187 protein-coding genes, 1 tRNA gene and 1 riboswitch (2 of these 189 cut by a window edge) are annotated in these 230,686 nt (G+C 58.0%); of the genes, 112 read left to right on the top strand and 76 right to left on the bottom strand.

The window, feature by feature from the left end; translation table 11 throughout:
• The 8 genes from ACESMK_RS01690 to ACESMK_RS01655 form a co-directional block, all read right to left on the bottom strand.
• Window positions 1–1,138, bottom strand: partial view of an acetoacetate--CoA ligase gene (locus ACESMK_RS01690; protein WP_372994632.1) — the 5' portion only. The gene continues 851 nt to the left of window position 1, outside the view; the window shows 1,138 of its 1,989 coding nt (coding positions 1–1,138); the start codon lies at window positions 1,136–1,138; the stop codon falls past the left edge of the window.
• A gap of 16 nt (window positions 1,139–1,154) precedes the next feature.
• On the bottom strand, window positions 1,155–1,934 hold the full coding sequence (locus ACESMK_RS01685; RefSeq protein ID WP_372994630.1) for a 3-hydroxybutyrate dehydrogenase: 780 nt from the start codon (window positions 1,932–1,934) through the stop codon (window positions 1,155–1,157).
• 13 nt (window positions 1,935–1,947) lie between these two features.
• Window positions 1,948–3,312, bottom strand: coding sequence for a TRAP transporter large permease subunit (locus tag ACESMK_RS01680; RefSeq protein ID WP_372994628.1), 1,365 nt, complete (start codon window positions 3,310–3,312; stop codon window positions 1,948–1,950).
• Entirely contained in the window at window positions 3,312–3,950 is a 639-nt protein-coding gene (locus tag ACESMK_RS01675; RefSeq protein WP_372994626.1) for a TRAP transporter small permease subunit, read from the bottom strand. The genes ACESMK_RS01680 and ACESMK_RS01675 overlap by 1 nt, the downstream gene beginning before the upstream one ends.
• Before the next feature lie 116 nt (window positions 3,951–4,066).
• Window positions 4,067–5,119: a TRAP transporter substrate-binding protein gene (locus ACESMK_RS01670; protein WP_372994624.1), complete on the bottom strand. Its 1,053-nt coding sequence runs from the start codon at window positions 5,117–5,119 to the stop codon at window positions 4,067–4,069.
• Window positions 5,120–5,442: 323 nt separating this feature from the next.
• Window positions 5,443–6,855: a sigma-54 interaction domain-containing protein gene (locus tag ACESMK_RS01665; protein ID WP_372995421.1), complete on the bottom strand. Its 1,413-nt coding sequence runs from the start codon at window positions 6,853–6,855 to the stop codon at window positions 5,443–5,445.
• Window positions 6,856–6,997: 142 nt separating this feature from the next.
• The gene (locus ACESMK_RS01660) at window positions 6,998–9,106 is read right to left on the bottom strand and encodes a 3-hydroxybutyrate oligomer hydrolase family protein (RefSeq protein WP_372994622.1); all 2,109 of its coding nucleotides are present in this window, start codon (window positions 9,104–9,106) and stop codon (window positions 6,998–7,000) included.
• A 272-nt stretch (window positions 9,107–9,378) separates the two neighbouring features.
• Window positions 9,379–10,332, bottom strand: a complete 954-nt coding sequence (locus ACESMK_RS01655) for a GlxA family transcriptional regulator (RefSeq protein ID WP_372994620.1) — start codon at window positions 10,330–10,332, stop codon at window positions 9,379–9,381.
• A 253-nt stretch (window positions 10,333–10,585) separates the two neighbouring features.
• Here ACESMK_RS01655 and ACESMK_RS01650 point away from each other — a divergent pair, with 253 nt between their 5' ends.
• The 3 genes from ACESMK_RS01650 (at window position 10,586) to ACESMK_RS01640 (ending at window position 13,435) form a co-directional block, all read left to right on the top strand.
• On the top strand, window positions 10,586–11,683 hold the full coding sequence (locus tag ACESMK_RS01650; protein ID WP_372994618.1) for a class I SAM-dependent methyltransferase: 1,098 nt from the start codon (window positions 10,586–10,588) through the stop codon (window positions 11,681–11,683).
• On the top strand, window positions 11,680–12,441 hold the full coding sequence (locus tag ACESMK_RS01645) for a methyltransferase family protein (protein ID WP_372994616.1): 762 nt from the start codon (window positions 11,680–11,682) through the stop codon (window positions 12,439–12,441). Before ACESMK_RS01650 ends, ACESMK_RS01645 begins: the two co-directional genes overlap by 4 nt.
• 76 nt (window positions 12,442–12,517) lie before the next feature.
• Window positions 12,518–13,435 carry an alpha/beta fold hydrolase gene (locus tag ACESMK_RS01640; RefSeq protein WP_372994614.1) on the top strand — a complete coding sequence of 306 codons (918 nt, stop codon included), beginning with the start codon at window positions 12,518–12,520 and terminating at the stop codon, window positions 13,433–13,435.
• A gap of 2 nt (window positions 13,436–13,437) precedes the next feature.
• Here the strand turns inward: ACESMK_RS01640 and ACESMK_RS01635 are convergent, their stop codons facing one another.
• On the bottom strand, window positions 13,438–13,800 hold the full coding sequence (locus ACESMK_RS01635; protein WP_372994612.1) for a DUF6164 family protein: 363 nt from the start codon (window positions 13,798–13,800) through the stop codon (window positions 13,438–13,440).
• Between the two features lie 97 nt (window positions 13,801–13,897).
• Between ACESMK_RS01635 and ACESMK_RS01630 the strand changes: the two genes are divergently transcribed.
• From ACESMK_RS01630 to ACESMK_RS01615, 4 genes are read left to right on the top strand one after another with little or no spacing between them, the layout of a single operon-like run.
• On the top strand, window positions 13,898–15,307 hold the full coding sequence (locus ACESMK_RS01630) for a DUF2868 domain-containing protein (RefSeq protein ID WP_372994610.1): 1,410 nt from the start codon (window positions 13,898–13,900) through the stop codon (window positions 15,305–15,307).
• On the top strand, window positions 15,304–16,734 hold the full coding sequence (locus ACESMK_RS01625; RefSeq protein WP_372994608.1) for a GTPase/DUF3482 domain-containing protein: 1,431 nt from the start codon (window positions 15,304–15,306) through the stop codon (window positions 16,732–16,734). Before ACESMK_RS01630 ends, ACESMK_RS01625 begins: the two co-directional genes overlap by 4 nt.
• A 50-nt stretch (window positions 16,735–16,784) precedes the next feature.
• Window positions 16,785–17,180, top strand: coding sequence for an ectoine synthase (locus ACESMK_RS01620; RefSeq protein WP_064229395.1), 396 nt, complete (start codon window positions 16,785–16,787; stop codon window positions 17,178–17,180).
• Window positions 17,181–17,191: 11 nt separating this feature from the next.
• Window positions 17,192–18,394 (top strand): CynX/NimT family MFS transporter, encoded by a 1,203-nt coding sequence (locus ACESMK_RS01615; protein ID WP_372994606.1) that lies wholly within the window; start codon window positions 17,192–17,194, stop codon window positions 18,392–18,394.
• Window positions 18,395–18,564: 170 nt separating this feature from the next.
• Here the strand turns inward: ACESMK_RS01615 and ACESMK_RS01610 are convergent, their stop codons facing one another.
• Window positions 18,565–19,740, bottom strand: coding sequence for a type III PLP-dependent enzyme (locus ACESMK_RS01610; protein ID WP_372994604.1), 1,176 nt, complete (start codon window positions 19,738–19,740; stop codon window positions 18,565–18,567).
• 224 nt (window positions 19,741–19,964) lie between these two features.
• Between ACESMK_RS01610 and ACESMK_RS01605 the strand changes: the two genes are divergently transcribed.
• Window positions 19,965–20,177 (top strand): YjfB family protein, encoded by a 213-nt coding sequence (locus ACESMK_RS01605; protein WP_372994602.1) that lies wholly within the window; start codon window positions 19,965–19,967, stop codon window positions 20,175–20,177.
• Window positions 20,178–20,184: 7 nt separating this feature from the next.
• On the opposite strand, the gene ACESMK_RS01600 is transcribed toward ACESMK_RS01605, so the two are convergent.
• On the bottom strand, window positions 20,185–21,003 hold the full coding sequence (locus ACESMK_RS01600; RefSeq protein ID WP_372994600.1) for a RimK family alpha-L-glutamate ligase: 819 nt from the start codon (window positions 21,001–21,003) through the stop codon (window positions 20,185–20,187).
• Window positions 21,004–21,172: 169 nt separating this feature from the next.
• On the opposite strand from ACESMK_RS01600, the gene ACESMK_RS01595 reads away from it, so the two are divergent.
• Window positions 21,173–21,541 carry a DUF6746 family protein gene (locus ACESMK_RS01595; protein WP_372994598.1) on the top strand — a complete coding sequence of 123 codons (369 nt, stop codon included), beginning with the start codon at window positions 21,173–21,175 and terminating at the stop codon, window positions 21,539–21,541.
• Window positions 21,542–21,604: 63 nt separating this feature from the next.
• Window positions 21,605–22,459, top strand: a complete 855-nt coding sequence (locus tag ACESMK_RS01590; protein ID WP_372994596.1) for an initiation factor 2B — start codon at window positions 21,605–21,607, stop codon at window positions 22,457–22,459.
• Here ACESMK_RS01590 and hrpB read toward each other — a convergent pair.
• The 6 genes from hrpB to ACESMK_RS01560 form a co-directional block, all read right to left on the bottom strand.
• Entirely contained in the window at window positions 22,413–24,893 is a 2,481-nt protein-coding gene (hrpB, locus tag ACESMK_RS01585) for an ATP-dependent helicase HrpB (protein WP_372994594.1), read from the bottom strand. The two genes, ACESMK_RS01590 and hrpB, sit on opposite strands and share 47 nt — an antisense overlap.
• 22 nt (window positions 24,894–24,915) lie before the next feature.
• On the bottom strand, window positions 24,916–25,587 hold the full coding sequence (locus ACESMK_RS01580; RefSeq protein WP_372994592.1) for an SCO family protein: 672 nt from the start codon (window positions 25,585–25,587) through the stop codon (window positions 24,916–24,918).
• Between the two features lie 7 nt (window positions 25,588–25,594).
• Window positions 25,595–26,515, bottom strand: coding sequence for a heme o synthase (gene cyoE, locus ACESMK_RS01575; RefSeq protein ID WP_372994590.1), 921 nt, complete (start codon window positions 26,513–26,515; stop codon window positions 25,595–25,597).
• A complete protein-coding gene (locus ACESMK_RS01570) occupies window positions 26,512–27,573 on the bottom strand; it encodes a COX15/CtaA family protein (protein ID WP_372995419.1) in 1,062 nt (353 codons plus the stop codon). The genes cyoE and ACESMK_RS01570 overlap by 4 nt, the downstream gene beginning before the upstream one ends.
• 64 nt (window positions 27,574–27,637) lie before the next feature.
• Complete coding sequence (locus tag ACESMK_RS01565; RefSeq protein ID WP_372995417.1) at window positions 27,638–28,276, bottom strand: hypothetical protein; 639 nt, start codon at window positions 28,274–28,276, stop codon at window positions 27,638–27,640.
• Window positions 28,269–29,006 (bottom strand): SURF1 family protein, encoded by a 738-nt coding sequence (locus ACESMK_RS01560; RefSeq protein WP_372994588.1) that lies wholly within the window; start codon window positions 29,004–29,006, stop codon window positions 28,269–28,271. Before ACESMK_RS01560 ends, ACESMK_RS01565 begins: the two co-directional genes overlap by 8 nt.
• An 80-nt stretch (window positions 29,007–29,086) precedes the next feature.
• On the opposite strand from ACESMK_RS01560, the gene ACESMK_RS01555 reads away from it, so the two are divergent.
• Window positions 29,087–29,290, top strand: a complete 204-nt coding sequence (locus ACESMK_RS01555; protein WP_008176725.1) for a twin transmembrane helix small protein — start codon at window positions 29,087–29,089, stop codon at window positions 29,288–29,290.
• 9 nt (window positions 29,291–29,299) lie between these two features.
• Here ACESMK_RS01555 and ACESMK_RS01550 read toward each other — a convergent pair whose 3' ends face one another.
• Genes ACESMK_RS01550 through coxB form a run of 4 tightly spaced genes read right to left on the bottom strand, consistent with a single transcriptional unit; the run spans window position 29,300 to window position 33,585 of the window.
• Complete coding sequence (locus tag ACESMK_RS01550) at window positions 29,300–30,187, bottom strand: cytochrome c oxidase subunit 3 (protein ID WP_372994586.1); 888 nt, start codon at window positions 30,185–30,187, stop codon at window positions 29,300–29,302.
• A 16-nt stretch (window positions 30,188–30,203) separates the two neighbouring features.
• Window positions 30,204–30,806, bottom strand: coding sequence for a cytochrome c oxidase assembly protein (locus ACESMK_RS01545; protein WP_372994584.1), 603 nt, complete (start codon window positions 30,804–30,806; stop codon window positions 30,204–30,206).
• 13 nt (window positions 30,807–30,819) lie between these two features.
• Window positions 30,820–32,403 carry a cytochrome c oxidase subunit I gene (gene ctaD, locus ACESMK_RS01540; RefSeq protein WP_372994582.1) on the bottom strand — a complete coding sequence of 528 codons (1,584 nt, stop codon included), beginning with the start codon at window positions 32,401–32,403 and terminating at the stop codon, window positions 30,820–30,822.
• 57 nt (window positions 32,404–32,460) lie between these two features.
• Window positions 32,461–33,585, bottom strand: a complete 1,125-nt coding sequence (gene coxB / locus ACESMK_RS01535) for a cytochrome c oxidase subunit II (RefSeq protein WP_372994580.1) — start codon at window positions 33,583–33,585, stop codon at window positions 32,461–32,463.
• Between the two features lie 260 nt (window positions 33,586–33,845).
• Here coxB and ACESMK_RS01530 point away from each other — a divergent pair, with 260 nt between their 5' ends.
• The 7 genes from ACESMK_RS01530 (at window position 33,846) to ACESMK_RS01500 (ending at window position 40,734) form a co-directional block, all read left to right on the top strand.
• A complete protein-coding gene (locus ACESMK_RS01530; RefSeq protein ID WP_372994578.1) occupies window positions 33,846–35,117 on the top strand; it encodes an MATE family efflux transporter in 1,272 nt (423 codons plus the stop codon).
• A 206-nt stretch (window positions 35,118–35,323) separates the two neighbouring features.
• Window positions 35,324–35,974 (top strand): hypothetical protein, encoded by a 651-nt coding sequence (locus ACESMK_RS01525; RefSeq protein WP_372994576.1) that lies wholly within the window; start codon window positions 35,324–35,326, stop codon window positions 35,972–35,974.
• Between the two features lie 16 nt (window positions 35,975–35,990).
• Window positions 35,991–36,653, top strand: a complete 663-nt coding sequence (locus tag ACESMK_RS01520) for a methylamine utilization protein (protein ID WP_372994574.1) — start codon at window positions 35,991–35,993, stop codon at window positions 36,651–36,653.
• Window positions 36,653–39,007 carry an EAL domain-containing protein gene (locus tag ACESMK_RS01515; protein ID WP_372994572.1) on the top strand — a complete coding sequence of 785 codons (2,355 nt, stop codon included), beginning with the start codon at window positions 36,653–36,655 and terminating at the stop codon, window positions 39,005–39,007. Before ACESMK_RS01520 ends, ACESMK_RS01515 begins: the two co-directional genes overlap by 1 nt.
• The gene (locus ACESMK_RS01510) at window positions 39,004–39,879 is read left to right on the top strand and encodes a DUF3034 family protein (RefSeq protein WP_372994570.1); all 876 of its coding nucleotides are present in this window, start codon (window positions 39,004–39,006) and stop codon (window positions 39,877–39,879) included. Before ACESMK_RS01515 ends, ACESMK_RS01510 begins: the two co-directional genes overlap by 4 nt.
• Before the next feature lie 2 nt (window positions 39,880–39,881).
• Complete coding sequence (locus ACESMK_RS01505; protein ID WP_372994568.1) at window positions 39,882–40,331, top strand: group I truncated hemoglobin; 450 nt, start codon at window positions 39,882–39,884, stop codon at window positions 40,329–40,331.
• A 16-nt stretch (window positions 40,332–40,347) separates the two neighbouring features.
• Window positions 40,348–40,734: a DoxX family protein gene (locus ACESMK_RS01500; RefSeq protein WP_372994566.1), complete on the top strand. Its 387-nt coding sequence runs from the start codon at window positions 40,348–40,350 to the stop codon at window positions 40,732–40,734.
• Between the two features lie 8 nt (window positions 40,735–40,742).
• On the opposite strand, the gene ACESMK_RS01495 is transcribed toward ACESMK_RS01500, so the two are convergent.
• Window positions 40,743–42,539 carry a diguanylate cyclase gene (locus tag ACESMK_RS01495; protein ID WP_372994564.1) on the bottom strand — a complete coding sequence of 599 codons (1,797 nt, stop codon included), beginning with the start codon at window positions 42,537–42,539 and terminating at the stop codon, window positions 40,743–40,745.
• A 159-nt stretch (window positions 42,540–42,698) separates the two neighbouring features.
• Between ACESMK_RS01495 and ACESMK_RS01490 the strand changes: the two genes are divergently transcribed.
• Both ACESMK_RS01490 and ACESMK_RS01485 read left to right on the top strand, forming a co-directional pair.
• On the top strand, window positions 42,699–42,929 hold the full coding sequence (locus ACESMK_RS01490) for a DUF1653 domain-containing protein (RefSeq protein WP_372994562.1): 231 nt from the start codon (window positions 42,699–42,701) through the stop codon (window positions 42,927–42,929).
• Between the two features lie 116 nt (window positions 42,930–43,045).
• Window positions 43,046–44,368 carry a Na+/H+ antiporter family protein gene (locus ACESMK_RS01485; RefSeq protein ID WP_372994560.1) on the top strand — a complete coding sequence of 441 codons (1,323 nt, stop codon included), beginning with the start codon at window positions 43,046–43,048 and terminating at the stop codon, window positions 44,366–44,368.
• Window positions 44,369–44,700: 332 nt separating this feature from the next.
• Here ACESMK_RS01485 and ACESMK_RS01480 read toward each other — a convergent pair whose 3' ends face one another.
• Together ACESMK_RS01480 and prlC are read right to left on the bottom strand one after the other, a co-directional pair.
• On the bottom strand, window positions 44,701–44,958 hold the full coding sequence (locus ACESMK_RS01480; RefSeq protein ID WP_372994558.1) for a YheV family putative zinc ribbon protein: 258 nt from the start codon (window positions 44,956–44,958) through the stop codon (window positions 44,701–44,703).
• A 173-nt stretch (window positions 44,959–45,131) separates the two neighbouring features.
• On the bottom strand, window positions 45,132–47,177 hold the full coding sequence (gene prlC, locus ACESMK_RS01475; RefSeq protein ID WP_372994556.1) for an oligopeptidase A: 2,046 nt from the start codon (window positions 47,175–47,177) through the stop codon (window positions 45,132–45,134).
• Window positions 47,178–47,401: 224 nt separating this feature from the next.
• On the opposite strand from prlC, the gene ACESMK_RS01470 reads away from it, so the two are divergent.
• The 5 genes from ACESMK_RS01470 (at window position 47,402) to ACESMK_RS01450 (ending at window position 54,120) form a co-directional block, all read left to right on the top strand.
• Window positions 47,402–47,938 (top strand): gamma carbonic anhydrase family protein, encoded by a 537-nt coding sequence (locus ACESMK_RS01470; RefSeq protein WP_372994554.1) that lies wholly within the window; start codon window positions 47,402–47,404, stop codon window positions 47,936–47,938.
• Window positions 47,939–48,242: 304 nt separating this feature from the next.
• A complete protein-coding gene (gene mdoH / locus ACESMK_RS01465; RefSeq protein WP_372994552.1) occupies window positions 48,243–50,363 on the top strand; it encodes a glucans biosynthesis glucosyltransferase MdoH in 2,121 nt (706 codons plus the stop codon).
• Complete coding sequence (locus tag ACESMK_RS01460) at window positions 50,342–51,928, top strand: glucan biosynthesis protein (RefSeq protein WP_372994550.1); 1,587 nt, start codon at window positions 50,342–50,344, stop codon at window positions 51,926–51,928. The genes mdoH and ACESMK_RS01460 overlap by 22 nt, the downstream gene beginning before the upstream one ends.
• On the top strand, window positions 51,928–53,475 hold the full coding sequence (locus tag ACESMK_RS01455; protein WP_372994548.1) for a sulfatase: 1,548 nt from the start codon (window positions 51,928–51,930) through the stop codon (window positions 53,473–53,475). The genes ACESMK_RS01460 and ACESMK_RS01455 overlap by 1 nt, the downstream gene beginning before the upstream one ends.
• A 189-nt stretch (window positions 53,476–53,664) precedes the next feature.
• Window positions 53,665–54,120: an Hsp20/alpha crystallin family protein gene (locus tag ACESMK_RS01450; RefSeq protein WP_372994546.1), complete on the top strand. Its 456-nt coding sequence runs from the start codon at window positions 53,665–53,667 to the stop codon at window positions 54,118–54,120.
• 41 nt (window positions 54,121–54,161) lie between these two features.
• Here ACESMK_RS01450 and ACESMK_RS01445 read toward each other — a convergent pair whose 3' ends face one another.
• From ACESMK_RS01445 to ACESMK_RS01410, 8 genes are all read right to left on the bottom strand, one after another.
• Complete coding sequence (locus ACESMK_RS01445) at window positions 54,162–54,479, bottom strand: PA4642 family protein (RefSeq protein ID WP_372994544.1); 318 nt, start codon at window positions 54,477–54,479, stop codon at window positions 54,162–54,164.
• 135 nt (window positions 54,480–54,614) lie between these two features.
• Entirely contained in the window at window positions 54,615–55,448 is an 834-nt protein-coding gene (locus ACESMK_RS01440; protein ID WP_372994542.1) for a flagellar motor protein MotB, read from the bottom strand.
• A gap of 4 nt (window positions 55,449–55,452) precedes the next feature.
• Window positions 55,453–56,226, bottom strand: coding sequence for a motility protein A (locus tag ACESMK_RS01435; protein ID WP_372994540.1), 774 nt, complete (start codon window positions 56,224–56,226; stop codon window positions 55,453–55,455).
• A 55-nt stretch (window positions 56,227–56,281) separates the two neighbouring features.
• Window positions 56,282–57,109, bottom strand: coding sequence for a shikimate dehydrogenase (gene aroE, locus ACESMK_RS01430; protein WP_372994538.1), 828 nt, complete (start codon window positions 57,107–57,109; stop codon window positions 56,282–56,284).
• Window positions 57,102–58,028: an oxygen-dependent coproporphyrinogen oxidase gene (gene hemF / locus ACESMK_RS01425; protein WP_372994536.1), complete on the bottom strand. Its 927-nt coding sequence runs from the start codon at window positions 58,026–58,028 to the stop codon at window positions 57,102–57,104. The genes aroE and hemF overlap by 8 nt, the downstream gene beginning before the upstream one ends.
• 8 nt (window positions 58,029–58,036) lie before the next feature.
• Complete coding sequence (locus ACESMK_RS01420) at window positions 58,037–58,609, bottom strand: L-threonylcarbamoyladenylate synthase (protein ID WP_372994534.1); 573 nt, start codon at window positions 58,607–58,609, stop codon at window positions 58,037–58,039.
• Window positions 58,610–58,653: 44 nt separating this feature from the next.
• The gene (gene dprA, locus ACESMK_RS01415; protein WP_372994532.1) at window positions 58,654–59,796 is read right to left on the bottom strand and encodes a DNA-processing protein DprA; all 1,143 of its coding nucleotides are present in this window, start codon (window positions 59,794–59,796) and stop codon (window positions 58,654–58,656) included.
• A gap of 71 nt (window positions 59,797–59,867) precedes the next feature.
• Window positions 59,868–60,884, bottom strand: a complete 1,017-nt coding sequence (locus tag ACESMK_RS01410; protein WP_372994530.1) for a LysM peptidoglycan-binding domain-containing protein — start codon at window positions 60,882–60,884, stop codon at window positions 59,868–59,870.
• Window positions 60,885–61,293: 409 nt separating this feature from the next.
• Here ACESMK_RS01410 and def point away from each other — a divergent pair, with 409 nt between their 5' ends.
• The 10 genes from def (at window position 61,294) to ACESMK_RS01360 (ending at window position 72,258) form a co-directional block, all read left to right on the top strand.
• A complete protein-coding gene (gene def, locus ACESMK_RS01405) occupies window positions 61,294–61,797 on the top strand; it encodes a peptide deformylase (RefSeq protein WP_372994528.1) in 504 nt (167 codons plus the stop codon).
• Window positions 61,798–61,890: 93 nt separating this feature from the next.
• Complete coding sequence (gene fmt, locus ACESMK_RS01400) at window positions 61,891–62,826, top strand: methionyl-tRNA formyltransferase (protein ID WP_372994526.1); 936 nt, start codon at window positions 61,891–61,893, stop codon at window positions 62,824–62,826.
• A 1-nt stretch (window position 62,827) separates the two neighbouring features.
• Complete coding sequence (gene rsmB / locus ACESMK_RS01395; RefSeq protein ID WP_372994524.1) at window positions 62,828–64,129, top strand: 16S rRNA (cytosine(967)-C(5))-methyltransferase RsmB; 1,302 nt, start codon at window positions 62,828–62,830, stop codon at window positions 64,127–64,129.
• Window positions 64,126–65,529, top strand: a complete 1,404-nt coding sequence (gene trkA, locus ACESMK_RS01390; protein ID WP_372994522.1) for a Trk system potassium transporter TrkA — start codon at window positions 64,126–64,128, stop codon at window positions 65,527–65,529. The genes rsmB and trkA overlap by 4 nt, the downstream gene beginning before the upstream one ends.
• 102 nt (window positions 65,530–65,631) lie before the next feature.
• Window positions 65,632–66,657 (top strand): glycine--tRNA ligase subunit alpha, encoded by a 1,026-nt coding sequence (gene glyQ / locus ACESMK_RS01385; protein ID WP_372994520.1) that lies wholly within the window; start codon window positions 65,632–65,634, stop codon window positions 66,655–66,657.
• A gap of 2 nt (window positions 66,658–66,659) precedes the next feature.
• Complete coding sequence (gene glyS / locus ACESMK_RS01380) at window positions 66,660–68,741, top strand: glycine--tRNA ligase subunit beta (protein ID WP_372994518.1); 2,082 nt, start codon at window positions 66,660–66,662, stop codon at window positions 68,739–68,741.
• A gap of 2 nt (window positions 68,742–68,743) precedes the next feature.
• Window positions 68,744–69,301 carry a D-glycero-beta-D-manno-heptose 1,7-bisphosphate 7-phosphatase gene (gmhB, locus tag ACESMK_RS01375; protein WP_372994516.1) on the top strand — a complete coding sequence of 186 codons (558 nt, stop codon included), beginning with the start codon at window positions 68,744–68,746 and terminating at the stop codon, window positions 69,299–69,301.
• Between the two features lie 35 nt (window positions 69,302–69,336).
• Window positions 69,337–69,413 (top strand) — tRNA-Pro (locus ACESMK_RS01370).
• Window positions 69,414–69,621: 208 nt separating this feature from the next.
• The gene (locus tag ACESMK_RS01365) at window positions 69,622–70,746 is read left to right on the top strand and encodes a calcium:proton antiporter (protein ID WP_372988424.1); all 1,125 of its coding nucleotides are present in this window, start codon (window positions 69,622–69,624) and stop codon (window positions 70,744–70,746) included.
• 147 nt (window positions 70,747–70,893) lie between these two features.
• The gene (locus ACESMK_RS01360) at window positions 70,894–72,258 is read left to right on the top strand and encodes a metal-dependent hydrolase family protein (RefSeq protein WP_372994514.1); all 1,365 of its coding nucleotides are present in this window, start codon (window positions 70,894–70,896) and stop codon (window positions 72,256–72,258) included.
• A gap of 50 nt (window positions 72,259–72,308) precedes the next feature.
• Here the strand turns inward: ACESMK_RS01360 and ACESMK_RS01355 are convergent, their stop codons facing one another.
• Window positions 72,309–73,673 (bottom strand): OmpP1/FadL family transporter, encoded by a 1,365-nt coding sequence (locus tag ACESMK_RS01355; protein WP_372994512.1) that lies wholly within the window; start codon window positions 73,671–73,673, stop codon window positions 72,309–72,311.
• 118 nt (window positions 73,674–73,791) lie between these two features.
• Between ACESMK_RS01355 and ACESMK_RS01350 the strand changes: the two genes are divergently transcribed.
• Window positions 73,792–76,203, top strand: coding sequence for a 7TM diverse intracellular signaling domain-containing protein (locus ACESMK_RS01350; RefSeq protein ID WP_372994510.1), 2,412 nt, complete (start codon window positions 73,792–73,794; stop codon window positions 76,201–76,203).
• Window positions 76,204–76,223: 20 nt separating this feature from the next.
• Here ACESMK_RS01350 and ACESMK_RS01345 read toward each other — a convergent pair whose 3' ends face one another.
• From ACESMK_RS01345 to ACESMK_RS01335, 3 genes are all read right to left on the bottom strand, one after another.
• Window positions 76,224–77,741 carry a phospholipase D family protein gene (locus ACESMK_RS01345; protein ID WP_372995415.1) on the bottom strand — a complete coding sequence of 506 codons (1,518 nt, stop codon included), beginning with the start codon at window positions 77,739–77,741 and terminating at the stop codon, window positions 76,224–76,226.
• Window positions 77,742–77,836: 95 nt separating this feature from the next.
• Window positions 77,837–78,703: a phosphate/phosphite/phosphonate ABC transporter substrate-binding protein gene (locus tag ACESMK_RS01340; protein ID WP_372994508.1), complete on the bottom strand. Its 867-nt coding sequence runs from the start codon at window positions 78,701–78,703 to the stop codon at window positions 77,837–77,839.
• On the bottom strand, window positions 78,703–81,030 hold the full coding sequence (locus ACESMK_RS01335; protein ID WP_372994506.1) for a putative bifunctional diguanylate cyclase/phosphodiesterase: 2,328 nt from the start codon (window positions 81,028–81,030) through the stop codon (window positions 78,703–78,705). Before ACESMK_RS01335 ends, ACESMK_RS01340 begins: the two co-directional genes overlap by 1 nt.
• Before the next feature lie 303 nt (window positions 81,031–81,333).
• Between ACESMK_RS01335 and ACESMK_RS01330 the strand changes: the two genes are divergently transcribed.
• From ACESMK_RS01330 to ACESMK_RS01315, 4 genes are all read left to right on the top strand, one after another.
• Window positions 81,334–81,960 (top strand): peroxiredoxin, encoded by a 627-nt coding sequence (locus ACESMK_RS01330; RefSeq protein WP_008176637.1) that lies wholly within the window; start codon window positions 81,334–81,336, stop codon window positions 81,958–81,960.
• A 173-nt stretch (window positions 81,961–82,133) separates the two neighbouring features.
• Window positions 82,134–82,679, top strand: coding sequence for a rhodanese-like domain-containing protein (locus tag ACESMK_RS01325; protein WP_372994504.1), 546 nt, complete (start codon window positions 82,134–82,136; stop codon window positions 82,677–82,679).
• 94 nt (window positions 82,680–82,773) lie between these two features.
• Window positions 82,774–84,393, top strand: coding sequence for a tetrathionate reductase family octaheme c-type cytochrome (locus ACESMK_RS01320; RefSeq protein WP_372994502.1), 1,620 nt, complete (start codon window positions 82,774–82,776; stop codon window positions 84,391–84,393).
• The gene (locus tag ACESMK_RS01315) at window positions 84,390–84,992 is read left to right on the top strand and encodes a cytochrome b/b6 domain-containing protein (RefSeq protein ID WP_372994500.1); all 603 of its coding nucleotides are present in this window, start codon (window positions 84,390–84,392) and stop codon (window positions 84,990–84,992) included. Before ACESMK_RS01320 ends, ACESMK_RS01315 begins: the two co-directional genes overlap by 4 nt.
• 11 nt (window positions 84,993–85,003) lie before the next feature.
• Here the strand turns inward: ACESMK_RS01315 and ACESMK_RS01310 are convergent, their stop codons facing one another.
• The 3 genes from ACESMK_RS01310 to ACESMK_RS01300 all read right to left on the bottom strand — a co-directional run bounded on the left by ACESMK_RS01310 (window position 85,004) and on the right by ACESMK_RS01300 (window position 87,557).
• Window positions 85,004–85,966, bottom strand: a complete 963-nt coding sequence (locus ACESMK_RS01310) for an SLAC1 anion channel family protein (protein ID WP_372994498.1) — start codon at window positions 85,964–85,966, stop codon at window positions 85,004–85,006.
• 72 nt (window positions 85,967–86,038) lie between these two features.
• The gene (locus tag ACESMK_RS01305) at window positions 86,039–86,482 is read right to left on the bottom strand and encodes a hypothetical protein (RefSeq protein WP_372994496.1); all 444 of its coding nucleotides are present in this window, start codon (window positions 86,480–86,482) and stop codon (window positions 86,039–86,041) included.
• Between the two features lie 166 nt (window positions 86,483–86,648).
• The gene (locus ACESMK_RS01300) at window positions 86,649–87,557 is read right to left on the bottom strand and encodes an MBL fold metallo-hydrolase (protein WP_372994494.1); all 909 of its coding nucleotides are present in this window, start codon (window positions 87,555–87,557) and stop codon (window positions 86,649–86,651) included.
• Window positions 87,558–87,839: 282 nt separating this feature from the next.
• Here ACESMK_RS01300 and ACESMK_RS01295 point away from each other — a divergent pair, with 282 nt between their 5' ends.
• From ACESMK_RS01295 to ACESMK_RS01270, 6 genes are all read left to right on the top strand, one after another.
• Complete coding sequence (locus ACESMK_RS01295; protein WP_372994492.1) at window positions 87,840–89,108, top strand: FAD/NAD(P)-binding oxidoreductase; 1,269 nt, start codon at window positions 87,840–87,842, stop codon at window positions 89,106–89,108.
• A gap of 179 nt (window positions 89,109–89,287) precedes the next feature.
• Window positions 89,288–90,841 (top strand): methyl-accepting chemotaxis protein, encoded by a 1,554-nt coding sequence (locus ACESMK_RS01290; RefSeq protein WP_372994490.1) that lies wholly within the window; start codon window positions 89,288–89,290, stop codon window positions 90,839–90,841.
• Between the two features lie 28 nt (window positions 90,842–90,869).
• Entirely contained in the window at window positions 90,870–93,245 is a 2,376-nt protein-coding gene (locus ACESMK_RS01285; protein WP_372994488.1) for an EAL domain-containing protein, read from the top strand.
• Between the two features lie 24 nt (window positions 93,246–93,269).
• The gene (locus ACESMK_RS01280; protein WP_372994486.1) at window positions 93,270–94,559 is read left to right on the top strand and encodes a diguanylate cyclase; all 1,290 of its coding nucleotides are present in this window, start codon (window positions 93,270–93,272) and stop codon (window positions 94,557–94,559) included.
• Between the two features lie 60 nt (window positions 94,560–94,619).
• The gene (locus ACESMK_RS01275; protein ID WP_372994484.1) at window positions 94,620–94,991 is read left to right on the top strand and encodes a VOC family protein; all 372 of its coding nucleotides are present in this window, start codon (window positions 94,620–94,622) and stop codon (window positions 94,989–94,991) included.
• Window positions 94,992–95,282: 291 nt separating this feature from the next.
• Window positions 95,283–96,005: a Crp/Fnr family transcriptional regulator gene (locus ACESMK_RS01270; protein WP_372994482.1), complete on the top strand. Its 723-nt coding sequence runs from the start codon at window positions 95,283–95,285 to the stop codon at window positions 96,003–96,005.
• Between the two features lie 12 nt (window positions 96,006–96,017).
• On the opposite strand, the gene ACESMK_RS01265 is transcribed toward ACESMK_RS01270, so the two are convergent.
• Genes ACESMK_RS01265 through ACESMK_RS01255 form a run of 3 tightly spaced genes read right to left on the bottom strand, consistent with a single transcriptional unit; the run spans window position 96,018 to window position 98,657 of the window.
• Window positions 96,018–97,388 carry a diguanylate cyclase domain-containing protein gene (locus ACESMK_RS01265; RefSeq protein WP_372994480.1) on the bottom strand — a complete coding sequence of 457 codons (1,371 nt, stop codon included), beginning with the start codon at window positions 97,386–97,388 and terminating at the stop codon, window positions 96,018–96,020.
• Between the two features lie 4 nt (window positions 97,389–97,392).
• Window positions 97,393–98,259: an OmpA family protein gene (locus ACESMK_RS01260; RefSeq protein WP_372994478.1), complete on the bottom strand. Its 867-nt coding sequence runs from the start codon at window positions 98,257–98,259 to the stop codon at window positions 97,393–97,395.
• Window positions 98,256–98,657, bottom strand: a complete 402-nt coding sequence (locus tag ACESMK_RS01255) for a DUF4398 domain-containing protein (protein ID WP_372994476.1) — start codon at window positions 98,655–98,657, stop codon at window positions 98,256–98,258. The genes ACESMK_RS01260 and ACESMK_RS01255 overlap by 4 nt, the downstream gene beginning before the upstream one ends.
• Before the next feature lie 225 nt (window positions 98,658–98,882).
• Between ACESMK_RS01255 and ACESMK_RS01250 the strand changes: the two genes are divergently transcribed.
• Both ACESMK_RS01250 and ACESMK_RS01245 read left to right on the top strand, forming a co-directional pair.
• Window positions 98,883–99,500, top strand: a complete 618-nt coding sequence (locus tag ACESMK_RS01250; protein WP_372994474.1) for a PAS domain S-box protein — start codon at window positions 98,883–98,885, stop codon at window positions 99,498–99,500.
• Window positions 99,500–102,028 (top strand): chemotaxis protein CheB, encoded by a 2,529-nt coding sequence (locus ACESMK_RS01245; protein WP_372994472.1) that lies wholly within the window; start codon window positions 99,500–99,502, stop codon window positions 102,026–102,028. Before ACESMK_RS01250 ends, ACESMK_RS01245 begins: the two co-directional genes overlap by 1 nt.
• A 54-nt stretch (window positions 102,029–102,082) precedes the next feature.
• Here the strand turns inward: ACESMK_RS01245 and ACESMK_RS01240 are convergent, their stop codons facing one another.
• The 4 genes from ACESMK_RS01240 to ACESMK_RS01225 all read right to left on the bottom strand — a co-directional run bounded on the left by ACESMK_RS01240 (window position 102,083) and on the right by ACESMK_RS01225 (window position 107,406).
• Window positions 102,083–102,397, bottom strand: a complete 315-nt coding sequence (locus ACESMK_RS01240; RefSeq protein ID WP_372994470.1) for a BON domain-containing protein — start codon at window positions 102,395–102,397, stop codon at window positions 102,083–102,085.
• A gap of 134 nt (window positions 102,398–102,531) precedes the next feature.
• Complete coding sequence (locus ACESMK_RS01235) at window positions 102,532–104,802, bottom strand: helicase C-terminal domain-containing protein (protein WP_372994468.1); 2,271 nt, start codon at window positions 104,800–104,802, stop codon at window positions 102,532–102,534.
• On the bottom strand, window positions 104,799–106,508 hold the full coding sequence (locus ACESMK_RS01230; protein WP_372994466.1) for a VRR-NUC domain-containing protein: 1,710 nt from the start codon (window positions 106,506–106,508) through the stop codon (window positions 104,799–104,801). Before ACESMK_RS01230 ends, ACESMK_RS01235 begins: the two co-directional genes overlap by 4 nt.
• 28 nt (window positions 106,509–106,536) lie before the next feature.
• On the bottom strand, window positions 106,537–107,406 hold the full coding sequence (locus ACESMK_RS01225) for a polysaccharide deacetylase family protein (RefSeq protein ID WP_372994464.1): 870 nt from the start codon (window positions 107,404–107,406) through the stop codon (window positions 106,537–106,539).
• Between the two features lie 326 nt (window positions 107,407–107,732).
• Between ACESMK_RS01225 and ACESMK_RS01220 the strand changes: the two genes are divergently transcribed.
• The 5 genes from ACESMK_RS01220 to folM all read left to right on the top strand — a co-directional run bounded on the left by ACESMK_RS01220 (window position 107,733) and on the right by folM (window position 112,431).
• Window positions 107,733–108,719 (top strand): TRAP transporter substrate-binding protein, encoded by a 987-nt coding sequence (locus ACESMK_RS01220; RefSeq protein WP_372994462.1) that lies wholly within the window; start codon window positions 107,733–107,735, stop codon window positions 108,717–108,719.
• Window positions 108,720–108,777: 58 nt separating this feature from the next.
• The gene (locus tag ACESMK_RS01215) at window positions 108,778–109,269 is read left to right on the top strand and encodes a TRAP transporter small permease (RefSeq protein WP_372994460.1); all 492 of its coding nucleotides are present in this window, start codon (window positions 108,778–108,780) and stop codon (window positions 109,267–109,269) included.
• Between the two features lies 1 nt (window position 109,270).
• Window positions 109,271–110,551: a TRAP transporter large permease gene (locus ACESMK_RS01210; protein ID WP_372994458.1), complete on the top strand. Its 1,281-nt coding sequence runs from the start codon at window positions 109,271–109,273 to the stop codon at window positions 110,549–110,551.
• Between the two features lie 234 nt (window positions 110,552–110,785).
• Window positions 110,786–111,712 (top strand): LysR family transcriptional regulator, encoded by a 927-nt coding sequence (locus ACESMK_RS01205; protein ID WP_008176622.1) that lies wholly within the window; start codon window positions 110,786–110,788, stop codon window positions 111,710–111,712.
• An 11-nt stretch (window positions 111,713–111,723) separates the two neighbouring features.
• Entirely contained in the window at window positions 111,724–112,431 is a 708-nt protein-coding gene (gene folM / locus ACESMK_RS01200) for a dihydromonapterin reductase (protein ID WP_372994456.1), read from the top strand.
• Between the two features lie 8 nt (window positions 112,432–112,439).
• Here the strand turns inward: folM and ACESMK_RS01195 are convergent, their stop codons facing one another.
• Window positions 112,440–112,880 (bottom strand): DUF4864 domain-containing protein, encoded by a 441-nt coding sequence (locus ACESMK_RS01195; RefSeq protein WP_372994454.1) that lies wholly within the window; start codon window positions 112,878–112,880, stop codon window positions 112,440–112,442.
• Window positions 112,881–113,020: 140 nt separating this feature from the next.
• On the opposite strand from ACESMK_RS01195, the gene ACESMK_RS01190 reads away from it, so the two are divergent.
• Window positions 113,021–113,311 carry a DUF6482 family protein gene (locus ACESMK_RS01190; RefSeq protein WP_372994452.1) on the top strand — a complete coding sequence of 97 codons (291 nt, stop codon included), beginning with the start codon at window positions 113,021–113,023 and terminating at the stop codon, window positions 113,309–113,311.
• A gap of 19 nt (window positions 113,312–113,330) precedes the next feature.
• Here ACESMK_RS01190 and ACESMK_RS01185 read toward each other — a convergent pair whose 3' ends face one another.
• Window positions 113,331–114,116 carry an SDR family NAD(P)-dependent oxidoreductase gene (locus ACESMK_RS01185; RefSeq protein ID WP_372994450.1) on the bottom strand — a complete coding sequence of 262 codons (786 nt, stop codon included), beginning with the start codon at window positions 114,114–114,116 and terminating at the stop codon, window positions 113,331–113,333.
• 155 nt (window positions 114,117–114,271) lie between these two features.
• Between ACESMK_RS01185 and recC the strand changes: the two genes are divergently transcribed.
• Genes recC through recD form a run of 3 tightly spaced genes read left to right on the top strand, consistent with a single transcriptional unit; the run spans window position 114,272 to window position 123,866 of the window.
• Complete coding sequence (recC, locus tag ACESMK_RS01180) at window positions 114,272–117,880, top strand: exodeoxyribonuclease V subunit gamma (protein WP_372994448.1); 3,609 nt, start codon at window positions 114,272–114,274, stop codon at window positions 117,878–117,880.
• Window positions 117,877–121,602: an exodeoxyribonuclease V subunit beta gene (recB, locus tag ACESMK_RS01175; protein WP_372994446.1), complete on the top strand. Its 3,726-nt coding sequence runs from the start codon at window positions 117,877–117,879 to the stop codon at window positions 121,600–121,602. The genes recC and recB overlap by 4 nt, the downstream gene beginning before the upstream one ends.
• Complete coding sequence (recD, locus tag ACESMK_RS01170; RefSeq protein ID WP_372994444.1) at window positions 121,599–123,866, top strand: exodeoxyribonuclease V subunit alpha; 2,268 nt, start codon at window positions 121,599–121,601, stop codon at window positions 123,864–123,866. The genes recB and recD overlap by 4 nt, the downstream gene beginning before the upstream one ends.
• Here recD and ACESMK_RS01165 read toward each other — a convergent pair.
• Entirely contained in the window at window positions 123,863–125,686 is a 1,824-nt protein-coding gene (locus tag ACESMK_RS01165) for an ABCB family ABC transporter ATP-binding protein/permease (RefSeq protein ID WP_372994442.1), read from the bottom strand. The two genes, recD and ACESMK_RS01165, sit on opposite strands and share 4 nt — an antisense overlap.
• 298 nt (window positions 125,687–125,984) lie before the next feature.
• Here ACESMK_RS01165 and ACESMK_RS01160 point away from each other — a divergent pair, with 298 nt between their 5' ends.
• The 3 genes from ACESMK_RS01160 to ACESMK_RS01150 all read left to right on the top strand — a co-directional run bounded on the left by ACESMK_RS01160 (window position 125,985) and on the right by ACESMK_RS01150 (window position 130,065).
• The gene (locus ACESMK_RS01160) at window positions 125,985–127,715 is read left to right on the top strand and encodes an ABC transporter transmembrane domain-containing protein (RefSeq protein WP_372995413.1); all 1,731 of its coding nucleotides are present in this window, start codon (window positions 125,985–125,987) and stop codon (window positions 127,713–127,715) included.
• Between the two features lie 89 nt (window positions 127,716–127,804).
• Complete coding sequence (gene gabT / locus ACESMK_RS01155; protein WP_372994440.1) at window positions 127,805–129,082, top strand: 4-aminobutyrate--2-oxoglutarate transaminase; 1,278 nt, start codon at window positions 127,805–127,807, stop codon at window positions 129,080–129,082.
• Window positions 129,083–129,300: 218 nt separating this feature from the next.
• Entirely contained in the window at window positions 129,301–130,065 is a 765-nt protein-coding gene (locus ACESMK_RS01150; RefSeq protein WP_372994438.1) for a VC0807 family protein, read from the top strand.
• Window positions 130,066–130,160: 95 nt separating this feature from the next.
• Here ACESMK_RS01150 and gyrB read toward each other — a convergent pair whose 3' ends face one another.
• From gyrB to dnaA, 5 genes are all read right to left on the bottom strand, one after another.
• Entirely contained in the window at window positions 130,161–132,575 is a 2,415-nt protein-coding gene (gene gyrB / locus ACESMK_RS01145) for a DNA topoisomerase (ATP-hydrolyzing) subunit B (protein WP_372994436.1), read from the bottom strand.
• Between the two features lie 54 nt (window positions 132,576–132,629).
• The gene (gene recF, locus ACESMK_RS01140) at window positions 132,630–133,757 is read right to left on the bottom strand and encodes a DNA replication/repair protein RecF (RefSeq protein WP_372994434.1); all 1,128 of its coding nucleotides are present in this window, start codon (window positions 133,755–133,757) and stop codon (window positions 132,630–132,632) included.
• A 122-nt stretch (window positions 133,758–133,879) separates the two neighbouring features.
• Entirely contained in the window at window positions 133,880–135,151 is a 1,272-nt protein-coding gene (locus ACESMK_RS01135) for an ABC1 kinase family protein (protein WP_372994432.1), read from the bottom strand.
• 13 nt (window positions 135,152–135,164) lie between these two features.
• Window positions 135,165–136,268, bottom strand: coding sequence for a DNA polymerase III subunit beta (gene dnaN, locus ACESMK_RS01130; RefSeq protein ID WP_372994430.1), 1,104 nt, complete (start codon window positions 136,266–136,268; stop codon window positions 135,165–135,167).
• A 54-nt stretch (window positions 136,269–136,322) separates the two neighbouring features.
• A complete protein-coding gene (gene dnaA / locus ACESMK_RS01125; RefSeq protein ID WP_372994428.1) occupies window positions 136,323–137,777 on the bottom strand; it encodes a chromosomal replication initiator protein DnaA in 1,455 nt (484 codons plus the stop codon).
• Window positions 137,778–138,422: 645 nt separating this feature from the next.
• On the opposite strand from dnaA, the gene rpmH reads away from it, so the two are divergent.
• The 5 genes from rpmH (at window position 138,423) to mnmE (ending at window position 142,433) form a co-directional block, all read left to right on the top strand.
• On the top strand, window positions 138,423–138,557 hold the full coding sequence (gene rpmH, locus ACESMK_RS01120; RefSeq protein WP_082146510.1) for a 50S ribosomal protein L34: 135 nt from the start codon (window positions 138,423–138,425) through the stop codon (window positions 138,555–138,557).
• A gap of 14 nt (window positions 138,558–138,571) precedes the next feature.
• On the top strand, window positions 138,572–138,979 hold the full coding sequence (gene rnpA, locus ACESMK_RS01115; RefSeq protein WP_372994426.1) for a ribonuclease P protein component: 408 nt from the start codon (window positions 138,572–138,574) through the stop codon (window positions 138,977–138,979).
• Window positions 138,979–139,272, top strand: coding sequence for a membrane protein insertion efficiency factor YidD (gene yidD / locus ACESMK_RS01110; protein WP_372994424.1), 294 nt, complete (start codon window positions 138,979–138,981; stop codon window positions 139,270–139,272). The genes rnpA and yidD overlap by 1 nt, the downstream gene beginning before the upstream one ends.
• 4 nt (window positions 139,273–139,276) lie before the next feature.
• Window positions 139,277–140,992, top strand: coding sequence for a membrane protein insertase YidC (yidC, locus tag ACESMK_RS01105; RefSeq protein WP_372994422.1), 1,716 nt, complete (start codon window positions 139,277–139,279; stop codon window positions 140,990–140,992).
• A gap of 70 nt (window positions 140,993–141,062) precedes the next feature.
• A complete protein-coding gene (gene mnmE / locus ACESMK_RS01100) occupies window positions 141,063–142,433 on the top strand; it encodes a tRNA uridine-5-carboxymethylaminomethyl(34) synthesis GTPase MnmE (RefSeq protein ID WP_372994420.1) in 1,371 nt (456 codons plus the stop codon).
• 2 nt (window positions 142,434–142,435) lie between these two features.
• Here mnmE and thpD read toward each other — a convergent pair whose 3' ends face one another.
• Both thpD and ACESMK_RS01090 read right to left on the bottom strand, forming a co-directional pair.
• Window positions 142,436–143,371, bottom strand: a complete 936-nt coding sequence (thpD, locus tag ACESMK_RS01095; protein WP_372994418.1) for an ectoine hydroxylase — start codon at window positions 143,369–143,371, stop codon at window positions 142,436–142,438.
• Window positions 143,372–143,535: 164 nt separating this feature from the next.
• A complete protein-coding gene (locus tag ACESMK_RS01090; protein WP_372994416.1) occupies window positions 143,536–145,356 on the bottom strand; it encodes an acyl-CoA dehydrogenase C-terminal domain-containing protein in 1,821 nt (606 codons plus the stop codon).
• Between the two features lie 244 nt (window positions 145,357–145,600).
• Here ACESMK_RS01090 and ACESMK_RS01085 point away from each other — a divergent pair, with 244 nt between their 5' ends.
• Genes ACESMK_RS01085 through ACESMK_RS01075 form a run of 3 tightly spaced genes read left to right on the top strand, consistent with a single transcriptional unit; the run spans window position 145,601 to window position 150,444 of the window.
• Window positions 145,601–146,161: a DUF3833 domain-containing protein gene (locus tag ACESMK_RS01085; protein ID WP_372994414.1), complete on the top strand. Its 561-nt coding sequence runs from the start codon at window positions 145,601–145,603 to the stop codon at window positions 146,159–146,161.
• 38 nt (window positions 146,162–146,199) lie between these two features.
• Window positions 146,200–147,294 carry an efflux RND transporter periplasmic adaptor subunit gene (locus tag ACESMK_RS01080; protein ID WP_372994412.1) on the top strand — a complete coding sequence of 365 codons (1,095 nt, stop codon included), beginning with the start codon at window positions 146,200–146,202 and terminating at the stop codon, window positions 147,292–147,294.
• A 3-nt stretch (window positions 147,295–147,297) separates the two neighbouring features.
• Entirely contained in the window at window positions 147,298–150,444 is a 3,147-nt protein-coding gene (locus tag ACESMK_RS01075) for an efflux RND transporter permease subunit (RefSeq protein ID WP_372994410.1), read from the top strand.
• A gap of 12 nt (window positions 150,445–150,456) precedes the next feature.
• Here the strand turns inward: ACESMK_RS01075 and ACESMK_RS01070 are convergent, their stop codons facing one another.
• Window positions 150,457–151,722 (bottom strand): EAL domain-containing protein, encoded by a 1,266-nt coding sequence (locus tag ACESMK_RS01070; protein WP_372994408.1) that lies wholly within the window; start codon window positions 151,720–151,722, stop codon window positions 150,457–150,459.
• 230 nt (window positions 151,723–151,952) lie between these two features.
• Between ACESMK_RS01070 and ACESMK_RS01065 the strand changes: the two genes are divergently transcribed.
• The 18 genes from ACESMK_RS01065 (at window position 151,953) to ACESMK_RS00980 (ending at window position 171,813) form a co-directional block, all read left to right on the top strand.
• Window positions 151,953–153,251, top strand: coding sequence for an MFS transporter (locus ACESMK_RS01065; protein ID WP_372994406.1), 1,299 nt, complete (start codon window positions 151,953–151,955; stop codon window positions 153,249–153,251).
• Between the two features lie 339 nt (window positions 153,252–153,590).
• A complete protein-coding gene (gene mnmG, locus ACESMK_RS01060; RefSeq protein WP_372994404.1) occupies window positions 153,591–155,477 on the top strand; it encodes a tRNA uridine-5-carboxymethylaminomethyl(34) synthesis enzyme MnmG in 1,887 nt (628 codons plus the stop codon).
• Window positions 155,478–155,486: 9 nt separating this feature from the next.
• The gene (gene rsmG / locus ACESMK_RS01055) at window positions 155,487–156,131 is read left to right on the top strand and encodes a 16S rRNA (guanine(527)-N(7))-methyltransferase RsmG (RefSeq protein ID WP_372994402.1); all 645 of its coding nucleotides are present in this window, start codon (window positions 155,487–155,489) and stop codon (window positions 156,129–156,131) included.
• A gap of 50 nt (window positions 156,132–156,181) precedes the next feature.
• Window positions 156,182–156,976 (top strand): ParA family protein, encoded by a 795-nt coding sequence (locus ACESMK_RS01050; RefSeq protein ID WP_372994400.1) that lies wholly within the window; start codon window positions 156,182–156,184, stop codon window positions 156,974–156,976.
• Window positions 156,977–157,036: 60 nt separating this feature from the next.
• The gene (locus tag ACESMK_RS01045) at window positions 157,037–157,912 is read left to right on the top strand and encodes a ParB/RepB/Spo0J family partition protein (RefSeq protein WP_088559264.1); all 876 of its coding nucleotides are present in this window, start codon (window positions 157,037–157,039) and stop codon (window positions 157,910–157,912) included.
• Window positions 157,913–158,120: 208 nt separating this feature from the next.
• Window positions 158,121–158,513: an ATP synthase subunit I gene (locus ACESMK_RS01040; protein WP_372994398.1), complete on the top strand. Its 393-nt coding sequence runs from the start codon at window positions 158,121–158,123 to the stop codon at window positions 158,511–158,513.
• Window positions 158,514–158,528: 15 nt separating this feature from the next.
• Window positions 158,529–159,383: a F0F1 ATP synthase subunit A gene (gene atpB, locus ACESMK_RS01035; protein ID WP_372994396.1), complete on the top strand. Its 855-nt coding sequence runs from the start codon at window positions 158,529–158,531 to the stop codon at window positions 159,381–159,383.
• Between the two features lie 50 nt (window positions 159,384–159,433).
• Window positions 159,434–159,661 carry a F0F1 ATP synthase subunit C gene (atpE, locus tag ACESMK_RS01030; protein WP_088558629.1) on the top strand — a complete coding sequence of 76 codons (228 nt, stop codon included), beginning with the start codon at window positions 159,434–159,436 and terminating at the stop codon, window positions 159,659–159,661.
• Between the two features lie 92 nt (window positions 159,662–159,753).
• On the top strand, window positions 159,754–160,224 hold the full coding sequence (locus ACESMK_RS01025; RefSeq protein ID WP_372994393.1) for a F0F1 ATP synthase subunit B: 471 nt from the start codon (window positions 159,754–159,756) through the stop codon (window positions 160,222–160,224).
• Window positions 160,225–160,236: 12 nt separating this feature from the next.
• Window positions 160,237–160,773 carry a F0F1 ATP synthase subunit delta gene (locus ACESMK_RS01020; RefSeq protein ID WP_372994391.1) on the top strand — a complete coding sequence of 179 codons (537 nt, stop codon included), beginning with the start codon at window positions 160,237–160,239 and terminating at the stop codon, window positions 160,771–160,773.
• 28 nt (window positions 160,774–160,801) lie between these two features.
• Window positions 160,802–162,346, top strand: coding sequence for a F0F1 ATP synthase subunit alpha (atpA, locus tag ACESMK_RS01015; RefSeq protein ID WP_372994389.1), 1,545 nt, complete (start codon window positions 160,802–160,804; stop codon window positions 162,344–162,346).
• Between the two features lie 66 nt (window positions 162,347–162,412).
• On the top strand, window positions 162,413–163,273 hold the full coding sequence (gene atpG / locus ACESMK_RS01010) for a F0F1 ATP synthase subunit gamma (RefSeq protein ID WP_372994387.1): 861 nt from the start codon (window positions 162,413–162,415) through the stop codon (window positions 163,271–163,273).
• A 55-nt stretch (window positions 163,274–163,328) separates the two neighbouring features.
• Window positions 163,329–164,723: a F0F1 ATP synthase subunit beta gene (gene atpD, locus ACESMK_RS01005; protein ID WP_372994385.1), complete on the top strand. Its 1,395-nt coding sequence runs from the start codon at window positions 163,329–163,331 to the stop codon at window positions 164,721–164,723.
• Between the two features lie 35 nt (window positions 164,724–164,758).
• Entirely contained in the window at window positions 164,759–165,181 is a 423-nt protein-coding gene (locus tag ACESMK_RS01000; protein ID WP_372994383.1) for a F0F1 ATP synthase subunit epsilon, read from the top strand.
• A 155-nt stretch (window positions 165,182–165,336) separates the two neighbouring features.
• On the top strand, window positions 165,337–166,701 hold the full coding sequence (gene glmU, locus ACESMK_RS00995) for a bifunctional UDP-N-acetylglucosamine diphosphorylase/glucosamine-1-phosphate N-acetyltransferase GlmU (RefSeq protein ID WP_372994381.1): 1,365 nt from the start codon (window positions 165,337–165,339) through the stop codon (window positions 166,699–166,701).
• Window positions 166,702–166,731: 30 nt separating this feature from the next.
• Complete coding sequence (gene glmS, locus ACESMK_RS00990) at window positions 166,732–168,564, top strand: glutamine--fructose-6-phosphate transaminase (isomerizing) (protein ID WP_372994379.1); 1,833 nt, start codon at window positions 166,732–166,734, stop codon at window positions 168,562–168,564.
• Between the two features lie 38 nt (window positions 168,565–168,602).
• On the top strand, window positions 168,603–169,547 hold the full coding sequence (locus ACESMK_RS00985; RefSeq protein ID WP_372994377.1) for a helix-turn-helix transcriptional regulator: 945 nt from the start codon (window positions 168,603–168,605) through the stop codon (window positions 169,545–169,547).
• Window positions 169,548–169,659: 112 nt separating this feature from the next.
• Entirely contained in the window at window positions 169,660–171,813 is a 2,154-nt protein-coding gene (locus ACESMK_RS00980) for a TonB-dependent siderophore receptor (RefSeq protein WP_372994375.1), read from the top strand.
• A 139-nt stretch (window positions 171,814–171,952) separates the two neighbouring features.
• Here the strand turns inward: ACESMK_RS00980 and ACESMK_RS00975 are convergent, their stop codons facing one another.
• Together ACESMK_RS00975 and ACESMK_RS00970 are read right to left on the bottom strand one after the other, a co-directional pair.
• Entirely contained in the window at window positions 171,953–174,040 is a 2,088-nt protein-coding gene (locus tag ACESMK_RS00975) for a diguanylate cyclase domain-containing protein (protein WP_372994373.1), read from the bottom strand.
• 5 nt (window positions 174,041–174,045) lie between these two features.
• A complete protein-coding gene (locus tag ACESMK_RS00970; RefSeq protein WP_372994371.1) occupies window positions 174,046–175,029 on the bottom strand; it encodes a substrate-binding domain-containing protein in 984 nt (327 codons plus the stop codon).
• 240 nt (window positions 175,030–175,269) lie between these two features.
• On the opposite strand from ACESMK_RS00970, the gene ACESMK_RS00965 reads away from it, so the two are divergent.
• The 4 genes from ACESMK_RS00965 (at window position 175,270) to ACESMK_RS00950 (ending at window position 182,245) form a co-directional block, all read left to right on the top strand.
• Entirely contained in the window at window positions 175,270–175,878 is a 609-nt protein-coding gene (locus ACESMK_RS00965; protein WP_372994369.1) for a biliverdin-producing heme oxygenase, read from the top strand.
• Window positions 175,865–179,458 carry an EAL domain-containing protein gene (locus ACESMK_RS00960; protein WP_372994367.1) on the top strand — a complete coding sequence of 1,198 codons (3,594 nt, stop codon included), beginning with the start codon at window positions 175,865–175,867 and terminating at the stop codon, window positions 179,456–179,458. Before ACESMK_RS00965 ends, ACESMK_RS00960 begins: the two co-directional genes overlap by 14 nt.
• Window positions 179,459–179,812: 354 nt before the next feature.
• Window positions 179,813–181,318 (top strand): sodium/proton antiporter NhaB, encoded by a 1,506-nt coding sequence (gene nhaB / locus ACESMK_RS00955; RefSeq protein ID WP_372994365.1) that lies wholly within the window; start codon window positions 179,813–179,815, stop codon window positions 181,316–181,318.
• Between the two features lie 171 nt (window positions 181,319–181,489).
• The gene (locus ACESMK_RS00950) at window positions 181,490–182,245 is read left to right on the top strand and encodes a substrate-binding periplasmic protein (protein ID WP_372994363.1); all 756 of its coding nucleotides are present in this window, start codon (window positions 181,490–181,492) and stop codon (window positions 182,243–182,245) included.
• 27 nt (window positions 182,246–182,272) lie between these two features.
• Here the strand turns inward: ACESMK_RS00950 and ACESMK_RS00945 are convergent, their stop codons facing one another.
• Complete coding sequence (locus ACESMK_RS00945; protein ID WP_372994361.1) at window positions 182,273–182,998, bottom strand: DUF3047 domain-containing protein; 726 nt, start codon at window positions 182,996–182,998, stop codon at window positions 182,273–182,275.
• A 122-nt stretch (window positions 182,999–183,120) separates the two neighbouring features.
• Window positions 183,121–183,329, top strand: a riboswitch (cobalamin riboswitch).
• 194 nt (window positions 183,330–183,523) lie between these two features.
• Here ACESMK_RS00945 and ACESMK_RS00940 point away from each other — a divergent pair.
• The 3 genes from ACESMK_RS00940 to ACESMK_RS00930 all read left to right on the top strand — a co-directional run bounded on the left by ACESMK_RS00940 (window position 183,524) and on the right by ACESMK_RS00930 (window position 188,605).
• A complete protein-coding gene (locus ACESMK_RS00940; protein WP_372994359.1) occupies window positions 183,524–186,289 on the top strand; it encodes a ribonucleoside-diphosphate reductase subunit alpha in 2,766 nt (921 codons plus the stop codon).
• 124 nt (window positions 186,290–186,413) lie between these two features.
• Entirely contained in the window at window positions 186,414–187,472 is a 1,059-nt protein-coding gene (locus tag ACESMK_RS00935; protein ID WP_372994357.1) for a ribonucleotide-diphosphate reductase subunit beta, read from the top strand.
• Window positions 187,473–187,609: 137 nt separating this feature from the next.
• Window positions 187,610–188,605 carry a 2-hydroxyacid dehydrogenase gene (locus ACESMK_RS00930; RefSeq protein WP_372994355.1) on the top strand — a complete coding sequence of 332 codons (996 nt, stop codon included), beginning with the start codon at window positions 187,610–187,612 and terminating at the stop codon, window positions 188,603–188,605.
• Window positions 188,606–188,660: 55 nt separating this feature from the next.
• Here the strand turns inward: ACESMK_RS00930 and ACESMK_RS00925 are convergent, their stop codons facing one another.
• Both ACESMK_RS00925 and ACESMK_RS00920 read right to left on the bottom strand, forming a co-directional pair.
• Window positions 188,661–189,386, bottom strand: a complete 726-nt coding sequence (locus ACESMK_RS00925) for a PEP-CTERM sorting domain-containing protein (RefSeq protein WP_372994353.1) — start codon at window positions 189,384–189,386, stop codon at window positions 188,661–188,663.
• Window positions 189,387–189,549: 163 nt separating this feature from the next.
• The gene (locus ACESMK_RS00920) at window positions 189,550–191,652 is read right to left on the bottom strand and encodes a molybdopterin-dependent oxidoreductase (protein ID WP_372994351.1); all 2,103 of its coding nucleotides are present in this window, start codon (window positions 191,650–191,652) and stop codon (window positions 189,550–189,552) included.
• 164 nt (window positions 191,653–191,816) lie between these two features.
• On the opposite strand from ACESMK_RS00920, the gene ACESMK_RS00915 reads away from it, so the two are divergent.
• Complete coding sequence (locus ACESMK_RS00915) at window positions 191,817–192,593, top strand: CLCA_X family protein (protein WP_372994349.1); 777 nt, start codon at window positions 191,817–191,819, stop codon at window positions 192,591–192,593.
• Here ACESMK_RS00915 and ACESMK_RS00910 read toward each other — a convergent pair.
• On the bottom strand, window positions 192,545–195,172 hold the full coding sequence (locus ACESMK_RS00910; RefSeq protein WP_372995411.1) for an EAL domain-containing protein: 2,628 nt from the start codon (window positions 195,170–195,172) through the stop codon (window positions 192,545–192,547). The two genes, ACESMK_RS00915 and ACESMK_RS00910, sit on opposite strands and share 49 nt — an antisense overlap.
• Window positions 195,173–195,412: 240 nt before the next feature.
• Here ACESMK_RS00910 and ACESMK_RS00905 point away from each other — a divergent pair, with 240 nt between their 5' ends.
• The 5 genes from ACESMK_RS00905 (at window position 195,413) to ACESMK_RS00885 (ending at window position 201,089) form a co-directional block, all read left to right on the top strand.
• The gene (locus ACESMK_RS00905) at window positions 195,413–195,625 is read left to right on the top strand and encodes an acetyltransferase (RefSeq protein ID WP_372994347.1); all 213 of its coding nucleotides are present in this window, start codon (window positions 195,413–195,415) and stop codon (window positions 195,623–195,625) included.
• A gap of 197 nt (window positions 195,626–195,822) precedes the next feature.
• Window positions 195,823–196,416 (top strand): transcriptional regulator BetI, encoded by a 594-nt coding sequence (betI, locus tag ACESMK_RS00900; RefSeq protein WP_372994345.1) that lies wholly within the window; start codon window positions 195,823–195,825, stop codon window positions 196,414–196,416.
• A gap of 62 nt (window positions 196,417–196,478) precedes the next feature.
• The gene (gene betB, locus ACESMK_RS00895) at window positions 196,479–197,948 is read left to right on the top strand and encodes a betaine-aldehyde dehydrogenase (protein WP_372994343.1); all 1,470 of its coding nucleotides are present in this window, start codon (window positions 196,479–196,481) and stop codon (window positions 197,946–197,948) included.
• 27 nt (window positions 197,949–197,975) lie between these two features.
• On the top strand, window positions 197,976–199,661 hold the full coding sequence (betA, locus tag ACESMK_RS00890) for a choline dehydrogenase (protein ID WP_372994341.1): 1,686 nt from the start codon (window positions 197,976–197,978) through the stop codon (window positions 199,659–199,661).
• A 210-nt stretch (window positions 199,662–199,871) separates the two neighbouring features.
• Window positions 199,872–201,089, top strand: coding sequence for a BCCT family transporter (locus ACESMK_RS00885; protein WP_372994339.1), 1,218 nt, complete (start codon window positions 199,872–199,874; stop codon window positions 201,087–201,089).
• 65 nt (window positions 201,090–201,154) lie between these two features.
• Here the strand turns inward: ACESMK_RS00885 and ACESMK_RS00880 are convergent, their stop codons facing one another.
• Genes ACESMK_RS00880 through ACESMK_RS00870 form a run of 3 tightly spaced genes read right to left on the bottom strand, consistent with a single transcriptional unit; the run spans window position 201,155 to window position 206,764 of the window.
• Window positions 201,155–204,334: an efflux RND transporter permease subunit gene (locus ACESMK_RS00880; RefSeq protein WP_372994337.1), complete on the bottom strand. Its 3,180-nt coding sequence runs from the start codon at window positions 204,332–204,334 to the stop codon at window positions 201,155–201,157.
• The gene (locus ACESMK_RS00875) at window positions 204,321–205,457 is read right to left on the bottom strand and encodes an efflux RND transporter periplasmic adaptor subunit (RefSeq protein WP_372994335.1); all 1,137 of its coding nucleotides are present in this window, start codon (window positions 205,455–205,457) and stop codon (window positions 204,321–204,323) included. Before ACESMK_RS00875 ends, ACESMK_RS00880 begins: the two co-directional genes overlap by 14 nt.
• Complete coding sequence (locus ACESMK_RS00870) at window positions 205,454–206,764, bottom strand: TolC family protein (RefSeq protein WP_372994333.1); 1,311 nt, start codon at window positions 206,762–206,764, stop codon at window positions 205,454–205,456. Before ACESMK_RS00870 ends, ACESMK_RS00875 begins: the two co-directional genes overlap by 4 nt.
• A gap of 219 nt (window positions 206,765–206,983) precedes the next feature.
• Here ACESMK_RS00870 and ahpC point away from each other — a divergent pair, with 219 nt between their 5' ends.
• Window positions 206,984–207,547, top strand: coding sequence for an alkyl hydroperoxide reductase subunit C (ahpC, locus tag ACESMK_RS00865; protein ID WP_082905157.1), 564 nt, complete (start codon window positions 206,984–206,986; stop codon window positions 207,545–207,547).
• A gap of 77 nt (window positions 207,548–207,624) precedes the next feature.
• Here ahpC and ACESMK_RS00860 read toward each other — a convergent pair whose 3' ends face one another.
• Together ACESMK_RS00860 and ACESMK_RS00855 are read right to left on the bottom strand one after the other, a co-directional pair.
• Entirely contained in the window at window positions 207,625–208,101 is a 477-nt protein-coding gene (locus tag ACESMK_RS00860) for a peroxiredoxin (RefSeq protein ID WP_372994330.1), read from the bottom strand.
• On the bottom strand, window positions 208,082–208,837 hold the full coding sequence (locus ACESMK_RS00855; protein WP_372994328.1) for a DUF3581 domain-containing protein: 756 nt from the start codon (window positions 208,835–208,837) through the stop codon (window positions 208,082–208,084). Before ACESMK_RS00855 ends, ACESMK_RS00860 begins: the two co-directional genes overlap by 20 nt.
• Window positions 208,838–209,096: 259 nt before the next feature.
• Here ACESMK_RS00855 and ahpF point away from each other — a divergent pair, with 259 nt between their 5' ends.
• From ahpF to ACESMK_RS00840, 3 genes are all read left to right on the top strand, one after another.
• On the top strand, window positions 209,097–210,683 hold the full coding sequence (ahpF, locus tag ACESMK_RS00850; protein ID WP_372994326.1) for an alkyl hydroperoxide reductase subunit F: 1,587 nt from the start codon (window positions 209,097–209,099) through the stop codon (window positions 210,681–210,683).
• Between the two features lie 172 nt (window positions 210,684–210,855).
• Window positions 210,856–211,626: a hypothetical protein gene (locus tag ACESMK_RS00845; protein ID WP_372994324.1), complete on the top strand. Its 771-nt coding sequence runs from the start codon at window positions 210,856–210,858 to the stop codon at window positions 211,624–211,626.
• Window positions 211,627–211,731: 105 nt separating this feature from the next.
• Entirely contained in the window at window positions 211,732–212,880 is a 1,149-nt protein-coding gene (locus ACESMK_RS00840) for an ABC transporter substrate-binding protein (RefSeq protein WP_372994322.1), read from the top strand.
• On the opposite strand, the gene ACESMK_RS00835 is transcribed toward ACESMK_RS00840, so the two are convergent.
• Window positions 212,866–213,534, bottom strand: coding sequence for a transglutaminase-like domain-containing protein (locus ACESMK_RS00835; RefSeq protein WP_372994320.1), 669 nt, complete (start codon window positions 213,532–213,534; stop codon window positions 212,866–212,868). The genes ACESMK_RS00840 and ACESMK_RS00835 overlap by 15 nt on opposite strands.
• A 116-nt stretch (window positions 213,535–213,650) precedes the next feature.
• Window positions 213,651–214,379, bottom strand: coding sequence for a TrmH family RNA methyltransferase (locus ACESMK_RS00830; RefSeq protein WP_372994318.1), 729 nt, complete (start codon window positions 214,377–214,379; stop codon window positions 213,651–213,653).
• A 156-nt stretch (window positions 214,380–214,535) separates the two neighbouring features.
• Here ACESMK_RS00830 and rlmE point away from each other — a divergent pair, with 156 nt between their 5' ends.
• A complete protein-coding gene (gene rlmE / locus ACESMK_RS00825; protein WP_372994316.1) occupies window positions 214,536–215,156 on the top strand; it encodes a 23S rRNA (uridine(2552)-2'-O)-methyltransferase RlmE in 621 nt (206 codons plus the stop codon).
• On the opposite strand, the gene ACESMK_RS00820 is transcribed toward rlmE, so the two are convergent.
• Window positions 215,146–216,192, bottom strand: a complete 1,047-nt coding sequence (locus tag ACESMK_RS00820; protein ID WP_372994314.1) for a histone deacetylase family protein — start codon at window positions 216,190–216,192, stop codon at window positions 215,146–215,148. The two genes, rlmE and ACESMK_RS00820, sit on opposite strands and share 11 nt — an antisense overlap.
• A 162-nt stretch (window positions 216,193–216,354) precedes the next feature.
• Here ACESMK_RS00820 and ACESMK_RS00815 point away from each other — a divergent pair, with 162 nt between their 5' ends.
• Window positions 216,355–216,903, top strand: a complete 549-nt coding sequence (locus ACESMK_RS00815) for a YgjV family protein (protein WP_372994312.1) — start codon at window positions 216,355–216,357, stop codon at window positions 216,901–216,903.
• 10 nt (window positions 216,904–216,913) lie between these two features.
• Here ACESMK_RS00815 and ACESMK_RS00810 read toward each other — a convergent pair whose 3' ends face one another.
• Complete coding sequence (locus ACESMK_RS00810) at window positions 216,914–217,783, bottom strand: carbohydrate kinase family protein (RefSeq protein WP_372994310.1); 870 nt, start codon at window positions 217,781–217,783, stop codon at window positions 216,914–216,916.
• A 211-nt stretch (window positions 217,784–217,994) separates the two neighbouring features.
• On the opposite strand from ACESMK_RS00810, the gene ACESMK_RS00805 reads away from it, so the two are divergent.
• The 3 genes from ACESMK_RS00805 (at window position 217,995) to ACESMK_RS00795 (ending at window position 221,081) form a co-directional block, all read left to right on the top strand.
• Window positions 217,995–219,521 (top strand): flavin-containing monooxygenase, encoded by a 1,527-nt coding sequence (locus ACESMK_RS00805; RefSeq protein WP_372994308.1) that lies wholly within the window; start codon window positions 217,995–217,997, stop codon window positions 219,519–219,521.
• Window positions 219,522–219,635: 114 nt separating this feature from the next.
• Window positions 219,636–220,556, top strand: a complete 921-nt coding sequence (locus ACESMK_RS00800) for a lysophospholipid acyltransferase family protein (RefSeq protein ID WP_372994306.1) — start codon at window positions 219,636–219,638, stop codon at window positions 220,554–220,556.
• 69 nt (window positions 220,557–220,625) lie between these two features.
• The gene (locus ACESMK_RS00795; RefSeq protein ID WP_372994304.1) at window positions 220,626–221,081 is read left to right on the top strand and encodes a DUF302 domain-containing protein; all 456 of its coding nucleotides are present in this window, start codon (window positions 220,626–220,628) and stop codon (window positions 221,079–221,081) included.
• Between the two features lie 38 nt (window positions 221,082–221,119).
• On the opposite strand, the gene ACESMK_RS00790 is transcribed toward ACESMK_RS00795, so the two are convergent.
• Window positions 221,120–221,935, bottom strand: a complete 816-nt coding sequence (locus tag ACESMK_RS00790) for a prolipoprotein diacylglyceryl transferase family protein (RefSeq protein ID WP_372994302.1) — start codon at window positions 221,933–221,935, stop codon at window positions 221,120–221,122.
• 320 nt (window positions 221,936–222,255) lie between these two features.
• On the opposite strand from ACESMK_RS00790, the gene ACESMK_RS00785 reads away from it, so the two are divergent.
• Window positions 222,256–223,578 carry a DEAD/DEAH box helicase gene (locus ACESMK_RS00785; RefSeq protein WP_372994300.1) on the top strand — a complete coding sequence of 441 codons (1,323 nt, stop codon included), beginning with the start codon at window positions 222,256–222,258 and terminating at the stop codon, window positions 223,576–223,578.
• A gap of 128 nt (window positions 223,579–223,706) precedes the next feature.
• A complete protein-coding gene (gene mrtJ, locus ACESMK_RS00780; protein ID WP_372994298.1) occupies window positions 223,707–224,183 on the top strand; it encodes a JDVT-CTERM system glutamic-type intramembrane protease MrtJ in 477 nt (158 codons plus the stop codon).
• Between the two features lie 57 nt (window positions 224,184–224,240).
• Here the strand turns inward: mrtJ and ACESMK_RS00775 are convergent, their stop codons facing one another.
• Window positions 224,241–226,466: a choice-of-anchor O protein gene (locus tag ACESMK_RS00775; protein WP_372994296.1), complete on the bottom strand. Its 2,226-nt coding sequence runs from the start codon at window positions 226,464–226,466 to the stop codon at window positions 224,241–224,243.
• A 199-nt stretch (window positions 226,467–226,665) separates the two neighbouring features.
• Here ACESMK_RS00775 and ACESMK_RS00770 point away from each other — a divergent pair, with 199 nt between their 5' ends.
• Entirely contained in the window at window positions 226,666–228,534 is a 1,869-nt protein-coding gene (locus ACESMK_RS00770) for a hypothetical protein (RefSeq protein ID WP_372994294.1), read from the top strand.
• 137 nt (window positions 228,535–228,671) lie between these two features.
• On the opposite strand, the gene ACESMK_RS00765 is transcribed toward ACESMK_RS00770, so the two are convergent.
• Together ACESMK_RS00765 and ACESMK_RS00760 are read right to left on the bottom strand one after the other, a co-directional pair.
• A complete protein-coding gene (locus ACESMK_RS00765; protein ID WP_372994292.1) occupies window positions 228,672–229,394 on the bottom strand; it encodes an OmpW/AlkL family protein in 723 nt (240 codons plus the stop codon).
• A gap of 167 nt (window positions 229,395–229,561) precedes the next feature.
• The gene (locus ACESMK_RS00760; RefSeq protein ID WP_372994290.1) at window positions 229,562–230,032 is read right to left on the bottom strand and encodes a winged helix-turn-helix transcriptional regulator; all 471 of its coding nucleotides are present in this window, start codon (window positions 230,030–230,032) and stop codon (window positions 229,562–229,564) included.
• Between the two features lie 89 nt (window positions 230,033–230,121).
• Here ACESMK_RS00760 and ACESMK_RS00755 point away from each other — a divergent pair, with 89 nt between their 5' ends.
• Window positions 230,122–230,686, top strand: partial view of an NADH:flavin oxidoreductase gene (locus ACESMK_RS00755; RefSeq protein WP_372994288.1) — the 5' portion only. The gene runs 548 nt beyond the window's last position; 565 of the gene's 1,113 nt are visible here — the first part of the coding sequence; it begins with the start codon at window positions 230,122–230,124; the stop codon falls past the right edge of the window.

The following is a 230,686-nucleotide window of genomic DNA, read 5'->3' as shown; positions in this document are numbered from 1 at the left end:
CGCCTTTCCGGCAGCCGGCAATGAATCGCGCGCTGGTGCCGAAGTGGGTGACGCTTTCTTCCGCCACGACGTCCCAGAGGAAGTTCAGGCTGGGGTAACCCGGAGAACCATCAACGGTGATCACCGCGGCGCCGGTCATCAGGGCAGAAGCCTGCCAATTCCACATCATCCAGCCGCAGGTGGTGAAGTACAGGAACCGGTCCTCGGGCCCAACGTCGCCATGGAGCATCAGTTCCTTGGCATGATTGACCAACAGCCCGGCGTTGCCGTGAACGATGCACTTGGGTTTGCCGGTAGTGCCGGAGGAATACAGAATATACACCGGGTGGTCGGGCGACAGCGGCGTGAACGAGGGTGCATTGCCTTCACCGACGGCCAGGGCGTCTTCCCATGTGGTCACCAGATCGCCAGCAATGGGAGCTTCATCTGACAACTGCTGAACACTGACTACGGCTCTGAGCGTGGGCAAGCCGGCAATCAGCTCGGCAAAATCCTGTTGGCGCGCAAACACCTTTCCACCGTAGCCATAGCCATTTACGACGATCAGTGCCGAAGGCTCGATCTGGCCAAAGCGATCAAGAATGGCCCCGATGCCGAAATCCGGGGAGGCGGAACTCCAGATGGCACCCATGCTTGTCGCTGCGAGCATGCCAACCAGGGCTTCATAGCCGTTAGTGACAACGCCGGCGACACGATCACCCTGCTTGATGCCTTTTTCACGCAGGAAGGCTTCCAGGGCACCTGCGTCGGCCTTAAGTTCGGCATAGGTGCGACGCAGCACCGGACGGGTTTCGCAGTAGGCAACCACCGCTTCCCGATCGGCATGCTCACCATCCGCCAGCCGAAGCAGGTTGGCGGCGAAGTTCAGTTTCATGCCCGGGAACCATTCGGCGCCCGGCATTTCCCGTTTACCCAGCACCTTATCGGCCGGTGTGTCGCATACCAGTCCGCAGTAATCCCAGATTTTCTGCCAGAAGGTATCCAGCTCTTCGATGGACCACTGGTGTAGCTCGTGGTAATCCGTGAAGGGGCCAAAGCCCTGCTGCTCCAGCCAGGCCTTGAACTGGCCCATGCGGGAATGGGTCAGGGTGTCTTCCGAGGGAGACCAGACTACCGGTGAATGTTGTTCATTGCTCATCCATCTCTCCTGAATATTACTGCATATGCCAGCCGTGACTGACCACGATGGACTGGCCCGTCAAGGCAGCAGACGGGAATGCAGCCAGATGAACGGCCAACTCTGCCACGTCTTCGAGGGTGGTGAATTCCCCGTCCACTGTGTTCTTGAGCATAACTTTACTGATCACTTCCTCTTCGGAAATGCCCAGCTCCTTGGCCTGTTCCGGAATTTGCTTATCCACCAGGGGCGTGCGCACAAAACCCGGGCAGATGATGTTGCTCCGCACTCCGTGTTCCGCGCCTTCCTTTGCCACCGCCCTGCACAGTCCCAGCATTCCGTGCTTGGCAGCCACATAGGGTGCTTTCAGGGGCGAGGCTTCCAGAGAGTGCACCGACCCCATGTAGAGCATGGTGCCGCCGCCGCTCTCATACATGTGCTTGAGTGCCGCGCGGGTCACCAGGAACGCGCCATCGAGATGCACATTCATGACTTTGCTCCAGTCGGAATAGGCGAGCTTGTGCACCGGGTCGATATGCTGGATGCCGGCATTCGCGATAGCGATGTCCAGACCGCCCCACTGTTTAACCACAAAGTTTACGTTTACGTCAACTGCTTCTTCATTAGTGACGTCCATTTCCAGTGCCATGGCCGTGCCGCCAGCCTGCTCGATGGCGGCTACGGTTTCCTGTGCCGCCTCAAGAGTCAGGTCAGCAACAGCGACCTTGGCGCCTTCACGGCCGTAGGCCTCGGCAATGGCCCGGCCGATGCCGCGACCGGCACCGGTAATCAGGGCAATCCGGTTTTCCAGACGCATTGTTGTTTTCTCCTTAATCGTAAGACACGCTCGGAAGCCAGGTCGCGATCTCCGGTACCAGGAACACGATTGAAAGGCCTACCAGCTGGATAATGATGAAGGGTATGACCCCCTTATAGATGTCCATCACGTCGATTTCAGGCGGCGCGACACCCTTGATGTAGAACAGCGCAAAACCAACCGGCGGCGTCAGGAATGACGTCTGCAGGCACATGGCAAAGAGGATCGTGAACCAAACCAGGTCAAACCCAAGGGTTTGGACAACAGGTGCCACCAGAGGCAGGATGATGAGAGTGATCTCAACCCAGTCCAGGAAAAAGCCCAGCAGGAATACCGCAAACAGGATGGTCAGCACCACACCATAGGGTCCGAACGGCAGGCCCAGCAGTGCGTCCTCGATAACCTGATCACCACCGAGGCCCCGAAGTACCACAGAGAAGGCCGTTGCCCCCAGGAAAATGGCAAAAATGAAGGCAGCTGTGCGGGTTGTCTGCTGCATGGAAGAGTTGAGCACTTTCAGATTCAATCGGCCAGCCATCAGGGCCAGCAGCAGGGCGCCCAGGGCGCCGACACCGGACGCTTCCGTTGGCGTCGCTATACCGGCGAAGATGGAACCCAGCACGCCCAGAATCAGCGCAGCGGTCGGCAAGACTGCCTTTGCTACTTCCCAGACAATGCTCCATGTCACTTTCTCCGTTCCTTCTGGCACCGGCGCAATCTGCGGCTGGAGCATGGGACGAAGAATGGCGTAGGCCACGTACATGGCACCCAGCAAAAGGCCGGGAAAGAACGCACCCATAAACAGATCACCCACCGATGCCTCGGGAACCGCCAGTCGGTCTGCCATCAGCACCAGCATGATGGAGGGCGGGATGAGAATTCCAAGCGTGCCGGTCGCACAGGCGGTACCGACGGCAAACCCTTTGTCGTATTTGTGTTGCATCATCACCGGCAGGGACAGCATGCCGAGCAGCACCACCGACGCACCAATGATACCGGTGGTTGCCGCCAGCAGTACGCCGATAACGATCACCGTTACTGCATAACCCCCGCGAACGGCGCCGAACAGCTTTACCATACTGCTCATCAACCGCTCAGCCACGCCAGACTGGTCAAGCATGATGCCCATGAAGATGAACATGGGCAGAGCCACAAGGGTCTCGCTTTTCACTATCTCCCATATCCGTTCGGGCACAAGCCCCATGGAAGACTGATAATCAAACCAGAGATTGGCACCAAAGTTCTCAACGGCCACAACGCCGACGACGGTCCAGATTACCGCGGTACCACCCAGCACCCAGGCCACGGGGTACCCGGTCATCAGCAGCGCCCCGAAGGTCAGGAACATGCCGATTACAAAAAGCGTTTCAAGCTCCATCAGGACGCACCCTCTTTCTTGTTATTTGCAGACTCAATCCGAATTGGCCTGGGAAACCCGAAGAGTAGAGCCGTGACCTTCAACAGTCGGGAAAGCGCCGCGAGGATAAGCAAAGTGAACGAAATAGCCACGATACCCTTCAAAATCCAGCGGTGTGGCAGGCCTGCAGGAGCCTGGCTGGTTTCACCTTGCTGCCAGGAGCTATAGGCGTAGGGGAACATCTCGTAAACTGCCAGTCCGAGAAACGGCAACAACAGAAAAATCAGTCCCAGGAACTCAACCCAGCCCTGCCCTCTCAGGGAAAGGCGTTCGTGTATCACGTCCACCCTTACATGATCGTCAGCCACCAGGGTGTAGGCCAGACCAAGCAGCCAGCCGATCCCGGCCAGATGCCACTGGATCTCTTCCAGGGTCACCGACCCGAGACCAAAGGCATAGCGGCCAACCACGGCGTAAATGATCACGCCGGTGACCACAAACCACATCCAGGAAGCACTCTTGCCAATCGCGGAAATGAAACGGTCCACCGCCTCACTGATCCGGGTTGTGGGCAACTCGGTGTGATGGTGAAGAAATTCGTCGGTGTCTGACACCGACGTGCGCCCACTCTGCGGTGAGCCTTTATCTGAAACCGTCATACAACAGTTCCTCGCACAGAAAGCCGATTGCGAAAAAAGGATGGCCCCGAAGGGCCATCCAGACATGATCAGGGAACACCGGAATCTATCCGGGGTCCCGGGTTCGGCCCTGAACCTCAGAGATCCGCTGGAACATAGGCGCGTGTATCCCACACCTTGTAGCTTTCCAGGAACTCATTCTGGCTTTCATAGACACGCTTGAAGTCGGCATCCTTGGAGGCCTCTTCTTCCAGCACCTCCTTGGTGACCGCCTGCAGTTCTTTCAGAACCTCACGGGGGATCTGGTCAGCCTGAACACCCTTTTCCTGGAAACCAGCCAGAACCTTACCGTTCTTGTATTCACCCTCGGCCAGGCCACGGGTGGTTGCAGCGGTACAGGCGGCCTCAACCATCGCTTTCTGGGCGGCGGTGGTTTCGTTCCACTCATCCTTGTTGATCAGCATGTACTGGGCTGTGAACTGCTGGTGCCAGCCCGGGAACAGGTTGTACTTGACCACCTGATCGAAACCGAGAAGCTGATCGATGGCAGGCATGGAGAATTCAGTAGCATCAATGGTGCCTTTCTCCAGTGCCTGGTAGAGCTCACCACCGGGCATCATGGTCACAGAAGCGCCCAGTTTTTCCAGAACCTTGCCACCCAGACCCGCGAAGCGGATCTTCAGACCCTTGTAGTCTTCAAGTGTTTCGATTCTTTCAGAATACCAACCGGCCGTTTCAGGCCCGATAATGCCGCACAGCTGTGCGTGCACGTCGAAGCCCTTGTTGGCATAGACTTCCTGCAGCATCTCGTGGCCGCCACCATAGTAATACCAACCAATGTAGGCCCATGGCTTCATGCCGAAGGGTACAGCGGCAAACAATGGAATCGCGGGCACTTTGCCCTGGTCATAGCCGATCCAGGTATAGCCGGCGGATACCTTGCCATCGGAAACAGACTGCAAAATATCGAAAGGGGGAACGAGTTTACCGGGCTCGTAGACGCGAACCTGGATGCTGCCATCGGAGGCGGTGTTGAGGTTGTCGGCAACCCAGGCGGCGGGAGAACCCAGGCCCGGAAGGTTAGTGGCGAAAGCAACCGGCATTTTCCAGCGCAGATCGTCAGCGAACGCGGAACCTGTGGTAAGAGCGATCGCACCGGCCACACCGGTGAGAGCCTTGAGAAGTTTCATTGGCAAGTCTCCTAACATTGTTATTGTATCTGGCCTGGCGCGGATAGCCGGGGCCTGATCTGAGTATAGTCAGAGAATGCAGGAACAGACGGACAGGCTTAATCTCGGGGTCCAACCGTTCGCGTCAGTCTTGTTCTGTGCATTGTTCTGACGTCCTGCACTTCGGATATAGCAGACACTATGCCAGATTACTTTTATATATATAAATCAGATGGTTAACTTAACTATCAGAAATCGAGCAGGCTGAAACTGTCCGGAATACAAGACAGCATTAGACGTCAGTCGTACGTAGTTGTACGGATGAGCAGACAGGCGTCCGGATTTCAGGACAACCTGGCCAGCTTCTCGTAAAGAACGGATCGTGATATGCCCAACAACTTGGCCGCCCGAGTGCGGTTGCCACGACTCGCCACCAGGGCTTCTTCGATGGCCTGGGCCTCTGCTTCAGCAAGCGTCTGGGACAATGGCCTGACTGGTTGCGGCGCCAGAGAGGAAACCGGACGGGTCCCCACCCGTGGCAGCACCTTGAAAATGGCGTCGGCGTCCAGCAATCCGCTCTCCTCGCCCATGGTCATTGCCCGCTCCAGAACGTTGCGCAGCTCACGGATATTTCCGGGCCAGTCGTAACTGCCCAGGGCCGAGACGCCGGCATCCGTAATCTCACCGCGCAACTCCAGCCCCTCGCAAATCTCCTCAAGCAGCGCTTCGCAGAGAACACCGAGATCCGCCAGACGGTCCCGCAGAGGCGGGATGGGAATTTCCAGGACATTGAGACGATAATACAGATCCGAACGGAAAGTACCCTCGGCAATCATGACCTCCAGGTTTCGGCTGGTGGCAGCAATGACCCGCACATCCACCGAAACCACCTTGTTGGAACCGAGCGGCTCAATCTCGCCCTCCTGCAGGGCACGCAAGAGCTTGGCCTGCAACGGCAAAGGCATGTCACCCACCTCATCGAGAAACAGGGTGCCACCATTGGCCAGCTGGAACTTGCCATCCCTGGTTCGACGATCCGCGCCAGTGTAGGCTCCCGGGGCGACACCGAAAAACTCAGCCTCAAGAAGGTTGTCCGGAATCGCGGCAACATTCACCCCCACGAAAGGTTTCTCCGCACGACCCGACACCGTGTGGATAGCCTGGGCAAGTACTTCTTTGCCGGTGCCGGTCTCGCCCAGCAAAAGAACCGGCATATCACGACCGGCCGCCAGACGCGCCCGCCGTTTGACCTCAAGGACCGCCGGGCTGGCGCCGACAAAATCGCCGAGGCTGTAGCGGGTGCCACGCGCCTTTTTCGCCAGTGCCTTACGTGCGGCAGCCAGATCCTGGTGCAACCGACGGTATTTGGAGACCAGTGGCGTCAGGGGCTGAAGGTCATCGTAAAGTACAAATGCCACCGCACCGACGATTTTCCCGTCATCGTCATAATAGGGCAGACGGGTCACCACCAGTTGCTGTTGGTTGTGTTCCATGATGTCCAGCAAGAGGGGTTTACCGGTTTCAACCACCTCCGGCATTCGGGTATGGGGTATCAGCTGGCGCACCGGCTTGCCAATCACTGTGGACGGATCGCCGAGGCCGAGAAGGTGTGAATAGCTACTGTTGATCCAGGTAATCCGGGCATTCCGATCGACAGCAATCGCGCCGGCACTGGCTTCCTCGAACATTGGAAACAGGGCTTCGATCAGGTCCCGGGTCAGGCCACTCTTGTTCTTGTCAGAAAACAGCTCTGTCATGTACCGCGCACCAACGGGTCGGATGTCATTCATGGTATTAACCCTGGCACCCGGCAGGCCGGGTGCAGTCACGGAAGTATATGGGGCCCCCGTATCGGGGGCAAACGAAGCCGGCCCGATAACAGGCCGGCCGATGACATTGCTACTCCGGGATCCGGACCTGGTCGTCTTCAAAGACAATCTGGTCTGCGGCATCCGGCTCGGGATTGATCGCCGGCAGATTGGCTTCCGCCAGCGGTGTCGTGATATCACCCCGGGGCACAGTTCGAACCACCTGGCTCGGTGGCAACGCCTGCTTTTCGGTCAGATTGGCCCAGACCAGATCCAGCGCCTGGAAGTAATAGTGGTGCAGTGGCACATAACGGTCAGCAACGCCCGGGAAACCATTGAGCACGTCCAGGTGGTGGGCATTGAGAATTTCATAGTAGCGAAGATTGCTTCTCTTTCCCTCCACTCGTTGGTTCAGGCCGAAATAGGGCCTTGACGTGTGGTTGATTGGCAGGATTGCGTCGGCACGTCCGGTAACAAAGACCGTCGGCTTGCCCTGCAGATCACCCGAGGCACGGACCTCGGCAATACCTTCGGCAATAGCCGTTGCCAGCTCGGCGTCGGAACCTTCCAGAGCGGTTCCGCTGATCGCGTCGCTACCCTGGGCCAGGCTCCGGAGACACAACAGAGCATCGAGGCCGTAGTCCAATTGGTTGGAGCTCGGTGAAGCACTGGCAGGCAGGTTGGTGGGCTGACCATCGGCGCCATCGTATACAATGTTCACCCCGGCGGACGGTGGAATGCCATTGCTGGCCGAAAACAGGGCCGCCTCGACTGCCGGTGCCACCGGGGCCACTGCGCCGGCGCCATCCACGGCCGCGAGGCTGAGATCACAGACCCGATCTTCAACACCGGCGCGGCCGTATGCGTTGGCGTAGGTCATGGAAATACTCTGGGCCACAGCGAGCCCGAAGTGCACCGGCGCCAGCAGATTCTGCTCCGGCTGAATGCCGAACGCCTCGTTCAGGATGCGCAGCGCGTCGGTGGCGCGGTCATCCAGAGTGGCACCGCTCACCAGACCCTTGTTGGCAAGGGAATTACAGATATTCTCGCCAATTGCGGGGGGATTGAAGGTGGCATTCAAGGGCGCATCGTCCCGGATCGCCGGCGCCTGGTTGGCGCAACCCTGGTAGACGGCAAGGGCCGTGGTGTAATCCAGCAGGCTGCGACTGTGTTCGGTAATCACCGGACCCTCACCCTGACGAATGGTGAAGCTTCGGTCCACCTTCGGGTTCACGTTGGGCTCGGACACTGCCACGCCATCAATCAGCCCCCGGGTGTCCTGCTCGGCTGCACGGACGGAAGAGCCACCGCCATTGGAGACGCTGGAGGCAATAACCACGGTGTTTTTGGGCTTGATGGTCAGCAGCGTTTCGCCGTTGCCCAGTTCCCGGCCAAACTTTTCGTTCAGCACATAAAAGCCGAATTCAATGGACTGCAACACGTGCAGCCCCCAATCGGCTTCCGGGTTGGCTTTGGAGTGGGCGTGCTTGTACGCAAAACGGTCCGGCCAGTTACCGTCGAACGTTGCCCGCTGCTCATCGGTCAGGTCAGCCCGGAACTGCACCGGTTCATCGGCGGAGGTAAGTGTGCCATCAATCCGCTGGGCGGTATTGGTAGCCAGGTTGTGGGAGCCGGTTCCGGTGCCCTTGTCGGTGTAGACAACAGCACAACCTTTTTTCAGACCCCACTCGCCCGCTGTGCCAATGGCGCCATAGATGCCACGGGAACCGGAGGACGGCGCGGTGACCATGCAGGGTCGCTCAGGATCAAAACTGTCCGGCACCTGGGCCATGACCGTCACCGGCACGTCGGTACCGGGAACGGCCATGAAGGCGATGAATTCATCGCCCGGAATCAGGCCTTCACCACTGGCATCGACCTGCGGGCCGAAGAAGGTGCCGTAACCACCCCCGGGCGCCGTATCCACCAGCGCTCGGTAGTTATTGTAGATGGCCAGTCGGCGGAGTTCTGCGGCAGTGGGATTCAACGGGTCGGCGAACGCAGGCGCTGGGGTACTGGCAAGGCCACCGGCACCCAGTCCTGCGGTCAGCAGGTCATCGGTAATGCCATCGTAGCTGGTCCGCGTTATGTCGCCCTGAACAAAATCAGGGATCTCGTTGAAGGGTGGCTTACCATCCTTGCAGGCAGTGAGGGTCAAACCCGTGGCGCCGATCAGGGCGCAGAGCATTATTCGTTTCATGATCGTTCCTTGTTTGTTGTTGTAAACGAACAGACCAGGCCTCAAGCCGGGCCCCGGGAACGCCATGCGGATCCTGTGCCAATCAGGTATCCTTATGATTTATATATATTTAATCCACCTTTCAGTTCCGGAACCTAAAATCGATCCGGATTTCCGGACAGTCCACGACGACTCACTCACAGAGAAAGCGCGCAGTATCCCGCCTGAGACAGCTTGTCCCGAAATTCGGACACTGTATGAAATGTCGGACAATCAGGCTCTCAGCCCAACGTTCAGTATGGGGATAACCGCCCAATACCACCGAATTTTCGTCGATACTGGGCCGGTGTCAGGCCAACACGTTGCTGGAACTTCCGACTGAAAAAGGCGGCGTCCTGATATCCCACCATCTCTGCCACCGCTTCCACGGAAACCTTGCTGGTTTCCAGAATCTGCTTGGCCTCCTCCAGTCGGAGGGTCAGGACGTATTCAATGGGCGTCATTCCGGTCGCCTGCCGGAACCGGCGATTGAAGGAACGCTCGCTCAGACCACTGAGTGACATCATGCCAGCGACCGGAGAAGGTTGATCGTAGTGATAGGCCAGCCATTGCTGGCATTGGGCGATGGTTGCATCGTCAGACTGTCGCTGATGACTGACAGACGCGAAGGGCTGCTGTCCGGTTTCGTGCCACTCGATCAGATGCACCTTGGCAACGCGGATCGCTTCAGCCTGACTGCAGAACCGGGCGATCAGGTACAGCCCCAGATCCATCCACGACGTCCCGCCACCTGACATGATCAGTCGCTGACCGGCACCGGAGGCCACCAGTGCACGCTCCGGATGCATCCGGACCCCCGGGTAACGCTTTGACATGAAATCGCAGAAGCCCCAGTGGGTAGTGGCGTCCTCACCCGACAGCAAACCGGCCTCGCCCAGAAGCACGGCCCCGGTGCAGGCGGTGGCAATCAGTCCACCCCGGTGCCAATAGTCATTCAGCCATTGCGTTTCGCGGCGGAACAGATCGCCGGGACCGGTAGCAGGGTCGAACCCCACTTCGAGAATACAGAGCGCATCGGGACAGTAATCATCATCCAGGCGTTTAGTTGGCTTGACCCAGCCCCCATTGGCAAGTTCCATCGGCGCCCCGTCCAACGACACAATAGAGGCATTGATCAGGCCCGCCCCGGGGGTTCCCTGCATCAGGAAATCCCAGTCACGTCCCGCCGAGCCAAGAAGTTCCTGCATACCATATATCGGAGATGCTGTTGCCTGGGGAACGGCAAGTATACCGACCTCCAAAGGACGTCCGGGTGACTCCGGCTTGTTCGCTTCCAATGTCGTGCCCTCCTGTTCAGTGACGATCATAAAACCATACAGATGCGATGACCACCTGGCCGATTTGACCAGTAATTGACCGATTTCGCTGAAGGGAGCCCGAGCCGAAATGTTCAGTATGGACGCGCACCAACCAGACAATCTCAATCAAGGAGAACGCGTCATGAATGCACCACTTTCAGTATCTGCACCTACACGAACACCCGAACAGTTTGGAGATCGTTTCGCCAGTATGGTGAATCACGCCGCAATCGTGGCGATGAGCTCACTGGGGCACCGGCTCGGGCTGTTCGATACCCTGGCCAGCCTGCCTGCAGCCACAAGCGGACAGATCGCGGAAGCCGCCGGGCTGGACGAGCGATATGTCAGGGAATGGCTGTCGGTGATGGTTACAGGCGACATCGTGGACTATCACCCGGTTGATAAAACCTTCTCCCTGGATCCAGCCCACGCAGCCTGCCTGACACGCAGCGCCACCCCCAATAACCTGGCAGTGACCGCCAGGTTCCTTCCCCTGATCAGCAGCATGGAAACAGACCTGCTCGATTGTTTCCGGACCGGTCGCGGGCTGCCCTACGATGCTTACCCCTGCTTCCATGACGTTATGGCGGAAGACAGCCATCAGACCGTTGTCAGCGCTCTGTTCGATCACATCCTGCCCCTGGTTCCGGGATTATCAGATCGATTGGCGAATGGCATTTCCGTGCTGGATGCCGGCTGCGGAAGAGGTATGGCGCTTCTGAGTCTTGCCCGGGCTTTCCCCAAGAGTCAGTTCACCGGCTTCGATCTGTGTGAGGAGGCGTTCCTACCCACCCGGGAAAAAGCCCGTTCCCTGGGGCTGACCAATCTGACGTTTGAAGCCAGGGATCTTCGGGACTTCCGCGCGCCTGGCCGGTATGACCTGATCACCACCTTTGATGCTGTTCATGACCAGGCTGACCCGGCAGCCTTGCTCAGCGGGATCTCCGCAGCCCTTCGGCCAGGCGGGGTCTACCTGATGCAGGATATTGCTGGCTCCAGCTTTCTGGAGAAGAACCTTGAGCACCCCCTCGGCCCGTTGCTGTACACCATATCCTGTGCCCATTGCACCCCGGTTTCACTCGCCCAGGGCGGACCCGGACTGGGCACACTCTGGGGTGAAGAGAAGGCGGAACTGATGCTTCGTCAGGCGGGTTTCCGCCACATAGTGTCCAGGCGCCTGGACCACGATCCGTTCAACGTCTATTTCATCGCCCGCAACGAGGAGGGAAGCCGCTCATGAAAAAATATCTGTTCGGCCTCTATGCACTCATCGCCTACGGCGTTGGCTTTGCCTCGTTACTGGCAATGATGGCCTTCCTGCTCAATCTGATACCTCTCGGCATCGACCTGGGAGTAACGGGTACCGAGGTCCCGGCGATCCTTGCAAATACTCTGTTGGTGATCGCCTATTTCGCCCTGCACTCGGTTATGGCGCGCCCGGCCTTCAAGGCACGTTGGACGCGTCTGATTCCACCGGTTCTGGAGCGGAGCACCTATGTACTCATCTCGGGGCTGACACTCATGGGTGTGATCGCGCTATGGCAACCGTTGCCTCTGATGTTATGGGAGGCCGAACCCGGGTGGCTGAGGGTCCTGCTTTACGGTCTGCACGGTGCCGGCTGGGTGATCATGGTGTTGGCCACATTTCACATCAATCACTTCGATTTCTTCGGCTTCGGCCCTGTCTGGCGGCACCTTCGCCGCCAGCCGGAGAAGGACGCACCTTTTTCGGCCCGCTACCTTTACGGACTGGTTCGGCATCCCATCAGCCTGGGCTGGATGATCGTGTTCTGGGCAACCCCGGACATGACGCTCGGCCATGCCCTGATGGCGATCCTGGCAACAGCCTACATCCTGGTCATCACGCCGGTGGAAGAAAGGGATCTCAAGCAAGCGATTGGGCCGGCCTATCACTCCTACCGGGAACGGGTACCGGCTTTCATCCCTGCATTGCGATTTCGGCGGGGTAAAACAGCGTCACACAAGACACAAATCTGACCCTTCCGCATCCACGAGCCCTGAGCGGTCGTAGAATCTGAACACGAATCTGCGGCCGCTTCGGGAGAGAGACAGGATGCTCGTATCAAAACACCGCGAAAATGTGAAAACTGGCGTGGTGACTGCGTTGATTGGAAGTCTGTTGATACTGGCCGGGTGCGCGACCCATCATAATCGGTCTGCCTCCGCTGGTGTCCCGGACGAGGTCGCTTTCCGGGTAGAGAAAGACTTGCGGTTTTCGCCCAGTGATTGGCCAGAAGCCCTGTTCGCAGACCTCTACCTCCCGAGCAGGCAAGTCTTACAGCGGCGCCATCCGGTTGTCCTCATGGTTCATGGGGGCGGCTGGCAACGCCGATCCCGGGAGGACATGGCCTGGATCGCCGAAGAGGTAGCCAGCCACGGTTTCGCGGTGCTGAACATCGACTACCGGTTTGCTCCGGATCACACCTTCCCGGCCCAGCTACACGATCTGCAACTGGCCCGAAAGTGGCTGAACCGGCACGCCGAGGAGTATCAACTGGACGCCACCCAGGTGAGCGGCTTCGGTTTCTCATCCGGTGCCCACCTGATTGCTTTACTGGCCCTGGTTGCCAGTACCGACAGCGAACTGAACCAGCCCTATGGCGGACCGGAAACCCGATTGAATGCGGTTGTCACCGGTGGCCTGCCTTCAGACCTGATGGCCTTTGGATCGGGGAAGCTGATCCGGCAATTCCTTGGTGGTGAGCAGCAGCAGATGCCGGAAACCTATCGCAAGGCATCACCAATAAGCCATGTGACCGCCGATGCGCCACCCTTTTTCCTGTTTCACGGTGCCATGGACAGGTTGGTGCCTTTCAGCCAGGCCGAGCGTTTTCGGGAAGCACTCGAGGATCATCAGGTCTACAGCGAATTGTATGAAATGCACCTGCGTGGCCATGTCACCAGCTTTCTGACCGCCGGCGATGCGGTTGACGAAGCAATCGGCTTTCTTGCCGGGCAGCACGAAGACTGACTCTAGCCAATCCGGACAAACGGCAGCAAACTCAGCCCCATGATCACCAGAATGGCAACGCAGGCCGCCAGGGTCCGGACCGGATTCTGCCTGAGCATGAACCAGAAGCCGCCGGACTCGCCCCGCGCCAGGTTTTCCTCATAGGCCCTCCGCTGGGTTTCATAGCGCTGCCGCTGATACTCATCCAGCAGTGCCCGGGCCCGGGCCGCCTCCTCGTCGTCGTGTACCCAGAAGCCGCCCATGCTGATTCCCCAGCGGCTCGGCGGCGTTTCGTAGTAGGCCACCTCATGGGCATCAAACAGGGCCCGGATTTCATCGGCTTCGTCATCGGGTACATGGCGCAGGTTCATCAGATGGTGGGGCATGGACACTCGTTGTCTGGTATCAGGTGCGGGTATCCCTATATCCTAGCACTAAAGCCCGACTGGGCCCGACAGCCCGAATTCGACACCGGAACTCTGAATGACCGACAGCCCCCTCCGACTGCTGCTGGAGTTTGACGCCCAGGCGCAACGGGACAGATCACAACCTCCCACGTTCCTGCATCGCCGGGACCGCAAGTTCGCACTGATATGCGAAAAACAGGGGACAACGCCGGATGCCAACCGTTGGCTGACGCACCTGAACCGCCTCAGCGGACCTCGGGCAACCCCGGCATCCACCGACCGAACCCTTCGGGCCTGGCGCCGGATCACCGGTGGTTTTGCAGCGATTGGGGTGATCGCTGGCATGCTTACGATGGCCGGGCTGCTGTTTTACGATGGCGGGCTGCGCATCAACATCACCGTTCTGCTGGCCTTCGTAGTGTTGCACCTGGCTCTTGCCCTGTTCACCACCCTGCAATCCCTGGCCGGATGGCAGCCTTGGCGCTGGCTTATCCGGCGCTTCGGGGCCGACCCGGGCAACGGCGTGTTCAAAAAACTGCACCCGGTTCTGATGGCCAGGGCCGCTCACCTTGGCGGGATCACGTTCGCCATCGCGGGTCTGATCACATTGTTGGTGATGGTGGTGATTCAGGACCTCGCCTTCGGCTGGAGTACCACCCTGGAAACAGCCGCCACAAGCTATCACAGACTGATCGATGCCATAGCAACGCCATGGGGCTGGCTCTGGCCGGCCGCCACCCCGGACCTTGCCCTGATCGAGGCCACACGTTTTTTCCGGGCCGGCGACCCCGGCGAAAGTCCCGATCCGGCCCTGTGGGGCCAATGGTGGCCATTTGTCACCATGCTTTGGGCAACCTGGGTGCTGCTGCCACGAGCGTTTCTCTGGTTGCTCGCCTCGGCCCAGACCCGACAGAAGGCCCGTCGTCTGCTCGCCAGCCATCCGGCCATGCACGCCCTGATGTATCGCATGGAAACACCGGCCCTGGACACCGGTAACGACCACCATGACGCCGACGACTTACCGGACACGGAGGCCCGAAACAATCTGCTGCCTCTGCCTGAGAGCGACACCCTGCTTTGCTGGGCCGGCGCCGGTGAACCGGAACTGCCAGCGGCACTTCAGTCAGGCAAGCAACTCATCGTCAGGGCCGGCGGCCGCGCCAGTCTTGCTGACGATGACCGGGCCCTGAACCGGATCGCTGAGCACCTCGGAACACGGGCCGGGGCCGTGATCCTGCTGGTACGTTGCTGGGAACCGCCGACCGGCGAACTCCAGGATTTTCTGGAGAGCGCCCGGGGCACCTGGCCCAATGGATCCAGGATAGCCCTGGTGCCCCTGGCCGCAGACAGCAACCGCGAGCCGGATGCCCCACGGCTTCAGCCCTGGCTGCGATTTGCCGAACGCGTGGGCAGAGAATTCGTCCAGGTTTCACTGCCGCCCTTTCAGAGGCGGGATCCCTATATACCAGTCGGGGATCAGTCATGATTCAGGCACCCACGTTCGCCGTAGTCGGGCACCCGAACAAGGGCAAATCCAGCGTGGTGGCCACCCTGTCCCAGAACGATGCCATCGCCATTGCGCTGGAGCCCGGCACCACCCGAAAACGTCAGGCCTATCCATTGAAAGTCGACGGCCAGACGCTGTACACCCTGATAGACACCCCCGGATTCCAGCGCCCGCGTCGGGTGCTGGAATGGCTGGAAGCTCACAGTGTGTCAGCCTCTGATCACGCCGACACCGTCGGTGCCTTCGTCACACAGCATCAAGGCGATGGCCGGTTTACCGATGAGTGTGAGCTTCTGACCCCACTGTTGGACGGTGCCGGAATCATTTATGTGGTGGACGGTTCGGTACCCTACAGCACTGAGCACGAGGCGGAGATGACCATCCTGCGCTGGACAGGCCGTCCGAGCCTGGCGTTGATCAACAGTATCGGTGCTGATGACTACAGCGATACCTGGCAGGCGGCGCTCGGCCAGTTCTTCCAGGTCGTTCGCCGTTTCGATGCCGTCAGGGCGCCTTTCGATCAACATCTCAGTCTCCTGCGGGCGTTCGGACAGCTGGAGCCTGACTGGGAAGCGCCCCTGGAACAGGCCACTCATTACCTGTCCGGACAGCGCCAGCAGCGTCGCCGACAGGCAGCAACACTGATCGCCCGAGCGCTTGAGGACATGATGTCGTTCCAGGAGAAGCGCACCCTGACCGCCAACCAGGCATCAGAGACCAGCGACGGTTCACTGGCCGACCAGCTGCGCCAGCACTGGTATCGCCACCAGCGCAAACGGGAACAGAGTCTGCGTGTGGACATCGAACACCTGTACCAGCACCAGCGCATCCGTCGTCAGGAAGCCGAACTGCAGTGGCACAGTGAGCACGACCTGTTTTCGGAAGACAGCCGCAACGCCTGGGCCGTCAGCAAGCGTTACCTGGCCACGGCTGGCTTCGGCGCAGGTGCCGTCAGCGGTGCTGGAATCGACGCTCTGACCTTCGGCTCGTCCCTCGGAACCGGCGCCCTGGTGGGCGGCCTGATCGGCGCTGCCGGCAGTTACTTCTATGGCGACCGGTTGGCCCTGCCGGCGCTCAGTATCGGTGTGCTCCGGGACGGACTGAAAACAGCCACCTTTGGCCCTGTACAGGACAGTCAGTTCGGCTATGTTGTATTGGGACGTGCCGTGGATCACTGGTGGCATATCAGCCACCGGAATCACGCCGGACGAGACTTGCTGGACCTGGAGCCGGCAGACCATCACTGGCTGGAAAGCCTCGGAAAAACCAGCCGACAGGACATCCAGAGGGCCTTCGACAAATGCCGGAAACGGCGACCTCTCGACGAACGCCAACGGGAGAAATTCACCTCGGCCATTGAGCAGGCCATGGCTGTTTACGACGATTGGCGGTTGAATCGCACCTGAAAGGGATGTTTATACTAAAAGGCTATTCCATCACAAAATGAGGAATGCGAATGAAAATCGTACGAGTGCAAGACATCATTGGTACCGAGCGCGAAGTACACGGCCCGGGGTGGACCAGCCGCCGGATGCTGCTGAAGAAGGATGGCATGGGCTTCTCTTTCCACGAGACCATCATCCCCGCAGGCGCTGAACTGAACCTGTGGTACAAACACCACCTGGAAGCCGTCTACTGTGTTGCCGGTAACGGCAAGATCCTGGACAAGGCCACCGGTGAAACTCACGAGATCACTGACGGCACCCTCTACGCACTCGATAAACACGACCAGCACACCCTGTACGGCGGCACCGAGGACATGCGTCTGATCTGCGCCTTTAATCCGCCGGTCACTGGCCGCGAAGTACACGATGAAGACGGCGCCTACCTGCCGGACACCAGCGAAGACTGAATCGTTTGGCCGTGGCTGAACACCAGGCCGCAACCTCACCGCCACCGCCAGCGAGACTGCTGCCGGTGGCGGTGTTGCTTTGGCTTGCCGGCGTTTATCTGCGCATTCCGGTGCTGGTAGCCCCACCCCTGGCACCGTTTATCAGTGACGAACTGGCGCTGACCCAGGCCCTCACCGGCGCGCTGACCACCCTGCCCATCCTGATGCTGGCCATCGGCTCCATGCCCGGCTCACTTGCGATTGCCCGCATGGGCCCCCGTAACACCCTGGCTCTGGCCATGGTCATCATGGTCATCGGCTCTGCCGGCCGGGGGCTGGTACCCGACACCTTCACACTGATGCTGGCCAGCGCCGTTATGGGCCTGGGTGTGGCCATGATGCAACCGGCCCTGCCCGCACTGCTGCCCAGGTGGTTGGAACCGCACCACCTGGCGCTGGGCTCCGCCATCTACATGAATGGCATGCTGATGGGCGAATTCATCGGCGCCGGCGTTACCCTGCCCGTGCTCATGCCCTTGCTGGACAACAGCTGGCGCGCCACCCTCCTGGCCTGGTCACTCCCGGCGCTGCTGGTTGCCGCCGCGCTGTATCTGCCCAAACGCGACCGGGCAAAACCCGTGGGCAAAGTCTCCTGGCTGCCCGACTGGAGCAACCCGCTTACCCTCAGAATCGGCCTGCTCCTGGGCCTATCCGGCTCCATGTTCTTCGGCCTAAACGCCTACATGGGCAACCTTCTGGAACAGCAAGGCCAGATCAACAAACTCGCCGACGCCCTGTTCTGGTACAACATCGCCCAGGTCTTCGCCTCCCTGACCATGCTCAAAATGGCCCGCTACTGGGTAGGGCGCCGCTCCGTCATCATCGTAACCGCCGCCCTGAGCATCCTCGGCACCCTTGGCGCCATCACCTTCACCGGATGGTGGTCCATCGCCAGTGCCACCCTCATGAGCCTCACTGCCGGCATCCTGCTCATCCTACTGGTCGCCGTCCCGCCCCTGGTCACGACCTCCCAGGAAACCGGCCGCCTGTCCGCCGGCACCTTCCTCGTTGGCTACACCATGGCGTTCTCCATCCCCATGGCCGGCGGCCTCATCGCCGACTGGACCGGCGACGCCCGACACGCCATCCTCACCATCATTGCCTACAGTCTCCTGGTCCTCCCCCTGGCCTTCACCCTGGACCTGAGACGAAAAAAGGACCAGCCCGAAAGCTGATCCTTTTCTAAAAACCAATTTCTCCCTCGCGGACTCCCCGAATAAAGCCCGAGCGGCCGTGGAGTGGGGAAGCTTTTTCTGCCGGGAAAAAATGTCTGAGCGAAGCGAGTTGTTTTTCCCAGAAGAAAAAGCTTCCCCGCTTCGCGGCCAGACTCCGAGCTAAACCCGGGTCAGATATAGTAGTCCTTCAACGGAGGAAACCCGTTAAATTCAATAGCACTATAGGTCGTCGTATAAGCCCCGGTAGACAGCCAATACATCCGATCTCCGATGGCCAGGTTCAGAGGCAACGGATACTTGTGATGCTCATACATGATATCGGCACTGTCACAAGTCGGCCCGGCAATCACACAGTCTTCGCCTTCGCCCGCCTTCTCCGTCCAGATCGGAAACTTGATCGCCTCATCCAGCGTCTCGATCAGGCCTGAAAACTTGCCCACATCGGTAAACACCCAACGGTGCAGGGCGGTACGGGATTTACGGGAAATCAGCACCACCTCACTCACCAGAACACCGGCGTTGGAAATCAGTGACCGACCGGGCTCAATGATGATCTCCGGCAGCTCCGCGCCAAAATCCTCGTGCAGGAATCGGGCGATTTCCTCAGCGTAGACCTTCAGCTCGTTGGTCCGGGTGATGTAGTTGGCCGGGAAACCGCCGCCCATGTTGATCATCTTGAGCTCAATCCCGTCTTCTTCCTTCAGGCGCTCGAAAATCACCTTTACCTTGTTCAGGGCCGCATCCCAGGCGCCAATTTCACGCTGCTGGGAACCCACATGGAAGGACACGCCGTAGGGCACGAGGCCCAGATCACGGGCAAGGATCAACAGATCCATGGCCATGTCGGTCTGGCAGCCGAACTTGCGGGACAGCGGCCAGTCGGCGGTCAGGGTGCCCTCGGTCAGGATGCGCACATACACCTTCGAGCCAGGGGCCGCCTTGGCGATGTTGCGAAGGTCCGCTTCGGAGTCGGTGGCGAACATGCGCACACCTTTCTCGTAGAAGGTACGAATGTCCTTCGCCTTCTTGATGGTATTACCGTAGCTGATCCGCTCACCGGTCACACCCAGGGCCATCACCTTGTCCAGCTCGTACACCGACGCAATATCGAAACAGGCACCCTTGTCGCGCAGCATGGTCAGGATCTGCGGGGCCGGGTTGGCTTTTACCGCGTAGTAAACCCTGGCGTACGGAAAACCTTCCACCAGCTCATCGTACTGGCGATCAATCGTGGCGGTATCAATCACCACGAACGGGGTTTCCTTGCCGTCGGCAAAGTCCTTGATGCGTTTGAAGGTCTCGGCGGTGTAGTAGTCGGCAATATTGGCGTTGGCAGCTTCGGTCATGGGTGGTGTGTCCCTCCACAGGGCAAAAAAGCATAAAAAAAGGCGCCACAGCGAGGCTGCAGCACCCATAGGATTTCGCGATCATCGGGCTTTTTCGGCCGCCAGGATATGAGCACTTTTACCCATGAAGCGCGGGAATTTGTTACCGAATGCAACGGCCCTTTCGGGGCCCGTTTTTCCTGTGCTAGGGTGGTGGAAAATTCGCCAACTCCAAGGGGTAAGCCATGTCAGACATTGCATCCATCGCGGCGTCCAGCACCCAGCTCAGTCAACAGAGGGTTCAGGAGCAGGCCCAGATTGCGGTCATGAAAGAGTCCAGGGACATGGCTCAACAGGGCGCCATGCAGCTGCTGGAGGGCGTCACCGAAACCGCAGTGGCGACGACCGGTGCCAACCCATCAGAGAACGTGGGCAGCCTGGTGGACGTCCGGGCCTGAAACACGCTCAGACCGCCAATGGCCAGAGCGGTGTAGGGTCTGTAGGACCGTCGGGATTTTCCGGTGCGGTCTGACTGCGCAGGTACCCGAGGATTGCGTCCTGCAGATCCTTGCCCTGGCCGAGCCCCTGGTTTCCGAATAGCCTGTTAAACTCCAGAACGTAGGGGTGACCCTCCACCAGGGCAATATCGAAGCCCGCATGGTCCACATCCAGCTCCCGCGCCAGACGAAGCGCCAGGTTTGTCATGACCTCCGGCACAGGGCTTGAATCAATGCGGCCACCCCGAGCCACATTGTTATAGAAGCCCTGATCTGCCTGGGTGCGCCAGTAAGCGGTCAGCACCCTGTCACCCACCACGACAATCCGGGCATCCCGCTCCAGGGGCAAATATTCCTGGGCGTAGAGCACATCGGTACGCTCACAGTAGCGGCGCCAGTCATCCCGGCTCTCGATCAGCCACACCCCTTCGCCCATGCTGGCCTTTGGCAGCTTCGCCACGAACGGATGAGCCATGGCATCCCAGATCATGTCCCGTTCCACCGGACCATTGGCTTCGATCATCGTCCAGGGCGTGTGTTCCGGAGCTATCGCCTGGAACGCACGAGTCATCTCAACCTTGTCATGGCCTATGCGATAGCTGGCGACGCTGGGAAACACCCGGCATTTGAGGCCATGCACCAGAGCGTTCAACTGCCAGTATTCCGGGAACAGGACCCAGTCTGCCTCCCGCAAGAGTTCTTTATGCCGCAGAAACTGGTCCGGCTTGAGAACAGTGGTGTTGGGGAAGCCCAGGGTTCGGAAAATATCGAAGGAAACAAGGTGCATGGATGCAGGGGCACTCGGGGTTGAATTGCGCGTATTTTATACAGGACTCGAGTTCTGGCAAGCGGTATTTTCCGAGTTTTTCCTGGCCTGACATAAGTCATTGCCAACCCGGCTCCATGGACGTAATATTAATGATAACGATTATCGTTAATATAAAAGGAATGCGATCATGCGAAAAAGTCTAGTTTCTCTCCTCGGTTGCGCCAGCCTGGTCATGGCGCCTCTCGCCTTCAGCGAAGAGGTTGATCACTTCGAGGGACAGTCGGCGGAAACGCTTGAGCAGGCTGTCAGCAATTTCAAGGAATACAACCAGAAGCTGGAACAGATTCTGGACGGAGATCTCACGCCCGAAGCCATGAACAACGTTCACCAACTGACCTACACCCTTGAGAATGCCCTCGGCAAGATCAATGAAGAGTTCGACGCCCTGGCGGAGACTCTGGAAACCATCCACCTTGCCTCCGAGCGCGCAGACTCTGATGCTGTAAAAACCAATGGCGAGACATACCTGAGCGTCAGCCGGAAAGTGGTCGAATAACGACCGGACAAACCTGAAACGCCCTGCTACCCTTGGGTCAAAACAGGCTCAGGGGTAGAGACAATGCCGGAACTTGATGCCAGAGCTCGAGCGTTACTCGCCGGCCTCAGGGACGATGCTCAATCGGGGGCCACCCGACTGGCAGTGAATACCCTCAACGACCTGTTGTCGTATCTGGACGATGTCAGACCGGACGCCAGTGCCCTGGCGAAGCTGTTGGCAGCGCTCCGGGCTACCCGCCCCAGCATGATCGTGATCAGCAACGCGCTGGCCATGATTGAGAAGCAATTGGCGAGGGATCCTCTGACCGCCCGCCAGGCCATCATCGACATCCGGAACCGACTGCAGAACGCCACTGAAACCATTACCCGGTACGCCCGCGAGCAACTGCCGGAAACCCCCGTGATCATGACCCACAGCGCCAGTTCGATGGTTCTGAGGCTGTTCCGGAGCATGGTGGAAGCGCATCAATCCTTCTCTGTCATCTGTACCCAGAGCAGCCCCGGATGTGAGGGTCACTCCCTGGCCCTTGCGCTGGATGATCTCTCAGTGCCCGTCACACTGATTACCGATGCCCAGATGGGTCTGTTTGTTCCCGAGGCCGATGTGGTAATCACCGGGTGCGACACCTGGTTCACTGATGATTTCTTTATCAACAAAAGCGGGACCCACCTCCTGGCCCTGGCAGCCCGGGCTGCCAACAAGCCTTTCTGGGTTCTGGCGGACAGCTTCCGGAACAGCGACGCGAACGCCACATCGGTTGTCCTCGAGGAAATGCCCGGGGTTGAGCTCAAGGCCCCTGAAGGCGAGTGGATAACCCCACGGAACATCTACTTTGAGTTGGTTCCACAAACGCTGGTCAGCCAACGGATCAGCGAACAGGGCGTCTTTTTGTGCCCTGCTGAGCCTCGGCGGTAAACGGATCCTCGGGCCAGGGGTGTTTGGGATAGCGGCCACGCATATCCTTGCGTACCTCGGGGTAGACGTTGCGCCAGAAACTGGCCAGATCGCCGGTGACCGCCAACGGACGCTGGGCCGGTGAAAGCAGATGAATCACCACCGGCACCCGTCCGCCCGCCACGGCCGGGGTTTCCGTCCAGCCGAACAGAGCCTGAAGTTTCGCCGCCAGAACTGGGCCGTTGTCTGCCGTATAGTCCAGCCGCACCCTCTGACCCGTCGGGATGGCCAGGTGTGTTGGTGCCAGGGCCTGAAGCTGCTGTTGTGCCGGGTAATCAAGCAGGTTGTTCAGGGCCACCAGCAGGTCGACCCGGGCCAGATCCGACCAGCGGCCCATGCCAACCAGAAACGGTCCAAGCCAGCTCTCCAAATTTTCCAGCAAGGCCGCATCGCTTGTGTCCGGCCAGCCATCATTCGGGAAGGTGTCGGCGAGCAACCGCACGCGGGCACGCCACTGTCGGCTGTCATCGGTCCAGGGCAGGCTTTCCAGGCTTTTTTTCCGGATGGCGTTGATCAGGCCCTGTTGAGCCAACTCTGGATCCACCCGGGTAATCGGTTTCTCCTGCAGCACAAGTTCGCCCAGTTTACGGACGTGTCTCGCCAGAATCTTACCCTGGCTGTCGTCCCAAAACGCCTCTTCGGTATCGTGGATGTGGTCAGCCAGATCCAACTCCAGATCCGGGGTGTCCACCGGCGCAGCCAGATAGATGGTTGCTTCCCGGGCCCGGCCATCCAGCTCGGCAGCCACCAGCCAGTCGTGCCCGGTCAGGGGATCATCCTCTCTCAGTGCCGCGCCTTTGCCATTACTAAGTTGATACCGTGGGGCCTTGCCCGGCCGCCGGCGGGCAATACGATCCGGATAGGCCAGGGCCAGCAATCGCCCTACCGTCGTCTCGGACGGCATTGGCGCATCAGCCGAGGCCGGTCCGCAAAGCCGTCTGGCCGACTGACGCACGGCCTTCAGTCGGGCCGCATCCAGCGAGCGATCACGTCGCTCGCCGTAAAACACACGAATCCGCTCGTGCATATCCGCTCCGGCACCGGGGCCGAGAAGATCCCGCTCTCCAAGCAGGGCGGCCAGTGCAGCGGCAGGCCCTTCAAGCCCGATGGTGCGGCCTCTCAGGACCATATGTGCCAGGCGCGGGTGGATTCCCAACTCCCGGACCGCCTTGCCGTGTTCCGTAATAGCCCCTTCGGAGTCAAGCATGTCCAGCCACTGCAACAGTACGACCGCCTGTTGCCAATGGGCAGCCGGCGGCTCGTCGATCCAGGTAACGGCAGCGGCATCACGGGCGCCCCATTGAGCCAGCTCCAGCACCAGGGGCGCCAGATCGGCCTCCAGAATCTCCGGAGGGGTATAGTCCGACAGCCCGAACTGTTCCGATTCGCTCCACAAGCGATAACAGATCCCCGGCTCCACCCGACCGGCCCGGCCCTTGCGCTGATCCGCCGAGGCCCTGGACACGCGGCCGGTCACCAGCCTGGTCATACCGCTGTTGGGATCAAATACCGCCCGACGCTGCTGACCGCCGTCGATCACGACTCTGATGCCTTCAATGGTCAGGCTGGTTTCGGCAATAGCGGTGGCCAGAACCACCTTTCGCTGGCCTTCCGGTGCGGGGGAGATTGCCTGATCCTGCTGTTCAGAGTTCAGGTTGCCGAAGAGTGGCGCAATCCTCACGTTGTCCGGCAGGCTTCCCCGAAGCTGCTGTTCAACCCGGCGTATTTCTCCTGCGCCAGGCAGAAACACCAGCAGGGAACCGGTCTGGTCCCGCAACGCCTCCTGAACCACCGCTGCTACCTGATCGACGATCCGGCCATTGCGGGGCGCCGGGCGATAACACACATCCACGGGAAACGCCCTGCCTTCACTGGTGATCACAGGGACCTCTCCCAGCACCTTCCCGATAGGCGCCGTATCCAACGTTGCCGACATCACCAGCAACCGCAGATCCTCCCGCAGGGCCTGCTGGGATTCCCGAACCAGGGCCAGACCAAGATCAGCCTGGAGAGAACGCTCGTGAAATTCATCGAAGATAACCGCCGCATAGTCTTCCAGCATGGGATCGGCCTGGATCAACCGGGTCAGAATGCCCTCGGTCACCACTTCTATGCGGGTGGCGCCGGAAACCCGGGTATCCAGCCGGGTGCGATAACCCACGGTCTGGCCTGGCTTCTCGTTCAGTTGCTTTGCCATAAAACGGGCCGCAGAGCGGGCAGCCAATCGGCGGGGTTCCAGCATCAGGATCCGGCCATTACCACGCCAGGGGGCATCCAGAAGAGCAAGGGGAACACGGGTGGTCTTGCCGGCACCCGGCGGGGCCTGCAAGAGCACCGTACTGGTCTGTTCCAGGGCGTTTTTCAGCTCTGGAAGAATGGATTCTATGGGGAGCATCGGGTTCCGGGTTTGAGAGGCGTCAGGAACTCGCCCGGTCACGATTGGCCTTCGCCCACTGGTAGATCCGCTCGAAGGCCTCGGCCAGGTTGTGCGGATCATGGGGCGGCTGAATCACCGCAGCAAGTTCACCGTCGGGGTTCAGCAGGGCGAAATGGCCGCTGTGGTCAACCAGCAGCTCGCCGTCCACCTCGCGATGCACGAACACCGCATTCAGGCTCTTGGCCAGCTCACGCAGGGTGTCGAGATCGCCGGTCAGGCCATGGAAGTTGTCACCAAAAAACTCGGTGTAGGCCTTGAGCTTTTCCGGCGTGTCGTGTTCCGGGTCAGCGCTGACCAGTAGGTAGTCCGGCTGGGGTAATTCGTTCGACAGGAGTTTGTCCGTCTGACGCAGGTTGGCCATGGCCGCAGGGCAGATATCCGGGCAGTTGGTATACCCCACAAACGCAAAGGTCCAGCGCCCCCGCAGGCTCTCACGGGTTACCGTTTCACCGGTCTCATCAGTCAGCGTGAACTCGGCCAGCTGCCGTGGCTGGTCATAGACATAGGTGTTGAAGTCCGTTAGCTCCGGTGCGGGAATCGGTTCCTGGTTGCCGACCAGCAACACCTGCCTGCCCACAACGAGGCCTATGATCAAAACAACGATCAACAAAAGACAGAAAAGGGTAAGGCGAATTCCGCTGGTAGTTTTCATGGATCACTCAGAAAAACACAAAATGATCCACAAGCAATACCACAAACAGAGCCATGAGGTAAGTGATGGAATACTTGAAGGTATTCAGGGCGACCCGCCGGTCATCCCCCTTCAAAAGCCGGACGGCGTACTGCAGGAAGCGCAGGCCAAGGGCCAGGGCGCCAACCAGATAGATGCCGCCTGACATGCCTGTGACAAAAGGTAGCAGGCTGACCGCCAGCAGCATAAGCGTGTAGAGCAGGATATGCAGCTCCGTGAACTTGTTGCCGTGGGTGACCGGCAGCATGGGAATGCCCGCCTTGGCGTACTCTTCCTTGCGGTGAATCGCCAGAGCCCAGAAATGCGGGGGTGTCCAGGCGAAGATGATCAGCACCAGCAGGAGCGCGTGGCCTTCCACCTGGCCGGTCACAGCCGTCCAGCCGAGCAGGGGCGGCATAGCACCGGCGAGGCCTCCAATGGTGATGTTCTGGGGCGTGGCCCGCTTGAGGAACAGGGTGTAGACACCGGCATAACCGACCAGGGAGGCGAGAGTCAGCCAAGCAGTCAGGTGGTTGACCTGCCACATTAGAACGGCCATCCCAACACACGCCAATATGGTTGCAAACAGGAAGGCATCCACGGGCGAAATTTTCCCGGTGGCCACCGGCCGTTTACGGGTGCGGGCCATGACCGTGTCGATTTTCTGGTCCACCACGTGGTTGACCACCGCTGCAGCACCCGCCAACAGGGCAATGCCAAGGTTACCCCACACCAGCACGCCCCAGCCCGGCACCCCCGGCGCCGCCAGCAGCATACCGATGACCGAGGTGAGGATCATCAGCGCCACCACTCTGGGCTTGGTCAGTTCCAGGTAATCACGCCAGGAAATGGTTGTTCTGACGTCGCTCGCAATTACATCGGCCGGCAGTGCTTCCACTTGCTCGCTCATGCCGTAACCTCCTGGTTCATTGTTGTTGTGTGTGTTGCTCTGGCGCTATGGGGTTTCGGTAACCGTTGATGCTGCCAGATCAGGTGAATCACTGAAAGCAGCAATCCCGCTCCCATGGCGTTATGGGCCACGGCGATCGACAGGGGAATGTGGAAAATGACATTGGCCAGGCCCAGCAGGATCTGAACAGCCAGCAAGACCGCCACCAGCCGAATGGCATGATCGAGGCCGGAGTCACCACGACGCCGCCACATCAGCGCCAGCAAAGCCGTGAAATAAACCAGCACCACCACGGCGCCGATCCTGTGGGTTACATGGATGGCCACCCGCCCATCTGCTGTCAGTTGGCCTCCAAGATAGTTGGGGCCGACCTGCTGGGTCACATCAAAACCGTGCCGGAAATCCATACCCTCGGGCCACCACTGGCCCTGACAGGTCGGCAAATCGGTACAGGCAACGGCTGCGTAATTCGCTGCCGTCCAGGCCCCCAGCGCAATCTGCATCACCACCAGCAGAAGCCCGCCATACAGCCAGGGTCGGAAACGCGCCAGCCCGGCCGATTGGGGTGGCTCGCGATCCTGTTTCGGCTTCGCTTGCCGTCGCAATCTCAAGGTCAGAAGAGTCAACAGACTGATCGTGGTAAACCCGCCGAGAAGATGCAGCGCCACCACCTGGGGCCACAGCTTCAGAGTCACCGTCCACATGCCGAAGGCACCTTGAAGGATGATAAAACCGGCTATAAACAGGGGCAGCTTCACCGGCACATTTTCACGCCGGTGCCGGACAGCATAGGCGGCCAGACCAAAGACAACCAGCCCGAGGATGCCGGCTGCATAGCGATGGATCATTTCCGGCCAGCCCTTTTCCACATCCACGGGCGTTTCCGGGAAGCGCGCGTTTGCAATGGCAATGCTGGATTCGCTCTGGGGCACCGTCAGAAATCCATAACACCCGGGCCAGTCAGGACAGCCGAGCCCGGCGTGCACCAGACGAGTCCAGGCACCCAACATAATAACCACAACGGCCAGCAGAACGGCAATGGTGGCCCATTTGGCCATCTTCCGGGCCGCCGGGGATGGTGAAGGGGACGACTGATTCAAGGCTGACTCTCCGCTCTGACCATTAACCAATCTGCGACAGTTTGAGCAGATGCTTGAGATCTTCCAGCATGTCCTTACCGGCATGTTCGCCACCGTAATGCATCATGACATTGCCGAAGGGATCCACCAGCAGGATACGAGGCTCGGATTGCGGGTTGATGCCGGATGGCCAGGTGGGCTGACTACCCGCCGCAGGAACGAGACGCTCCATGGAACTGTATTCGGAAGACCAGCGTGCCTGAAGGTCCGCAGGCACATCGCCCAGAACGGCCGCCCGTGAAACGCGATTGGCGTTCTTGCCCAGGGCAACGTTCACCTGCCGGGCCAGATAAAGCAGCTCCTCACACTGGCTGCCACACTGGCCGGCGGCAACAATCATCAGCCAGTCCGGATCGGTTTTGTCCGGGCCGAAGCGCTCCGCCAGCGGAGTGCCAGAAGACGTTTCCAGGTTGAGCGTTGAGACCGAGACCACCGGCTGGAGCAGAACCCCGTTATTGGTGTGGCCGGCCGGATTCAGCCAGCCTGTGTAAAACATGATGGTTGCCACGATCATCGGGCCAAAGCCCAACGCAAACAGAAGCAAGGCCGTGCGACGGCCACGACGGGCCTGCTCCGGCGTTGGTCCTTCGTTCTGCTCCTGGTCGGATATCCGGTTAGCCATTGTCATTGTCATTATTGGCTCCTGTCTTTCGATAACTCGCTACTACAGTCAATATAGTCAGCGCCACAGCCAGCGCAAACCATTGCGTGGCATATCCGTAATGGGTTTGCGGCCCCATAAGGTCCGGCTCCCAGTCGGCCCGATAGGCGCCGGGCTGCTGATCGCCGGAAAGGCGGACGATTCCGTCAGGAAGTTCCGGGATCTCTGCGCGAGCTGCCTCTTCCGGGAGGCTTTGCACTCGCTGGGGCCACTGGCTGGTTGCCGCTGGCTGATCAACCAGCACCGGCGGCACCGGGTAATCGCTGATCCGTCCCTCCAGGGTGAAGATGCCTTCTGGCGCGTCTATCTCCGGAAGCTCATCCCGGGTCCTCGGCGCCTGCACCCAACCACGATTGATCAGCACCGGCGGACCTTCAAGAGGGCGGAACTCCGTAAGGACTTCGTAGCCAGGCACACCATCCCGGGTCCGGTTGTCCAGAAGCCAGCTTCTGCTTCCGTAAAGCCCGGTCAGGGTCACTGGACGGCCACTGGTCAAATCATCCGCGACCATCTCCGGCCATGCCAGCTTCTCAGCCTCTTGCTGCCACTGATCCAGCATAACCTGCTTTTCTGCAGCCCGGTTAAGCTGCCAGACACCAAGGCTGACGAGCAACGGCAGGAAAACACCACTGAACACCAGCAACCGCCAGTCAAACTGCCACCGACGGTATTTGCCCTGCGAATCAGACATGCTCTGCTATAGTGACCTCAGCGAGTCCGGAACTGATTCCGGGCCGTACATTCACAAGACCAATAACAACAGGAACTCCCATGCTCAAGGCCGTTATCGTTTTCCTGATGCTCTCTGTCGTCGTGAGCCTGTTCAGTGGCCTGTTTTTTCTCATTAAAGACGGTGGCAAAACCAATCGGGTTGTCAATTCTCTCGCGGTCCGGGTAACGCTCAGCATACTGCTCCTGGCTGTGGTACTGATTGCTCTCTGGAACGGGAGCCTGACACTGAATCCGACCCCCTGATGATCGTCATCAGATGACGTAAACGAACACGAACAGCCCCAGCCAGACCACATCCACAAAGTGCCAGTACCAGGCGGTTGCCTCAAAACCAAAATGGTTATCCGCTGTGAAATGGCCCTTGGTGATTCGCACCAGCATAATAACCAGCATCAATGTGCCAAGCATCACATGGGCCCCGTGAAAACCCGTCAGCATGAAGAATGTGCTGCCATAGATACCGGATTGCAGGGTGAGATCGAGATCACGGTAGGCGTGGATGTATTCGTAGCCCTGAACAAACATGAAGACCACAGCCAGAGCAATGGTTGCAGCCAGCCACAGCTTGGTTTTCGCCCGATTACCTGCTTTCAATGCATGATGAGCCACCGTTACGGTGAATGATGACGTCACCAGCAGTACTGTATTGATCAAAGGAAGCCCCCAGGGCCCGATAACCTCTTTGGGTCCGGGGTAGGCATCGGGGCTGGGATTGTTGATGAGTGGCCACGACGCCTGGAAGCCCTCCCACAGCATATTGGTGCTGCCTTTATCGCCTTCACCACCGAGCCAGGGCACAACAAACACCCGGATGTAGAACAAGGCCCCGAAAAATGCGGCGAAAAACATGACCTCCGAGAAGATGAACCAACTCATCCCCCAACGGAACGAACGATCCATCTGATCACTGTAAAGTCCTGCCCGGCTCTCTTTGATCACAGCGCCAAACCACCCGAACAGCATGTAGGCCATGATCAGGGCCCCGATCCAGAACATGATCCAGGCACCGGTGGTACTCTCGCCCTGTTTGCCGTTCACCATGATTGAAGCTACCCCGTATAGGGTTACCCCAAGGCCAATAGTGGCAACAATCGGCCACTTGCTCTGTTCCGGAACATAATAGGTCTGGTTATCCGCCATGACAGTCTCCGATGGCTTATCCGTTGTCGTTTGTTGTTGTTTCTTTCCGGGAGTTTTGCGTTACCGCAGCCTGTTTACCCTGATCATAGAGTGTGTAGGACAAAGTGAGCTTGGTGATGTGTGCCGGCAAGTCCTTGTCCACGATAAAGATCAAAGGCATTTCGGTGCTTTCTCCGGCGTCAAGAGGCTGCTGGTTGAAGCAGAAACACTCGGTCTTATGGAAATACAGCGTCCCCTCCGAGGGGGCAAGGCTGGGGACCGCCTGCCCGACCATAGGCTCACTGGTGGGGTTTTCCGCGTAGAAATTCACCGTGGTCGGCTCACCAGGGTGCACCTCCACCGATCGAACAACTGGCCGGAACTTCCAGGTCATCCCCGGGCCATTGGAGGCGAGAAACTGCACTTTGACCGTTCGGGTCACATCCGCTTCGGCCACCTCGGTCGACTCGTATCGCCCCCCGGTCTTACCGTTGATCCCGGTAATTTCGCAGAACACGTCGTACAGAGGCACCATGGCAAATCCAAAGGCAAACATACCCACCACACCGGCCATGCACCAGCCAACCACCCGTCTGGTGCTGCGCTTCGGATCGGTATTACTCAACTGTTGGTCTGCCATGGCCGACCTCCGATTACTTTACTTCCGGTGGTGTGGAGAACGTGTGGTACGGGGCCGGAGAGGGAACCGTCCACTCCAGGCCCTCGGCACCGTCCCAGGGTTTGGCAGAGGCTTTCTTGCCACCCATGACACACTTGACCACGATCAGAAGGAACAGCAACTGCGTGGCACCGAACATGAAGGCACCAATGCTCGATATCATGTTGAAGTCTGCAAACTGGAGCGCGTAGTCCGGGATCCGGCGCGGCATGCCCGCCAGACCCAGGAAGTGCATCGGGAAGAACGCCAGGTTCATGCCGATAAACGACAACCAGAAATGGGTCTTGGCAAGGGTTTCGTCGTACATGTGGCCGGTCCACTTGGGCAACCAGAAGTAGGCTGACGCGAAGATCCCGAAGATGGCACCCGGAACAAGCACATAGTGGAAGTGGGCAACCACGAAGTAGGTGTCGTGGTACTGGAAGTCAGCAGGCGCAATGGCCAGCATCAGCCCGGAGAAACCGCCGATGGTGAACAGGATCACGAAGGCCACCGCGAACAGCATGGGCGCCTCGAAACTCAGGGAGCCCCGGAACATGGTGGCCACCCAGTTGAACACTTTCACACCGGTGGGCACCGCGATGAGCATGGTGGCGTACATGAAGAACAGCTGGCCGACGATGGGAATGCCGACGGTAAACATGTGGTGCGCCCAGACCACGAACGAGAGCAGGGCAATGGCACCGACCGCATAGACCATGGAGGCATAGCCAAACAACGGTTTGCGGGAGAACGCCGGAATGATGTGCGAAACCGCCCCGAACGCCGGCAGGATCATGATGTATACCTCGGGGTGCCCGAAGAACCAGAACACGTGCTGGAACAGCACCGGATCACCGCCGCCGGAGGCATCGAAGAAGCTGGTGCCGAAATTGATGTCCATCAGCATCATGGTGACAACGCCAGCCAGTACCGGCATGACCGCAATCAGCAGGAAGGCAGTGATCAGCCATGTCCAGACAAACAGGGGCATTTTCATCAGTGTCATGCCCGGTGCCCGCATATTCAGGATCGTGGCGATCACATTGATCGCGCCCATGATCGACGAGACACCCATAATGTGCACCGCAAAGATAAAGAAGGTAGTGCTCGGCGGCCCGTAGGTCGTCGACAGGGGTGCGTAGAAGGTCCAGCCGAAGTTTGGCGCGCCCCCTTCCATAAACAGGGTGGATACCAGGATCAGGAAGGCGCACGGAAGCAGCCAGAAGCTCCAGTTGTTCATCCTGGGCAGCGCCATATCCGGTGCCCCGATCATCAGTGGCAGCATCCAGTTTGCCAGCCCGACGAACGCGGGCATGACCGCACCAAATACCATGATCAGGCCATGCATGGTGGTCATCTGGTTAAAGAATTCAGGCTGCACAATCTGCAGACCTGGCTGGAAGAGTTCCGCCCGGATGACCATGGCCATGGCGCCACCAAGCAGGAACATGGTGAAGCTGAATATCAGGTACATGGACCCGATATCCTTGTGGTTTGTGGTCAACAGCCAGCGGCTGATGCCTTTTGCCGGGCCGTGATGATGATCCTGGGCGTGGGTATCTGCAACCGCACTCATGAAAACCCCCGTTACCGCCATTTATTGTGGCTGGTGATATCTGTTATCTGGCGATGATTACTGCTGGCTCTTGTAATCAAATATTTCTTTCGGAGTGACCATATCACCGGTGTTGTTACCCCAGGCATTACGCTCGTAGGTAATCACGGCGGCAAGGTCCACTTCACTCAGCTGATTGCCGAAAGCCTGCATGGCGGTTCCCGAAACACCGTTCACGACAATGTCGATGTGGGCTGCCATATCTTCCGTAACAACCTGGGTTCCAACCAGGGAGGGGAAGGCTGGTGGCGCACCCTGCCCGTTCGGCTGGTGACACGCTGCACAGGCGCTGGCATAGGCTTTTTCGCCACGCTCCATCAGCTCATCCATGGTCCAGTCTTTCTCTGTGAGCTGGCGTTCACGCTCGGCAGCTTCTTTCTGCTCGGCCACCCAGGCGTTGTACTCCTCCTCGGGCACTGCCTCTACAACCACCGGCATGAAGCCGTGATCCTTACCGCACAGCTCCGTGCACTGGCCCCGATAGATTCCAGGCTCGTCCACCCGGGTCCAGGTCTCGTTGATGAAGCCGGGGATCGCATCTTTCTTGACGCCGAAATCCGGCACCCACCAGGAGTGGATCACATCATTGGCCGTCAGCAGGAAGCGAACCTTCTTGCCCACGGGAATCACCAACGGGTTATCCACTTCCAGCAGGTAGTTTTCACCTTTCACCTGACGATTCTCGATCTGCTCGCGGGGTGTGGAGAGGTTTGAGAAGTAGCCGAAATCTTCATTAATGTATTCGTATTGCCACTTCCACTGATACCCGGTGATCTTGATGTCCACCTCGGATTCCGTGGTGTCATACATGTCAACCAGTGTCGCGGTGGCAGGAATCGCCATAACAACCAGAATGACAAAGGGTATGATGGTCCAGAGAACTTCGACCAGGGTGTTCTCGTGAAAGTTTGCCGGTTTGGCGCCCTGGGATTTTCGGTGGGCAAAGATAGACCAGAACATGACTCCGAAGACCACGACGCCAATGACGACGCAGATCCAGAGTATGGTCATATGAAGGCTGAAAATATCATTACTGGTGCCGGTCACCCCCGGGGTCATGTTCAGTGTCCAGTCCGCCATGGACCAGGCGGGGAACATCAGACCACCTATAAGGGCACCTGCCCGCTGAGCGTGCACGCGCATACTGTGTCTCCACAGAGTGTTATTCTTGTCGGATTTTGCGTTATCCCGCTGATTTTCCTGGCGCTCGCATACACCGGAAAAATCAGAGTGGAAGCCTGCTTTCGGATACCTCAGAGTCGAGTATAGACACAGATCAAGAAAAGACTAAAAAATCGGCTAAATCCAAAAAAGCTAAGCAAGGATTTTTAAGGATCAAAAGGAATATAACTTTTCACCTGCCGGCAACCGACCGGCGTCTCTGGGCTCTGGCCTGGCCGTTGATGCTGACAAACCTCACTGTCCCGCTGCTGGGGCTGGTGGATACCGCCGTGCTCGGGCACCTGGAAAGCCCTGAGTACCTGGGCGCCGTCGCCGTTGGCGCCAACCTGTTCAGTATTCTGTATTGGACCTTTGGTTTCATGCGGATGGGCACCACGGGGCTGGCAGCCCAGGCCTGGGGCAAGCGGGACAGCTTCAGCCAGGTGGCATTGTTGCTGCGTTCGGTGCTGCTGGCGATCGGTATCGGCCTGCTACTCATTCTGCTTCACCAGCCGCTTATCCACACGGGTCTGACCCTGATGAATCCCAGTGAGAGCGTAACGGAGCTGGCTGCCGAATACGCCGCGATCCGGATCTGGAGCGCACCGGCAGTATTGTGTCAGTACACCCTGGTGGGCTGGCTGATCGGCACCCAGTTTCCCAGGGGCCCCATGATCATGCTGATTGCCGCAAACGGCCTGAATATTGTGCTGGATATCCTGTTTGTTACCGTGCTTGGCTGGAACAGCCGCGGCGTGGCCATCGCCACAGTGATCGCCGAGTACGGGGCGGCGACCATTGGATTTCTGATTGTGTTGAACCGGATGCCCGAGGGCCAGACGCTGACCCGGGCCCTGTTCGGCAAACTGGAGGATTACCTCAGGATCCTTCAGGTAAACCGCTACATCATGGTGCGCACCATTGCCCTGCTGCTGGTGCTTGCATTCTTCACAGCCCAGGGCGCCCGTCAGGGGGATACCATCCTGGCGGCCAATGCGGTTCTGATCACATTCCTGCTGCTGATTTCCAATGCCCTGGACGGTTTTGCCAATGCCGCCGAGGCACTGATTGGCGAAGCCATAGGTAAAGGCAGCCGGCGTCGGTTCCGGGTGGTCTTTCGCAGTGCCCTGAGATGGTCGCTGTGGGGTGCACTGTTGCTGACGGTCCTGTTCGTTGTTGGCGGGCACTGGCTGATTACGCTGCTCACCGGTATAGAAGAAGTGAGAACCACCGCCTGGCGATACCTTCCCTGGCTATGGCTGTTGCCGTTCACTGCGGTCTGGGGCTTTCTCCTTGACGGTGTGTTTATCGGAGCCACGCGGACCCGAGACATGCAAAACACCATGCTGTTCTCGGCTCTGGCCGTGTTTGGCCCCGTCTGGTGGCTGACCACAGGCTGGGGCAATCACGGACTCTGGTTTGCACTGATCTCACTGATGGTTGCGCGAGCGCTGAGCATGGGCTGGCTTTGCTGGTCCCACACCCGCAACGACCGATGGTTCCACAGCCTGTGACACGGATTCAATCTGTAACATTACGACGGGATATTTTCACAATGGAGAAAAAGCAGCCGGAAAAATCTCGGCTACACTTGTCAGAACAGGCAGGCACGATGTGGTAGCCAGCCCTTCATATCTGCCCGGGAACTCGTTGCTAAAAGTTGCTAACAACGGGAGGCGCCTTGCGACCTCAATTCGTTCAGACATCGGCATCTCCTGAAATGACACCACAGGTAGTCCTCGAAATTATTGATCAGGCACGGCGCAAGGAGGCCCGTTCCGGCACCTTCCTCCGGCAACTGCATGAAAAGGTTGCCGAGCTGCCCTCTGCGGTCACCATCGAGGGATACCAGCCAGCTACCTGTCTGTTCCAGTTCGTGGTTGAGTACATTGAAATGGCACCCAGGCTGATCGAATGCGTCGAAGCCTGTGCCCGTGAGGCTGGCAAAGCGGATCTGTTTGCGCCGTTTGTGAACGCCGCCATCCGTTATTTTACCCAGCCGTCAGCGCTTTTGGTGCGCTATGACGGTATTGATGGCCTGCTTATCCGGGCGTATCTCTGCCATCGGCTGATGGAAGAGATGTATGAAAACAACCGATGCACCAGAGCCAGCGAAATCGTTGATATAGAAGCAACTCGTGCTAACCTTCTCGCCCATCAGCTCATTGGCGAGCCGTTTGCGAACGAGCTGGACGACTCCATCACCGTGACCGTACTGCAGATAGCAGGCACGCCGGACTATTACGAGCTGAACCTCGACCCTTTCGTTGATCAGGTAAACAACGCCGCCTGGGACTGGATGCGGCATTACTGGGAAAATCTGCTGGTAAGGAACCACATTCGATTCTCCCTCGGTTCCGGCCTGTCCTGACAGGTTCAGAGGATTGATGAGAACATCACCCATTGCATTGATGGCGGCCCTGACTATATCCGCCACACCAGTATCAGCCGCCCCGTACGAGCTGTCAGTTATCGTTACCGAGAATGGCCGTACCGAGCCTGTGGCCAATGCCGTGGTTTCTGTGGACGATGACCGGGACTCGCCCCCGGTTTCTGCCGAAATCTATCAGAAGGATCGTGCATTCCACCCTCACGTACTCGTTATTCCGGTCGGCTCCAGCGTGGATTTTCCGAATCGTGACAATACCCAGCACCATGTCTATTCGTTCTCGCCAGCCAAGACGTTCAACATCGAGCTGTATGCCGGGCGTCCGGAAGCACCCATCGTATTCGACAAGCCAGGCATCGTTGAGCTGGGCTGCAATATTCACGACCACATGCAGGGTTTTGTCGTAGTCACCGATACCGCCGCCGTCGGCCAGACCGATACCTCCGGGCAGGTTACCCTGAGCATTGACCGCCAGCGCATCGAAGGCAGCCAGGACTCGGTGGCATTGGAGATCTGGCATCCGCGACTGCCCGACAACACCCGACCGGTGACCCGGGAAATCAAACCCGGCGAGCCGGCGATCGTCACCCTCGATCTTGAACCCGAGCCCGCCGCCGAAGGCTCGTTGGACCGCCTCCAGCAGCGCTTTCGGGAGCTTTGATGGCTGTGGTGTCTCGTCTCGGGTTCCGCGGCCGACTCATTACCGCAATGATCTCGCTGGTCGCCCTGGTCAGCCTGGTGATTGTTGCCCTGCTGATGGTTTACCTGTTCGAGGATGAAAAAAGCCGGGCACTGGACCAACTTGCCATCGGAGAGCGGCTTACCAACGAAGTCATTGACCGGCGCACGGACCTGGAGCTGTCCAGGCTCAGTGTCGTGGTCCAGGATTTCGGCTTTCGCTCTGCCATTGCCAGCGGCGACCCGGCGACCATCGACAGCGCCCTGGAAAACCACAGCGGGAGGGTTGGTGCCGACTTTGCGTTGTTACTGAACAGCCAGGGCGAAACACTGGCCTCAACCCTGCAACGCCCCTTTCCTGAAATAACTCAAGAGTCGCTGAACAGCGCCCGTCGCAACGGTTTCACCCGATCACTCCAGGCGATTGACGACAGGGGTTATGAGGTTCTTGTCATCCCGATTGAAGCACCCGGGCTCAGGGCCTGGCTGGTTTCCGGATTTGCCATGGACCAGGCGCTCGCAGATGTCGTTGCCCGGCTCAGCGGAACCTCGGTGATCTTTCAGGCCCGATCAGACGACACAGGCGCACTGAACAGCTTTGCCGCCACGACCCGTATCGATGACAAGCTGGCGCAGGAGCTCGCCGGAGCGTCCGGCGACGAAAACTTTATTGAAAGCGCCGGCTTTTTCACCCGCATTATCAACCTGGGAAAATCAGACCCGGCGGCCATCCAGGCGGTGCTCCTGATCAGCCGCGATGCCACCCTGCAGAACTACTACCGGCGTGCTGTGGAAATTGCCCTGCTGGTGACCGCCATTCTGATATTCGCCATTTTTCTGGCGCTGGTCATCGCCCGCACCCTGGGCCGGCCCGTGTTGCAGCTTGCAAACTACGCACGCTCCATCGGCGAGGGCGACACCCCCACAGCACCAGAGATCCGGGCCGGCGGCGAACTGACCCAGCTGCGCAATGCCCTTCGCGACATGCTATCGGGCCTCAGGGAACGGGAGGCGCAGATCCGCTATGCCGCCACCCATGATGACGTTACCGGGCTGGGCAACAGGAACGCTCTGATGCAGGCCGCCGCCGAGCTATTCGCTGAGAACCGTCGGGGCACACTGGTCGGTATCCGTCTTAACGACCTCTCCGACATTAACGATACCCTGGGCCTGGAATTTGGTGACAAGGTACTGATCGGCATTTCGAAGCGGCTTCATCAGGAGCTCCCCGATGCCAGGATTGTTGCCCGCACCGGCGGCGGTGAGTTTCTGGCCCTGATTCCCCCCTTGCCCCCGGAGAAAGGCAACCACAGGATCCGGCAACTGCACGACCTCATCGAATCCCCGTTACAGGTGGGCAAAACTCCCTTTTCCCTGCGGGTGACCATGGTAACCATGGAATTACCGGAGGATGCGTCGGACACCGACGCCCTGCGGCGCAGGCTCAATCTGACGTTCGAGCAGGCGGAGGCACACCCCGAGCCCTTTACCCGCTACCAGCCCGGGCAGGACGAGAGCCACCTCAGAGAACTCAAGCTGATCACAGACCTGCACACCGCCATCGAGAACAACGGGCTGCACATGAACTACCAGCCAAAACTCAACAGCCACACCGGCGAGTTGGTGCAGGTGGAAGCCCTGGTGCGCTGGATTCACCCGGAACTGGGCTTCATTTCGCCGGAGGAGTTCATCTTTCTCGCTGAACAATCGGGGCAAATCCATGATCTGACGGCCCACATTCTGCAACGGGTCGCCAGCGATGCCCGGCATTGGCACGAGCAGGGCGTTGACGCGGGCGTCGCCATCAACCTGTCCGCCATGGACCTCACCTGGCCAGCCCTGACGCGACACATTGCCAACACGTTCCAGGACTGGCACCACGACCTGGAGCGGGTCACCCTGGAGGTGACCGAAAGTGCCCTGATGGAGGACCCGGAAGAGGCCATGGCCACCCTGAAACAGCTTCGGGACCTGGGTGTAACCCTGTCGGTGGATGACTTCGGTACCGGCTACTCCTCGCTGTCCCAGCTGCGCAAGCTTCCGGTACAGGAACTGAAAATTGATAAATCCTTTGTGCTAAAGCTGGATTCCGAACCCCAGGACCAACTGATTGTCCGGTCCACCATTGATATGGCCCACGGCCTCGGCTTGAAAGTCGTCGCCGAGGGCATCGAAAACCTGAACACCTGGCTGCTGCTTCAGCAGTGGGGCTGCAACCTCGGCCAGGGTTTCTACCTGAGCCGACCGGTTTCCGTAGACGATCTGCCGGAGACCGCCCGCTCCCTGGCTGCCCGGAAGCAGGAACTGACCCAACCCAATCCGGAGTATTCAGAATGACAACAAGATGTCTGATTTCGCTGACGATGGCGCTTCTGGTCGCACCTGCCGCCATGGCCGACATCGGCAGCCGGATCTGGGCCACCGGTGGCGTCACCACCATTGAGGGCAGTGCCGGAGGAGGACTGGTGCCCTGGGCCCTGCTGGGCAGTTACGCCAGCGACGAGGAGTGGGGCGGAACCCTGGCGCTGAGCCGGGCCGAGGTGGACGACTACACGCTTACGGTCACCGGTGCCGGACTGAACTGGAATAACCGTCTGGAGGTCACCCTGGCACGGCAGACCCTGGATCTGGACAGCCTGGTTTTTACCCTCAAGGATGGCTTCGGCCTGGAGCAGGACGAACTGAACCAGGATATTCTCGGCGCCAAGGTCCGGCTTGTCGGTGATGTACTGTATAGCCCCTGGGGTCAGTGGTCTGCCGGCGCGCAGTACAAGCGCCAACGGGATTTCACCGTACCCTCGGCGATCGGCGCCCGGGATGACAGCGGTACCGATGTCTATGTCAGCGGCAGCAAGCTATTCTTTGCCGCGGTGATGGAGCGAAACCTGCTGGTCAACCTGACCGCCCGGGCAACCCGGGCCAACCAGGGCGGTCTGCTGGGCTTTGGCGGTGACCGTAACAACAGCCACGAACTGATGATGGAGGGCAGCGTCGGGCTGTTCCTCAACCGTCAGTGGCTGGTGGGCGCGGAATACCGGCAAAAGCCGGATAACCTGGGCTTTGCCACCGAAGACGACTGGTGGGATCTGTTCGTGGCCTGGGTTCCGGACCGTCGCCTGGCTGTTACAGGCGCCCTGGTGAACCTGGGTGACGTTGCCACACTGGAAGACCAGCAAGGTCTGTATCTGTCGCTGCAAGGGAGTTTCTGATCATGGCCCGCGCAAACCTCAAACCCTTGTTTCCCGGCCTGTTACTGACGATGATCCTGTTTCTGGGCGGTTGTCAGAGTATCAACGGCAAGCCCGATGATTCCCTGTATCAGCAACTCGGTGAACGTGAGGGCATTGCAAACGTGGTGGAAGACCTGCTTTACCTGATCGTGGACGATGAACGCATCAACCAGCAGTTCAAGGGCATGGATGTGGGCCGGTTTCATCGTAACCTGACGGATCAGCTGTGCGAACTCAGTGGCGGGCCCTGCACCTACACTGGTCGGGAGATGCGCGAACTTCATGCCGATATGGCCATCACCGATACCCAGTTCAATGCCCTGGCTGAGCACCTGATTCTGGCCATGGAAAAGAACGACATCCCCACCGGCGCCCAGAACCGGCTGATCAAACAGCTGCTGCCGCTCTATCCTGACATTCGCAACCTGTAAAACGGAGACCCGTACCTTGCTCGAAAACGCTGATCTGGGAAAATTGATTATTCGCCTGACCCTGGGCGGCCTCATGCTGTTTCATGGTATTGCCAAGCTGCTTAACGGCGTCGGCTTCATTGAAGGCGAACTGGCCAGCCACGGCCTGCCAACCTTCCTGGCCTACGGGGTGTTCGTTGGGGAGATCATCGCGCCTCTGATGGTTATTCTCGGCTACCAGACCCGGATCGGCGCCTTACTCATTGTCTTTAACATGCTGTTTGCCATTATCCTGGTTCACGGTAACGAGCTTTTGAGCCTGGGACGCAGTGGTGGCTGGGCGCTGGAACTTCAGGGCTTTTTCCTGTTTACAGCGGTGGCGTTGATTTTCCTGGGGCCGGGGCGATACAAACTGAAAAACTGACCCGCGGCTCAGGTGCCGGGCAGCGTCGCTTTCCCTGAATCCCGTGCAACCGTGACCCGGTTCCGGCCAGACTCCTTGGCCGCGTATAGCGCTTCATCGGCCTGACGGATCAGCTCCTGGGGTTCGATATCCTGGCCCGGTACCAGGGTGGCGACCCCCACGCTGACCGTCAGGCTGACCGGTGCCACCCGCTCGCCGGAATGCACCGGCGAACGGGCCACGGCCTGCCGTACCCGCTCGGCAACCCGGAGCGCGCCGTCTTCCGGCGTTGCCGGTAACAGGATACTGAACTCCTCGCCGCCATAGCGGGCCAGCAGATCCCCGGATCGCTGAACCTCGGCGGCGCAAAGAGCTGCCACTTCGGTCAGACAGTCATCGCCCACCAGGTGCCCCAGCTCATCATTTACCCGCTTGAAATGATCGATATCCAGCAGCAACAGACTCAAAGGATGGCCGTGGCGCTGGGCCCGCTTCCACTCGTCATCAAGTTTTTCATCAAACCGACGGCGGTTGGCAACGTGCGTCAGACCATCCGTCAGGCTAATGGCCTTTAGCTGCTCATTCGCCCGCTCCAGTTCCTCGGTGCGCTCCTGCACCCGCATTTCCAGTGTCTGGTTGGCCTGCTGCTGGATGGCCAACGCCTGCTCCTGAGCCTCATGGCGTTTACGGCGCTCAAGGTTGATCCGGTAGGCCATGGCAAAGGACAGCAGAATGACCTCCAGGGCCACCCCAATCTGGGGCACGAATTCGGTCAGGAAACTTCGGGGCATGACACCCAGTTTGCTCACAGCCAGAATCAGATGGCCGATCAGCAAAGGTGTCCAGGCGAGCACATAGAACCCCCCCAGAATCTGGCCTTTACGCCAAACCAGCATGCCAATCAGCCAGGCCGCCGGTGTTGCCATCGCCGCCAGGACGCTGACCAGCACAATACCGGCCTGATAGGCGCCAAAAAGCCCGAAGATGAACGTGAAAACGGCACCTGTCCGGATCAATTCCAGGAACCGGTAACTCGCCAGGCTGTACCCACGTACATTCAGGAACCTCAAGGTAAAGGTCACGGCAAAAACCAGGGCCGCACTGATGGCCGGAACCGTGAAATACCGATTGATGCCGGGTGCGTCTGGCCACAGCCACTGGAATAGCAGACCATGAAAATTGAGCTGGACCAATCCGGTGGCTACCACCGTCAGCACGTACCAGAGGTAGGTAGAATGGCGAACAATGATAAACAGGAACAGGTTATACAGCGCCATCGCGATGATGATGCCCAGAAACACCGTTTGCCATCCGTAAGAGAACTGCTCATTGGCAAGGAATTCGGCCGAAGGCGTGACCGCGACGGGTATCTGCACCGAACCCAGGGTTTTGACCCGGACAAACGCGGTCACCGGCTCGGTATTTGAAGGTACCAGGAAGACAAAATTACGGTGATAGATCGGTCGGCTGCTGAACGGCAGGGTATCGCCCGTGTGATGGCTCTGGATCAGCTCACCATCGAGCACCCAGTGCACAGATACTTCATCCAGCAACGGGTAGCCAATCTCCAACACCCGGTTGGCCGGCTCGGGCGGAATCTCTATTCTCAGCCAGAAACTGCCATCACTGAATCCACGGTTGAACACCTCACTGGCGGCAAACGCCTGCCACGCGTCAGGAGACAGGGCGCGAACGTCGTCCAGCGCCAGCTCATCAGCGGGCGCCTCAACCCACTCGAAAGCCACGGGGGCGGCCTGAACGGGCATGCTGGCCAGGCAGGCCAGCGATAATAAAATCAGAAGGATGCAGGTTACCTGCCGCATCATAGCTGTTTCCGGTTTCCGGGCCCGGCCGGGTGTTCTACACTTTCAGGCCCTGACTGATTCTTTGTGCATCCCTGCAGTTTTTTCCAGTTTAGACGGTTGCGCGCGCTGCGTCCCCTGGAACTGCAGGTCCAGCATAGCCCGAAGCCATTGAGGCCGAGAATGACAGAACGCAAAAACGACATACGCCCTGGTCGCTACCGCCACTACAAGGGCAAGGATTACGAAGTACTTGGCATCGCCCGGCACAGCGAGACCGAAGAGCAGATGGTGGTTTACCGCTGCCTGTACGGTGACTTCAGCCTCTGGGTGCGCCCTCTGACCATGTTCCGGGAAACCGTGGAAGTGGCCGGCGAGCAAGTGCCCCGCTTTGCCCGTCTCGACGAAGACTGATCGTTACATAACCACTTTGACTACCGCCACCATTTCCTGCACATTACCGCGCTTTTCATGATGCCCGCCCCCACAAGGGGCTGGGCGGACCATTAATTCCTACCCGGAGTTTTGCCATGAATGCCGTTGTTGCTGCGGTTGCCATCATGCTCGTCCTGAGTTTGTGCCGCATTCACGTTGTTGTTGCCCTGATTATCGGCGCCGTCTCCGGTGGCCTGATCGCCGGACTGTCCCTGGAAGCCACGATCGAAGCCTTTAATAATGGCCTGGGCGGCGGCGCCACCGTGGCCCTGTCCTACGCCACCCTGGGGGCCTTCGCTGTTGCCATCGGCAAGTCGGGGCTGGCCCACGCCCTGGCCGACAAGGCCCTGGCCCTGGTTGGTCGCCAGGACGAAGGCGCGGCGGCAAACGGCATCCGATTCCTGATCGTGGGCCTGCTGCTGGCCATTGCCATATCGTCCCAGAATATCCTGCCGATCCACATCGCCTTCATTCCCCTGGTGGTGCCACCGCTGCTGTACGTGATGGCAAAACTGAACATGGACCGTCGCCTGGTCGCCTGCGTACTGACCTTCGGACTGATTACCCCGTATATGTTCCTGCCAGTAGGCTTTGGCGGCATCTATCTGAACGAAATCCTGTTGGCCAATGTCGGTGAGAACGGTGTCGATGCCACGGACCTGAACGTCATGTCCGCCATGGCCCTGCCTGCCCTGGGTATGCTCTGCGGCCTGATCATCGCAGTGTTCTTCAGCTATCGCGGCGAACGCCGCTACAACATGGAGACCATAGCCCGCACGGAGAAGGTCGACGTGAACTACAGCCCTCGCACCCTGATTATGGCCATGGTAGCCATCGTCACGGCGTTCGTGGTGCAGCTCTGGCTCGGCTCCATGATCCTGGGCGCCCTGGCGGGCTTCGTGTTGTTCAATATCTCGGGCGTGGTGAAGTGGAAAGAAGCCGATGACCTGTTCACCGAGGGCATGAAAATGCTGGCGATGATCGGTTTCATCATGATCGCCGCCTCGGGGTTTGCGGAAGTGATGCGGGAAACCGGCGACATCGCCACTTTGGTACAGAGCTCTGTCGCCACCATCGGCGAAAACAAGGCGATGGCGGCCTTCCTGATGCTGGTTGTGGGCCTGCTGATCACCATGGGCATTGGTTCGTCCTTCTCCACCATTCCCATCATCGCCGCCCTGTACGTGCCCCTGGCCCTGGAAATGGGCTTCAGCCCCCTGGCCATCGTGGCCCTGGTGGGCACCGCCGGCGCGCTCGGTGATGCCGGCTCCCCGGCCTCCGACTCCACGCTCGGCCCCACCGCCGGCCTGAACGTCGACGGTCAGCACAACCACATCTGGGATACCGTGGTGCCAACGTTCCTGCACTACAACCTGCCGCTGCTTGGCTTTGGGTGGTTGGCGGCTATGGTTCTCTGAGTTCGAAACTCGAAGTTCGCTGTTCCTTGTAGCCTGCTTGTTGGCGGGCTGCGAGGGGGCCGGGGTATTTTGCCCTTGGAAATGGCAACTCGCTTCGCTCAGACATCAATTTCCGGCGGGAAAAATACCCCGGCCCCCTCACATAGGAACCCTCAGATATCGCTGAAAAGATTGGTTGCTCAAGAGATATCTTTTGAGTCAGATCGAGAGGGTGTGGGTGTGCTTTTCTGGCGGGGAAAAGATGTCTGAGCGCAGCGAGTTGCTTTTCCCCAGAAGAAAAGCACCCCCATGGCCTCTCACCCCCTCAAAAACCAGGCTGGGAGAGATAATAATTAATCCTCGTCATCGGCAGCAGACTTGAAAAACACCACCTGCTTGACGGTGTGATCGTCCTCGTTCTTGCGCTTGTTCACCCGCGTCTCGAGTTCCGGATTGGCCGGTTGCTCGGCATCGGACACCGCATCGGTGAAGCCGCAGGCCACGCATTCGCGGACCTGGTCATCGTCATCGGTGGTGAACATCATGATCTTGTCCATCTCCGCGCAGCGGGGACAGACGGCGCCGGCGATAAAACGTTTTGGACTCGCCATATTAAGACTCCCGTAAATTTGGGCAGTGGTTGTCGGGTTACGGCCGTTGGCCTAACCCGACCTACATGCTCTGGCCATGCCTGACTCGAAACGTCATGTAGGTCGGATTAGCAAAGCGTAATCCGACATCAACCGGATCCGCTCCAAAGGCTGCAAAACAACCCTCGCTATCGTCAGGCAGCTTCGTCCGTGATGCCGGTTTGTTTCAGTAGCGCATCCACCTGCGGTTCACGACCCCGGAAGGCCTTGAACAGCTCCATGGGTTCCTGCGAGCCGCCTTTCTCCAGAATGTTGTGGAGGAAGGCCTTGCCGGTTTCCGGGTCGAAGATGCCTTTTTCCTCGAACAGGGAGAAGGCATCGGCCGCCAGCACTTCCGCCCACTTGTAGCTGTAGTAGCCTGCGGCGTAGCCACCGGCAAAGATGTGCGAGAAGGAGTTGGGGAAGCGGTTGAATTCCGGTGCTTCCACCACCGCAATCTCACTGCGCACCTTGCGGTGCATGTCCAGCGGATTGGTGGGTGCCTCGTCGGTGAATTCCGCGTGCAGACGGAAGTCGAACAAAGAAAATTCGAGCTGACGCACCATCGCCATTCCGGACTGGAAGTTCTTCGCCGCCAGCAGTTTCTGCAGCAGGTCTTCCGGTAGCGGTTCACCGGTCTCGTGATGCGAGGCGATCAGGCCCAGGGATTCCGGATTCCAGCACCAGTTTTCCAGAAACTGGCTGGGCAGCTCGACGGCGTCCCAGGCGACACCGTTGATGCCGGATACATCCAGCACATCCACCTGGGTGAGCATGTGATGCAGACCATGGCCGAACTCGTGGAACAGAGTGGTGACCTCATCGTGGGTCAGCAGCGACGGCTTGCCGTTCACAGGCGGTGTGAAGTTGCAGGTCAGGAAAGCCACCGGTAGCTGGAGCTGGCCACGGAGGTTGCGCCAGCGCACGCGGCAATCGGCCATCCAGGCACCGCCACGTTTGCCCTGGCGGGCGTACAGGTCAAGATAGAACCAGGCCAGGGGCTCGCCATTGCGGCTGATGCAGTAGGCAGTGGCATCCTCGTGCCAGGTTTCTACCTCCGGCTTCGCTTCAATCTGCACGTCGAACAGTTTCTCGGCTACCCGGAACAGGCCGGGCACCACCTTGTTCACCGGGAACCAGGGGCGCAGGGTTTCCGGGGAAATATCGTAGCGTTTCTGGCGCAGTTTCTCGCTGTAATAGCCGATATCCCAGGCTTGCAGCTCCTCGGCGCCGTATTCGTCTTTTGCGAACGCCTTCAGCTCGGCAAATTCTTTCTCGGCCTGGGGCTTGGACTTGGCCGCCAACTGGTTCAGGAAGCCCAGCACCTCGTCGCTGCTGCGGGCCATCTTGGTGGCCAGGGAGCGCTCGGCGTAGTTGTCAAAGCCCAGCAGCTTGGCCTGTGCATGACGACGCTTGAGGATTTCCGCCATCACCGGGGTGTTGTCCCACTGGCCGGCGTCCGGTCCCTGGTCGGAGGCGCGAGTCACAAAGGCCTCGTAGACTTCCCGGCGCAGCTCACGGTTATCGCAATAGGTCATGACCGGGAAGAAGCTGGGGAAATCCAGGGTAATCACATAGCCGTCCAGATCTTTCTGGCGGGCCGCCTGCTTGGCACTCTCAATGGCCGTTTCGGGAACACCGGCCAGCTCATCAACATCGGTAATGTGTTTGAACCAGTGCTGGGTCGCATCCAGCACGTTGTCGCTGAACTTGTTGGACAGCTCGGACAGCTCCCGGGACAAATCAGCGTACTGCTTTTTCTTGTCGTCCGGCAGGTCCACGCCACCCAGATGGAAATCCCGCAGGGTGTTTTCCACAGACTTGCGCTGGGCTTCGTTCAGGTTCTTGAAATCGTCTCGCTCGGCCAGCTTCTTGTAAGCGTTGCAGAGGGCTGCGTTCTGGCTCACCTCGGTGCTGTACTCGGTGAGCTTCTCCAGGCAGTTCTTGTAAACCTTGCGCAGCTCGTCGTTGTTCATCACGCCGTTCAGGTGCGAAATCACCGACCAGGCGTTACTCAGTTTGTCATCCAGCGCCTGCATCGGCTGGGCCAGGGTTTCCCAAGTGGGCTCCTCCTGCTCGGCCAGCTGGCTGATTTTCATCCGGTTTTCACTGAGAATCTGGTCAATTGCCGTTTCCATGTGCTCGGTGCGGACATGGTCAAATTTCGGCAACAGGTCGTCGGTCAGTAGCGGGTTATTCATAGGATCCCTTCTCAGCTAGTCGAATCTTGGGTAATTTGGTGCCTTAAACCCCTTGGGGCTGGCATCTGTGGGAGAGGCCTTTCCAAAACACGCTCCTTGCGGCACGTCCCTGTGACGCTTGACTGTCGCCATCCGTGGCGACAGACAGTTTTGGAAAGGCCTCTCCCAGAGCTGCCTCGGGCCTCGGGGTAAACCTGAACATTCAAGAACACAGGTACTATGTAATGACGAATATACGTTCACACAAGGGTATCACGCCATATTTTGGGGAACGGGCGTGGGTAGATCCAAGTGCGGTGGTGATTGGCGATGTGGAAACCGGCGATGATGTGTCCATCTGGCCGATGACCGTGGTGCGTGGCGATATGCACAAAATCCGTATCGGGCATCGATGCAGCATCCAGGATGGGTCGGTCCTGCATATCACCCACGCCAGTGACTACAACCCAGGTGGTTACCCGCTCACACTGGGCGACGATGTGACGGTCGGCCACAAGGCGCTGCTGCATGGCTGCACCATAGGCAGCCGGGTGCTGGTGGGCATGGGCTGCATCATTATGGACGGGGCGGTCGTCGAGGACGAGGTGATTGTTGCCGCTGGCTGTCTGGTGCCGCCCGGAAAGACCCTGGAATCCGGACATCTTTACGTGGGATCACCCTGTAAAAAGGCCCGGGCGCTGACAGACAAGGAGCGGGGCTTCTTTAAATATACCGCCGCCAACTATGTCCGGCTCAAGGATGAGTATCTCAATGATCAGTAAGCCAGTGGTCTGAACCCCGGGCCGTTGCCGTATGTTCCGGGGTGTCCTCACATCCCGGAGACCCTTGTGGAACTATCAGGTCGTTCGTTTGATCGAGCATTGCTATACCTCCGTGCCGCCGGCCATGACACCGGTGCTGAGACACGCTCACGCCTTCATGCCATGATCCAGACCTTTCAGAGTGAACATAAGGCTCTGAGCACCTCGCAGCTACTGGAGCAAATACCTCACTGGTTTGACCTGTCAGGTTCGAATCCGCAAAGCCCTCTGCCCCCTATCGCCCGGGGCAGCATTAGGTACCCCAGTGAATGATACCGGTTCGTGGCATCCGGTTGCCTTTCGTCGGCGCCTGCTGCTGGCAACGCTTGTTGCGGCACAGACCCTGGCCGGAACAGCACTGTTCGCGTTGAGCCTGCCCGATTTTCCGGGGCGTTGGATAACGACCCTGCTGATTGCGGTCTTCGGGGCTCTGTTTGCCTGGATCGGCGTGGGCTTCTGGACTGCCGTTTTCGGATTTGTGACACTTCGTTGTGGTGGCGATCCCTGGAGTCTGTCCCGATGCGTGGGTCCACCGGAACCGGCCAGTACGCGAGTTGCCCCGACGGCGGTGGTCCTGCCCATCTGCCACGAGCCGGTGCAGAGAACCCTTGGCGGGCTGAGGGCGATTTACCGGGACCTTGAACAACAGGGGCAAACCGGCGCTGTGGATTTCTATGTGCTCTCGGACAGTCGGGACCCGGAAGTCTGGCTCGAAGAACAGGCGTTGTGCGCGGAATTGTGCGATCAGCTGGGCGCCCACCACCGCCTGTTCTACCGCCGCCGCACCGTAAACCTGAACTTCAAGAGCGGCAATATCGCCGACTTCCTGCGGCGCTGGGGACGTCGGTACCGATACATGGTGGTGCTGGATGCCGACAGTCTGCTCAGTGCCAGTTGCATCACCCGGCTGATTGATCTGATGGAAGCCCGGCCCCGGGCGGGTATTATCCAGACTATGCCCCGCCTGGCCCGGGGCCAGACCCGCTTCGCACGTCTGCAACAGTTTGCCAATCGATGTTACGGGCGGCTGTATGGCGCCGGGCTGGCCGCTATCCAGCTGGGCGAAGCGACCTATTGGGGCCACAACGCCATCATTCGGGTCGCCCCGTTCATGCGCCATTGCGGCCTTCGTAAACTCAGAGGGTTTGGCCTGTTCAAAGGGCCGGTGCTCAGCCATGACTTTATCGAAGCCGCCCTGATGGGCCGCGCCGGCTATGAGGTGTGGCTGGAACCGGCCATCAATGGCAGTTTCGAAGAGTCGCCCCCGACCCTTGAGGACGATCTGACGCGGGACCGTCGCTGGTGCCGTGGCAATCTGCAGCATCTCTGGTTGCTGGCCACATTGGGCAACCTCAGATTTGCCCACCGAATGGCCCTGGTGACCGGTATTGTTTCCTACCTGGCCTCTCCACTCTGGCTGATTTTCCTGGGCCTGTCCGGCTATGTGGCACTGGCCAGCCCGGAGCCCACGCCCGCATTACCCGGAGTGTTGGCCAGCTCCGGGGCCGGCTCCAGTTCCGGTGCGCTGCTGCTGGCAGTGACCGCGCTTCTGCTTTTTGTTCCCCGAATTCTCGCGGTTTGTGATCGGGCCCTGGCAAAACGCACGGAGCCGTTCGGCGGTGTCGTTCAGCTCGGCATCAGCACCGTTATCGAAACACTCGTCGCGCTGGCGCTCGCCCCCATCCGGATGTTTGCTCACACCCTCCACGTGTTCAGCGCGCTGCTCAACTTACGGCTTAGCTGGCAGGGCCAGAACCGGGCAGGCAGTGCCGATTGGCGAGTCAGTTTCCAGCGTTTTGGCCCGGCAATGACCCTCGCCGGTGGAACCCTCGCCGTTATCCAGTGGCACGCGCCGGGCCTGCTTCCCTGGGCCCTGCCAGTGGTTCTGCCCGTGCTGCTGGCCTCGCTGTTGGCCGGCTGGCTGAACTGTGCACCCGGGCGCGAAGCCTGGCTCCGGGTGCCGGAGGATGATCCGGGTGCCGGCGTTATTGAGTTGGCCCGTTCAACACTCCCGCTGTGTCAGCACCAGCGTTGGGAAACGCTGAGCTGGTTTGAGCAGGCCGTTCTGTCGCCCCCCCGGGCAAGGCCGGCACAGTCACCTCCCCGGACCATCGCCGGCAGAAAACGACAAGCCCTGGCGCGCCTGGTAGAACGCTGCGCAAGCGCAGGCAGTTCGGGCCTCAGCCAACGGGAGCTCAGCCTGATCTGCAATCACCGGGAGGCGATGGAGTCGTTGCATTTGCGAGCCTGGCGTTCTAAACCGGGGTCGCCCTGGGGCCTTGCACTCGCGCGCATGGCCCAATCGGTGAGGTGGCATGCCGGGCCGGATCTGGCGCCAGAACCCCAAAGACGGAAGGAGATCCTATGGATAGACGCCGCCTCCTGAAGCTCGGGCTTGCCCTTTCCGCAGGTCTGCCATTCGCGCTCACGGGAACTGGCCGGATACTGGCTTCAGACAGACAAAGACCCTCCGGTAGTGGGCAGGCGTTCAGCTACGACTGGTTATGTGGACATGCACGGCAACTGGCAGAACACGCCTATCAGTCTGCCCGTGGTTCGCTGCCCCCGGCCCTCCGCTCTCTGGACTGGGACCAATATCAGGCCATCCGCTACCGACCTGAGCAGGCACTCTGGCGTAACCATGACAGTGCGTTTCAGGTGCAGTTTTTCCATCTGGGACTGTTTTTTCTGGAGCCTGTCCGGTTCTACGAGGTGGTTGATGGCCATCCCCATGCCCTGGACTATCAATCGGAGCATTTTGACTACGGCGGCAACACCGGTCTGTCGGACTTGCCAGCCGATCTGGGTTACGCCGGGTTCCGGCTGCACTTTCACCAGGATTTCGACCGGGACCTGGCGGCGTTTCTGGGTGCGAGCTACTTCCGTGCGGTCGGCGAGTCCCGCCAGTATGGGCTCTCGGCGCGTGGATTTGCGGTCAATACCGGACTGCCAGTGGCTGAAGAATTCCCCCGTTTCCGGGCCTTCTGGCTGCAACGACCCGAGCCGGGGGATCTGCATCTGACGGTTTACGCATTACTGGATTCGCCAAGTCTGACCGGGGCTTACCGATTTGTGATTCATCCGGGCCGCAACCTGGATATGGCCGTGTCCGCAGCGATTTACCCACGTAAACCCCTGGAACGTTTCGGTGTGGCGCCACTGACCAGTATGTACCAGACCGGTGAGAATGACCGTCGGATGGCCAACGACTGGCGGCCGGAAATTCACGATTCAGACGGGCTTGCCCTCTGGACCGGGAACGGTGAGCGAATCTGGCGGCCCCTCACCAACCCCGAGGAGGTCCGGGTCAGTCATTTCGTGGATCAGGCCCCCCGGGGTTTTGGGCTGCTTCAGCGAGACCGGAACTTCCAGCATTATCAGGATGACGGCGTGTTCTACGAGCAGCGCCCCAGCCTGTGGGTTGCACCCGGCGAGGACTGGGGCGAAGGGGCCGTGGTGCTGGTTGAGATTCCGACCCGGGACGAAACCTTCGACAACATCGTTGCCTTCTGGAACCCGGCGACCGCCTGGCAACCCGGAAAGGAATACCGGGTCAGTTATCGCCTGACCTGGGGCGAAAACATGCCAGACCAGGCGATTGAACTCGCCACGGCCCGGGCAACCCGGACCGGCATTGGTGGCGTAGTTGGTCAGCCGCGCACCTATTTCTCCCGACGATTTGTCGTTGATTTCGCCGGCGGAACCCTGGGCATGCTGGACGGAGATGCCGGAGTAGAGGCTATGGTCACCACCAGCCGGGGCCGGGCAGAGCTGATATCCGCCCGGCCCCTGGAGGAGATCCGGGGCTTCCGGGCGATGTTTGATCTGATCCCTGACGACAGCACCGATCCTATTGAGCTGAGACTTTTCCTCAGACTGGGCAGCCAGGCACTTACCGAGACATGGCTATACCAGTATGCACCGCCAGCGCCTGAGGACCGGGTTTTCTGATGCTGATCTGGCTTCTGCTGCTGAACGGACTGTTCCTGTTTCCGACCCGGGCATTGCCGGGCGCCAGCCCCTGGCTCTCAATGGAAGCACTGGTGATTTGGGCCGCCCTGTGCGGGCTGCAGGATCCGGCTCGGCGTGACCGGTTCACCCTGGCGCTGGCGGTTGCCTACGGCCTGCTGGCATTGCTGGTTCTGGCTGACGCCCTGGTGCGGGAAAGCCTGGGCCGCGGGCTTAACCTGTATCTGGAAGCCGACATGCTTGGAGCTGCCTGGCATTTGTTGGACACCAATCTGGGCGCCATCGTTGCCGCGTCGGCTCTGGGGGTTCTGGTGGGCGCTCTTCTCGGCCTGGGCTGGTTAGTCCGCCACAGCCTGGAGAGGCTGAAACATCATTCTCCGGAACACCTGGGCAAACCGCTCTGGATGGCGACAGGTCTGTTTCTTGCCGGAACTGTGACGCCGTGGATTGGCAGCCCGGCGCTGGCATTCATGGCCAATCAGGCCTCGCTGATCAGCCACACGCACCAGACGACCCGGAGCTTTGCGGACGAGCTCGACGCACGGGCGGGGCGGGGAAGCCAACCCACACCCTTGCAGCGACTGGCCGACAGGGATGTGATCCTGGGTTTTATCGAGTCTTACGGGATATCAACGGTTACCGACGAGCGCTACCGCTCGTTGGTGGGGCCAAGCCTGGATGCCATGGCCCTGGAACTGGACGCCGCCGGGCTCAAGGTCGCTACCGGCCGGCTGCAATCGCCCATCCAGGGTGGTCAATCCTGGCTTGGACACCTGTCGGTTCTGAGTGGTCAGTGGATCCACAACCAACTCGCCTATGAAACCCTGCTCAGCAGCAGCTACGCCACCCTGGTGGACGACTTCCGCAGCACCGGCCACCAGACGGTGGCATTGATGCCTGCCATCACCCAGACCTGGCCCGAGGGCCGGCTGTTTCGCTACGACCGGATCTACGATCACGATGACCTGGGTTACCAGGGGCCGCCATTCAACTGGGTTACCATGCCCGACCAGTACACCTGGCGCCGGTTTCAGGCGATCCGGGAGGAAAACCAGGGGCCGCTGTTTGCAGAGCTGGCGCTGATCAGTAGCCACGCGCCCTGGGTTCCGATACTGCCGGTGCTCGATGACTGGGAAGCCATAGGCGACGGCGAGGTGTTCCGGCGCTGGGAGGATGCCGGCGAGGCGCCCGTCTCGCTGTGGCGTGACCCGGAGCGGGTTCGCCAGCACTACGGAAAAGCCATTGCCTATGCGCTGGAAACCGCCGGAGGATTCGCCACCCGTTACCTCGGGGAAGACGCACTGCTGATCATCCTGGGAGATCATCAACCGGCACCCCTGATCACTGGCGAGGACGCCAGCCGGGACGTGGTTGTGCATGTCATCAGTGCCGATCCGTCGCTGATCGACCCCTTCCTGTCCGGAGAGTTACCGGGATTCCGCCCCGGCATCCGGCCAGATCCGGATACAGCCGGAGCCACCATGAGCCGTTTCCGTCCCTTCCTGCACCGGCATTTCGGAGAATTCTGAGGCGGGCTTGATGCCGGTCAAATTTCGATCAACCAGACCCTTGAAATGGTCCGTACTGCACCTACATTCGGTAGTAGCAGAGGTTCACGGATAACCATCCGGCTGGCGCCACCGGCATGGAGCTGTTCCGCGATCGAAGCTGATAGCCAATTATTCAGATTCGTTTCGTTTGAAAAGGAGGGATGCTTTATGAGCAATCTTACCCGCTGGAATCCGGTCAATGAGTTCGAAGACCTGATGAACCGCTATAACCGCATGTTCGGCCTGACCCGCTCGGCAGGCGAACGGGAAAGCAAAGATATGTTCAGCCGCAGCGACTGGGCTCCGGCCGTGGACATCAAGGAGACCCCCGAGGCCTTCACCATTGAGGCCGAGTTGCCGGGGATGTCAAAGGAAGACGTCAAAGTGACGGTACACGAGGGCGTTCTGAGTATTCAGGGTGAACGCAAAAGTGAGAACGAGACCGACGACAAGAAGCACCACCGGATAGAGCGTTTCTACGGCAGCTTCCTGCGGCGCTTTACGCTGCCGGACAATGTCGATGAAAACAGTGTTAAGGCCAACTTCAAGGACGGGATGCTGACCCTGACGCTCCAGAAAGCCGAGCCGAAAGAGCCCAAGGCCATTGAAGTCGACGTGCAGTAAACGCCGACAACCTCAGGCAACGACCCACGACCGCATCGGGATCAGTTCCCGGCTGCGGTCGTTTTTTTGGCACCGGCATTTTGCAGTGCCGTTGCATAATCCACACTGCGGCGATGCCGGGAGATCAGATCCAGAATGGTTTCCCCCTCCGGGCCAGTGGCATTCAGATCCCGGCCTTCAGCAACGAAAAATCCGATAAAGCGTTCGAAATCCTCCGCCCGCATGGCCTGGTAGGCTTTCAACAAGGCATTGTAGTCGACATTCTCCGCAGCATCCCAGGGGCGGATATCCAGGAAACTCCTGACCCGCTCGTCGCTCCATTCTTCACCAATGACTTTTGGCTTATCCGGTCCACTCATGCTTGCTCTCTCGCTTTACTCTGCCAGTCAATTATTGGGCGCACAGTATAAAGCCCTGAAAGCTCGGCAGTTATATGGATTACGAATGAGAAACTGCGCGCCGGATATAAGGCCTCGCGGCATTACGACAGGCTGTCAGGGCATGATTTCGACCGGCAAGTCGCCCGTGGGCACCTCGTCGCTGCATTCGGGATTGCGAATGGCGATTTCCACCCGGCGGTTCAGGGCCCGATTTTCCGGCGTGTCGTTGGGCGCCAGCGGGTTGGTCTCGGCACGCCCGGCCGCCACCACGCGCTCGGCCGGTACCTGGCGGTTCAAGACCAGCTCGTGCACCACGGAAACCGCACGGGCGGCCGAAAGGTCCCAGTTGGAGCGATACCGGTTGCTGGCTATGGGCCGATCATCGGTATAGCCGGACACCAGGACATCACCGGTACAGGCGGACAGCACATTCACCACCCGCTCGATGATGGGAATCATCTCCGGCTTGATGGCCGCGTCGCCGGAACGGAAGGTGGCCTCCTCGGAGAAGCGGATCACCACCTGGTTCTCATCATAATTGACACTCAGGGCCTCGGAGGCCACTTCAGACTCCAGCTCCCGGATCATCCGGCTGGCCAGGTCGATCACCCCACCGGGAATCTGGGTGGGCGCGGCACCTTCGGCCCGCTCGTCAATGAACTCGGGCTCCCGGGTCTGGGATTCCGTTGGCTCGGGAAGGGATACCGTGTCCGATTCAATCATGGTCAGGGGGGAACCACCGACATCCTCGTCCAGGACATTGCTGGAACCAAAGGCCACTGCCATGGAGTTGGCCATGGCCCGGTACTTCTCGACGTCCATCTCGGCAAACGAAAGCAGCAATATGAAAAAGGTCAGCAGCAGGGTGGCCAGATCGGCAAAGGTGACAATCCACGCCGGGGTCTGGTTTTGCAGGCGCTTCCTGTTCTTCTTCAGGACCTGTTCCACACCCTCAGGCCTCCCGCTCCGGCGCCAGGCCGGTGCGCTGCTCGGGCGTGACAAACGAGGACAGCAGCTCGGTCATTACCCGGGGGTTCTCGCCACGCATGATGTTCTTGATTGAGGTGATGATCAGCATCTGGTTTCTGGCCTCGTCCTCGGCTTTCAGCTGCAGCTTGTCGGCCAGGGGCAGGGCAATCAACTGGGCAATAAAAGCACCGTACAGGGTGGTGAGCAGGGCGATCGCCATGGCAGGGCCAATGGAAGAGGGGTCGTCCAGGGTGTTGAGCATCTGTACCAGACCCACCAGAGTGCCCAGCATGCCAATGGCCGGTGCCGACTCGCCGATGCCCCGGAACACCCGCTCGGCCACTTCGTAGCGCTCAGCAGTCTGCTGGGTTTCCTGGGCCAGCGCCTCCTCCACCAGTTCCGGCGGATGGCCATCCACACAGAGATTGATGGCCTTTTGCAAAAATTCGTTGTCGGTCTGGTGGTTTTCCAGGCCCAGGATTCCTTCCTTACGCACCACCATGGCCAGCGATCCCACTTCCCGGATCAGCTCCGCCGGACGCGCCATGCGGTCGGTAAAGGCGGCAGACATCGCCAGGCGGAAGGCGCTGGTCACCGATGCCATGCGGAACTTGATCAGGGTAACGGCAAAGGTCCCGCCCAGCACAATGGCCAGCCCCGGGAGGTTCAGGAACGTCAGGAAGGTGGCGTTGGCCAGCATTGCCAGGATGACAATCAGGACACCGGCCACAAGCCCTACAAGGGTAAGAATATCCATCGAAAATCCTTACGGAATGTTGACCCAGAGCATAGCCCAATCCCGGGCCAGGGGCTCAGTCGTTACGTAATGCCTCAATCACCGGCGCGGTTTTCGGGCTGACGCCACGCCAGATCCGGAATGATTCCGCCGCCTGCTCCACCAGCATACCCAGCCCGTCGTGGGCGATCTGTGCACCCTGTTCCAGAGCCCACTGATTAAAGGTTGTGGTCTGCAAAGAATACATCATGTCGTAGACCACCGTTTTGTCACCAATCACCTGGGGTGAAAGCGGAGGCAGATCACCCTGGAGACTGGCACTGGTGCCGTTGATGATCAGATCAAAAGGCTCACAGGGCTGCTCGAACCCACAGGCCGACAGACGGGTCTCCCCGGCAACGGGTGTAAACAGATCAACCAGGGCTTCAGCCTTGGCGACGGTTCGGTTGGCAATGGTGACAGAGCCAGGATGCTCCGCCAGGATTGGGCCCAGAACGCCTCGAACCGCACCGCCGGCACCCAGCACCAGAATCCGCGACGCCATCAGAGCGACACCGTGATTGACAACAAGATCCCGGACAATACCGCAACCGTCCGTATTGTCGGCGGTAAGAACGCCATCGTCGTCCAGGTACAGGGTATTGGCTGCCCCGGCCTTTTCGGCCCGCTCGGTGCGGCGACCCGCCAGCTTCCAGGCATCTTCCTTGAAAGGCACAGTCACGTTCAGACCCTTTCCGCCTCGCTCAAAAAATTGCGTTACGGTGCCGGCGAAATCATCCAGCGGCGCCTGGATGGCGGTGTACTCAACCGGTTCACCGGTCTCGCGGGCAAACAGGCTGTGAATCCTGGGCGACTTGCTGTGGCTGATGGGGTTGCCAACAACCGCATAGAGATCGTTAGTCATGTTGGGTCTCCAGCCAGTCCCGGCCGGTCAGGAAATAGTCGGTAAGCCGGGCTTCCTCTGAGCCGGGCTCGGCGGCCCGGTTATAGTCCCAGCGCACCAGCGGCGGCAAAGACATCAGTATGGACTCGGTTCGCCCACCGGATTGCAGGCCAAACAGGGTGCCCCGGTCATAAACCAGGTTGAACTCCACGTAACGCCCGCGCCGATAGAGCTGGAAATCCCGCTCGCGGTCACCGAAAGGGTGGTCCATACGGCGCCGGACGATGGGTTCGTAGGCGTCAATATAGCTGTCCCCCACGGCTTTCATCAGCCCGAAATCCTGCTCAAAGCTGCCGGTGTTGTGATCATCAAAGAACAGCCCGCCGACCCCCCGGGGTTCATCCCGATGTTTCAGATAAAAGTAGTCGTCACACCAGTGTTTGAAGCGCTGATAGGTGCCCTCACCAAAGGGTTCACACGCGGAGCGGGCGGTTTGGTGCCAGTGGACACAGTCTTCCTCAAAGCCGTAGTAGGGCGTGAGATCATAACCGCCACCAAACCAGTACACCGGTTCACTGTTTTCAGGGGTGGCAATAAAAAACCGTACGTTGGCGTGAGAGGTCGGGACATAGGGATTGGAAGGATGGATAACCAGGGACACGCCCATGGCCTGCCAGGGGGCGCCGGCCAGATGCGGACGATGGGCCGTGGCTGACGCCGGCATGGTATCTCCCATCACATGGGAAAAGTTGACACCGCCCTTCTCAAACACCCGGCCGTCCGTGATCACGCGACTGACACCACCACCGCCTTCCGGGCGATCCCAGGCATCCCGGATGAACGATGCACCCCCATCAACAGCCTCCAGCCGACGGCAGATAGATTCCTGCAATCCCAGCAGATACTGCTTTACCGCGTGGCTATCGGGTTGCTGTGTCATAGACTCTCCTAGCGAAGTTGCTGACCACTGACAATATCAATAATCCGGCTGGGTTTGCGATTACCGCCGAGAGCGCCGGGCACGATCCAGTCAAGCTGGCCACCAAAATAGCGCCGGACCTGCCAGATGCGGCGGGCCGGCTGGCGCCCCGCCGGGTTACAAGAGGTGGATACCAGGGGCATTCCTGTTGCATCACAAAGAGCCCGTACCACAGGGTGCTCACTGACCCGAACCGCAATAGAGCGATGCTGCCCACGCACCCATGCCGGGACCTGCTGCTTCACGTCTGGCACCAGACAGGTTACAGGGCCCGGCCAGTGTCGTTTCGCTTCAGCCTGCAGTGAGTCGGGCAGGGGATCCAGCAGGAAGCGGACCTGCTCAACCGAAGAGGCCACCAGGATCATGCCTTTCTCGACGGGACGCTGTTTCAGTTCCAGAATCCGCTCTACCGCCTCCTGATCCCAGGGGTCACAGCCCAGACCCCAGACAGCTTCCGTTGGATAGGCAATGACGCCGCCACTGAAAACAGTGCGGCGGGCACAGTGCAATTGCCAGTCAGAGAGGGGCCGGGGATTGTCCATACTGCTCGTGTCAGACTTGATCAGGGTCGTTGGTTACACCGGTTTCAGGCAATTTTCTGGAAGCCCCCGGGTGCCGAACTTACCAGTCCCTGCAACTCCAGAAGCAACAGGGACTGCATGAGCTGATCGGCCGGGAGACCGGTTGCTGAACTCAGTGCATCGGTTGATTGTGGATCATACCCTAAAGCCTCAAATACCGCGATTTCCCGGGTGCTCAATTCCGCCAGCGGTCCGCCTCCCCGTTGCTTGGGCTCGGGTGTGGTGGCAATGCCTGTGGTAACGGGTGGGGACCACCAGGCGCCCAGTTCTTCGAGAATATCGTCTGCCGTTTCCACCAGACGGGCACCCTGCTTGATGAGATGATGGCAACCCCGGGCTACCGGGCTGTGGATCGACCCGGGGATGGCGAAAACTTCCCGTCCCTGCTCCAGCGCCATGCGGGCGGTGATCAAAGAGCCGCTGCGCAGGCCAGCTTCGACCACCAGCACCCCACGGCTCAGGCCACTGATAATACGGTTGCGTTGGGGAAAATGCGCAGCCCTGGCCGGGGTACCAGGGGGATACTCGGAAATCACCAGCCCCTGGGCAATCACCCGCTCACCCAGGCGTCGGTGTTGGTGCGGGTAAATGCGGTCCAGGCCACAGCCGATCACGGCCGTGGTCGGAAACCCTGCATCCAGCGCACCGGCGTGGGCGGCACCATCGACACCCAGTGCCAGACCGCTGGTGACCAACAAATCCCGGGTGCTCAGTTCAGCGGCAAACCGGCGTGCGTGGTCCAGGCCCGCCGGGGTAGCCTTGCGGCTTCCGATAATCCCGATCTGCTCACGGGCCAGCAGGGTGGTATCACCGAGGGTATACAGCACCACCGGCGCATCATGTATGTGCCGGAGCTGTTCAGGGTAATGGACATCCTGCCAGGTGAGGATACCAATGCCGTGTTTACGGCAATCCTCCCGGATTCTTCTGACCTCACAAACGACCGGATGGCCGTCATCGCGCTGTTGCCAGGCCTGAATCGCAGCAAGGGATTCACCAGTCATGCCCATGGCCCGCAAGGTTGCGGCATTCATGGAAAGCAGCTGTGGAAGGTCAGGAAATTCTGTCAGCAACTCACGCCGACGGGTGCGGCCAACGTTTGGCAGGCAGGTCAGAAACAGCCATTGGGCTGTGGCAGAGGAAAACACGGCATCGTCCTTGAAAACAGAGAGGCCGGACCTTCCTGGTCCGGCCGTTATGTCGATCGGTATTCAGTGGATCAGGGGTTGGTAACCTTGTCTCCCACCCCCAGAACACGGCTGGCCTGAAGCACCAGGCCGTAGCTCATCTTTTCATAGGCCTGAAACACCATCAGCAGCCCGGCACGCTCAGAGGGCAGCTCGATGGTCTCTCCGGTTACCGGATCGCGCACCAGGTTGCCGCTTTTCAGAACGGCCATCACATTACCCGCTTCCAGACCTTCACGGGTGCCGCGGTTGATGGCAACCACATCGAACTGACCGATCTGGCTGACACCACCATCGACCGAGATCATCTGGCCCTCAACGTCTTCGCTGGGGGCACTGGGGACAAAGCTGGTGGTCAGGCGGCGGTCTTCGCTCACCAGGAGCCGGTCACCAATGCGAACTTCTTCATTGGAGCTGGTCAGGTTCACGGTCAACACATCACCATTTTCCCTGGCCACATCACCCCGAGCAATGCTGCGGGCTTCCAGGCCGAGGAATTCGCCGGTTTCGGGATCGCGGAATTCCTTGCTGCGACGGAACACCCCGACCTTGTCGGCCGGTTTTTCACCACGGACGTAAATTCGATCACCGGCACCAGTGATAATCCTGCCGTCTTCACCTTCCAGCACATAAGGCGCGCTGTTGATGTCTTCCGGGCTGACAATCCGGGTATCGGTCAGGAAACTGCCGATGGCATCCAGCGGAATCGCGGGGATCGGCGTTTCGATGGGTTCGGAACGGATCTGTGGCGACAGCTTGACGACATCGCTGCTGGCAACCTTGGTAATACGGGGTTTGCCATCAATATAAACCAGGGCAAGGCGATCACCGGGATAAATCAGGTGGGGGTTGGCGACCTGCGGGTTTACATGCCATATTTCCGGCCAGTACCACGGGTTATTCAGAAAACGGGCCGATATGTCCCAGAGGGTGTCACCCTTCACAACGGTGTAACGCTCGGGATGGTCGGACCGCAGCTCCGGTGCAGCATGGGCCCAGGAGGTGATAAGCAGCGTAGTTGCTGCCAGAGCGTACAGCAGTTTCCTCATTGTGTAAGTCCTTGATCGCGTGCCTTGATTCTTTGCATTCTGTTGGGATGCAGTCAGTTACCTGCAGCTTATTACGTTGTTATTCCAGTTACTATAGAAGAAGTCTCGCAAATTGTGATGTTATCTTTTGTTCTTCCAGTAAATTCTATCCCGCCGTTGAAAGATTTTAACTATTAACTGATCAGTTTGTACTCAATCGACGAATTGTTGGATAATAGCACTGTGTACGTTGGAATCTCCGCCAGCCTTTGAAAGCTGGGACCCTGCCCCGATAATAGTAGAGTCAGGGCGAAAATTTGCGCAGTACGCTGTCGCATTTCGGAGATCGCTTTCACAACGTTACAAAAGTTAAAAGAGACGCTGGCGCACTCTGGCGGGCGTCCCGACATACAGGCCAAAAGACCGTACTATGATACTAGAGATTCTCGAATACCCGGATCCCCGTCTGCGCACCATCGCCAAGCCGGTCGAAGAGGTGACAGACGCCGACCGCAAGCTGATCGACGACATGTTCGAGACCATGTACGATGCGCCGGGCATTGGCCTTGCGGCCACTCAGGTAAATGTTCACAAGCAGATCATTGTCATGGATCTGTCGGAGGACAAGAGTGAACCGCGGGTGTTTATCAATCCCGAAGTCGAAGTGCTGGACGGTGAACAGGAAGTCATGCAGGAAGGCTGCCTGTCGGTACCCGGGTTCTACGAAGATGTCGAAAGGATCGAGCACTGCATGATCCGGGCCCTGGATCGCGACGGCAAGCCCTTTGAACTGGAAGCCCGGGGCCTGCTGGCGGTCTGCATCCAGCATGAGATGGACCACCTGAACGGCAAGCTGTTCGTGGACTATCTCAGCTCGCTGAAGCGTAACCGGATTCGCAAGAAGCTCGAGAAACTCCACAAGAAGAGTGCCTGATTGGCGTTCGGGCGGGCATCAAAACCAGACACTATTACGGACCGGGTCACGACCCGGTCTTTTCGTATTCAACGGAACAGAGACCAAAGCACCGTGCGACTTGTTTTTGCTGGCACACCGGATTTCGCGGCGACCGCTCTCAAGGCCCTGATTGCGGCCAATCACGATATTGTTGGCGTATATTCCCAGCCGGACAGGCCTGCTGGCCGCGGCCGCAAACTGCAGCCCAGCCCGGTCAAACAGGTGGCCCTGGATCATGATATCCCGGTGTTCCAGCCCGAGACGCTGAAAGCGCCGGAGGCACAACAGCAGTTGGCGGACCTGCAACCGGATGTGATGATTGTCGCCGCCTACGGGCTGATCCTGCCGAGGGCCGTTCTGGACATTCCGACCCATGGCTGCCTGAACATCCATGCCTCCCTGTTACCCCGCTGGCGCGGTGCGGCGCCCATCCAGCGGGCCATAGCCGCAGGCGACGCAGAAACCGGCATTACCATCATGCAGATGGACGAAGGCCTGGATACCGGGGCCATGCTGTTGAAATCCCTGACCGCCATCGCAGACGAAGACACCGGAGGCAGCCTCCACGACCGGCTGGCAGAGATTGGTGGCAAAGCCATCGTCAAAGCTCTGGAACTGCTGGAAAAAGGCGAGCTGACCGGAGAACCTCAGAATGAGAACCAGGCCTGCTACGCCAGCAAGTTGAGCAAAACCGAAGGTCATATTGACTGGTCTTCAGGCGCCACGGCCATCGAGCGACTCATTCGGGCCTTCAATCCCTGGCCCGGCACCTACACCGACCTAGGCGACCAGCGCATCCGAATTCACGAGGCCCGCGCCCTGGTAACGGCCAGCGACGAGCACCCCGGCACCGTGCTGCGGCGGGATCGCGAGGGTATTGATGTAGCCTGTGGCGAGGGAACCCTGCGCATTAGGCGCCTGCAGCTGCCCGGCTCCCGCGCCCAGAGCGTGAACGACCTGATCAACGGGGGCAAGGAACTGCTCATGCCCGGCCAGGAGCTGCGCTGACATGAGTGACCGACAACAACCTATGCGCGCCGTTGCGGCCGGCGTCCTGCTGTCGGTGGAGAATGGCCAGTCCCTGTCCCAATGTCTTCCGCCGGCCCTGAACCGCCTGCCCCCGAATGAACGCCCTGAACTCCAGGCGCTCTGTTATGGCACCTGCCGCTGGTTCCACCGGCTTGATGGCGAACTCAATGGCCGCCTGAAGAAACCGCTGCGCAAGCCCGACCGCATCGTCCATCACCTGATCCTGGTTGCGTTGTTCCAGTTGCGCTTCAGCCAACAGGCCACCTATGCCGTACTCAATGAAACCGTTGAAGCCTGCCGGGCCCTGGACAAACCTCATCTCACCGGGCTGGTGAATGGTGTCCTCAGGGCGGCAGAGCGGGAAGGCGCACCAGAACCTGCGGACGATTCGACCCGGTTCAGCCATCCGGTTTGGATGGTGGAGAAACTTCGCCACAACTGGCCCGAAGACTGGCAACAGATTCTTGAAGCCAACAATGCCCAGGCACCCATGACCCTTCGGGTAAACGCCCTGCGGTTTGGCCGGGATGAGTACCTTGGCCTGCTGAAAGAGGCCGGCATCGAAGCCAGCCCCACCCGTTTTGCACCCCACGGTATTCAACTGGCCAGCCCGGTGCCGGTTGACCGGCTACCCTGGTTTGCCGATGGTGCCGTCAGCGTGCAGGATGAAGCGGCGCAGCTTTGCACCACCCTGCTGGACCTGGGCCCGGGCCAGCGCGTTCTGGATGCCTGCGCGGCCCCGGGGGGCAAAACCTGTGCAATCCTGGAAGCCTGTAGTGACCTGGCGGAGGTGGTCGCCATCGACGAGTCCGCTGACCGCCTGCCCCGGGTCCAGGAAAACCTGGATCGCCTGGATCTCACGGCCACCCTGAAACAGGCTGACGCGGCCGCCACGGATGAATGGTGGGATGGTCAGGTTTTTGATCGCATTCTGCTGGATGTCCCCTGCAGTGCCAGCGGAGTGGTTCGCCGACACCCGGACATCAAGCTGCTACGCCGGGAATCCGATATTGTCCCGCTGGCCGCCATACAGCTTGGGCTACTGGAAGCAATGTGGGCTATCCTGAGACCCGGGGGCCGGCTGGTGTACGCCACATGTTCGGTGTTCCCACAGGAAAATCACCGTATAATTCAGCGGTTTTGCAGACAGCAGACCGACGCAATTCTTATTGAGCCCGATGCTCAATGGGGTCGCAATATGGGAACGGGGCGGCAACTGCTCCCCGATCCCGACAGCCATGACGGCTTCTTCTACGCCGTGTTGGAGAAACCTGAACCATGAAAATCCTGATTCTGGGTGCCGGCCAGGTTGGCGGTACGCTCGCGGAAAACCTCGCCAACGAAGCCAACGACATCACCATCATCGACAACGATGGCGCCCGACTGCGTGAATTGCAGGATCGGCTCGACATTCGCACCGTCCAGGGTGCGGCGTCTTATCCCACCGCGCTGCGACAGGCCGGGGCAGAGGACGCCGACATGCTGATTGCTGTCACCAACAGCGACGAAACCAACATGGTGGCCTGCCAGGTCTCCAAATTGCTGTACAAGACCCCAACCACCATCTGCCGCGTTCGCGCCAACGCCTACCTGGCAAAATCCGAGCTGTTCTACCAGCGGGACCAGACCAAGGATCTCGACAGCCTGCGGGGCTTTCCCATTGATGTTCTTATCAGCCCGGAACACCTGGTCACCAAACACATAACCCGACTGATCGAGAACCCGGGCGCCCTTCAGGTACTGGAATTCTCCAAGGGACTGACCCGCCTGGTGGCCATCCGTGCCACCAAGGGCGGGCCCCTGGTTGGACACGAGCTGTCTTACCTGCGCACGCACATGCCCAAGATTGATACCCGGGTGGCTGCCATCTTCCGGAAAGACCGGGCCATCATGCCCGAGGGCAACACCGTCATCGAGGATGGTGATGAGGTTTTCTTTATCGCTGCGGGCGACCACATCAAATCCGTGATGAGCGAATTGCAACCGCTGGTTAAACCCTACAAACGCATCTTTATTTGCGGTGGCGGCAACATTGGCCAGCGGCTGGCCCATACCCTGGAAAACCGGTACCAGGTGAAACTGCTGGAGCGCGACCACGAGCGCTGCGTCATGCTCTCGGAGAACCTTCGCAAAACCGTGGTGCTCGAAGGCAACGCTGCCAACAAGGACATCCTGCTGGAAGAAAACATCGAGAATACCGATGTGTTCTGTGCAGTAACGAACGACGATGAAGCCAACATCATGGCCTCCCTGCTGGCCAAACGCCTGGGTGCCCGCAAGGTACTTACCCTGATCAACAACCCGGACTACGTGGATCTGATCCAGGGTGGCGACATCGATGTGGCCATCTCGCCCCAGCAGACCACCATCGGCAGCCTGCTCACTCACGTACGAAGGGGTGACGTTGTGAATGTTCACTCACTGCGCCGAGGGGCCGCCGAAGCCATCGAAGCCATCGCCCACGGCGACCACCGGTCCTCGAAGGTGGTCGGCAAACGGCTGGATGAGATCAACCTGCCGGAAGGCACCACCATCGGCGCCATCGTGCGCCGCAATGAGGTACTGATCGCCCACGATCACCTCCGGATCCAGCCGGATGACCACGTTATCCTGTTCCTGGTGGACAAAACCCGCATCCGGGATGTGGAAAAACTGTTCCAGGTGGGCCTCACCTTCTTCTGACCTTAGAAATACACGTCCAGCAAGCGTATAATGCGCCTTTTTTCGGAGTGCCCCGAAGGACAACCGGGGCGCCACACACAGACTGATCAGCAGGCAACCGTCGTGACAGACAAGGCAACACAACAGACAACTCCGGACATCAGGACCTTTCAGGGCCTGATCCTGGCTCTGCAGAATTTCTGGGCGCAGCATGGCTGCGTGGTGCTACAGCCACTGGATATGGAAGTGGGCGCTGGCACCTTCCACCCGGCCACCTTCCTGCGGGCCATCGGGCCGGAAACCTGGAACGCCGCCTACGTTCAGCCCAGCCGCCGACCCACCGACGGCCGCTACGGTGAAAATCCCAACCGGCTGCAGCATTACTACCAGTTCCAGGTAGTCCTCAAGCCGTCGCCAGACAACATCCAGGAATTGTACCTGGACTCACTCCGGGCACTGGGCCTGGATCCGCTGGTGCACGACATCCGGTTTGTGGAAGACAACTGGGAATCACCCACCCTGGGTGCCTGGGGCCTGGGCTGGGAAATCTGGCTGAACGGCATGGAAGTCACCCAGTTCACCTACTTCCAACAAGTGGGTGGCCTGGAATGCTACCCGGTCACCGGCGAGCTCACCTACGGGCTTGAGCGGATCGCCATGTACCTGCAGGGCGTCGACAGCGTTTACGACCTGGTCTGGACCGAAGGCCCTGATGGTGTGGTCACCTACGGTGACGTGTTCCACCAGCAGGAAGTGGAGATGTCCACCTACAACTTCGAGCACGCCGACACCGAATTCCTGTTCCACAGCTTTGACGTTCACGAGCGGGAAAGTGCCCGCCTGATCGACGCTGGCCTGGCGTTGCCGGCCTATGAACAGGTACTCAAAGCCTCCCACACCTTCAACCTGCTGGACGCCCGGCACGCCATCTCGGTAACCGAACGTCAGCGCTTCATCCTGCGGGTTCGCACCCTGGCCCGCTCTGTCGCCCAGGCCTACTTCGACAGCCGTCGTTCACTGGGCTTCCCGCTGGCGCCTGACGCCCTGCGCAAGGAAGTCCTCGCTGCCGCAGAGGCCGCCGACGACAAGGCAAAGAGCAAGAAGGGCAAGAAAGCGAAGAAGGCACAGCAGGAACAGGGGAACGCATAACCATGGCTACACAGGATTTTCTGGTCGAACTGGGCACCGAAGAGCTGCCCCCCAAGGCCCTCAAGCCGCTGTCTGACGCCTTTACCCAGGGCATTGCCCGGGGTCTGGAAGAGGCCGGGATTGAGTTTGGCAAAGTCGAAAGCTTCGCCGCGCCACGCCGCCTTGCAGTGCGCATCCGGGATCTGGCGGACGCCCAGCCGGACAAATCGGTGGAAAAACGTGGCCCTGCCGTCAAGGCGGCCTTTGATGATGCCGGCAACCCCACTCGCGCGCTGACCGGTTTTGCCACCTCCCTTGGTGTTACCCCGGACCAACTCGATACCCTGGAAACCGACAAGGGTGCCTGGGTGGTTTACCGCACGGTGGAGCAGGGCAAACCCACGGTGGAACTGATGCCAGACCTGGTGGAACAGTCCCTCGCCGGCCTGCCCATCCCCAAGCGCATGCGCTGGGGTGCCCACCGCACCGAGTTTGTACGCCCGGTGCACTGGGTGGTATTGCTGTATGGCAACAAGGTGATTGATGCGCCGATTATGGGCCTCACGCCAGGCAACAAGACCCGCGGCCACCGGTTCCATTGCCCGAAATCCCTGATCGTGCCCACGCCGAACGATTACGAAGTCATCCTCAAGCAGGAAGGCTATGTCATTGCCGATTTCGCCGATCGCCGGGAACAGATCCGTGCCGGCGTGACCGAACTGGCCGAGAAGGAAGCCGGTGGCAAAGCAGTGATTGATGAAGACCTGCTGGACGAAGTTACCGCACTGAACGAATGGCCAGTCCCCCTGATGGGCCGCTTCGAAGAGCGATTCCTTGAAGTTCCGGCGGAGGCGCTGATTTCCTCCATGAAGGAACACCAGAAATATTTCCACGTGGTAGCCAGCGACGGGGAAATGCTGCCGCTGTTCATTACCGTCGCCAACATCGAGAGCAAGGACCCGGCCCAGGTGGTCTCCGGTAACGAGAAAGTGATCCGGCCCCGCCTGTCGGACGCCGCGTTCTTCTATGAAACCGACCGGAAAACCAGGCTCGAAGACCGCGTTGACGCCCTCAAGCCCATCGTGTTCCAGGAAAAGCTCGGCAGCATCTACGACAAGTCGGTGCGGGTGGCTGCCCTGGCGAAGAAGATCGCCGAAGCCATCAACAGCGATCCGGCCCTGGCCGAGCGCGCCGCCATGCTGGCCAAGACCGACCTGGTCACCGAAATGGTACTGGAGTTCACTGATCTCCAGGGCATCATGGGCCAGTACTACGCCGCCAACGACGGCGAGCCGGAAGACGTGGCCAAGGCACTGAACGAGCAGTACATGCCCCGTTTCGCCGGCGACGATCTGCCCACCACCCTGACCGGCTGCGCCATTGCCATCGCGGACCGCCTGGATTCCCTGGTGGGGCTGTTTGGCATCAACCAGCCACCGTCCGGCACCCGTGATCCGTTCGCGCTGCGTCGGGCTTCCCTCGGGGTACTGCGCATCATCATCGAACGGCAGTTACCGCTGGATCTGCAGACCTGCTGCGAGTGGGCGGAAGAGAACTTCACCGTACTGACCGAGCAGAACACCGCGACCACCGTCGTGGATTACATGCTGGAGCGCTTCCGGGCCCATTACGATGAGCAAGGCATTGGTGCCGAGGTTTACCTGGCCGTTCACGCCCGCCGGCCGACCCGCCCGCTGGACTTTGACCGCCGGGTGAAAGCGGTGGAAGCGTTCCGCCAGCTGCCCGAAGCCCAGGCTTTGGCCGGTGCCAACAAGCGGGTTTCAAACATCCTGACCAAGCAGGGTGGTGACAGCATCGGTGAAACCGTCGACGCCAGCCTGCTGCAGGACAGCGCCGAGAAAGCCCTGGCCGAACAGGTTGACCAACAAGCCGCGAAGGTCCTGCCGCTGTTCGAGAACGGCGACTACGCCAGTGCCCTGAGCTCCCTGGCCAGCCTGCGGGAACCGGTGGACAACTTCTTTGACGAAGTGATGGTAATGGCCGAGGACGACGCCATCCGGAACAACCGCCTGGCGCTGCTGAACCGGCTGCGCAACCTGTTCCTGCGCGTTGCGGATATCTCGTTGTTGCCCACCGCCGGCTAGCGATGCTGATCATCCTCGACCGGGACGGGGTCCTCAACGAGTACGATGGCAATTACATCTGCTCGGCGGATGAATGGCACCCCATTCCCGGCAGCGTTGAAGCGGTGGCCCGGCTCTGTAACGCCGGCCACCGCATTGCCATCGCCACCAACCAGTCCGGCATCGCCCGCGGTTACTACAACACCGACGAACTGGACGCCATGCATGAAAAGCTCGAGCGCCTGGTGGAAGCCCAGGGTGGCTGCATCGACTTCATCGCCTATTGCCCCCACCATCCCGACGATCAATGCCATTGCCGCAAGCCACTGACCGGCCTGCTGGAACAGATCCGCCAGCACTTCCACCTCGCAAACCTGAAAGCTGCCATCATGGTCGGCGACAGCCGCAAAGACCTGGAAGCCGGCCACGCTGCAGGGTGCCGACCGGTGCTGGTGCGAACCGGCAATGGCGAGGAAACCGAACGCCACCTGGACGCCAGACCCATACCCGGCGCCGACGTCAGTATTTACGATAATCTCAGCAAATTTACGGATGCCCTTTTATCCGCCGAGGGCTGGTAAAACCAAAGCGAATCCGTATAATACCGGCCGTTGATCGGCGTGTGGCGCAGCTTGGTAGCGCACTTCGTTCGGGACGAAGGGGTCGCAGGTTCGAATCCTGCCACGCCGACCATTTTCCCGCTTTGAGCTAAAAGGCGACATTTGCCCGCTCCGCTCCCACAGTAAAGCCTATCTGGCGTAGCAGTGCCGTCCCACCAGACCTGAAAAACCTTGCCAGATCCAAAGCCGGCACACCCGTACGGTTTCTCCTTTTGCCAACCCATCAAGATGATGCTTTACTACAGCAAACACTGCGCAGCCTGAGACCCGGGACACATTAATTGAAAGCTTCCCCCACCAAACCAGTAAACTGGTTGGCAAAACTGCATGCGCAGATACCGATCTGGAGCATTGTTCTTCCAGCGGTTGCTTGCGTTCTGTTGGTTGTCCTCCATGGTGTCACACTCGGGCCCGTGCTGGCTTTTATTTCCCTGATCACACTTCTTGGGGTCGTGCTTGTCGCTGTTTACCATGCCGAAGTAATCGCCCATCGCGTTGGTGAACCTTTTGGCGCGTTAGTCCTAGCCCTGGCTGTAACCGTCATTGAAGTATCACTGATTGTCTCGATGATGCTGTCAGATGCCGGGGATGCAAGCAGCCTGGCCCGGGACACGGTATTTGCGACAATCATGATCGTTTGTAACGGTGTGATCGGACTATGCCTGTTGCTCGGGGCGCTGAAGCATCAGAGGGTGAGCTTTAGAATCGAAGGAACGGCGCCAGCGCTGTCCGTCATCGCCACCCTTGCAACACTGACTCTGATCCTGCCGGATTTCACCTTCACCACCGAAGGGCCAACCTTTTCCAGTGCCCAGCTTCTGTTTGCCGGGACCATGTCGTTTTTGCTCTATGGGTTGTTCCTTTTTGTCCAGACGATTCGGCACCGCGATGATTTTCTGCCCGAGCAGCAGCCGGGCGAGGAAGAAACACCTCCCCACGAGCTCCCTTCCAAAGGAGCGTTCGCCGCGAGCATGGTTCTTCTGCTGCTATCGCTGATTGGCGTGGTGGGCCTGGCTGAAACCATGGCCCCGCTGGTGGAGGCCACAGTCGTGTCGTTTAGCCTGCCCCATGCGGTGGTCGGGGTCGCGATTGCACTGATGGTACTGATGCCGGAAACCATGGCTGCAGTGCGGACGGCGATGCGTAATCAGATGCAAATCGGCTTCAACCTGGCACTTGGCTCGGCGCTGGCAAGCATCGGTTTAACCATTCCCACAATCGCTGCCATTTCCCTGTACCTGGAATTACCCATGGATCTCGGGTTACCTCCAACGGAAATGGTCCTGCTTGTTCTCACTTTGTTCCTTACTGCAATGACCTTAACAGGCGGCAAGGCAACGATTCTTCACGGCGCAGTTCATCTGGTCGTGTTTGCGTGCTTTCTTTTCCTTTCCGTAATCCCGTAAATCAGCAACAAACATTCAATATTCAAAGGGGGCCTGACCATGAATTTTCTCAGCAATAGTGGCGGCTCTTCATCTCCTTCAATACTCACCTCTCACGGAGCCTGCGTCTGCGGTTCCCCGCTTTTACAAAAGTTCCATGAGCGAATGATGGCAGACATCAGCCGCCGGCAGTTCTTGGGTGGCGCAGCGGCCGTGATGGCCATGTTCAGTGGGCTACACGCACCGACCGTTCTGAGTAACAAGCCGAAGCGCTCGGGGGGTCCGGTATTGCTGACCAACCTGACGTTGTTCGATGGCAAGGGCGGGCCTCTGCGGAAGAACGTTTCCGTCAGGGTTGAAAACGGCCGGATAGAAGCGCTGCTGAACGACAGCTCCGGAACGGACGGGGCCGAAGTCATTGATTGTGGTGGCCGGATACTGATGCCCGGCATCATCGATGCCCACTGGCACACAACTCTGGCCGCAATCTCGCAGATCGAGGCAATGACGGCCGAGCCCGGCTATGTGCACCTGGTTGCAGCCCGTGAAGCAGAGAGAACGCTGCTGCGTGGTGTGACATCGGTCAGAGACGTGGGCGGTCCGTCCTTTGCCCTGAAACGGGCCATCGATAAAGGCATCATCCCCGGCCCCAGGATATTCCCGGCCGGTGCCATGATCTCCCAGACTTCGGGACATGGCGATTTCCGCATGCGCCACGAAATCCCGAGAACACCAACCACGCCCCTGAGCCCGGCAGAGCAGCAGGGCGTTGCGGCTATCGCAGATGGTGAGGCTGAGGTTCTGCGCCGTACCCGGGAACAGTTGATGATGGGAGCATCCCAGATCAAGCTAATGGCGGGCGGTGGCGTGGCCTCCATGTTCGATCCGCTGGACAGCACACAGTTTACCGAGCGAGAGCTCCGTGCTGCCGTGGAAGCCGCGGAAGATTGGGGAACCTATGCGATGGCGCACGTGTATACCCCTCGCGGCATACAGAGGGCGCTTCGGGCCGGCGTCAAATCCATCGAACATGGGCAACTGGCTGATGAGGAAACGGTCAGAATGATTGCCGGAGAGGGCGCATGGTGGAGCCTGCAACCGTTCCTGCAGGATGAAGATTCGAACGTGTACCCGGATGCAGAGCGCAGAGCAGCCCAGGCAAAGGTCGCCGAGGGCACCATCAGGGCTTATGAGTATGCCCAGCGGTTTGACGTCAAAACGGCGTGGGGAACCGATATTCTGTTCAATCCTCAAAGCACCGGGAATCAGCTCAGACATCTGGCGAAGTTAACCCGTTTCTACGACCCTCAGACTGTCCTTTCGATGGCGACGGGCAGCAACGGAGAGTTGCTGGCACTTTCCGGCCCCCGCAACCCTTACCCGGGTAAGTTGGGCATCATAGAACCGGGCGCCCACGCCGATTTGTTGGTAGTGGACGGTAACCCCGACCGGAATCTCGATTTCCTGGTCGATATTGATCAGAACCTGCGCATGGTGATGAAGAGCGGTCACTTCTATAAAGATGAACTGTGAGCATGATTCGGCCATGCATGCGTTGGTTGGCCTAACAATTTGCTCCTGTTCTAAAACTGGCGGCTAAACTGCAAACCCGCTGTCCACGGCACTACGTCATACTCGCTTTTGAATGAAGTCTGGCCCTGCGCAGGATCCGTCGCTTTATAGTCGATGGAAATATCGCCCTCATAAAAAACCCGGGCGACAAACATGTCAACCGTCCAGTCGCCTGCCAAATCGCGAACCTGTGCACCCAGAGAAACCTGATGGTAATCATCGAACGGTGTCAGCGGCGAACGAGTCTTCATGGTGACGGGAGATTCGTCAAACAAATAGCCAGCCTTCAGTGACCATGATGGTGCCACCTGCCAGACTGCGCCAACCCGCCACTGCCAGGTGTCCTTCCAGCTCTGAACCTGCTCCTCAGATGGTTGCTCGGCAGGAAAAGCCACCGGCGTCTTCTCGCGGGATACGACAGACAGCGCCGAAGCATCACTCCATTTCGCCCAGGTTGCCCCGGCAAGCAGCTTGAGTGCGTCGTTCCACTGGTGAGCGAGGCCGACACTCAGGCTTTGAGGAATCGTGATGGGGACTTCTATCCGCTCAGTAACGGTTGTCTGCGCGAGGCCGCTGGCTGACAGAGTGGGGAAGTTGGTGATAGTGCCGGTACCCTTAAGATTGAATTCGGTACCGGTGCGGGCAGAGAGACCAAGCGACGTTTCAGGCGTCGCCTGCCAGAGCATACCAATGGTGAATTCCAGGGCGATGTCGTCACCCTCAAGTTTTGCCTGGCCATCACTCAAGGTACCGCGAGGTAGAGAGAAACGCGCCTCAATTCCACTGAAATCTACCGGGTTGCGCTGTTCGGCATCGGCATAGAGCACATTGATACCGCCGCCCAACGAGAAACCTTCTCCGCTGTCCACAGCGAAAGACGGGCTCACACCATAGGACACCAGTTCAATCTCATCACCAAGGAACCGTCCGGCAAAGGCGTCGCCATAATCGAAGCCCAGACCATAGGGGACGTAGACCCCAAGCCCGACATCCAGCCAGTCGTTCACTTCATGGGTAAGGTAAGCATTGGGCACCGCAAAGGTCTCGACGTGATCGCCGCCACCATCACCGACGACAGTGTCCCCGTTAGCGCGGGTCGCTGATGTTTGAGAATCCCGGCCGACGGCGTCGATCTCGAACAGGATTGCTCCGAACGAAAGGTTGGTACCGGAAAGCCGGCTCATTCCGGCAGGGTTGAAAAAGATCGTAGAAGCATTTTCCGGGTTGGCGACACTGCCGGCGTTACTGACTGCGGAAGTACTGGCACTTTGATCACTATTGGACAGACCGCCCGCAGAAGCTACAAATGGGGTAAACACGGATATCAGGAGAACTGAGCGAAATTCCTTTACAAAACCTGACCTTGAACTATACATACAGCATCCTTTTGAGTAGGCTTCGAAGTATAGTTTTTAACGACACATCGTTCCAAGTGACTGTGTCAAAAGTTGTAAATTGAATAAGTCAGGTGTTTGGCCAAGGCGGGAAAGCTGGATGTATCGAATCGGAAGGGATGCCTGCAAAACTCAAATTATCACTCTTTTTTTCTGTTTTTTTGCTTCTTTCGTTTTGCTGGCTGACGAAAACAAGCCAGGGGGCTTTCTTGATCTGGAACCCCGAATCGAAGTGTTTCAGGGCGATTGGGATAAAGCCGATCGTCCAGATTCATCGGCAAAGGGTTGGACACGTCTCAGTGAAACGTCTTTCAGGGCCGATGATAAAAGAGAATTTATCTGGTTACGCGCTGAGATAAGCAAGACTGAGCTCACGACAAAGCCCTGGCTTTTACTGCATCCCTATATTCAGAAAGTAACAGCATTTGTTGACGGAAAAGCTACAACCGCTGAACCAGTGAATTTCTGGAGCAATCCTGAGGAGCGTCCGCTACCTCACCATTTCATCGCAATACCCCTGAACACCGTGGATCTGAAGCCATCAGCGCAGAACCACACGATCCACATCAGGGTCGAGCCTCTTTTTCACATCAATACCTTTTTCTATTTGCTGAATGAGCGAGAGCTTGTTCATGAGTTGAACTTTCACACGGCTCTGGCTTTTTCGCTGCTCGCCATTATCGCGATCATGGCAATCTACAATCTGTTTCTCTACTTCAGTGTTCGAGACACGGTTTATCTTTTCTACGTGGCTGCATCGGTGGCAACACTGCTCTATTCAGCATTGCTCACTAATGTTCAGGTTTACGTTGTTGATGCAGTGAATGCTCATCCAAAGTACGGGTTCATTTTCGGTTTAACCTCTTTCATTCTCCACGTGCCACTCTTCCAAAGACTGCTCGATACTCGGAAGAGATTTGCCCGCATCCACCGGGTCGCTAATGTCATCGCCGTTTGTGGCGTTTTTTTACTGATTCTGTCTCCATTACTAACTTACGATCTTCTCGTGGCGGGATGGATATTTTTAGCGTACCCAATGTATGTTGGCGCCCTCATTTTGGCCTTCAGACTCGCTAAGACAGGCTACCGACCAGCCATCTATTTTGTCGTCGGATGGATCCCTTTTCTCTTTGCAGTAACCATGACCAGCCTTGAGTATGCGTCGTTTATAAGGCCAACAGACTGGGTCTCCTATTTCATTCCGGCAGCACTTTCCTGGGAAATGGCCCTGTTTTCCCTGGCCCTGGCTTCCCGCATAAAAATCCTTCGCGACGAACGGGACACCCTGCAGGCCCAGCAGATCGAAGTCAGCGAAAAAGCCCGAAAGGCTCTCGAGCGTAGCAACCGCATCAAGGATGACTTCCTGAATGCGGTCAGCCATGAACTGCGCACGCCCCTGCATACCATCCAGGGTCAGCTGGATCTGCTACGGGAGGCACCGCTTAACCGGGAGCAGAGCGACGCATTCCGTCTGATCGAGTACGCCAATCTGCGAATGACCCGGCAGGTCGGCGGCATTCTGGATTTCGTTGATGCCCAGGACGAGAACCTGCTCAGCTCACCCCAGGTGTTCGAGCCTCAATCCCTGTTTGATCTTCTCGAGTACGAGTTCCGGGAAGCCGCAAGAGCGAAACCGCTTGCGCTGGCCTTCGGCATGGATGACTCGGTGCCTGGCAAGGTCTTCATGGATGGACTGATGTTGGAGAAGGTGCTTTATCAGCTAATCGACAATGCTGTGAAGTTCACGCCTGCCGGAGGAGAGGTACTGGTTCGGGCAAGCCGACTGGCGGACGATTCGGTTTTGCGGATTCTGGTGTCAGACACGGGGCCGGGCATCCCGGATTCCCAGAGAGAGAAAGTGTTCCAGGCGTTCAAACAGGGTGAGGCCGGTCTCACCCGACGTTATGGCGGCGTGGGCCTTGGTTTACCGCTTGCCAGCTCTCTGGCCAATGCCCTTGGCGGCCGGATGAGAGTCCTGGAGACAGCCGATAAAGGCACTACGTTGGAAGTCACAGTGCCCTATGGCGACGTTCACCAGTCGGAATTCCATGATCCAGAACTGTTAAGCCCTGGGGCCGTGAATCAGGTACCCAGAGTTCTTGTGGTGGAAGACGATGCTGGCAACCGGATGATACTTCGCAAACAGCTGGAGCACATGGGCGTGATTTCAGAAGGGGTTCAGAACGGCCTCGAAGCCGTACAAGCGGCCATCAATGAACCCTGGGACATGATCATCATGGATTGCCAGATGCCCGTCATGGACGGTATTGAGGCAACCCGTGAGATCCGATTGAAAGCCCCAGCCAATCTGGATACGCCCATCATCGCGGTGACTGCCAACGCCAGTGAAAGCTATCGACTTCAGTGTCTTGAAGCCGGCATGGATGACTACTGCACCAAGCCGCTGCGGATGGATAAGCTCAAATGCCTGATTACTCACTACGCAGAAAACCGTGTCGTCACCCGGGCTCGCGAGCAACGAGGGCTCAAAGGTACGTTAATAGATACCTGAGGCGGGGCTGAAAGAGAGAACTACAACAAAGGCTCCACCGGCAATAACGAAAACAGATACACCAACGCCCTTTTGAACGGGCCAATGTTGGGCTCATGACGGTGCTCGACCGTCTCCGCCCCGTTGAATTCCAGCCAACGCAGTTCACCCTCTTCGTCCAGGATAACCTCGTAGGCCGCCAGCCGTACCTGCCCGGGAAAGGCCGATTCCAGGGCGTTGGCCAGTTCCGGGCTCCTGATCAGGAATCCCAGCTCGGTGTTCAGGTTTGCTGAACGGGGATCGAAATTGAAGGAACCAACAAAGAGCGTCTCGCCATCCACCGCAAAGGTTTTGGCGTGAAGGCTGGCGGCGGAGCTCCCGACAATACCGCCAGAGCTATCGCGCTCGTCTTCATTCTCCGACCTGAATTTACGCAGCTCGAACAACTCAACCCCCGCTTCCAGTAAAGCCTCCCGGTATTTCGCATAACCTGAATGCACCAGGGCGACGTCGTTGGCTTCCAGGGAGTTGGTGAGAATCCGCACCTCCACGCCGGCGTTTTCCAGGTCGCGGAACAGCTCAACACCAAGGTTACCGGGAACAAAGTAGGGCGAAACCAGGGTCACGGTCTTTTGGGGTTCACCCAGTGCCAGGGCGAGCTGTTGGCTCATCAGACCCTGCTCTTCTTCCAGCCCCTGGGCCTTGGCGGGATCATCACTCACCATCTCGACCGGCGCCCAGACAAACGACACCTCCCCGTCCAATAACGCTTTGAGAAAATCCGAATTGTGCAAAGCAGCCACAAAACGCCGGGCCTCGGCATTCTGTTCAACGGCAGCAAGACTCGTTTCCAATTCATCCAGATCCCCATCGCCGGCAGCCGACAACAACCGATCCGCCGGATACGAGGACTCACTTGCCCAGTAACGGTCGAAATCCTGCGAGACACGATCCACAACAGGTCCGATTGCAAGGACGTCCAGATCCGAGAACAGGGCACCGCTACCAACGCCGAAATACTCATCGGCAATGTTACGGCCGCCAATGATGGTGGCCTGGTTGTCAGCCGTGAATGACTTGTTGTGCATCCGGTGGTTCAGGCGGCCAAAGTCGGTCAGGTAACCCAGTACCCTGGAACTGCGAATCACGAATGGATTGAACAGCCGAACCTCGACGTTGTCATGGTGATTCAGCGCCACCAGCGAGTCGTCCATTCCGGCGATGCCGTTGTCATCCAGAAGCAGCCGAACCCGAACGCCACGCTCGGCCGCCCGATACAGCGAGTACAAAAGCAGCTTGCCGGTAATATCATCCCGCCAGATGTAGTACTGAACATCCAGGGAGGTGTCGCTGGCCTCGGCGAGCAGGGCTCTGGCAACGAAAGCATCCAGAGGATTCTCGAGGGGTACGATGCCGCTGAGGCCTGGATGGTTTGTCGTCTGTCCCGCAACAGCCCCGCCGAGGCGGGTCATTGCAGTCTGCTCCTGCGTGAAAGCCTGGGTTTGTGAACGGCCCTTCAAGGGAGGCAATGCGCAGCCTGTTTGTAAAAGCACCAGCATGATGACTGTGGAAATGGCGCAACGTTGCCAGGCTCTCTTTTGCAGCAAAAGACCTTCTCCCTCTAGCGCACGGATACTCCCGGAAACGTTCCAATCTACATCAATCGCTCAAGCGCCTGATAATCCTCATGCTGCACTCGTGTAATGCCGGAAGCGTGCTGACTTTCAAGAAAGTCCCTCAGGCGAGGTGATGGCGTGGTCAGCAGGTCAAGTACTTGCTGACGAACAGAATGGCACAAGTCACTGCGGAAAACGAAAGGATCGTAGTGCAGGGGCGGGGAACGCCACAGCACCCGGAACGAATCCGTGCCAATCATGCCCCGTTTGAGATATTCATCCGCGCGGGCACTGGAGACGAAAGCAGCGTCTACCTGACGGTCGATCAGCGCGTTCATGGCCTTGTCATGTCCGCCGGCATAAACCAGCGCGCCAAAAAATCGGTCGAACGGCACTCCAACAACCTCCGGGAAAAGGGCTTTCGGCACTACCGCTCCCGAGGTGCTGGAGGGATCACCCAGGGCAATACGAGCACCCTTGAGATCTTCCGGCTCCGAGACGGTACTATCGCTACCGACAATCAGGATGGAATTGTAGAAGCTGCCCTCTGGCGTAAAATGCCCTCCATCCACAGCCAGAGAAGCAAAGGGTTCAATGCCGGCGTTACGCCCGCGGGCAATCATGTAGGCGGCAGGCCCCATAACCGCAACATCAACCCCGCCAGAGACGATTGAGTCGATCACGCTTTCATAGGAACTTGCACGAACCACCTCGACAGGCACCCCGAGCGTGTCACTGATGAGGGCTATCAGCGGCACATACTCCTGAAGCTGCTCGTCGATGTTCTTCTTCGGGATCATGGTAAAGGTCAGCTCGGCGACGTCGCATTCGGCAGGCATTGTTGCTTCCGCCAACAGCATGAAAGGGGCCAGAAGTCCGATCAGGAAGCCAACGAACCGGGGCATCAGACAACGGCCTCCGCCTCGGCGAACGTTCTAAGAAAGCCCGGAACATCCTCCGGCGGCATGGGGCGACTCAGGTGATAACCCTGAGCAATATCGCACCCGGCCACTTTGAGGTGGACCAACTGTTCCCGGGTTTCGACCCCTTCAGCCACGACTTTCAGATCCATGCGTTTGGCGAGGATAATGGTGGACGAGACGATAGGACTGTCGTCATGGCTGTTGCAGATTTTGGCAATGAGGCTCCGGTCAATCTTGAGCTTGTCCACCGGCACGGCTTCAAGGTGAGCAAATCCGGAATAGCCGGTGCCGAAGTCATCAAGGCTGAGTTTCACGCCCGCAGCTTTCAAACAATGCAGGCTTTCAACGGCATTGGCGTCCAGCATTGCCGTTTCAGTGATCTCCAGTTCCAGGTGACAGGTTTTAAGACCATGCTCGCGGATCATGTCGATGACCTGCTGGCAGAACTCCTGCTGAGCCAGCTGGATCGGAGAGACATTGACGGCAACCGGCCGTATCGGAATATCATCGCGCTGCCATTGAGCGATCTGCGCACAGGCGAGACGCAGAACTTCCATCCCGAGAGGGATTACGAATCCACTGTTCTCCGCCATGGGAATAAACCGGTCCGGGAAGAGCAGACCGAATTCCGGATGATGCCAGCGTACAAGCGCTTCGTAGCCGATTACCTCCATGGAATCGAGGCAGACCTGGGGCTGGTAATGCAGGACAAATTCGCGGTTTCGCAAGGCATCTGCAAACGATTGTTCCAGGTGGAACTCCTCCACGTCCTTCAGATTAAGCGACTGGTCAAAGAACCGGTACTGGCCGCGACCTGCCTTCTTGGCCGAGTACATGGCTGCATCGGCACAGCGAAGCAGATTCTCAACGGTCTGGCCGTCTCTGGGGCAGATTGCAATGCCTATACTGGGGCTGCTGTTCAGTTCCGTGCCGTCGAGCTCATAAGTGGCGGACAAATGGCGGGTGAGTCCCGAAGCCCATTGCTCGATATCGCTCTCGGAGCGATCCTCCGCCAGCAACACAACAAACTCATCCCCACCAAACCGGGCAGCCACGTCGTCAGGCCCGAGCATTCGTCTTATCCGGCCGGCAACGGCCTGAAGCAGGAGGTCCCCCACCTGGTGCCCAAGAGAGTCGTTAATCGATTTGAATCGGTCAAGGTCAATGAACAGCAACGCCGACAAACGCCGATTTCTGCGCTGCTCGTTCAGCGCTTGCGACGCGATATCGAGAAATTGGCGACGATTGTAGAGACCACTGAGATGGTCGATTGATGCCGCCCGACTGCTTCGGGCATGCTCGCCTTCCAGCCGTTCGATAAGTTGCTGGTTCCTTTGCTCGGATAACTGCAACGCCTGCAGCACAGATTGCTGTTGTTTCAGGGCCCGAACCAACCAGAAAACGATGCCTCCAACCAGCAGTGTCATCAGTATATTCAGCAGCAGCTGTTTGTGCTGATCGCTGCGCAGCGGACCCAGGATCTCATCGAAGGGCTGTGTAACACTGACCGTGAAACCATGGATGGCGCGGGTAACAAAAACATACTGAAAACGCTGACCATCCTGTTCGAAGGTTCTCTGCCCGCTGCTTACCCGGCCAGTCAATGCTGGCTGAACACGAGGTACCCGGAGGCCGCCAACAATGACGCCACTGGTATCGGCGCGCATCCATTCGGCGCCTTCCGCATCCAGAACCTGGATAAATCCTCTTGGCCCAAGCTCCACATGCTGGAGCAAGCCTGCGAGATAACCGACATCCAGCTCAATCAGGACCACTCGCGTTAAACCGAGAGTATCCCGCTCGCCAGCGGGTACCAGAAAAGGCAGTCGCCAACCCGGCTCAGCGCGGCCAGAATCAGAGGCTTCCTCGCGCTTGGGTAACAAGGGAACCAGGCCATAGTGTTTCAGGTGGCTTTCCAACTGCCCGTACCACTGGGAAAGGTCCGACGGGGCAGAATCCGGGTGACTGGAATAGAGAAGGTCACCTTTGCCATCGTAAACGCTGAGACGATTGAACACCGGGTCCTCCGCGAGAAGCGCGAGAAGACGCTCGAATCCATCCCCTTCCTGTTCCGGATCCTCCACCACCAGACTGCCCATTGCTTTGGCACGATCCGTCATCTGCTTCAGACTCTCGGAGACAATGAGGGCAAGATTGCGGTGCTCCGACTGACGCGCCTGAAGCGCTTCCGCTCGGGAAGTCATGGTCTGGAAGACGAACAGGGCCCAGATAAAGACAACCATCAAAACGCCCAGAACCAGCATGGCAATCTGAACGGCGCTGAGGGAGGAGGCGGGCTTTTGGTGCATTAAAGTTACCCTGGCGGAATGGCGTTTGACTGGCAGTTGAACAGGCCTTCCGTTGGCAACTCTTCGATCCTGGAACAGAGGGGGCATGTAAGACCATACCCGACGCCCCGCTACGCTATCAGCAGCTTGTGGCATTTCCGTGACACCCGTTGAACCCACTGGGCTCGTCTGCTCTTCAATTTGTTAAGCCTATTTGTTCTATAGATATAACTATATTGGCTAATACCCTCCGGACGAGTTATTGTTATTCCGACATCAAGAGGCAATCCGCCTCCACCAGCAAAACCCGACAGGAGATTCATCATGAGTTTATTGCTTGGCTCGACCGCCCCGAACTTCACCATCGACAGCACCGCCGGCCAGATCAATTTCCACGACTGGGCAGGCGATTCCTGGGTATTCTTCTTCAGCCACCCGGCCGACTTCACGCCGGTCTGCACTACCGAAATGGGACGCACGGCTCAGCTGGCCAAAGAGTTCGAAGCCCGCAACGTGAAGCCCCTGGGTCTGTCCACAGACACCGTGGAAGAGCACGTAAAGTGGATTGAAGACGTCAACGACACCCAGAACTGCGACCTCCAGTTCCCGATCGTTGCCGACGCTGACCACAAAGTGGCCGAGCTCTATGAAATGATCCACGCCGGTGAGAGCGAAACCGCCGCCGTACGCAGTGTGTTCATCATCGACCCGGACAAGAAGATCCGCCTGACCATGACTTACCCGATGGCGGTGGGTCGCAACTTCGACGAGATCCTTCGGGTCATCGATGCCCTGCAAACCGGTGATGCCAACAAAGTTGCCCTGCCGGCAGATTGGCGCAAAGGTGACGACGTGATCATTCCGCCCTCCATTTCCAACGAGGAAGCCAAAGGCCTGTTCCCACAAGGCTGGAATGAAATCCGTCCGTACCTCCGCACAACCAAGCTTTAATCGGGTTTGCGGTTCAAAAGGGGAGCTTGCCGGTTGGCAGGCGCCCCTTTTTTTTCATTTTGACCTCGGTCAAAGCAAAGATTATATGCTTATAACAGTTGTTGATGGTGGCGGTCATACAGGCGTATGTTGAAGAAAGAACAGAGGCCACCCGAATCCAGGAGGAAACCATCATGAAACAGATACTGACAGCCCTGCTTGTCACTTTTGCCATTGGCTTCAGCGCCCAGGCGGAAGAAGCGCTTTCCCTGACCCCGCAGGAAACCTATGACATGGTTCAGGAGCAGGGGGACGAACTCCTGTTTGTGGATGTCCGGGATCCGGTTGAAATCATGTTTATCGGCTTTACCGACGTTGTCGACAAGAATATCCCGTTCAAACTGGCCGATCGCTCGGACTTTCTTGCTGACAAGGGTCGCTTTGCCATGAACACCAACCCGGAGTTCGCGGCAGATGTGGAAAAAGCCCTCAAGGAAAAAGGCCTTACCAAGGATGACCTGGTCATTACCATGTGCCGCTCCGGCTCAACCCGCGGCAAGCCAAGCGCGGAATACCTGATGGAGCGCGGCTTCACCAATGTTAAGTACATTGATCACGGCTTCCAGGGCAGCGGCGCCAAAGAAGGCAAGAAGAAAGGTATGAGAATAGTGAATGGCTGGCAAAACGACGGCCTGCCATGGTCCATGACACTCAATCCGGAAAAGATCTATCTTCCGTAATCCGGATCGTCCGTCTTACCGACTCTGAAGTCGCGTTTGCAGGGAGTCTTTGTATATTGATTTGGCCCTTGAACAGGGCCAGGGAGTCAAAGACGTGAAGATTTTTGCATGGAACCGCTTCATCAAGCGTTTTAGCAGGCTCTCCGCTTATGTGGTTCTGGCCGGAGCATTGGTTTGCTCCGGCTTTTCTGTATATGGAGCCCAACGCCCACCCGCCACCGCCGATCACAGCAAATTCGAGGCACTTCAGGGCCCTTTCGAGAATGCGCAGGAGGTAACCGAAGCCTGCCTGGGCTGCCACACAGAAGCGGGCGAACAGATCCGAGCAACCACCCACTGGACCTGGACCTACGAGCATCCGGAAACGGACCAGACGCTGGGCAAGAGCAAGGTAATCAACAGTTTCTGCGGAATGGCCATCACCAACGAGCCCCGTTGCACCTCCTGCCATGTGGGCTACGGTTGGGAAGACATGAGGCAGCCCCCGCCTACTGCGGACAACGCCGTTGACTGCCTGGTGTGTCACGACACCACCGGTGACTACTGGAAGTTTCCCACTCTGGCCGGGCACCCCACCTATACGCCCAGGGAATGGCCGAAGGGCAGTGGAAACATGGTCCAGCCACCGGACCTTGAAATGATTGCCCAGAATGTCGGAGCCAGCGGTCGGGCCAACTGCGGTAGCTGCCACTTCTATGGCGGTGGAGCCGATGGCGTGAAACACGGAGATCTGGATTCCTCTCTGGTGGATCCGCCCCGTTCCCTGGATGTGCACATGTCGCCGGATGGACTGGACTTTGCGTGCGCCGATTGCCACACCAGTTGGGGTCATGAGGTGGCTGGCAGCCGCTATCAGGTCAACGCCGCCGACACCCTGGGCATCGATGTGCCTGGTCACACCGATCTGAGCCGCGCAAGCTGCCAGTCCTGCCATGGCGATTCACCGCACTCGCAACAGAAACTGAATGATCATGTGGACACCCTGGCGTGCCAGACCTGTCATGTGCCCGAGTTCGCCCGGGGCGGCGTCCCCACCAAGACATGGTGGGACTGGTCCACCGCAGGTCGGCTGGATGACGACGGGCAGCCGATCACCGAGTACGACGAGCATGGCCATCCGAGCTATCTGAGTGAAAAAGGGGACTTCCGGCACGGCGAGAACGTGGTGCCAACCTACGCCTGGTTTGACGGTACGGTAAAATACACCCTGGTGGATGAAAAGCTCGATGTGGCTCATCCTCCGGTTGAAATCAACCGCATTGAGGGCAGTCCGGAGGATCCTGGCTCCCGCATCTGGCCGTTCAAAGTCATGCAGGGCAAGCAGCCTTACGACACCGAACGGAAAACCCTGCTGGCTACCCACGTGTTTGGTGCCGATGACAGTTCATTGTGGAGCAATTTCAGCTGGCCCAGGGCACTCAAGGCCGGCAGTGAGATGTCCGGGATGCCCTTCAGCGGCAGCTACGACTTCATCGAAACCACCATGCACTGGCCCATTACCCACATGGTGCCACCGGCTGAAATGGCCCTGGATTGCGCCTCCTGCCACGCCCAGAACAGTCGTCTCGCAGGTCTTCCAGGCATCTATATGCCTGGTCATAGCAGCAACATCTGGCTGGATCGTATTGGCTGGTTGTTGGTGGCCCTGACCTTGATCGGCGTTCTGCTACACGGTCTGGCAAGAATTCTTCTGAAGGGGAGGAAACCGTCATGAGCCGGGTAATGATCTACAAACGTTTCGAGCGTTTCTGGCACTGGTTCCAGGCATTGTTGATCTTCACACTGCTGTTCACCGGCTTCGAGATTCACGGCAGCTATTCCGTGATTGGTTTCGGCGAGGCGGCTCGGCTGCATACCCTGGCCGCCTGGGCATTGATTATACTGTGGCTGTTTGCCATTTTCTGGCATATCACCACAGGCGAATGGCGCCAGTACATTCCAACCCGGAACGGACTGTTTCCGGTGATCCGTTACTACCTGATCGGGACCTTTACCGGTGAGCCGCACCCCTACCGGAAAACCACGCGGGCCAAGCATAATCCTCTGCAGCGTCTGGCCTATCTGTTTTTCAAACTGATGATTACACCGGTCATCTGGCTCAGCGGCCTTCTCTACCTGTTCTACAACGACTGGCCCGCAACGCTATCCAATGCGCTGGAACTGGAGACGGTGGCACTGGTTCATACCGCAGCCGCCTTTGCCATGCTGATTTTCATTATTGCCCATGTCTACATGGCAACCATGGGCCCCAGGCTCACCAGCCTGATCAAACCCATGGTCACCGGCTACGAAGACCTGGAGGAGCACCGTTAGGGAGCCCCTGGCTAATCTTCAATGCAGACCGCCCGACGCTGAACCGCCCGGGCTGTCTTGCCGATCAACACCGCAACCAGCGCCGTTAACAGCCCGAGAAGGGCCATGCCAAGCCATTTGAAGAACAGCAGCTCAAGCTGCTCGTACATCAGAAAGGTGGCGAGCGTCATGGCTGCCATCGGGAACGAATAGGCCCACCAGGACAGGAAAAACTCCAGTTTAAAAAAGCGTGGAGCCTGGGTCAGGAGCATGAGAGTCAGAAAAATCGCCACATAGTAAAGGACCCGGCCAAACGCATTCACTTCTCCAACCAGCTGGAACCAGGAAATGAAGCCGGCGGCAGGGGGCGCGATCAGGATAAACAGGGTCGGCAACAGTTTGGCCGGGAGCGGCTGGTGAAAGAACATCCGGTAGAAAATGATGGTCAGCAGTACCAGCCAGAAAACCAGGCCAATGCTGAAGAAAAACCAGGAGATTTCCGGCGAGGCGTGCTGAACCCCTGCAATGGGCACAAGGATGTTACCCACAATGGGGATAAACCAGGCCGGGTTGATGTGGGCAACTTCAAAGTGGGTCTGGTGTAGCCAGGCCGAGAGAACATAGAGCGTAAAGCCCAGGTGCAGAGCCGCGCCGAGCGTCCAGACCATAAACGAAACACCCCTGCTGTACGGTAGCAAGGCGATACTCAACAGTATCAGGCCAATGGATATCGTCGGGAAGAAGTTAAGCTTTACCGGATGGGCAAACTCGGCCTTTACCTGACCAGGATATCTCAGGGCCTTGGCCAGATAAAGCAGCAGTAGAACAACGAACAGGGTTATGGTCAGCCCGAGCAACACCGGGCTGGGTTTTACCGCGATCCCCAGCAAATTTTCTGCATGATGCCAGGCGATGGTAAACCCGGTCATCCCCATCACGACAGCAAACCAGGAAATCGGAAAATTCTGCAATCGGGAAGGCAGCACTTCCGTCATTCATTCACCTCTTTTTTCAGGGCTCAATCCGGGTTACCCCATAAACCAACGGGGCAACCCGGGCTTTCACACTCAGAACGTAAACGTACGCATTTTCGGGTTCAGCATCTGATCAGCCATTTCCGGCGGCATGGCAACGCCAACACCGTCGATCAGGTCGTCTTTGCCGTATTCGCTGTTGGGCAGGTACAGCGCACAGACTTTTGCCTCACCACCGTTTTTAAGCAGACCCCGCAACATCTGGCCTGGCGTTACATCCTTGGGCTTGAGGGCCGGCGCTTCGTAGGATTTCAGGGCAAGGTCTCCAGCCTTGTCACAAAGAAGTACGTTCACCTTGGCGCCTTTCTCGGCCATGGTATTAGACAGCACCATGGCCATGCCCTGGGTCTGCAAGGAATCGCTGGAAAGAATCACCAGCACTTCCTCAACAGCGCCTTTGTGGCTGTCCGCCTGAATGCTGAATGGTGCAACCGCTATGAGCGCAGCAACGGCGAGAGCTTTGAATGATTTGATCATGGGGAAAACTCCTTTTTGGTGGATCGAAAGACTTCAACTCTAACTTAGCTCATCGGAGTGTGGCCTTCAGTGACAAAGTCACTTAACTCCGGGAATACGCCTCCCGCCCATAAAAAAGCCGGGCACGTCAGGCCCGGCAAAGGGGTTGTGTGTTTCGTCAAAGGGCTTATTCCCAGGCCGCTCCCTCGAGCGCGTCCAACGGGATCTTCAGGTACCGTTTGCCATTGCCTTCCGGCTCCGGAAGACGACCACCGCGAGTATTGACCTGCAACGCGTGCAGAATCAGCTTTGGCATCGGCAGCTCGCTGTCACGGGTATTTCGAAGCTCCACATACTCGGCTTCCGAGGTCTCAGCCAGATGCTTGTTCGCCTGCTTCTGTTCGCGAACCGTGCTTTCCCATTCCGGCTCACGACCACCGGGCATGTAATCGTGCCCGGTGAACAACCGGGTTTCGTCCGGAAGGGCCAGTATGGCCTGGATGGAATCCCACAACTGATGGGCATCGCCACCCGGAAAGTCCGCACGGGCGGTGCCGAAATCCGGCTGGAAAATGGTGTCATGCACAAAGGCCGCATCACCGATCACATAGGTGACAGAGGCCAGTGTGTGGCCCGGCGAAAACATCACACGGCCATCAAGATTGCCAATCCGGAACTCGTCTCCGGCCCGGAACAGATGGTCCCACTGTGAGCCGTCGGCCGGAAAATCAGGCCAGTTGTAAATGCCTTTCCACAGTTCCTGAACGCCAGTGACATAGCCACCGATCGCAGTCGGAGCGCCGGTCTTTTCCTTCAGATACTGGGCTGCCGAGAAGTGGTCGGCGTGGGGGTGTGTGTCCAGGATCCACTGCACCGCAAAGCCCTGTTCGCGAATGTAGTCCAGAAGTTCATCGGCATGGTGCGTCGCCGTGGCGCCGGACTTCTCATCGTAATCCAGCACCGGATCAATAATGGCACACTGCTTCGTCTGCGGATCGCTGACCACGTACTGAACACTGAATGTGCGGGGGTCGAAAAAACCCGCGACATCGGGAGTGCCCGGGTGTTTTGCGGGTGATTGCTGGAAAGTCCTCATAAGTGCGTCCTCCTCAACGTTGAAAACGCCTGGCTGGTTGCTTTGGTTATTAGCATATAGCTATAGGTATTATCTTTTCAATTGAGGAAAGCCATGATAACGATGTACAAAGACTACCGGACGGGTCTGAGCGATTAGAATTTCCTAACTTTATAGCCATGCCCTAGAGCACACGCTCGAGATATTCTTAATTAATCTAACGATAGAACCATTTGTTTGGTAGGCTTTGATATATCTCAAGCATCACTCGCGCACAGTAAACAAAGACAAGAGGTTCGAGGCATGACCAGCAATACAACCGCCACAGGCAACGTCAAAACCCATACCGTCGTGATCGTGGGCGGCGGGGCGGCCGGTATATCAGTGGCATCCAGCATCCACAAACGGGACAGCAATATCGACATTGCCATCATTGAGCCCGCCTCCCGGCACCACTACCAGCCGGGCTGGACCATGGTGGGTGGCGGGGTGTTCCGGCCCGAGGTCACCTCGAAACCCATGTCGGACGTCATGCCCGGGTTCGTCTCCTGGTATCAACAACCGGTGACCGCCATCGACCAGGACAACAATCAGGTTACCCTGGGTGATGGCTCTTCCATGGCCTATAAAGCCCTGGTGCTCGCCCCCGGCCTGGAGCTGAACTGGGGTGGCATCGAAGGTCTGGAAGAGGCCCTCGGTTCCAACGGTGTCACCTCCAATTATCGGGAAGGCATGGCCAGCTACACCTGGGACATGGTCCAGAGCCTCAAGAAAGGCCGGGCTTTGTTCAGTCAGCCGCCGATGCCGATCAAGTGTGCCGGCGCGCCTCAGAAAGCCATGTATCTATCGGCCGATTACTGGCTCAAACACGGCGCACTGAACAATATAGACATCCAGTTCCACAACGCCGGCGCAGTGCTTTTCGGCGTGGCCGACTACGTCCCGGCTCTGGAAGCCTACATTGAAAAATACGGAATCGACCTGAATTTCCAGAGCACGCTGGTTGCCGTGAACGGGCCCGCAAAAACAGCGGTTTTCCGCTCAACCGATGGCGAAGGCAACAGCCAGGACCGCGAAGTGAGCTTTGATATGCTGCACGCCGTGCCCCCCCAGCGGGCACCAGCGCTTATCCGGGAATCTGCCCTGGCCAATGAAGGCGGCTGGCTGGATCTTGAAGACGACACCCTGCGCCATAAATCCTACGCCAATATCTTTGGCCTTGGCGACGTAAGCGGAACCGGCAACGCCAAAACCGCCGCTGCAGTGCGCAAGCAGGCTCCCGTGGTGGCCGAAAACCTGGTCGCGACCCTCAGAAACCAGCCCCTTGAAGCCGCCTACCTGGGCTATGGCTCCTGCCCGCTGACCGTGGAAAACGGCAAGATCGTATTGGCCGAGTTCGGCTACGGCGGTGTGCTCCAGCCCAGCTTTCCGAAATGGATCAACGATGGCACCAAGGCTACCCGGGCGGCCTGGTGGTTGAAGGCAAAACAGCTACCCACCCTTTACTGGTACGGCATGCTGAAGGGACACGAATGGCTGGCGAAACCGGCGGTCCGCTCAAAAATACAATGACTTGCTGAAAGGCCGGGCGCTCATCGACCGGCCTTGTTAGCCAACCAACTTTGCAGTATTCGTCCTTGCAGTTTCGGCTTCACCTTCAATCGAAAACCGACACGAGGTGGCAGAGGCTATGGTTACAACTATGCTGACAGTAATCGCGGTGAAGACGTAATGACTGTCAGGGACTCCGTATGCGCAAGAACTTGCCGGTTACCGACCGGGAAAAAACCTTTCTACCATCCCAGAAGCTCATTTCTGCAACAGACCTGAAGGGAAAGATCAGGCACTGTAATCAGGCCTTCGTTGAGGTCAGCGGCTTCAGCAGGGAGGAACTGATTGGCCAGCCCCACAATATTGTCCGCCATCCGGACATGCCCCCAGAAGCTTACGAGAACATGTGGTCTTATCTCAAAGCCGGCAAACCCTGGATGGGACTGGTCAAGAACCGCTGCAAAAACGGTGACTTCTACTGGGTCAGCGCCTATGTCACGCCCGTTACCGAAAATGGCCAGATTGTGGGCTATGAATCCGTCCGCTCCTGTCCTGAAAGAAGTGATGTCGAACGGGCGGAAAAGCTCTACGCAACCATGCGGGCTGGCAAATCATCCACGAAGGTTTTGCAGCGTGTCCAGCCCGCATCACTGTTTCTTGGCGTGGTTTTTCTGGCCGCTGCCGTCCTGTTTGTAACCAACCACGAATATATCTCTGAACTGGTCCTGGCCGCCGGTGTCATTGCCTACGCCATCTGGATGCATTTGTCGAAACGAAACCTGATGAGGTCGGTAATGAAGCTTCTGGAGAACAACTTCAGCGATAACCTCGCTGCCCAGAGCTATACCGACGATGAGCTGGAACTAGGCAGAGTCAAAGTAGCTGTTCTGGCACTGCAATCCCACCTTGATGCGGTGCTGACACGGCTGGAAGACTCTGCCGGCCAGGTAAAAACCACCGCTGTCCGGGGCCTGGAAATCGCTTATGAAGCCCGGGAAACACTGCACAAGCAGCAGGCGGAAACCGAACAGGTGGCTGCCGCAGTGAATGAAATGTCGCACACCATTGCTGATGTGTCCGCCAACGTTCAGTCAACAGCGGACAAGGCCGAGAGTGCGCGCGAGTTCGCCCAGCAAGGCTCGGGCGTGGTAGGCGGCACCCGCAAGGCCATTGAGAATCTTAAGACAAGGGTCCATGAGATCAGCGCTTCGGTAAGCCAGCTTTCAACACAGACCCAGCAGATTGCGTCAGCCGCCAAGATTATTGAAGACATTGCAGACCAGACCAATCTCCTGGCTCTGAACGCCGCCATCGAGGCGGCCCGCGCCGGTGAGCACGGGCGTGGTTTTGCCGTGGTGGCCGACGAAGTCCGGAGCCTGGCCAAGCGAACCCGGGATTCAACCAGCGACATTCACGGCATCGTGGAGGCGCTGATCAGCCGCTCTTCGGATTCTGTAAAGGTCGCCGACCAGGGTACTGCCGCGGCCGATGCTGGCCTGGACCAGATGCTGGAAGCGGAACAAACCCTGAACGACATTGCCGGGAGCGTAACAACCATCGCAGAAATGGCCATGCAGATGGCAGCCGCAGTGGAAGAGCAGGCCCAGGTGTCTGATCAGATCAATGAGCAGGTTGAGAAAATTTCCTCGCTGGCAACAAACAACCTGGCCAAAGGCGAAGAATCCACTCATAGTGTCAAGGAGATGGAGAAGATCGCGAGCGAACTCCACGAACTGGTTGTAAGGTTCAAATAAAGTTGGAACCTTGTGCGGAGACTGGCCGATGGCGAACCCGGGTATCGAAAAACGCAGACTCGCTGCACTCGATCGTTTGGGCATTCTCGATACACCGCCGGAAGAGCGTTTTGAACGGCTTACCCGGATCGCGAAACACTACTATGGGGTAAAAACGGCGCTCTTCTCGGTTCTGGATGCTAAACGCCAGTGGTTCAAGTCACGCCAGGGGCTCGAAGCATCCGAAACACCCCGTTCCGTTGCCTTCTGCGACTATGCTATCCAGCAGGACAAGATCCTGCTGGTTGAAGACGCTGCCAAAGATCCCCGTTTCCGAAATAACCCCCTGGTAACCGGCAAGCCAAACATCCGATTCTACGCCGGGATGCCGGTACGCGAACCAAGCGGTTTCAAGATCGGCACGCTTTGCATCATTGATGACAAGCCGCGGAATTTCACAGAGATCGAGCTGGACGTGCTGCGCAGTCTCGCAAGTATTGTGGAGGACGAGCTTGAAAGGGCTTTTTTCTCCACGACAACGGGCGAGTACGTCAAAGTTTCCCACCTCAGCCGTGCCATTCACCGGGCCCAGAATGTCTTCCTGACCAGCGACAACGAACACGCAGCCTTCGAGTTGATGCTCAATGACCTGCTGGCGCTGACCGGGAGCCAATTCGGATTCATCGGCGAGGTCCTGCACAGGGGAGACGGCACACCGTTCCTCAGGATTGGCGCGATTACCAACATTGCATGGAGCCCGGAAACTCAGGCGCTTTATCAGGAGGTCGAGCGCAGGGGTATGATTTTCGACCGCCTCGACAATATCCTCGGCCTGCCCATGACCACTGGCGAAGTCATTGTCTCTGACGCGGTGGCCTCAGACAGCAGAGCGAAGGGCCTGCCCGAAGGCCATCCCCCGATCACAGCCTACATCGGTATACCAGTTTTTTCCGGGGATCGGCAGATCGGTCTGATTGGCCTCGCCAATCGCCTGGGCGGTTACACGGCCAGACTGGCCGAAGAACTGGAACCCCTGACGCAGACCGTGGGCAACCTGATCGAGCGCAAGCGTTTGTATCGGGAGAAACGCGAGCATCAAAAGAATCTGGAGCAGGCAGCCAATTACGACTCGCTTACCGGACTGCCAAATCGGCGGCGAATGACCGAATTATTGGAGCAGGAGTTGTATGAAGCCAATAAGCGCCAGGGCCTGGTGTCGGTATGCTTTATTGATCTTGACGGCTTCAAGGAAATTAACGACCAGCATGGCCATTCTGTCGGGGACGCCGTATTGAAATCCATTGCAGATCGGCTGCTTCTGAGCGTCAGGACTCATGATGTGGTGGCCCGCCTCGGCGGAGACGAATTCGTGGCGATTCTGAGAGATGTCGCCGACGAACGAGTCTACGCGAGGCTGCTGGAGGCCATCCGCCGGCCAATAAACTATAATCGCAATGTGTTGTATCTTTCCGGCAGCATGGGGGTCACGGTTTACCCGGAGGACGACTCGGACGCCGACCAGTTGCTGCGTCACGCGGACCAGGCCATGTATGCGGCCAAGGAGGCCGGTAAAAATCATTACGTAACGTTTGATCTGGATTCCCACTACTCCAGGAAGGAGCGGGTCAAAGTCATTGAACAGATGAGCGCCGCCATCGAGCTTGGCCAGCTGGAACTTTACTATCAACCAAAGGTTCACTTTGGCAATCAACGAGTGGCGGGCTTCGAAGCACTGATCCGCTGGAACCATCCCGAAGATGGCCTACTGGGACCTGGCCATTTTCTGGACCACATTGAGTACACAGAGTACGCACGCAAGGTCGGCAACTTCGTGCTGGCCGAGGCGATAGCGCAACTCCGGGAGTTAAATAGCCAGAAGCTACCCTATACTATCAGTGTGAATCTGAGCCCGTCGCACTTTCTGGGCCCGGGCTTTCGGGAAGACCTTGAGGCGGCCCTCGGAGACTGTCCGTCTGCCATACGCTCCCGGCTGATTCTTGAGGTTCTGGAAACGACCGCGCTGGATGATACCGACCGAGTTCTCGAGAATCTCAGCGCGTGCCGCGAATTAGGCGTCGACGTTTCCCTCGACGACTTCGGTACCGGCTACTCCTCTCTGGATCTGTTCCGGCGTTTGTCTGCTCAGGAAATCAAGATCGACCGCTCGTTCGTATTCGATATGCTCGACAATCCGGACAGTGACATGATTGTCAGCGCCATCATCAGCCTGTCGAAGAGTTTCCGGCGTCGTCTGGTGGCAGAGGGCATTGAGTCAGCACAGGTAGAGGCTAAACTGATTGAACTGGGATGTGAGCTGGGCCAGGGTTTTTTCTACAGCAAACCACTGCCATTGAAACAGGCCCTGGATTGGGCACAGCGATTTGAATGGCAAAACCGGGACACGCGGAACGACTGGGTGATCTGAACGTCGTACTCAGAGTGAAGGCACATGGAACTGACACCGGAAATCCGGCTGAAAGCGATTCTCGAAGGCACCGGTGCAGGTACCTGGGAATGGAATCTTGATACCGGAGAGGTTATCTACAATCCCCGCTGGGCAGATCTGCTCGGTTATCAGCTCGAAGAGCTCCAGCCGGTCACCTTCAAGACCTGGGAAAATCTGTGCCACCCCAGGGACCTTCACGAAGCCCGGGCGGCTCTGGCCCGTTATCTGGATGGCGACGCCCCGCAGTTTGATTGCGTGGTCCGCATGCTGCATAAAGACGGTGACTGGCGCTATATTCACACCCGCGGCACGCTGCTCACCGACGATCAGGGGCTGGATACCCGCTGGCTGATGGGAACACACCTGGATGTCACCCGGGAGAAGCTGAGCCAGCACCAGATGGAACAGCTCGCCAAATCCCTGCCGGGCATCATCTACACCTTTGTTCTTGAACCGGACGGTCGCTATTACTTTACCTATCTTAGCGAGAAGACCCGGGATTTTTACGGGCTGACAACAGAGGAATGTCTGAAGGATCCGGACAAGATCTTCAACCTCATCCATCCGGACGATTTGCCCTTGGTCCATGAGAGCATTGCCGTTTCGGCAGAAACACTGGAAGAGTGGGTTTGCGAATACCGGGTTCGGGGCGAAGGCGGGAGTTACTGGCTGAAGGGCGTGTCCCGGCCGGAAAAAGACCCTGACGGCCGGATCAGCTGGCATGGCATGACCATCAATATCGATACCCAGAAGAGGCTGGAGCTCGAACTGGAGCAGCTCTCGATTACCGATGAGCTGACCGGGCTGTACAACCGGCGCTATATGCTCCGGAAATTGCAGGAATCCGTGGCACAGGGAGAGCGCTACGGCGATACCTTCTCACTGATTTCGCTGGACATCGATTTCTTCAAGATCATCAATGATTCGTTCGGGCACCCGACTGGCGATGCCGTACTGACACGGTTCGCCGATATCATTGAATCAAGAACGCGAAAGTCCGACATCGTCGCCCGCACCGGCGGAGAGGAGTTTATCATTTTCATGCCCAATACCGGGCTGTCCGAAGCCAGCCAGGTCGCGGAATCCCTGAGGATTGCCCTGCAGACAGAGCGCTTTGTCAGTGATGAAGGTGAAACCTTCACTGTAACGTTCAGTGCCGGGGTGGTGAACTGGTCAGGGTCAGACACCCAGGCCACTTCGGTGCGGGATTTACTCTCGGCCTGCGACCAGTCACTGTATGCCGCCAAACGATCCGGGCGTAACCGGGTAGTGACCGATGGCGACGGAGAATGATCCCCGCCCGGCATTCAACGTATTAAATACGCCCAAAACAACCATCAACGGAGAACGAATATGATCGGATACGTCACCCTTGGCGTCAGTGATATGGAACGAGCAAAAACATTCTATGCCGAATTGTTGAGCGACCAGGGCGCCAAGGTGCTTCTGGACATGGGCCGCATTGCCTTTGTCGGCAAGCGCATGAGCGAGCCCATGATCGCCGTTTGCGTTCCCTTCAACGAAGAGCCCAACCATCCCGGCAACGGCAATATGGTCGCTCTTCCTGCGGGTTCCAAAGAGGGCGTGAATGCCATGTACAAGAAAGCGATCGAGCTTGGTGCGACTTGCGATGGTGAGCCCGGGCAGAGAATTCCGGACCAGTTTTACGGCGCCTACGTGAAAGACCCGGACGGCAACAAGCTGGCGTTTTTCGTTTTCGGTTGATCAGATTACCGATGGCCCTCAGACGAGGGCCATAGCCAATGCGACCCTGGCCCAGGCCTTTGCGGCTATCGAACACCAAGGCTCCGTAAACACCGTAACCATAAACCGAACGCTCAAAAAGCGAACCTCTTTTAAATAAAATAAGTATAAGCAGTACCTGATATTGTTACAGCGAGACTCCCGGATTTGTGTTAGCGTCGTGTCGTGATCCGTGGCCTGCTGGAGTCCGCCACAGATCACTCGCACAAGGGGAATGTGCCCATCTTCACAAAGTCCACCAGGGAGGTGACTATGTCTGAAGCAATAACCGTCCCCGAGCAGAATCACCTTTTGGCTGCCCTGCCTGAAAATGCAAAAAAACGGATATTCCCGAGACTGAAACTGGTTGAGATGAATCTTGGCGACGTGATTTACGAATCCGGCCAGCCCATTGAATTTGTCTATTTCCCGACCAACTGCATCATTTCGCTGCTTTATGTGATGATCAATGGTTCCTCTGCAGAAATTTCGGTGGTAGGAAACGAGGGCATGGCGGGTATTGCCGTCTTTATGGGCGGCGACAGCACCCCCACAAGAACGGTGGTGCAAAGCTGCGGTTTCGCTTACCGGATGCCGGCACAGGAACTCAAGAGCGAATTCAACAATAGCCCGGACGTGCGGGTATTGTCTCTGCGCTACACCCAGGCCTTGATTACCCAGATGTCCCAGACGGCCGTGTGCAATCGCCACCATTCCATTGATCAGCAACTCTGCCGCTGGCTTCTGCTATCCCTCGACCGCTTGCCCGATAATCGGCTGAATATGACCCAGGAGCTCATTGCCAATATGTTGGGCGTCCGTCGCGAGGGTGTCACCGAGGCGGCCGGCAAACTGCAGAAGCTGGGGGTTATCGAGTACCACCGCGGACACATCACTGTCATCGATCGGCCAAAGCTCGAAGCACTTTGTTGTGAATGCTACGAGGTGGTCAGGCGTGAAACCGACCGCCTCGTCTCCGGCAGGGCCCGATCCTGACGCTGGAGCGGCCTACAGCAGTATCGGCAGAATAGTCGGCACCATCGTCGAACTCCCCGCCACCGGTCTCCGGTTCAGGAGCTTGATTCGATACATGGCGCTGTCCGCTGTTTTGAGCAGCTCATCGGCGGTCTCGCCGTTATCGGGGTAGACACTGACGCCGATACTGAGCTGAAGCGATACCTCATGCCCGCCAATAACCATTGGGGTTGCAGCGGCTTCGCGTATTTTATCGGCAACGTCATGGGCATGATCCGGCTGGGCGATTTCAGCCAACAAGACTACGAACTCATCACCGCCGTACCGACACACCGTATCCGCCGCCCTGACGCAACTCTTCAGTTTGCCGGCCAGTACCTCCAGGATCATGTCACCGCTGTTGTGGCCAAGAATGTCATTGATGCTCTTGAAATTATCAAGATCAATGAACAAAAGCCCCATCTGGGTACCATGCCGGCGGGCCAGTGACAGGGATTGGTCAAAGCGCTCGTAGAAGGCGTTGCGATTGTGCAGTCCGGTCAGTTCATCATGTTGTGCAAGATGCTCCATCCGGGCGGTTGTCTCCCGGGAAAAGCGAGCGTCGTGGAATACGATAACCGCACCCACCACCACACCATGGCGGTTGTGGATGGGGGCAGCAGAATCTTCAATGGCCAGCTCAACACCGTTTCTGGCGACCAGCAATGCGTTCGCTTCCAGGGCAACAATGCTGTCCGACAGTATGGCCCTCTGAGCAGGATCGGACGTCGGCTTGTGCGTGTTTGCATCCACCACGTGAAAAATCTCAGCCAATGGTCTGCCAATGGCCTCGTGTCGACTATAGCCCGTGAGTGTTTCCGCCACCACGTTCATGTAGGACACGCAACCGTTGATATCGGTGCTCAGGACCGCATCACCAATCGAATCAAGGGTCACCTGCGCACGCTCTTTTGCATCGAAAAGCTGCTCCTCTGCTTTTTTCCTCGCTCTCTCGTGGGCTTTGTAGGTGCTGATGTCCTCGACAGTATGAACATAGCCATGGCCCGGCATGCCATCCGTTATCAAGGCCGCGTTGCGTCGGGTCCAGATAACCTGGCCATTCGCGCACTTCAGGCGCGCTTCACACAGAAAGGCCTTTTGCCCAAGCACTGCTTTTTCCCAGTGCTCAAGCGTCTTTTCATGGTCCTGAGGGTGAATAACGGCACTCCAGTGCGATCCGATCAGCTCGTCACCTGTCCAGCCGCAGAGTTTCTGGTAAGCGGTATTGCTGTAGACGCATTTACCATCCCGATCTGTCACCAATATGCCCAGGGGCAGGGCATCGCCGAGGGGAAGCCCTTTGCCCAGGCCAGCACTGGCCTGGGTATCCGCTGCCATTGGGAAGAAGTCGCGATATCGCAACATGCCGTTACTCCCTGTTCTCGATGACGACCTCAACGCGGCGATTCTGCTGGCGACCTGTTGCAGTGTCGTTGCTGGCGATGGGGCGTTCGAAGCCATACCCAGACACGGTCAGTCTGCGACTGGCAACGCCACGATTGATCAGAAACTGGCGGACGGACTCTGCCCGCTGTCGAGACAGTGTTTCGTTAAAGGCCGCGCTTCCCACGTTATCGGTGTGGCCTTCAATCAGCACCTGGCGGTCCGGATACTGGTTCAGAAAATCCACCAGTTTCTCAAGATTGCGGTTGGTACCTCCCTGGATATTCGCACTGCCGGTGGCAAACAGGACATCTCCCAGGGTCAGGACCAGCCCCCGTTCCGTCGCTTCGGCTTCAAGGGTATCGATCTGCCGTTGGAGTTCCTCGGCTTCACGGGCTGACAGGGCAGCCGATTGTGCTTGTGAGCTACGCGCGCTTTCGGCCTCAGCATGTGCCCTGTCTGCCTCCCGGGTTCTTGCCGCCAGCCTGGCCGCGTCGCGCTGCTCCGCTAACAGCTCCCGTTCAGCTTCCAGCAGCCGGGTCTCGCCTTTGGCCCGGGCAATTTCAACCATCCGGTCTGCCATGTAGACACGGTGCGCAGCAAGCGCAGCTTCGTCGTTGTCCACTGGCTGCTCGGCCAGCTCGACGGCCGCTTCCGCGTCACGCAATTCCACGCGGGCATAGTTGGTCATGTCCGGATCCTGTTGCAGCTGTGTCAGTTTGGTACGCACATTCTCCGAACCTTCCGGGCTCGTCGGAGACATCGCGCAAGCCGTCAGCAGCAGTGAGGAAAGCAAAACCACAGCGCTGGTTTTCACCCCAGATACCGGTTTCAAAAACGGTAGAATATTCATTGCTGATCTCCCTGACGCTGCATTTCTTCACCCAGAGCCTCGGCACCGCGCCCCATTTCCCGATTGATCGCCGCAGCCTTTGCCGCTTCCGTTCTCGCCACAGCGAGTTCAGCCGCAACACTGGCCTGCCTGGCCAGCCGGTCCGCCTCCGCCATACGCTCCGCCTCGACAGCTTTAACAGCCGCCGCAAGATGCCGGTTTGCCTCTTCCAGTTCGGCTCCCGCGTATTGCCGGGCTTCGGCCTGTTCGGCACTGGCAATGGCATCTCTGGCATCATTGAGGGACTGTGTCGGTGGCAGCGGCGCGGAGGCGCAGGCCATCAGAGTCAACACAGCGAAAATCAAGGTAGTGGAAAGACCGATGCGACTGAACGCACACCGGATTGTGTCGGTTTTCATAGCCTGGCTCCTTATGCCACGACGTTGCCCGAGCCCGAGCGGCCCGGAAACATTCCGTTACAAATACACTAGGCCTCACCCTCTCATTCTTCCGTTCGCTAACGCACAAACGAGGCTCCGCTTTGCAAAAACCCACAACGCGCGCTATTCGGGTGTCTCAAGGTGGAGTAGTATCGAATGACACAGGTCAAACGCCGGTTATCAACGGCGAATTCGGGAGGGACTATGACCGACAAGCACGGATACGCGAATGCCGAGAGTCACGAGCGACTGCGCCGCAGCGCCAGGGATCTGATTGATCATGGTGTGCCACCCCCTTGCCGTGGTGGCGCCCTCAGCGTCGATGCGCTGCAAATGCTCTACCAGCGGGCGAGTGCTCCAGACTCCGCCGCCGACGCCCTCAAACTTCTGCACGAACTTCAGACCTATCAGGTGGAGCTGGACCTGCTCTACGAGCAGCTCCAGGCCAACGAGCACGAGATGGCCGAAGAACTGGCCCACTACAAGTCCCTGTTTGAACAGGCTCCTGCCGCCTATCTGGTTGTCGCCACCGACGGGGAAATCATTGAAGGTAATCAGGCCGCTGGCAGACTTTTCGGGGAATCTGACACGGTGCTGACCGGCACAAACCTCGCCTTGCTTGTCGCACCGGGTCAGGAAGACACCCTGAAAGCACTCCTCGAGCAACCGGGAATACAGGAAGTGAGCATGCATCCAAAAGCAGACGATTCTGCCGGAACCGCCGATCGACAAATGCTGACGGTCAAAGCCAGGCCGGCGCCAAGCGGGGACAGCATCCTGATGATCTTCACCGAAATCACGACGACCTCCGCCAGTTCCTGATGCGCATTGTTGGTATTGGCGCCTCTGCCGGGGGCCTGGCCTCGCTGGAGGAATTCTTCCGCAATACGCCAAGCGATTCGGGCATGGCTTTTCTTGTGGTGCAGCACCTGGACCCGACCCAGAAGGCGCTGTTACCGGAGCTCCTCCAGCGGTATACCGAGATGCCGGTGTATGAAGCCGAGCAGAATATGCCCATTCATGCGGATTCGGTGTATGTCATCCCACCGAACCGGGAGCTGCGGGTGGTTAATGAGACCCTCAAGCTGGATCCGCCGATGCAAGCCCGGGGGCTGCGCCTCCCCATTAATGTTCTGTTTTCATCCCTGGCAAGTGCCCAGAGCGAGCGGGCGATTGCTGTCGTGCTTTCCGGCATGGGTTCTGATGGCACCCTGGGCCTGCAGGCCATCAAGGCAACGGGCGGGCTGACAGTGGTTCAAAGTCCCGAGTCTGCCCAGTTTGATGCCATGCCACGGAGCGCGATTGAAGCCGAGTGTGCTGATATCGTAGCACCCGCCGATGAATTACCGGCTCGCATTCTGGCGTATGTCCGGCGAGTTCCCGAACCGGGTGAAAACCTCGATCCGGCCCCGAGTGGCCACAGGTCGATTACCCGGTTGGATCCTCTTCTGAGGCTTCTGCAGCAGCATACCAGGCACGACTTCTCGCTGTATAAACCCACGACTCTGAACCGCCGCATCGAGCGGCGTATGGTCATTCACGGGATCTCAGATCTGGCCGATTACACTCGCTTTGTGGCCGAGAACAACCAGGAGGTACAGCTTTTATTCCGGGAACTTCTCATTGGCGTTACCGAATTCTTCCGGGATCCGGAAACCTGGGACTACCTGATCGAAACGGGCCTGCCGGAACTGATCGCCACTCTACCAGCGGAATACACGCTGCGGGCTTGGGTGGCCGGTTGCTCGACGGGCGAAGAGGCCTATTCGTTGGCCATTGCGTTCACCGAGGCGCTGGAAAAGGTCAGCCCCAAACGGGAAATGGACCTTCAGATTTTCGCGTCCGACATCAGTCCGGAAGCCATTACCATCGCCAGGAGGGGCCAGTACCCTCTCGCGATTGAAAACGCGGTGTCGGAGGCCCGGCTGGCGCGATTTTTCACTAAACACGACAAGTATTATCAGATAAAACCATCCATAAGGGACAAAGTCCTGTTTGCCCGGCACGATGTCATTCTGGACCCGCCATTCACCAAGCTGGATATGATTGCCTGTCGCAACCTGCTGATTTATTTTGATGTAACGCTGCAACGCCGGATACTGCCCCTGTTCCACTACAGCCTGCGTCCCAACGGCTTACTGATGCTGGGCAGCTCGGAGACCATTGGCCGGCTGAACCACCTGTTTGCACCACTGAAACCCAAAATGCGACTTTACCGGAGCAAGCCATTTCAATCCGTCCGGCATTCCGACTTCCTGCTAAAGTCTTTCCCACCGATGTCCAACATGCCCAGGGAGCAATCCGTGTCATCCAGCCAGATTCCACCACAGGAAACAACCAACAACCTGCAAACCGCCGCGGATCATGTCCTGCTTCAGGTTTATTCGCCCGCAGCGGTGGTGCTCAATGCTGATGCAGATATCGTGTATATCAGCGGGCGCACCGGCAAGTACCTGGAACCGGCAGCCGGCAAAGCCAACTGGAACATCCATGCCATGGCACGGGAAGGTCTGCGCGAACCGCTCTATACCGCCCTGAAGCAGTCACCGGACCTGGCAGAACCGATTGAACTTAAGGGTCTATTGGTGCAAACCGGGTCTGGCACCCAGGCGGTTGATGTGACCATTCAGGCCCTCCGTGAACCCGATGCCCTGAAGGGTATGACCATCGTGGTGTTCCGCGATGCACCCGAACGAGCGGCCGCAAAACGTCGCAAACCTGCCACGGCAGCTGAATCCGACTACGCGGAGGAAATTCAGCGGTATCAGAAGGAAATCGAGAGCCTGCGGCAGCAGGCAAAAATGACACGGGAGGAGCTGCAGGCGTCTAACGAGGAACTGCAATCCACCAACGAAGAGCTGCAGTCCGCGAACGAAGAACTGACAACCTCCAAGGAAGAAATGCAGTCCATGAACGAGGAACTGCAGACCATCAACACCGAACTGCAAACCAAACTGGATGACCTCGCCCTCGCCCAGAGCGACATGCAGAACGTACTGAACAGTATCGAAATCGCGGTTCTTTTCCTGGACCAGGGTCTGAATGTGCGGCGGTACACGGAACGGGCTGCAACCATTATCAGCCTGCGTGAAACCGATATCGGCCGCCCGCTCAGTGACCTGACCTCCAGCCTCCGTTACCCGGAACTGCAGGAAGACGCCCGGAAGACCCTGGATACCCTGGCGGTCAGCGAGAAACAGATTACCACCAACGATGACCGATGGTTTTCGGTCAGGATCATACCCTATCGGAGACTGGATAACGTCATAGACGGCGTCGTCATCACCCTGGTGGATATTACCGAGACCAAACATCTGGAATCTTCACTGCGAAAAAAACCCCGAAGCTGAACCAAAGACAGCTCGGGGATTTTTTTCAGACAGCCTTCAACGGCTCTTCAAACGTTACTTCATTTCCATATCGTTGCTGACCGATGTGACACCTTTCACGCTCCGGGCCACTCGGACGGCAGTATCGATATCCGCTTTCGAATTCACGAAACCTGAAAGCTGTACCTCGCCTTTGTAGGTTTCAACGTTGATTTCTGAGCTTTTCAGCGTTGATTCGTTGAAAATCGCTGTCTTGACCTTGGCGGTGATGACCGTATCGTCGATGTACTCACCGGTGCCCGAACTGGATTCGGTGGATGCACATCCGACGAACAAAGCCACCAGCATCGCCATCATCAGCATCGGGACTGACCGTATAATACGTTCCATGTCTTGTACTCCTGTTACTGCCAACCCCGGATACCATCGAGTCTTGCAAGGCTCATGCCTCGGCGGTTGACTTGCCGGGCAGCTACAAGATTAAAGCGGCATCCGTGTCGGGTCTGTTCGATGGCCCACACATATTAGGTATCCGCTGAATCTTTCGGGAACCACCAGCGCGGCAAAAGACGACGAGTGGCCGGCTGCAGAAACCGGTCATCAATCAACCAGATCACGCCCCGGTCTTCAGGGGTCCGAATCACCCGACCGGCCGCCTGGGCCACCTTCTGCAATCCCGGAATCAGATAGGTGTAGTCGTAACCCTTACCAAAGCGCTGTTCCAGACGGGCTTTCAGAATTTCATGCCAGGCATCAAAAGGCGGCAAACCAAGGGTCGCCACGAAGGCACCGATCAATTGATCCCCGGGCAGGTCGATGCCTTCACTGAACACCCCACCCAATACCGCGAATGCGACACTGGCTTCGGGTTTCCTGAATCCTGCCAGAAAGTCCGCCCGTTGCTGGGGCGACATACCCGGCGCCTGCGCCCGCTGGGGGACATCGGGAGCCAGCTGCGCCAGAGCGTCGCTCGCCTGCTTCGCGTACTTGAAGCTACTGAAAAACGCCAGGTAATGCCCGGGCCGTTCCCGGAACTGGCGGGCGATCAACTCGGCGATGGGCTGGAGGGACGCCTCCCGGTGAACCTGTCTGGTACTGATGCCGGGCGTGAAGTGCACCTGCAGCTGATCCGCGCTGAACGGGCTGGGCAAGGAGGTAAACCGGGAACCCTCCGGCAGCCCCAGCAGATCCCGATAGTAAACGCCGGGACTCAGGGTGGCGGAGAACAGCAGGACCGAGTGCGCGGCTTCAAATCGCTCCCGCAGGAAATCCGCCGGGATCAGGTTCTGGATGGTCAGACTGGCCCGGCCCCGACCGGCGCGCTGGAACTCACACAGGGAATGGTCCCCGAAGGAATCCGCCAGCTTCATGAAGGCGACGCTTTCAAACAACAGGTCCTGCAGCGCCAGATCAGGGGGATGGTCGGCCAGGTAATCGGTCAGATTGGAGACCATGGCCTGCAGGGCACCCAGCAATTGCGTCGGCAGTGTGTCCAGAAACTCCGGGCTCTCTGTATCGGTGTGGTGATCCCGGATCAGGCTCTGCCACGCACGGGCTGTCCGGTCGACGGCGGATTTCAGCGGCTTCGGCGCGGTTTTTTTGATCCTCAGCAAACGCTGCTGATCCAGCCGAACCGAATACATGCCCCGGCCCCGGTCCACCAGATTATGGGCCTCATCCACCAGCACACTGGTGTTCCAGTTGTTCTGGCGAATCAGACCGTGGAGTAGGGCGGATTGATCGAACAACCGGTTCACATCACCGATTACCACATCGCTCCAGCGAGCCATTTCCTGGGCCAGAAAGTAGGGGCAAATGTCGTGACCGGCGGCGATCTTCGCCAATGTGTGTTGATCGAGTGTGCCTTCGGTCTGGGCCGCTTCCGCCCGGGCATCGGGCAGCCGGTCGAAAAAGCCTTTGGCCAGGGGGCAGGATTCACCATGGCAGGCCTTGTCGGGGTGCTCGCAGGCGTCGTCTTTTGACACCAGTTCCAGGGTTCGCAGGGGCCAGTTCGGGGCCGCTTGTGCCGAACGCAAACGCGCCACGGCATCCATGGCAAGCTGGCGGGCGGTATTGCGGCAGGTAAGGTAGAACAACCGGTCCTGCCCGGCGGCAGGCATCGCCATTAACGCCGGGAACAGCGTGCCAAGGGTCTTGCCCAGGCCGGTCGGCGCTTCCAGGAGCAGGGTGCCGGACTTCACCGCGTTCTTGTAGACCGTCTCCGCCAGTTGGCGCTGCCTGGGACGAAACTCGGCGAAAGGAAACGCAAGGCCTGCGAGCAAGGCGTTGCGCTGCTCGCGGTGATGCTCTTCCTGTTCGGCCCAGGCCTTGTAGCGACCACACAGGGTTTCCAGTTCCTGCCAGAGTTCGTCGGCACTGGCAGTCTCCACCACCGGTGTTTCCTTGTCCGTGCCGGTGTCGTAATAGATCAGCGCCAATTCCAGGGTTTTCCGCTTTTCCTGTCGGCACAACAGGGCGCCATAGGCTCGCAGCTGGGCACGGTGAAGCGCCCGCTGATGCTCTCGGATTCTGGCCAGATCACCCCGGTGAGTCTTGATTTCTTCCAGCCGGCCACGGTGCGGGTTATAACTATCCGCGCGCCCGGAAAGCACTAATCCAAGGCACTCACCGGTCAGTAAATACTCGCTTTTATAGCCATAACCGCGCCTGGACTGGATCGCCTGATGGCCGGCGATGCCTTCCTCGGCACTGGGGGCCGGGGTGTAGCGAAAGTCCAGATCGCCGGTGCGGGCGGCAAATTCGCAGAGGGTCCGGACGGCCATCTTCACCGTCATTCCATCACCCCGTCGGCTTGCCATCGCACGTAGCAGACACTGGCGGGGATGCCTTCACCGGCAAAAAACTCGAGCCAACGGATCTGGTGATCCTGCAGCCGGTCACCCGGCCCCTTCACCTCAATCATTTCATAGCGCTTTGCCGTGTCGGTGGCGCCCGGAAAAAAGCGAATCAGATCGGGGAAGCCACTGCGATGCTCCCGGATATTCAACAACAGGCGGCGGAACAGGCGCTCCAGGTCACCCGGTGGAATACAATCCAGCGCCAGGCTGAGCAGTTCCTCGGTGATGACCGGCCAGATCACGAAGGGGTTGGTGGTGCCCTGCTTGGCCCGGTAATTCTCGAGAATCCGGTCCCGGTAACTGCCATCCGCCAGCAACCCAAAGCACTGCTCGAAGGATGCCTGGCGACGGCTTACGAAATCTTCCCGGGTCAGGTCCGCGGGGCCCACATGAAAAGGATGGAAAAAGGCCCCCGGCAACGGTGCAAAGATGGTTTGCCAGCAGAGCAGGCCGAACAGTCCGTTGATCAGGGTGTTTTCCACATAGAATACCGGCGCCTCGTCCTGATACAGGTGGTACTGGACGGCGTACTCCACGGATCCGATTTCCGGTTTGGGCAGGCTCAGGGTGATGTCCCGGATTGGCGGCTGCACCGGCAGTCGGGGTGGAGTCTCACCCAGCCGGCCCGCCAGGCGTTTAAGAATTCGCGCCAGGCCCTGGGCCTCGGCGTCGCTCAACGGTTGCTTCTGCCATCGGGTGGCAATGGCCCAGGCTTCCTGGTGGCGTTTCATCCGCTCCAGCAACCGCAGTTGCTTCAACCTTGCTTCCCGGTGGCCGCTGCTGGCGAAGGCCTCAACGGCCAGCTCCCGTTCGCCCTGACGCTCCGCCTGGCGGCCCAATTCCAGCAGCAACCGATCGCGGCGGCTGGTCAGCCAGGCGTTTTCCGAAGAACCGGGCACCTCCGGCCAGACCTCCGTCGCGGGTACCCCTTCATCCAGCCATTCCCGGCACTGGTGCATGGCAAGGTACAGGTCCACCTCTGAACGATGCTGGAACGCCCGGGAATCCGGTGTGAAGGTGACTGGCTCGTACTGCTGGTGACCCAGTTCCACCAACACGAAATCCGACCAGCTCTGGCGAAGGTTGCCGAAAAACATCAGACGGACCCGGTCAAACAGCGCCATGGTTTTGAGCCTGACCACCGGTCTGGCGTGCTGACCGAGCCAGTCGGCGACGGTAAGAGGGTCGGGAAATCGCGAAAGCAGGGCGTCACGCATCCGGCTCTTGGGCAGGTTGGCAGGCTCTCCGGCCGCTTTCAGCAGAGGTCCCAGAGCCGGACGCAGTTCTCCCAGCGTGAACAGGCGAAACAGCTCGTCCAGTCCGAGCAGGGGATCGGTGTCCAGCCAGCCTGCGTCAGTGAGTTCCGCCAGGGCCCGGTGCTCTGGAGCGCAAAGCTCAGGGTACTTGAGCTTGTCCGACCGGAAGAGATCGCCCGTGCGCATCACCATACGGGTCAGCAAGGCCCGGGCCGGCAGTGAGAGAGTATGAAAGCTGGCCAGCCGATCCAGCTCTTCCGCCGTCAGCAAGTCGCCGTGATGGCTCTGCACCCAGCCAAGGACGGTTTCCATGTTCTCGAGGTAGTACAGCGGATTGTTCAGATCTGCGGTACCCGGTTGTGGGCTTATCGGGTTCCGTACTGCCATAGTCAGTGTGGGCGTTATGCCTCCGGTATCAATCGTCGAAAAATGGTCTCACATAATCAAAGATCTGTCCTCTGGTGGTTAGCCACAGTTCTCTTTGTTGCGCACATCGCTTAACAATCTCTTCAAACGCCCAGGCGCCGGCAGGCCGACCGTAGCAATGGCCATGAACAATCACATCCAGAATCAGGGTTTCTCGATTGCTCGCCAAAAGCCTGTCCAATGTCGCTGTGAACATCTCAACAAACTGCTCGGGCGTTCTGCCAAATCGCATGGCGTGCGGCAGATCATTGAAATCGATGGTTACCGGAATCGCCATGATCGAACTGTCGGCAAAGCGCTGAAGGTACGGTCGATCATCATCCAGTGCGTCGCCGTGCCACTTGTAGCCATGCAGGGATAGCCTGCGCTGAACGTCCAGATCGGAGGTGATTCTGGGACTGATCCAGCCGCCAGGCTTGTGACCGGTGGCTTGCGCAATCAGCGCAGTCGATTTTTTTATGTTGTCTTCGATCTGCTGCTCATTCAGATACGGGAAAAGCATGTTCTGGCCATAGCTGTGGCCGATGATCTCATGCCCATAATCAAACCGTTTTTTGAGCTCAGCCGAACAGTGTTCTGCAACCAAACCAGAGGTAAATACACTGGTGGCCACGCCGTAGCTTTCCGCTATATCAAACAGCCTTTTCGCGCCCACATTGGCGTTATAACGACCATAACTGTCGGCGTTTGGGTCTACCATATCACCGGCCAGAACATTGCCCATGGGGTTAACACTGGAACACGAATCCGGCGTCCACATTTCAAAGGCGATATTAAAATTAATCGCCAATCGTTTGTTTTCGGGCCATAAAAAATCTTTTTCCAGGCGCTCTATTTCACACGACATTTCCTGGCTCATTGTTTTTTCCTTTTATTAATTAATAACGAACCCCATTAAATAAATAATCAGCCCACAAATAAATAATATGATTTATCAGTTTTTGCAAATTCAATTGTATTCATGTTGTTATGAATGTAATTCAGGAAGGTGGCTTTTTAATTTCATTCACAAATGACTGAATAATATTAAATTTGCGCTTTTGTTTTTCTTACCCTAGATTATTTTTTACCGATCAAAATCGGAGAAAATAAACACAAATAAATTTGGCACAATCTGCCTGACTGGAAAGCGGATACCATCAAAAAAAAACACCTTTCCAGTTTGATTTACATCGGAGAAAAACAATGAAACTCATTAATCGTAAATTGATCGCCGCCGCCCTACTGGCCAGCGCCACCACGTTGAGCCAGGCCCAGACAACCATCAAGCTCGGCTGGACCACGGCCGACAGTAAAGTCGATCCGTACGCCATCGCCGCCCGCTATTTTGCCGAAGAGTTGGAAGCAGCGGCACCAGGCGAATTCAACGTCCAGTTCTACCCCAATCATCAACTCGGCAACGACACCGCGATGCTGCAAGCCATGCAGTTCGGAACCATGGATGCAGGCGTGATTACGGGAACCCAGGTGGGCACTCTGGAGTCTGCGTTCCAGCTCAACGATCTGCCCTTTCTGTATGCCAACAACCAGCAGGCACACAAAGTCCTGGATGGCGAAGTAGGCCAGACACTTCTTGAAAAGCTGGACGCCAAAGGCATTGTCGGGCTGGGATTCCCCGAAGCCGGCTTCCGGCACACCATTAACAACGAGCGACCAATCCGCACACCGGAAGATTTCAAAGGTGTGAAGCTGCGGGTCCAGCCCAGCGACCTTTTCATTGCCAGCTTCCGCGCCATCGGCGCAAACCCGGTACCCATGGCCTGGAGTGATGTTTTTACCGCGGTACAGCAGGGCACGGTCGACGGGCTGGAAATTCCGCTGCCTGTCATCTTTGCCAATAAGTATCCGGAAGTAACCGACTATCTTTCCCTGACAAGCCATACCTACAACGCCCTGGCCCTGCTGATGTCCAAGCAGACCTTCAACAAACTTTCCCCGGAAACCCAGGACCTGGTTCAGCAGGCTGCCAGAAAGGCCATTGATCGCCAGCGCGAGACCGTTGCGTCCAATAACGATGCCGTTCTTAACCAGATTGAGGCGGCGGGTATGACCGTCAATGAAGTCGACGATGTCGAGGCGTTCCGGAGCAAGGTTGCCAACGTCTACGACGAATACCGCAGCAAGATTGGCACGGATATTCTCGACATGGCCCTGGAGCAGGTGGCCGAATAACACCATCCGCCAGGACATACCTCGACACTTTTGGGACTTCTAACCAGGAACCGTTTGGATGTATCAATATCTGGATAAATTTGGACAGGGCCTGGCAGCAGGGTCGCAGGCTTTCGGGGTGGTAACCGCTCTGGTCATGATCGCCAGCCTGCTACTTGGTGTCTTCTACCGTTACGTGCTCGGTGATTCGCTGGTGTGGAGCGATGAAGTTGCGGCTCTGGCGTTTACCTGGACGGTCTTCCTGTTTGCCAGCGCGCTGGTCCGCACCGGAGGCCATGTTCGGGTAACCCTGCTGGTCGACTCCCTGCCGGCGCTTCTCGGTGAGCTGGTGGAACGAAGCATCATGGCGCTGATCATCGGCTTCGGGCTGGTAATGCTCTGGACCGGCTGGAACTTCGCGGAGTTCACCGCTGGCCAGGTATCGCCCGCTATCCGCTATCCAATCTGGGTCAAGAATGCAGCGGTTCCCGTCGGAGGTGCGCTGATCAGTATTCATGCCCTGATTCTCCTTGTACGGCCACGGCCGATCCACAAATCCTCGGAGTATTAACATGGGTGAGATTGGCCTGGTCATGATAATTGGCCTGATTGTTTTCCTGGCCCTCGGTGTACCGATTGCGTTTACAATCGGCCTCCTGGCGGCTGTAGGAATCTGGATGGCCGATGTGAATCCTATGATTCTGCCCCAGCAATTCATTGCCGGAAGCAGCGTCACAAGCCTGCTCGCCATTCCCGGTTTTATCCTGGCAGGTGAGGTAATGAGCGCAGGCGGCCTTTCCCGGCGACTGGTGCGGGTGGCCGAAACCTTTTTTGGCCACCTGACTGGCGGCCTTTCGATGTCGACAGTGGCTGCCGGAACCTTCTTTGGGGCGATTTCAGGTTCCGCACCCGCCACGACAGCAGCGGTCGGCTCGATCATGATTGATGAGCTGGAAGACCGGGGCTACCAGCGCGGGTATGCCGCGGCACTTGCGACCGCAGTTGGACCGCTGGGGCAGATGATTCCGCCTTCTATCCCGATGGTCATCTGGGGTGTACTGGCGGAGGAGTCCATCGCCAAGCTGTTCCTGGCTGGCATCATTCCCGGTCTGATTGCCGCCGCCGGTTTCTGCGTAGTAAGCGTTCTTTATGCCCGGCATCACCGTGTCGCAAAGGAAAAGCGGGCCACCGGAAAAGAATTCCTGTTCGCCCTTAAGGATGGCATCTGGGCTCTGCTTGCCCCGGTTGTCATACTTGGAGGCATCTACAGCGGCATGTTTACGCCCACCGAAGCCGCTATGGTCGGTGTCCTCTATAGCGCCATTGTCGGCCTGTTTCTGTACCGCGATCTGGACTGGAAGAAAATGCCCTCCATCCTGATGAGCTCGATGAGAACGACCGCCGTTATCATGTTCATCGTTACAGTGGCGTACGGGTTCGCCTGGGTTATGGCCAGTGAACAGATTCCGGCCCAGCTCACCCAGGCACTGCTTGCGCTCACGGATAACCCGATCATCCTACTACTGATCGTCAATATCATGTTGCTGCTACTGGGCGCCGTCATGGACAACATCTCGGCCATGGTCATTCTCAGTGGCGTCCTTATAGGCCTGGGCCAGCAGATTGGTCTGGATCCGATCCAGTTGGGTGCCATGGTGGTGATCAACTTTGCCGTCGGCATGGTGACGCCACCGGTGGGCTATTCCATCTTTGTCGCCTCCAGCATCAGCGGGTTGCGCGTGGAGACTGTCGCGCGCCATATCTGGCCCTTCATGCTGGTTCTGCTTGGCGTTGTGGCACTGGTGGCCTATGTGCCGGCCATTACCCTCTGGCTGCCCGCTACCTTCGGCTGAACCCGGGGCCTTTACGGTCCTATTCCCGTAACCTCTTCTCTCAAGCCGGTGCTCACACACGGAGCGCCGGCTTTCGCTTGGTTGGTAGTGTCCCCGAAATCTGGCGCAAATATCAGCGGTCTGCGAGACTTGTCAGGTATGTTTGGCAATCCCTGGCGGGCCAGAGACACAACTGCAAGGCCGGGGGAACGTTGCAATAACAATAATGATGAATAGCTGCGAGAGTTGAAAACTATGGTGAATTTGCGCGACTTTGATCTGAATTTGCTGGTAATTTTCGCCAACATCATGGAACAACGCTCGATTTCAAAAGTGGCCAGTGAGCTGGGGCTGTCGCCCTCGGCCGTCAGCCACGCGCTCGGGCGACTGCGCCTGATGCTCAATGATCAGCTGTTCTACCGCACAGCCAAGGGGCTGGAACCCACCGACAGAGCCAGAGAACTGATTGTTCAGGTAGAAGACGGCCTGTCTTACCTGTCGAGCGCGATCAGTGCCCAGCAGCAGTTTGTGCCAGCGGAGTCAAAGCGCGTGTTCAGCATGCAGGTGGCCAATTATATCTCCGGCTTTTTCCTGCCAAGTTTTTCCCGGCGAATTCGCGAAGAAGCGCCGAATATCACCATCGATATCCTGCCATTCTCCATTTCTACCGAGAGCTCCGAATGGGACCGGGTAGACGCGCAGATCCGTTTGACGCCGGGCCGTTTGAAGCCCAAGGCTGTGCGAAGTAAACGCCTGATGGCCGATGACGTTGTGGTGTTGATGCGACCAGACCATCCCAGCGCGTCGGAGCCAATGACTCCGGAACTCTATGCCAGGTTGCCCCATGTAAAGCTCTCCCAGGCGTCCACCGGAACAACGGTGATTGATGACGCCCTGGCCGGGCGGGGTTTTGAACGACATTCTGCGTTGATTGTGTCCAGCTGGGATGCCATTCCCGATATCCTTTTGAAAACAGATCTGATTGCCATAGCGCCACAGCGCCTGCTGGCCCTCGATCCGCGCCTCAAGCATCTCAAAGCCGCCCCGCTACCACTGGAAGAGGTCGTTTTCTCGTTTGATCTCTGCTGGGACCAGAACTCAGAGAAAGAATCCGGCCATAAATGGCTCTGCGAGACGATTATTGACGTATTCAATTCGGAGATTAAGCAGATTGAACCCTGATTGGAGATGTCATGACCGCACCTGTACTGATCACCGGCGCCGGCCAGAGAATTGGCCTGGCCTTCGCCAAAGCCTGCCTTGATCGTGGCCAGCCCATCATCGTTACCTACCGCACCTATCGCCCGGCCATCGATGCATTGCAGAAAGCGGGTGCCGAATGTCTCCACGCGGATTTTGCCACGAATAGGGGCATTGATGACTTTATCGAGGCCCTGAAAGCGCGGACGGACACACTGCGCGCGATTATCCACAATGCCTCGGACTGGCTACCGGAGAGCGAGGACTCGGATCCGGCAGACGTGATGAACGCGATGATGCAGATTCACGTGATGACGCCGTACCGGATCAACATCGCGTGCCGATCCATGCTAGAGCAGGGTGGTTCGACAACCGATATCATCCACATGACGGACTATGTGGTGGAAAAGGGCAGCGCGAAGCATATCGCCTATGCCGCCAGCAAAGCGGCTCTGGCCAATCTGACTCTGTCGTTCTCAAGGTTACTGGCGCCCAAAGTGAAGGTGAACGCGGTTGCGCCTTCCCTGATCATGTTCAACCCGGGCGATGGCGAGGCCTACCGGGAAAAAACCCTGAAAAAGTCACTGATGGGCATAGAACCGGGAGCTGAGGTCGCCGTCGCCACGTTGCAGTTTCTGCTGGACAACCCCTACATCACGGGCAGGACCCTTCCCCTGGACGGCGGGCGGCACCTGGCCTGATCCCCTTTTTAGATGCCCAGCTCGGCCGGCTGGAGTCTCACTCCGGCCACCTTCCAGGCACCTTCAGTGAGCACCATCCGGTAATAGGCGTCCCACCGCTTGCCTTCCGGTCCCTGCAATCGCACCACCTGGATTTCAAAGGCGCCATGGGGCACGCGCTGGGTAAATTCGATGGCCGTGGCGTTGTGCACAGCCGGGTAGGCTTCGCGAACCATATCCACGAACACCTGTGACGACCCGAACCGGCGCTTGATGCCTTCTGAAGCATAGGCCCAGGCCTGCTCCTGATCATCGTTTGCAAAGGCTTCAATCTGACGGAGGATGGTATCGCGGATTTCCGCATCCTTGTCGCTGGCGAGGGATTGGGACGACCAGACGATGGCAAATCCGATCGCAACCAACAGAGCCGGGATCAGCCACTTTCCGGTGGTGATATGTTGGTGACTCATGGTGGCACCTCTCTACTGATCTTCTTCTTACCAATACGGGGCGCCGTGCGAGCCGGATCCTTCTGATTGCTCATTTATTGACCTGATCAGATCCTTTGGACGTACCTATGGGATGACAACAAACTCGCGGGAGACTTCCGATGCATATGGACACCGGCGAACTGAAAGGCCACAAGCACGACACCATTTCCCTGCTGGAGATCGTCTCGATGGAAGGGCGCTACTATATGGCGCGATTCTATCTGGCCGAGCAGGGCTATGTGCTGACCGACGTCTACGACAAACCGCTTCTGTTTAACGGCGCGTGTGCGGTTCGCGACTATTTCCACGATTACCAGGTGGACCGCACGGAGGTGATTCCGCCCACCGGAACGGATGAAATGATTGGTATGCCGGACAGCAGCTCGGAAACCATGCGGGTCCCGCTCTAGGGCCCCGCTTTCTCCGCTATCAACTACCGGCAAACGACAGGGAATCCACCAGATCGGCGCCGTTGAACACGGCCCCGTGAAAATCACTCTCCGGAACCTGATTCAGCGTGAACACCAGTGCGCTGGCAGCCTGCTCGGCAGTCAGGCATTCCCCCGCTTCCAGGCGCCTGGCCAGCCACTCTGCGTGAGGCAGGTTTAGCTTACCAGCTTTCTCAACGTGGCTTCGGATTCCCGAAGTATCCACCAGCCCGGGCTGAAACAGACTCACCACCGGTCCGTCCGACATGGTGTCGAATTCCACGGACATCTGGCGCACCAGCCGACGCAGTGCCATTTTGCTGATCCCGTAACTTCCGGTTCCCGGCTGGGCGTGCTTGTCCATGCCCGCACCAATCATGACAATCCTCGAGGCGGGATCACCGCCTTTCAGCAGCGGCAGCAACGACTGGGTAAGCAGCATCGGGGCAGACACATTGACGGCCAGCGCTTCCTGGAAATCAATCAGGTCAAGGCTGGCAAAATCCGCCGCCGGTTCACCCACACCGGCACAATAGACAAAGGCTGAAAGATGATCGACCGCATCACTCACCTGTTGGGCCAGATTGCGGGTACTGGCGGGATCCGCCAGGTCGACGCCCAGTGTCATCACTTCACAGTCAGGTGCTTCGGCACGAAGTGTTTCCGCCACCGCCTCCAACTTCGCCAATGTACGGCCGGCAAGAATCAGATTATGGCCCCGGGCGGCAAGCTCCAGAGCCAGGGCCCGGCCAATGCCCGAACCGGCGCCGGTGATCAGTGTCCACATAATGCGTGTCTCCTTCGCAGATAGTTCACGACACCGCCTGTCGCAACGGGCCGTCATGATTTCCGGTGTTCGAACGTTTCAGACTGTCCGCATCTGTGGTCACATACGGTAACCTGTGGCAACAGGATTGAACTGCATATCAGACAAGGAAACCCATGGCCGCTTTGTCCACCGATAAACCCGCCCCCATCGAACCCGGGTTTCACGCGATTCACGCCAACCATCTGGAAGACCTGCGCCGGGCCGTTGTCTATATCTGCCGGCACAATCCCATGCCCCCGCTGCAGAGTGAAACTTTCCTGGTACAGAGTAACGGCATTGCCCAGTGGCTGAAGCTGGCGTTGGCGGAGAAGCGCACTGACGATGGCATAGAAGGCGGCCTGGGAATTGCCGCCGGCATGGACTTCCTGTTCCCGGCCCGGTTTATCTGGCAGGCCTACCGGGCGGTGCTCCCGGACGGCGAGGTGCCGGAACAGTCGCCCTTCGACAAGCGTCGCCTGGTGTGGCGGCTGTACCGGTTACTGCCCCGGCTGGTGGGTCAGGACGAGGCCTTTACCCCCCTGGCCCGGTTTCTGGAGGGTAACGATCCGGACCTGCGCAACTTCCAGCTGGCAGAAAAGGTAGCGGATCTGTTCGACCAGTATCAGGTGTTCCGGGCCGACTGGCTGGCTGCCTGGGAGCAGGGCAAGGACGTGATTATCACGGCCCGGGCAGAGGAAAAGCTGCTGGATGCGGAAACCCGCTGGCAACCGCTGCTCTGGCGCCGGCTGGTTGAGGATGTGGGCGCCGAAGCCCATACCAGCCGCTCGCAGATCCACACCCGGTTCATGGACCAGGGCCAACGCATCCCGGCGCCGGCCAACCCGGCCCGGCTACCAACTCGCATTGTCGTATTTGGCGTCTCGTCGCTGCCGCGACAAGCGCTGGAAGCCCTGTATGTACTGAGCCGGTTCAGTCAGGTGGTGCTGTGTGTTCACAACCCCTGCCAGTTTTACTGGGCCGATATCATCAGCGACCGGGAGCTGCTCACCGCCGAACGCAAACGGGGCAAAACCCATCCCGCGCTATCATCCGTTGAAGATCCCGACCAGCTGCACCAGCACGCCAATCCGCTGCTGGCCGCCTGGGGCAAGCAGGGCCGCGACTACATCCGGCTGCTGGACGAGTTCGATAACCCGGAGGAATACCGGGGCAGCTTCCAGACCCCGGACCGAAAAATCGATATCTTCTCGGACCATGGCAACGAGGACGCACCGCGCCTTCTGCACCAGCTGCAGAACGATATCCACAACCTGACGCCCCTGCAGGAAATCCGCCTGCAGCAGCGACAACTGGATCTGCAGCAGGATCATTCCCTGGCGTTCCATCAGGCCCACAGCCCCCAACGGGAAGTGGAAATTCTGCACGACCAGCTGCTGGCGGCCTTCAACGCCGACACCACGCTGCGGCCACGGGACGTCATCGTGATGGTGCCCGACATCAATGTGTACGCGCCACACATCCAGGCCGTGTTCGGCCGTTATCAGCCCGGTCGGAAGCGCCATATCCCCTTCACCATTTCCGACCAGGGTCAGCGTCACCATGAACCGGTGCTGATTGCCCTGGAAACGCTGATGTCATTGCCCCGCAGCCGATTCGCGGTCAGTGAGATCATCAGTCTGCTGGAGGTGCCGGGCATACGGGACCGTTTCGGTATCAGCGAAGAGGAAATCCCCCTGGCCCGGCGCTGGGTAGAGGGCGCCAATATCCGCTGGGGGCTGCACGGCCGGCACCGGGAAAGTCTGGACCTGCCGGCGGAACTGGAGCGCAATACCTGGCAATCCGGCCTGCGGGCCATGCTGCTGGGTTATGGCATGGGCGACGACGAGCCGTGGGGTGGCGTGGAACCCTTCGGCGAGATCGGAGGCCTTCAGGCCAGCCTGGCGGGCCGCCTGAACGACTTTGTGCATCAACTGGAAACCCTCTGGCGGGCGCTGCAGACCAATCGCACGCCCGAAGACTGGGAGCGCCTGTTTTCAGAGATGCTCGGGCAGTTTTTCCACCAGGTGGAAGGCAGCGACCTGTTGCTGCTGAACCGGTTCCGCCGCCAGCTGGAACAGTGGCTGGATGATGCGATGGCGGCAGGCCTTGAGGGCCAGACGCTGCCCCTGAACATCGTCAAGGATGTCTTGCTGGAAGGGCTGGACGAAGGCGGTCTCAACCAGCGTTTCCTGGCCGGCAAGGTCAATTTCGCCACCCTGATGCCCATGCGGGCCATACCCTTCCGAAAGGTGTGCCTGCTGGGCATGAACGACGGTGACTACCCCCGTTCACGACCGCCGGTGGATTTCGACCTCATGGCCCAGGATTACCGCCCGGGGGACCGCTCGCGGCGGGAAGACGACCGCTACCTGTTCCTGGAAGCCCTGTTGTCCGCCCGGGAACAGCTGTACATCAGCTGGGTTGGCCGTAGCATCAGGGACGATTCGGAACGGCCACCGTCGGTGCTGGTAGGCCAGCTTCAGGATCATCTGGACAGCCTGTGGTCGGTCGCCGGGCAACCGGAAACAAAGGTCACCGACGCCCTGACCACACAACATCCGCTGCAACCCTTCAGCCGGGCCTATTTCCCGAAAACCAACGGACTGGGTGAGGCTGAAAACAGCCAGCCCCGGCCCCTGAATGACATACTGCAGGCCCGCCAACTGTTTACCTATGAACGGGAATGGCGCAGTGCCCATGGTGTTGAGTCTGGAGAACAGACGCAATCTGCCCTTCCGTACCAGCCCCCCGAGGAGCCCATCAGCCTCAACGATCTGGCGGCTTTCCTGAAAAAGCCCATCGACACCTTTTACCAGCGTCGCCTGCAGGTGCGTTTCGAGGATGTCGAGGACGACGACACCGACAACGAGAATTTCGATCTGGACGGCCTCGACCGCTGGCGCCTGGACAACGAACTGATTCAGGAAGGGCTGCTGAAAGCCAGCAATGAAGAAGAGCTGGACGAACGATTGCAGACGACTCTGGACCGGATGGCCCGACGCGGGGACCTGGGCATGGGAGTGACCGAGCACAGACTGCGGTCCGAGCTGGCCGGTCGCTTGCCGGACCTGTTCGAGCGTTACCAGACCGCGCTGGCAGAGTGGCCCGAGGCAGTCGCCGAGCCGCTGCCTTTTGACTACCGGTATGAGAATGCCCTGGGCTCGGTAGCCGTTGCCGATCTGATCGACGGCCTTCGCTGCAACGCCGGGGGCGAATTGTGCCGGCTGGTGGTGGCCAGTTCCAGCCTGCTGAGCGGCTCCGGATCGGGCAGGAAAGTACGCTACGCCAACCTGATGCGGGACTGGCTGATTCATCTGGCCGGGCAACTGGGCGGGCAGCCGTTCGAAACCCTGGTTCTGGGCAAGGAGGAGGGCCGCCGGTTCCGCTTTGCAGCGTTGGCTCCGGAACAGGCCAGACCGCTGTTCGAGGCGGTGCTCACCCGATGGATGGAAGCCACCACCCGGGCCTTGCCCATTCACTGCGAGGCCGGCTTTGCCTGGATCACCAGTTTCAACGGCGGTAAAAAGTATGTCGGTGACCACGAGCGGGCTATCAGCGAGGCAGAGCAGGCCTATACCATCGCTCTGGAGCGGGACACCGGTTACCTGATGGGCGCGTTCGAAACCCCGGAACGGCTCATGGCCAGCGGCGAATTCGAGGCCCTGTTGCATCAGCTCTACGTGCCGGTTTGGGAAGCCGAGCAGGGCAAGTCAGCGGCGGATCAGATCGGGAGTATGGAATGACGGAACAGATGAGCAACCGGAACCCGAACCTGGATCCATTGGCCCTGGCCCTGAACGGCAGTGCCCTGATCGAGGCCAGTGCCGGCACCGGCAAAACCTTCACCATTGCCATTCTGTACGTGCGCCTGGTGCTTGGCCACGGCCAGCCACCCGACAGCCCGTTGCAGAACCTGCTGCCTCCCAACCTGCTGGTGGTGACCTTTACCGAGGCCGCCACCAAGGAGCTGCGTGAACGTATACGCACGCGGCTCACCCAGGCCGCCGAGGTGTTCTCGGAGGCTGATGACGAGCCCAACCCGCCCGCGGAAACGGCGCTGATCTATCAGCTACGGGATGAAAGCTACCCGGATCCGGCCAGCTGGCCGGAATGCCGCAAGAAGCTGCTGCTGGCCGCCGAGTGGATGGACGAGGCGGCGGTATCCACCATACACAGTTTCTGCAATCGCATGCTCAGCGAGCACGCCTTCGACAGCGGCAGCCTGTTCAAACTTACGCTGGAAACCGACCAGAGTGAGCTACTGGACGAGGTTGCCCGGGATTACTGGCGCACCTTTGTCTATCCATTACCCCCGGCGCTGATGGACGAGGCCCTGAGCCACTGGAAAACGCCCGGGGATCTGCGCCAGGGTGTTCGCAACCTGATCGACGATCCCCAGAGCCTGGGCACACCGCCGGAGAGCGTTTACCAGGCCATCGATCAGGTGGTCAGGCGGCGTCTGGAACAGTCGCAGGCCCTGAAGGCTCACCCCTGGAGCGAATGGCGCGGGGAAGTCATCGAGCTGTTGAACGACCTGAACAAGAGCAAACGGCTTCACGGCGCCAGCAAGAACGCCATGGTCAAGGTCTGGGACTTTCTGGCCGCCTGGGCGGAATCGGACGAGCTGTTGCCCGAAAAAATCGATAGTGCCGCCGGCTACAAAAATCAGACGCCCGAGGGTCTCGACAAGATTCTCAAGGGCGATGAATCCGCCCCCCATCACCCTGCTTTCGACGCCATCGAAGCGCTGCTGGTTTTCAGCCAGAACCAGCCCAGCGCCAAATCCGATATCCTGCGCCACGCCAGCCACTGGATTGCCGAGCGGCTGGAGTCGGAAAAGCAGAAGCGCTCGGAAATGGGCTTTGACGATCTGCTCACCCGGCTGGACGATGCCCTGCACGGTCCCCGTGGCGACCAGCTGGCGGCCACCATCCGTCGCCAGTTTCCGGTGGCCCTGATCGACGAATTCCAGGACACCGACCCGGTGCAGTACCGCATTTTCGACCGTATCTATGATGTAGAAAGCGCCGACGCCAGCACCTGCCTGCTGATGATCGGGGATCCCAAGCAGGCCATTTACGGCTTCCGGGGTGCCGATATCTACACCTACCTGCAGGCCAGACAGGGCGTGAAAGAGCGAACCTACACACTCGGTAAGAACTTCCGCTCCGCCAAAACCATGGTGGCGGCGGTCAACCGGGTATTTGAACACAGTGACCAACACAGCCGGGACGGCGCCTTCCTGTTCGGCAAGGGCGACACCTCACCGCTGCCGTTCCAGGGTGTGGACGCCAACGGCACCAAACGAAGCTGGTCGATCGACGGAGAAGTGCAACCCAGCCTGGTGTTCTGGACCCACGAATCGGGGGAAGAGGACAGGGACGGCAACCCCAAAGGCATAGCCAAGGGCACCGCCACGGTCGATGTGGCGGAAACCTGCGCCAGCGAGATCGCCCGTTTGCTGACCCTGGGCCAGGCCGGGCAGGCGGGCTTTGCCTTGCCGGAACATCCGGAGGATCTGGAGCCAGTTGCCCCGAAAGACATCGCGATACTGGTCAACAACCGCAACGAGGCCAGCGCGGTGCGGGACGCACTGGGTCGCCGGCGCATCAAGAGCGTCTACCTGTCAGACCGGGATTCAGTGCTAACCTCCCGGGAATCCAGAGAAATACTGTGCTGGCTGCGGGCGTTTGCCGAGCCCCGGCAACTGGCTTACATCCGCGCGGCACTGGCCACGCCCACCCTGGGTCGGTCCTGGCATGCCCTGAATCAGCTGCTCACCGACGAGCTCGTGCTGGAGCGGGAAATCGAGCGCTTTATCGGTTACCAGCAGCAATGGCAGAAGCAGGGTGTGCTGCCCATGCTGCGCAGTTTCCTGATGGATTTCGAGGTGCCGGGCCGGTTGCTGCAACGGCCCGACGGCGAGCGGCGGCTGACCGACATCCTCCATATTGCCGAATTGCTGCAGCAGGACAGCCTGCAACTGGACGGCGAACATGCCCTGGTGCACCACTACACCCAGATCCTGCGGGCGGCCGACGAGGAAGACGAACACCGTACCCTGCGGCTGGAAAGCGATGCCGGTCTGGTAAAGGTCATCACCGTGCACAAATCCAAGGGTCTGGAGTACCCCCTGGTGTTCCTGCCTTTCGGCACCGCCTTTCGCGCCCAGAGTGAAAAGCAGGCTTTCGTGCGCTATCACGATCAGCAGGGCAGGCTGGTCACCGTGTTCGACCCCGCGCCGGAGGACGTGGCCAGGGCCGACCAGGAACGCCTGGGCGAAGATATCCGTAAACTCTACGTGGCTCTGACCCGGGCCCGGTTCGCCACCTGGGTCGGCACGGCGGCCCTGGACAACTGGCAGCAAAGCGGTCTGGGCTACCTGATTGCCGGCGATGGGCAGAGCCGTATCAGCGACTGCCTGAGTCAGCTGGCCCAGGGCAGAGCAGAGATCCGGATTACCCCGTTACCGGATCCGGACGAGACGCAATATCACGAGCAGGCCCCCGAGGCCCTCGGCCCGGCGCTGGTCTCCTCCCGGGAGGCAAAAGAGGACTGGTGGATTGCCAGTTACTCGTCCATCGAGTACACCGGCATGACCGGCACCGGGATCGCCTTCACCGGTGAGGTGGAAGACGCCCAGACCCAGAACCTGCTGGAAGAAAGCAGCCAGGAGGCAGGGGAAGAGGCGGAACCGATCGCTACGCACCGCAACCAGCACAACTTTCCCAAAGGCGCCGGCCCCGGCACCTTCCTGCACGAATTGCTGGAGTGGTGCACACAGCAGGGGTTCCAGCGGGTTGTGGATAACCCCCCACTGCTTCATGAGCAACTGACCCGCCGCTGCGGAACCCGTGGCTGGAGTGACTGGGTGGAACCGCTGGAGCGTTGGCTGCTGGCATTGATCAGCAGGCCCTTGAGCCTCGACCGGGCTGGCACAGAAGGGGTCAGCCTGGCGAACCTGACCACCCTGCGCCCGGAACTGGAGTTCTGGTTTGAGAGCCGCAACGTCAGCGTCCGGAAACTGGACCAGCTGGTGACCGCGCACACCCTGAACGGCGCAGACCGGCCCCGGGTGGAGGAGACCCGATTCAACGGCATGCTCAAGGGCTTTATCGACCTGGTGTTCGAACACAACGGGCAGTATTACGTGCTGGACTACAAATCCAATACCCTGGGCGAGGATGACAGCGCCTATACCGACCAGGCCATGGGCAACGCCATTCTGGATAAACGCTACGACCTGCAATACGTGCTCTATCTGCTGGCCCTGCACCGGCTGCTGAAAGCCCGTTTGCCGGATTACGACTACGACCGGCACATTGGCGGCGCGGTTTACCTGTTCCTGCGAGGCGTTGATTCCGCCAGCGGCGGTGCCTTCACCGACAAACCACCCAGAGCCCTGATTGAACAGCTGGATGCCTTTTTCGATGGCGAGACCTTGGCCAGGGAGGTGGCTGCATGAGCCGTTCCCGTTCTCAAACCGGAAAATCCGACCACCAGATTGATCTGTTCGCGGAGGACATCGCCCCGGAAAGGTCGACCATGACGGCAACCGGTGACAACACTGTCGATATCAACAACCTGCTCACCAGCCCGGATAAAACCGAGGCTCTGCTGCTGCACTGGCAACAGGCGGAGTGGATACGCCCGCTGGATGTGGGTTTCGCCCGGCTGATCAGGCAGCTGTCGGAAGAGCAGGGCGAAAACCCGAATCCCGTGGTTCTGCTGCTGGCAGCGCTGGTCTCCCATCAGGTGGGTCGCGGCCATGTTTGCGTTGACCTGGGCCACCTCCTTGCCGATGCAGGGCATACCCTGTCACTGCCGCCGGAAGAGTCGATTCACGAGCCACTCACCGATTCCGGCGCCGATGAACCGGACCAGCCCAAACCCGCCGAAGTTCTCGCACTTGTGACGCTTCCGGAATGTTTAAGCATACTGAAAAAGGCATGTGCTGTAAGTGATGGCTCACTAACAACACCACTGGTGCTGAACGAGACCCGCCTTTACCTGCGGAGATTCTGGCGCTACGAGCAACGCATTGCTGACGGCATCATGCACCGCCTGGCTCTGCCATCCGCCCTGGCAGATCCGGAATCCGGACCGGCCCAAACCCTGTCCCGCGCGCTCGGCCAGTTGTTCCGGTCGTCAGAACCGGTGGATTACCAGAAGCTGGCCTGCGCCCTGGCGGCCCGGAACCGTTTCGCGGTTATTACCGGCGGTCCTGGCACGGGCAAGACCACCACCGTGGTCAACCTGCTGGCAGCCTTGCAGGCGGTCGCCGGAGAATCCCCCGAACGGGCCGGCCGCAAATTCCGCATCCGCCTGGCCGCCCCCACCGGCAAGGCGGCCGCCCGCCTGAACGAATCCATCGGTGGTGCGGTCAGCCGATTGCCCCTTGCCGAGCTGCCCGGCAACGTGGAGCTGGCTGATATTCCCACGAGGGTTACCACACTGCACCGGTTGCTGGGCAGCCGGCCGGATACCCGGAAATTCCGCCATAACCGCGACAACCCACTGCTGGTGGATATCCTGGTGATCGACGAGGCCTCGATGGTGGACGTCGACCTGATGGCGTCGGTATTCGATGCCCTGCCCGCCAACGCCCAGCTGATCCTGCTGGGCGATAAGGACCAGCTGGCCTCGGTGGATGCCGGCGCGGTACTGGGTGAGCTGTGCCAGCGGGCTTTGCAGGCCCACTACACCCCGGAAACGACGCAGTGGCTGGCCGCCATGACCCGTAGCCAGATACCGGAGTCCTTGGAGGACGCAACCGGCCAGCCCATGGACCAGGCCGTGGCCATGCTGCGCAAGAGTTACCGGTTCCGGGAAGACAGCGGCATCCGGGCGTTCGCGGAAGCTGTGAATACCAATGCCCTTGATAGCACCATGTTGCGCCAGATCCGGGAAGCGGCCTTCGACGACGTCATCCTGCTCACCGGCCAATCCGGAAAGCCGGACCCGGACGACACCCTGGACCTGGTGTGTCGCCATGCCATCACCGGCTCACCGGAAGCCTTCCGCAATGCGGGGCAGGGTCGACATGTGAACGGCCAGATCCTGCCACCACCCGTTGGTTACCGCCATTATCTGGAACGGTTACAGAATCACGGCCTGAACGAAAACAGCCCTCGCGAAGACTGGGATGCGATGGCGTTACAGCTCCTTGAAGCCTTCAGTGATTTCCAGGTGCTCTGTGCCCTGCGCAAGGGCCCCTGGGGCGTGGAAGGACTGAACGACCGGATCGCACGACAGTTACTGGCGGAAAAGCTGATCCCAAGGGCAGAAGGCTGGTACCCGGGCAGACCGGTGTTGATTACCGGTAACGACTACAACCTGGGCCTGATGAACGGCGACATCGGCATTACCGTCAGCGTGCCCTGGGACCGAACCGAGACCGGCGAACCCAGATACACCCTGCGAGTGGCGTTCCCCAGCAGCGACACCCCTGGCGGTATCCGCTGGATCTCGCCCAGTCGTCTGCAGCAGCTGGAAACCGTGTATGCCATGACGGTGCACAAATCCCAGGGTTCCGAGTTCAACCACACCTGCCTGGTGCTGCCAGACCGCCTCAGCCCCGTCCTGACGAGGGAACTGATCTACACCGGCATCACCCGGGCCCGGAACTGGTTCAGCCTGATTACCGGCACCCAGGAGGTTCTGAGGGACGCTGTCGGGCAGCAGGTAGTCCGGGCCTCCGGCCTGGCCGAAAGGCTCAGGGCGAACTAGTCACTGGCGTCCTTTTTGTCGTTACTGCCTTCTTCGTCACGGCTGTGCTGCTGCGCCCAGAGATGGGCGTAGTAACCACCAGCGGCCAACAACTCGTTGTGACTGCCACCCTCGACAATTCGTCCGGCGTCCATCACCAAGATGGTATTGGCATCCCGGATGGTCGACAGCCGATGGGCAATCACCAGCGTGGTCCGTTGCTGGCTGACTTCGTTGAGCGCGCCAAGGATCGCCTGCTCCGACAGTGAATCCAGGGAGGAAGTGGCCTCATCCAGAATCAGCAAAGGCGGGTTCTTCAGAATTACCCGGGCAATGGCCACCCGCTGTTTTTCGCCTCCGGAGAGCTTGAGGCCGCGTTCGCCCACCTTCGTTTCGTATCCCTCCGGCAGGCTGTGGATAAAGTCTTCCAGGTGAGCCATCCGGGCCGCCCGATAGACCTCTTCCTCGCTGGCCTCCGGCCGACCATAAGCCAGGTTCCGGTACAGGGTATCGTTGAACAGCACCGTATCCTGGGGCACCACACCAATCGCCGATCGCAGGCTGTCCTGGCTCACGTTACGGATATCCTGGCCGTCGATACGGATGGCGCCCTGATCGACGTCGTAAAAACGGAATAGCAGGCGGGCGAGGGTGGATTTTCCGGCACCACTGGCCCCCACCACAGCTACCTTGTGGCCAGCGGGAATAGAGAAATTCACATCCCGCAGGATCGCCCGATCCGCGCGGTAGGCAAAGTGAATATGGTCAAACTGGACTTCACCTCGATCCACAACCAGCTCGGTGGCATCCGGGGCATCTTCAATGGCGGGTTTATCCCCCAGCAGTTTGAACAGCCGCTCGACATTCACCAGGGCCTGGCGGATTTCCCGATAGACAAAGCCCAGGGCGTTCAGGGGAATGAACAGCTGGAGCAGGTAGGCATTGATCATGGTGAAATCCCCCAGGGTGATCTCACCGCTGGCCACTTCCTGAACAGCCATAGCCATGATCACGATCATCGCCAGACCGATAATCAATGCCTGACCGGAGTTCAGCGCGGCCAGGGACAGCCGGTTTTTCAGCCGGGCCTGTTCCCAGTCGTCCAGATCGACGTCATATAACTGCGCCTCATAGCGTTCATTGTTGAAGTATTTGACGGTTTCATAGTTCAGCAGGCTGTCGATCGCCCGCGAGTTCGACTGGTTATCCCGTGCGTTGGCTTCGCGCACGAATTTGGTCCGCCACTCGGTGATCTTGATGGAGAAGACCACATACACCACCACCGCCACCAGGATGGCCACAACATAAGTGACGTTGAACGCGACAAAAAGAATGCCGGCCACCAGCAGGATTTCCAGGAGGGTGGGCACGATGTTGAACAGGGTAAAGCGCAGCAGGAAGCTGATGCCGTTGGTGCCCCGCTCGATATCCCGGGCCAGGCCACCGGTCTTGCGGTCCAGGTGGAAGGCCAGTTCCCGGTTATGAAGGTGCTCGAATACCCTCAGGGACACCCGCCGCATGGCCCGCTCTGCCACCCGCGCGAAAACCGCATCCCGAAGCTCATTGAACAGGGTGGCGCCAAAGCGCAACGCGCCGTAGGCAACCACCAGAACCACCGGAATCCACAGCAGCATATCGGCCCCCCGGCTCTGGTCCAGGTAATCGACGATGTATTTCAGGGCGATGGGTGTGGCCACCGTCGCCAGTTTCGCCAGTACCAGCAAGGCCAGCGCAAGCGCGACCCGGCCCCGGAATTCCGCCAGATAGGGCCAGAGGCCTGAAATGATTTTCCAGTCCGGTTTATGATCTGCCGGGTAGTCGTTGTCGGCGTAGGCGCGCACTGGGAATATCCTTTAATAATGTTGTCGGATTACGCTGGGCTAATCCGACCTACGGTTTACGGTCTGACTCCGGCTTCGGGCGTTGCTGGCTCCTGGTAGGTCGGATTAGCGCAGCGTAATCCGACAGTGCTCTCCACACCAACAATAGTCGATGCTCTATAACAGGAGTTCCTGCCAGCGAAAGCCAGGGGAGCTCAGGTATGATAAGTCCTGTTCCAAGACGAAACCGTATTAGAGCTGGAGTCTACAGTAGCCATCACCGTGGAGGCACATCATTAACACTCGTCACCGCAAGGCCCTGAAACTGGTTATCGACTTTATCAGCCCCTATCGCCGGGCTGTCGCCGGTGCCCTGGTGGCGCTGATCTTCACCGCCGGTATTACGCTCGGCTTAGGGCAGGGTTTACGTATCCTTGTGGATCAGGGATTAGCCACCGAGTCGCCGGAAAATCTGGCCAGGGCCATCGGGCTGTTTTTCATACTGGTGCTGGGTCTGGCGTTCGGGTCGTTTGCCCGGTTCTATCTGGTGTCCTGGATCGGCGAGCGGGTAGTGGCGGATATTCGCAAGAAAGTCTTCAACCACCTGATTGATCTTCATCCGGGTTTCTTCGAGCAGAACCGGGCCCTGGAAATCCAGTCGCGGTTTACTGCCGATACCACCGTTCTCCAGTCGGTGATTGGCTCCACCGTATCCATTGCCCTGCGTAACACCCTGATGCTGATCGGGGGGCTGCTCCTGCTGTTCATTACCAACGCCAAGCTGGCCAGCATCATTCTGCTGGGTTTTCCGCTGGTGATTGCCCCCATCCTGTTCTTTGGCCGGCGGGTAAGGGCACTTTCCCGTTTAAGCCAGGACCGGGTGGCCGATGTGGGCAGTTATGTGGGTGAGAACCTCACGCAGATCAAGACGGTTCAGGCCTTTAACCATCAGCCCCACGACCGTCGCTATTTTTCCGAGGTATCGGAACGGGCCTTCGACATTGCCCGGCAGCGTATCCGGCAGCGGGCCTGGCTGACCACGTTGGCCATTTCCCTGGTGATGGGCGCGGTTGGGATAGTCATCTGGATAGGTGGGCTGGATGTGATTCACGGTCGTATCAGCCCCGGTGAACTGGCGGCCTTCGTGTTTTACAGCCTGCTGGTGGGCGTTGCTGCCGGTGCCATCAGCGAGGTGATTGGAGAACTGCAAAGGGCAGCGGGTTCGGCGGCCCGGCTGTTCGAGCTGCTACAGACCGAGCCGGCGTTTGAACGCAGAGAGACAACCCGGAATCTTTCCGATCCTGTTCAGGGGAGGATTCAGATCGACCACCTGAGCTTCAGTTATCCCGACCGTTCGAAACAACCGGCACTGACCGATCTGACTCTGGAAATCAGAGCCGGAGAAACCCTGGCTCTCGTGGGCCCGTCCGGCGCCGGCAAATCGACGCTGTTCGATCTGTTACTGCACTTCTACCAGCCAACGGAGGGCAGAATCCTCATCGACGGGATGGACACCGCCGAATGGTCACTCGATGCCCTGCGCCGGTGTTTTGCCCTGGTACCCCAGAATCCCGCCCTGTTTCATGGCACCGTGGCCGACAACATCCGTTACGCAAGGCCCGATGCCAGCCAGCAGGACGTCGAGCAGGCCGCGAAGATCGCCCATGCCCACGATTTTATCCAGGCTCTGCCAAAAGGCTACGAAACCCGGCTTGGAGATGCCGGCCTGGGCCTGTCAGGCGGCCAGAAACAGCGCCTTGCCATCGCCCGCGCGTTGCTGGCCGATGCTCCTATCCTGTTGCTGGATGAAGCCACCAGCGCCCTGGATGCCGAAAGTGAAAACCTGATCCAGCAGGCCATGCCGGCGCTCACGGCGGAGCGTACCACCCTGGTCATTGCCCATCGACTGGCCACGGTGCGAGACGCTGACCGTATTGCGGTACTGGACCAGGGACGCCTGCTGGCAGTGGGCAGCCATGATGAACTGATGCGCCATAACGCTCTCTATCAGCGGCTGGCCAAACTGCAATTCCGGGACGATGCTGCCTGAGGGCGACAATAGTCGGTTTGTTTCCTGAGACCGTACTACTTACACTGGTAGGTGAAACTTTCGAACCTGAACCCAGGGAGAATGGCAAAGTGAGCAATAAAGAATTGCAGGCACTCAAAGAACGCTACGTTGCGGCGGGCGCGGCAAGTCCCAATGAACAGTTTGCCGACCATGCAACGAATGCGGAATTATGGGATGCAGACGGCAAACGCATGATCGATTTTGCCGGCGGCATTGGCGTACTGAACATCGGCCACCGTCATCCAAAGGTCGTGGAAGCAGTCAAGGCGCAGCTGGACAAGCTGATGCACACCTGCCAGACGGTGATGCCCTATGAGGGCTACGTCAAACTGGCAGAGAAACTCAGCGGCGTGGTCCCGGTACGCGGCCATGCCAAGGTGATGTTGGCCAACTCCGGTGCCGAAGCCCTGGAAAACGCCATGAAGATTGCCCGTGCGGCAACCGGAAAGACCAACGTGATCTGCTTTGACGGCGGTTATCACGGCCGTACCTTCTACACCATGGCGATGAACGGCAAAGCCGCCCCTTACCAGACGGACTTTGGCCCCATGCCCGGTACCGTTTATCGTGCGCCTTATCCCGTGCCTTACCACGGCGTCAGCGAGGACGAAGCGCTTCGCGGCCTGAAGATGGCCATGAAGGCAGACTCCCCGGCCCGCAACACCGCAGCCATCGTGATTGAGCCGGTGCTGGGCGAGGGCGGCTTCTACGCAGCGCCCACCAGCTTCCTGAAGGAAATCCGGAAGATCTGCGATGAGAACGATATCCTGATGGTGGTTGACGAAGTACAGAGCGGCTTTGGCCGCACCGGCAAAATGTTTGCCATCGAGCACAGTGGTGTTGAGCCAGATCTGATGACCATGGCCAAGAGTATGGCCGATGGTATGCCCATCTCCGCGATTGTGGGCACCGACAAGTACATGGACGCCTCTGGCCCCAACTCACTGGGCGGCACCTACACCGGTAGTCCGACCGCCTGTGCCGCAGCCCTGGCCGTGTTCGATGTGTTCAAGGAAGAGGACATCCTTGGCAAGGCCCAGGCGCTGGGAGAGAAGCTCAAGCAACGGTTCAGCCAGTGGCAGGAGCAGTTTGAGCATGTGGATAACGTGCGCAACCTTGGGCCCATGGCCGCCTTTGAGCTGGTAGAGAGCAAAGACAGCCGCACACCCAAACCTGAGTTGGCCGCTGCAGTGACCAAGAAGGCAAAGGAGAAGGGTCTGATTCTTCTGAGCTGTGGTATGTACGGCAATACCTTGCGTTTCCTCATGCCGGTCACCATCGAAGACGATGTGCTGGAAGAAGGACTGGCAATTGTGGAAGAGAGCCTCAAGGAAGTCGGTGCCTGATCGGCACTGAGCGTCACGAGGAATCAGAGGAGCCGGGCATAAGCCCGGCTTTTTTATAACAGAAAGAAAAGTGGTGGTTCCATTTCGGCTGGCAGCCATCCCCACTGCCGACGCATTCTGACAGCGGTTACGTCAGGACTCGGATTCGTCGTATACTGCCGAGAGTTCTTTGGCAGTGCCGTTCTGTACTGCTCCAGTTTCACCAACCAGGCTAGATCATGACGTCTCCGAGCTCCGCCAACGTACCGGACCACAAGCCAAGGCCCTGGGTCGATTTGCTGGTCAGCATTATCATTCCCTCCGTTATCCTGATGAAATTCAGTGGCGAGGAACACCTGGGCAACGTCAACGCGCTGCTCATCGGCCTGGCGTTTCCCCTTGGCTGGGGCCTGTTTGAACTGATCAAATACCGGAAGAAAAACTTCATCGCGGTACTTGGTCTGGTCAGCGTTGGCCTGACCGGCGGCATCGGTTTACTGGAACTGGATGCCGGCTGGCTCGCCATCAAGGAAGCGGCCATTCCGGCAATCATTGGTCTGGCGGTGCTGGCCTCCACAAAGACCAAGTACCCCCTTGTACGCACTCTGCTGTATAACCCGAGTGTTCTGGATGTGGATAAGATCCATAAGACGCTTGAGGAACACAATCGGGTTGATGAATTCGAAGACCGGCTTCTGAAGGCCAGCTACTTCTTTGCCGGCACCTTCCTGTTCTCATCGATCATGAACTACGTGCTCGCCAAATGGATTGTGGTCAGCCCGTCCGGCACCCAGGCGTTCAATGAGGAGCTCGGCCGGATGACCCTGGTGAGTTATCCCATGATCGCCATTCCTTCGATGATCATGATGATGCTGATTTTCTATTATCTGTGGCGCACCATCCGCCGCTTGACCGGTTACACCCTGGAAGAGGTGATGGCGCCTCATCTGGCGGAGAAAGAGAAGGAAAGGAACAAGTCCTCGGAATCGACCACCGGGAAATAGCAGTCCCGGACGTTTTCCGATAAGGCCGGACATAAAAAAGCGGCGGAGGTTTGAAAGCCTCCGCCGCTTTTTTTATTGCACCTGGAACTTGTTGATCAGATATCCAGGTTGGTCACTTCCAGCGCATTGGTCTGGATGAAGTTGCGACGAGGCTCTACATCGTCACCCATCAGAGTTGTGAAGATCTGATCGGCCGCGATGGCATCCTCGATCGTTACTTTCATCATCCGACGCGTCTCCGGATCCATGGTGGTTTCCCACAGCTGCTCCGGGTTCATCTCGCCCAGTCCCTTATAACGCTGAATGTTCAGGCCGCGCTGGGCCTCTTTCATCAGCCAGTCCAGAGCACCCTCGAAAGACAGGACCGCCTGTTTGCGCTCGCCCCGTTGGATATAGGCGCCTTCCTCAATCAAGCCATCGAGGGTCTCACCCATGCGGGCAATGGCCGCGTAGGAGGAAGACTCAAAAAAATCGTGGCTGAATACATGCTCATGGGGAATGCCATGCACAAAAATGGTCACTTTCGGAAGGTACAGATCCCGCTCGGTATCCCGGGTTACCGAGAAGGTGTACTTGGTCCCGGTACGGGTGTCGAGATCCAGGCCATCGCCCAGGCGAGCGACCCAGCGAGCCACCTCCGCTTCCTCTTTCAGGTGCTCGGGCTTGAGCGTGACGTTCTGAAGCATCTGCTCCAGTACCTTCGCCGGGTAAGCCCGTGACAGGCGGCCAATCATGTTCATAACCGCCTGGTAGTCCTTGACCATGGTTTCCAGCGCGGAATCCTTGATGGCCGGAGCCTCCGGGTTCACGTAGAGCTGGGCGCCTTCCAGGGCAGTCTGGGTAAGGTAGGCTTCCTTGGCTTTCTCGTCTTTCAGGTACTGCTCCTGCTTGCCCCGCTTGACCTTGTAAAGCGGTGGCATGGCGATAAAGACGTGGCCACGTTCGATGATTTCGCGCATCTGACGGAACAGGAACGTCAGCAGCAGGGTACGGATGTGGGAACCGTCCACGTCCGCATCCGTCATGATAATGATCGAGTGGTAACGCAGTTTGTCGGGGTTGAACTCTTCCCGGCCGATACCACAACCCAGCGCCGTGATGAGGGTGCCCACTTCCGCAGAGGAAAGCATCTTGTCAAAGCGGGCTTTCTCCACGTTCAGGATCTTACCCTTCAACGGGAGGATGGCCTGGGTCTTGCGGTCACGGCCCTGTTTGGCACTGCCACCGGCCGAGTCACCCTCCACAATGTACAGTTCGGAAAGGGCCGGATCTTTCTCCTGGCAGTCCGCCAGTTTTCCGGGGAGGCCGGCAATGTCCAGGGCGCCTTTGCGGCGGGTCATGTCCCGGGCCTTGCGGGCAGCTTCACGGGCCCGGGCCGCTTCAATCATCTTGTTCACGATGAGCTTGGCTTCGTTGGGCTGCTCCTGCAGGTATTCCGCAAAACTCTGGTACAGCTCCTGTTCCACCGCAGTCTTCACTTCCGAAGACACCAGCTTGTCCTTGGTCTGGGAGGAGAACTTTGGATCTGGAACCTTCACGCTGATGATGGCGGTGAGGCCTTCACGGGCATCGTCACCGGACGTGGCGACCTTGGCTTTCTTGCCGAGACCTTCCTGTTCAATGTAGTTGTTGAGAGATCGGGTCAGGGCCGCCCGGAAACCGGCCAGGTGAGTACCGCCATCCCGCTGGGGGATGTTGTTGGTAAAGCAGTAGAGGTTTTCCTGAAACGCGTCATTCCATTGCATGGACACCTCCACCGCAATCCCATCTTCCCGTTCCCGGTTAAAGTGGAATACCCGGTTGATCGGTGTCTTGTTGGCGTTCAGATGCTCAACAAAGGCCCGCAGACCGCCCTCGTATTCAAAAATCTCTTCCTTGCCGGAGCGCTCATCGGTCAAGCGGATCCGAACGCCACTGTTGAGAAACGCCAACTCCCGGAGTCGCTTCGCCAGGATGTCGTAGTGGAACTCAATGTGGGTAAAGGTTTCGGGCGATGGAATGAAGTGCACCTTGGTGCCCGAAGCGTCGGTTTCACCAACCGCCGCCAATGGCGCATTGGGAACACCATGGGTGTAGGTCTGCTCGTAGACCTTGTTATCACGGCGGATTGTCAGGGTGAGGGTAGAGGACAGTGCGTTCACTACGGAAACGCCCACACCGTGAAGTCCACCGGACACCTTGTAGGAGTTGTCGTCGAACTTACCACCGGCGTGCAGCACGGTCATGATAACTTCTGCTGCCGAAACCCCTTCCTCTTCGTGCAGATCTACCGGGATACCACGGCCGTTATCTTTGACAGTTACCGACTCGTCCGGGTGGATAATCACACCGATTTCTGAGCAGTAGCCCGCAAGCGCTTCGTCGATGGAGTTATCCACCAATTCAAAGACCATGTGGTGCAGGCCAGTACCATCATCGGTATCGCCGATGTACATGCCTGGCCGCTTTCGCACCGCATCCAGTCCTTTCAAGACTTTGATACTGGAGGAATTATAGTTCGATTCACTCATTCGGAAACTCCTGAAGCGTGATAGGCCGGGGCTTTCTAGCTCTTTGCACCGGTCTTATTCTTCCGTCAATTTGCCATGTTCCACGTGGAACAATCTGTAATCCGGCGCCTTACCCTCTGGCCAGAGCTGATCTACCTGTGGACGCTCTATAGAGGTGATGAACACCTGACAACGTAATGCCTGGAGCCTGCTCGCCAGCATGGCCCGGTGCCCTTCATCCAGCTCGGCATTGATATCGTCGAGCAAAAAGGTCACCTGCTTGCCCAGATCACTCAATACAATGCCTTGGGCAATCTTCATCAAAATAACCAGGGTTTTCTGCTGGCCCCGGGAGAAGGTTTCGGCAACAGGCCTGCCCTGAAACTTCAACCGGATGTCGGCGCGGTTCGGACCATAAAGCGTGTGTCCAACCTTTCGTTCCTGCTCCCGATGGTCTGCAAGCAATTCCACCAGTGGGCGGCTTACATCCCAGCCCGGGTAGTACTCAAGCTTCAGGCCTTCGGTCCAGGGTACTTCCACTTCCCGAACCAGCTTTTCAAAAGCCGCCTTGAATCGGCCAAAGGTTCCAGCTCGAGCCTCGGTAATGCCTTCACTCAGTGTGGTGTACTGATGGTCCCAGACCCGCATTAACGCTTCGTCTAGTCTACCATTTCTGAGCATTTGATTCCGCTGTGATGTGACTCTCTGGCATTGTTGCCAAATCGATCCGAAAGAAGGTTCCACGTGGAACACTAGCCAATCGAGAAATTGTCGCCGCTTTCCCGGTCCGCCCGCGACCACATCAAACACACCCGGATCGATTACCGAGACCGGCAGATGTTTCGCCAGGCTCGACAGACTACGCACTGCTTCGCCATCCACCCTCAGGATCGTTTCTTTCTGACCCACATCCCGGGAAATTCCGAGACGATGAACCAGCGACCCATTGTCTGCCCGGCTCCTGTCGTCCAGGCCATGATCCAGACCACCAAACACCGTGAGCCGTTCTGCACCGTGGCTCACCACAGCCTGATGCCGATTCACGCGGAACGAGCGACCCAAGCCCAGATAGCCAATCGCTTCCAACACACTGGTTTTACCGCTGCCGTTTTCTCCGTAAAGAAGATTAAAAGAAGATGAAAAGCTGACAGGCGCGGGCGACAGGTTGCGGAAGTACTCAGTCTGAAATTTTACAAGCGCCATAGAAAAGCAGACTCGAGGGGGGAGGGGAATGAACCAGAAATCCCAAAACAAAAAAAGCGGCGTTACCTTCCTTCAGTAACGCCGCCCTAGTGTACAAAAGCTGACTACTTAAGGCGACAGCCTCAGTGCAGCATGTTCAGCCGTTCGTCCATAAACACATCCATTTCCGGCGCCAGAATATGAACGTAGCGATCGAAATAGAGGAACTGCTTCAGTAACAACGCAAATTCCCGGGGAAAGTGAAGCCCGTGACTTTCCCCAATCTTCACCATATCCATCAGAATGTGGTTTACATCGTCCTCCGCCTGATCTGCTTCGTAAGGAACCTCGTCAGGGACCATTTTATCCATCTGCTGATAGAGCCGTCGCAGATCACCGGCAAGATCATCAACCCGGACTGTCTGGCGGGTAATACCAATACGGATCATGGCATCGGCCATACCTTCAAAATTGCCCACCATCACAGCCGAAATAAAATCACTGACCGCCTGCCAGGTATCGGGCTTGATCCGACCAACAATACCGAAATCGATAAAACCCACCCTACCATCCTTCAGCACCATCAAGTTTCCGGCGTGAACATCCGCATGGAAGAACTCGCATTGGGTGAGACTGGCAAACCAGGTGTTCATTGCGGTAATGAGCGTGCGCTCCGGATCACGGGCATAGCCACGGATACTTTCAAGATCGGTCAGCGAAACTCCATGGAAGCGTTCCATGGTGAGGATCCGCCGGGTACTGCAGTGCTCAAACACCCTCGGCACCGCAGCATCCTCATTATGGGTATCGTGCAGGAACTCCCGGAATACCTTCAGGTTGTTCGCTTCCTTGATGAAGTCGCACTCTTCCATCATCGTCCGCTGGATTTCCTCGACTATGCCAGACATGGAAGTCCAGGACAGTTTCGGCGCAAGAGTTTCCAGGATGCGGGCAGAGAGATAGAGAAAATTCAGATCCGTCAGCAGGATGTTCTCTACCCCGGGTTTCTGAACCTTGATAACCACTTCTTCACCGGTCAAAAGCCGGGCAGCGTGTACCTGTGCAATCGACGCGGATGCCAGTGCTACCGGATCAATTTCCGAATACACCTCGTCCAGCGGCCGGCCCAGTTCGTCCCGAATGATTTTCTTGATCACGCCAAACGGGAGGTTCGGGGTTTTATCAAGGCAGTACTGGAATTCCTCCACGTACTCCTTGGGAAAGAACGTAGGAGAGCTGGCGATGAACTGTCCCAGCTTGATATAAGTTGCACCAAGGGACTCAAACGTCTGCCTCAACAGCCTGGGCGTCGGGGGGCGATCCCCCCGCAGCCAGTTGATCCCGGTGCGCCCGAGTACCGACACAGTCTGGCCAATCCGGAAAGCGCCTTTGATTCCATTCGTTACGGTACTCATCAATCTTCTCCTCCTACAGCCTCATGGGCATAACCACATAGAGGCACCGGTTGTCGTTCTGTGCCTCGATCAACGCACTGCTGTTGGGGTTGGACAGGGTGATTTTTACCTGGTCATCATCCAGCGCGTTCATTACGTCAACCAGATAGCCTACATTAAAACCGATCTGCAGGGATTCGCCCTGGTAATCCACCGGCAGCGCGTCTTCGGCCTGTTCCTGGTCAGGATTGTTGGCAAATACCTGAAGTTCATTCGACGCCAGGTTCAAACGCACACCCCGGATGTTCTCATGGGACAGGATCCCTGCCCGCTGCAGGGTATTCTTGAGCGTGGCCCTATCAGCCAGTACTACCTTGTCGCCACCCCGGGGAATAACACGGTTGTAGTCCGGGAATTTGCCCTCGATGAGCTTGGACGTGAAGGTATACGAACCCACCGTCGCCCGGAGGTGATTATCACCAATGACCAGGGTCACCGGCGTTTCAACATCTTCAACCAGACGGGCCAGCTCCAGAACGCCTTTGCGCGGAACAATAACCTGTCGCAGCTCCGGGCAATTGGTCGCCAGTTCCAGGTGTGCCATTGCCAGGCGGTGGCCATCGGTCGCCACCGTCCTTACGTGATCCTTGTCCACTTCCAATAACAAACCATTCAGGTAATAGCGAACATCCTGCTGGGCCATGGCGAACGCCGTTGCATCCAGCATCCGGCCCAGTTCCTTCTGGGGCAGTTCCAGTCGGAAGCTCTCGTCCTCGTCTTCCACGTTGGGGAAGTGCTCCGCCGGCAACGTGGACAGGGTGAAGTGACTGGCGCCACACCGCAGGTGCAAGCGATCGCCTTCCAGGGACAACTCCATCGGCGCTTCATCACCAAGGGCCCGGGAAATATCGGACAGTTTGCGAGCGGGAACGGTAATCCGTCCAGGCTGATCCACATGCACCGGTGTTATCCGGGCAACCAGTTCCACTTCCATATTGGTACCGGTCAGGGTCAGGGTATTATCCTCGGCCACCAACAAGACATTGGAGAGCACGGGCATGGTCTGTTTCTTTTCCACCACGCCAGCAATACTTTGCAGCGGGGTAAGCAGGGATTCACGGCTGATCGTCAGTTTCATGGCACTCAGCTTTCTTTATGTTGGAAGGGTGAATGTTGTTCGCTAACGCCCGCATCAGGTGGTCAGCAGTCTCATAAAATTCTGATAATCCTCGCGGATGCCCGGATCGGTCTCCTGCAATTCCACGATTTTCTTGCACGCATGCAATACGGTGGTGTGGTCACGACCACCAAAGGCGTCCCCAATCTCCGGCAAGCTGTGATTGGTCAACTCCTTGGACAGGGCCATGGCAACCTGCCGGGGCCGGGTAACCGTTCGGGTTCGCCGCTTTGAGAGCAGATCGGCAACCTTGATCTTGTAATACTCCGCCACGGTGCGCTGAATGTTATCGATGCTTACCTGCTTCTCATGCAGCGCCAACAGATCCTTCAGGCTCTCCCGGATAAAGGGGGGCGTGATTTCGGAACCGGTGAAGTGAGCATTCGCTATCACCAGACGCAGCGCACCTTCCAGCTCTCTTACATTGGAACGAATCTTCTGGGCGATAAAAAAGGCGGCTTCGCTGCTCAGTTTCACATTGGCCTGGTCGGCCTTTTTCATCAGGATCGCTACCCGGGTTTCCAGTTCCGGTGGCTCAACCATCACAGTGAGGCCCCAGCCAAAGCGGGATTTCAGGCGTTCCTCCATGTCCACGATCTCTTTCGGGAAACGATCGCAGGTCACGATGACCTGTTGGCCACCTTCCAGCAAAGCATTGAAGGTGTGGAAAAACTCTTCCTGCGACCGCTCCTTGCGGGCAAAGAACTGGATGTCGTCGATCAACAGGGCATCCACGGACCGGTAATAACGCTTGAATTCATTGATGGCATTCAGCTGCAGTGCCTTGACCATGTCGGCGACAAACCGCTCCGACCGAAGATAGGCCACTTTTGCCTTCGGGTTACGCCTGACGATTTCGTTACCGATGGCATGCATGAGATGAGTCTTACCCAGACCGACGCCGCCATACAGGAACAGTGGATTGTAGGCACCGCCCGGATTCTCGGCCACCTGCATGGACGCCGCCCGAGCCAACTGGTTGGATTTACCTTCAACGAAGGTTTCGAAGGTAAATCCTTCATTCAGGAAACTCTGGTGTTTTATATCGCCTTCTACCTGGACCGGCCGCCGTTCACCACCGCTCTTTGGCCGCACAGAGGGTGAACCCGCCACGGTTGCCGCTACACCTTTTTCTTCTTCGGTGACCCGGCTACCGGTCTCTTCATGAACCTGACCATTCACGCGGGCAGGAACTTCCGAGCGTTTGACCGGTTCACCTTCACGGGGTGCGGAACCCACTTTCATATTGACCCGGGGAGCCTGCCCGCCGTTCAGATCCTTGAGTACCTCTTCAATACGCCGAAGGTACTTTTCATTCACCCAATCCATTACGAAACGGTTGGGTGCGAACAGCATCAGCTGCCCCTCCCGGTGATCGGATTGCAGGGGCCTGAGCCAGGTATTGAACTGTTGTGCGGGAAACTCGTCCCGGAGTACTTCAAGACATTGATGCCACATACTGTTTGGCACGACAGCCTGCTCCCGATAACCCTGAAATGTCTCTGAACGGACAAGGGACTTCCTGTCCTGTGAGATGACCCCGGATTCTAACCCGAGCAGCCCCGCAGTGAAAGAGCCAAAGCCAGTTAATAAACAGCCTGTGGAAATTTATCTCTTTATATTTCAATTTATTACAAACTTACCTACAACCTTGTGTACAGAAAAAACCTTGCTCGTGAGTTACCCACAGCCCTGTGTGTACAGCCCGGGTTTAACCCTGTTAGGAACCCGGGGACGCGACCGGGGATAACTTGGATCTATCGTGCAAATTCGACTTACCCACATTTCGCCCTTCCGCCGTCCACAGCTCTCAGGCCGCCTTATCAATACCCTTATAAACCGCACAAGAAACTGTTTTTCATTATTTTTTTCCGCTTATCCACAGAAACCTTCTATACTAATAACAGTAATAATTAATCCTTAAAAGAATTTTAAAAAGACCTACTGAATTTATTAGCTGACTGGCCGTTCCGGGTTTTTCTGACATGCGCACAACCCACTAGCAATAGGCATTGAATTCCCACCGGTATTTGCATAGAATGCCGCTCCTGTTTTGGCTGTTCATTTTCCGGCCAGTTACTGAATTTCCAACTTACGAATTGTGAGATCATCACCATGAAAAGAACGTTTCAACCAAGCGTCCTGAAGCGTAAGCGCGTTCACGGTTTCCGTGCCCGTATGGCCACTGCCAACGGCCGCAAGGTTATTTCCCGTCGTCGTGCCAAGGGCCGCGTACGTCTGTCCGCGTAAGCTCTGATTGCCTCATGAAGGCTTTGAGTTTCCCGAAATCACATCGTCTTCTGCGACCTGCTGATTACGGCAAAGTCTTCAACGACGTGCAGCTGAAAGTTCCACATCGGAATTTTCTGATCCTGGCGACACCGAATAATCTCGGTCACGCCAGGATCGGTTTGATCTTTTCCAAGAAGAACCTGAAGCTCGCCGTTCAGAGAAACCGGATAAAACGTCAGGTCCGGGAAAGCTTCCGGCATCAGACGGATCTGCCAGGTCTTGACCTCGTGGTACTGGGACGACAGGGACTGGTATCCCTGGACAACCACTCTGTACGTGCATCCATGGATGATCTCTGGCGACGTCTCAGAAAAAAACACGCTCAATCTCAGCCATCCCGGACAGAGTCATCCGAAACTGCCGGTCGAGGAACGGGTTAATGCGCAAGCTCCTGCTTCTGCCCATCCGCTTCTACCAGTACGCAATCAGTCCCCTGATGGCCAGCCACTGCCGTCACTATCCCACCTGCTCCCAATACGCCGTTGAAGCCATAACCCACCATGGCGCGCTTAAAGGATTATTTCTCGCAATCCGGCGTCTGTTAAGGTGTCATCCCTGGGCGGAAGGCGGTTATGATCCGGTGCCGGGCACCTCTGATGCCCGGAACACTGAAACCGTAACAGCCTGCGTACACGCTGATCATTCCCATACAACAACCCAGACCAGACAGTAACTCTATGGATATTCAACGCATCGTATTATTTGCCGGCCTGGCTATTGTCAGTTATCTGATGGTCCTTGCCTGGAATGAGGACTACCATCAGCAACCGGAAACGGCGCAAGTCGCCGAATCGCAGCCTTCAGAGTCTGCCAGCAGCACCGGCAACGCAGACGATATGGTGCTTCCGGAAGACGGCTCGGCAGAGGCGGACAGTGACGGAGAATTCACAACGCCGGAAACCGGTGAGGCCATGGTCAGCTCAACGGAAGATGACACCACGGTCAGTGACCAGTTCATTACTGTCCGCACCGATGTGTACGACCTCAGAATTGATCGGGTCAGCGGCAACCTGGTTAAAGCCCAGCTGTTGAACTACGACAAATCCCTGGACAGTGAAGAACCGCTGACGCTGCTGAATAACACCCAGAACCGCCTGTATGTTCTTGAGAGCGGTCTGATCGGGCGTGACGGCCCGGATAGCCGAAAGAATGGCTCAGCACCGGTGTACAGCGCCGACGCCTCCAGCTATGAGCTGTCCGAGGGTGACAACCAGCTTCAGGTTGACCTCTCTTACACCACCGATAGCGGTGTCCGGATCACCAAGCGATACCAGTTCGAACGTGACAGCTACGAAATTGGCGTCAAATATCTTGTTGAAAACCAGTCCAGCGATAACTGGCAGGCTAATTTCACCGGTAAGATCGTCCGTGACCAGTCTCCAGACCCGACGTCACAGACCAGCATGGGTATCCAGGCATTCCTTGGTCTTGTTGTCAGTTCCCCTGAAGATCCCTATGAAAAATACGACTTCGGTGATCTTCAGGACAATCAGATTAACCAGTCTGTCACCAACGGCTGGCTTGCCTTCCTGCAACACTACTTTATCTCGGCCTGGGTTCCTGAGCGTGATGTTCCTGCCCAGTACCAGACCACACGCCGTGGTTCCAATTACGTAATGGGCTTCGTGTACCCGGCCACCACCGTGGCACCGGGTGAAACAGCGGAGATCGGTGCGCAGGCCTATGTTGGTCCGAAGATCATTGATCGTCTGGAAAGCCTGGCACCAAACCTGGACCGTACCGTCGATTTCGGTTGGCTGTTCTTTATCTCACTACCCTTGTTCATCATCCTCGAGTGGTTTCACAGCCTTGTCGGGAATTGGGGGGTTGCGATCATCCTGCTGACGGTTCTGGTCAAGGCGGTGTTCTTCCATCTGTCGGCCACCAGCTACAAGTCCATGGCCAAGATGCGTGCGGTGGCGCCCCAATTGACACGACTCAAGGAACTGTACGGCGATGATCGCCAGCGCATGTCCCAGGAAATGATGGCGCTTTACAAGCGGGAGAAGATCAATCCGCTGGGTGGCTGTCTGCCAATCCTGGTGCAGATGCCCGTATTCATCTCGCTGTACTGGGTACTGTTTGAAAGTGTTCAGCTACGCCATGCGCCGTTCATGCTGTGGATTCAGGATCTGTCGGTCATGGATCCGTATTTCATCCTGCCGATTCTGATGGGTGCCAGCATGTTCCTGCAGATGAGTCTGAACCCGACTCCGCCGGATCCCATGCAGGCCAAGATCATGAAGATGATGCCGTTGATCTTCACGGTGTTCTTCCTGTGGTTCCCGGCCGGCCTGGTTCTGTACTGGCTGGTGAACAACATTCTGTCCATTGCCCAGCAGTGGTACATTACCCGCAAGATCGAAGCAGAAATGGCCGGCAAGAAGCACTGACCGGTGCCCGAACCGACCCGGCAAAGGCTCCTGTGTGGAGCCTTTGTTGTTTTCAGCCTGTGGAAAAAGCATGAGCCAGAGTTCTGAAACCATCGCAGCCATAGCCACCGCACCCGGACAGGCCGGGGTCGGCATCGTTCGCGTGTCCGGTCCCAAAGCCCGGACCATTGCCCAACAGATGCTTGGATTTGAGCCAAAACCCCGTTATGCCCATTACGGTCCGTTCCACGATCACCGGGGTGAACTGATTGATGAGGGCATCGGTTTGTTTTTCCCCAACCCCCATTCCTTCACCGGTGAGGATGTATTCGAGCTTCAGGGCCACGGCGGCACCGTGATTCTTGATCTCCTGCTTCGAGAGGTTTGCAGCCAGGGGGCAAGACTGGCCCGACCCGGTGAATTCTCAGAACGGGCGTTCCTGAACGACAAACTGGATCTGGCCCAGGCCGAAGCCATTGCCGATCTGATCGAGAGCAGCTCGGAACAGGCGGCCCGATGCGCCGTCCGTTCCATGCAGGGTGTGTTTTCCCGGCAGATAGACGATCTCGTGGAGGCCGTTACCCACCTGCGGATCTACGTGGAGGCGGCCATTGATTTTCCCGAGGAGGAGATTGATTTCCTCGCCGATGGCAAGGTGGCCAGTGATCTTCAGGATTTGCTGGACCGACTCGAGAAAATCCTGGCCGAAGCCCAGCAGGGAACCATTCTTCGGGATGGCATGAAAGTAGTGATTGCCGGCAGGCCCAATGCCGGCAAATCCAGCCTGCTCAATGCCCTGGCTGGCCGAGAAGCGGCCATTGTTACGGCTATCGAAGGGACCACCCGGGATGTCCTCCGGGAACATATCCACATTGACGGCATGCCGCTGCACATCATCGATACCGCTGGCCTCCGGGACAGCCCGGACGAAGTGGAACAGATCGGGATTGCCCGGGCCTGGGATGAAATCCGCCAGGCCGATCGCATCCTTCTGATGGTGGATGCCACCACCACCGATAAAACCAGTCCCCATGAAATCTGGCCTGATTTTATCGACCAGCTGCCGGCGAACGCGCCGGTGACCGTTATTCGTAACAAGGTGGACCTTTCCGGTGAAGCGGTAGGTATCAGTGCGGAAGAGCATCAGCGTGCGCCGGTTATCCGCCTGGCTGCAAAGTCTGCCGAAGGTCTGGAGATGCTCCGGGACCACCTGAAACAGTGCATGGGCTTTGCCAGCACCACCGAGGGTGGTTTCCTGGCCCGGCGCCGGCATCTGGATGCCCTGGAACGGGCCCAGGCCCTGCTGATTCAGGGCCAGAGCCAGCTCGAAGGTTTCGGTGCCGGTGAATTACTCGCTGAAGATCTTCGTGCCGCGCAGGATGCTCTGGGCGAGATTACCGGCCATCTCACCCCGGATGAGCTTCTTGGCAAGATTTTCAGCAGTTTTTGTATCGGGAAGTAGCCCTAACCGGTTTTACTGCGTTCTTCGTCTGCAACGGGCACCAGTGCCTCGGTATTGGTTCGATTACCCAGGAAATCCGGCCGTGGTTTGTTGCCGCAGAACGGTGCCTGCAGTTGGTTTCCCACACTGTTGTAGACAAAGAACAGGTTGCTCCGCGGCCAGGGTGACATATTGGCATTCGAGGCATGGAGCGTATTGCACTCGAAGATGATCAGCGATCCGGCGGGACCGGTAGGGGCTTTGATGCCGTATTTATCGGCCATGGCAGCAAGATCCCGGTCGTTGGGAACGCCCAGTTCCTGTTTTTTCAGAGAAGACTGGTAGTTGTCTTCCGGCGTGCGGCCGACGCAGGGTACGAAGGTCTTGTGGGAGCCAGGAATCAGCATTAACGGACCGTTGAAGGGCGTGTTGTCAGTCAGGGCGATGGAAAAGCTGACGGCGCGCATGCGGGGCATGCCATCCTCGGCGTGCCAGGTCTCGAAATCCGAGTGCCAGTCGAAGCCCTTGCCATGAAAACCGGGTTTGAAGTTGATTCGGGACTGGTGAATATACGCTTCGCTGCCCAGCAGCTGGCGTACCATGGCGAGGATCTTCGGATCCCGGGTCAGCCGGTCGAAACGATCCGACAGCTCGTGAATCCCGAAGATCGAGCGAATTTCCTGTTTACCTGGCTCCGTGATAGTGCCTTCGGACCGAAGGATGCTTTCGTCATCCTCATACGCGCGCAGATCCTCCCGGAACTGCCGAACCGTGGCCGGGTCGAGAAAACGGTTGAAGACCAGAAAGCCGTCGCGCTCATATTGCGCCAGCTCGGTTTCACTCAATGGTCCGTCGGTTCGGTCTGAACCTTTGCTGTGTACCACAGGGTCCTGGCGCTCAAAGCTTGCCGTTGGACGTTCCAGGCGGGTTGGATAAAAGTCGTCAGCACGAGTTTCCATATTCGAACCTCCTTCTTTTATTCTCGAAATCCAAAATTTTTAATCAAGTCAGTTGGTTAAAAGCTTCCATGTGGAAAGGCACAGAAAATGTAGGGTCAGCCCGGGATATTTCAAGGGCAAAAAAATCCCGGGCCATGGCCCGGGCGTAAGAAGGACCGGATGGGTTACCCGGTAAAGGCCAGATCCTCGGCATCCAGTTGCATCAGGTTTTTGCTGGGGCTCAGCATGCTGGCAGAATGGCTCTGGGCTCTGGGCAACAAACGCTCGAAATAGAACTCGGTGGTGGCCAGCTTGGCCTGGTAGAAGCCTGCGGATTCCGCGCCGCCGTGATCCAGCTTATCCACAGCCACAGCAGCCTGGCGTAGCCAGATGTACGCCATGGTGACGTAGCCGCTGTACATCAGGAAATCATAGGCCGCAGAGCTCACCACATCCCGGTCCTTGCGGGCTGCGAGCATGATCCGAACCGTCAACAGGTTCCACTGGCCGGTCAGCTTGAGCAGCTCAAGCGCCCAGGGCCGTAGCCGTTTGTCGGTCAGGTGTTTGCGGGCAAAATTGGCAATCTTCAGGGTAAAGTCACGGACTGCGCCACCCTGGGTCATCAGCAATACCTTTCGGCCCAGCAGATCCAGGGCCTGGATGCCTGTGGTGCCCTCGTACAAGGTGGCAATGCGGGTATCCCGGACAATCTGTTCCATGCCGTGTTCGCGAATATAACCGTGGCCGCCAAAGACCTGTACGCCAAGATTGGCAGCCTCACACCCCTGTTCGGTCAGAAATCCTTTCAGTATGGGCGTCAGAAAGCCCAGTTTGTCATCGTATTTCTCGGCCTTTTTATCATCACCTTCGGTGAAGCCTTCCACCATATGATCGGCCAGGCGGGCAGCGTAGTAGAGCATGGCCCGGCCACCTTCGGCGATGGCCTTCTGGGTTAACAGCATCCGGCGTACATCGGCATGGTGAATCAGGCTGTCGGCCACCTGATCCGGTTCTTTCTTGCCGGAAAGCGCCCGCATGGACCGTCGATCCTTCGCATAGGCCAACGCCCACTGATAGGACAGCTCGGCCGGCCCGACGCCCTGGATTGCGGTGCCTATCCGGGCCGTGTTCATGAAGGTGAACATGCAGTTGAGGCCTTCATTCTCGGGACCAATCAGATACCCGGTGGCACCGTCGAAATTCAGCACGCAGGTGGCGGAGGCCTTGATGCCCATTTTCTTTTCCAGACTGCCGCAGACAACCGCGTTGCGTTCGCCGACACCCTCGTTGCTGTCCGGCAGGAACTTGGGCACGATGAACAGGCTAATACCCCGGGTGCCCTTGGGGGCATCGGGCAGCCGGGCGAGTACGATGTGGACGATGTTCTCGGTCAGGTCATGGTCGCCGGAAGAAATGAAGATCTTGGTGCCGGTCAGCCGGTAACTTCCGTCGGCTTGCGGTTCGGCTTTGGTCTTCACCTGGCCCAGATCCGTGCCGCACTGGGGTTCGGTCAGGCACATGGTGCCGGCCCATCGGCCTTCGGTCAGTGGCGCGAGGTAAGTCTGTTTCTGCTCCTCGGAACCGTGCAGGAAGATCGTGTTCATGGCACCCAGGGACAGTCCCGGATACATGGAGAAGGGCCAGTTGGCGGTGCCCATCATTTCCTGCTTGAGCAGTCCCATGGACGCAGGCAGGCCCTGGCCGCCGTATTCCTCGGGTGCGGAGAGCCCTTGCCAGCCACCCATGGCGTATTGCAGGTAGGCTTCGCGGTAACCGGCGGGCGTGGTGACTTCACCGTTCTCGAGTTTGCAGCCTTCCTCATCGCCAGAGAGGTAGAGCGGGCTCAATACTTCTTCGCAGAACTTTGCGCATTCGCCGAGTATCGCATCCACAATATCGGGCGTGGCGTTTTCACCGCTGGCCAGGGTGGCGTAATGGCCCGGGTAGTCGAACACCTCGTTCAGAAGAAATTTCATGTCGCGCAGGGGCGCCTTGTAAACCGGCATAGGGGAATCCTCTGTGGGTCTCTCGGAATCGTCGATGGGCAAAAGCCGCCCGTTGCCTGTTGTTTTACGCCAATCCCCAACCAGTGCCATTGACGAAAACCGCCCGAAGGTCTGTCAGAATGGACAATTGGCCGAGATGACGTAACAGGCCCGGTTGGCTTCCGGTACTGATCGCTAAAGACGGTTAGGGCGTATTCCTTTGCGCCCACGACCCGTTACAACCCGTGCAGAGAGTGTAAAAGTCATGCAAAGCCTGTTTACTGTGATTTCGAAACGCCTGTCGGCACCTATACTCTGGGTATTGTCTTCGGCAGTGCTGCTGAGTGGCTGTGCCAGCCCTTCGCTTGAGGATTACGCGGACCGGACCCCGGAGCTGGTCCCTGAAGAGTTCTTCACCGGCGAACTTTCCGCCCGGGGGGTGGTCAAGAATTTCTCCGGGGAAGTGATTCGTACCTTCGATGCAGATATCAGCGCGTCCTGGGATGAGGAAGGTGTGGGAACCCTGGATGAGGTGTTCCGCTTTGATGACGGCGAGGTGCAGACCCGGGTCTGGACGCTTACCCCCACTGATGAGGGCTATCATGCCGAGGCCGGCGATGTGGTTGAACCGGGAACCATGCGCTGGAGCGGTAATGCCATTCACATGAATTATGTCCTTCGTGTGTCATACGGCGACGGTACGCTGGATGTACGGATGGACGACTGGATGTACCTGATTACTCCGGACACGCTGATCAACCAGACCACCATGAGCAAGTGGGGGATCGACGTGGGCGAAGTGGTTCTGGTCATCCAGAAAAAGTAACAGACGACTAACCAAGACCCGGACTATCTGGAAATCCTATGTGGAAGCAGTGGTTGATTGCGTTGGTGCTGGTGGCTGTGGCTGTCGGCGGCGCTTTTGTGTATCAGAACCTGGACGATGGCGATGCCGCCCAGGACGGTCGTGAGCGTTCCGCCAGCGCGGTCAACACCATGCATCCGCAGATGGACACGGTGCGGGATGTGGTCAACGCCGTTGGCAGTCTGAAAGCCCTTGACTCGGTTGAGCTGACCACCGAAGTGAGTGGCCGGGTGGTGGAACTGAATCTCGAAACCGGTCGCCGGGTAGAGCAGGGCGAGGTGCTGTTACGTCTGGATGATCGCCAGGCCCGGGCTGATCTGCAGGTCATCGAAGCGCAACTGGCGGATGCCCGCCGGCAATACGAGAGGGCACAGCGGCTTCGCTCCAACAACAGCATATCCCAGTCCCAGGTGGATGAACTCAGAACGTCGGTGGACGTGGCTGAAGCGCAACGCCAGTCAGCCCGGGTCCGTCTGGAAAATCACCGCATTGAAGCGCCGTTTTCCGGCGTGGTGGGCCTGAGCGACATCAGCGTCGGTGCCTACATGACCGCCGGAACCTCCGTGACCACCCTGGATACCACCGACCGTATGGAGCTGGGTTTTTCGATTCCGGAACGTTTTCTGGGGCAAGTGAGTCTCGGACAACAGGTTCGTGGCGCATCGCCGGCCTACCCGGACCAGACGTTTTCCGGCCAGCTGGTGGAGTTGGGTTCCCGGGTCAGTGAGCTGAGCCGGTCGCTGCCGGTGCGGGCACTGATTGATAATCCGGACGGTTTGCTTCGGCCGGGTCAGTTCATGTCCGCGACCCTTACGCTCCGGGAACGGGAAGCCTTGGTGATCCCGGAACAGGCGGTCATGATCCGCGGCGATGAGCAGTATGTTTTCGTGGCTGAAGACGGTGTGGCCAAGCGGGTCTCGGTCAGCCTGGGTTCGCGCATGCCCGGCCTTGTGGAGGTGGCGAGCGGTCTGGCCGAGGATGATCCGGTGATTGTGACTGGTCAGGACCGGCTCAGCAGCGGGGACCGGATTCGGGTGCTTGAGGACGACAAAGCCATACCCGAGAACCGTTTTATCACGTCCAGGGAGTCCTGATCGGTGGTTCTCTCTGACGTTTCCATCAAGCGCCCGGTATTCGCGACGGTTCTCAGCCTTCTGATCGTGGTGTTCGGGCTGGCCGCCTTGTTGGGTTTGCCGGTGCGAGAATATCCTGATATTGACCCACCCGTGGTTTCCATTTCCACCGATTACACCGGTGCGGCGGCCGAGGTGGTGGACACCCAGATCACCCAGGTGATCGAGGGCGCCATCAGTGGCATCGAGGGCATTCGCTCTATCGAGTCTTCCACTGAACAGGGTGAATCCCGAACCAGCATCGAATTTACCACGGCCCGGGATGTCGACATTGCGGCCAATGATGTCCGTGATGCCGTGTCCCGGGTGGCCAACCAGCTCCCGGACGAAGCGGATCCACCAGTGGTGCGTAAGGCGGATTCTGATGCCCGACCCATGATGTGGGTTACCCTGCGCAGTGATGTCTGGGACAGCGCGGAGCTCAGTGACTTTGCTGATCGGGTTCTGGCAGACCGGCTGTCAGTGCTCGATGGCGTGGCGGACGTGCGCATTGGTGGCGAACGGCGCTATGCCATCCGGGTGTGGCTGGATCGCGAGCGGCTTGCCGCCCGGGATATCACCGTGGCGGAAGTTGAACGGGCCCTGCGTGCCAACAACGTCGAGCTACCGGCTGGATCGGTGGATTCCTCAACGCGGAATTTTACGGTTCGGGCAGAAGGCCGCTTGTCGAACGTGGAGCAGTTCCGGGAGCTGGTGATTCGCCGTGATGGCAACGATCTGCTGCGCCTCGGTGAAGTGGCCAATGTCCAGATGGGGGTGGAATCGGACGTCAGCCGCCTGCGGGCCAATGGCCAGACCGCGATCGGCATGGGTGTGATTCGCCAATCCAAGGCCAATACGGTGGCTGTTTCCGATGCCGTTCGGGCTGAGCTGGAGAAGATCCGCGAAACCCTGCCACCGGAAGTCACCATCGCCGAGAGCTACGACGAATCCATCTTCATCCGGGCCTCCATCAAGGAAGTGGTAACCACGCTCGCCATCGCGGTGTCCCTGGTTATCCTGGTAATCTTCCTGTTCCTGCGTTCCTGGCGGGCCACCCTTATCCCGGCCGTGACCATCCCGGTTGCCGTGATCGGAGCCTTTATTGGCCTGGGCTTTCTGGGCTTTTCCATCAACGTACTGACCTTGCTGGCAGTCATCCTCGCGATCGGCCTGGTGGTGGATGACGCGATCGTGATGCTGGAAAACATCCAGCGCCGGATCGATGAGGGTGAGCCGCCATTGCTTGCCGCTTATCGGGGCGCGAAACAGGTCGCTTTCGCGGTGATTGCCACCACCCTGACGCTTGTGGCGGTTTTCGTTCCCATCTCGTTCATGGGCGGTAATATCGGCCGGTTGTTTGCCGAATTCGGTTTCACCCTGGCAGCGGCGGTGGTGTTCTCGAGCCTGGTCGCGCTGACCCTGGCGCCCATGCTGTGCTCCAAGTGGCTCAGGCACAGTCCGGAATCGGCCGAGGGCCATCGTCTCTGGGCAGCGAGCGAAAAGGTGCTGAATGGCCTGACCAATGGGTATCGGCGACTGCTTCAGTTTTCCCTGAGACAGCCGGGGCTGTTGTTGGGGCTGGGCCTGGTGGGCCTGGTGATTGCCGCTGTGGTGTACCCGAAATTACCCCAGGAACTGGCGCCGACCGAAGACCGAGCGGTGATTATCATGCCGACCAGCGCGCCCAGGGGGTCGACGGTTGAATACACTGACCACTACGTCCAACAGGTGGAAGAATCATTACTGCCTTACCTGGATGAAGGCATCGCGAACCGTTTGCTGGCAATTGTCGGATTCCGCAACGAAGAAGATAACGCCTTCATGATCATGGGCCTGGTGCCCTGGGAAGACCGGGACGTCAAGCAGCAGGAAGTGACCAGCGAAATCCGCAAGAAACTGGCGGATGTGTCCGGCATCCGGACGGTGGCCGTCAACCCGCCCGGCCTGGGCCAGCGGGGATTCAGTCAGGCGGTTGAGTTTGTAGTGGCGGGGCCAGACTATGAGAGCGTTCAGGCCTGGAGCGAGGAAATCGTTGAACGGGCCAAGGACAACCCGAATCTTGAGAATGTGGATACCGATTTCGAGCTGACCCGTCCGGAACTTCGGGTCAACATAGACCGGGAGCGGGCAGCAGATCTGGATATTACCATTGAGGATGTCGGTCTCACGCTCCAGACCATGCTGGCCTCCCGTCAGGTAACCACCTACATTGACCGCGGCCGGGAATACGATGTCATCATTCAGGCGGATGACGCTAACCGGGCAACGCCGGGGGATCTTGAGCAGATCTTCCTCAGGCCTCGGGAGGGCGGTAACCTGATCCCGTTGCAAGCACTGGTATCGCTTGAGGAAATTGGCGCCAACCCGGACCTCCGCCGTATTGATCGGCTTCCCGCCGTGGTTATCAGTGCATCCCTGGCGGATGGCTATGACCTGGGCTCGGCATTGACCTACCTGAACAACCTGGCTGTGGATAACCTGCCGCCGGAAGCCCGGGTAAGCTACAAGGGGCTGAGCCGGGAATTCCAGGAGTCTTCGGCCGCTATCTACGTCACCTTTGCCCTGGCCTTTGTCATTGTGTTCCTGGTGTTGGCAGCGCAGTTTGAAAGCTGGATCCACCCCCTGATCATCATGCTGTCGGTGCCCCTGGCGGTGACCGGTGCCCTGCTGGCGCTGTGGTGGGCCGGTATCAGTCTGAACATCTACAGCCAGATAGGCATCATCATGTTGCTGGGCTTGATGGCCAAGAACGGCATCCTGATCGTGGAGTTTGCCAATCAGCTGAGGGACAAGGGTTATGAGGTCAGGGAGGCCATTCTTGAGGGTGCCTGCCTGCGGTTCCGGCCTGTCCTGATGACCACCATTTCGACGATTTTTGGTGCGATTCCCCTGGTCATTGCCACCGGCGCCGGGGCAGAGAGCCGTGCCGCCATCGGTATGGTGATTCTGGGCGGGCTGATTTTCGCCACCACACTGACCCTGTTCATCATTCCGGTGCTCTATAACCTGTTGGCGAGGTTTGCCAAATCCTCCAACGCGGTGGAGAGGGAACTGGAACGTCAGGCTTCGGGGCAGGCCGGTGGCAGTGGCCTGGCAGCGGCGCCACAGAAACGCGCGGACGATTTCTGAACCGTCCGAGGATCAGAGGGTGGCCGGAAATTCCAGTTGGCCACTGAATATTTCGTCCGGGTGGATGTCGATGCAAAAGACCTTTTGCCCGGGTAGCATCGTGGACAGGGTTACCGTGCGTTTCGCATCTGGCAGGCCGACGTAGGGCCGGCAGCTGCTGATGTGCTGGGGCCGTTCCAGGGCATTGCGGAAGTATTCCCGGTGCGTCCATCGGGCCCCGGCGGAGTGATACAGGGGGTTGAACTTTCCGCGATGGATGTCCGGATTGGCGCGGGCAAGGTTGCCCTGCTGTATGCCCTGGGCATTAAGCAGAAAACAGCGTTTCACTCCGTCCACGTCCAACAGCTTATTGCACGCGACATCGAACGGTAACTCCCGGCTGAGGGAGTGGCAGGCTTCCAGAATTTCGAAGCGAAGCAGTCTAAAGTAGCTCTCCTGGTCCCGTATGTCCTGGGCCGAAGACTCGCTGGAATCGGCAATAATTCCTTTCAAGGCCAGTTCTGTGAGTTCCGGCTCATGCTCTTGCAGATTGGTTGGACGCGCAAACAGGAAACCCTGCAGCAGATCCGCCTCGGTTTGCAGGGCGATATGGGCCTGGGTGCTGTTCTCGATGCCTTCCAGAAGCACAAGGCTGCCGCTCTCGCGAATCATCTTTACCAGACTCTCCAGAAGCATTCGGGCACGACTGTGGTTCTCGGCATTCACCAGCAGACTGCGGTCGAGCTTGACGATGAGCGGATTGATGCGCCACAAACGCTCGAAATTCGAATCGCCCATCCCGAAATCGTCAATGGCAATCTGGAAACCATGGGCCTTGGCTTTGAGAATGAATTCCAGAAGCGCGGTCGGATTCTCGGATGCCGTTTCCACCAGTTCCAGAACCACTTTCTCCGGGTCGATTCCGCTGCTCTGGCACTGCTCGGCGAGCTTTTCCAGAGAGGCTTCTGGATGAATGCAGGTGCCCGGATTAATATTCAGGAACAGCCACACAGGCTGCGAGCTTGCGGCGAAATTATCCAGATGAATCTGCAACAGGTGTCTGTCCAGTTCGGCAGTCTGGTTCTCTGCTTCCGCCTGCTCGAAAAGCTCGAAGGGGGAGATGCTGGCGTTGTTCTTCCGGACCCTCACCAGGGCCTCATAGCCCACCAGTTTACGATGGGTTGGGCTCAGGATCGGCTGATAAACAGAACTGAAATCATAGTCGTTGATCATGTCTGGAGCCCGGGTTATTTCGGCTCCGCGATAGATGCGCCGGGGAAGTCGGACTACGCTGCTCATGGTCAGGAACCTTTATACTGCTAATGTTCTAGCCATCCTGGCCTGATAAAAATGAGTGTCTGGACAGGGAAACCAAGCGAATTTCGTACCAGACAGTCAAAAATCAAGCATTTAAATTCGCTTAACCCCGTCAAATAAATGATCCGCGCCATCGATGTCCGAACTGTTGCACCGGATCCGGGCAGATTCTCAGCACCAACGTTGGTTATGCACCAAAACAGGATTTCTTGATGCCATCAAAAAGTCAGTTCCGTTTGCTTGGTCAACGCCGCTTTCTGCCGTTTTACCTGACTCAGTTCTCCGGCGCGTTCAACGATAACCTGTTCAAGAACGCGCTGCTGCTGTTGATTACCTACAGTGCCGGCGGTTTGATGGGTCTGTCGGTGAACGTGGTGGTTAACCTGGCGGCCTTCCTCTTCATTCTGCCGTTCTTTCTGTTCTCCGGCATTGCCGGCGAGATGGCGGACCGTTACGAAAAATCCAGGATCATCCGGACTGTGAAGCTGGCAGAAATCGTGATTATGTCCGTTGCTGCGCTTGGCCTCTGGTTCGGCTGGTACGAATTGTTGCTGGTGCTGTTGTTCCTGATGGGCACCCAGTCGACCTTCTTCGGCCCGGTGAAGTACGCGATCCTGCCCCAGGTGCTGGCGGACGATGAACTGGTGGGTGGCAACGGTCTGGTGGGCATGGGCACCTTTGTGGCAATTCTGCTGGGCACCATTGCTGCGGGCCTGTTGATGGGCTTTGAGGCTGCCGCACGTCTGACGGCGATAGCTGTGGTGGTGATGGCGGTGCTGGGCTATCTGGCGGCTCGCCAGGTGCCCGCAACCGAACCCGACGGTTCCGGAGTTACTGTACGCTTCCGGCCGGTGGTGGAAACCTGGAGACTGATGGCCCTGGCCGCTGAACGTCGCCAGGTGTTGCTGGCGGTGCTGACCATCTCCTGGTTCTGGTTTCTTGGCGCGGCCTACCTGACCCAGTTTCCCAATTTTGCCCGTACCAACCTCCTGGGCGACGAAACCGTGGTCACCCTGCTGCTGGCCATGTTCACGATCGGGATTTCCATCGGGTCCATGATGTGTGAGCGGCTCACCAAACACCGGATTACCCTCGCACCCGTGCCTTGGGGGGCTCTGGGGCTGAGCCTGTTCGGTATTGATCTGTATTTCGCGGTTCCGGACGACCCCGTGGCCTCGACCTGGTGGACCCTGCTGACCGATCCCGTTTACCTGAGGGTGTTGTTGGATCTGGTGGGCATCGGGATCTGCGGCGGCCTTTTCATCGTGCCTCTGTACGCCTTTATCCAACACGAAACGCCACGGGCCAAGCGTGCCCGCATCATTGCAGCGCTGAATGTCATTAACGCGTTGTTCATGGTGGTGAGTGCCCTGGCCGGTATTGTGGTGCTTGGTCTGCTGGGCATCAGCATTCCAGGGTTTTTCCTGTTGCTGTCCCTGCTGAACGGCGCGGTACTGCTGGTGGTTTGGCGACTTCGGAGGAAAACTGCGGCGGGTTCTGTGGATAATTAGTTGGAAAACCTGCGGAAACACTCCGGATGAATTATAAATAAATCATAAAAATCATAGTGTTAAATCGTTTTTTAGGGTGTTGAACAAGTAGTCTTGCATGTGGATAACTTTCTTGAAAACTTTTCTGAGAAGACTCATCCAAGCGTCTGAAAAGCCGTGAATTTCGGTTTTCCACTATGCCGCTTGCCTCAGAAAAAACCCCTGCCCACTCCGTGTGATGCCCATGCAGCTTTCAACCGGGGGTGTCTCTGGTTAAAATTTGCACATTCCGACTGCAATTTCCCGGGTGAGGCGTTATACTCGCCGCCCTATTTTATCTCCCGATTTCCGAGGTGAGCCGTGGATTTTCCGACCCGTTTCGATGTCATTGTCATTGGTGGTGGCCATGCCGGTACCGAGGCCGCGCTGGCGGCTGCACGCATGGGCTCCCAGACCCTGCTGCTGACCCACAACATTGAGACCCTGGGCCAGATGTCCTGCAACCCGGCCATCGGCGGTATCGGCAAAAGCCATCTGGTGAAAGAAATTGATGCCCTGGGCGGCGCCATGGCCGAGGCCACCGACAAGGCCGGCATCCAGTTCCGGGTGCTGAACAGTCGCAAGGGTCCCGCGGTCCGTGCCACCCGTGCCCAGGCGGACCGGGTTCTTTACAAGGCGGCCATCCGCCATACCCTGGAAAGCCAGCCGAACCTGACCCTGTTCCAGCAGGCGGCGGACGATCTGATTGTGGAAAACGATCAGGTAACCGGTGTCGTCAGCCAGACAGGCATCCGTTTCAACGCGAAGACGGTGGTCCTGACCACGGGCACCTTCCTTGGCGGAGTTATCCACATCGGCATGCAACACCATGCCGGTGGCCGTGCCGGTGACGCGCCGGCCAACGCCCTGGCCCAGCGCCTGCGGGAACTGCCATTCAATGTCGGCCGTCTGAAAACCGGAACGCCGCCGCGGATTGATGCCCGGTCTGTGGATTTCTCGGTGATGCAGGAGCAATGGGGGGATGACCCCACCCCGGTGATGTCCTTCATCGGCAGCCGCAGCCAGCACCCGGAACAGGTCTGCTGCTACGTGACCCGGACCACGGAACAGACCCACGATATTATCCGCAGCGGGTTCGATCGCTCGCCGATGTTTGCGGGCAGCATCGAGGGCGTGGGGCCACGCTATTGCCCGTCTATCGAAGACAAGGTGAACCGGTTTGCTGACAAGGATTCGCATCAGATCTTTGTGGAACCGGAAGGACTGACCACCAACGAGCTTTACCCGAATGGCATTTCCACCAGCCTGCCGTTCGATATCCAGCTGGCGGCCGTGCGTTCGATTCCTGGCTTTGAAAATGCCCATATCACTCGGCCGGGTTACGCCATCGAATACGATTACCTGAATCCGCAGGACCTGCGCCACACCCTGGAAACCAAGTTCATTCAGGGTCTGTATTTTGCCGGCCAGATCAATGGCACCACCGGTTACGAAGAAGCCGGTGCCCAGGGCCTGTTGGCAGGGATCAACGCTGCCCTGCGGTCGCAGGAAAAAGAGGAGTGGTACCCGCGTCGGGATGAGGCTTACCTGGGCGTGCTGGTGGATGATCTGATCACCATGGGCACCTCCGAGCCCTATCGTATGTTTACCAGCCGCGCCGAGTACCGCCTGATTCTGCGCGAGGACAACGCCGACCTGCGCCTGACAGAAACCGGTCGCAAGCTCGGCCTGGTGAACGATGAGCGCTGGCAGAAGTTCAACGACAAGCGCGAGGCGATCTCAACAGAGCGCAGTCGCCTTGAGGCCACCCGGATTCATCCGAATACCGAAGCCGGTGAGCGGGCCAACGGCTTTCTGAAGCAGCCGATGACCCGGGATCAGTCCCTGGCGGAACTGCTGCGTCGCCCGGAGATTGTCTACAGCCACATCGCCGAGATTGGTGCCGCGCAGGCCGATGATCCGGTGGTCGCGGACCAGGTGGAAATCGAGATCAAGTACGAGGGCTACATTTCGCGTCAGACCGACGAGATCGAACGGCTGCGTAAAAATGAGAATACCGCCCTGCCGGTGGATCTGGATTACGACGTGATCGGCGGCCTGTCCAACGAGATCAAGCAAAAGCTCAAGGCCGTGCGACCGGAAACCGTGGCCCAGGCCTCACGCATTCAGGGCGTGACCCCTGCGGCGGTAAGCCAGATCCTGGTGCACCTGAAGAAGCGCGATCTGCTGCGCAAGCAGTCGGCCTGATCTGCGCCCATGACCAACGCACTCTGGCAGCGCCAGCTCCGGGACGGACTGGCCGAGATGGAACTTGCCCTTGGCGAAAGCCAGCAGCAACAGCTGCTGGCTTTCCTGGGTTTGCTCAACAAATGGAACCGGGCCTATAACCTCACCGCAGTTCGCGACGAACAGCAGATGGTATCCCGGCAGTTGCTGGACAGCCTGAGCATCCTGCCCTGGGTGAGCACGGACCATCTCCTCGATGTCGGCGCCGGCGGCGGCCTGCCCGGAATTCCTCTGGCCATCGCGCTGCCTGAAAAGCGTTTTACCCTGCTCGACAGCAATGGCAAGAAAACCCGTTTCCTGAACCAGTGCGTGCTGGAGCTGGGCCTGGGCAATGTTGAGGTGATCCATGGCCGGGCCGAGGACTGCAGCCCGGAGCAGCCTTTCACCCAGATCAGCAGCCGGGCCTTCACTGCGCTGGAGAATCTGGTGAGCTGGTGCGGTGATCTGTTGGCAAATGAGGGGGAGTTCCTTGCCATGAAAGGCCAGTTTCCGGATGATGAAGTGGCTGCCCTCCCGGCTGGCTGGCAGGTAAAATCCAGCCATTCCCTGGACGTTCCCGGTGCCGATGGCGAACGCCATCTTCTGGTGGTTGCCCGGGCCGAGAACTCCCGGTAGTTCGGCAGTCGAATTTCTCTACCGCTAACCCATAAACAAGGAGGCAGGACATGGCGCGCGTGATTGCAGTGACCAATCAGAAAGGCGGTGTGGGCAAAACCACCACTTGCGTCAACCTTGCTGCCTCCCTGGCCGCCACCAAACGCCGGGTGCTGCTGGTGGACATGGATCCCCAGGGCAACGCCACCATGGGCAGCGGGGTGGATAAAAATGCCCTGGAACTGTCCGGTTACGACATGCTGACCAAGCGTGCCGGCGCCGCGGAGGTGATCATCCCCGCCGAGGCCTCCGGTTTCGATATCCTGCCGGCCAACGGCGATCTGACCGCCGCTGAAGTCGAGCTGATGAACGAAATCGGTCGTGAGCACCGCCTGCGCCTGGCGTTGAACACGGTTCGTGACAACTACGATTACATCCTCATTGATTGCCCGCCTTCGCTCAGTCTGCTGACGGTAAATGCCCTGTCGGCGGCGGACTCCGTATTGATTCCCATGCAGTGCGAGTACTACGCGCTGGAGGGACTGGCGGCACTGATGAACACCGTCGAGCAGATCCAGGAGACGGTCAACCCGAATCTGCAGGTGGAAGGTATCCTGCGCACCATGTACGACCCCCGCAACAGCCTGACCCTGGATGTCTCCGGCCAGCTGAGTGAGTACTTCGGCGACAAGGTGTATCGGGCGGTGATTCCCCGCAATGTCCGCCTGGCCGAGGCGCCAAGCTACGGCGTACCTGCCCTGAAATACGACCGGGCCTCCAAGGGGGCCATCGCCTACCTCGCCCTGGCCGGCGAGATGGTGCGTCGCCATGGTTCGAAAAAGACATCCGCGCCGGTTGCGGTGTAACATACCGCCCTGTCACTCACACAAGCACAACGATTTTCAACGGGAAGAATGACTGACACCATGGCGGCGAAGAAACGAGGATTGGGTGAACGTGGACTGGGTGCCCTGCTGGCGGGCTCCAAGGTCAATCTTGACCAGGAGCTGAAAGACCACGACGGCGAACTCCGCGAAGTACCCATTGATCTGATCCAGCGTGGCCGTTACCAGCCGCGGCGCGATATGGACCCTGCCGCCTTGCAGGAATTGGCGGATTCCATTCGTCAGCAAGGGGTGATGCAGCCGGTGGTGGTTCGTCCCATCGCTGAAGGTCGCTATGAGCTGATTGCCGGCGAACGCCGCTGGCGCGCCACTCAGATGGCCGGCCTGGACAGCATTCCTGCCATCATCCGGGACGTACCGGATGAAGCCGCCATTGCCATGGCGCTGATCGAGAACATCCAGCGTGAAAACCTCAACCCGATTGAGGAAGCCTTCGCCCTCCAGCGTCTGCAGGACGAGTTTGGCCTGACCCAGGCCCAGGTGGCCGAAGCCGTCGGTAAATCCCGCACCACCATTACCAACCTGCTGCGACTGATCGGTTTGTCTGAGGACGTTCGTATCATGCTCGAGCACGGGGATCTGGAAATGGGCCACGGCCGGGCGATGCTGACCCTCGCCCCGGAACTGCAGATGCAGGTGGCCAAACAGGTGGTGGCGAAATCGTTGTCGGTTCGCCAGACCGAGGCCCTGGTACGGCGGGTACAACAGGAAACCCCGGACAGCAAATCCCGGAAGAAAGGAGTCGTGGATCCCAACATCCGCGCCTTGCAGGACGATCTGGCCGAACGGCTGGGGGCACGGGTATCGATTGATCACGGCCAGCGTGGCAAAGGCAAGCTGGTGATTGAATACAGTTCACTGGATGAACTTGACGGTATTTTGGGCCACATTCGCTAAGGCCAGGTATAAATCATTCTAAAGTGCTAGTTTCTCGTAAAAATACCACATGTGGTAATCAGAACTATTTGATGACACAACCTGTGTGGAATTGATCGATTCGCCCAAATGGCCTGGTTAATTTTTCACCGCGTTTTTGGGCGACGTCTGTTGAACAGCTATCGGTTAACACATATAATTTCGCGCGCTTGCAACAACAGCTGGTGACATGACAGGTTTCAGAAAAGCCATCACGTACGTGCCACTGAAAGAGTGGCTGATCATAGAGATGGTTCTGTTGGTCGTCCTCAGTTTGCTGTGGTTGATGGAGAGCAGAGCAGCCGGGTATTCCGCGTTTATCGGCGGTCTTATTTTTGTCATACCCAATGCCTATTTTGCGCACAGGGCCTACCGCTTTGAGGGCGCTCGCCAGATGCAACTGGCGGTCAGTAACATGTTCAGGGCAGCGAGTATAAAGATTGCCCTTACCGCGATTTTTTTTGCGGCCGTTTTCACTTTAATGGAGTCAGTCCACGGGCCGGCTCTGTTATTCACTTTTGCTGTGATGGTTGCGATAGGTACGGCTTTGCGCTGGCTTATCCGGCCGCGCCCACAGCGATGACTGGACGAGAGCAGTATGGCAGCTGATACCCCAGTAGAGTATATAAAACACCATCTAACAAACCTCACCTATGGCAAGCTTCCGGGCGGTTACGAGCGGGCTGATGGCTCGGTTGTAGAGGAAGCGACCTGGACCTTTGCGCGAACCGGCCAGGAGGCTGCAGACATGGGCTTCATGGCCGTCCATGTGGACACCCTCGGGTGGTCGGTTGCCATGGGCATTCTGTTCCTCGGTCTGTTCCGGTTTGTTGCTAACAAAGTGACGACGGACACCCCGGGCGGACTTCAGAACGCCGTCGAAATGACTTTCGAATTTGTTCAGGGCATCGTCCGTGACGTTTTCCACGGCAAGAATCCCCTGATTGCCCCTCTGGCACTGACGATCTTTGTCTGGATTCTGCTGATGAACACCCTGAAGCTGATTCCGGTCGACTACATTCCGTCCGTAGCCCATGCGCTCGGGTTGGAATACTTCAAGATCGTTCCGACAACCGATCCCAACGGCACCTTTGGTATCTCCATCGGCGTGTTCCTGCTGATCCTGTTTTACAGTTTCAAGGTCAAGGGCGCAGGTGGTTTCGCCAAGGAGCTGTCATTCAATCCATTCAATCACTGGTCGCTGGTGCCGTTTAACCTGGTACTCGAGATTCTGGCCCTGATCATCAAGCCGATCAGCCTTGCCTTGCGACTTTTCGGCAACATGTATGCCGGTGAAGTGGTGTTCATCCTGATCGCGCTTCTGCCATTGTGGATCCAGTGGACGCTGAATGTTCCCTGGGCTATCTTCCACATCTTGGTCGTTACGCTGCAGGCTTTCATCTTTACGACGCTGACTGTGGTTTACCTCAGCGCAGCGCACGAAGATCACTGATAATTTCTGTAAACAAACCCTTAACTATCTGAAAAACTGAGGAGTCTTCAATGGAAATGGTATACATCGCAGCTGCGCTTATTATCGGTCTGGGTGCCCTGGGCGCCGGTATCGGTTTTGGTCTGCTGGGCGGCAAGCTTCTTGATTCCACTGCCCGCCAGCCTGAAATGGCCAACCAGCTGCAAACCAAAGCCTTTATCATGGCTGGTCTGCTTGACGCCGTTCCAATGATCGGTGTTGGTATTGCTATGTACCTGATCTTCGTTGTTGCTGGTTAATCAAAACGAGACCTGAGGGCGCTGGTTAAGATTAAGACCGCGCCCCACTTCCCGTTAACCGGGACGCAACGAATAGCAAGAGGTATATCGCCGTGAATATAAACCTTACGTTGATAGGGCAATCGATTGCCTTCGCTATTTTCGTCTGGTTCTGCGTCAAGTATGTATGGCCGCCCATCACGGCTGCCATGGCAGAGCGTCAGAAGAAAATAGCCGACGGCCTTTCTGCTGCAGATCGGGCTTCCCTTGATCTCGAACTTGCCCAGCAAAAAGCTTCCAAAGAGCTCCAAAAGGCGAAGGAAGAGTCTGCTGCCCTTATCGATCAGGCAAACAAGCGTGCCGCCCAGATTGTAGAAGCCTCCAAGGAAGATGCTCGCAAAGAAGGCGAAAAGCTCCTTGAACAGGCCAGGGCGGAAATTCAGCAGGAGCGTGTCCAGGCTCGCGACGCACTCAGAGCAGAAGTGGCAACACTGGCTGTTGCAGGTGCCGAGAAGATTCTGGAAACCTCTGTAGACGCCAAAGCTCACAGCGAGATGCTGGAAAAGCTGGCCGCAGAACTCTAAAAGAGGGTCACCATGGCAGAACTTACTACGTTAGCCCGACCCTACGCGAAGGCCGTTTTCGGTGCAGCGCAAGATCAGAATGCTGTTGATCTCTGGGATCAGGCTCTGGCTTTCGCGGCTCAGGTAGCGGCTGACCAAGAGGTAAAGAACATCCTGGCCAATCCCGGCCTGTCTGAGCAACGCAAGGCGGAACTCTTCGCTGACTGTTTTGAAGAGCCGCTGCCTGAAGCACTCAGAAACTTCCTGTTGATTCTTGCTGAAAACAAGCGCCTGCCGTTGTTGCCGGAAGTTTCAGCCCTGTTCAGCCTGTACCGCGCGGATCTTGAGCGCACAGTCAAACTGAAGGTGAGCACGGCATTTGAATTGACCGAAGAGCAGCAGCAGAAGCTCATCGAAGCGCTGTCCAAAAAGCTGGAGCGCAAGGTGGCCCTGGAAACCGCCGTTGATCAGTCCCTGATTGGTGGCGTGATAGTAAACACGGGTGATCTGGTTATCGACGCTTCAGTCCGAGGCAAACTGGCCAAGATGGCCAGGGCTCTGGGCTCCTGATTTCAGCACAAGGTTTGAGGACAAAGGCATGCAGCAACTGAATCCATCCGAGATCAGTGACATCATCAAGAAGAGAATCGAAAAGCTCGATATCTCTTCCGAAGCAAAAAACGAAGGTACGATCCTGTCGGTATCCGACGGTATCGTACTTATCCATGGTCTTGCCGACGTTATGTACGGCGAGATGATCGAATTTGCCAATGGCACATACGGTATGGCGCTGAACCTGGAGCGTGATTCGGTAGGTGCTGTTGTGCTGGGTGACTACGAAGATCTGGCCGAAGGCCAGAAAGTTCGTTGTACCGGACGTATCCTTGAAGTGCCGGTTGGTCCGGAACTGATGGGCCGTGTGGTTGACGGTCTGGGTAACCCGATTGACGGTAAAGGCGATCTGGGCACGTCCCTGACCGCACCGGTCGAGAAGGTTGCGCCGGGCGTTATCGCCCGTCAGTCCGTTGATGAGCCGGTCCAGACTGGTCTGAAAGCGATCGACACCATGGTGCCGATCGGTCGTGGCCAGCGTGAGCTGATCATCGGTGACCGTCAGATTGGTAAGACCGCCGTTGCCATCGACGCGATCATCAACCAGAAGAACACCGGCATCAAGTGTATCTACGTTGCCGTCGGCCAGAAGCAGTCTTCCATTGCCGCCGTCGTGCGCAAGCTGGAAGAGCACGGCGCCATGGATCACACCATCGTCGTTGCCGCTGGCGCTGCCGATCCTGCAGCGATGCAGTTCCTGGCTCCGTACTCCGGTACCTCCATGGGTGAATATTTCCGTGACCGTGGTGAAGACGCCCTGATCATCTACGATGATCTGTCCAAGCAGGCTGTGGCTTACCGCCAGATCTCCCTGCTGCTGCGTCGTCCGCCGGGCCGTGAAGCTTACCCGGGTGACGTTTTCTACCTGCACTCCCGTCTGCTGGAGCGTGCCTCCCGTGTAAATGCAGATTACGTAGAGCAGCTCACCAACGGTGAAGTGAAAGGCAAGACCGGTTCCCTGACCGCGCTGCCGATCATTGAAACCCAGGCTGGTGACGTGTCGGCTTTCGTACCGACCAACGTTATCTCCATCACCGACGGTCAGATCTTCCTGGAGACCAACCTGTTCAACTCCGGTATCCGTCCGGCAATGAACGCTGGTATCTCGGTATCCCGGGTTGGTGGTTCTGCCCAGACCAAGATCATGAAAAAGCTCGGCGGTAACATCCGTCTGGCGTTGGCGCAGTATCGGGAACTGGCCGCTTTCGCCCAGTTTGCTTCAGATCTCGACGAAGCAACCCGTCAGCAGCTGGAGCATGGTCAGCGCGTAACCGAACTGATGAAGCAGAATCAGTACAGCCCCATGACGGTGGCAGAAATGGGTACCGTGCTGTTCGCAGCGAATGAAGGTTTCCTGGACGATGTTGAAGTCAACAGCGTGGTCAAGTTCGAAGCACAGTTGCTGGATTGGATGCGTGCTGAACAGAAAGACCTCCTGGACAAGATCGGCCCAGAGGGTAATTTCAACGATGAAATTACCGCCGGCCTGAAAGCTGCACTGGAGAAATTCAAGACCACTCAAAGCTGGTAAGCCTCTGGGTCCCCTGCGGGGGGCCTTGGGTCCACATGAGTGTCTAACTTGAAAAGGCAGTGACTTATGGCCGTCGGAAAAGAAATACGTAACCAGATCGGAAGCATCAAGAGCACGCAGAAAATCACCAGCGCCATGGAAATGGTGGCTGCGAGCAAAATGCGCAAAGCTCAGGAACGTATGCAGGCAACCCGCCCGTATGCGGACAAGATGCGCCAGGTAATCGGGCATATTGCCAAGGCAAACCAGGATTACCGGCATCCGTTCATGCTGGAACGTGACGTCAAGCGAGTGGGTTATATCGTCGTGTCCTCAGACCGGGGACTGTGCGGTGGCCTGAACGGCAACGTGTTCAAGCTCCTTGTGCGCGAAATGCGTGAATGGAAAAACAAAGGTGTTGAGACCGACCTCTGTGCTATCGGGCAGAAAGGGGCATCATTTTTCCGCAATTATGGCGGAAACGTGGTTGCAGCGCTTACGCACCTGGGTGACAACCCGAGTGCAGACAAGCTGATCGGTAACGTCAAGGTAATGCTCGACGCGTTTGAATCAGGAAAGATTGACCGTCTTTACCTGGTGAGCAACGAGTTCGTGAACACCATGACTCAGAGCCCGAAATCGCTGCAGCTTCTGCCTTTGCCTGAAGGCGAAGATGAAGATGTTGGTCGCCAGTGGGATTACATCTACGAGCCTGATTCCAGACCCATCCTTGATGGGCTCCTGCCACGCTATATCGAATCCCAGGTGTATCAGGGAGTGGTAGAGAATCTGGCTTGTGAGCAGGCTGCCAGGATGATTGCCATGAAGAGCGCGACAGATAACGCAGGCAGCATCATCGATGAGCTTCAGCTGGCCTATAACAAGGCCCGTCAGGCAGCCATCACGCAAGAGATATCGGAGATTGTGAGCGGCGCGGCATCGGTCTGATCCCGCACACGATCCTACTGGTTTTATTGACTATCAAGATAACGAGGAACCGAGCATGAGTAGCGGACACATCGTTCAGATCATTGGCGCGGTTATCGACGTGGAATTTCCACGTGACTCCGTGCCAGGCGTTTATGACGCACTGCTGCTTGAAGGTGGTGAGACAACTCTGGAAGTCCAGCAGCAGCTGGGCGACGGCATTGTACGTACCATCGCCATGGGTAGCACCGAAGGCCTCAAGCGTGGCCTGAAAGCAGAAAATACCGGCAAGCCTATTTCTGTGCCGGTTGGTACCAAGACTCTTGGCCGTATCATGGACGTTCTGGGTCGTCCGATCGACGAACAGGGCGACATCGGCGAAGACGAGCGCTGGGCCATTCACCGTAAAGCACCGGGCTATGCCGACCAGTCAGCGTCAGCCGACCTGCTGGAAACCGGCATCAAGGTAATCGACCTGATCTGCCCGTTCGCCAAGGGTGGTAAGGTTGGTCTGTTCGGTGGTGCCGGTGTTGGCAAGACCGTAAACATGATGGAACTGATCAACAACATCGCGAAAGAGCACTCCGGTCTCTCCGTATTCGCGGGTGTTGGTGAGCGGACCCGGGAAGGTAACGACTTCTACTATGAAATGAAGGAGTCCAACGTTCTCGATAAGGTTGCCATGGTGTACGGCCAGATGAACGAGCCCCCTGGAAACCGTCTGCGTGTTGCCCTGACCGGCCTGACCATGGCCGAGAAGTTCCGTGACGAAGGCCGTGACGTACTGTTGTTCGTCGACAACATCTACCGTTACACCCTGGCCGGTACCGAGGTATCCGCACTGCTTGGCCGTATGCCGTCAGCGGTAGGTTACCAGCCGACCCTGGCCCAGGAAATGGGTGAGCTGCAGGAGCGTATTACCTCCACCAAGAACGGTTCCATCACCTCTATCCAGGCGGTATACGTACCGGCGGATGACTTGACTGACCCGTCTCCGGCGACAACATTCTCGCACCTCGACGCGACCGTGGTACTGAGCCGTGACATCGCTTCCAAGGGTATCTACCCGGCGATCGATCCGCTTGACTCCACTTCCCGTCAGCTGGATCCGCTGGTGATCGGCGAGCAGCACTACAATGTTGCCCGTGGTGTTCAGAACGTTCTGCAGCGCTACAAAGAACTGAAGGACATCATCGCGATTCTGGGTATGGACGAGCTGTCTGAAGACGACAAGCTGACCGTATCACGCGCCCGTAAGATCGAGCGTTTCCTGTCCCAGCCCTTCCACGTAGCGGAAGTATTTACCGGTTCTCCCGGTAAGTATGTCTCTCTCAAAGAGACAATCGCCAGCTTCGAAGGCATCCTGAACGGTGATTACGACGATATGCCGGAGCAGGCCTTCTATATGTGTGGTGGCATCGACGAAGCTATCGAGAAGGCTAAGGCAATGAAAGCGAAGGAAAGCAAATAAGCAACCTTCACTTTCTGACGCAAGAGGCGTAAGAAATGGTTATGACCGTACACTGTGACGTCGTAAGTGCCGAAGAAAAGATCTTCTCCGGCCTGGTGGAAGTACTGACTGCTACCGGGACTGAAGGTGAGATGGGCATCCAGTTTGGCCACGCTCCGCTGCTGACCGCGCTGAAACCCGGCGCGGTGCGGATCGTCAAACAGGGTGGCGATGAAGAGGTCCTGTATGTTTCCGGTGGGTATCTGGAAGTACAGCCGAACATCATCACCCTGATGGCTGACACCGCTGTCCGTGCAAAGGATGTGGACGAGGCTGCGGCACTGGAAGCGCAGAAGGAAGCCGAGAAGGCACTGGCAAACAAAACAGGCGAGTTCGAGTACTCACGTGCTGCTGTGGAGCTGGCGGAAGCCGCGGCCCAGTTGCGCACCTTGCAGAAGCTGCGTAAAAACCTTCGATAGAAGCGTTTTTCGGTTTCTGGATCTTGCCCGAAACAAGACCGCATCCTGAAAAGGCCAGCAGGGTTTGTTGCATATCAACAACCTTGCCGGCTGATCGGGGCGCGGTTTTTGTTTTTTGGAATTGATACCCGTTCACTAACAGGGGTAGACCTCAGATGAGCCCGCTACACGTTGTCATCCTGGCCGCCGGCCAGGGGTCCAGAATGAAATCCGCACTGCCGAAGGTGCTGCATCCGATTGCCGGCCGTCCGATGCTGCATCATGTGATAGCCACCGCCAAACAGCTTGGCGCTAAAAAAATCCACACGGTGATTGGGCATGGGGCTGACAAGGTCCGGGAAGCCACTGATGAAGCTTCGGTAAACTGGGTCACCCAGAGCGAACAGCTGGGGACCGGTCACGCGGTTGCCCAGGCACTGCCGGATCTTCCCGCTGATGCGAGGGTTCTTGTGCTCTATGGCGATGTCCCCCTGACTCGCCACGAAACCCTGGAAAGTCTTGTCGGTACGCTGGATGACAACACTCTTGGTCTGTTGACGGTAACCATGGACAACCCCCAGGGATACGGCCGAATTGTCCGGAATGCCGAAGGCGACGTGCAGTCCATTGTCGAGCAGAAAGACGCTTCCACAGAGCAGCAAACGATTCGTGAGGTGAACACAGGCATACTGGCGGTGTCAGCAAAACACCTGAAAAGCTGGTTACCGACGCTCTCCAACAGCAACGCCCAGGGCGAGTACTACCTCACCGACATTATTGCCATGGCGGTGGCGCAGGGCCTGCGTGTTTCGGTATCCCAGCCGGAGAATCCCTACGAAGTGCAGGGGGTTAACAATCGTTTGCAACTGGCGGAACTGGAACGCTGGTTCCAACGTCAGCAGGCTGACCGACTGATGACGGAAGGGGCGACGCTTGCGGATCCTGCCCGGGTTGATGTCCGTGGCGATCTCAGCATTGGCAACGATCTCTGGATCGACGTGAACGTGGTATTCGAGGGTAAGGTCAGTCTGGGCAGCAATGTGTCCATTGGCCCGGGTTGTGTCATCAAGGATGCTTCCATCGCCGATGGCACTGAAATCAAGGCCAACAGTGTCATTGAAAGTGCAACGATTGGCGCCAACGCCCAGATCGGCCCCTTTGCCCGTATCCGTCCCGGTACAGAGCTGGCGGCGAATACCAAGGTCGGCAACTTTGTGGAAACTAAAAAGGCCATCGTCGGCGAGGGCAGCAAGATCAACCACCTGAGCTACGTCGGCGATGCCACGCTGGGCCGTAATGTGAATGTGGGTGCAGGAACCATCACCTGTAATTATGATGGTGTGAACAAATACCGGACAGTGATTGGCGATGGCGTGTTTGTCGGCTCCAACACCTCACTGGTTGCCCCTGTTACTATTGAGGCAGAGGCCACCATCGGCGCTGGCTCCACCATCACCCGTGATGTGGCCGAAAATGAGTTGGCAGTGGCCCGTGGCCGACAGCGCAATATCTCCGGCTGGGAAAAGCCGAAGAAAAACTGATTAAATCGATCAACAGACAGGTAGAGCAGCATGTGTGGAATTGTAGGCGCGGTTTCGGAAAGGGACGTTCAGGGCATCCTTCTTGAGGGTCTGCGCCGTCTGGAGTATCGAGGGTATGACTCGGCCGGTATGGCCGTGATTGGTGGTGACCACAGCGTTCAGCGTGCACGGGAAGTGGGCAAAGTCGCGTCACTGGCAGACGCCATGAAGGCCAACCCCCTGGCGGGTCATCTGGGCATTGCCCACACCCGCTGGGCGACCCACGGCGAGCCGTCCCAGATCAATGCCCACCCGCACATGTCGGGCGAGCGCCTGGCCATCGTCCACAATGGCATCATCGAGAACTATCAGGAACTTCGTGAAGAACTGCGGGCCGAGGGTTTTGAGTTCACGTCTCAAACCGATACCGAAGTGGTCGCGCATCTGATCGAAAAGAATTACCGGGCCCTCGGAAACCTTCATGACTCGGTTCGTGCCGCCATCGGCCGGCTGCGTGGTGCCTATGCCCTGGCCGTGATTCACGCGGATGAGCCGGATCACCTGGTGGTGTGCCGGGAGGGCAGCCCGTTGGTTATCGGCGTGGGTATCGGCGAGAACTTCATTGCTTCCGATCAGCTTGCCCTGCTGCCGGTCACCGACCGATTCATGTTCCTGGAGGAAGGGGACATTGCCGATATCCGCAAGGAAGGCATCACCATTCTTGATCGGGAGGGCCAGCCGGCGGAGCGGGAGGTTACCCGCTTCGAGCACGGCGCGGATTCTGCTGACAAGGGCGAATACCGCCACTTCATGCTCAAGGAAATCTACGAGCAACCCAAAGTGATCAAGGCCACCATGGAAGGCCGGGTCACCAAAACCCGGGTGCTGGAACAGGCTCTGGGTACCGAGGCAGCAAATCTGCTTGAGAACGTTCGTCACGTCCAGATCATTGCCTGCGGCACCAGTTACCACGCCGGTATGGTCGCCCGTTACTGGATCGAGGAGCTGGCCGGTGTTGCCTGCTCGGTGGAAGTGGCTTCTGAGTTCCGCTACCGCAAACACGTGATCCAGCAGGATACCCTGTTCCTGTGTATTTCACAGTCCGGCGAAACCGCCGATACCCTGGCGGCCCTGCGCCAGGCCAAGAAAGCCGGTTTCCGGGCGGCGCTGGCCATCTGTAACGTGCCGGGCAGTTCCCTGGTGCGGGAATCCGACCTGGTGATCATGACCCAGGCGGGGCCGGAAATCGGCGTAGCTTCCACCAAGGCCTTCACCACGCAGCTGACCGCGCTGCTGATTTTCACCCTGGCCCTGGCCCGTCACAACGGGTTGCCTGAGGAGCAGGAAGCGGAAATCGTGGAGGCCATTCATCTGCTGCCAGGCCAGGTCAGTGATGTGCTGGCCCTGGATGGCGAGATTGCCGAGATGTCCAAGGCGTTCATGGACAAGAACCACAGCCTGTTCCTGGGCCGTGGATCCCAGTTCCCGGTGGCCCTCGAAGGTGCCCTCAAGCTCAAGGAAATCTCCTACATCCACGCCGAGGCCTATCCGGCCGGTGAGCTCAAGCATGGTCCCCTGGCCCTGGTCGACAGCGAAATGCCCGTGGTCACGGTAGCGCCCAACAACGACCTGGTTGAGAAGCTCAAGTCCAACCTCGAAGAGGTCCGTGCCCGCGGCGGCGAGCTGTTTGTCTTCGCTGATAAAAAGGCCGACGTGAAGCCGGAAGAGGGCATTCACGTGATGCAGATTCCGTCCGTGCATCCGATTACGGCGCCAATTGTGTACACCGTTCCGCTACAGCTGCTGTCCTATCATGTAGCTGTGCTCAAGGGTACCGATGTGGACCAGCCGCGGAATTTGGCTAAAAGTGTGACGGTGGAATAGTTCCAAAACTGGGTGAACACAGGCTCGGAGCGGAACGTTTGCACACATTCAGTCGGGCAGATTTCGAACGCTTCGGGCAACTTTACGACATTGAATTTCGGTTCCCGGCCATCCAGGGCGACACCAGCGCTGATGACCATATTGTTGCCCGGGGGGAGGTTACCGAGCACAGCCTGGCATCGGGTTTCCGGTTTACCTTTTCCTCTCTTCAAGTGCTTGAGGCCTATGAATCCGTTTCTTGTGGTCACGCGCCGTTGCTGGCGCTGATCGTACTCGATGGCACTGTCGAACTTACCCTCGGTTCTGTCGAACACGTACTGACGCCGGGTACGGCCGTCAGCATGCAGCTGCATCCGGACTACCCATTACAGGCCTACCAGCCAGCGCAAAAACATCTGGAAATTGTGGCGCTTGCTTTCGATCCAAGGGGCGCAAGCTTGGGCCATGTCTCACCCAGCTTACACGGCCTGACCACGCTCCCTCGGGTTCCCCTGCGTAAATGGGACGTGCCTGTCGCGCTCAAGGAGCTGTTACAGACCTACGCGGGCCTTACCATGACGGGCGTTCAGAAAGATCTGGTGTTGGAAGGCCTCGCACTGCAGCTTGCCGGATTGGGGCTGGGAGGCGAAGAGCATGAATCTCCCCATGTTCCGGTGGTTCCGGTCCAGCAACGTCAGCGCCTTGAGCTGGTGAGACAGCACCTCGAGTTCACTCCGGACCATCATCACACCCTGAAGGACCTTGCCGATATGGCGGCTATGAGCCCAAGCGGCCTGCGAGCGAAATTTCGGGCGATGTATGGCGTTCCGGTCTTCGACTATCGCAGAAAATGCCGTCTTCGGTTGGCAAAACACTATCTGGAGCAAGGCTTCAGTGTCGAGCAGAGTGCAAACAAGCTGGGGTACACTCACGCGACCAATTTTTCGACGGCGTTTCGCCGGGAATTCGGATTTTCTCCCCGACAGTGCACGGTCGGCCACTAAAAATAGCACTCCGCATAGATTTTTTGTCTTCCTGAATACCAAATCTCGGATCTAAACAACAATATTTCGCATTACATTTAAGCTTGTAAAGCGCGTTGTTTGGAGCTGATTAATGAATTCGTCCCGTGATAACCGCCAGTCCTTTCTCCCCTCAGGCCTCGCGGTGGCCATAGCCGGGGTTCTGGCAAGCCCGATGTTGTACGCGCAGGAAGCGACCATTACCGAGCTGGATGCCATCGAAGTCTCTGCAGATGCCGCCGAGCCGAGCGGTACTGGACCGAGTGATGGCTATAGCGCACAGGCTACCGTCACTGGCACAAAAACAACCACCAGCGTGGTTGAAACACCCCAGTCCATTTCAACGGTCACAGCGGATCAGATCCAGGACCAGAACGCGGCCAACCTGGGCGAGGTTCTGCGTTATACAGCCGGTGCCCGTGGTGAGACTTTTGGTTTTGAACCGCGCACCACTTTTCTGAGAATACGTGGCTTCGACGTGGCCACCAGCGGCTTGTTCCGTGACAACCTGAAACTGGCCAACCCCGGCTTCGCGGCCGGTTACAGCCTTGCGCCCTATGGTGCCGAGCGCATTGATGTGCTCAAGGGACCCTCGTCCGTACTCTACGGACAGGCGGGCCCGGGCGGGTTGGTGAACTATGTGTCCAAGCGACCTACGTTCGACACTCGTCGAGAAGTGCGCGTTGAGGCGGGTACCAACGATCTGGTCCAGGGCCAGTTTGATATCAGTGGGGCGGTGAATGACAGCGATACCCTGGCCGTTCGCCTGGTGGGCCTGGTTCGCGACAGCGAAACCCAGGTGGATTTCGTCAATGACGACCGGAAGTACCTGGCCCCCAGCCTGACCTGGCAACCCACGGACGCCACCCGACTGACGGTACTGGCGCACTGGCAGTATGACGACACCCAGCCCTCCCAGCGCTACCCGTTGCAGGGGACTCTTGAGCCAAACCCGAATGGTCCGATTCCTGACAACCGGTTTACCGGCGAGCCGGGGTACGACGCCTACGAGCGTCGCGAGAGCGCCGTAGGCTATGAGTTTGAACACCGCATTAATGACCGGGTGGTGCTGCGCCAGAATGTCCGGGACTACCGCAACGATGTCGACGACCAGACCATCTACACCACCGGTTTGCTGGCGGATCAGAGAACCATTAGCCGGTCCCGCTTTGACAGTTTCGGTCGCATTGACGGGCTGGTCATGGATAACCAGGTGGAGTTGAGTGCTCAGACGGGTGCGGCAGAACACACGGTATTGGTTGGTCTGGATCATCAGGATATTGACGTGTCATCGCGGCAGTTCTTCGGAGCCGCCAGTAACCTGGATATCTATGATCCTGTTTATGGCGCGCCTGTCCCCGATGCCCCAGTGTTTAAAGACGAGAACGGCCAACTCAAGCAGACCGGCGTTTATCTGCAGGATCAGATCCGAGTAGACCGTTGGACGGTTTCCCTTGGCGGCCGGTATGACGTGGCCCGTTCCGAGACACTCAATAATCTCACCGGTGCCACAGCCACCCGGGACGACGAAGCCTTTACGGGGCGTGCCGGTGTCAGCTACCAGCTCGCGAATGGCTTTGCGCCCTATCTGAGCTACATGGAGTCGTTTCTCCCCACCACAGGCACCGATGCAGCAGGCAATCCGTTCGAGCCCGAAACCGCGCATCAGTACGAGGCGGGCGTGAAGTACCAGCCGGATCCGGATACTCTGGTAACGCTGGCCTGGTTTGACCTCACCCGGGAAGACTACCTGACCAGCAATCCAACGACCTTCCTGGATGAGCAGCGTGGCGAGGCCAACTCACGAGGGTTGGAGATGGAAGCCCGCACTCGTCTGTTCCAGGCGCTGGGTGTGGTTGCCAGCTATACCTACACCGATGCCGAGATCACCAAAACCAGCAACCCGGTGGAAGAGGGCGAACCTCTGGAATACACCCCGGAGCATGAAGCAGCGCTATGGGGTAAATACAGTTTCCGGGGCGGCGTGTTGCATGGCCTGGGGCTGGGCGCCGGCGTGCGTTATATCGGCGAGAGTTTTGGCGCGGCATTCAACGCGGATAATTCTGCCCTGGAAGTACCGGATGTAACCCTGGTGGATGCTGCTATTACCTACGACATTGGCCAGGTATCGCTGGGCCTGCATGCCCAGAACCTGCTGGACGAGAAATACGTGGCGACGGCCTTCGACAGTTCTGGTACATACGGCACACGCCGTGAAGTGACAGGTTCGGTTACTTACCGTTTTTGATTACATTATCCTCCTGGCGCAGGGACGCGGGATACTCTGGTTCTGGACCGGAATGAGCTCAACGGCACGGGCAGCGACGGTGCCGAAGGGCTTCTTTCGCGAGGCCAGGTCAGCTCTTTTGCAATACCCGGACCTGTGGCTAATCGAGTTGTTTCTCCGATTGGTCGGAAGAGGCCGGGGGTACCAGCCTGGAGTTGAAAGCACTCCCGTCCATGCCATTGAAGAACCGGACCTGATTCTTGCCCCGCTGTTTGGCTTGGTACATGGCTATGTCGGCCTGGCGCAAGAGTATATCGGCATCAATATCCTGAGCCTGGGGGTACAGGGTAACACCCAGGCTGGCGGATACATGAACCGAGTGCCCGGCCAGATCGACTGGCGCAGACAGGGCTGCCAGTAGCCGGGTCAGGATGGGTTTGCAGTCGGTGCCTGAGGATAGCTCGGGCAAAAGCACCACGAATTCGTCGCCGCCAAGGCGGGCGACGGTATCGCATTCTCTCAGGGTGGTTTGCATCCTGCGGGCCAGGACAATCAGCAGTTCGTCACCGGAGGCATGCCCGTAGGTATCGTTGATCGCCTTGAAGCCGTCAAGATCCATAAACACCACCGCCAGAACATCGCCGTGGCGTCTCGTTGTCGATACCGCGTGGCGCAGTCGCTCACTCAACAGGAGGCGGTTGGGCAATCCGGTCAGGGCGTCGTAGTGGGCAATCTGGCGCAACTGTTCTTCGTTCTGTTTCAGATGAGAGATATCCGCGAACAGGGTAACGTAGTGTTCTATCGCGTTGTCGTTGTTAGAAACCGCGGCAATGGTCATCAGGGTTGGAAATACCGATCCGTTACGACATGGAATCCAGCACTCGCCACTCCATACCCCTTCGTTCTCGAGAGAGGACAATACCTGTTTTCGAAAATCCTGGTTGTGGTGGTCCGATGCCAGCATGAACTCATAGTTCTGATCCACGGCCTCACTTCTGGCATAACCGGTGAGCGTGCAAAAGGCCGAGTTCACATCAAGAATGATGCCCCCGGCACTCGTCAGCACAATGCCCTCCCGTGCGTGACGGAACACGCCGGCAGCCATTGAAAGGCTGGCTTCGGCCTGTTTTCGTTCGGTAATGTCCTGATGTGTGCCATACATCACCAGTGGCCGACCATGCTCGTCCCAGGATTGAACGCTCCCGCGATCGAGTATCCAGACCCAGTGCCCGTTTTTGTGGCGCATCCGGGCTTCGCACTCGTAATAATCCAGCTCACCACGAAAGTGTTTGTCGAGCAATTCTGAGCTGCGCTGCAGGTCTTCGGGATGCGCCAGCGTCATCCAGGTTTCAATAGAGATGGGAGCCAGCTCTTCAAGCGAATAGCCGAGAATCTCCGCCCAGCGCTCGTTAAACACGGTTTCCCCGGTCTGGACATTCCACTCCCAGATGCCGGATCGGGTGCCGATGATTGTGTTTCGGAGCCTGCGCCGTTCGATTTTCAGGTTTTCCCGGGATCCTTTGATCGAATCCAGCATGGTATTGATGCCATTGCTCAGCACCGCCAATTCCCGGTAACGAAAGGATGGCACTGGCGCCTTTGGAATACCCTCCTGATCACTGTTCTTGAGGGCAGCATCAATGCCGAGAATCGAATTGAAGAAATAGCGTCTCAGAACAGCGGTCAGTAGCAGAGATAGAATACCCGCAAGAACAAGAACCGTGAAAAGCTCCTCCAATAGGGCCCTATCCAGCTTCTTGACCAGAATATCGTCAGAGGCGTAAACCCAGACTTCCCCCAACACCTTACCCGACGAGCCTATGATCGGGGCGCTGCCAGCGTAGAACGCCTGGTCGAGCTGTTCGGTTACAGAAGTGTCCCGTGCCTGAACATCCACGTACTGGCCATCGCCCTGCCGGAGCTGGCCGAAGAGATAATAGGGCTGCCCGAGAATCTCGCCCATTTCGAAGTCTTCAACGATAACGGCAAAGTGGCGTTTGAGCGCTGCCTCCGTGGTGACCAGGCTTTCGTATTCATTGACTGCATAGGATTCAATGAAAGGCCCAAGGCTTTTGCTCAGTCGTTTCAGGCTTTCTGCAACATCCAGCTCAATGTCGTCAATGATTTCCGAGCGCTCGGAGGTATAGACATAGAGGGCATGAAAGGCAAACACCACCAGTATGACTGCAACCACGATCAGGGTAGTACGTGTCAGCAGAGAGGGGCCGCCTTGGTTGGTTGCTGCCATAGTGTCTAGTTACCTTCGGGCAGTTTGCCGAGAACGTTGCGGTGGATAACCGGAAGCAACTGCTGCAGGTTGTCCTCAGACACGGTCAGCACCGGGAGTTGCTGTAGTTTGTCGACGGTCTGTCCTGCCAGGTGCCGGTGCATGGTTTCAACGGCTTTCTCGCCCATCAGGAAGGGCTGCTGCATACCGGCACCCACCAGCGTTCCCTGGTCGATCATGTTGACAAACTCGGGTTCTGCGTCGAAACAGATCAACAGGATTTCACCGGACTTACCAGCCTCGGAAATGGCATCCAGCGCCCCCTGATAACGGTCAGAACCCTGCAGCCAGACCGCTCTGAGTGTCGGGTTATCTTCGATCAAGCGGCGGGTAAACTCGTAGGTCTCGCGATAGGAAAAATCAGATTGCTGGTACAGACCGGCCGACTTGACGCCGTGTTCTTCCAAAGCCTGGAGGAACCCTTCGGTTCGGGCTTTGCCGTTGGCCCGCTTCTGGGGAATCGCAATGATACCAACGCTGCCCTTCATCCAGCCGTTATTGTGCAGGGCTTGGGCCAGCATTTTGCCCAGATCATAAGCGCCCTGAAAATTATCGGATTCGATGTAGCTGACATAGTTGTCAGCCTTGGCCCCGATATCCGAGATGACAACCGGAATGTTTGCCCGCTCCGCCAGCTTGAGAATTGTTGCGGCGGCGGAAGAGTTGGTGGGGGAGATCAGGATGCCATCGACGCCCTCCTCGATGGCCGAAATAGTATATGCCAGTTCGTTTCTGGCTACGTTTTCGGCACTGTACACCAGAACCTGGTATCCCAGTTGATCGGCCTTATGGGTAATGCCCCGGGCCATGATGCTCCAGAACGGGATGCGCAGGTCCGAAACCAGATAAGCGAGCCGCTTTTCTTGAGCCTCAACATCAAAGCCCAGCATGGTGACCATGACAAAGACGATGGATACAGTCCGGATTACCCGGCGAATGTGGAGCTTCATGCAGTGGCCATGTGATTGAGTCAGCGAAATTCTACTACGTATAAATTTACGACATATACCCATTAAGGCTGATATCGATCAAGTCACTTGTTCTTTATATTCCGTGCGGCCTGCAACCTTTTTGATGTACGTCATAACTGGCGACGGGTTGGGCAGTTTTGGGGTCTTGAACATCATGACATCAACATTCACTGGCGCTATTCTCGGGAGTAGCAGAATCTGTCAGGTTGGATTTCAACAATGGTTTCGGCAGCAAAGCGCCCACCTTTCCACGAGCAGTTGCGATCGGCAACTCATGGTGTCCATGTTCGGTTGAACCGACATCCGCTTCTAAGCCAGTTGACCCGCCCGGCTTTGGATCTCTCGACTTATACGCTGATTCTCGAACGCTACTGGTGTTTCTACAACGCAGCAGAAGCGGTCATACGTGAGTGCATTAGTGAAGGGATGAGCACGTTCGAATACGGCGCAAGGTATAAAACGGACTGGTTGGCCCAGGATCTGAGCTGCCTGGGTTTCAAGCCAGTGGCAAATGGCTGCTTCCGTAACGGACCAGACTTCAGGCGACCCCGCAACGAAGCAGAACTGGTCGGTATGTTATACCCGCTGGAGGGTTCTACTCTGGGAGGGCAGGTCATCAGCAATCGGCTCGGGACTACTCTGGGCCTTGATGCCACCAACGGTGGCCGGTTTTTTAACGGTTATGGGGAACAAACGGGCCGGTATTGGGCAGAGTTCCTTGATTATGGGGACCGATCATTACGGACGCCGGACGAGCTTGATCTGGCCTGCCGTTTCTCTCAGCAGCTCTTTGCACGGTTTGAGGCGCACATCGATGGCCGGGTTTGATGGCTTCGGCCAGTCTGATCGGGACAGCATTCTCCAACAGGCACTGGAGAACTGTGAAAAAGAGGCCATTCACCAGGTTGGCTCGGTTCAGCCCCATGGTGTTCTGTTGGCGCTGGATAGTGACTTTGTCATTCGATACTGCAGCGACAATGCGGGCACCCTGTTTTCAGAGCCCTGGCGGACGTTGTTGGGTCGACCGTTTGCTGACTACGTCAGGGCCTCAACGATAGCGTCAATCCGTACCCTGGGTGGGCTGGGTGATTGGCGATCTTCTGCCGTCATCAAAGTGGATATCGAGACTGCGGGCCGTGTCTTGGTGCACGATGCGGCGGTTTCTTTTAATGCGCCTTATTGGCTGGTAGAAATCGAAACTGTGGTCTCGGATCAGAGCGAGCTCTTCAGCCAGATGTTTGTTCCCGCGCGGGACCTTCTCTGGCAGCTCGATTCCGAACAGGATCTGCAAAAGTACACCGGTAAGGTGACGGAACTCGTACGCCTGGCGACGGGTTATGACCGGGTGATGATGTATCAGTTCGACAGCAACTGGGACGGTGAGGTGATCGCCGAGAGTCGCTCCGAGCTGACACGAAGTTACCTGGGGCACCGGTTTCCTGCCTCTGACATTCCGGCCCAGGCCAGGGCCCTTTACACCCGAAATCTCACCCGAGTGATTGCGGATGTAAAAGCGCCTTCGGTCCAGGTTCGGGGCGAGGATTCGGGTACGGCTGCAGGTAAGCTCGATCTGACCTATTCAGCCTATCGGTCCCTGTCTCCGGTTCACCTTGAGTATCTGGGTAACATGGGGGTTTCAGCCACACTGACCATTTCACTGATTCAGAATGGCAGTCTGTGGGGAATGCTGGCCTGCCATCACAAGAGCCCGAAGCACGTGACCCTGCGCGAACGCGAGCTTTACGAGCTGATCGGTAAAACTATCTCGATCAAGCTCTCGGACTTGAAACATCACGAAGAGAAAAAGCTGAAGGATAGAGTTAACCGGCTGTTATTCAACACGACCATCAACAGCCTGGAAGGTCTGTCTGCCAGTCATGCCGGTGAGCTGATGGCGATAGTTGGTGCCACGGGGCTCGTGGCAGTCGATAACGGCAACCGGTATCGCTTTGGTGAGGCCCCCTCCCATGAGCAGATTGAACGGCTTGAGTCTGAATTGAGACAGTGGCAGCCGACACAGGTGTTTCATACCGAGGATCTGCCCTCCCTGTTTCCGGAAGCGAAGGACTACGCCGACAAGGCCTGCGGCATCATGCTGGCTCCTTTGAATCACACGCTGGATCATTACCTGTTGTGGTGCCGCGGGTGTATGACTTATAGCCAACAGTGGGCCGGAGAGCCGCACAAGGAAATCAGCAGAACGGAAGAAGGCTTCCGGATTTCGCCAAGAAGATCTTTTGATAGCTGGACTCAGATATACGACAACAGATCGGCGCCCTGGACTTCTCTGCAGATAGAGCTGGCTGGCGACCTGGCGAATGCCTTCATACAACAGGTCAATCAGAAATCACTGCTTGAGCAGGGCGAACAATTCCGGAATCTGGTTGAACTGTCTACGACCATGATCATGCGCCTGGATGCTCGGGGATGTATTCGCTACACCTCTGCTGCCAGCGAACGGATTCTGGGTCGCGAACCAGCCGGCCTGGAAGGCATCGAGTTTGCGACGCTGCTCGACAACGATGACGCAAATCATTTCAGACAATTGCTTACGGGCCTGCCATCGACTGGTGTTGCCGACAGGCTGATGGTTAAGTTTGTCCATGACGATGGCCGGTGTGTCTGGGGAGAGGTTGAGTGCACACCCGCTGCTGAGGGTGAGCTTCCAGCTGTTATTTTGACCGTGAACGACATCACTCAGCGCCACAACTACCAGATGGCGCTTGAGGACCTGCATCTGAGAAACGCGCTGACAAGGGATAGGGCACTTGATCAGACGTCCGAGGCGGTGGTCATCACAGGCCCGGATAATCGAATAATCTCGGTAAACCGAGCCTTCTGCGAGATCTCGGGCTACCAGGAAGCAGAGGCCATTGGGCAGAACCCGTCGTTCCTTAAATCAGGTATTCATACGCCGAGTTTTTACCAGGAGTTATGGCGCTGTCTGAAAACAAGAGGGCGTTGGGAGGGTGAGATCTGGAACCGCCGTAAGACCGGTGAAGTCTTCCCCTTCCTGGGCAGAATCTCGGCAGTGCATGAGGACAACGGTGGGGTACGGAACTACATCGGTGTTTTTTCTGATAATTCACAGGCCCGAGAGGCCGAGGAAAGTCTGCGCTTTGCGAGACACTACGATTCCCTGACCGGTCTGCCGAACCGGCAGTTCTGTTTGGAGAGGATTCACCAGAGCATCTCAACGGCGCAAGAGCACGGCGGTGGCCTTGCGGTGGTGCTTCTGGATATTGACAGTTTTAAATTGCTCAATGATTCGCAAGGCCACGATAGTGGTGACCGGTTCCTGAAATCGATGGCCAACCGGCTGGTTGAAAAACAGCCAGAAAATGGAACGCTGTTCCGATGGGGGTCTGACGAGTTTCTGCTGCTTCTGGAATCGGTCGACGACAAGGAGTCCATTGCTCCTGTGTTACAGGACCTGTTGGCCAATCTCTCAAAGCCTTTCCTGCTGCCGGATCATGAGGTGATTCCCTCAGCCTGTGCAGGAATCAGCTTTTACCCTGAAGATGCCGCTGACACGAAAGCACTGATTCAGGCAGCGGATACGGCGTTGTTCAGAGCTAAGGAGTGCGGTCCGGGCAGCGTTGAACTGTTCGCACCGGCTCTTGCCGAGCGGGTCCACCGAAGGTTTGAAATCGAGAGTGAGTTGCGACGCGCTATCAGGAAAAGCGAGTTGCAGCTGTATTACCAGCCCCAGGTAAACAGTCAGACCGGTGCCTTGATCGGCGTTGAGGCACTGGTGCGCTGGAACCACCCCCGAAAAGGCCTGGTACCCCCCTGTGAATTCATATCGCTGGCGGAGGAGTGCGGACTGATTGAGTTGCTTGGGGATTGGGTTCTCACATGCGCGCTGGAGCAGATGGCGCAATGGCGGACCCACAGCCAGGAAATACCGAGAGTGGCGGTGAATATCGCTCCGCAGCAGTTGGTTACGGGATTCGTTGATCGAGTCAAAGAGTTGCTTCTGCGGTATCAGGTGCCCGCCGATGCGCTGGAACTTGAAATAACCGAGGGTGTTCTTGAACGCAATGAGCAGGTACTGACCCTGCTGAACCAACTTCGGCAGATCGGCGTGCAGTTGTCGATCGACGATTTTGGAACCGGTTACTCGTCTCTGGCGCATCTGAAGCATTTGCCCGTGACTTGTTTCAAACTGGACAAAGCGTTTGTGGACGGGTTGCCCGAAGGCACCTTTGATGTAGCTATTCTTCGCGCCGTTCTGGCTCTCGGCCACAGTCTGAATATCAAAGTACTGGCCGAAGGTGTGGAGACAGAGGCCCAGTTCAGGTTTCTGGCAGAACAGCGGGTCGACAGCATTCAAGGGTACTTTTTTGGCAAACCGATGAGTGCGGAAGCGCTTTCGGTCTGGCTTGAGGAACGGCGCCAGAACTGATTCATGGGTTGGTTCTCTTGTGCAATCTGGAGACAAGCGTTTTATTTCACGGTCCTGCCTTCCCGAAGCGTCTGATCAAAACGATCAGATCATTAGCGCTTTATTATTTTTTCAACGAGTGGCCGCATTGCGTCGCAAATCGGTTAAAATACGGTCGCTCTGGTGATTCCAGTTAAGTAATATTACGAAAAAATCTCGTAGTGGCCGATCCGATCTCGCCTTCTTTTTGTTATTACGACCAAATAAGGTCTGGAAACGTACCTTTGGACCATACCCCGGTACATAAATATCAAGGAAGATTCGGGCCGTCTGCCACACAATTCCAATAACCCGTTTTCTCAGAAGATTTCCGTAATGCCCAATACCGTCATTTCCGGCTTTACCCACAATTTCCTTGGCAAGGCGCCCGTCTGGTACAAGCAGGTCATCCTGCTGTTTCTTATCGCCAACCCGATTGTCATGTGGACCCTGGGGCCGGGAACGGCCGGCTGGCTGCTGATTGCCGAGTTTATTTTCACCCTGGCGATGGCGTTGAAGTGCTACCCGCTCCTGCCGGGAGGGCTGCTGGCGGTGGAGGCGTTGCTGATCGGCCTGACCACGCCGGACGCGGTCTATCTGGAAGTGCTCACCAACTTCCCGGTTATCCTGCTGCTGATGTTCATGGTGGCAGGCATCTACTTTATGAAAGAGCTGCTGCTGGTGACTTTTACCCAGATTCTGGTGGGTGTACGCTCCAAGTCGGCCCTATCCCTGCTTTTCTGCAGTGCAGCCGCCGTTCTTTCGGCGTTCCTGGATGCCCTGACCGTTACCGCTGTGATCATCAGCGTAGCGGTGGGTTTCTACTCGGTTTACCACAAGGTGGCCTCTGGTAAGGGTTATCAGCACAAGGATCACAACACCGGCAGTGATGACGAGGTGATAGAGCTGCACCGGGAAGATCTGGAAAACTTTCGGGCCTTCTTGCGCAGCCTGTTGATGCACGGTGCTATCGGTACCGCATTGGGTGGTGTGGCCACCATGGTGGGCGAGCCGCAGAATCTTCTGATTGCCAAGGTGGTGGGCTGGGATTTTGCCGGTTTCTTCCTGCACATGGCACCGGTGAGCGTGCCGGTGCTGGCGGCGGGGCTCTGCACCTGTTGGGCTCTGGAGAAGCTGCGCTGGTTCGGATACGGCGGCCGTCTGCCCAAACCGGTGCGCCGTGTGCTCGAGGAGTTTGCCGAAAACGAGCGGGCCAAACGCACCAAGGCGGATCAGGCGGCACTCTGGGTGCAGGCCTTCGCTGCCGCAATCCTGGTGGTGGGCCTGGCTTTCCACCTGGCCGAGGTGGGTCTGATTGGTTTGCTGGTGATCATTCTGATTACCTCATTCACCGGTGTCACCGACGAGCACCAGATTGGCAAGGCCTTTCAGGAATCCCTGCCCTTTACCTCACTGCTCGTGGTGTTCTTCGCAGTGGTAGCGGTTATCCACGAACAGCATCTGTTCAAGCCGGTTATTGACTACGTGCTGTCTCTTCCGGAGGCGCGCCAGCCGGGCATGTTCTTCATTGCCAACGGGGTGCTCTCCATGATCAGTGATAACGTGTTCGTGGCTACTGTGTATATCAGCGAAGTGAAGCAGGCCCTGGATGCCGGCGCTATCAGCTATGAACACTTCCAGAAGCTGGCGGTGGCCATCAATACCGGGACCAACCTGCCGAGTGTGGCGACGCCAAACGGCCAGGCGGCATTCCTGTTCCTGCTGACGTCTGCCATAGCGCCACTGGTTCGGCTTTCATACGGCAAGATGGTGATTATGGCGTTTCCCTACATGCTGGTGATGGGTGGCGTTGGTCTGTACATGGTAATTAACTATATTTGACAATCTGTCATGTTTTTTGCGGGCGGTGTCAGTGCAGATTTTTCCGGGTCTGTTAGTCTTTGCTTAAACAGATCTTAAAAAACGGATTCCATGTACAGTTGCTGCACTTTTTGTCCTCTCTTCGCACTGATGAACCGGCAGTCACTGACTGGCCGGTTTTTCATCTTCTTGATGCTCGCTGTTTCAGCCTTTGCGGTATCGGCCCAGGAAGGGACGGATAGAAAAACACTGCGTGTCGCCTACCTGGAGTTTCCGCCTGTTACCTATCAGGAGGCCGATGGAACACCGGCCGGCAGCTTTATCGAGTTGACCCGCAAAATTGCGGCTGAGGCTGGCTATGAGCCTGAATTTCTCTATTTACCGGTCAGTCGCGTTTATCTCTACCTGGGTAATGGCGCGATCGATGTCTGGCCCGGAGTCACTGAGGTCCCTAGCCTTCAGGGTAATGTTCTCGAAACCTGGGTCAGCCCCTCTGCGGTAAATCTCAGTGCCTGGTACCTTGATGGAACGCCGGCCCTGACCAACCTTGAGCAGTTGCGGGGCAAACGGGTGATTGTGATTGGCGGCTATACTTATGCGGGCCTGCTTCCGTGGCTTGAAGCCGACAGTGACATCCGGGTTACGGAAGCGCCGAATCACCGTTCTGCGGTTGATATGCTGACCCGTAAACGGGGTGATTACCTGTTGGATTATCGCCAACCTGTCCGGGAAATTCTCACCGACCGGGAAGATCGCATGATTCGGGAGTCGGACGTGCGCACCCGAAACCTGGCCTGGGTATTTTCGCTTGCCCATCCGCGGGCTGCACTGTTGCGGGATGAATTCGACGATGCCTATCTGCGCCTTGTGGAAAAGGGCGAGGTACCGCCTGTGCGGGAAATTACCGACGGTTATATGATACCTGGTTACCCTGAAGAGCTGCGCTGATTGGCTTTACGAAAGAGCGAGGCTTGTTCAGGGGCGTAACCGGATATCGCCGTACCAGGCTGTGGCCTTCTCACCGGTGTTATCCGAGTCCGACATGATTGCAATGCCCACCACCGGCGGTGGCTCTTCGCCAAAGGCCTTTCGATAGTCGGCCATGATATCCCGTTCCACCGTGACCCATTCGCCGACCTGATCCGGCCCGGAATTGACGGCGACCATCACCGTTTTCTCGGTGTAAGGATTGGGCACGAACTCCCCTTCCGGCAGAGTATTGGCCCAGATGTAGTTCAGGGCATTGCCGGGCAGGGACTCGCCGAATAATACTTCAACCGTTTTGCGTTTTGCGCGTTCAAAAAAGCCGGCCTTCTCAGGCTGGAATTCAAAAGCGACATAGATTCTGGCAGGGTAATCATCCCCGGACTTTTCACGTGCGTCGCCCTTTTCAAAGACGTTTGAGACCTTCCAGCGCCATTGCAGCACCAACGAGTCTGACGGTTCCAGATTGACCCGGGCGATCAGGCCTGATGCTCCGCCTTCGGTGGTGGCACGGACGACCTGTTGCCCATCCTCCGTTTCCAGCTCATAGCGGGTGAGCTGATCAATCTTGGGAAATTCCAGGGGCTCCCAGCCGTCACTGAGAGACTGCATCTGGGAGAAAGGCGTCAATGTTGCCTCTTGTGAAGCGACGGGAGCAGAGAGCGTTAAAGAAATGAGGAGCGGGCCCCAGATTCTTCGATATCCGACCTTCTCCATCGTGCCGTTCCTCTGTCAGGGTGTTTCCGTTGCAGACAGATGTTTTACCCGAAAGTGCCTTGTCCTGTAAAAGCTACCCGTATATAGTGTTTTTATCCTTGGTCAAGTACCAGATGTAGTGATCAGTGCGTAACCAACCCGGTTAACGCGTGATCACAATACGCATTCTGGTATCGGGAATCCGGTGAGAATCCGGAACTGACGCGCAGCGGTATTGGGGAACAAGCACGGCATTACGACACTGGTGAAAACCGGGAAGTCGCCGAGCGAGGCCGAATCGAACGATTCACGCCCCTGAGTCCGAAGACCTGCCAGGGAAACAACTGCACCTTCGCGTTTCAAGGTGAGCAGACCGGACTCAGGCCAGACTCGTAGGTCGGATTAGCGAATGCGTAATCCGACACCCCTGTCTACGCCAGACCGCTTTCGTCGGATTACGCTTCGCTAATCCGACCTACGGTGGTGCTCCGATTCTCTGCCTACGCGATGGTGAAAGGAATTCAACGCGTATTCAGGAGAACACACATGTCCGCCTCAGCCCTGGCCGAACCCCGGCCAACCTCCCACACCGATACCCAAGCCCTTCAGGTCATCAAACGCAACGGCACCCTTGTCGGCTTCGACCCCTCGAAGATCAGCATTGCCGTGACCAAAGCGTTCCTGGCTGTTGAGGGTGACAAGGCTGCCGGCTCCGCCCGGATCAATGATGCCGTACACCGGGTCACCGACCAGGTTATCCACGCCATCGGCCGGCGCCTGAAAGCCGGAGGCAAGGTGCATATCGAAGACATTCAGGATCAGGTGGAACTGGCCCTGATGCGGGCTGAGGAGCAGAAGGTGGCCCGCGCCTATGTGCTTTACCGGGAAGAGCATGCTCGCGAGCGTGCCCGCCATGCCCCGGTGGAGGCCCACCCGCACCTGACCGTGAAAAAGACCAGCGGCGAGATCGCCCCGCTGGACCTGGGTCTGATGAAGCTGCAGGTGGAACAGGCCGCCACCGGGCTGGAGGGCATTGACGGGGATTCCCTGGTGGACGATGCCCTGACCAACCTTTACGACGGCATTGCCGAGGAAGACGTGCTGTCGGCATTGATCATGACTGCCCGCAGCCGGATTGAGCGGGAGCCGGACTACAGCGCAGTGACTGCACGGCTGCTCCTGGAACAGCTTCGGCTGGAGAATGCTGCTGCTCTGGACCTGCCCATCAGTCTGCCGCTGGCGGAGATCTACCCTCAGGCCCTGGCAGCCTTCATTGAAGCGGGTATTCGTTATGAGCTGCTGGATGAAGCCCTTGCCGCTTTTGATCTGGAGCGCCTTGGCGCGGCACTGAAACCGGAGCGTGACCTGCAATTCGGCTTCCTGGGCCTGCAAACCCTGTACGACCGCTACTTCCTGCACTGGAACAAGGCCCGCCTTGAGCTGCCCCAGGTTTTCTTCATGCGCGTCGCCATGGGCCTGGCCCTGCGCGAGGACGACCCCAATGCCCGCGCCATCGAGTTCTACAACCTGTTGTCGTCGTTCGACTATATGGCCTCCACACCCACGCTGTTCAACAGCGGTACCCGCCATTCCCAGCTGTCGTCCTGTTACCTGACGACGGTTGGCGACGATCTGGAAGATATCTACGGTGCCATTCGCGACAACGCCATGCTGTCAAAATGGGCTGGCGGCCTGGGCAACGACTGGACCCCGGTACGTGCGCTCGGCTCCCACATCAAGGGCACCAATGGCCAGAGCCAGGGTGTGGTGCCGTTCCTGAAAGTGGTGAACGACACCGCCGTGGCGGTGAACCAGGGCGGCAAGCGCAAGGGCGCGGTGTGTGCCTATCTGGAAAGCTGGCACCTGGATATCGAAGAGTTCCTGGAACTGCGTAAGAACACTGGCGACGAACGCCGCCGCACCCACGACATGAACACCGCCAACTGGGTGCCGGACCTGTTGATCGAACGCATGCGCGAGGACCGCGACTGGACCCTGTTCTCCCCCAGCGATGCACCGGATCTGCACGACCTCTACGGCAACGCCTTCCGTGAACGTTACGAGCATTACGAAGCGCTGGCCGAGCAGGGCAGGATCAAGCTGTTCAAGAAAATCCCGGCCAAGCAGCTCTGGCGCAAGATGCTTACCGTGCTGTTCGAAACCGGCCACCCCTGGATCACCTTCAAGGACCCGTGCAACCTGCGCTCTCCCCAGCAGCACCGGGGCGTGGTACACAGCTCCAACCTGTGCACGGAAATCACCCTGAACACCAGCGCCGATGAAATTGCCGTGTGCAACCTCGGTTCCGTGAACCTTGCGGCTCATATCGCCAATGGCGAGCTGGATGTGCAGCGCCTCGAAAAAACCGTGAACACCGCTGTGCGCATGCTCGATAACGTTATCGACATCAACTACTACGCTGTGCCCCAGGCCCGCAATTCCAACGTCAAGCATCGCCCGGTCGGTCTTGGCCTCATGGGTTTCCAGGATGCGCTCTACCAACTGGGCCTGCCGTATTCCAGCCCCGAAGCGGTAGAGTTTGCCGATGTTGCCATGGAACAGCTGAGCTACTTTGCCATCCGCGCCTCGGCCACGCTGGCGGGAGAAAGGGGCGCCTACGAGAGCTACGAGGGCTCACTGTGGCAGCAGGGCATTTTGCCCATCGACTCCATCAACCTGCTGAAGGAAAACCGCAGGGAGGGGGACCTGTCCGTGAACACCAGCGCCCGGCTGGACTGGTCGCCTTTACGTGAACTGATCGCCAAAAACGGCATGCGCAACAGCAACGTCATGGCCATTGCTCCGACGGCCACCATCTCCAACATCGTGGGCGTGTCCCAGTCTATCGAACCGGCTTACCAGAACCTGTTCGTGAAATCGAACCTCTCCGGCGAGTTCACCGTGGTCAATCCCTCCCTGGTCCGCGACCTTAAGGCCGAAGGCCTGTGGGACAACGTGATGGTGAACGACCTCAAATACTTCGACGGTTCGGTGCAACAGATCGACCGCATCCCGGCGGTACTGAAAGCCCGCTACGCCACCGCCTTCGAGATCGATGCGAGATGGCTGGTGGAAGCCGCCGCCCGACGCCAGAAATGGCTCGACCAGGCCCAGAGCCTAAACCTTTATATGGCCGAGCCCAGCGGCAAGAAGCTGGACGCCTTGTACCAACTGGCCTGGGAACGTGGCCTGAAAACCACTTATTACCTGCGCTCACTGGGCGCCACCGGCGCCGAAAAGACCGCCCCGGTTGCAGCGCCCCAGCCCCAGGTATGCAGCATCGATGACCCGGACTGCGAAGCCTGCCAATAACGCCGCGGTAAATGTAGGTCGGATTAGCGGAGCGTAATCCGACAACCAAGCCAGAGTTCAGGAACAAAGTCGGATTACGCTCCGCTAATCCGACCTACGATGAACCGAATGTAGAGGTAAGAAAATGCTCAATTGGGACGACGAACCAACCACTCAAACCAAGCCGACAAATAGAGAAGGCCCGGCTCCGGTCAACGTCGACGACAAACGCGTCATCAACGGCGAGACCGACATCAACCAGCTGGCGCCCTTCAAGTACCCCTGGGCCTGGGAGTACTTCATGAACGCCAACAAAAACCACTGGACCCCCCTGGACGTGAACATGGCCCAGGACGTTCATGACTATCACCACCGGCTGACAGCGCCAGAAAAGCACGTCTATGAGAACGTGCTGGCTTACCTCACCACGTCGGACATCCTGGCCATGCGCAACATCGGCCTGGCGGTGATGGAAAAGATGAGCGCGCCGGAGCTGCAGATCTACCAGGCCCGACAGGTTTACGAAGAAGCCATGCACACCTGGGCCTACCAGCACTGCATCGAAACCCTCAACCTGGACCAGAGCGAGATCTACAACCGTTACCGCGTGGTGCCCGCCATCAACGGCAAGATCCAGATTGCCAACCGACGACTGGATGCGGCCATGCGCCCGGACATGAACCTGCGCAACAAGGACGACCTGCAGGAATTCATCATGTCCTACCTGTTCTTCGCGGCGGTGTTCGAAGGCACCTGGTTCTACAACGGCTTCAGCCCCATCTTCGCTCTCCAGCGCCGGGGATTGATGCGCGGTACCGGCGAGCAGCTGCAGTACATCCTGCGGGACGAGGCCATGCATTTCTCCTTCGGCCTGAAGGTGGTCAACCAGATCGTGGAAGAGGAGAACATCACCTTCGACCCGAAAGCCGTGCGTGAGATGTGGGACGAATCCGAAGCTGCCGAGAGAGCCTATGCGGACTACATCCTGCGGGATCCAATACTCGGTTACTCTGCTGAGTATCACAGCGAGCAGTTCCGCTTCGTGGCCAACCGCCGTGCCCGCACGGTGGGCCTGGAAGAGCCGTTCCCCGGCGCGAAGAACGTCTCGCCCTGGCTGGACGAACAGGCCACCTTGCGCAAGGAGAAGAACTTCTTTGAAACCCGGGTGATTGAGTATCAGACGGGCGCGCAGTTGGAGTGGTAAATCCGGGCCGCTTTCATGGGGGTAACGATCTGTGGTTGATCTATGCGGGATGAACGGGTTTCAATAACGTTATTGCAACACATCGAGCATCCCGGCCCTGCCCGGTCGGGCCTTACCTCCGCACAAGGCCAGCACCCATGAAAGTGGCTGTTTTCAGCACCAAGCCTTACGACGAGAAGTTTTTTCAACAGGCGAACCAGAAAGCCCACCCGCATGAGCTGGTCTTTCTGGAAGCCCGACTGAACCACGCCACCGCTGCCCTCGCTCACGGTTTTGAAGCTGTTTGCGTGTTTGTGAATGACCAGGTGGATGCGACTGTTCTGGAGAAACTGTCTGAGGGTGGTACCCGCGTAGTGGCTCTGCGGTGTGCCGGTTTCAACAACGTAGATCTCAAGGCCGCCCAGCGGCTGGGCGTTGATGTGGTGCGTGTGCCCGCCTACTCACCCTATGCGGTCGCTGAACATACGGTTGCCCTGATCATGACCCTCAACCGCCAGATTCACCGGGCCTACCACCGGGTGCGCGACGGCAATTTCGCCCTCGACGGGTTACTGGGTTTCGATCTTCACGGCCGGACGGTGGGGGTTGTCGGCACCGGCCAGATTGGCGTGGAGGTGGTGCGCATCATGCGCGGGTTTGGCTGCAATGTGTTGTGTTACGACCTCCACCCTAACCGCGAAGCCGGGCAGCTGGGTGCCGAGTACGTCGAGCTTGATGCGTTGTTCAGGGATGCGGACATTGTTACCTTGCATTGCCCGTTGACCCCCGAAACCCATCACCTGATCGATGCCGAAGCTGTGGCCAAAATGAAGCAAGGTGTGATGGTGATAAACACCAGCCGGGGCGCCATCGTGGACACCGGCGCCATCATCGACGGCCTCAAATCCGGTCAGGTTGGCTACCTCGGGCTGGATGTCTATGAGGAAGAGGGTGACCTGTTTTTTGAAGACCTTTCCAATCTGGTGTTGAAGGACGATGTTTTCGCCCGCCTGCTGACCTTCCCGAATGTGGTGATTACCGGCCACCAGGCATTCTTCACCCGCAATGCCCTCGAAAGCATCGCCCAGACCACCTTGGGAAACCTGACCGAGCTGGAGCAAAGCGGGCAGTGCGCTAATCAGCTGAGCGGCTGAATGGCGCTAACAACCCGGGCGCTCCAGAGTTATCGGTTACAGTTTACCCCCTCGTTCACGATTTTTTGCGACTGCGAGACAGGGCAAGACCAAGTAGTCCAAGCGCGAACAGCGCCAGGGTGCCTGGCTCCGGGACGGCAATAACTCCTACCGTGACGTCGTCCAGGCCAAAACCGTCGTTGCGGTTGTTAGAGAAGATGGAAATATCTCCAAGGCCTTGCGCATCGAACAATGACAGGTAGAACACTTTGCCGTTACCCAGGGCAGAGCCAAAGATATCGCCAAACATGTAACCATCCACTTCGATAGAGAAACGGCCACCTGCATCGTTAGGGTCGGTCATGTAAAACCCCAAAGCGTTGTAGCCAGCGGTTGGCGCGATGTTCAGTATTCTCGCGTCCATGCTGTCCAGCCAGTTCTCAGGAGAGGTTGAAAAACGACCACCGAAGGGGGTTGCACCATGATTCAGAACGGCGAGCCCCTTATTGCAGTTGAAACCGGAACTGTCGCAACGGCCACCAGATCCGGCCAACACGCTTGTGAAGGAACCGACTCCTGCAGCGGAGTTTATCGTGATTGACTGACTGCCCACCGAAAAGCGAGTGTTATCTTCAAAACCCTCAGTAAGATGGCCAGCTTGAAGCGAAGCCAGGAAGCTTGCCCGGGCATTGCCCGCAGCAGTTGCGCCCTCGGCGCTAACGGTTAGAAGGGGGGCGGCGTTCGCCCAGGAAAAGGCTCCCAAAAGAAGCCCGATTACCGTGCCTGTCCTTATGCTGTTCATATCAGTTGTCCATATAATGCGGGCAAAATAGCCGCGCATTACTTGTGGACTGTGCATAAGCCGAGCCACTTCATTAAATGGATTGGGTTCAAGTACTTAAAAATCGAGGACTTTGCCCTGTGTAAAGTATTTCGACGTTAATGCCCTGTTCACCCATACCGCATCAGGCTGCGCGCACCGCCACCCGTGTACCATTGAACGCCGCATTGCCGGTCAGCGCATCAACACGATGAGAGTCGGTGACGTCGTTCATGCTTACGCCGGGTTGTCCCTGTGCAATCGACATGGCGGTGTCCGGCCGGTTGTGACCCCAGCCCTGGGGCATACTGAGCACACCCCCGAACATATCGTCGTCGATTTCCACCGGCAGCTGGATGCTGCCGGTGGCCGAACTGACGATTGCCAACTGCCCGTCTTCAAGCCCGAGTTTGCCGGCATCTGAGGCGTTCATCTGCAACGTGCACGGGTTCTTGCCTTTTACCAGCCGGAGGGAATTCTGAGTCCAGGTGTTGTGGCTTCGGGGCAGGCGGCGGCTGATCAGGGTGAACGGATAGTCGCTGTTCTGGTTTGCCTGCAACAGGCCCGAGGCATCCAGGCGTTTCAGATCGTTCAGATACAGCTCGGGGGCAATCCGGATCTTGCCGTCCTCGGTCTGGATGCGCTGCGCCAGGCAGGGCTGCAGCGGTCCCAGATCCATGCCATGGGGGCTGGCTTTCAGGGTCTCCAGGCTCATGCCCTCTTTACCGTAGGCGCCGTGCTTCAGGCCAAGATCCAGCATCGCTTCCGGGGTCACGCCGTCGTCTTTCAGACCGGTCAGCTGCAGGGCCAGATCCCGGAGAATCTCCCAGTCGTGTTTCTGGTTCGGTGCTTTCTCGAACATCGGTTCGGAGAACTTGGCGGTGTTGCGAACCGCGAAGGAGTTGAAGAATACATCAAAGTGGGGCACCTCCAGCCCGGTCGTGGCCGGTAGTATGATGTCCGCATGGCGGGTGGTTTCGTTCAGGTAGATATCCACCGACACCATGAAATCCAGGTTATCGAACGCTTCTTCCAGGCGGGATCCGCCAGGCGCCGAAAGCACCGGGTTACCGGCGATGGTTATCATCGCGCGGATCTGGCCCTCGCCCGGGGTCAGGATCTCATCGGCCAGGGTGGCCACGGGGAACTCGTTGTTGAAGTAGGGGAGCTTTCTGACCCGGGACTCATAGCGGCCATAGGAACTGGGCTTGCCCTTCTTGTCCCGAACCAGATCAAAGGCCGGCTGGGGGAACATGGCGCCACCGCGGCTATCGAAGTTGCCGGTCAGAATGTTCAGCACGTTGTTCAGCCACTGGCAGAGGCCGCCGAAGGACTGAGTCGAGGCGCCCATGCGGCTGTAGCAAACGGCGCTTTTGGCCGCTGCCATCTCCCGTGCCAGCTCGCGGATGGCGTTAGCGCTCATACCGCAGGCTTCCCCCACGGTTTCCGGTGAGTAGGGTTTTACGGCTTCGGAGAGTTGCTCCAGCCCGTCGATCCGGTCTTCCAGGTGGCCAGGGGTAACCAGCCGTTCCTCAAACAACGTGTGGACCATGGCCAGCATGAACAGGGCATCGGTTTCCGGGCGGATAAACAGGTGCTGGTCGGCCTTTTTGGCGGTCTCGGTGCGGCGTGGATCAACCACCCCCACCTTGCCACCGCGTTGCTGGATGGCTTTCAGGCGTTTGCCCACCCCGGGCGCGGTCATCAGGCTGCCGTTGGAGACAATCGGGTTGGCGCCGATGATCAGCATGAAATCCGTGTGGTCGATGTCCGGCACTGGAATCAGCATGCCCGCGCCGAGCATGTAATTGGAGGCCACGTGGTGTGGCAACTGGTCAGCGGAGGCGGAGCTGTAACGGTTGTTGGTGCCCAGCGCCTTGAAGAACCGTGGCAGCATGATGGCGTTGCCGAAATTGTGGGCGTTCGGATTGCCCAGATAAACCCCGACCGCATCCTGCCCATGTTCCTGCTGGATGGCGCGGAAACGGGAGGCGATTTCACCGAACGCCTCATCCCAGCTGATTTCCTGCCAGCCGTCGGCGGTGCGCCTCATTGGCGTTTTCAGGCGGTCCTCGTCGTTGTAGAAATCCTGGAGTGCGACCGCTTTCGGGCAGATATGACCGTGGCTGAACGGGTCGTTGTTGTCGCCCTTGATGGACAGGATCTCGTTACCCCGATGCTTGATTTCGAGGCCACACATGGCTTCACAGATGTTGCAGGTGCGGTAATGGGTCTGGGTGTCGGTCATGGCAAACACTCGGTCTGGATATTGTCATTATTGGTTCTGGCAGTGTGGCACATGCCGGCGAAAAATCAGACGGTCATAATTCACATAAAACCGGTCAATCCCGCCAAATGATGTTTCTGCCCGTGGCGGAAAGACAGCCCGGTTTTTCATCGTACAATAGCGCCATGACCAGATCCTTTTACCGTCGGGGCCCGGACCATCGTGCCGGTGCGCCGGTTACCTTTCTCGACGTCCGCCGTCGTTTCCAGTTTCGTTCCATCGAGATTGGCCGCTGGGTCACAGAGCCGGAGAAACAGCGCAGTGCGTCGCTGTTCTACGATGCCTTGTGCGACCTGATGACCATTCTTGGCGGCACCGAGTCGCTGGTTTCCCTGCGCGGCACCCTGGCTTTGCAATACGGCATTGGCGGCCGACCCGGTGTATCGGCCCATTACACGCCTGCCACACGCAGTTTCTCACTGGCCAAGAATGCCGGCCCCGGCAGCATTGCCCACGAGTGGTTTCACGCCTTCGATCACTACATTGGCGAGAAGCTTTTCGGCGCGACCCAGATAGGCCAGTTTGCTTCGAAACTCTGGCTTGGCCGCGACGATGCGATCAGGCATCCGTTGAACGATCGTCTGCAGGCCTGTTTCAAGGCGATTCTCCTGGACGAAAATGGCGCAGAGCCGAGCGAGCTCTTCCGGTGTTCGGTGAAGGCTGACAAAGCGGCGGGGATTCAGTATTTCAGCCTGCCCGAAGAGCTTTGCGCCCGGGCGTTTGAAGCGTTTGTGCAGGATGCAGACCTGAAGAATGCCTTTCTGGTGAGCGGCACCCGGGAATCTGACGAAGCCAGAATGGGACTGTATCCACTTGCTGAACAGCGTGAGCGAATCAATCAGGCATTTCTGGATTATTTTACTTCTCTGGGGTGGGCGCTTCGGGCAAGCGAGGTGAAATAATCCTCACTCCGGGTTTGCCCTTCCACCAACCACGCTTCCAGCTCGCGGAGTGTTGTGGGGCGACAGACCCAGTAGCCTTGAAGCAGGTCAGCGCCCAGGCTTTGCAACAGAGCGGCCGCCTGTTCCGTTTCCACGCCTTCGGCCACCACCTGAAATCCCAGGCCATGACCCATGCTGATGGCCGTCTCAACGATCATCCTGGCGCTCTCGCTGGTATGGATATCCTGGAGCAGGGCCCGGTCCAGTTTGATTTCGCTGGCGGGCAATTTCTTCAGGTAGGAGAGTGAGGAGTAGCCGGCGCCAAAGTCATCGATCGAAATTTTCAGACCAATCTGTGCCAGCGCTTCCAGGGCTTCGAGACCTTTATCCGGGTCGTCCATGGCGGCGGTTTCGGTCAGTTCCACGATGATCTGATCCGGATGCAGCTGGTACCGCTTCATCCGGGTTTCGAAAAGGCCTTTCAGTTCCGTGGACACCAGGTCCCGGGCGGAAACGTTCACCGATACCGTCAGTGCAGGATCAATGGTGTGCAGGCTTTTCAGGTCGTTCAGTGCCTGGTCGATAACCCAGCGGGTCAGGTGTTTGATCACACCGGTTTTCTCGGCCAGCGGAACGAACTCTGCGGGGGGGACCCACCCTCGCTCCGGATGGTGCCAGCGAATCAGGGCCTCCACACCCTCTACCCGGCCTGTGGTCAGACTGACTTTGGGCTGATAGTGCAATTCCGGCTGATTCAGGTGCAGCGCTTCACGAAGATCAGCCATCAGCGTAAGCCGGCTTTCGTTGTAGATGTCGTTGCGGTGGGAATAAAAGCCGCTCTCGTAAGGGCCATGGGGGGCCATTTCCATGCCGACGTGGGCATTTCGGATCAGCAGGGCCGCTTTTTTGCCGTGCTCGGGGTAGCTGGCGACGCCGAAGCGAGGGCCGGGTTCGATGGCCAGGTGGTCAATCAAAACCGGTTCTGCCAGTTGTTTGAGGGCGTTGTCCAGAACCTGGAAATTATCTCCGGCCTTGCTCACGTCCACCAGCACCCCGAAGCTGTCCCCGGACAGCTGATAAACCCGTTCCTCGCGCCCGCGTGCATCCCTGGTAGCGTGAACCATTGGCAGTCTCTGAGCCAGCTCGGTCATTTGCTGGGCCATACGTTTTAGCAGGCGCTCACTTCGTTCAAGGCCCAGTGTACGGTTCACCTCCTTGAGTCGTGTTACCCGGGCAACACCGATCATATAGCGTCCGTTCGGGGCTTGTTTCAGTTGTTCGTCCACCATCCACTCGAACCGGTTACGGTTGGGAAGGCCGGTAACCGGGTCATGGGTCAGTGCTTCATTCAGCTGGTCCTGGGCTTCGTTGCGGGCCTTTTGTTGCTGCAGGATGTCGGCCTGCGCCTGGATCTTCTGTTCCCGTTCACGGTACAGCCGGTCTGCCAGGGCGAGGGTCAGGATGAAAGCCTCCAGCCCGGAACCAATCTGCATGGCGTATTCGGTGAAAAAATTTTCCGGCAGCAGACCGAGCGCCCGGCCTGCGGTTGCCGACACGCCCAGTGTCAGTGGCGTCCAGGCGATGGTGAAAAACGCCCCCGCGCGAACACCGGCAGCCCAGGCCACAGGACCTGCGGCCAGAAGCAATGAGAAGAACCCGAATGCCGAAACCGCCGCCACCCGGATGCCGGTGTCGTAGCCCATAAACGGTGCGCTCATAAAGTACAGAATCTCGAAAACCAGCATGGCCTGCAGGGCGCGGTAAAGCCGCGGACTGTGGAAGCGAACCTTCAGGAATTCCATGCAGAACAGGATGGAAAACATGGCCAGGAAGGGGATGGACAGCATCAGCACATGGGCGTGCAGGAACGGTGCCTGCGGGTATATATGCTGGAGCGTAAAACCTCGGACAGCGGCAAAGAACAGGAAATACCCGGAAATGGCCAGCGCGTAGTACAGGTACAGCTTTTCGCGCAGGGTCAGGAACACGGCCAGGTTGATCAGAATGATGACTGCCAGGCTGCCATAGTAGAAGAAATGAAGTTTCTGCTCGTTGGCAGCGGCCTCGTAGAAATCATTCTGTTGCCATATCTTCAGGGGCACCACCATGGTCCCCTGGGTGGCCACCCGAATGAAGAGAGTCTTGCCGGTGTTCGGATCCACCTGGAATCGCAGCAGCATGTTGGGGTGGTCGACGTCTCTCGGGTAGAAGGGGTGGGTATCGCCGGTCTGGAACTTCCGAAGAAGGGTGTCTCCGGCAAACTCATGGAATACCACGTCATCGAGTTGCGAGTAGCCCAGCTCAGCGATCAGAAGCTGATCGCGGTCGGTCTGATTGCGCACCCGGACTCGCAACCAGTAGGCGGAATCGGTGATCCCGAAGGTGGCCTTGCCGGACCGTCTGTCTTGCCAGGCGGAGTCGGGAAGGGCGCGAACATCGGCCAATGTTGCGTCAGCACCGGTGTCTTCCCAGTACTGAAAATGGCTCTCAATCGGTTCGTAAGGGGTGAGCGTAATCTGTCCGGCATCCGCGTGGGCCAACTGGAACACGCACGAGGCCAGGATCAGAACAAGGATACGCAGAGCATTGCTGAGGATCACCAACAGTAGACCCCGTTATATCGCCATCAGGCTTTTCTTTTTATCGTACCGTTCAGCTTAACAATCTTTCGCTTTCAGAAAAGCCGACAACCGATATTTAATGTAGCGAAATGTCGCATATTTCGAGGTTTCCGGGTGACGTTCCATTTCTTTGATGCGCGCAGGGGCCCGCGCGCTCCTGTCTGGATTGTGGGGCGTCTGCTACGTTTAAAGGGTGAATTCTTTTCCACGGAGGCCACTATGTTTGTCGCTGAAAAAGCAACCGGGCACCTGATTGAGGTTCTGGATACCCAGGCACTGTTCGATCCTCATGTGCAGCAGGTGCGAGGCAGCCTCCATTACGGGGAAGAAGCGCAGGATCCTGAATCGTATAAAAAATCCGAACTGGCTTTTCCCTCCGGCGAAGCGCTTCCCGTGTGCTGGACAGATCCAGACTACCGGCGCCATAGCTGATCGTTGCGTAGCCCCAAGTTACAGCCCCGACAGGGCCGCGTCAGCGTGGTCCTGAGGGTGTCCGTTTTTTAAACAGGTTTGAATTTCCCATCTGGCTTCTGTAAGCTTTTCGTTAATTGAACGTTCAATTAATAAAAAGCAGGGCTGTTTCGCGCTGCTTTTCAACACCGGAATCAAGACGAGTAACCGAAGCCGCCATGCCGATTGTTGGAGTTAAAGACACACGCAAACAGCAGTTGATTGAAGCCACCATGGCGTCCATCGCCGAGCTGGGCATGCAGAACACCACCATCGTGAGCATCAGCAAACGGGCGGGCATGTCCTCCGGGATTATCAGCCATTACTTTGGTGGCAAGCAGGGCCTGATTGAAGCGGCCCTGCGGTATCTGCTGGATCAGTTGGGCAAGGAACTGCGGGAGCGCATGGCGAAAACCGACCGCTCCCCGGAGCAGCGGCTCAATTGCATCATCGAATCGAATTTTTCCGAGTTCCAGCGCTCAGCTCTGGCGGCCAAGACCTGGCTGAGCTTCTGGGCCAGGTCCATGCATGAGCCAGGGCTTAAACGATTGCAGCAGATCAACAACGCCCGGCTGTACAGCAATTTGCGCTATTCCTTTGCGCAGGTGCTCGAACCGGACGCAGCGACAGAGGCGGCTCGCCAGACGGCAGCGATGATTGACGGTTTCTGGCTGCGCAGTGCCCTGAGCCTGGACCCGGCAGAGAGCTTTGAGGCCGGCGAGCGGCTCTGCAAGAAATTTGTCCACGAGACACTGGCTCAGGCCAACGCCTGAGCCCCGATAGATTCGAACGGCCCAAAAGGCCCGAAGACACCGAACCGAGGTTTTTACTGACTATGCCTGCATCTCTTCCCGTTGTTCAGAATTTCGTTCACGGCCGGTTTCTGGCCAACAGCACCGGCGAAACCTTCCCCGTGGTGAATCCGGCCACGGGTCAGGTTATCTACGAAGTGGAAGTGGCGGATGAGTCCGTGCAGCAGGCGGCCATTGAAAGTGCCCGGGCCGGTTTTGCCGAATGGTCCGCGATGACGGCCATTGAGCGCAGCAGGATTCTGCTGCGGGCGGTTGCGCTGTTGAGAGAGCGCAATGATGAGCTGGCCGCCGCAGAAGTGCGTGATACCGGCAAGCCATGGCAGGAAGCGGAAGCGGTGGACGTGGTTACCGGCGCGGACGCAGTCGAGTTCTTTGCCGGTCTGGCGCCTTCCATTGAAGGTAATCAGCAGGACCTGGGCGGCGATTTCTACTACACCCGCCGCGAGCCCCTGGGCATCTGCGCCGGCATTGGCGCCTGGAACTACCCCATCCAGATTGCCTGCTGGAAATCCGCGCCAGCGCTGGCCTGCGGCAACGCCATGATCTTCAAGCCCTCTGAGGAAACCCCCATGGGTGCGGTGAAGCTAGCGGAGATCTATACCGAGGCGGGCGTGCCGGCGGGTGTATTCAACGTGGTACAGGGCGCAGCAGAAGTGGGCCAGTGGCTGACCCATCACCCGGAGATCGCCAAGGTATCCTTCACCGGCGAAGTTGCCACCGGCAAGAAGGTGATGGCGGCAGCCGCTTCGTCCCTGAAGGACGTCACCATGGAACTGGGCGGCAAATCCCCGCTGATCATCTTTGACGATGCGGATCTCGAGAACGCCATCTCCGCGGCCATGGTCGGTAACTTCTACACACAGGGTGAGATCTGCACCAACGGCACCCGGGTGTTTGTCCACGAAGATCTGTACCCGCGCTTTATGGAACGCCTGCTGGAGCGCACCCGCAAAAACATCAGGCCCGGTGACCCGATGAACCCGGACACCAATTTCGGCGCGCTTATCTCCGCAAAACACCGGGATCTGGTGCTCGATTACATCGCCAAAGGCCTGTCCGAAGGCGCGACCCTTAGCCACGGCGGACGCGCGTTTGAACCGGAAGATTCCAGAGGCGGCTATTTCGTTGAGCCCACCATCTTCACCGACTGCACCGATGACATGACCATCGTGAAAGAAGAGATCTTCGGGCCGGTGATGTCTTTGCTCACCTTCCGCGATGAGCACGAGGTAATTGACCGGGCCAACAACACGGACACCGGCCTGGCCGCCGGCGTGTTTACCAACGATATCCGCCGAGCCCACCGGGTCATTCATCAGATCCAGGCCGGTATCTGCTGGATCAACAGTTACGGCGCTTCCCCGGCGGAAATGCCGGTCGGTGGCTACAAACTCTCCGGCATCGGCCGGGAAAACGGGCGCGAGACCATCGCTCATTACACCCAGATCAAGTCCGTTTATATCGGGATGCAGGATCTGGATGCCCCGTTTTAAGCCCGTAGGCCACACAGGAGAACGCGTATGACAGAAAACCGATACGACTACATCATTGTGGGCGCGGGCTCGGCCGGCTGTGTGCTGGCCAACCGCCTCACCGAAGACGCCCGCCACCGGGTGCTGCTGCTGGAAACCGGCGGCAGCGACAAGAGCATCTTCATCCAGATGCCCACGGCCCTGTCGATTCCCATGAACACCAAAAAATACGCCTGGCAGTTCGAGACCGAGCCGGAGCCGTTCCTCGACAACCGCCGCATGCATTGCCCCCGGGGCAAGGTGCTGGGCGGCTCTTCCTCCATCAACGGGATGGTGTATGTCCGTGGCCACGCCCGGGATTTTGACGAATGGGATTCCGAGGGTGCCACCGGCTGGCATTACCGGAATGTTCTGCCGTACTTCAAAAAGGCCGAGACCTGGGCGTTTGGTGCCGATGATTACCGGGGAGATAAAGGCCCGCTCGGAGTGAATAACGGCAACAACATGCAGAATCCGCTCTACAGGGCATTTATCAGGGCGGGTTCCGATGCCGGTTACTTTGAAACTGATGATTACAACGGTGCGCAACAGGAAGGCTTCGGCGCCATGCACATGACGGTCAAGAACGGTCGTCGGTGGTCCACCGCCAATGCCTATCTGCGCCCGGCCATGGAACGCCCGAACCTGACCGTGGTCACCCATGCCCTGGTCCACAAGGTGTTGCTCGATGGCAAAACCGCCACCGGTGTCCGTTACGAGCAGGGTGGCAAGGTACACGAGGCGAAAGCCGCCGAGGAAGTCATCCTGTCGGCCGGCTCGATCGGCTCGCCGCATCTGCTCCAGCTTTCCGGGATTGGCAAGCGCGAGGTGCTGGAGAAGGCCGGTATTGAGGTAAAGCACGAGTTACCCGGTGTCGGTGAGAACCTGCAGGACCACCTGGAGTTCTACTTCCAGTATCGCTGCAAACAGCCGGTTTCGCTCAACGGCAAGCTGGACTGGTGGAACAAGCTGAAGATCGGGGTTCGCTGGATTCTCCGCAAGGACGGTCTGGGCGCCACCAATCACTTCGAGTCCTGCGGCTTTATCCGTTCCAGGGCCGGCGTCGAATGGCCGGATCTGCAATACCATTTCCTGCCGGCGGCGATGCGCTATGACGGCAAGGAAGCGTTCAACGGTGACGGGTTCCAGCTGCACATTGGCCACAACAAGCCGAAAAGCCGTGGCTTTGTGCATGTGCAATCGGCGGACCCGAAGCAGGCGCCGACCATCCGCTTCAACTATCTGGAACACGAGGCAGACCGCGAAGGCTTCCGTGACTGCGTACGCCTGACCCGGGAAATCATCAACCAGCCGGCCATGGATGAATACCGCGGCGCCGAGATCCAACCCGGAATCAACGTACAGAGCGATGAGGAAATCGACGCCTTTGTCCGTCAGGCCGTGGAAAGCGCCTATCACCCGTCCTGCTCCTGCAAGATGGGCACCGACGAGCTGGCGGTTGTGGACCCGGACACGCGGGTTCGCGGCATCCGGAATCTCAGGGTGGTGGATTCGTCCATCTTCCCGACCATACCCAACGGCAACCTGAATTCGCCCACCATCATGGTGGCCGAGCGGGCAGCCGACCTGATTCGGGGCAGGGAGCCCCTGCAACCTTCTGACGCGCCTGTGGTGATGGATGACCAGTGGCAGGCACGTCAGCGACCGGGACAGGCAAAGCGCGCGCTGGCTTAGCGCGTCGTCATCCCACCCGGGCGTGCAACGCGCCCGGGGTTTTGCAAGCCCTCAGGATTTCCCTATCAGCGCGACGGTGTTCTGCCGTTTTCGGGCGCCCGATAGGCAAGTCCTGGGTTTGTGTCCGATTCGAAAGAAGCAGCGCTTACAAAGTAGAGGAGGAACACCCATGCTGTTCATTGCAAAGAAACAAAGTAACCGGAGGACGTTATGACACTCTGGTTATCCGCCGGCCTGATATTCACATTTGCCGCCATCGCTCTAGTCCTTTATCGGTGGTGGGACATGCAATGTATCGGCGTAACGCCGGTCCGAACCTTCACCTTTATTGCCATCCTGTTCACTTCCGGTCTGGATGTGGGCCTGATCATGTTCCCACTCACCGAGTTCGGTGGCTATGGCGATCTGTCTGCCAGTCCCGAGTACGGCTTTGCCAACCCGCTGGCCATTGAGTTCGGGTTCTGGGCCTTCCTGATCTGGGGCTTTTATTTTCTGACCTGTTTTTACTTCGCGATCATCGAGCCACGGGTGCAGTTCTTTGAAATCCCAATGGTGAAGGTTGTTAACAACGTAGTGATCATCGGCACCTGCGCCTTTACCGCCTATCTGTTGCTGGTGAACCTGCCCTGGTATCTGCCCATGCTGGGTGATGGCGAGTCTGTGGTGCCGGCGTTCTACGCGATCGTCTTCCTGTCCATTGGGCTGGCGGTGTACTCAAGTTCCAAGGTCAAGTACATACGAATTTTGAGTGTTGGTTCCAGTGTGCTGTTCATTACCCTGATTGCTGGCATGTGGTTCCGGGCGTTTGTACTCGGTAAGGGTTCCCCCGCAGACTTCTTCGGCACGGCGGGCATGCTTGGTGAGTACTTCACCAACATTCATCACTTTGTTCTGCCGATCAACGACTATCACGAGTTTTATCTGTTCTGGTGGTTCGCCTGGAGCATTATGATCGGCCAGTTTACTGCCCGTTTTGTCAGTGGTATCAAAACCTGGCAGCTGCTGATTGCCATGCTCGCGGTGCCTTCTATCGCTATCGGGGTCTGGTTCAGCGTGCTTTACTATTACCACGCAGAAGGCCTGCAGATTGCCGCCTTTACCAACCTCGCGATGATCTCGGTCGGCGTCTTGATGGTGATCAACTCACTGGATTCCCTGATCCGGCTCTACACCGATAACCTGAACCTGACGGCTAGGCGCCTCGGCCGGGTGAATTACGTGATCTTCAACCTGGTGGCCATGGTCGGTCTGACCATGCTGTTCAAACTGGATTTCCTGCGGATTCAGTGGGTCGGTGCGCTGGTGATTGCGCTCTACTTCGGCTGCTTCGCATACATACTCGTGAAGAAGCGCAAGGAAGTGGCTGCCATCCAATCTTCCCCGAAGGAGAATACTCTGGATTTCCACAAGGTAGAGCTTGCAAGCTGACTCTGCGTCCGGTGTTTGGCCGGGAGAACCGGCCCGGGTGGTTCATACCACCACCCGAGCCGGTTTTATTCGGGTTTTGGCGTATCCTGCCGGTTTTTAAAGGCGTGGTAGTAAAGCATCGGAACCAGGACCAGTGTCAGCAGGGTGGATATAAGCACGCCACTGGCGAGGGTAAGCCCCAGAGGTTCGAGGGCAGGTTCGAAAATCAGAACACCGCTACCGAACATGACCGTGGCTGCCGTTAGTAGAATTGGTCGGGTGCGCTGGGCTCCGGCTTGAATTACGGCCTCTTTCAGGTACATGCCTTCATCCAGTCGCTGCTGAATAAAGTCCACCAGCAAAATGGCGTTACGAGTCACAATGCCCCCCAGTGCAATCACTCCTAACACGCCGGTGCCCGCTATATTTATGTCCCAGAGCCAGTGCGCAGGAATCACGCCAATGAAGATCAGCGGAATTGGCAGCATGATCAGGATTGGCAACGAGTAAGAGCGGAACCATCCGGCCAGTAATACGTAGATAAGAATCATCACCACAAGTCCGGCCACTCCCAGGTCCCGATAAACATCTCTGGTCATTTCCCACTCACCTGCCCAGTAACCGGTGGTATTTCGGGTGTCTTCCGGCAAATTCAGCCAATGCAAGTCGATATCCGGCCATTGTTCGCTGCTGAACGATTCCATTTGTACGGCCGTAGGCTGTGCCACGGAACGGTCAAGATCGGCAAATACAGTGGTGACCGGCATCAGGTTGCGGCGGAACCTGGCCTGATCGCCTTCGGCGTGTTCAAAATCAAGTACCGACTCAAGCGACACTGGCTGGTTCTCGCTGTTGATCGTGTACAGGCTGCGAATGGCCGGTTCGGAATCCCGGTCGGGCTTGTCCAGGCGGAGGATGATGGGCACCGGGTCGCGGGTGTAATTGTAACTGGCCCAGTCGCCCAGGGTTTGGCCGGCAATGGCCAGGCGCAAGGTGCGGGTGACTTCGGCAGGAATCACCCCGAAGGTGGCGGCACGCTCGGGGTCAACGTTCAGATTAAGCCTGGGCAGGGCAGCAGTTGGACTCTGGCTGGTGGAAATCACGCCATTCTGCACGGCCAGCCATTGCTCCAGCTTGTCGGCGGCAGCCTGCCGGCTGTGTGGGTCGGGTCCGTAAATTTCGGCGGTAATGGCCCGGTCGCTGGCAGGTCCGGATGGAATACGGCCAATATGGCCAGTGGCGTCGTAAGGCGCAAGCCACTCGTCCAGGTTGTGGGCGATTTCCCGGTTGATTTCGTAGCTCTGTCGGCCACGTTCCTCTTCGGGGGCCAGATTGACGTGTAGGGTCAGATCCCGGGGTGCCTTGCGCTCGGGCGACGTGAGGGTTTCCGGTGGGTAGATCATGGGCGCCGTCAGCCCGGCATATACGGTGACCCCGCGCACTTCCGGTATTTGCGCCAGTCTCCGGTTCATATTCGAAGCCACGCTCAGGGAATCGGTCAGGGTGGCGCTGGCCGGCAGTTCTATATTTACCGAAAAAACGTTGCGATCCAGAAGGGGAGTCAAGCCGATCTGCACCGTGCGCAGGGCCACCAGTGACAAGCTGGCAAGCAGCAAAAGAATCAGTACGAAGTAGAACAACCAGCGCAGTGAGGCGAAGTCCAGAAAGGGCGACATTAACCATCGGTAGCGAGCGACAAAGCTACGCTCCTGCTGGCTGTTTTCTTCATGCTTGCCGCCCTTGTTGGTGGTCTTAACTTGCAAAAGGCGATAGCCGAAGTAGGGGGTGATGGTGAGCGCTACCAGCAGTGAAAACATGACAGCGGCGGAAGCACCCACCGGAATGGCGCGTACATACTGGCCCATTTCACCCGTAATGTAGGCAGTCGGCAGCAGGGTGGCGACGACCAGTAAATCCGCCAGAATGGTCGGGTTGCCCACTTCATCAATGGCTTTGACGGTCAATTCCCGGGTCTTCTCTCCGGCACGCTGGAAATGCCGGGCGACGTTTTCCAGCATAACCACCGCGTCGTCTGACAGAATACCGATGGCCAGAATCATGGCGGCAATGGATACCGGGTTCAGCGTGAAGCCCAGATAGTTATACAGGTAAGGCACTATGGCCAGAGAGGCGGGCATCATGATGGCGATGACGATTGCTGCCCGCCAGCCGAGCCCGAGCCAGATGATGCCAACCACCACCAAGGTACCGCTGAGCAGTTGAGACAGCACGCTGTACACCCGTTTGGTGGCGTCGGCACCGGCGTCATGGGTGATGTCGAGATACACATCCGAGGGCAGGGTTTCATCGTTGAACGTGTTTAACCGTTCAACGACGTTTTCGGTGATATCGCTGACATTGCGCCCTGCCAGCGTGGTGACTGCCAGGGTGATGGCCGGGTAGGGCGCCGAAAAATCGCGCTGCCAGTGCAGGACTGCCTGATTCTGTTCCACTCTCCCGGCACGCAATTCCGCCACCTGATCAAGGTACACAGGACCGCTGCCGTCGCTGCCCACCGGTACCCGTCCCAGCTGGTGAAGGTTATCGAGACTGATCCCGGCCTGAAGGTCGGTCACCGGCTGACCTTCAAGCCGTCCCGCGGGTACTTGCCGGTTGGCACCGGCCACCGCTTCAGCTACCTGGGTCAGCGGGATTTTGCGGGCCGCGAGTTCTGCCGGGTAGGGCAGAATTTCGATCGCCGCTTTGTCGCCGCCAAACCTCTGTACATCTCGCACACCGGACACGCGCAGTAACTCGGCGGACAATTCGGCGGCCATGTCCTCCAGCCTGTCAGGCCCAATGGTTTTGCTGCTTAGCGTGGCCATTAAAACCACGAGCCGCGATGCACCAAAGGTCTCGATAACCGGCGATCCGGCGGTTGCCGGCAGTTCACTGGCCCGGGCGCCAAAAAGTTCTTCCAGCTGCGAGAAGGCCCTGTCTTTCGGGGTGCCGGCCTCGAATTCCACCGACAGCAAGGCGGCATGGTTCGAACTGCTACTGCGTACTTCGCTGACGGTGGCGAGTTCCCGCACCCAACCCGCGGACTTTCGGGCCAGTTGGGTGTCGATCCGTTCAACGCCAGCGCCGGGCCACGGGATCAATATGGTGGCGGTCGGTACGTCGATATCCGGTCGATCTTCCCGGGGAGTGATCAGCAGAGAATAACCACCCAGCAACAGGCAGGCGACGACAAACAGCGGAACAATTGGAGAGACCAGGAGGTATTCGGCAATGCGGCCGGCCAGTCCGGGTTTATCGCTGGCCATTGTCGGCTCCGGCAAGTTTGACAGACACCTTCTGGCCGTCTCGCAGATCGCTCGAGGGGGCCAGTACCACGAGTTCGCCCGGGGATAAGCCTTCCGTCACCGGAATCATGTCGCTTTGATTTTCAGGCGGGTTGGCGGTCTTGATCCATTTCAGGTGTACGACAGCTTCCTCGCCATTCTGCTCGAGTACCAGGGTGCCAGTCAGCTGTCCGCGGCGAATCAAGGCATTTTCCGGTAGCGCAACCCAGTCCTGGGTGCGGATGGAAGACCGGCTATCGGTTGTCGGGATCAACACGGTCACAACCTGCCCGGGAGCTAACTCACTGGCACCGGGTTCCAGTTGCAGACGCAGGCGCTGGCCTGTGGCTTGCCCATCAAGGGCCGGGATAATGCTGATCAGATGAGCTGGCAGGGTGCGACCCTCCTTTGCGGCAACCACCGACACCACCTGCCCGGGTGTCAGGCTGGCGGCAACCTGACTGGAAACCGGCACATCGACACGTAAGCGATCCCTGGCTTCCAGAACCATCAGAGCCTGGCCAGGCCCGACAAAACTGCCCGGATCGATCAGGGTTTCTGCCACCATTCCGTTGAATGGAGCGCTCAGGCGAGTGTAATCCAGGGTGGTTTGCTGGTTTTGCAATTCGGCTTTGGCTTTGTGCAATTGCGCCTTCAGTTCACGGATTCGAACGCCAGCCCGTTCCATCCTGACCCGGGCTATCAGATCTTCTTCGTAGAGCCTCTGAAGGCGCTCGTGTTCCTGTTTGGCCTGTTCCAGGGCTGCTCCGGCGGCCTGTACGTTTGACTTTGCAGCGTCGATAGCTGACTCAACTTCCCTTGAGTCCACGGTCGCAAGGGGCTGGCCAGTGGTAACCTGGTCCCCCGGCTCAACCTCTACCGTTTTCAGCGTCCCGGTCATGCGGGTGCTGATAACGGCGCGCTTGCCGGGGCGCATGACGCCCGGCAGTGCACGGTTGGTTTCGCTTTGCCAGAGCTGAACTTCAGTAACGGTGACTTCAGGCTTTTCGGTCGTGTTGTTCTCCGACGGTTCCGGGCGGTCATCTGTACAGCCAGCCATAGCCAGAGCCGAGATGAACCACAGCGTCCGGGTTAAAGTATTCATTGATAAGATTCCCCTAACGCAAGAAGTGGATCACGGCCGTGCTGGAGGTGGTGATTCATGGCAGCAAGAACAGCCTGGTAGCGCGCATCTATCAATTCAGCCCTTGCCCGATCAAGCTGGGCTCGAGCGGTGAGCAGGTCGGTCATTGAGCCCAGGTTTTCCTGATAGCGGCGGCTGGCCAGACGCGCCGCTGTTTGCGCGGCTACCGTGGATTCCTCTCTAGCCTGCCAAGCGGCGTAGCCGGCTTGCCACCGACTGATGGCAATGGCTTGTTCGCGTTCAATACGTCGGCGTGTTTCTTCCAGTTCGGTTCGGACTTTCTGCGCATCAGCACGTGCTTCGGCAATTCGTCCCTGACGCCCGAGACCGTCAAACACGGTCCATTGTAGAGTTATCGCAACCAGCCAGCCGTCGGCATTGCCGTCAAGCGGTTCGTTGCCCTGGCCCCATTGCTGACGGGCCAGAAGATTCACCCGTGGAAGCCACTCGGCTTCGGTGGCCCGGATTCGTCGATCAGCAGCTTTGGCGGCCAGTTTTCGGGCTTCCAGATCCTTTCGACCTGCACTGGCGCCGGCATCGATGGGTGGAGCGGGTTCAGGGAAAGGCGTGTCCATTTGCAATGTCTGTTGAGCTGCCATGCCGAGTAGAGATTTCAGTTGGTATTCGGCTTCCTGTCTGGCGGCCAGGGTCTGGCTGATCTTTGCTTGAGTGGCAGCCAGCTCGGCGCGGGTCTGCTCGACATCAAGACGAGCAGTCATACCCTGTTGATAGCTGGCTTCAGCCATTTCGGCGGCATGAGTGGCGGCTTGCCGGGATTGCTCGGCTGCCTTTTGCTGGCTGCTTAGTCGCACAATATTAAAGTAGCGGCGTGCCACTTCCAGGCGCAGTGCCAGTTGTCCCCATTGCCGTGCCTGGCGCCGGGCGTCTATCTGCAGGCCGGAGGCTGCACGTAGCTGCAGGGCATCGGCGTTGAACAGGGGTTGTACCAGTTGTACGCCAGTGACGGAGCCTTCTATGGGGCCGAAATCGGTTGGTCGGATACCGGTTGGGCGTCGCGGGTCCGGTACTGGCACATTGGTAATCAAACTGGAATCGGCGCGAAGCCAGCTGGCGTCTGCGCTCAGGGTGGGTAAAAACGCCTGGGCCGATTGGGTGTGTCGAGATTCGGCCTGGCGGGTTTCAGCGTCGAGTGTCTGCAGCGTTGTGGCCTGCTCCCTGGCTTTTATCAGTGCTTCATCCAGTGACAGAGCACAGGCTGTGCCGGGAATCATCAACACGGCTGCAGTAAAGGCCCGGATATAACGCAAGAAAACTCCCTTTTTGGCCCGATAAAGTAACGTTGGAAGTATATCACTGAAGAAAATCGATGGGTTTTACAGAAGATTGAAATTGTTGGTTTAGACCCCATAGATAGGCATAGCCTATCCGTGGCTTGGAAATTATCAATTTTATCGCGGCGGTGGATGTCTGTACGTTTGCCGGCGTAAATTCATCAACTTATGAATCCATCAACAAGGAGTTTTTTAATGGGCATCATTAACAGCGAGATCAAGCCGTTCAACGCCACCGCGTTCAAAAACGGTGAGTTTGTTGAGATCAGCGAAGCCGACGTAAAAGGCAAGTGGGCGGTCTTTTTCTTCTACCCGGCCGACTTCACGTTCGTTTGCCCGACCGAGCTGGGCGACGTTGCTGACAAGTACGAAGAGCTCCAGAAGCTGGGCGTTGAAGTGTTCTCCGTGTCTACTGACACCCACTTCACTCACAAGGCATGGCACGACAGCTCTGAGACCATCGGCAAGATCCAGTACTACATGGTAGGCGACCAGACCGGCACCATCACCAACAACTTTGGTGTTATGCGTGAAGGCCAGGGCCTGGCAGACCGCGCTACCTTCCTGATTGACCCGGATGGTGTTATCCAGGCAATGGAAATCACTGCTGAAGGTATCGGCCGTGATGCAGACGACCTGATGCGCAAGGTTAAAGCGGCCCAGTACGTTCGCAACCATCCCGGCGAAGTATGCCCGGCCAAGTGGAAAGAAGGTGAAGAAACCCTGGCTCCGTCTCTGGACCTGGTTGGCAAGATCTAAGCTATCCTTCCGGAAAGCTTATGAACGAAAAACCCCGGATTTTCCGGGGTTTTTTGTGTCTGGAGAAAAGCTATCGCTCAGAGCGACTCGAGAATGGTTTCGGCGCTGGTGAGGTCAAGCCCCTGAGGGTCCACGTGTAGCAGCTCCACCTTGCCGTCGTTGACGATCATGGCATACCGCTGGCTGCGAATGCCCATGCCGTTGGCGGTGCGGTCCTGGGTCAGGTCCAGAGCCTCGGCGAATTCGCCCAGGCCATCGGCCAGCATGACGATCTCTTCGGCATTGTGGGCCTTGCCCCAGGCATCCATGACGAAGGCATCGTTGACCGATGTGCAGACGATGCTGTCCACGCCTTTGGCGCGCAGTTTGTCGGCATTTACCACAAAGCCGGGCAAGTGGGCGGCTGAACAGGTCGGGGTGAACGCACCCGGTACGGCGAACAAGACCGCCTTCTTGCCGGCAAAGAGCTCGCTGGTACGAACTGTCTCCGGACCTTTCTCGCCCATCACCTGAAGCTCGACGTCTGGCAGGGTATCACCCGGCTGAATTGGCATTGCTGTGGTCTCCACTGTTGTCCTTGTTGAAATAGTCGGCGCCACGGGCCTTAAGGCGATAGAACTCTTCAATCACACCCGCCATCGCCTCGGGACAGTAGGGCCGCAGACCACTCAATACGAGCCGTTTGGTCACTTCGCCCACCGGCTTGTTGTCGGCGGTCAGGCGGTATTCCAGAAACACATTGCCCCGCTTTCCGGCCGCCTCGAGCGTGGCGTTGTGCAGTTCCAGGCCCGGTGAGGGCAGATCCAGCTTATCAAGGGCCAGGCTCATGCTCTCGTACATCACCATGGGGCGGTCGGGATTGAACATCACCCCGTTCGACTCCATTAATGGTTTCAGGGTATGGGGGAAGTTCTTGCCGGAGGCCGCAACATAGGCGCGGGTAATGTCCTCGATCAGTTGTGCATCCTGGGTCTTGGCGCCGCTGCGGGCCACTTCAATATAGACTTTGCCAGCATCATCACAGACATCAATGGTGCTCTCGGTCTCAATAAACTTGAGAGGTACTCCCTCGCCGAGCAGGCTGCGAAACCGGAAGGTCATGTTTTCCGACAGCCCGAAGCGCGCCAGCACGATGGCAAAAAGCAGATCTCCGGGAACGCAGAAACGGCGGGCATCCGGGTCGTGGATGGGGTTGAAGTCTCCCGCGATCTCCTTGGCGAACTGGCTGGCCTGCAGAGCGGAGATGACGATGTGTCCGTCCTGGACGGAGTGGAAACGATCTAGAAACATGCGTTGCCTATTCTGGGTACCAGAGAATGATGTTGCGACCTTGTTACAACATGATACTGCGGCAGGCTGGATGTGGATATGCGCTATTGGTCAACCTTCCAGCATCGCCCGTGAAAACGGCATAGCAAAGACCTATCAAACAGTTTGGGTCAATTAATTTGAGCATTGGGTTGCCGGACCGTATCTTTGCACCAACTTCAATTGACCACCGTATTTGTTTCAAATACTTAGTTTCGAAATTTAAAGGAGAAGTCAGACTATGTTGGATGCCAATATCAAGGAGCAGCTTAAAGCCTACATGGACAAGCTGCAGCAGCCGATCGAGCTGGTCGCAGCCTATGACGACAGCAAGAAGTCCCAGGAGCTCCGGGAATTGCTGGAAGAACTGGAGCCGATGTCGTCCAAGATCAGCCTGCGCACGGAAGAATCCAATGATGTGCGTCGTCCTTCTTTCGCCATCAATCGTGTAGGTACCGATATTGGTGTTCGCTTTGCCGGTATTCCCATGGGCCACGAGTTCACCTCGCTGGTGCTGGCCCTGCTGCAGGTGGGGGGCCACCCGTCCAAGGCCTCTCAGGATGTGATTGAGCAGATCCAGTCGCTGGAAGGCAAGTTCGAGTTCGAAACCTACTTCTCGCTGTCCTGCCAGAACTGCCCGGACGTAGTTCAGGCCCTGAACCTGATGAGCGTGCTGAACCCGAACATCAAGAACACCTCCATCGACGGTGCCCTGTTCCAGGATGAAGTGGAACAGCGTGAAGTGATGGCGGTGCCCAGCGTGTACATGAACGGTGAGCCCTGGGGCCAGGGCCGTATGACCCTGGAAGAGATTGTCGCCAAACTGGACACCAGTTCCAGCGAGAAAGACGCTGAGAAGATCAATCAGAAAGATACCTTCGAGGTTCTGGTGATTGGTGGTGGCCCGGCCGGTGCTTCTGCGGCCATTTACGCGGCCCGGAAAGGTATTTCCACCGGCATTGCGGCCGAGCGGTTCGGCGGCCAGGTGGCTGATACCATGGGCATCGAAAACCTGATTTCGGTGCCCTACACCGAGGGCCCGAAGCTGGTGGCTGCCATGGAGCAACACGTCAAGGAATATGATGTGGATATCATGAACATGCAGCGTGCCGAGAAGCTGATTCCGGCCTCTCGCCCGGGCCAGCCCCACCAGGTTCGGCTGGAAAATGGTGCGACGCTCAAGGCCCGCAGCCTGGTGCTGTCCACCGGAGCGCGCTGGCGCCAGATGGGCGTCCCGGGTGAGGCGGAGTACCGCAATAAGGGCGTGGCCTACTGCCCGCATTGCGATGGTCCGTTATTCAAGGGTAAGCGCGTTGCCGTGATCGGCGGTGGCAACTCCGGGGTAGAGGCGGCCATCGATCTGGCGGGCATCGTGGGCCACGTGACCCTGATTGAGTTCGGTGCCGAGATGCGCGCTGATGACGTGTTGCAGAAAAAACTGCGCAGCCTGAAGAACGTGGAAATCATCACCTCAGGACAGACCACGGAAATCACCGGTGAAAACGGCAAGGTGAGTGGCCTGAACTACACCGACCGCACATCCGGTGAGCAACATCATGTGGCGCTGGAAGGTGTGTTCGTGCAGATCGGCCTGGTGCCGAACACCGAATGGCTGAAGGGTGACATCGAGTTGAGCCAGCATGGCGAGATTATTGTCAACGATCGCAACGAGACTTCCATTCCCGGGATCTTTGCGGCCGGTGATGCCACCACCGTGCCCTATAAGCAGATCGTTATCTCCATGGGTGAGGGTTCCAAGGCAGCGTTGAGTGCCTTTGACTTCCTGATCCGCAATTCCGTGGATGAAAGTGAGGAAGAAGCGGCATAAGCCAGAAAACAGCCGCCTGATGAGAGAGGCACCGGGATCCGGTGCCTTTTTTGTTGGCAGAAACCATATGTTTAACAAGGTTTTTCTGGCGTATGGGAAACGAGCTTGCCATACTTTCCGGTCTGTATGAAAAATAGTCACTTCATTGACGTCATGGACTGATGTGCGAATTATGAAACGCCTCTTTTACACCATCCGGGTATTACTGCTCAGTGCAGGTGTGATGAGTACGCCTGCGCTGGCGGATACTGTTATCCGGGTTGCCGTTCCCGACATCACCAGCCTTCTGACCGAAACCCGGGACGGTGTTTACCAGCGAATCCTGCACCGGGCCCTGGATGGTCTCGACACGGATGTGCGGGAGCGCTTCTATCCTTACAAACGCGCCATGATGGTGTTCGAGCAGAAGGGCGCCGACTGCATTTATTCGTTTACCGAAGTTCTGGAGCGGCGACTGGGCGAAGACGCCGTTATCGCGAGTTTTCCCCTGGGCAAGTTCACCTACTACCTGTTTACCCCGCAGGATGCCGCCCCGGTCAGTTCACTGTCGAAACTGGAGGGAGAAACCGTGGGCGCGGTTATTGGCCACGAAACCTATCTGGACGCGGTTCTGGAGGGTCACGATGTCAACGTGATCTGGTCCAAAAACGATGCTCAGAACCTGATTATGCTCGAACATCAGCGATTCACCGCCATGATTGCAGCCATCCCCGACATCCGGCCTTTCATGGACAAGCTCAGCTTCGAGTCGGACAAACCCCTTCTTGAGAGTTATGACCGGTTAACTTGCCACAACACCGAAGACAATCGACGGTTCCTGCGAAGGTTGTCGGTCAAGATGAAGCAACTCAAGGAAGCTGGGGTGTATGAGCAATTGGCCGGAAGTCTCTACGTCGAGTTTGAGGACCCGACCCCGGCCAGGGCTAATTCCCTTGTAAACTGAGACTTTGGTTACGGATCCCCGCTTGTCTGTTACACGACTGGCCGGTAGCTTAGGGCTCACAAAAAAAGCCAACGCTGCCAGATCATCCAGAGGGTGAATCGTCACATGAAGTCCTGTCCATCCCTTTTGCTGATCAGTTTCCTGCTTCTGTTCTCGGGTCCTTTGGCCCAGGCCAGCCCGCGCCCCAGTGTTGTTTTCCTGTCTCCGGATGACTCCCGGTTCTGGCAACTGGTGGCCGGTTTCATGGCGGCGGTGGCGGAGGATCTCGAGGTTGACCTGGAGGTTCAATACGATCGGGAGAGTCATCGTTTCAGCTATCTTCGCATGGCAAAAGACGTGCTGAGCCGTGAAGAAAAGCCGGACTACCTGCTGTCCATGTGCAAGGAACATGTGACCGAGTCCATGCTCAGGCTCGCGGATCGGGCAGGCGTAAAGGCGTTTACCTTCAATACCGATGTGCCTGACGACGCCCGGGCCAGCATCGGTATGCCCCGAACCGTCTTGCCGGGCTGGCTGGGCCATCTTTCTCCGGACAATATTGCCGCCGGCCGTGCCCTGGTAACGCTGCTGGGCAAACAGGCCGAACAATTGGGGCTCGCCTCCGAGCCCAGCATTCCCATGGTGGCCCTTTCGGGAACACAGGATTCCTCTGCCGCCAAGGACAGGAACCGGGGTTTGCTGGCGGCTGCCGTGCAGCAGCGCAGCGAGCTGCTGCAATTGGTGTCTGCCAATTGGAGCCGTACGCTGGCCCGTGAAAAAACAGAAATCCTGCTGAAACGCTATCCGAATACTGTCTCCATCTGGAGCGCGAGCGATGGCATGGCACTGGGCGCCATTGAAGCCGCCCGAAATGCCGGCCGGGTTCCTGGGGAAGATCTGTTGGTAGGCGGCATAGACTGGCAACCAGAGGCGCTGGAAAAAATCCGGAAGGGGGATTTGCTGGTCAGCCTGGGCCGACATTTCATGGGCGGTGGACTTGCATTGCTCCTGCTGCATGACTATCACCATGGCCGGGATTTCGGTGATATGTCACCGGACTATGTTTTCCGCTACGAGCTGGAACCTGCAACGCGGGACAATGTTGACCAGATGCGGCGTATTGTGGACCCGGAGAATTGGAACGCTGTTGATTTCCAGCGGTTCAGCCGCGTCGGCGAAATGGGGACTGCGGAGCAAGTACCTAACCCCGATGCCCTGTTGGATGCAATGACGGCGGCGCTGCTTGATTCGGAGGAGGCTCTAGGGTCTCGATAGGTCCTGCACCAGGCTCCCTTCGGGCGTTTCCGGTTCCTCCTCTGCGGTAAAGAGATGGCCGTAGGCTGCCCGTACACCAGAGACAATGAATTCGTGGGGCACGTCGTCGAACAGGCCATGGTCGTTCACATACTCCATATGCGCCTGGCCGTCCTCGGTGTACTCCTGGAATATGGAATCGTGCACGCCATCGAATTCCAGCGGCTCCACCTTCATCAGCTCGCACAGTTGCCGGTTGAACGCCGGCGTCGCCTTGACCCATTGCCCGTTCAGGTACAGCTCGATAAACCCGTGCATCCGGAAAATGTCCGACTTTAGCCATTCGATCAGTTTCGGGCTTGAGAGATGATTGCGCACATCGGCAAGGCCCAGTCGGCTGGGCACGCCAATGGATCGCGCGGCCGCGCCCAGAAGAACCGCCTTCGGGATGCAGTAGGTTTCGCCGCTCTCAAGTGCGTAACTGGCACTGAACGTGTTGGCCTCGGTCCGGAACACATAGGGGTTGTAGCTGATGCTGTCACGAACGGCGAGATAGAGCGCCTTGATCTGTTCCACCGGCTCATCAGGAACACCTTCCAGCTGTGACTCAATCCAGGCCTTCAGCCGGGGATGGTCATAATCGAAAAAGGCAGTGGGCTGGAGATAGCGTTCCATAGTGACAAGTCCGGTCTCGGGATCAGCCTCTGATCGTCGCCAATTCATGGCTGACAGGCAATAGCGGTATCCGCCAGAACGATTGCCGAAAGTGCTCATTGGATAGGGTTTGCAGTTTACTGGTCTCGCATTAATTCGTAGGTGCACATGTTAACCGCCGAGGCCAGGTTCAGGGATTCGATCTGGCCCTGACCGTGGATGCTGTATGGCGTTGCCTGAAGCTGGTCGAGGGCCTCCCGCGGCACACCCCGGGCCTCGTTACCGAAGAGATAACAGTCGTGCTGGCGGAAGGCCTGTGATGCCATCGAACCGCCATGGAGGTCGAGGCAGGCAAGGCTCTGGTATCGGTCGGAAAGGCTGGTCAGATCAACGTCGGTCTCGAGAGCGACGTGAAAGAGCGCGCCCATGCTGGCACGCACCACCTTCGGATTGAAGGGATCCACACTGCCCGGGCTCAACAGGCACCGGAAACCGCCGAACCAGGCGAGGGTGCGCAGTATCGTGCCCAGGTTGCCGGGGTCCTGAACCTCGTGCAGATAAATGGCTTTCTCCCCGGGCACCGGCTCAGCCGGGCGCTCCGGCATGGGCACTACCGCCAGAATCCCCTGGGGTGTCCGGGTGTCGGCGAGTTGTGCCATCTGGCGATCGCTGATGGCATGAGTCCTGAACGGGCTTTGCCAGTGCTCATAGGCGCTGGTGACGTAAAGCTCCGAGGCTTTCAGCGCAGGTTGGCGGGCGGCGGCTTTCTGCAGCTCAAGGATCAGGTGCTCGCCCTCAACGAGGTAGTGGCCAGACGACTGCCGGTACTTTTTCTGGTGCAGCTTTTTGATGTCGGCCAGATTCACGAGGGCGGTCTCCCGTTGGGTGGGCTTGGTCGGTTCTGAAAAATCACCGAATGCTGGCGGGATTGTACGTGTGGCCGGCCCGGTTGTCAGGATTTTGCCGCCGCCCGGCGCGGCACGTACAATGAGAGCCTGGCTTTCCCGTTTTGAAGAGACCCCATGGCCCGATCCAAAAGCAGTAACCGCTGGCTTGAAGAGCACGTAAACGACCCTTTCGTGAAACAGGCGCAGGTGGATGGCTACCGCTCACGTGCCAGTTACAAGCTTCTTGAAATCAACAAGAAGGATCGGCTGATCCATCCCAATATGGTGGTGGTGGATCTGGGTTCCGCTCCCGGTGGCTGGTCTCAGGTTGCGGCCAGACTGGTGGGCCACAAGGGCCGTGTCATTGCCTCTGACATTCTGCCCATGGATGCCATTGCCGGCGTGGATTTTATACAGGGTGATTTCACCGAAAATGATGTGTTCGAGTCGATCATGGCGACCCTGGGTGATGACCCGGTAGACGTGGTGATTTCCGACATGGCGCCGAACATCAGCGGCGTGACCGTTGCCGACCAGGCCGCCTCCATGTACCTGGTGGAACTGGCCCTGGACATGGCAAGCCAGGTACTCAAGCCCAAAGGCAGCTTCCTGGCCAAGGTGTTTCAGGGCGAAGGGTACGACGAGTATCTGAAGTCGGTACGCGCCGTCTTCGACAAGGTTGTGGTGCGCAAGCCGGACTCCTCCCGCTCCCGCTCCCGGGAAGTCTACATCCTCGGCAAGGGCTTCAAGGGCTGATTCCGTCTGCAGCCCTGTCGAACCCCTGCATGACGTTGACCGCATTGACTCCGATGGCGTCGACGTCGTAACCGCCTTCCATGGTAAAGACCGTTGGTAGTCCAAGCCGGGCCAGACGCTGGCCCAGGGTCAGGTAGTCGCCGGAGGTCAGTTTGAAAAACGAAATCGGGTCTTCTTCGAAGGTATCGACACCCAGGGCAACCACCAGGGCGTCCGGCTGGAATGCCTGGATCCGCTCGCAGGCCGTTTCCAGCCCCTGGCTCCAGACGCTGTAAGGCGTGTTGGGCGGGTAGACCATATTCAGGTTGTAGCCTTCGCCAGCGCCCTCGCCGGTCTCATCTTCAAAGCCGAGAAAATGCGGGAACACCAGGTCTGGATCCCCATGCAGGCTGATGGTCAGTACGTCGTTGCGATCGTAGAAAATCGCCTGGGTGCCGTTGCCGTGGTGGAAGTCCACATCCAGCACGGCGACCCTTGCATACCCCTGGTCACGAAAGGCCTGGGCCACGATGGCGGCATTGTTGAAGAAACAGTAACCGCCGAACAGGTCGGCGTGGGCATGATGTCCGGGCGGGCGGCACAGGCCGAAGGCGGCGCGCTCGCCTTCGGCCACCAGTTTCTGGGCGGTCAGGGCCACATTGGCGGATGCCCGCGCGGCTTCCCAGGTGCCGTCTGAAATCGAGGTCTCCGCAGCAAAGCTGTAGTAGCCCAGCCGGCCGTCGATGTCCCTTGGCAGCCGGTGTCGCATGCCGCGACCGGCCCAGACCGCCGGGATGGCTTCCCCAGGTTTGCCGGCCGCCAGCCATTCCTGCCAGCAGGTTTCCAGGAAAGCGACGTAGTCGGCCGTATGCACCCGTTTGACGGGCCCAAGGCCAAATTCCTCAGGCTCCAGAATCTCCCCAAGCGCCTGATCCTTCACCCGTGCCAGGATCGTTTCGGCACGGGAAGGCTTCTCGTGGGGCTCGATCAGCAGTCCGCCGTCCAGTTCGGTTTTGACATGTCGGCGGCTGTGCAGGGGGGAGAATACGGTTTTCATGGTCGGGGAAAAGTCCTTGCTCAAAGAGGCGAATCACTTTGGCACACGGCACTGTGTGGCTCAATAACTGCGTGGCTCACTAACAGCAATTGTGTCAGGCTGATGCCTTTTCCGGAGAGAAGGGATTACCGTGATGGCGCCAAAAGGGTACACCACTGAACAATGACTGAATTTATCACGGACATGACCCTCGCCCAGGGGCTGGGCCAGCTTTGTGGCCTGGTGGCCCTTGGGTTCTGCGTTGCCGGTTTCGCCAATAAGAACGACGACCGGCTAATGGTGCTGCTGATCTCGGCCAACGTCGCTTTCGCCCTGATGTTTGCGTTCTTCGAGAGCTGGACGGCATCCGCGCTGACAGTTCTTGTCATTGTTCGCATTAGCCTGGCCCGAAAATACCAGGGCAACTGGCCCATCATGTTGGGGATGCTGGCGGTCAATCTGGTGGTCGCCTGGGCGACCTGGAAATCGATCACCGACGTGTTTCCGCTCGCCGCGGCGGTTTTCGGCACCGTGGGCATGTTCATGCTTCGGGGTATTCCCCTGCGGATCGTTCTGGGACTGGCAGCGCTGGCCTGGATGCTCAACAACATCGTTATTGGCTCGGTGGGTGGTACCCTGGCCGAGGGCATGGTGCTGGTCACCAACATCGTCACCATCATCCGGCTCTATCGGCTGCAGAAGAAATACCCCGATTTTACCCCGGGTAGTTGACCCCCGGGGTTCAGACAAGCCGCTGCGGATTCAGGTCCGGAGAGGCCAGTTCCCGAGAGGTGACACACAGCGCCCCGGCAATGGCCCCGGCCCTCAGACAGTCGGTCAGTTCTGCACCCTGCAGGTAGCGGTGCAGGAAACCGCTGAAAAAGGCATCGCCGGCGCCGTTGGTATCGATCACGCCGGAGACTGAGACCACTGGCTGCTCCAGCCACCGCCCGTCGCTGGTCAGCAGTGTCGCCCCGTCGGAGCCGTGGGTGCATACCACGAACTCCTTGCCGCGATGGATCAGCCTTTCCATGGTGGCGCGGTAGTCCTGAAGATTGTCGCTGGACAGGAAGATTGCCCGGGCGGCTTCGATGAAGGGCTCATGGTAGGGGTTGTGCCCATCGTAATCGTGCAGATCGGTCCAGATGGGTGTGTCTGCAGCTTTCAGCCACGGAAGGGCAGATCGGGTGTAACCGAGGATGTTCACCACCGCCAATGAGCACTCTGCCAGCGCCTGTTGCGCCTGCGTCCAGTCGACGTATGCAGGCTCCGGGGGTGGCTGGATGAACAGCGAAATGCGCTTGCCGTCCGGGGACATCAGGTTGACATGCTGTTCGGTCGGGGTGGCGGTCTTTTCGGTCAGAAGGCGGATCTTTGGGTGGCGGAGTGCTGCCTGAATCTGCTGGCCTTCCGGATCCCTGCCCAGCAGCGTGTGAAAGACCACCGGTTGCCCGAGGGCAGCCAGATTCAGGCTTTTGCCGGCGCCGGTGCTGCCGGGGGCCCGGTAGCTTTCGGTAGGCCAGAGGGTCTGGGGCTCCGGTGTCGGCAGTTGTGGCAGATGAATGATGGTGTCCAGTGAGGCGCCGCCAAGAATAAGGATCGGTTTTGTCATGGTAGTCTCGTCCACAGTCCGGAAGAAAAGTCATTGTAAGCAGGGTTTCGATTCTGCAGATCCTCCCTCTGGCTACGCCCCCGGTTAACGACTGACTGAAACAACCGGGGGCCGGGACCACTTTGGCCAATTCCCGAGCAGCCCGGCCTGAGCTATCTTGATTCCAGACCTTTGATTATAAAAAGCGGACTGGAATCCGAGAGGACGGGCAATGAGTAACCAGCATTTCGATGTACTGATCATCGGCGCCGGCGTTTCCGGCATTGGCATGGCGTGTCACCTGAAGCGTGAGTGCCCCGGTAAGTCATTTGCCATCCTTGAGCGCCGGCAGTCCCTGGGCGGCACCTGGGACCTGTTCCGTTACCCGGGTATCCGCTCGGATTCCGACATGTTCACCTTCGGCTACAATTTCCGCCCCTGGACCGGCGGCAAGGTGCTGGCGGATGGTGCGTCGATCAAGAACTATGTGGCGGAGACCGCGAAGGAACACGACGTTGAGCGCCACATTCGCTTTGGCCTCGCGGTCAAGACAGCGGACTGGTCGGGCGTCGAGAAATGCTGGAAGCTCACGGCCCTGAATGAGGCAACTGGCGAAACCGAGCACTACACCGCCGGCTTCATGGTCGGGTGTACTGGCTACTACAATTATGACCAGGGCTACAAACCGGACTTCCCGGGCGAGAGTGATTTCCGTGGCCAGCTTGCACATCCGCAGCACTGGCCGGAGGGTCTCGACTATACGGGCAAGAAGGTGGTGGTCATTGGCAGCGGCGCAACTGCGATCACTTTGGTGCCGACCATGGCGGAGAAGGCCTCGCATGTCACCATGCTCCAGCGCTCACCCACTTACCTGATGCCGTTGCCCTCCACCGACAAGGTGACGCTGGCCCTGCAAAAAATATTGCCCGAGAAAACGGCCTATCGGCTGACCCGGGCGCGGAACATTTCCATTTCCCGTTTTCTTTACCAGCGCTCCAGAAAGAGCCCGAACTTCATGCGCCGGCTGTTCCTGGGCATTATCAAACGGCAGGTTGGCGACAACGCCGACATGCGGCACTTCACCCCGGATTACAATCCGTGGGACCAACGCCTGTGCGTGGTGAAGGACGGTGACCTTTTCCAGGCGATGAAAGCGGGCAAGGCGTCCATTGCCACCGATCATATCGACCGTTTCACCGAAACCGGCATCCGCCTGAAATCCGGCCAGGAGCTGGAGGCTGACATCATCATTCCGGCAACCGGCCTGGACATCCAGATGTTGGGTGGCATCCGGCCGACCGTGGATGGCGAGGAAGTGGTGATGAAAGACAAGATCATCTACAAGAACGTGATGGTGGAGGGTGTTCCCAACGCCGGAATGATCTTCGGCTACACCAACATTTCCTGGACCCTGAAGGTGGATATTGCCGCCGAATATCTGTGCCGGCTTATGAACCTGATGGACAAGCGGGGTTACCGAACGGTGGTGGCCCGGGACGCCGAGAACAGTCGCGGTGACGATACCATTCTCGGTTCCCTCAATGCCGGTTACATTAATCGCGCGGCTGATCGTTTGCCCCGTCAGGGCACCCACGGCCCCTGGAAATCGTCGCAGAACTACCTGGAAGATGTGAAAATCCTGCGTTTTGAGCCGATTGAAGACGGTTACCTGGAATTCGACGGCAAGCGAACCCACGCCAGCGCCAGCAACTCCGGCGGCTTCTTCAAGCCCCTGCGCTCAGCCCTGTTCGGGGCCTGATCATTCAGAGGCGGAACTGGTCGCGTCCCTGTAGTTGCGGATCTCAACTATCCAGCTGGCAGAGAATGTGTCAGGCTGGCCGACTGCATCCTCGTTACCACAGGCGACCGTTGTATGGCGTCCAATAGAAAAAGTAGAAAACGCGCTCTCTGGCATCCCGCTTTCTGGGGGGCCTGGGCTCTGGTCTTCCTGCTCTGGCTTTTGTCGTTCCTGCCCATGGGGCTGAAGCAGCGCTTTGGTCGATGGCTGGGCAGGCTGCTTTCCAGAAAAATGCGCTCCCGTGCCAGGGTTGCCGACGCCAATCTCACCGCCTGCATGCCGGAACTGGATGAAGCAACCCGTCGCCAACTGGTTGAGGACGCCTTCGTGGCTTCCGCGCGGGGTGTTCTTGAGAGCGTTCATGCCTGGTGGCGGAACATGACACCCTATTGCGAGAGTGCGTCGGTATATGGCACTGAGCACCTTGAAGAAGCAAAACGACGCGGCAAGGGGGTGCTGCTGATCGGTGGGCACTACAGTATTTTCGATTTTGCACTGCCCTTGATTGCCTGCAAGCTCGAGAAGCCGGGTTACATGTATCGCCCCAACAACAACCCGGTGATCGACCGTATGATCGAACGCGGCCGCCGACGCCATTTTGGTATCCGGCCCTTCACCAAGCGTCAGATCAGACCCATGTTGTCGTTCCTCAAAGAAGGGGGGCAGGTCTGGTTCGCCTGTGATCAGGATTTCGGCAATAAGTCGGAGGTGTTTGTACCCTTTTTCGGAGTCAGTGCCGGTTGTATTACGTCGCCGAGCTACATTGCCCGGGAATCCGGCGCCGCCGTTATCTGCGTGAGTCACCTGCGAATGCCCGATGGCAGCTACCGGGTAGTGTTCTCTCCGATTCAGGAATCCTTCGGCGAACATCCGGAACAGGACGCCAAAGTCTGGAACCGATTTATTGAAGCCACCGTTCGTGAGCAACCCGATCAGTACCTCTGGCTGCACAAGCGTTTCAAAAGCAGGCCAGAGGGTGCGGCAACGATCTACTGAAGCGTTTGCATGCGTAACGCCCGCAGCTGTTCTATCCTGAAACCTTCAGCAAATGCTTGGGAGGATACTATGCGCTGCATTTTCAGACTGGTTCTCGTGGCATCAACCCTGTTGTTCGCCACGCTCACTCATGCCGCAGATGGATTGGTCGCGGTCAAAAGCAGTCATGATGTCAAAGCCACGGCGGATAAACTCGAGTCTGTGCTGGAGGAGAAGGGCATGACGGTCATGGCCCGCGTGAATCATCAGCAGGGCGCAGAAAAAGCCGGGCTGGAATTGCGTCCGACCGAAGTGGTTATTTTCGGTAACCCCAAAGTTGGCACGCCACTGATGCAGTGCGCCCAGAGTGTGGCCATTGATCTGCCCCAGAAAGCCCTGATCTGGGAGGATGCCAACGGGGATGTATGGCTGGGATACAACGACCCGCAATACCTGAAGGACCGCCATGGCATTGAAGGATGCGATGAAGTGCTCGGAAAGGTGAGCGGCGCATTGGGGAAGTTTGCCAAAGCGGCAACCGAATAGACAAGCGCCACGCAGTTATCCGAGACATCGAGGCTGGTTTACTCGTCGCGCGTCCGGATCTTTTCCAGACCCCTGGCCAGGGTTGCCCGTGACAGTTCGCCCATGTGGGAGTCGATTAATTCGCCCTGGGCGTTATAGAAAAGTGTGGTTGGCAAGCCGTTGCTGCCCACGGCCCTGGCCAGCTGAGCCTGGTCGTCCTGGTAAAGGTTGCCAAGGTTCAGGCGGTTTTCCTCAAGAAAGGAACGGATGGTCTCAGGCTGTTCCCGTTGGTTGGCAAAAACAAACGCGACGTCCGGATAGATATGCTGGGCCTCCTCCAGGACCGGCATCTCTCGGATGCAGGGTGGGCACCAGGTCGCCCAGAGGTTCACCACCAGGGGTTTGCCCGGAGCCAACTGGTCCATGTTGACCAATTCGCCATTGAGCGAACGAAGCGCTACTTCCGGCATGCCGCGGGCCTGCTGTTCGATCAATGTGATGGTGCCTGCTGTCGCTGCCCAGAACAGGGCGCCCGTCAACGCAGCGGTGGCCAGCGGTTTCCGTTGCGCTTTTCTGCGCCACAGCAGGAAACCGGTAAAGACGATGGCGCCGCTGATTCCCCAGAGCACATCAAAACCGCCGTCCCGGATATCAATGATGCCCAGAAGGTCATTCCGGTAATGCTCGAAGTAGCTGATTACAAAACCAATCCGGGCGGATAGCATGGCAACCACGAAGATATCGGCTACCGAGCCGGCCACGGATACCCGGTATTTGCGGCCCAGCAATCCTCCGACCAGCAGGGCCAGAGCGAAGGCGATGACCAGAAGCAGGTGGCCGATGGACAGGCTCAATGGGCCGATGCTGACGCTCATTCTCGTAACTCCATTTGTGGTTGCGTTCCGTGAAAGCACTCTGACTTGCGGATGCGCGCGAGGTTCCATCGGATGCTTATTATAATCACCTATGGCTAATTGGCCGGGCCTCTGTTACTGTGCCTGCATCCTGCCTCTAGGGATTCCGCAGTTTAAGGCTATAAGCCCGTGCGACCTTTCCATACGACCTGTCAGAGGACGTCACCCCGATAACGGCGCGTGACTGTAGTCGTCTTTTATTCCATGAATGTTCATGGCGTCTGCCCGCATCCACCGAGAACGGTGTTCGTGGAGGCAGAACAATCAAGAGTTGATCCTATATGAGTTTTTCTTCACTCGGTTTGTCCGAGCAGCTGGTTCGTGCCACGTCTGACCAGGGTTATGAAACCCCGTCTCCCATTCAGTCCCAGGCCATTCCGGCGGTTCTTTCCGGCCGTGATGTTATGGCTGCGGCCCAGACCGGTACCGGCAAAACCGCCGGCTTTACCCTGCCTCTGCTTCAGCGTCTGGGTGAAAACCCGCGCACCGGCAAAGGCCCTCGCGCCCTGATTCTGACGCCTACCCGTGAACTGGCGGCGCAGGTTCATGACAGCGTGAATCTTTACAGCAAATACATTCCCACCAAGGCTGCGGTGGTCTTCGGTGGCGTGAAAATCAATCCGCAGATGATGAAGCTGCGCAAGGGCCTGGACGTGCTGGTGGCAACACCTGGCCGCCTGATGGACCTGTATCAGCAGAACGCTGTGCGCTTCAACGAAGTGGAAATCCTGGTCCTGGACGAAGCCGATCGCATGCTGGACATGGGCTTCATCCGCGACATTCGCAAGATTCTTTCGCTGTTGCCGGCCAAGCGCCAGAACCTGTTGTTCTCCGCCACCTTCTCCAACGAGATCCGGACCCTGGCCGAAGGTCTGCTGGATAACCCGGTTCAGGTTGAAGTGGCGGCTCGAAACACCTCTGCTGAAAATATCAAGCAGTCTGTTTACCCGGTGGATCAGAGCCAGAAAACCGCCTTGCTGAGTAAGCTGGTGCGTGACAACAGCTGGGACCAGGTGCTGGTGTTTACCCGTACCAAGCACGGTGCCAACCGCCTGACCCAGAAGCTGGAGAAGGACGGCATCACGGCCGCCGCCATCCATGGCAACAAGTCCCAGGGCGCCCGTACCCGCGCGCTGGCGGACTTCAAGGCCGGTGAAATTCGTGTGCTGGTGGCAACGGATATCGCCGCCCGTGGTCTGGACATCAAGCAGCTGCCCCAGGTGGTGAACTTCGAGCTGCCCAACGTGCCGGAAGACTATGTGCACCGCATTGGTCGCACAGGCCGTGCCGGTGAAAGTGGTCACGCCCTGTCGCTGGTCAGTGCCGATGAAGGCAAGATGCTGGCGGGCATCGAAAGGCTGATCAAGAAGCAGCTGCCGCGCACGGAAGTGGAAGGCTTTGAGCCGACCAACAACCTGCCGCTGAAGCCCAAGGCCAAGGCCGACCCCAGCCGCGCCCGCAACCGCAATGGTAACGGCGGTGGCAATGGTCGTCCCGGCGGAAAGCCAAAAAGCTTCGGTTCCAGGCCCGGTGGTCGCAGCGGTGGCCGTAGCCAGAATGGCGGCGGCCAGCGGAGTCGTCCGGCTCAGCGCCAGAGTGCCTGAGGCAGGTTAAGACCTTTCAGAAAAGCGGAGCTCAGGCTCCGCTTTTCTGTTGGTGACGCCTGACTTTTTAGCAACCCATGCACTAGTATTCAGGGTCAGAACTCAGGCCGGCCAGGCATTTTCAGCTTATGCATGAATCAACCTCCCTCCGGGCCCAATTGGGCCTGATTGCCCCCAAACGGCTGATGTCGGATTGGCAGTTTCTGCTTGCACTGATGGCGGGCTGTCTGGTGAGTGTTGTGCTCACCGCCTTTTTCGATGGGAGCGGCTGGCAGGACGCGAACCTGTTGGCCATCCTGTCATTGATACTCTGGGCGCCAGTCATCGAAGAACTTGCGTTTCGCGGAGTGGTGCAGGGTTGGCTGTCTGGCAACTCGTGGGGCAAGCGGGGTTTTGCAGGTCTGTCCTGTGCAAACCTGATTGCAGCACTTCTGTTTTCTGCCTGGCATCTTGTCTATCGGGCCGATCTGATCGCCTGGTTGGTGTTCATTCCAGCTCTTGTTTTCGGTTATTTCCGGGACCGGCACGGCTCCCTGGTGCCCTGTGTCATTCTTCATGCTGCCTATAACGCGGCGCTTTTGCCGGGTTGGTACTTCCTGTCCTGACACTAATAAAAAACCCCGGTCTGAATTCAGAGCCGGGGTTTTTTATTGCCGGTTATTTTATGACCGGGCTTTCACTTTCCGGACAGTCAGGCCGCCAATGGCAAGCGCTGTCAGCAGGAACAGGGTCGGGTCAAACGGTGCCCGCGGGTTGTAGCTGCAACCGAGAGTGCCGCCGCCACTGCTGGAGGGAGAAACGCTATCGACCTCATCCGGAACGTCGGTTACTGCTGCTTCACGGTAGAGTGCGTGAGTGCTACCGGAACTATCGTTTTCATTCCAGACAGTGAAAAGCTGATTGCCGGCTGGTGTCATGCGAATCTGGGATTCGAAGTCCTCAACGTCAGCTGCTTCTCCGGCAAACCTTACCACCGGTGATACGTAACTGCCTTTATCCTCGGCACGTGCAGCAAACAGGTCGAGCTCGCTTGCTTCTTCCAGGCTCCATTCAGAGACGTTGGTCTGGGTGCCCCAGGCTACGTAGAACTTGGTCTTGTCCTGGCACTCTTCCAGGTTCGGTGTTTCAGCTGTGCATGCCGGAGTACTTCCGGGAGTTCCAACAAGGCGGGGTTCGCGCACATTGATACCGGTGTCCTCAATATTTGTGAGGTTTTCCGGTGCAGAGTAGGTGCCCGCTACCGCGTCGTAGTGTCTGATGTAGAAGTTGTAGTTCTTGGTGTTGGTGTACAGCAGTTCGGCCAGCACCGGGGTGTAGGTGTAACCGAGGTACAGGTCGTCGCCGCGCAGCAGGCCACGGTGGGCAATTGCATTCTCTTCCACCTTGAAGTTGGTGTCATCAGACAACGTGGAGGTTGCGAGCTCTGCATCGCTGGTCGCTTGGGCCTCCTCGGTGCGGCTGCTCATGTTCAGTGCCGGCTGATTGTTCAACATGATGGCTGACGCATAGTCGGATACGGCGCAGTTGGCATCCACAGCGGGTATCATTTCTGCGGTAGAGAAGCCGTTTCCGCCATCGACCACACCTTTACGCAGCATGATGTCGGAGGGGCCGCCCTGGGTGAACTCACCTTCTTTCCAGAAAATGCCGAGGCGTAAACCACTTTCTGCTCCGGGCTCTCTCTGAGGTACAAAGCGTACCCGACGGGCATTCAGGGTCGGATTACTGATGATGCAGCCGGCAGTTTCGGCTGGAGCCGTGCCTGGATCAGTTTGATCAGTCCAAGTAAAAGGGGTGTTCCAGTCGAACGTGTGATAACGCACAAACTTGCCTTCATCCAGACCGCCTGAGCCCTTGGTTTCTTCGTAGGCGACAATTACTTGAGGAACAGCATCCAAGGATCCTTTCTGAAGCGCGAGGTTGGCTCTTGAAGCGCCAGCAACACCGCTTTCAATGACCACTTCCCCAGAGCCTGAGCCACCATCTTCCAGCGGTCCCAAAAGTACCCCACTATTATCACGAATGGCGTTGTAGTTTCCGGAAGCATTCTGCCCAGTGAAGTTGTCAGTTATTCGAACCGGTTCAGACCACACTTCTACTTCAGTGGTACTGGAGTTCTGATCAGACCAACCAGCCAGAGCATAGCTATACCAGATATCCGTGCCGGAGCTCACGTTGGCTCCTGATGCGCCATCGCCAGGGCCATCAGCTTCACCGAGCTGGAGACCACGAGGATCCTCTTGCCAGGTAACAGACCATTCACCGGTACCCAGACCACGGTTCACATCCTGTTTGGCATCTCTTTCACCAGTTGACAGTCTTGTCGCGGCTGACCACGTTGTTCCATTGTCTGTGCTCGTCACAACATAGGTACAACTGAAAGGAATTTCACGATCATCCAGAGTGAGGTAAGCAACACTCCGCTGCTCGCCGCTATCGCAGAATTTATCGACCCATGAAACAACGATTCGGGAGCCGCTGTTAAAGATATTAGGCTTGTCGGAATCTCCCGCGAAAGGCTTTCGTGTGCCATCACCATTCCAGTCAGTACTGATCGAAGATTGGCTGGCGGTGCCGGAAATATTCACCGGTTCTGACCAGTTCCCCGGTTGACTACAGTCCGCGTCGCAGTAACGTGCGAAAAGATCCCGTGCGGGCCGCTCAGATTGAGCTTTGACGTCGTAGACGGTATTGGCGCTCGGATCAAGATAATCGCCATAAACGGACACCAGTCGTCCATTGGTCATTCTTACCAATTTGGTTTTATTAGCTCCGCCATTGGCGCTCAATTGAACAGTTTCGCCAAAGCTAAGACCGGTTGCTGCCCATGTCGTCAACGGGAAGGCAATCGTCGCTACTACAGCACTAGCCAGTAATTTCTTTTTCATTTGAGGTCCTTCCTTCTGCCTTTCGTTTATTGTTCAGGGACAGCTGGCTCCTGATCACTTTCTGCACTTTACTTATAACCGTGTTTGCAATTTTCGGCTATCTCACCAGAGGTCATGTGATCAAATACTGATCAAGGTCAAATCTTGGATATTCGTTCTGTATCAAATTGAAGGGACAGGGATTTTCAGGAGAGGCACTATGAAGTTTTCGTTAGAGGAGCTCATTACCCTGCGGCGATTTGCCGCAATAAGCGTGCTGTTTTTAACAGCTTGCAGTGACGGAGGTGGGCCCGGGCAAGCTGAGACGAATGATCCTGTTCCGGACGAGGACATCGTTCTGCCCTCTCTGAGTACTCAGATCGAACACTGGAGCCAGACCGGCGTGTTTCTCGCTGCCGCTGACTGCGGTCAGTGCCACACGGCCAGCCAGCCAGGGGACAGTCCCGCAGTCTTGCGCATGCCTGATTTCCAGGTCTCCGAAAACCAACCGTCACCGAGTGGTGAGGACATCAGCCCCTTCTTCGACTGGAAAAGCAGTGTGATGGCCAACGCCTTTACCGATCCCTATTTCCGGGCGAGCATGGCCCATGAAGCTGAAATGTTTCCCCACCTGGCCGGTTTTATCGAGGACAAATGCCTCACCTGCCACAGCCCCATGGCCAGAACCCACGCGCACCAGGCAGGCGTGGGCCTCGATGAAGGGTTTTACCGGGCAGAACAGGCTCTGGTAGATCCCCACGCCCGGGAGGGCATCAGCTGCACCGCCTGTCATCAGATAACGGACAGCGTACTGACGGGTAATGCCTACCCGGATGGTGCGCACTCTGGAGATTACGACATTCGGGCAGCGGACGAGTTGGGTGCGTTTACAATCTTCGGGCCCTACCAGAACCCTCAGGGGCAGGCGATGCAGAATCAGGTGGGATACACGCCCGCGTTCAGTGAACACATGTCGGACTCCCGCCACTGTGCCAGTTGCCACGAGCTGTATACCCCGACCATCGATATCGAGACCGATCAGCCCAACGGCGAGGATTTTCCGGAGCAGACGCCCTACACAGAATGGGTGAACAGTGACTTCGGGCCGGCTGGCTCCAATCCGCAATCCTGTCAGCAGTGCCATATGGCCAGAGAAGAAATCACAGACAGCTTCCTGACTCGCCTTGCAGTAAGGCCCAACGGCACGGTGAATACCAGTTGGCCCGAGCGGCAACCCTACTCGCCCCATGTCATGATTGGTGGCAATACCTGGCTTCTGGAGACCCTGGAACTGTTCCGGGAGGAGCTGGGCCGGGGAGCAATAAACGAGGAGGGTGAGTTTGCGGCAACCGCCGAATTAACCCGGGAATTCCTGAAAACCGCTGCCACTCTCACGGTCTCCGGCGAGGGTATAACAACGGGTGAGTTGGTCTTCGATCTTTCGATTCAGAATGAGAGCGGTCACAAGCTGCCCACCAGCTTCCCGTCCCCCCGGATCTGGGTTGCAACACGGGTGACCGACGCCAAAGGCGCCACCGTGTTTGCCAGTGGGCTTCCGGATGAGACTTTCCGGCTGCCCATGGATGCAGCATTCACCACGGATGCCTGTCTTGCGGTAAAGAAGACTGCCGACTTTGATTCAGCCGCTTGTTACCAGCCGCATATCTCGGAAGTGACTTCTGAAGACGATGTGCCTGTTTACGAGGCCGTTCTGGGCTCAACCACGGGACAGATCACTCATGTTCTGCTTTATGCGGCGAATTCGCTCAAGGATAATCGGATCCCGCCGCGGGGTTTTGATATCGACTCTGTGCCAGAAGATGTGCGCCCGATTGGAATAGGAGACGAAGATACTGATTTCAACGCCGGCAATGGGGGTAGTGACACTATCCAGTACCGGATTCCGGTAACCGGAACCGAGGCGCTGCCTTTGCAGGTGGAAACCACCCTGTATTACCAGACAATCCGGCCCAGCTTTATCGATGGCCTGCATGGTGAGCATGTCTGGATTGATGAGTTCAGGACAGTTGCCAGGCTGAACCCACCGCCGGCCGAGGTGATGGCGGAGCTGAGCTTCCAGATCCAGTAGGAGCTATCGACAGGCTCAGGGATGAGCGGTTTCAAGACTGATTAGCGGGCACAAAAAAGCGGGGCCGGAGAGCCCCGCACAGGAGAACGCACCTTCCGCCAGCCAACAGACCGTGGCGACTGGCGGAGGCACGGAAATCAGAACTTGTAGGAGACGCCTACCATGTAGACCCAGGGGTCGATATCCACGTCGATAGTGCTGGTGTCGAATTTTGAGCCATCTACGTAGGCGTTGATGGTAGCTTCGGTATCAATGTCGGCGTACCAGATAGCGGCGTTTACACCAATGTTTTCGGTGATCATGTAGTCTGCGCCGATTTCAGCGGCCAAGCCGAAGCTGTCATCCAGTTCGATGTCGGTACCGTTGATGCCGGCGCCTGGGGCAAGTGAAGAATAAACGTCAGTCAGGTTTTGGGTGGTCTTCTCCTCAAAGAAGTTGGTGTAGTTTACGCCAACACCCACGTAAGGCTGAAATTTGCTGCCGCTGGGCATCGGAAAATATTGCAGTGTAATGGTCGGCGGCAGGTGCTTGGTTTCAGCCAGTTTGCCAGTGCCACCGAGGGCTGCTCCGTCACCCTTAATATCGTGCTTGAATGGCGTCGCACCGAGAACGCCCAGAGCAATTTGATCAGTGAACATGTAGCTCGCAGTCAGGCCCAGTTGGGTGTTGGAATCAACGCTGACCTGGGCTCCGGGGACTTCACCCAGTGCAGCTGAGTTGAGATTGCTGCTGGAAGAATTCGGGTCAACAGTCACGGCGCCAACACGACCAATGAAATCACCAGCTTCGTACGCCTGAACAGCGGGAGCAGCTGCCATAACCGCTGCAGCCAGAACACCAAGTTTGAATGTACGGGACATATCCATCTCCTTAACCTGAATCGTTGATGACTGCAGATTAATGACATCCGGAAATGGAAACTTGATTTAGCGCAAGAATGCCCGGGCAGTTGGCCGCGTTTGATCAGCGGATTGATGCAACTCAAAAAAATGGACGGTGGTGCGGCGACTGCGGTTATTGCGGATAGTCAGGCCGAGTTCTTTTTTCGGGCTGGCAGGCTTTCTTCCGGCACAAACACGTCGCGAATGGACAGGGCTTTGCCATCGGCGTCCTGGACTTCCACCGTGTGTATCGGGCGACCGGTGGCTCGGTCGCGCAGGTCCAGCGGAGCCTCATCCGGGGCGGGGTTCCATTTATCTCCCCACTGACGAAGCGCGATAACCACCGGGAAAAGATCCCGGCCTTTTTCGGTCAGGCGGTATTCGAAGCGTGATCCGTGTTCGCCCACATCGACCTTGCGCAGAACTTCATTGTCCACCAGCCGCGCCAGGCGGTCGCACAGGATGTTCTTGGCAATACCCAGTTCCTGCTGGAAATCCACAAATCGGCGGGTGCCATACATCGCATGCAGCACAATCAGGAGGGACCACCAGTCACCCACTTCATTGAGGGCGCGGGCGACGGAACAGCTGGAGTCATCGAAACGTTTTCTGGCCATGACCGGAGTGTACCGAATAGGGTTGCATTTTAAAACCAGATTTAATAGGGTTGCTTTACGAAACCAAATTAGTGAGGTTGCACACTATCATGACCATGAATCTTGGCCCGCTTTTCGAACCGTTTGAACTTCACAACCTCAAGCTGCGTAACCGCGTGGCCATGGCCCCGATGACCCGCAACTTCTCGCCCAACGGTGTTCCGGGTGAGGACGTGGTGGCCTACTACCGTCGCCGTGCCGAAGCCGGCGTTGGCCTGGTCATCACCGAGGGCACGACGGTGAACCATCCCGCTGCCAGTGGCTACCCGAACGTACCGGCGTTTCATGGCACCGACGCCCTTGAAGGCTGGAAGAACGTCGTCGACGCCGTGCACGAAGCCGGTGGCACGATTTTCCCGCAGCTTTGGCACGTGGGCGCCGTCAGGAAGGAGGGTACGCCTCCGGATCCCTCTGTTCCCGGTTACAGCCCGTCTGGTCTGTTTGCCCCTGGCAAGCCCAACGGCAAGGCCATGAGCAAAGAGGACATCGAGGACGTGGTCACCGCTTTTGCCGATGCCGCCCAGGATGCCAAAGCTCTCGGTTTTGATGGTGTCGAGATCCACGGTGCCCATGGCTACCTGCTGGACCAGTTCCTGTGGGAAGGCACCAACCAGC

It is taken from the genome of Marinobacter sp. (genome assembly GCF_041687235.1).
Classification (GTDB): Bacteria; Pseudomonadota; Gammaproteobacteria; order Pseudomonadales; family Oleiphilaceae; genus Marinobacter.
The sequence above is the reverse complement of the archived record's forward strand: the minus strand, read 5'-3'. Positions and strand labels throughout refer to the sequence as shown.

Bases quoted from the DNA above. Each gene is read 5' to 3' on its own strand.
- ACESMK_RS01685 (WP_372994630.1), bottom strand. From the start codon at position 1,934: ATGCGTCTGGAAAACCGGATTGCCCTGATTACCGGTGCCGGTCGCGGC.
- ACESMK_RS01680 (WP_372994628.1), bottom strand. From the start codon at position 3,312: ATGGAGCTTGAAACGCTTTTTGTAATCGGCATGTTCCTGACCTTCGGG.
- ACESMK_RS01675 (WP_372994626.1), bottom strand. From the start codon at position 3,950: ATGACGGTTTCAGATAAAGGCTCACCGCAGAGTGGGCGCACGTCGGTG.
- ACESMK_RS01670 (WP_372994624.1), bottom strand. From the start codon at position 5,119: ATGAAACTTCTCAAGGCTCTCACCGGTGTGGCCGGTGCGATCGCTCTT.
- ACESMK_RS01665 (WP_372995421.1), bottom strand. From the start codon at position 6,855: ATGACAGAGCTGTTTTCTGACAAGAACAAGAGTGGCCTGACCCGGGAC.
- ACESMK_RS01660 (WP_372994622.1), bottom strand. From the start codon at position 9,106: ATGAAACGAATAATGCTCTGCGCCCTGATCGGCGCCACGGGTTTGACC.
- ACESMK_RS01655 (WP_372994620.1), bottom strand. From the start codon at position 10,332: ATGCAGGAACTTCTTGGCTCGGCGGGACGTGACTGGGATTTCCTGATG.
- ACESMK_RS01650 (WP_372994618.1), top strand. From the start codon at position 10,586: ATGAATGCACCACTTTCAGTATCTGCACCTACACGAACACCCGAACAG.
- ACESMK_RS01645 (WP_372994616.1), top strand. From the start codon at position 11,680: ATGAAAAAATATCTGTTCGGCCTCTATGCACTCATCGCCTACGGCGTT.
- ACESMK_RS01640 (WP_372994614.1), top strand. From the start codon at position 12,518: ATGCTCGTATCAAAACACCGCGAAAATGTGAAAACTGGCGTGGTGACT.
- ACESMK_RS01635 (WP_372994612.1), bottom strand. From the start codon at position 13,800: ATGCCCCACCATCTGATGAACCTGCGCCATGTACCCGATGACGAAGCC.
- ACESMK_RS01630 (WP_372994610.1), top strand. From the start codon at position 13,898: ATGACCGACAGCCCCCTCCGACTGCTGCTGGAGTTTGACGCCCAGGCG.
- ACESMK_RS01625 (WP_372994608.1), top strand. From the start codon at position 15,304: ATGATTCAGGCACCCACGTTCGCCGTAGTCGGGCACCCGAACAAGGGC.
- ACESMK_RS01620 (WP_064229395.1), top strand. From the start codon at position 16,785: ATGAAAATCGTACGAGTGCAAGACATCATTGGTACCGAGCGCGAAGTA.
- ACESMK_RS01610 (WP_372994604.1), bottom strand. From the start codon at position 19,740: ATGACCGAAGCTGCCAACGCCAATATTGCCGACTACTACACCGCCGAG.
- ACESMK_RS01605 (WP_372994602.1), top strand. From the start codon at position 19,965: ATGTCAGACATTGCATCCATCGCGGCGTCCAGCACCCAGCTCAGTCAA.
- ACESMK_RS01600 (WP_372994600.1), bottom strand. From the start codon at position 21,003: ATGCACCTTGTTTCCTTCGATATTTTCCGAACCCTGGGCTTCCCCAAC.
- ACESMK_RS01595 (WP_372994598.1), top strand. From the start codon at position 21,173: ATGCGAAAAAGTCTAGTTTCTCTCCTCGGTTGCGCCAGCCTGGTCATG.
- ACESMK_RS01590 (WP_372994596.1), top strand. From the start codon at position 21,605: ATGCCGGAACTTGATGCCAGAGCTCGAGCGTTACTCGCCGGCCTCAGG.
- hrpB (WP_372994594.1), bottom strand. From the start codon at position 24,893: ATGCTCCCCATAGAATCCATTCTTCCAGAGCTGAAAAACGCCCTGGAA.
- ACESMK_RS01580 (WP_372994592.1), bottom strand. From the start codon at position 25,587: ATGAAAACTACCAGCGGAATTCGCCTTACCCTTTTCTGTCTTTTGTTG.
- cyoE (WP_372994590.1), bottom strand. From the start codon at position 26,515: ATGAGCGAGCAAGTGGAAGCACTGCCGGCCGATGTAATTGCGAGCGAC.
- ACESMK_RS01570 (WP_372995419.1), bottom strand. From the start codon at position 27,573: ATGGCCAAATGGGCCACCATTGCCGTTCTGCTGGCCGTTGTGGTTATT.
- ACESMK_RS01565 (WP_372995417.1), bottom strand. From the start codon at position 28,276: ATGGCTAACCGGATATCCGACCAGGAGCAGAACGAAGGACCAACGCCG.
- ACESMK_RS01560 (WP_372994588.1), bottom strand. From the start codon at position 29,006: ATGTCTGATTCGCAGGGCAAATACCGTCGGTGGCAGTTTGACTGGCGG.
- ACESMK_RS01555 (WP_008176725.1), top strand. From the start codon at position 29,087: ATGCTCAAGGCCGTTATCGTTTTCCTGATGCTCTCTGTCGTCGTGAGC.
- ACESMK_RS01550 (WP_372994586.1), bottom strand. From the start codon at position 30,187: ATGGCGGATAACCAGACCTATTATGTTCCGGAACAGAGCAAGTGGCCG.
- ACESMK_RS01545 (WP_372994584.1), bottom strand. From the start codon at position 30,806: ATGGCAGACCAACAGTTGAGTAATACCGATCCGAAGCGCAGCACCAGA.
- ctaD (WP_372994582.1), bottom strand. From the start codon at position 32,403: ATGAGTGCGGTTGCAGATACCCACGCCCAGGATCATCATCACGGCCCG.
- coxB (WP_372994580.1), bottom strand. From the start codon at position 33,585: ATGCGCGTGCACGCTCAGCGGGCAGGTGCCCTTATAGGTGGTCTGATG.
- ACESMK_RS01530 (WP_372994578.1), top strand. From the start codon at position 33,846: ATGCTGACAAACCTCACTGTCCCGCTGCTGGGGCTGGTGGATACCGCC.
- ACESMK_RS01525 (WP_372994576.1), top strand. From the start codon at position 35,324: ATGACACCACAGGTAGTCCTCGAAATTATTGATCAGGCACGGCGCAAG.
- ACESMK_RS01520 (WP_372994574.1), top strand. From the start codon at position 35,991: ATGAGAACATCACCCATTGCATTGATGGCGGCCCTGACTATATCCGCC.
- ACESMK_RS01515 (WP_372994572.1), top strand. From the start codon at position 36,653: ATGGCTGTGGTGTCTCGTCTCGGGTTCCGCGGCCGACTCATTACCGCA.
- ACESMK_RS01510 (WP_372994570.1), top strand. From the start codon at position 39,004: ATGACAACAAGATGTCTGATTTCGCTGACGATGGCGCTTCTGGTCGCA.
- ACESMK_RS01505 (WP_372994568.1), top strand. From the start codon at position 39,882: ATGGCCCGCGCAAACCTCAAACCCTTGTTTCCCGGCCTGTTACTGACG.
- ACESMK_RS01495 (WP_372994564.1), bottom strand. From the start codon at position 42,539: ATGATGCGGCAGGTAACCTGCATCCTTCTGATTTTATTATCGCTGGCC.
- ACESMK_RS01490 (WP_372994562.1), top strand. From the start codon at position 42,699: ATGACAGAACGCAAAAACGACATACGCCCTGGTCGCTACCGCCACTAC.
- ACESMK_RS01485 (WP_372994560.1), top strand. From the start codon at position 43,046: ATGAATGCCGTTGTTGCTGCGGTTGCCATCATGCTCGTCCTGAGTTTG.
- ACESMK_RS01480 (WP_372994558.1), bottom strand. From the start codon at position 44,958: ATGGCGAGTCCAAAACGTTTTATCGCCGGCGCCGTCTGTCCCCGCTGC.
- prlC (WP_372994556.1), bottom strand. From the start codon at position 47,177: ATGAATAACCCGCTACTGACCGACGACCTGTTGCCGAAATTTGACCAT.
- ACESMK_RS01470 (WP_372994554.1), top strand. From the start codon at position 47,402: ATGACGAATATACGTTCACACAAGGGTATCACGCCATATTTTGGGGAA.
- ACESMK_RS01460 (WP_372994550.1), top strand. From the start codon at position 50,342: ATGGATAGACGCCGCCTCCTGAAGCTCGGGCTTGCCCTTTCCGCAGGT.
- ACESMK_RS01455 (WP_372994548.1), top strand. From the start codon at position 51,928: ATGCTGATCTGGCTTCTGCTGCTGAACGGACTGTTCCTGTTTCCGACC.
- ACESMK_RS01450 (WP_372994546.1), top strand. From the start codon at position 53,665: ATGAGCAATCTTACCCGCTGGAATCCGGTCAATGAGTTCGAAGACCTG.
- ACESMK_RS01445 (WP_372994544.1), bottom strand. From the start codon at position 54,479: ATGAGTGGACCGGATAAGCCAAAAGTCATTGGTGAAGAATGGAGCGAC.
- ACESMK_RS01435 (WP_372994540.1), bottom strand. From the start codon at position 56,226: ATGGATATTCTTACCCTTGTAGGGCTTGTGGCCGGTGTCCTGATTGTC.
- aroE (WP_372994538.1), bottom strand. From the start codon at position 57,109: ATGACTAACGATCTCTATGCGGTTGTTGGCAACCCCATCAGCCACAGC.
- hemF (WP_372994536.1), bottom strand. From the start codon at position 58,028: ATGACACAGCAACCCGATAGCCACGCGGTAAAGCAGTATCTGCTGGGA.
- ACESMK_RS01420 (WP_372994534.1), bottom strand. From the start codon at position 58,609: ATGGACAATCCCCGGCCCCTCTCTGACTGGCAATTGCACTGTGCCCGC.
- ACESMK_RS01410 (WP_372994530.1), bottom strand. From the start codon at position 60,884: ATGAGGAAACTGCTGTACGCTCTGGCAGCAACTACGCTGCTTATCACC.
- def (WP_372994528.1), top strand. From the start codon at position 61,294: ATGATACTAGAGATTCTCGAATACCCGGATCCCCGTCTGCGCACCATC.
- rsmB (WP_372994524.1), top strand. From the start codon at position 62,828: ATGAGTGACCGACAACAACCTATGCGCGCCGTTGCGGCCGGCGTCCTG.
- trkA (WP_372994522.1), top strand. From the start codon at position 64,126: ATGAAAATCCTGATTCTGGGTGCCGGCCAGGTTGGCGGTACGCTCGCG.
- glyS (WP_372994518.1), top strand. From the start codon at position 66,660: ATGGCTACACAGGATTTTCTGGTCGAACTGGGCACCGAAGAGCTGCCC.
- gmhB (WP_372994516.1), top strand. From the start codon at position 68,744: ATGCTGATCATCCTCGACCGGGACGGGGTCCTCAACGAGTACGATGGC.
- ACESMK_RS01360 (WP_372994514.1), top strand. From the start codon at position 70,894: ATGGCAGACATCAGCCGCCGGCAGTTCTTGGGTGGCGCAGCGGCCGTG.
- ACESMK_RS01355 (WP_372994512.1), bottom strand. From the start codon at position 73,673: ATGTATAGTTCAAGGTCAGGTTTTGTAAAGGAATTTCGCTCAGTTCTC.
- ACESMK_RS01350 (WP_372994510.1), top strand. From the start codon at position 73,792: ATGTATCGAATCGGAAGGGATGCCTGCAAAACTCAAATTATCACTCTT.
- ACESMK_RS01345 (WP_372995415.1), bottom strand. From the start codon at position 77,741: ATGCTGGTGCTTTTACAAACAGGCTGCGCATTGCCTCCCTTGAAGGGC.
- ACESMK_RS01340 (WP_372994508.1), bottom strand. From the start codon at position 78,703: ATGCCCCGGTTCGTTGGCTTCCTGATCGGACTTCTGGCCCCTTTCATG.
- ACESMK_RS01335 (WP_372994506.1), bottom strand. From the start codon at position 81,030: ATGCACCAAAAGCCCGCCTCCTCCCTCAGCGCCGTTCAGATTGCCATG.
- ACESMK_RS01330 (WP_008176637.1), top strand. From the start codon at position 81,334: ATGAGTTTATTGCTTGGCTCGACCGCCCCGAACTTCACCATCGACAGC.
- ACESMK_RS01325 (WP_372994504.1), top strand. From the start codon at position 82,134: ATGAAACAGATACTGACAGCCCTGCTTGTCACTTTTGCCATTGGCTTC.
- ACESMK_RS01315 (WP_372994500.1), top strand. From the start codon at position 84,390: ATGAGCCGGGTAATGATCTACAAACGTTTCGAGCGTTTCTGGCACTGG.
- ACESMK_RS01310 (WP_372994498.1), bottom strand. From the start codon at position 85,966: ATGACGGAAGTGCTGCCTTCCCGATTGCAGAATTTTCCGATTTCCTGG.
- ACESMK_RS01305 (WP_372994496.1), bottom strand. From the start codon at position 86,482: ATGATCAAATCATTCAAAGCTCTCGCCGTTGCTGCGCTCATAGCGGTT.
- ACESMK_RS01300 (WP_372994494.1), bottom strand. From the start codon at position 87,557: ATGAGGACTTTCCAGCAATCACCCGCAAAACACCCGGGCACTCCCGAT.
- ACESMK_RS01295 (WP_372994492.1), top strand. From the start codon at position 87,840: ATGACCAGCAATACAACCGCCACAGGCAACGTCAAAACCCATACCGTC.
- ACESMK_RS01290 (WP_372994490.1), top strand. From the start codon at position 89,288: ATGCGCAAGAACTTGCCGGTTACCGACCGGGAAAAAACCTTTCTACCA.
- ACESMK_RS01285 (WP_372994488.1), top strand. From the start codon at position 90,870: ATGGCGAACCCGGGTATCGAAAAACGCAGACTCGCTGCACTCGATCGT.
- ACESMK_RS01280 (WP_372994486.1), top strand. From the start codon at position 93,270: ATGGAACTGACACCGGAAATCCGGCTGAAAGCGATTCTCGAAGGCACC.
- ACESMK_RS01275 (WP_372994484.1), top strand. From the start codon at position 94,620: ATGATCGGATACGTCACCCTTGGCGTCAGTGATATGGAACGAGCAAAA.
- ACESMK_RS01270 (WP_372994482.1), top strand. From the start codon at position 95,283: ATGTCTGAAGCAATAACCGTCCCCGAGCAGAATCACCTTTTGGCTGCC.
- ACESMK_RS01265 (WP_372994480.1), bottom strand. From the start codon at position 97,388: ATGTTGCGATATCGCGACTTCTTCCCAATGGCAGCGGATACCCAGGCC.
- ACESMK_RS01260 (WP_372994478.1), bottom strand. From the start codon at position 98,259: ATGAATATTCTACCGTTTTTGAAACCGGTATCTGGGGTGAAAACCAGC.
- ACESMK_RS01255 (WP_372994476.1), bottom strand. From the start codon at position 98,657: ATGAAAACCGACACAATCCGGTGTGCGTTCAGTCGCATCGGTCTTTCC.
- ACESMK_RS01250 (WP_372994474.1), top strand. From the start codon at position 98,883: ATGACCGACAAGCACGGATACGCGAATGCCGAGAGTCACGAGCGACTG.
- ACESMK_RS01245 (WP_372994472.1), top strand. From the start codon at position 99,500: ATGCGCATTGTTGGTATTGGCGCCTCTGCCGGGGGCCTGGCCTCGCTG.
- ACESMK_RS01240 (WP_372994470.1), bottom strand. From the start codon at position 102,397: ATGGAACGTATTATACGGTCAGTCCCGATGCTGATGATGGCGATGCTG.
- ACESMK_RS01235 (WP_372994468.1), bottom strand. From the start codon at position 104,802: ATGACGGTGAAGATGGCCGTCCGGACCCTCTGCGAATTTGCCGCCCGC.
- ACESMK_RS01230 (WP_372994466.1), bottom strand. From the start codon at position 106,508: ATGGCAGTACGGAACCCGATAAGCCCACAACCGGGTACCGCAGATCTG.
- ACESMK_RS01225 (WP_372994464.1), bottom strand. From the start codon at position 107,406: ATGAGCCAGGAAATGTCGTGTGAAATAGAGCGCCTGGAAAAAGATTTT.
- ACESMK_RS01220 (WP_372994462.1), top strand. From the start codon at position 107,733: ATGAAACTCATTAATCGTAAATTGATCGCCGCCGCCCTACTGGCCAGC.
- ACESMK_RS01215 (WP_372994460.1), top strand. From the start codon at position 108,778: ATGTATCAATATCTGGATAAATTTGGACAGGGCCTGGCAGCAGGGTCG.
- ACESMK_RS01210 (WP_372994458.1), top strand. From the start codon at position 109,271: ATGGGTGAGATTGGCCTGGTCATGATAATTGGCCTGATTGTTTTCCTG.
- ACESMK_RS01205 (WP_008176622.1), top strand. From the start codon at position 110,786: ATGGTGAATTTGCGCGACTTTGATCTGAATTTGCTGGTAATTTTCGCC.
- folM (WP_372994456.1), top strand. From the start codon at position 111,724: ATGACCGCACCTGTACTGATCACCGGCGCCGGCCAGAGAATTGGCCTG.
- ACESMK_RS01195 (WP_372994454.1), bottom strand. From the start codon at position 112,880: ATGAGTCACCAACATATCACCACCGGAAAGTGGCTGATCCCGGCTCTG.
- ACESMK_RS01190 (WP_372994452.1), top strand. From the start codon at position 113,021: ATGCATATGGACACCGGCGAACTGAAAGGCCACAAGCACGACACCATT.
- ACESMK_RS01185 (WP_372994450.1), bottom strand. From the start codon at position 114,116: ATGTGGACACTGATCACCGGCGCCGGTTCGGGCATTGGCCGGGCCCTG.
- recC (WP_372994448.1), top strand. From the start codon at position 114,272: ATGGCCGCTTTGTCCACCGATAAACCCGCCCCCATCGAACCCGGGTTT.
- recB (WP_372994446.1), top strand. From the start codon at position 117,877: ATGACGGAACAGATGAGCAACCGGAACCCGAACCTGGATCCATTGGCC.
- recD (WP_372994444.1), top strand. From the start codon at position 121,599: ATGAGCCGTTCCCGTTCTCAAACCGGAAAATCCGACCACCAGATTGAT.
- ACESMK_RS01150 (WP_372994438.1), top strand. From the start codon at position 129,301: ATGACGTCTCCGAGCTCCGCCAACGTACCGGACCACAAGCCAAGGCCC.
- gyrB (WP_372994436.1), bottom strand. From the start codon at position 132,575: ATGAGTGAATCGAACTATAATTCCTCCAGTATCAAAGTCTTGAAAGGA.
- recF (WP_372994434.1), bottom strand. From the start codon at position 133,757: ATGGCGCTTGTAAAATTTCAGACTGAGTACTTCCGCAACCTGTCGCCC.
- ACESMK_RS01135 (WP_372994432.1), bottom strand. From the start codon at position 135,151: ATGAGTACCGTAACGAATGGAATCAAAGGCGCTTTCCGGATTGGCCAG.
- dnaN (WP_372994430.1), bottom strand. From the start codon at position 136,268: ATGAAACTGACGATCAGCCGTGAATCCCTGCTTACCCCGCTGCAAAGT.
- rpmH (WP_082146510.1), top strand. From the start codon at position 138,423: ATGAAAAGAACGTTTCAACCAAGCGTCCTGAAGCGTAAGCGCGTTCAC.
- rnpA (WP_372994426.1), top strand. From the start codon at position 138,572: ATGAAGGCTTTGAGTTTCCCGAAATCACATCGTCTTCTGCGACCTGCT.
- yidD (WP_372994424.1), top strand. From the start codon at position 138,979: ATGCGCAAGCTCCTGCTTCTGCCCATCCGCTTCTACCAGTACGCAATC.
- yidC (WP_372994422.1), top strand. From the start codon at position 139,277: ATGGATATTCAACGCATCGTATTATTTGCCGGCCTGGCTATTGTCAGT.
- mnmE (WP_372994420.1), top strand. From the start codon at position 141,063: ATGAGCCAGAGTTCTGAAACCATCGCAGCCATAGCCACCGCACCCGGA.
- thpD (WP_372994418.1), bottom strand. From the start codon at position 143,371: ATGGAAACTCGTGCTGACGACTTTTATCCAACCCGCCTGGAACGTCCA.
- ACESMK_RS01090 (WP_372994416.1), bottom strand. From the start codon at position 145,356: ATGCCGGTTTACAAGGCGCCCCTGCGCGACATGAAATTTCTTCTGAAC.
- ACESMK_RS01085 (WP_372994414.1), top strand. From the start codon at position 145,601: ATGCAAAGCCTGTTTACTGTGATTTCGAAACGCCTGTCGGCACCTATA.
- ACESMK_RS01080 (WP_372994412.1), top strand. From the start codon at position 146,200: ATGTGGAAGCAGTGGTTGATTGCGTTGGTGCTGGTGGCTGTGGCTGTC.
- ACESMK_RS01070 (WP_372994408.1), bottom strand. From the start codon at position 151,722: ATGAGCAGCGTAGTCCGACTTCCCCGGCGCATCTATCGCGGAGCCGAA.
- ACESMK_RS01065 (WP_372994406.1), top strand. From the start codon at position 151,953: ATGCCATCAAAAAGTCAGTTCCGTTTGCTTGGTCAACGCCGCTTTCTG.
- rsmG (WP_372994402.1), top strand. From the start codon at position 155,487: ATGACCAACGCACTCTGGCAGCGCCAGCTCCGGGACGGACTGGCCGAG.
- ACESMK_RS01050 (WP_372994400.1), top strand. From the start codon at position 156,182: ATGGCGCGCGTGATTGCAGTGACCAATCAGAAAGGCGGTGTGGGCAAA.
- ACESMK_RS01045 (WP_088559264.1), top strand. From the start codon at position 157,037: ATGGCGGCGAAGAAACGAGGATTGGGTGAACGTGGACTGGGTGCCCTG.
- ACESMK_RS01040 (WP_372994398.1), top strand. From the start codon at position 158,121: ATGACAGGTTTCAGAAAAGCCATCACGTACGTGCCACTGAAAGAGTGG.
- atpB (WP_372994396.1), top strand. From the start codon at position 158,529: ATGGCAGCTGATACCCCAGTAGAGTATATAAAACACCATCTAACAAAC.
- atpE (WP_088558629.1), top strand. From the start codon at position 159,434: ATGGAAATGGTATACATCGCAGCTGCGCTTATTATCGGTCTGGGTGCC.
- ACESMK_RS01020 (WP_372994391.1), top strand. From the start codon at position 160,237: ATGGCAGAACTTACTACGTTAGCCCGACCCTACGCGAAGGCCGTTTTC.
- atpA (WP_372994389.1), top strand. From the start codon at position 160,802: ATGCAGCAACTGAATCCATCCGAGATCAGTGACATCATCAAGAAGAGA.
- atpG (WP_372994387.1), top strand. From the start codon at position 162,413: ATGGCCGTCGGAAAAGAAATACGTAACCAGATCGGAAGCATCAAGAGC.
- atpD (WP_372994385.1), top strand. From the start codon at position 163,329: ATGAGTAGCGGACACATCGTTCAGATCATTGGCGCGGTTATCGACGTG.
- ACESMK_RS01000 (WP_372994383.1), top strand. From the start codon at position 164,759: ATGGTTATGACCGTACACTGTGACGTCGTAAGTGCCGAAGAAAAGATC.
- glmU (WP_372994381.1), top strand. From the start codon at position 165,337: ATGAGCCCGCTACACGTTGTCATCCTGGCCGCCGGCCAGGGGTCCAGA.
- glmS (WP_372994379.1), top strand. From the start codon at position 166,732: ATGTGTGGAATTGTAGGCGCGGTTTCGGAAAGGGACGTTCAGGGCATC.
- ACESMK_RS00980 (WP_372994375.1), top strand. From the start codon at position 169,660: ATGAATTCGTCCCGTGATAACCGCCAGTCCTTTCTCCCCTCAGGCCTC.
- ACESMK_RS00975 (WP_372994373.1), bottom strand. From the start codon at position 174,040: ATGGCAGCAACCAACCAAGGCGGCCCCTCTCTGCTGACACGTACTACC.
- ACESMK_RS00970 (WP_372994371.1), bottom strand. From the start codon at position 175,029: ATGAAGCTCCACATTCGCCGGGTAATCCGGACTGTATCCATCGTCTTT.
- ACESMK_RS00965 (WP_372994369.1), top strand. From the start codon at position 175,270: ATGGTTTCGGCAGCAAAGCGCCCACCTTTCCACGAGCAGTTGCGATCG.
- ACESMK_RS00960 (WP_372994367.1), top strand. From the start codon at position 175,865: ATGGCCGGGTTTGATGGCTTCGGCCAGTCTGATCGGGACAGCATTCTC.
- nhaB (WP_372994365.1), top strand. From the start codon at position 179,813: ATGCCCAATACCGTCATTTCCGGCTTTACCCACAATTTCCTTGGCAAG.
- ACESMK_RS00950 (WP_372994363.1), top strand. From the start codon at position 181,490: ATGCTCGCTGTTTCAGCCTTTGCGGTATCGGCCCAGGAAGGGACGGAT.
- ACESMK_RS00945 (WP_372994361.1), bottom strand. From the start codon at position 182,998: ATGGAGAAGGTCGGATATCGAAGAATCTGGGGCCCGCTCCTCATTTCT.
- ACESMK_RS00940 (WP_372994359.1), top strand. From the start codon at position 183,524: ATGTCCGCCTCAGCCCTGGCCGAACCCCGGCCAACCTCCCACACCGAT.
- ACESMK_RS00935 (WP_372994357.1), top strand. From the start codon at position 186,414: ATGCTCAATTGGGACGACGAACCAACCACTCAAACCAAGCCGACAAAT.
- ACESMK_RS00930 (WP_372994355.1), top strand. From the start codon at position 187,610: ATGAAAGTGGCTGTTTTCAGCACCAAGCCTTACGACGAGAAGTTTTTT.
- ACESMK_RS00925 (WP_372994353.1), bottom strand. From the start codon at position 189,386: ATGAACAGCATAAGGACAGGCACGGTAATCGGGCTTCTTTTGGGAGCC.
- ACESMK_RS00920 (WP_372994351.1), bottom strand. From the start codon at position 191,652: ATGACCGACACCCAGACCCATTACCGCACCTGCAACATCTGTGAAGCC.
- ACESMK_RS00915 (WP_372994349.1), top strand. From the start codon at position 191,817: ATGACCAGATCCTTTTACCGTCGGGGCCCGGACCATCGTGCCGGTGCG.
- ACESMK_RS00905 (WP_372994347.1), top strand. From the start codon at position 195,413: ATGTTTGTCGCTGAAAAAGCAACCGGGCACCTGATTGAGGTTCTGGAT.
- betI (WP_372994345.1), top strand. From the start codon at position 195,823: ATGCCGATTGTTGGAGTTAAAGACACACGCAAACAGCAGTTGATTGAA.
- betB (WP_372994343.1), top strand. From the start codon at position 196,479: ATGCCTGCATCTCTTCCCGTTGTTCAGAATTTCGTTCACGGCCGGTTT.
- betA (WP_372994341.1), top strand. From the start codon at position 197,976: ATGACAGAAAACCGATACGACTACATCATTGTGGGCGCGGGCTCGGCC.
- ACESMK_RS00885 (WP_372994339.1), top strand. From the start codon at position 199,872: ATGACACTCTGGTTATCCGCCGGCCTGATATTCACATTTGCCGCCATC.
- ACESMK_RS00880 (WP_372994337.1), bottom strand. From the start codon at position 204,334: ATGGCCAGCGATAAACCCGGACTGGCCGGCCGCATTGCCGAATACCTC.
- ACESMK_RS00875 (WP_372994335.1), bottom strand. From the start codon at position 205,457: ATGAATACTTTAACCCGGACGCTGTGGTTCATCTCGGCTCTGGCTATG.
- ahpC (WP_082905157.1), top strand. From the start codon at position 206,984: ATGGGCATCATTAACAGCGAGATCAAGCCGTTCAACGCCACCGCGTTC.
- ACESMK_RS00860 (WP_372994330.1), bottom strand. From the start codon at position 208,101: ATGCCAATTCAGCCGGGTGATACCCTGCCAGACGTCGAGCTTCAGGTG.
- ACESMK_RS00855 (WP_372994328.1), bottom strand. From the start codon at position 208,837: ATGTTTCTAGATCGTTTCCACTCCGTCCAGGACGGACACATCGTCATC.
- ahpF (WP_372994326.1), top strand. From the start codon at position 209,097: ATGTTGGATGCCAATATCAAGGAGCAGCTTAAAGCCTACATGGACAAG.
- ACESMK_RS00845 (WP_372994324.1), top strand. From the start codon at position 210,856: ATGAAACGCCTCTTTTACACCATCCGGGTATTACTGCTCAGTGCAGGT.
- ACESMK_RS00840 (WP_372994322.1), top strand. From the start codon at position 211,732: ATGAAGTCCTGTCCATCCCTTTTGCTGATCAGTTTCCTGCTTCTGTTC.
- ACESMK_RS00835 (WP_372994320.1), bottom strand. From the start codon at position 213,534: ATGGAACGCTATCTCCAGCCCACTGCCTTTTTCGATTATGACCATCCC.
- rlmE (WP_372994316.1), top strand. From the start codon at position 214,536: ATGGCCCGATCCAAAAGCAGTAACCGCTGGCTTGAAGAGCACGTAAAC.
- ACESMK_RS00820 (WP_372994314.1), bottom strand. From the start codon at position 216,192: ATGAAAACCGTATTCTCCCCCCTGCACAGCCGCCGACATGTCAAAACC.
- ACESMK_RS00815 (WP_372994312.1), top strand. From the start codon at position 216,355: ATGACTGAATTTATCACGGACATGACCCTCGCCCAGGGGCTGGGCCAG.
- ACESMK_RS00810 (WP_372994310.1), bottom strand. From the start codon at position 217,783: ATGACAAAACCGATCCTTATTCTTGGCGGCGCCTCACTGGACACCATC.
- ACESMK_RS00805 (WP_372994308.1), top strand. From the start codon at position 217,995: ATGAGTAACCAGCATTTCGATGTACTGATCATCGGCGCCGGCGTTTCC.
- ACESMK_RS00800 (WP_372994306.1), top strand. From the start codon at position 219,636: ATGGCGTCCAATAGAAAAAGTAGAAAACGCGCTCTCTGGCATCCCGCT.
- ACESMK_RS00795 (WP_372994304.1), top strand. From the start codon at position 220,626: ATGCGCTGCATTTTCAGACTGGTTCTCGTGGCATCAACCCTGTTGTTC.
- ACESMK_RS00790 (WP_372994302.1), bottom strand. From the start codon at position 221,935: ATGAGCGTCAGCATCGGCCCATTGAGCCTGTCCATCGGCCACCTGCTT.
- ACESMK_RS00785 (WP_372994300.1), top strand. From the start codon at position 222,256: ATGAGTTTTTCTTCACTCGGTTTGTCCGAGCAGCTGGTTCGTGCCACG.
- mrtJ (WP_372994298.1), top strand. From the start codon at position 223,707: ATGCATGAATCAACCTCCCTCCGGGCCCAATTGGGCCTGATTGCCCCC.
- ACESMK_RS00775 (WP_372994296.1), bottom strand. From the start codon at position 226,466: ATGAAAAAGAAATTACTGGCTAGTGCTGTAGTAGCGACGATTGCCTTC.
- ACESMK_RS00770 (WP_372994294.1), top strand. From the start codon at position 226,666: ATGAAGTTTTCGTTAGAGGAGCTCATTACCCTGCGGCGATTTGCCGCA.
- ACESMK_RS00765 (WP_372994292.1), bottom strand. From the start codon at position 229,394: ATGTCCCGTACATTCAAACTTGGTGTTCTGGCTGCAGCGGTTATGGCA.
- ACESMK_RS00760 (WP_372994290.1), bottom strand. From the start codon at position 230,032: ATGGCCAGAAAACGTTTCGATGACTCCAGCTGTTCCGTCGCCCGCGCC.